At 41.8% G+C, this 204,777-nt stretch carries 197 protein-coding genes, 24 tRNA genes, 1 rRNA gene and 1 riboswitch (1 of these 223 running past the window's edge); of the genes, 167 read left to right on the forward strand and 55 right to left on the reverse strand.

Annotated features, from left to right (window positions below):
* The 3 genes from ACOSV2_RS18395 to ACOSV2_RS18405 all read left to right on the forward strand — a co-directional run.
* Positions 1 to 359, forward strand: partial view of a YczE/YyaS/YitT family protein gene (locus ACOSV2_RS18395; protein WP_428976382.1) — the 3' portion only. The gene continues 286 nt to the left of window position 1, outside the view; the window shows 359 of its 645 coding nt (coding positions 287-645); the start codon falls outside the window, past its left edge; the stop codon is at positions 357 to 359.
* A gap of 224 nt (positions 360 to 583) precedes the next feature.
* Positions 584 to 1,342, forward strand: a complete 759-nt coding sequence (locus ACOSV2_RS18400) for a DNA alkylation repair protein (protein ID WP_428976383.1) — start codon at positions 584 to 586, stop codon at positions 1,340 to 1,342.
* Between the two features lie 131 nt (positions 1,343 to 1,473).
* A complete protein-coding gene (locus ACOSV2_RS18405) occupies positions 1,474 to 2,652 on the forward strand; it encodes a MalY/PatB family protein (RefSeq protein ID WP_113969310.1) in 1,179 nt (392 codons plus the stop codon).
* Positions 2,653 to 2,697: 45 nt separating this feature from the next.
* Here the strand turns inward: ACOSV2_RS18405 and ACOSV2_RS18410 are convergent, their stop codons facing one another.
* Positions 2,698 to 4,341, reverse strand: coding sequence for an L-lactate permease (locus ACOSV2_RS18410; RefSeq protein ID WP_428976384.1), 1,644 nt, complete (start codon positions 4,339 to 4,341; stop codon positions 2,698 to 2,700).
* Positions 4,342 to 4,754: 413 nt separating this feature from the next.
* Between ACOSV2_RS18410 and ACOSV2_RS18415 the strand changes: the two genes are divergently transcribed.
* The 5 genes from ACOSV2_RS18415 to ACOSV2_RS18435 all read left to right on the forward strand — a co-directional run bounded on the left by ACOSV2_RS18415 (position 4,755) and on the right by ACOSV2_RS18435 (position 10,965).
* Positions 4,755 to 5,945 carry a glycine C-acetyltransferase gene (locus ACOSV2_RS18415; protein WP_428976385.1) on the forward strand — a complete coding sequence of 397 codons (1,191 nt, stop codon included), beginning with the start codon at positions 4,755 to 4,757 and terminating at the stop codon, positions 5,943 to 5,945.
* A 105-nt stretch (positions 5,946 to 6,050) separates the two neighbouring features.
* A complete protein-coding gene (locus ACOSV2_RS18420; protein ID WP_428976386.1) occupies positions 6,051 to 6,992 on the forward strand; it encodes an L-threonine 3-dehydrogenase in 942 nt (313 codons plus the stop codon).
* A gap of 184 nt (positions 6,993 to 7,176) precedes the next feature.
* A complete protein-coding gene (locus ACOSV2_RS18425) occupies positions 7,177 to 7,848 on the forward strand; it encodes a 5'-methylthioadenosine/S-adenosylhomocysteine nucleosidase family protein (RefSeq protein WP_428976387.1) in 672 nt (223 codons plus the stop codon).
* 267 nt (positions 7,849 to 8,115) lie between these two features.
* The gene (locus ACOSV2_RS18430) at positions 8,116 to 9,666 is read left to right on the forward strand and encodes a hypothetical protein (RefSeq protein ID WP_428976388.1); all 1,551 of its coding nucleotides are present in this window, start codon (positions 8,116 to 8,118) and stop codon (positions 9,664 to 9,666) included.
* Between the two features lie 33 nt (positions 9,667 to 9,699).
* Positions 9,700 to 10,965, forward strand: coding sequence for an ATP-binding protein (locus ACOSV2_RS18435; protein WP_428976389.1), 1,266 nt, complete (start codon positions 9,700 to 9,702; stop codon positions 10,963 to 10,965).
* A gap of 338 nt (positions 10,966 to 11,303) precedes the next feature.
* On the opposite strand, the gene ACOSV2_RS18440 is transcribed toward ACOSV2_RS18435, so the two are convergent.
* Positions 11,304 to 12,665 (reverse strand): YjiH family protein, encoded by a 1,362-nt coding sequence (locus ACOSV2_RS18440; protein WP_428976390.1) that lies wholly within the window; start codon positions 12,663 to 12,665, stop codon positions 11,304 to 11,306.
* Positions 12,666 to 13,071: 406 nt separating this feature from the next.
* On the opposite strand from ACOSV2_RS18440, the gene sda reads away from it, so the two are divergent.
* Positions 13,072 to 13,203 (forward strand): sporulation histidine kinase inhibitor Sda, encoded by a 132-nt coding sequence (sda, locus tag ACOSV2_RS18445; protein ID WP_113969300.1) that lies wholly within the window; start codon positions 13,072 to 13,074, stop codon positions 13,201 to 13,203.
* A 137-nt stretch (positions 13,204 to 13,340) separates the two neighbouring features.
* On the opposite strand, the gene ACOSV2_RS18450 is transcribed toward sda, so the two are convergent.
* Together ACOSV2_RS18450 and ACOSV2_RS18455 are read right to left on the reverse strand one after the other, a co-directional pair.
* Entirely contained in the window at positions 13,341 to 14,654 is a 1,314-nt protein-coding gene (locus ACOSV2_RS18450; protein ID WP_428976391.1) for a short-chain fatty acid transporter, read from the reverse strand.
* 137 nt (positions 14,655 to 14,791) lie between these two features.
* On the reverse strand, positions 14,792 to 16,303 hold the full coding sequence (locus tag ACOSV2_RS18455) for a BCCT family transporter (RefSeq protein WP_428976392.1): 1,512 nt from the start codon (positions 16,301 to 16,303) through the stop codon (positions 14,792 to 14,794).
* A 160-nt stretch (positions 16,304 to 16,463) separates the two neighbouring features.
* On the opposite strand from ACOSV2_RS18455, the gene ACOSV2_RS18460 reads away from it, so the two are divergent.
* Entirely contained in the window at positions 16,464 to 17,336 is an 873-nt protein-coding gene (locus ACOSV2_RS18460; protein ID WP_428976393.1) for an HAD family hydrolase, read from the forward strand.
* Positions 17,337 to 17,393: 57 nt separating this feature from the next.
* Positions 17,394 to 18,485, forward strand: a complete 1,092-nt coding sequence (locus tag ACOSV2_RS18465) for a PQQ-dependent sugar dehydrogenase (protein ID WP_428976394.1) — start codon at positions 17,394 to 17,396, stop codon at positions 18,483 to 18,485.
* A 74-nt stretch (positions 18,486 to 18,559) separates the two neighbouring features.
* Here ACOSV2_RS18465 and ACOSV2_RS18470 read toward each other — a convergent pair whose 3' ends face one another.
* Complete coding sequence (locus ACOSV2_RS18470) at positions 18,560 to 18,658, reverse strand: putative holin-like toxin (RefSeq protein WP_220154059.1); 99 nt, start codon at positions 18,656 to 18,658, stop codon at positions 18,560 to 18,562.
* A gap of 156 nt (positions 18,659 to 18,814) precedes the next feature.
* On the opposite strand from ACOSV2_RS18470, the gene ACOSV2_RS18475 reads away from it, so the two are divergent.
* Positions 18,815 to 19,192 carry a hypothetical protein gene (locus ACOSV2_RS18475; protein ID WP_428976395.1) on the forward strand — a complete coding sequence of 126 codons (378 nt, stop codon included), beginning with the start codon at positions 18,815 to 18,817 and terminating at the stop codon, positions 19,190 to 19,192.
* A 53-nt stretch (positions 19,193 to 19,245) separates the two neighbouring features.
* Here ACOSV2_RS18475 and ACOSV2_RS18480 read toward each other — a convergent pair whose 3' ends face one another.
* The 8 genes from ACOSV2_RS18480 to ACOSV2_RS18515 all read right to left on the reverse strand — a co-directional run bounded on the left by ACOSV2_RS18480 (position 19,246) and on the right by ACOSV2_RS18515 (position 25,482).
* Positions 19,246 to 20,040: an SDR family NAD(P)-dependent oxidoreductase gene (locus tag ACOSV2_RS18480; protein ID WP_428976396.1), complete on the reverse strand. Its 795-nt coding sequence runs from the start codon at positions 20,038 to 20,040 to the stop codon at positions 19,246 to 19,248.
* 280 nt (positions 20,041 to 20,320) lie between these two features.
* On the reverse strand, positions 20,321 to 20,968 hold the full coding sequence (locus ACOSV2_RS18485; protein WP_428976397.1) for a TetR/AcrR family transcriptional regulator: 648 nt from the start codon (positions 20,966 to 20,968) through the stop codon (positions 20,321 to 20,323).
* Positions 20,969 to 21,002: 34 nt separating this feature from the next.
* Positions 21,003 to 22,019: an ABC transporter permease gene (locus tag ACOSV2_RS18490; RefSeq protein ID WP_428976398.1), complete on the reverse strand. Its 1,017-nt coding sequence runs from the start codon at positions 22,017 to 22,019 to the stop codon at positions 21,003 to 21,005.
* Positions 22,009 to 22,746, reverse strand: a complete 738-nt coding sequence (locus tag ACOSV2_RS18495; protein ID WP_428976399.1) for an ABC transporter ATP-binding protein — start codon at positions 22,744 to 22,746, stop codon at positions 22,009 to 22,011. The genes ACOSV2_RS18490 and ACOSV2_RS18495 overlap by 11 nt, the downstream gene beginning before the upstream one ends.
* A gap of 173 nt (positions 22,747 to 22,919) precedes the next feature.
* Positions 22,920 to 23,603 (reverse strand): bacillithiol biosynthesis deacetylase BshB2, encoded by a 684-nt coding sequence (gene bshB2, locus ACOSV2_RS18500; RefSeq protein WP_428976400.1) that lies wholly within the window; start codon positions 23,601 to 23,603, stop codon positions 22,920 to 22,922.
* A 33-nt stretch (positions 23,604 to 23,636) separates the two neighbouring features.
* Positions 23,637 to 23,984 carry a YojF family protein gene (locus ACOSV2_RS18505; protein ID WP_428976401.1) on the reverse strand — a complete coding sequence of 116 codons (348 nt, stop codon included), beginning with the start codon at positions 23,982 to 23,984 and terminating at the stop codon, positions 23,637 to 23,639.
* Positions 23,985 to 24,161: 177 nt separating this feature from the next.
* Positions 24,162 to 24,971: a pyridoxine/pyridoxal/pyridoxamine kinase gene (pdxK, locus tag ACOSV2_RS18510; protein ID WP_428976402.1), complete on the reverse strand. Its 810-nt coding sequence runs from the start codon at positions 24,969 to 24,971 to the stop codon at positions 24,162 to 24,164.
* A gap of 160 nt (positions 24,972 to 25,131) precedes the next feature.
* Complete coding sequence (locus ACOSV2_RS18515) at positions 25,132 to 25,482, reverse strand: general stress protein (RefSeq protein ID WP_428976403.1); 351 nt, start codon at positions 25,480 to 25,482, stop codon at positions 25,132 to 25,134.
* A 147-nt stretch (positions 25,483 to 25,629) separates the two neighbouring features.
* Here ACOSV2_RS18515 and ACOSV2_RS18520 point away from each other — a divergent pair, with 147 nt between their 5' ends.
* The 5 genes from ACOSV2_RS18520 (at position 25,630) to ACOSV2_RS18540 (ending at position 28,154) form a co-directional block, all read left to right on the forward strand.
* The gene (locus ACOSV2_RS18520; RefSeq protein WP_428976404.1) at positions 25,630 to 26,397 is read left to right on the forward strand and encodes a DUF4230 domain-containing protein; all 768 of its coding nucleotides are present in this window, start codon (positions 25,630 to 25,632) and stop codon (positions 26,395 to 26,397) included.
* A gap of 15 nt (positions 26,398 to 26,412) precedes the next feature.
* Positions 26,413 to 27,084: a uracil-DNA glycosylase gene (locus ACOSV2_RS18525; protein WP_428976405.1), complete on the forward strand. Its 672-nt coding sequence runs from the start codon at positions 26,413 to 26,415 to the stop codon at positions 27,082 to 27,084.
* 75 nt (positions 27,085 to 27,159) lie between these two features.
* Positions 27,160 to 27,336 carry a uracil-DNA glycosylase gene (locus tag ACOSV2_RS18530; RefSeq protein WP_428976406.1) on the forward strand — a complete coding sequence of 59 codons (177 nt, stop codon included), beginning with the start codon at positions 27,160 to 27,162 and terminating at the stop codon, positions 27,334 to 27,336.
* Positions 27,337 to 27,455: 119 nt separating this feature from the next.
* A complete protein-coding gene (locus tag ACOSV2_RS18535) occupies positions 27,456 to 27,749 on the forward strand; it encodes a YwdI family protein (protein WP_428976407.1) in 294 nt (97 codons plus the stop codon).
* Between the two features lie 33 nt (positions 27,750 to 27,782).
* The gene (locus tag ACOSV2_RS18540; protein WP_428976408.1) at positions 27,783 to 28,154 is read left to right on the forward strand and encodes a DUF423 domain-containing protein; all 372 of its coding nucleotides are present in this window, start codon (positions 27,783 to 27,785) and stop codon (positions 28,152 to 28,154) included.
* Between the two features lie 47 nt (positions 28,155 to 28,201).
* Here ACOSV2_RS18540 and gerQ read toward each other — a convergent pair whose 3' ends face one another.
* Together gerQ and hemQ are read right to left on the reverse strand one after the other, a co-directional pair.
* Entirely contained in the window at positions 28,202 to 28,633 is a 432-nt protein-coding gene (gene gerQ / locus ACOSV2_RS18545; RefSeq protein WP_428976538.1) for a spore coat protein GerQ, read from the reverse strand.
* A gap of 829 nt (positions 28,634 to 29,462) precedes the next feature.
* Positions 29,463 to 30,209, reverse strand: coding sequence for a hydrogen peroxide-dependent heme synthase (hemQ, locus tag ACOSV2_RS18550; protein ID WP_428976409.1), 747 nt, complete (start codon positions 30,207 to 30,209; stop codon positions 29,463 to 29,465).
* 304 nt (positions 30,210 to 30,513) lie between these two features.
* Here hemQ and pta point away from each other — a divergent pair, with 304 nt between their 5' ends.
* Entirely contained in the window at positions 30,514 to 31,485 is a 972-nt protein-coding gene (pta, locus tag ACOSV2_RS18555; protein WP_113969281.1) for a phosphate acetyltransferase, read from the forward strand.
* A 177-nt stretch (positions 31,486 to 31,662) separates the two neighbouring features.
* Positions 31,663 to 32,505, forward strand: coding sequence for a lipoate--protein ligase family protein (locus tag ACOSV2_RS18560; RefSeq protein WP_428976410.1), 843 nt, complete (start codon positions 31,663 to 31,665; stop codon positions 32,503 to 32,505).
* Positions 32,506 to 32,617: 112 nt separating this feature from the next.
* On the opposite strand, the gene ACOSV2_RS18565 is transcribed toward ACOSV2_RS18560, so the two are convergent.
* Entirely contained in the window at positions 32,618 to 33,430 is an 813-nt protein-coding gene (locus tag ACOSV2_RS18565) for an RsfA family transcriptional regulator (RefSeq protein ID WP_428976539.1), read from the reverse strand.
* A gap of 246 nt (positions 33,431 to 33,676) precedes the next feature.
* Between ACOSV2_RS18565 and ACOSV2_RS18570 the strand changes: the two genes are divergently transcribed.
* From ACOSV2_RS18570 to ACOSV2_RS18580, 3 genes are all read left to right on the forward strand, one after another.
* Entirely contained in the window at positions 33,677 to 33,901 is a 225-nt protein-coding gene (locus ACOSV2_RS18570) for a DUF1450 domain-containing protein (RefSeq protein WP_034765044.1), read from the forward strand.
* A 283-nt stretch (positions 33,902 to 34,184) separates the two neighbouring features.
* A complete protein-coding gene (locus ACOSV2_RS18575; RefSeq protein WP_428976411.1) occupies positions 34,185 to 35,486 on the forward strand; it encodes an HD domain-containing protein in 1,302 nt (433 codons plus the stop codon).
* A gap of 58 nt (positions 35,487 to 35,544) precedes the next feature.
* On the forward strand, positions 35,545 to 36,054 hold the full coding sequence (locus tag ACOSV2_RS18580) for a YwgA family protein (protein WP_428976412.1): 510 nt from the start codon (positions 35,545 to 35,547) through the stop codon (positions 36,052 to 36,054).
* 102 nt (positions 36,055 to 36,156) lie between these two features.
* On the opposite strand, the gene ACOSV2_RS18585 is transcribed toward ACOSV2_RS18580, so the two are convergent.
* The 3 genes from ACOSV2_RS18585 to ACOSV2_RS18595 form a co-directional block, all read right to left on the reverse strand.
* The gene (locus ACOSV2_RS18585; RefSeq protein ID WP_428976413.1) at positions 36,157 to 36,345 is read right to left on the reverse strand and encodes a DUF4083 family protein; all 189 of its coding nucleotides are present in this window, start codon (positions 36,343 to 36,345) and stop codon (positions 36,157 to 36,159) included.
* A gap of 55 nt (positions 36,346 to 36,400) precedes the next feature.
* Positions 36,401 to 36,613 carry a hypothetical protein gene (locus tag ACOSV2_RS18590; RefSeq protein WP_428976414.1) on the reverse strand — a complete coding sequence of 71 codons (213 nt, stop codon included), beginning with the start codon at positions 36,611 to 36,613 and terminating at the stop codon, positions 36,401 to 36,403.
* A gap of 73 nt (positions 36,614 to 36,686) precedes the next feature.
* On the reverse strand, positions 36,687 to 36,872 hold the full coding sequence (locus ACOSV2_RS18595) for a 2-hydroxymuconate tautomerase (protein ID WP_428976415.1): 186 nt from the start codon (positions 36,870 to 36,872) through the stop codon (positions 36,687 to 36,689).
* Between the two features lie 289 nt (positions 36,873 to 37,161).
* Between ACOSV2_RS18595 and ACOSV2_RS18600 the strand changes: the two genes are divergently transcribed.
* Together ACOSV2_RS18600 and ACOSV2_RS18605 are read left to right on the forward strand one after the other, a co-directional pair.
* Positions 37,162 to 37,767: a site-2 protease family protein gene (locus ACOSV2_RS18600; RefSeq protein ID WP_113969431.1), complete on the forward strand. Its 606-nt coding sequence runs from the start codon at positions 37,162 to 37,164 to the stop codon at positions 37,765 to 37,767.
* Positions 37,768 to 37,795: 28 nt separating this feature from the next.
* The gene (locus tag ACOSV2_RS18605) at positions 37,796 to 38,299 is read left to right on the forward strand and encodes a YwhD family protein (protein ID WP_428976416.1); all 504 of its coding nucleotides are present in this window, start codon (positions 37,796 to 37,798) and stop codon (positions 38,297 to 38,299) included.
* 582 nt (positions 38,300 to 38,881) lie between these two features.
* On the opposite strand, the gene ACOSV2_RS18610 is transcribed toward ACOSV2_RS18605, so the two are convergent.
* Positions 38,882 to 40,948 carry a transglycosylase domain-containing protein gene (locus tag ACOSV2_RS18610; RefSeq protein WP_428976417.1) on the reverse strand — a complete coding sequence of 689 codons (2,067 nt, stop codon included), beginning with the start codon at positions 40,946 to 40,948 and terminating at the stop codon, positions 38,882 to 38,884.
* A gap of 415 nt (positions 40,949 to 41,363) precedes the next feature.
* Between ACOSV2_RS18610 and speE the strand changes: the two genes are divergently transcribed.
* The 5 genes from speE (at position 41,364) to ACOSV2_RS18635 (ending at position 45,790) form a co-directional block, all read left to right on the forward strand.
* The gene (speE, locus tag ACOSV2_RS18615; protein ID WP_044340587.1) at positions 41,364 to 42,194 is read left to right on the forward strand and encodes a spermidine synthase; all 831 of its coding nucleotides are present in this window, start codon (positions 41,364 to 41,366) and stop codon (positions 42,192 to 42,194) included.
* A 118-nt stretch (positions 42,195 to 42,312) separates the two neighbouring features.
* Positions 42,313 to 43,185: an agmatinase gene (speB, locus tag ACOSV2_RS18620; RefSeq protein WP_428976418.1), complete on the forward strand. Its 873-nt coding sequence runs from the start codon at positions 42,313 to 42,315 to the stop codon at positions 43,183 to 43,185.
* 208 nt (positions 43,186 to 43,393) lie between these two features.
* The gene (locus ACOSV2_RS18625; protein ID WP_282138385.1) at positions 43,394 to 43,831 is read left to right on the forward strand and encodes a DUF1934 domain-containing protein; all 438 of its coding nucleotides are present in this window, start codon (positions 43,394 to 43,396) and stop codon (positions 43,829 to 43,831) included.
* A 4-nt stretch (positions 43,832 to 43,835) separates the two neighbouring features.
* Positions 43,836 to 45,506 (forward strand): arginine--tRNA ligase, encoded by a 1,671-nt coding sequence (gene argS, locus ACOSV2_RS18630; RefSeq protein ID WP_428976419.1) that lies wholly within the window; start codon positions 43,836 to 43,838, stop codon positions 45,504 to 45,506.
* Between the two features lie 104 nt (positions 45,507 to 45,610).
* On the forward strand, positions 45,611 to 45,790 hold the full coding sequence (locus tag ACOSV2_RS18635; RefSeq protein ID WP_113969269.1) for a XapX domain-containing protein: 180 nt from the start codon (positions 45,611 to 45,613) through the stop codon (positions 45,788 to 45,790).
* 115 nt (positions 45,791 to 45,905) lie between these two features.
* On the opposite strand, the gene uvsE is transcribed toward ACOSV2_RS18635, so the two are convergent.
* Together uvsE and cls are read right to left on the reverse strand one after the other, a co-directional pair.
* Positions 45,906 to 46,859 (reverse strand): UV DNA damage repair endonuclease UvsE, encoded by a 954-nt coding sequence (uvsE, locus tag ACOSV2_RS18640; protein ID WP_428976420.1) that lies wholly within the window; start codon positions 46,857 to 46,859, stop codon positions 45,906 to 45,908.
* An 11-nt stretch (positions 46,860 to 46,870) separates the two neighbouring features.
* Positions 46,871 to 48,076 (reverse strand): cardiolipin synthase, encoded by a 1,206-nt coding sequence (gene cls, locus ACOSV2_RS18645; RefSeq protein WP_428976421.1) that lies wholly within the window; start codon positions 48,074 to 48,076, stop codon positions 46,871 to 46,873.
* A gap of 305 nt (positions 48,077 to 48,381) precedes the next feature.
* On the opposite strand from cls, the gene ACOSV2_RS18650 reads away from it, so the two are divergent.
* The 10 genes from ACOSV2_RS18650 to ACOSV2_RS18695 all read left to right on the forward strand — a co-directional run bounded on the left by ACOSV2_RS18650 (position 48,382) and on the right by ACOSV2_RS18695 (position 63,294).
* Positions 48,382 to 50,499, forward strand: coding sequence for a 4Fe-4S dicluster domain-containing protein (locus tag ACOSV2_RS18650; protein ID WP_148970671.1), 2,118 nt, complete (start codon positions 48,382 to 48,384; stop codon positions 50,497 to 50,499).
* Positions 50,500 to 50,839: 340 nt separating this feature from the next.
* Positions 50,840 to 52,027, forward strand: coding sequence for an acetyl-CoA C-acetyltransferase (locus ACOSV2_RS18655; RefSeq protein WP_428976422.1), 1,188 nt, complete (start codon positions 50,840 to 50,842; stop codon positions 52,025 to 52,027).
* Positions 52,028 to 52,233: 206 nt separating this feature from the next.
* Positions 52,234 to 53,085, forward strand: a complete 852-nt coding sequence (locus ACOSV2_RS18660; RefSeq protein ID WP_428976423.1) for a 3-hydroxybutyryl-CoA dehydrogenase — start codon at positions 52,234 to 52,236, stop codon at positions 53,083 to 53,085.
* A 29-nt stretch (positions 53,086 to 53,114) separates the two neighbouring features.
* The gene (locus ACOSV2_RS18665; RefSeq protein ID WP_428976424.1) at positions 53,115 to 54,251 is read left to right on the forward strand and encodes an acyl-CoA dehydrogenase; all 1,137 of its coding nucleotides are present in this window, start codon (positions 53,115 to 53,117) and stop codon (positions 54,249 to 54,251) included.
* 170 nt (positions 54,252 to 54,421) lie between these two features.
* Positions 54,422 to 55,561: an acyl-CoA dehydrogenase gene (locus ACOSV2_RS18670; RefSeq protein ID WP_113969263.1), complete on the forward strand. Its 1,140-nt coding sequence runs from the start codon at positions 54,422 to 54,424 to the stop codon at positions 55,559 to 55,561.
* A 264-nt stretch (positions 55,562 to 55,825) separates the two neighbouring features.
* Positions 55,826 to 56,479 carry a TetR/AcrR family transcriptional regulator gene (locus tag ACOSV2_RS18675; RefSeq protein ID WP_428976425.1) on the forward strand — a complete coding sequence of 218 codons (654 nt, stop codon included), beginning with the start codon at positions 55,826 to 55,828 and terminating at the stop codon, positions 56,477 to 56,479.
* Positions 56,476 to 59,742: a fused isobutyryl-CoA mutase/GTPase IcmF gene (icmF, locus tag ACOSV2_RS18680; RefSeq protein ID WP_428976426.1), complete on the forward strand. Its 3,267-nt coding sequence runs from the start codon at positions 56,476 to 56,478 to the stop codon at positions 59,740 to 59,742. Before ACOSV2_RS18675 ends, icmF begins: the two co-directional genes overlap by 4 nt.
* Positions 59,743 to 60,278: 536 nt before the next feature.
* Entirely contained in the window at positions 60,279 to 60,461 is a 183-nt protein-coding gene (locus tag ACOSV2_RS18685; RefSeq protein WP_428976427.1) for a hypothetical protein, read from the forward strand.
* A gap of 160 nt (positions 60,462 to 60,621) precedes the next feature.
* Positions 60,622 to 61,194 carry a DNA-directed RNA polymerase subunit delta gene (rpoE, locus tag ACOSV2_RS18690; RefSeq protein ID WP_428976428.1) on the forward strand — a complete coding sequence of 191 codons (573 nt, stop codon included), beginning with the start codon at positions 60,622 to 60,624 and terminating at the stop codon, positions 61,192 to 61,194.
* Between the two features lie 495 nt (positions 61,195 to 61,689).
* Positions 61,690 to 63,294: a CTP synthase gene (locus ACOSV2_RS18695; RefSeq protein WP_397553696.1), complete on the forward strand. Its 1,605-nt coding sequence runs from the start codon at positions 61,690 to 61,692 to the stop codon at positions 63,292 to 63,294.
* Positions 63,295 to 63,673: 379 nt separating this feature from the next.
* Here the strand turns inward: ACOSV2_RS18695 and ACOSV2_RS18700 are convergent, their stop codons facing one another.
* The gene (locus ACOSV2_RS18700) at positions 63,674 to 64,198 is read right to left on the reverse strand and encodes a DUF2529 domain-containing protein (RefSeq protein ID WP_428976429.1); all 525 of its coding nucleotides are present in this window, start codon (positions 64,196 to 64,198) and stop codon (positions 63,674 to 63,676) included.
* A 203-nt stretch (positions 64,199 to 64,401) separates the two neighbouring features.
* Between ACOSV2_RS18700 and ACOSV2_RS18705 the strand changes: the two genes are divergently transcribed.
* The 35 genes from ACOSV2_RS18705 (at position 64,402) to spoIID (ending at position 96,994) form a co-directional block, all read left to right on the forward strand.
* The gene (locus ACOSV2_RS18705; RefSeq protein ID WP_148971206.1) at positions 64,402 to 64,764 is read left to right on the forward strand and encodes a response regulator; all 363 of its coding nucleotides are present in this window, start codon (positions 64,402 to 64,404) and stop codon (positions 64,762 to 64,764) included.
* A 180-nt stretch (positions 64,765 to 64,944) separates the two neighbouring features.
* The gene (fdaB, locus tag ACOSV2_RS18710) at positions 64,945 to 65,805 is read left to right on the forward strand and encodes a class IIb fructose-bisphosphate aldolase FdaB (RefSeq protein WP_428976430.1); all 861 of its coding nucleotides are present in this window, start codon (positions 64,945 to 64,947) and stop codon (positions 65,803 to 65,805) included.
* A 176-nt stretch (positions 65,806 to 65,981) separates the two neighbouring features.
* Positions 65,982 to 66,623, forward strand: coding sequence for a fructose-6-phosphate aldolase (gene fsa / locus ACOSV2_RS18715; protein WP_428976431.1), 642 nt, complete (start codon positions 65,982 to 65,984; stop codon positions 66,621 to 66,623).
* 190 nt (positions 66,624 to 66,813) lie between these two features.
* Positions 66,814 to 68,097: a UDP-N-acetylglucosamine 1-carboxyvinyltransferase gene (locus ACOSV2_RS18720; protein ID WP_397553699.1), complete on the forward strand. Its 1,284-nt coding sequence runs from the start codon at positions 66,814 to 66,816 to the stop codon at positions 68,095 to 68,097.
* Between the two features lie 389 nt (positions 68,098 to 68,486).
* Positions 68,487 to 69,449 (forward strand): class II fructose-bisphosphatase, encoded by a 963-nt coding sequence (gene glpX, locus ACOSV2_RS18725; protein ID WP_034765120.1) that lies wholly within the window; start codon positions 68,487 to 68,489, stop codon positions 69,447 to 69,449.
* A 531-nt stretch (positions 69,450 to 69,980) separates the two neighbouring features.
* On the forward strand, positions 69,981 to 71,243 hold the full coding sequence (gene rho, locus ACOSV2_RS18730) for a transcription termination factor Rho (RefSeq protein WP_044340561.1): 1,263 nt from the start codon (positions 69,981 to 69,983) through the stop codon (positions 71,241 to 71,243).
* Positions 71,244 to 71,463: 220 nt separating this feature from the next.
* A complete protein-coding gene (rpmE, locus tag ACOSV2_RS18735) occupies positions 71,464 to 71,676 on the forward strand; it encodes a 50S ribosomal protein L31 (protein WP_034765123.1) in 213 nt (70 codons plus the stop codon).
* Between the two features lie 312 nt (positions 71,677 to 71,988).
* Positions 71,989 to 72,600: a thymidine kinase gene (locus tag ACOSV2_RS18740; protein ID WP_397553700.1), complete on the forward strand. Its 612-nt coding sequence runs from the start codon at positions 71,989 to 71,991 to the stop codon at positions 72,598 to 72,600.
* A gap of 174 nt (positions 72,601 to 72,774) precedes the next feature.
* A complete protein-coding gene (locus tag ACOSV2_RS18745) occupies positions 72,775 to 73,227 on the forward strand; it encodes a hypothetical protein (RefSeq protein WP_428976432.1) in 453 nt (150 codons plus the stop codon).
* 152 nt (positions 73,228 to 73,379) lie between these two features.
* Positions 73,380 to 74,450: a peptide chain release factor 1 gene (gene prfA, locus ACOSV2_RS18750; protein ID WP_428976433.1), complete on the forward strand. Its 1,071-nt coding sequence runs from the start codon at positions 73,380 to 73,382 to the stop codon at positions 74,448 to 74,450.
* Positions 74,450 to 75,322 carry a peptide chain release factor N(5)-glutamine methyltransferase gene (prmC, locus tag ACOSV2_RS18755; RefSeq protein ID WP_428976434.1) on the forward strand — a complete coding sequence of 291 codons (873 nt, stop codon included), beginning with the start codon at positions 74,450 to 74,452 and terminating at the stop codon, positions 75,320 to 75,322. Before prfA ends, prmC begins: the two co-directional genes overlap by 1 nt.
* A gap of 396 nt (positions 75,323 to 75,718) precedes the next feature.
* Complete coding sequence (spoIIR, locus tag ACOSV2_RS18760; protein WP_428976435.1) at positions 75,719 to 76,594, forward strand: stage II sporulation protein R; 876 nt, start codon at positions 75,719 to 75,721, stop codon at positions 76,592 to 76,594.
* Positions 76,595 to 76,745: 151 nt separating this feature from the next.
* Positions 76,746 to 77,186: a GNAT family N-acetyltransferase gene (locus tag ACOSV2_RS18765; RefSeq protein ID WP_428976436.1), complete on the forward strand. Its 441-nt coding sequence runs from the start codon at positions 76,746 to 76,748 to the stop codon at positions 77,184 to 77,186.
* A gap of 352 nt (positions 77,187 to 77,538) precedes the next feature.
* Complete coding sequence (locus ACOSV2_RS18770; protein WP_428976437.1) at positions 77,539 to 78,579, forward strand: L-threonylcarbamoyladenylate synthase; 1,041 nt, start codon at positions 77,539 to 77,541, stop codon at positions 78,577 to 78,579.
* 148 nt (positions 78,580 to 78,727) lie between these two features.
* A complete protein-coding gene (locus ACOSV2_RS18775) occupies positions 78,728 to 79,282 on the forward strand; it encodes a manganese efflux pump MntP (protein WP_428976438.1) in 555 nt (184 codons plus the stop codon).
* 127 nt (positions 79,283 to 79,409) lie between these two features.
* Positions 79,410 to 79,847: a low molecular weight protein arginine phosphatase gene (locus ACOSV2_RS18780; RefSeq protein ID WP_428976439.1), complete on the forward strand. Its 438-nt coding sequence runs from the start codon at positions 79,410 to 79,412 to the stop codon at positions 79,845 to 79,847.
* Between the two features lie 18 nt (positions 79,848 to 79,865).
* A complete protein-coding gene (locus ACOSV2_RS18785; RefSeq protein ID WP_428976440.1) occupies positions 79,866 to 81,155 on the forward strand; it encodes a methyl-accepting chemotaxis protein in 1,290 nt (429 codons plus the stop codon).
* Between the two features lie 150 nt (positions 81,156 to 81,305).
* Positions 81,306 to 81,749, forward strand: a complete 444-nt coding sequence (gene rpiB, locus ACOSV2_RS18790) for a ribose 5-phosphate isomerase B (protein ID WP_113969240.1) — start codon at positions 81,306 to 81,308, stop codon at positions 81,747 to 81,749.
* A 12-nt stretch (positions 81,750 to 81,761) separates the two neighbouring features.
* Positions 81,762 to 82,304, forward strand: coding sequence for a TIGR01440 family protein (locus tag ACOSV2_RS18795; protein WP_428976441.1), 543 nt, complete (start codon positions 81,762 to 81,764; stop codon positions 82,302 to 82,304).
* 417 nt (positions 82,305 to 82,721) lie between these two features.
* Entirely contained in the window at positions 82,722 to 83,963 is a 1,242-nt protein-coding gene (gene glyA, locus ACOSV2_RS18800; RefSeq protein ID WP_113969238.1) for a serine hydroxymethyltransferase, read from the forward strand.
* A 432-nt stretch (positions 83,964 to 84,395) separates the two neighbouring features.
* The gene (upp, locus tag ACOSV2_RS18805) at positions 84,396 to 85,025 is read left to right on the forward strand and encodes a uracil phosphoribosyltransferase (RefSeq protein ID WP_428976442.1); all 630 of its coding nucleotides are present in this window, start codon (positions 84,396 to 84,398) and stop codon (positions 85,023 to 85,025) included.
* 438 nt (positions 85,026 to 85,463) lie between these two features.
* Positions 85,464 to 85,685 (forward strand): AtpZ/AtpI family protein, encoded by a 222-nt coding sequence (locus ACOSV2_RS18810; RefSeq protein WP_113969237.1) that lies wholly within the window; start codon positions 85,464 to 85,466, stop codon positions 85,683 to 85,685.
* A 3-nt stretch (positions 85,686 to 85,688) separates the two neighbouring features.
* Positions 85,689 to 86,063 carry an ATP synthase subunit I gene (locus ACOSV2_RS18815; RefSeq protein WP_397553714.1) on the forward strand — a complete coding sequence of 125 codons (375 nt, stop codon included), beginning with the start codon at positions 85,689 to 85,691 and terminating at the stop codon, positions 86,061 to 86,063.
* Positions 86,064 to 86,085: 22 nt separating this feature from the next.
* The gene (gene atpB, locus ACOSV2_RS18820) at positions 86,086 to 86,799 is read left to right on the forward strand and encodes a F0F1 ATP synthase subunit A (RefSeq protein ID WP_397553715.1); all 714 of its coding nucleotides are present in this window, start codon (positions 86,086 to 86,088) and stop codon (positions 86,797 to 86,799) included.
* A gap of 71 nt (positions 86,800 to 86,870) precedes the next feature.
* Complete coding sequence (gene atpE, locus ACOSV2_RS18825) at positions 86,871 to 87,083, forward strand: F0F1 ATP synthase subunit C (protein ID WP_044339990.1); 213 nt, start codon at positions 86,871 to 86,873, stop codon at positions 87,081 to 87,083.
* A 163-nt stretch (positions 87,084 to 87,246) separates the two neighbouring features.
* Entirely contained in the window at positions 87,247 to 87,762 is a 516-nt protein-coding gene (locus tag ACOSV2_RS18830) for a F0F1 ATP synthase subunit B (RefSeq protein ID WP_397553716.1), read from the forward strand.
* Positions 87,759 to 88,295, forward strand: coding sequence for a F0F1 ATP synthase subunit delta (locus tag ACOSV2_RS18835; RefSeq protein ID WP_428976443.1), 537 nt, complete (start codon positions 87,759 to 87,761; stop codon positions 88,293 to 88,295). Before ACOSV2_RS18830 ends, ACOSV2_RS18835 begins: the two co-directional genes overlap by 4 nt.
* Before the next feature lie 27 nt (positions 88,296 to 88,322).
* On the forward strand, positions 88,323 to 89,831 hold the full coding sequence (gene atpA / locus ACOSV2_RS18840) for a F0F1 ATP synthase subunit alpha (RefSeq protein WP_397553718.1): 1,509 nt from the start codon (positions 88,323 to 88,325) through the stop codon (positions 89,829 to 89,831).
* Between the two features lie 105 nt (positions 89,832 to 89,936).
* The gene (locus ACOSV2_RS18845) at positions 89,937 to 90,797 is read left to right on the forward strand and encodes a F0F1 ATP synthase subunit gamma (RefSeq protein ID WP_113969231.1); all 861 of its coding nucleotides are present in this window, start codon (positions 89,937 to 89,939) and stop codon (positions 90,795 to 90,797) included.
* 69 nt (positions 90,798 to 90,866) lie between these two features.
* Positions 90,867 to 92,270, forward strand: coding sequence for a F0F1 ATP synthase subunit beta (gene atpD, locus ACOSV2_RS18850; protein ID WP_113969230.1), 1,404 nt, complete (start codon positions 90,867 to 90,869; stop codon positions 92,268 to 92,270).
* Positions 92,271 to 92,292: 22 nt separating this feature from the next.
* A complete protein-coding gene (locus ACOSV2_RS18855) occupies positions 92,293 to 92,697 on the forward strand; it encodes a F0F1 ATP synthase subunit epsilon (RefSeq protein ID WP_044339984.1) in 405 nt (134 codons plus the stop codon).
* 185 nt (positions 92,698 to 92,882) lie between these two features.
* Positions 92,883 to 93,119 carry a DUF1146 family protein gene (locus tag ACOSV2_RS18860; RefSeq protein ID WP_113969228.1) on the forward strand — a complete coding sequence of 79 codons (237 nt, stop codon included), beginning with the start codon at positions 92,883 to 92,885 and terminating at the stop codon, positions 93,117 to 93,119.
* A 222-nt stretch (positions 93,120 to 93,341) separates the two neighbouring features.
* A complete protein-coding gene (locus ACOSV2_RS18865; RefSeq protein ID WP_428976444.1) occupies positions 93,342 to 94,091 on the forward strand; it encodes a YwmB family TATA-box binding protein in 750 nt (249 codons plus the stop codon).
* A 32-nt stretch (positions 94,092 to 94,123) separates the two neighbouring features.
* Positions 94,124 to 95,428 (forward strand): UDP-N-acetylglucosamine 1-carboxyvinyltransferase, encoded by a 1,305-nt coding sequence (gene murA / locus ACOSV2_RS18870; protein WP_113969226.1) that lies wholly within the window; start codon positions 94,124 to 94,126, stop codon positions 95,426 to 95,428.
* A 552-nt stretch (positions 95,429 to 95,980) separates the two neighbouring features.
* Positions 95,981 to 96,994 (forward strand): stage II sporulation protein D, encoded by a 1,014-nt coding sequence (gene spoIID / locus ACOSV2_RS18875; protein WP_428976445.1) that lies wholly within the window; start codon positions 95,981 to 95,983, stop codon positions 96,992 to 96,994.
* Between the two features lie 39 nt (positions 96,995 to 97,033).
* On the opposite strand, the gene ACOSV2_RS18880 is transcribed toward spoIID, so the two are convergent.
* Positions 97,034 to 97,471 (reverse strand): VanZ family protein, encoded by a 438-nt coding sequence (locus ACOSV2_RS18880; RefSeq protein WP_428976446.1) that lies wholly within the window; start codon positions 97,469 to 97,471, stop codon positions 97,034 to 97,036.
* Positions 97,472 to 97,904: 433 nt separating this feature from the next.
* On the opposite strand from ACOSV2_RS18880, the gene ACOSV2_RS18885 reads away from it, so the two are divergent.
* From ACOSV2_RS18885 to ACOSV2_RS18945, 13 genes are all read left to right on the forward strand, one after another.
* A complete protein-coding gene (locus tag ACOSV2_RS18885) occupies positions 97,905 to 98,834 on the forward strand; it encodes a peptidoglycan DD-metalloendopeptidase family protein (protein WP_428976447.1) in 930 nt (309 codons plus the stop codon).
* 368 nt (positions 98,835 to 99,202) lie between these two features.
* Positions 99,203 to 99,385 carry a hypothetical protein gene (locus ACOSV2_RS18890; protein WP_397553725.1) on the forward strand — a complete coding sequence of 61 codons (183 nt, stop codon included), beginning with the start codon at positions 99,203 to 99,205 and terminating at the stop codon, positions 99,383 to 99,385.
* Between the two features lie 24 nt (positions 99,386 to 99,409).
* On the forward strand, positions 99,410 to 99,712 hold the full coding sequence (locus ACOSV2_RS18895; protein WP_428976448.1) for a DUF4212 domain-containing protein: 303 nt from the start codon (positions 99,410 to 99,412) through the stop codon (positions 99,710 to 99,712).
* Positions 99,713 to 99,757: 45 nt separating this feature from the next.
* Entirely contained in the window at positions 99,758 to 101,425 is a 1,668-nt protein-coding gene (locus ACOSV2_RS18900; protein WP_428976449.1) for a sodium:solute symporter family protein, read from the forward strand.
* Positions 101,406 to 103,301 (forward strand): DUF294 nucleotidyltransferase-like domain-containing protein, encoded by a 1,896-nt coding sequence (locus tag ACOSV2_RS18905; RefSeq protein ID WP_428976450.1) that lies wholly within the window; start codon positions 101,406 to 101,408, stop codon positions 103,299 to 103,301. Before ACOSV2_RS18900 ends, ACOSV2_RS18905 begins: the two co-directional genes overlap by 20 nt.
* Before the next feature lie 7 nt (positions 103,302 to 103,308).
* Complete coding sequence (locus ACOSV2_RS18910; protein ID WP_428976451.1) at positions 103,309 to 103,968, forward strand: 3'-5' exonuclease; 660 nt, start codon at positions 103,309 to 103,311, stop codon at positions 103,966 to 103,968.
* Between the two features lie 386 nt (positions 103,969 to 104,354).
* Positions 104,355 to 104,615, forward strand: coding sequence for a sporulation transcriptional regulator SpoIIID (gene spoIIID, locus ACOSV2_RS18915; RefSeq protein ID WP_032086905.1), 261 nt, complete (start codon positions 104,355 to 104,357; stop codon positions 104,613 to 104,615).
* Between the two features lie 473 nt (positions 104,616 to 105,088).
* A complete protein-coding gene (locus tag ACOSV2_RS18920; protein WP_113969218.1) occupies positions 105,089 to 106,099 on the forward strand; it encodes a rod shape-determining protein in 1,011 nt (336 codons plus the stop codon).
* A gap of 66 nt (positions 106,100 to 106,165) precedes the next feature.
* Positions 106,166 to 106,987 (forward strand): flagellar hook-basal body protein, encoded by an 822-nt coding sequence (locus tag ACOSV2_RS18925; RefSeq protein WP_428976452.1) that lies wholly within the window; start codon positions 106,166 to 106,168, stop codon positions 106,985 to 106,987.
* Positions 106,988 to 107,046: 59 nt separating this feature from the next.
* Complete coding sequence (locus ACOSV2_RS18930; protein ID WP_428976453.1) at positions 107,047 to 107,889, forward strand: flagellar hook-basal body protein; 843 nt, start codon at positions 107,047 to 107,049, stop codon at positions 107,887 to 107,889.
* 15 nt (positions 107,890 to 107,904) lie between these two features.
* Positions 107,905 to 108,183: a DNA-directed RNA polymerase subunit beta gene (locus ACOSV2_RS18935; RefSeq protein WP_428976454.1), complete on the forward strand. Its 279-nt coding sequence runs from the start codon at positions 107,905 to 107,907 to the stop codon at positions 108,181 to 108,183.
* 396 nt (positions 108,184 to 108,579) lie between these two features.
* A complete protein-coding gene (gene fabZ / locus ACOSV2_RS18940) occupies positions 108,580 to 109,011 on the forward strand; it encodes a 3-hydroxyacyl-ACP dehydratase FabZ (protein WP_428976455.1) in 432 nt (143 codons plus the stop codon).
* 203 nt (positions 109,012 to 109,214) lie between these two features.
* Positions 109,215 to 109,511 carry a hypothetical protein gene (locus ACOSV2_RS18945; protein ID WP_428976456.1) on the forward strand — a complete coding sequence of 99 codons (297 nt, stop codon included), beginning with the start codon at positions 109,215 to 109,217 and terminating at the stop codon, positions 109,509 to 109,511.
* A gap of 158 nt (positions 109,512 to 109,669) precedes the next feature.
* On the opposite strand, the gene ACOSV2_RS18950 is transcribed toward ACOSV2_RS18945, so the two are convergent.
* Together ACOSV2_RS18950 and ACOSV2_RS18955 are read right to left on the reverse strand one after the other, a co-directional pair.
* The gene (locus tag ACOSV2_RS18950; protein ID WP_428976457.1) at positions 109,670 to 110,278 is read right to left on the reverse strand and encodes a class D sortase; all 609 of its coding nucleotides are present in this window, start codon (positions 110,276 to 110,278) and stop codon (positions 109,670 to 109,672) included.
* The gene (locus tag ACOSV2_RS18955; protein ID WP_428976458.1) at positions 110,271 to 110,597 is read right to left on the reverse strand and encodes a helix-turn-helix domain-containing protein; all 327 of its coding nucleotides are present in this window, start codon (positions 110,595 to 110,597) and stop codon (positions 110,271 to 110,273) included. The genes ACOSV2_RS18950 and ACOSV2_RS18955 overlap by 8 nt, the downstream gene beginning before the upstream one ends.
* Positions 110,598 to 110,827: 230 nt before the next feature.
* Here ACOSV2_RS18955 and ACOSV2_RS18960 point away from each other — a divergent pair, with 230 nt between their 5' ends.
* Entirely contained in the window at positions 110,828 to 111,529 is a 702-nt protein-coding gene (locus ACOSV2_RS18960; protein ID WP_428976459.1) for a hypothetical protein, read from the forward strand.
* A 403-nt stretch (positions 111,530 to 111,932) separates the two neighbouring features.
* Positions 111,933 to 112,089: riboswitch (cyclic di-GMP riboswitch) on the forward strand.
* Positions 112,090 to 112,122: 33 nt separating this feature from the next.
* Positions 112,123 to 112,260, forward strand: a complete 138-nt coding sequence (locus ACOSV2_RS18965) for an anti-repressor SinI family protein (RefSeq protein ID WP_428976460.1) — start codon at positions 112,123 to 112,125, stop codon at positions 112,258 to 112,260.
* Between the two features lie 34 nt (positions 112,261 to 112,294).
* Here ACOSV2_RS18965 and ACOSV2_RS18970 read toward each other — a convergent pair whose 3' ends face one another.
* Together ACOSV2_RS18970 and ACOSV2_RS18975 are read right to left on the reverse strand one after the other, a co-directional pair.
* Positions 112,295 to 112,615 carry a helix-turn-helix domain-containing protein gene (locus ACOSV2_RS18970; RefSeq protein ID WP_148971166.1) on the reverse strand — a complete coding sequence of 107 codons (321 nt, stop codon included), beginning with the start codon at positions 112,613 to 112,615 and terminating at the stop codon, positions 112,295 to 112,297.
* Between the two features lie 95 nt (positions 112,616 to 112,710).
* Positions 112,711 to 113,151 (reverse strand): YwpF-like family protein, encoded by a 441-nt coding sequence (locus ACOSV2_RS18975; RefSeq protein ID WP_428976461.1) that lies wholly within the window; start codon positions 113,149 to 113,151, stop codon positions 112,711 to 112,713.
* 267 nt (positions 113,152 to 113,418) lie between these two features.
* Here ACOSV2_RS18975 and ACOSV2_RS18980 point away from each other — a divergent pair, with 267 nt between their 5' ends.
* On the forward strand, positions 113,419 to 113,796 hold the full coding sequence (locus tag ACOSV2_RS18980) for a single-stranded DNA-binding protein (protein ID WP_428976462.1): 378 nt from the start codon (positions 113,419 to 113,421) through the stop codon (positions 113,794 to 113,796).
* 24 nt (positions 113,797 to 113,820) lie between these two features.
* On the forward strand, positions 113,821 to 113,994 hold the full coding sequence (locus ACOSV2_RS18985) for a hypothetical protein (protein ID WP_181778094.1): 174 nt from the start codon (positions 113,821 to 113,823) through the stop codon (positions 113,992 to 113,994).
* 527 nt (positions 113,995 to 114,521) lie between these two features.
* On the opposite strand, the gene ACOSV2_RS18990 is transcribed toward ACOSV2_RS18985, so the two are convergent.
* The 6 genes from ACOSV2_RS18990 to ACOSV2_RS19015 all read right to left on the reverse strand — a co-directional run bounded on the left by ACOSV2_RS18990 (position 114,522) and on the right by ACOSV2_RS19015 (position 123,288).
* Positions 114,522 to 117,347: a DEAD/DEAH box helicase gene (locus ACOSV2_RS18990; RefSeq protein WP_428976463.1), complete on the reverse strand. Its 2,826-nt coding sequence runs from the start codon at positions 117,345 to 117,347 to the stop codon at positions 114,522 to 114,524.
* On the reverse strand, positions 117,340 to 118,983 hold the full coding sequence (locus ACOSV2_RS18995; protein WP_428976464.1) for an SWIM zinc finger family protein: 1,644 nt from the start codon (positions 118,981 to 118,983) through the stop codon (positions 117,340 to 117,342). Before ACOSV2_RS18995 ends, ACOSV2_RS18990 begins: the two co-directional genes overlap by 8 nt.
* 348 nt (positions 118,984 to 119,331) lie before the next feature.
* Positions 119,332 to 120,951 (reverse strand): alkaline phosphatase, encoded by a 1,620-nt coding sequence (locus tag ACOSV2_RS19000; protein WP_428976465.1) that lies wholly within the window; start codon positions 120,949 to 120,951, stop codon positions 119,332 to 119,334.
* Positions 120,952 to 121,106: 155 nt separating this feature from the next.
* A complete protein-coding gene (locus ACOSV2_RS19005) occupies positions 121,107 to 122,342 on the reverse strand; it encodes an efflux RND transporter periplasmic adaptor subunit (protein ID WP_428976466.1) in 1,236 nt (411 codons plus the stop codon).
* A 22-nt stretch (positions 122,343 to 122,364) separates the two neighbouring features.
* Positions 122,365 to 123,030, reverse strand: coding sequence for a hypothetical protein (locus ACOSV2_RS19010; protein ID WP_428976467.1), 666 nt, complete (start codon positions 123,028 to 123,030; stop codon positions 122,365 to 122,367).
* Between the two features lie 129 nt (positions 123,031 to 123,159).
* Entirely contained in the window at positions 123,160 to 123,288 is a 129-nt protein-coding gene (locus ACOSV2_RS19015) for a hypothetical protein (protein WP_299744173.1), read from the reverse strand.
* Positions 123,289 to 123,570: 282 nt separating this feature from the next.
* On the opposite strand from ACOSV2_RS19015, the gene ACOSV2_RS19020 reads away from it, so the two are divergent.
* Entirely contained in the window at positions 123,571 to 123,732 is a 162-nt protein-coding gene (locus ACOSV2_RS19020) for a hypothetical protein (protein WP_428976468.1), read from the forward strand.
* A gap of 278 nt (positions 123,733 to 124,010) precedes the next feature.
* On the opposite strand, the gene ACOSV2_RS19025 is transcribed toward ACOSV2_RS19020, so the two are convergent.
* On the reverse strand, positions 124,011 to 124,301 hold the full coding sequence (locus ACOSV2_RS19025; RefSeq protein ID WP_428976469.1) for a helix-turn-helix domain-containing protein: 291 nt from the start codon (positions 124,299 to 124,301) through the stop codon (positions 124,011 to 124,013).
* Between the two features lie 188 nt (positions 124,302 to 124,489).
* Here ACOSV2_RS19025 and ACOSV2_RS19030 point away from each other — a divergent pair, with 188 nt between their 5' ends.
* From ACOSV2_RS19030 to ACOSV2_RS19080, 11 genes are all read left to right on the forward strand, one after another.
* Positions 124,490 to 124,708, forward strand: a complete 219-nt coding sequence (locus ACOSV2_RS19030; protein WP_428976470.1) for a hypothetical protein — start codon at positions 124,490 to 124,492, stop codon at positions 124,706 to 124,708.
* 181 nt (positions 124,709 to 124,889) lie between these two features.
* Positions 124,890 to 125,483, forward strand: a complete 594-nt coding sequence (locus ACOSV2_RS19035; RefSeq protein WP_428976471.1) for an REP-associated tyrosine transposase — start codon at positions 124,890 to 124,892, stop codon at positions 125,481 to 125,483.
* 90 nt (positions 125,484 to 125,573) lie between these two features.
* On the forward strand, positions 125,574 to 126,056 hold the full coding sequence (locus tag ACOSV2_RS19040) for a hypothetical protein (RefSeq protein WP_428976472.1): 483 nt from the start codon (positions 125,574 to 125,576) through the stop codon (positions 126,054 to 126,056).
* 272 nt (positions 126,057 to 126,328) lie between these two features.
* Positions 126,329 to 126,775 carry a hut operon transcriptional regulator HutP gene (gene hutP, locus ACOSV2_RS19045; protein ID WP_428976473.1) on the forward strand — a complete coding sequence of 149 codons (447 nt, stop codon included), beginning with the start codon at positions 126,329 to 126,331 and terminating at the stop codon, positions 126,773 to 126,775.
* A 272-nt stretch (positions 126,776 to 127,047) separates the two neighbouring features.
* Positions 127,048 to 128,580, forward strand: coding sequence for a histidine ammonia-lyase (gene hutH, locus ACOSV2_RS19050; RefSeq protein WP_428976474.1), 1,533 nt, complete (start codon positions 127,048 to 127,050; stop codon positions 128,578 to 128,580).
* Complete coding sequence (gene hutU, locus ACOSV2_RS19055) at positions 128,573 to 130,243, forward strand: urocanate hydratase (protein ID WP_428976475.1); 1,671 nt, start codon at positions 128,573 to 128,575, stop codon at positions 130,241 to 130,243. Before hutH ends, hutU begins: the two co-directional genes overlap by 8 nt.
* A gap of 1 nt (position 130,244) precedes the next feature.
* A complete protein-coding gene (hutI, locus tag ACOSV2_RS19060) occupies positions 130,245 to 131,531 on the forward strand; it encodes an imidazolonepropionase (RefSeq protein WP_428976476.1) in 1,287 nt (428 codons plus the stop codon).
* Complete coding sequence (gene hutG / locus ACOSV2_RS19065) at positions 131,509 to 132,450, forward strand: formimidoylglutamase (RefSeq protein WP_428976477.1); 942 nt, start codon at positions 131,509 to 131,511, stop codon at positions 132,448 to 132,450. Before hutI ends, hutG begins: the two co-directional genes overlap by 23 nt.
* 299 nt (positions 132,451 to 132,749) lie before the next feature.
* Positions 132,750 to 133,316, forward strand: coding sequence for a sigma-70 family RNA polymerase sigma factor (locus ACOSV2_RS19070; protein ID WP_428976478.1), 567 nt, complete (start codon positions 132,750 to 132,752; stop codon positions 133,314 to 133,316).
* Positions 133,309 to 134,667 carry a hypothetical protein gene (locus ACOSV2_RS19075; RefSeq protein ID WP_428976479.1) on the forward strand — a complete coding sequence of 453 codons (1,359 nt, stop codon included), beginning with the start codon at positions 133,309 to 133,311 and terminating at the stop codon, positions 134,665 to 134,667. The genes ACOSV2_RS19070 and ACOSV2_RS19075 overlap by 8 nt, the downstream gene beginning before the upstream one ends.
* A gap of 237 nt (positions 134,668 to 134,904) precedes the next feature.
* Complete coding sequence (locus tag ACOSV2_RS19080; RefSeq protein ID WP_428976480.1) at positions 134,905 to 135,225, forward strand: hypothetical protein; 321 nt, start codon at positions 134,905 to 134,907, stop codon at positions 135,223 to 135,225.
* 64 nt (positions 135,226 to 135,289) lie between these two features.
* On the opposite strand, the gene ACOSV2_RS19085 is transcribed toward ACOSV2_RS19080, so the two are convergent.
* Complete coding sequence (locus ACOSV2_RS19085) at positions 135,290 to 135,616, reverse strand: hypothetical protein (protein ID WP_428976481.1); 327 nt, start codon at positions 135,614 to 135,616, stop codon at positions 135,290 to 135,292.
* Positions 135,617 to 136,363: 747 nt separating this feature from the next.
* Positions 136,364 to 136,612: a hypothetical protein gene (locus ACOSV2_RS19090; RefSeq protein ID WP_427599782.1), complete on the reverse strand. Its 249-nt coding sequence runs from the start codon at positions 136,610 to 136,612 to the stop codon at positions 136,364 to 136,366.
* A 204-nt stretch (positions 136,613 to 136,816) separates the two neighbouring features.
* On the opposite strand from ACOSV2_RS19090, the gene ACOSV2_RS19095 reads away from it, so the two are divergent.
* Entirely contained in the window at positions 136,817 to 137,695 is an 879-nt protein-coding gene (locus tag ACOSV2_RS19095) for a helix-turn-helix domain-containing protein (protein WP_428976482.1), read from the forward strand.
* 51 nt (positions 137,696 to 137,746) lie between these two features.
* Complete coding sequence (locus ACOSV2_RS19100) at positions 137,747 to 138,436, forward strand: hypothetical protein (RefSeq protein ID WP_428976483.1); 690 nt, start codon at positions 137,747 to 137,749, stop codon at positions 138,434 to 138,436.
* 80 nt (positions 138,437 to 138,516) lie between these two features.
* On the opposite strand, the gene tagU is transcribed toward ACOSV2_RS19100, so the two are convergent.
* Positions 138,517 to 139,449 (reverse strand): polyisoprenyl-teichoic acid--peptidoglycan teichoic acid transferase TagU, encoded by a 933-nt coding sequence (gene tagU / locus ACOSV2_RS19105; RefSeq protein WP_428976484.1) that lies wholly within the window; start codon positions 139,447 to 139,449, stop codon positions 138,517 to 138,519.
* 184 nt (positions 139,450 to 139,633) lie between these two features.
* Between tagU and ACOSV2_RS19110 the strand changes: the two genes are divergently transcribed.
* Positions 139,634 to 141,373, forward strand: a complete 1,740-nt coding sequence (locus ACOSV2_RS19110) for a cell wall-binding repeat-containing protein (protein ID WP_428976485.1) — start codon at positions 139,634 to 139,636, stop codon at positions 141,371 to 141,373.
* Between the two features lie 39 nt (positions 141,374 to 141,412).
* On the opposite strand, the gene ACOSV2_RS19115 is transcribed toward ACOSV2_RS19110, so the two are convergent.
* Both ACOSV2_RS19115 and ACOSV2_RS19120 read right to left on the reverse strand, forming a co-directional pair.
* Positions 141,413 to 142,657: a C40 family peptidase gene (locus ACOSV2_RS19115; protein WP_428976486.1), complete on the reverse strand. Its 1,245-nt coding sequence runs from the start codon at positions 142,655 to 142,657 to the stop codon at positions 141,413 to 141,415.
* Between the two features lie 99 nt (positions 142,658 to 142,756).
* Complete coding sequence (locus tag ACOSV2_RS19120) at positions 142,757 to 143,554, reverse strand: SGNH/GDSL hydrolase family protein (RefSeq protein ID WP_428976487.1); 798 nt, start codon at positions 143,552 to 143,554, stop codon at positions 142,757 to 142,759.
* 204 nt (positions 143,555 to 143,758) lie between these two features.
* Between ACOSV2_RS19120 and ACOSV2_RS19125 the strand changes: the two genes are divergently transcribed.
* From ACOSV2_RS19125 to ACOSV2_RS19220, 20 genes are all read left to right on the forward strand, one after another.
* Complete coding sequence (locus tag ACOSV2_RS19125) at positions 143,759 to 144,505, forward strand: YveK family protein (RefSeq protein ID WP_428976488.1); 747 nt, start codon at positions 143,759 to 143,761, stop codon at positions 144,503 to 144,505.
* A gap of 16 nt (positions 144,506 to 144,521) precedes the next feature.
* Positions 144,522 to 145,193 carry a CpsD/CapB family tyrosine-protein kinase gene (locus tag ACOSV2_RS19130; RefSeq protein ID WP_315635607.1) on the forward strand — a complete coding sequence of 224 codons (672 nt, stop codon included), beginning with the start codon at positions 144,522 to 144,524 and terminating at the stop codon, positions 145,191 to 145,193.
* 104 nt (positions 145,194 to 145,297) lie between these two features.
* Positions 145,298 to 146,065, forward strand: a complete 768-nt coding sequence (locus ACOSV2_RS19135; protein WP_428976489.1) for a tyrosine-protein phosphatase — start codon at positions 145,298 to 145,300, stop codon at positions 146,063 to 146,065.
* Positions 146,066 to 146,381: 316 nt separating this feature from the next.
* Positions 146,382 to 146,522 (forward strand): hypothetical protein, encoded by a 141-nt coding sequence (locus tag ACOSV2_RS19140; protein ID WP_428976490.1) that lies wholly within the window; start codon positions 146,382 to 146,384, stop codon positions 146,520 to 146,522.
* Between the two features lie 88 nt (positions 146,523 to 146,610).
* Positions 146,611 to 148,431 (forward strand): polysaccharide biosynthesis protein, encoded by a 1,821-nt coding sequence (locus tag ACOSV2_RS19145; RefSeq protein ID WP_428976491.1) that lies wholly within the window; start codon positions 146,611 to 146,613, stop codon positions 148,429 to 148,431.
* Between the two features lie 12 nt (positions 148,432 to 148,443).
* The gene (gene galU, locus ACOSV2_RS19150; RefSeq protein WP_428976492.1) at positions 148,444 to 149,331 is read left to right on the forward strand and encodes a UTP--glucose-1-phosphate uridylyltransferase GalU; all 888 of its coding nucleotides are present in this window, start codon (positions 148,444 to 148,446) and stop codon (positions 149,329 to 149,331) included.
* 341 nt (positions 149,332 to 149,672) lie between these two features.
* The gene (locus ACOSV2_RS19155) at positions 149,673 to 150,302 is read left to right on the forward strand and encodes a sugar transferase (protein ID WP_428976493.1); all 630 of its coding nucleotides are present in this window, start codon (positions 149,673 to 149,675) and stop codon (positions 150,300 to 150,302) included.
* Positions 150,299 to 151,156, forward strand: a complete 858-nt coding sequence (locus ACOSV2_RS19160; protein ID WP_428976494.1) for an NAD-dependent epimerase/dehydratase family protein — start codon at positions 150,299 to 150,301, stop codon at positions 151,154 to 151,156. Before ACOSV2_RS19155 ends, ACOSV2_RS19160 begins: the two co-directional genes overlap by 4 nt.
* A gap of 20 nt (positions 151,157 to 151,176) precedes the next feature.
* Complete coding sequence (locus tag ACOSV2_RS19165) at positions 151,177 to 152,421, forward strand: glycosyltransferase family 4 protein (protein WP_428976495.1); 1,245 nt, start codon at positions 151,177 to 151,179, stop codon at positions 152,419 to 152,421.
* Positions 152,414 to 153,436, forward strand: a complete 1,023-nt coding sequence (locus tag ACOSV2_RS19170) for a polysaccharide biosynthesis protein (RefSeq protein WP_428976496.1) — start codon at positions 152,414 to 152,416, stop codon at positions 153,434 to 153,436. Before ACOSV2_RS19165 ends, ACOSV2_RS19170 begins: the two co-directional genes overlap by 8 nt.
* Positions 153,433 to 154,542 (forward strand): capsular polysaccharide biosynthesis protein CapF, encoded by a 1,110-nt coding sequence (locus ACOSV2_RS19175; protein ID WP_428976497.1) that lies wholly within the window; start codon positions 153,433 to 153,435, stop codon positions 154,540 to 154,542. The genes ACOSV2_RS19170 and ACOSV2_RS19175 overlap by 4 nt, the downstream gene beginning before the upstream one ends.
* Before the next feature lie 3 nt (positions 154,543 to 154,545).
* The gene (gene wecB, locus ACOSV2_RS19180) at positions 154,546 to 155,670 is read left to right on the forward strand and encodes a non-hydrolyzing UDP-N-acetylglucosamine 2-epimerase (RefSeq protein WP_428976498.1); all 1,125 of its coding nucleotides are present in this window, start codon (positions 154,546 to 154,548) and stop codon (positions 155,668 to 155,670) included.
* A 22-nt stretch (positions 155,671 to 155,692) separates the two neighbouring features.
* Positions 155,693 to 156,298 carry a CatB-related O-acetyltransferase gene (locus ACOSV2_RS19185; protein ID WP_428976499.1) on the forward strand — a complete coding sequence of 202 codons (606 nt, stop codon included), beginning with the start codon at positions 155,693 to 155,695 and terminating at the stop codon, positions 156,296 to 156,298.
* 3 nt (positions 156,299 to 156,301) lie between these two features.
* The gene (locus ACOSV2_RS19190; protein WP_428976500.1) at positions 156,302 to 157,459 is read left to right on the forward strand and encodes a glycosyltransferase; all 1,158 of its coding nucleotides are present in this window, start codon (positions 156,302 to 156,304) and stop codon (positions 157,457 to 157,459) included.
* Between the two features lie 25 nt (positions 157,460 to 157,484).
* On the forward strand, positions 157,485 to 158,717 hold the full coding sequence (locus ACOSV2_RS19195; RefSeq protein ID WP_428976501.1) for an O-antigen ligase family protein: 1,233 nt from the start codon (positions 157,485 to 157,487) through the stop codon (positions 158,715 to 158,717).
* Between the two features lie 278 nt (positions 158,718 to 158,995).
* Complete coding sequence (locus ACOSV2_RS19200) at positions 158,996 to 160,081, forward strand: glycosyltransferase family 4 protein (RefSeq protein WP_428976502.1); 1,086 nt, start codon at positions 158,996 to 158,998, stop codon at positions 160,079 to 160,081.
* Positions 160,082 to 160,096: 15 nt separating this feature from the next.
* Positions 160,097 to 161,326 (forward strand): polysaccharide pyruvyl transferase family protein, encoded by a 1,230-nt coding sequence (locus ACOSV2_RS19205; RefSeq protein ID WP_428976503.1) that lies wholly within the window; start codon positions 160,097 to 160,099, stop codon positions 161,324 to 161,326.
* 94 nt (positions 161,327 to 161,420) lie between these two features.
* Positions 161,421 to 162,938: an MATE family efflux transporter gene (locus ACOSV2_RS19210; protein ID WP_428976504.1), complete on the forward strand. Its 1,518-nt coding sequence runs from the start codon at positions 161,421 to 161,423 to the stop codon at positions 162,936 to 162,938.
* 63 nt (positions 162,939 to 163,001) lie between these two features.
* Complete coding sequence (locus ACOSV2_RS19215) at positions 163,002 to 164,168, forward strand: nucleotide sugar dehydrogenase (RefSeq protein ID WP_428976505.1); 1,167 nt, start codon at positions 163,002 to 163,004, stop codon at positions 164,166 to 164,168.
* A 289-nt stretch (positions 164,169 to 164,457) separates the two neighbouring features.
* Complete coding sequence (locus ACOSV2_RS19220) at positions 164,458 to 164,853, forward strand: hypothetical protein (protein WP_428976506.1); 396 nt, start codon at positions 164,458 to 164,460, stop codon at positions 164,851 to 164,853.
* A 96-nt stretch (positions 164,854 to 164,949) separates the two neighbouring features.
* Here ACOSV2_RS19220 and ACOSV2_RS19225 read toward each other — a convergent pair whose 3' ends face one another.
* Together ACOSV2_RS19225 and ACOSV2_RS19230 are read right to left on the reverse strand one after the other, a co-directional pair.
* A complete protein-coding gene (locus ACOSV2_RS19225; RefSeq protein WP_428976507.1) occupies positions 164,950 to 165,654 on the reverse strand; it encodes a toxin regulator in 705 nt (234 codons plus the stop codon).
* A 198-nt stretch (positions 165,655 to 165,852) separates the two neighbouring features.
* Positions 165,853 to 166,593 carry a DUF1643 domain-containing protein gene (locus ACOSV2_RS19230; RefSeq protein WP_428976508.1) on the reverse strand — a complete coding sequence of 247 codons (741 nt, stop codon included), beginning with the start codon at positions 166,591 to 166,593 and terminating at the stop codon, positions 165,853 to 165,855.
* Between the two features lie 314 nt (positions 166,594 to 166,907).
* Here ACOSV2_RS19230 and ACOSV2_RS19235 point away from each other — a divergent pair, with 314 nt between their 5' ends.
* The 3 genes from ACOSV2_RS19235 to ACOSV2_RS19245 all read left to right on the forward strand — a co-directional run bounded on the left by ACOSV2_RS19235 (position 166,908) and on the right by ACOSV2_RS19245 (position 168,956).
* A complete protein-coding gene (locus ACOSV2_RS19235; RefSeq protein ID WP_428976509.1) occupies positions 166,908 to 167,285 on the forward strand; it encodes a hypothetical protein in 378 nt (125 codons plus the stop codon).
* A 65-nt stretch (positions 167,286 to 167,350) separates the two neighbouring features.
* A complete protein-coding gene (locus ACOSV2_RS19240; RefSeq protein ID WP_428976510.1) occupies positions 167,351 to 168,301 on the forward strand; it encodes a hypothetical protein in 951 nt (316 codons plus the stop codon).
* A gap of 130 nt (positions 168,302 to 168,431) precedes the next feature.
* On the forward strand, positions 168,432 to 168,956 hold the full coding sequence (locus tag ACOSV2_RS19245) for a hypothetical protein (RefSeq protein WP_428976511.1): 525 nt from the start codon (positions 168,432 to 168,434) through the stop codon (positions 168,954 to 168,956).
* 321 nt (positions 168,957 to 169,277) lie between these two features.
* Here the strand turns inward: ACOSV2_RS19245 and ACOSV2_RS19250 are convergent, their stop codons facing one another.
* The 8 genes from ACOSV2_RS19250 to ACOSV2_RS19285 all read right to left on the reverse strand — a co-directional run bounded on the left by ACOSV2_RS19250 (position 169,278) and on the right by ACOSV2_RS19285 (position 176,187).
* A complete protein-coding gene (locus tag ACOSV2_RS19250; RefSeq protein WP_428976512.1) occupies positions 169,278 to 170,165 on the reverse strand; it encodes a helix-turn-helix domain-containing protein in 888 nt (295 codons plus the stop codon).
* Between the two features lie 482 nt (positions 170,166 to 170,647).
* Positions 170,648 to 171,454: a hypothetical protein gene (locus ACOSV2_RS19255; protein ID WP_428976513.1), complete on the reverse strand. Its 807-nt coding sequence runs from the start codon at positions 171,452 to 171,454 to the stop codon at positions 170,648 to 170,650.
* Between the two features lie 174 nt (positions 171,455 to 171,628).
* A complete protein-coding gene (locus ACOSV2_RS19260; RefSeq protein WP_428976514.1) occupies positions 171,629 to 171,973 on the reverse strand; it encodes a hypothetical protein in 345 nt (114 codons plus the stop codon).
* Between the two features lie 9 nt (positions 171,974 to 171,982).
* Positions 171,983 to 173,518 carry a T7SS effector LXG polymorphic toxin gene (locus tag ACOSV2_RS19265; protein WP_428976515.1) on the reverse strand — a complete coding sequence of 512 codons (1,536 nt, stop codon included), beginning with the start codon at positions 173,516 to 173,518 and terminating at the stop codon, positions 171,983 to 171,985.
* Between the two features lie 12 nt (positions 173,519 to 173,530).
* Positions 173,531 to 173,809: a YwqI/YxiC family protein gene (locus ACOSV2_RS19270; protein ID WP_428976516.1), complete on the reverse strand. Its 279-nt coding sequence runs from the start codon at positions 173,807 to 173,809 to the stop codon at positions 173,531 to 173,533.
* Positions 173,802 to 174,266: a YwqH-like family protein gene (locus ACOSV2_RS19275; RefSeq protein ID WP_428976517.1), complete on the reverse strand. Its 465-nt coding sequence runs from the start codon at positions 174,264 to 174,266 to the stop codon at positions 173,802 to 173,804. The genes ACOSV2_RS19270 and ACOSV2_RS19275 overlap by 8 nt, the downstream gene beginning before the upstream one ends.
* Positions 174,267 to 174,621: 355 nt before the next feature.
* Positions 174,622 to 175,434 (reverse strand): alpha/beta fold hydrolase, encoded by an 813-nt coding sequence (locus ACOSV2_RS19280; protein WP_428976518.1) that lies wholly within the window; start codon positions 175,432 to 175,434, stop codon positions 174,622 to 174,624.
* Between the two features lie 390 nt (positions 175,435 to 175,824).
* Positions 175,825 to 176,187 carry a DUF948 domain-containing protein gene (locus ACOSV2_RS19285; protein WP_428976519.1) on the reverse strand — a complete coding sequence of 121 codons (363 nt, stop codon included), beginning with the start codon at positions 176,185 to 176,187 and terminating at the stop codon, positions 175,825 to 175,827.
* A 186-nt stretch (positions 176,188 to 176,373) separates the two neighbouring features.
* Here ACOSV2_RS19285 and ACOSV2_RS19290 point away from each other — a divergent pair, with 186 nt between their 5' ends.
* Positions 176,374 to 176,778: a hypothetical protein gene (locus tag ACOSV2_RS19290; RefSeq protein ID WP_428976520.1), complete on the forward strand. Its 405-nt coding sequence runs from the start codon at positions 176,374 to 176,376 to the stop codon at positions 176,776 to 176,778.
* Positions 176,779 to 176,790: 12 nt separating this feature from the next.
* Here the strand turns inward: ACOSV2_RS19290 and ACOSV2_RS19295 are convergent, their stop codons facing one another.
* The gene (locus tag ACOSV2_RS19295; protein WP_428976521.1) at positions 176,791 to 178,266 is read right to left on the reverse strand and encodes a hypothetical protein; all 1,476 of its coding nucleotides are present in this window, start codon (positions 178,264 to 178,266) and stop codon (positions 176,791 to 176,793) included.
* A gap of 183 nt (positions 178,267 to 178,449) precedes the next feature.
* Between ACOSV2_RS19295 and ACOSV2_RS19300 the strand changes: the two genes are divergently transcribed.
* The 10 genes from ACOSV2_RS19300 (at position 178,450) to ACOSV2_RS19345 (ending at position 190,028) form a co-directional block, all read left to right on the forward strand.
* Positions 178,450 to 178,827, forward strand: a complete 378-nt coding sequence (locus ACOSV2_RS19300; RefSeq protein WP_428976522.1) for a GtrA family protein — start codon at positions 178,450 to 178,452, stop codon at positions 178,825 to 178,827.
* Between the two features lie 20 nt (positions 178,828 to 178,847).
* Complete coding sequence (locus ACOSV2_RS19305) at positions 178,848 to 179,819, forward strand: glycosyltransferase family 2 protein (RefSeq protein ID WP_428976523.1); 972 nt, start codon at positions 178,848 to 178,850, stop codon at positions 179,817 to 179,819.
* 742 nt (positions 179,820 to 180,561) lie between these two features.
* The gene (locus ACOSV2_RS19310) at positions 180,562 to 181,488 is read left to right on the forward strand and encodes a DUF1672 family protein (RefSeq protein WP_428976524.1); all 927 of its coding nucleotides are present in this window, start codon (positions 180,562 to 180,564) and stop codon (positions 181,486 to 181,488) included.
* Positions 181,489 to 181,499: 11 nt separating this feature from the next.
* Positions 181,500 to 183,623 (forward strand): SA1320 family protein, encoded by a 2,124-nt coding sequence (locus ACOSV2_RS19315; RefSeq protein WP_428976525.1) that lies wholly within the window; start codon positions 181,500 to 181,502, stop codon positions 183,621 to 183,623.
* A 440-nt stretch (positions 183,624 to 184,063) separates the two neighbouring features.
* Entirely contained in the window at positions 184,064 to 185,749 is a 1,686-nt protein-coding gene (locus ACOSV2_RS19320) for a sensor histidine kinase (RefSeq protein WP_428976526.1), read from the forward strand.
* Positions 185,750 to 185,760: 11 nt separating this feature from the next.
* Positions 185,761 to 186,399 (forward strand): response regulator, encoded by a 639-nt coding sequence (locus tag ACOSV2_RS19325; protein ID WP_428976527.1) that lies wholly within the window; start codon positions 185,761 to 185,763, stop codon positions 186,397 to 186,399.
* 28 nt (positions 186,400 to 186,427) lie between these two features.
* Positions 186,428 to 186,841 carry a hypothetical protein gene (locus ACOSV2_RS19330; protein WP_428976528.1) on the forward strand — a complete coding sequence of 138 codons (414 nt, stop codon included), beginning with the start codon at positions 186,428 to 186,430 and terminating at the stop codon, positions 186,839 to 186,841.
* Positions 186,842 to 186,849: 8 nt separating this feature from the next.
* Complete coding sequence (locus tag ACOSV2_RS19335) at positions 186,850 to 187,713, forward strand: hypothetical protein (RefSeq protein ID WP_428976529.1); 864 nt, start codon at positions 186,850 to 186,852, stop codon at positions 187,711 to 187,713.
* An 11-nt stretch (positions 187,714 to 187,724) separates the two neighbouring features.
* Positions 187,725 to 188,918, forward strand: coding sequence for a signal peptidase I (locus ACOSV2_RS19340; RefSeq protein WP_428976530.1), 1,194 nt, complete (start codon positions 187,725 to 187,727; stop codon positions 188,916 to 188,918).
* 36 nt (positions 188,919 to 188,954) lie between these two features.
* Positions 188,955 to 190,028, forward strand: a complete 1,074-nt coding sequence (locus ACOSV2_RS19345; protein ID WP_428976531.1) for a DUF5305 family protein — start codon at positions 188,955 to 188,957, stop codon at positions 190,026 to 190,028.
* A gap of 87 nt (positions 190,029 to 190,115) precedes the next feature.
* Here ACOSV2_RS19345 and ACOSV2_RS19350 read toward each other — a convergent pair whose 3' ends face one another.
* From ACOSV2_RS19350 to ACOSV2_RS19360, 3 genes are all read right to left on the reverse strand, one after another.
* Positions 190,116 to 190,826, reverse strand: coding sequence for a SipW-dependent-type signal peptide-containing protein (locus tag ACOSV2_RS19350; protein ID WP_428976532.1), 711 nt, complete (start codon positions 190,824 to 190,826; stop codon positions 190,116 to 190,118).
* An 82-nt stretch (positions 190,827 to 190,908) separates the two neighbouring features.
* Entirely contained in the window at positions 190,909 to 191,484 is a 576-nt protein-coding gene (locus ACOSV2_RS19355; protein ID WP_428976533.1) for a TasA family protein, read from the reverse strand.
* A 241-nt stretch (positions 191,485 to 191,725) separates the two neighbouring features.
* A complete protein-coding gene (locus ACOSV2_RS19360; protein WP_428976534.1) occupies positions 191,726 to 192,421 on the reverse strand; it encodes a hypothetical protein in 696 nt (231 codons plus the stop codon).
* A 535-nt stretch (positions 192,422 to 192,956) separates the two neighbouring features.
* Here ACOSV2_RS19360 and ACOSV2_RS19365 point away from each other — a divergent pair.
* Together ACOSV2_RS19365 and ACOSV2_RS19370 are read left to right on the forward strand one after the other, a co-directional pair.
* Positions 192,957 to 198,551: a pullulanase gene (locus ACOSV2_RS19365; RefSeq protein WP_428976535.1), complete on the forward strand. Its 5,595-nt coding sequence runs from the start codon at positions 192,957 to 192,959 to the stop codon at positions 198,549 to 198,551.
* Positions 198,552 to 198,937: 386 nt separating this feature from the next.
* The gene (locus ACOSV2_RS19370) at positions 198,938 to 199,240 is read left to right on the forward strand and encodes a DUF5658 family protein (protein WP_428976536.1); all 303 of its coding nucleotides are present in this window, start codon (positions 198,938 to 198,940) and stop codon (positions 199,238 to 199,240) included.
* A gap of 142 nt (positions 199,241 to 199,382) precedes the next feature.
* Here ACOSV2_RS19370 and ACOSV2_RS19375 read toward each other — a convergent pair whose 3' ends face one another.
* Positions 199,383 to 201,425, reverse strand: a complete 2,043-nt coding sequence (locus ACOSV2_RS19375; RefSeq protein WP_428976537.1) for a hypothetical protein — start codon at positions 201,423 to 201,425, stop codon at positions 199,383 to 199,385.
* 523 nt (positions 201,426 to 201,948) lie between these two features.
* Here ACOSV2_RS19375 and ACOSV2_RS19380 point away from each other — a divergent pair.
* The 25 genes from ACOSV2_RS19380 to ACOSV2_RS19500 all read left to right on the forward strand — a co-directional run.
* A tRNA-Glu gene (locus ACOSV2_RS19380) sits at positions 201,949 to 202,023 on the forward strand.
* 4 nt (positions 202,024 to 202,027) lie between these two features.
* A tRNA-Val gene (locus ACOSV2_RS19385) sits at positions 202,028 to 202,103 on the forward strand.
* Positions 202,104 to 202,120: 17 nt separating this feature from the next.
* Positions 202,121 to 202,196, forward strand: a tRNA-Thr gene (locus ACOSV2_RS19390).
* A gap of 32 nt (positions 202,197 to 202,228) precedes the next feature.
* A tRNA-Lys gene (locus ACOSV2_RS19395) sits at positions 202,229 to 202,304 on the forward strand.
* Positions 202,305 to 202,339: 35 nt separating this feature from the next.
* Positions 202,340 to 202,424, forward strand: a tRNA-Leu gene (locus ACOSV2_RS19400).
* A gap of 9 nt (positions 202,425 to 202,433) precedes the next feature.
* Positions 202,434 to 202,508, forward strand: a tRNA-Gly gene (locus tag ACOSV2_RS19405).
* Between the two features lie 5 nt (positions 202,509 to 202,513).
* Positions 202,514 to 202,602: transfer RNA gene (locus tag ACOSV2_RS19410), tRNA-Leu, on the forward strand.
* Positions 202,603 to 202,628: 26 nt separating this feature from the next.
* Positions 202,629 to 202,705: transfer RNA gene (locus tag ACOSV2_RS19415), tRNA-Arg, on the forward strand.
* Positions 202,706 to 202,710: 5 nt separating this feature from the next.
* Positions 202,711 to 202,787, forward strand: a tRNA-Pro gene (locus ACOSV2_RS19420).
* An 8-nt stretch (positions 202,788 to 202,795) separates the two neighbouring features.
* Positions 202,796 to 202,871 (forward strand) — tRNA-Ala (locus ACOSV2_RS19425).
* A gap of 75 nt (positions 202,872 to 202,946) precedes the next feature.
* Positions 202,947 to 203,020, forward strand: a tRNA-Met gene (locus ACOSV2_RS19430).
* A gap of 28 nt (positions 203,021 to 203,048) precedes the next feature.
* Positions 203,049 to 203,122: transfer RNA gene (locus ACOSV2_RS19435), tRNA-Ile, on the forward strand.
* 8 nt (positions 203,123 to 203,130) lie between these two features.
* Positions 203,131 to 203,223 (forward strand) — tRNA-Ser (locus ACOSV2_RS19440).
* A gap of 36 nt (positions 203,224 to 203,259) precedes the next feature.
* Positions 203,260 to 203,333 (forward strand) — tRNA-Met (locus ACOSV2_RS19445).
* A gap of 135 nt (positions 203,334 to 203,468) precedes the next feature.
* Positions 203,469 to 203,545, forward strand: a tRNA-Asp gene (locus ACOSV2_RS19450).
* A 61-nt stretch (positions 203,546 to 203,606) separates the two neighbouring features.
* A tRNA-Phe gene (locus ACOSV2_RS19455) sits at positions 203,607 to 203,682 on the forward strand.
* A gap of 36 nt (positions 203,683 to 203,718) precedes the next feature.
* A tRNA-Tyr gene (locus ACOSV2_RS19460) sits at positions 203,719 to 203,802 on the forward strand.
* Positions 203,803 to 203,827: 25 nt separating this feature from the next.
* A tRNA-Trp gene (locus tag ACOSV2_RS19465) sits at positions 203,828 to 203,901 on the forward strand.
* 17 nt (positions 203,902 to 203,918) lie between these two features.
* Positions 203,919 to 203,991 (forward strand) — tRNA-His (locus ACOSV2_RS19470).
* Positions 203,992 to 203,999: 8 nt separating this feature from the next.
* Positions 204,000 to 204,074 (forward strand) — tRNA-Gln (locus ACOSV2_RS19475).
* 2 nt (positions 204,075 to 204,076) lie between these two features.
* Positions 204,077 to 204,150, forward strand: a tRNA-Cys gene (locus ACOSV2_RS19480).
* A 9-nt stretch (positions 204,151 to 204,159) separates the two neighbouring features.
* Positions 204,160 to 204,233: transfer RNA gene (locus ACOSV2_RS19485), tRNA-Gly, on the forward strand.
* Positions 204,234 to 204,243: 10 nt separating this feature from the next.
* Positions 204,244 to 204,320 (forward strand) — tRNA-Ile (locus tag ACOSV2_RS19490).
* Positions 204,321 to 204,329: 9 nt separating this feature from the next.
* Positions 204,330 to 204,404, forward strand: a tRNA-Asn gene (locus tag ACOSV2_RS19495).
* 303 nt (positions 204,405 to 204,707) lie between these two features.
* Positions 204,708 to 204,777: ribosomal RNA gene (locus ACOSV2_RS19500) — 16S ribosomal RNA — on the forward strand; the annotation flags it as partial.

A 204,777-nucleotide genomic window follows, 5' to 3' on the forward strand; every position in this document is an offset into this window, starting at 1 on the left:
TGCTTCCTGCTCCTCAATCTTTATTGGCACAGTCCATTGTGTTTGCTATTGGGATTGTGGTGATCGGGTACGGTATCGGACTATATGTGTCGGCTGATTTAGGGGCAGGACCCCGTGACAGCCTGATGCTGCTCGTAGTTGAAAAAACGGGCTGGAAAGTTCAGTGGGTAAGGAATGGAATGGAGATCATTGTGTTCTTCTTCGGCTGGTTACTTGGTGGTCCTGTCGGGATCGGGACGGTCATTATCGCATTGGGGCTCGGCTCCATCGTGGGATTTTCATTACCTCAAAGCAAAAAGCTTCTTCATTTTTTCCTTATGAGACAAATGACCAAAAGAGACAATCCTTTAGCGAGTTAAAGGATTGTCTCTTTATTGGTTTAAAAAAGGTATTTCACCCGATCGTAAAGAAGTATGAAGAGAGTTCCGGCAGATGGGAGATGTTTTGGTTGATGAATAGACCTGATGATCGATTTAGTGAAAAGGAATCAGTAAAAGAATGAAAGAGCTGGTAGACTACTGTTATCTCTGTCAGAAGCCTCTTTATTGTTTAGACGGTTTCTTTAACGGCGTGCAAAAGGAGAATGGAAAAAGCAGTTGTTTTGAATGCGAAGAACGAAATCAAGAAGGGGAGAAAAAAGATGGGACATGAATATTCAGATAAAATCATCACTCTATTAAAAAAGCATCAAAATAATGAAAATCGAGAAGCCATGGAAGCTTATATGAGAAATCAATTTCAGTTCTTTGGCATCAGGACCCCGGAGCGTACTGCTTTACTAAGGGACTTTCTGAAGGAAAACGGTAAGCCACCGGTTGAAGAATTGCCTGACATCGTTCGTTCCCTTTGGTCTGAACCTCAAAGAGAATGTCAGTATTTCGCTCTTTCCCTTCTGGATAAACAATCGAGATATTTAACGAAAAAACACCTGCCACTTTTAGAAGAATTGATATCAGATAAATCCTGGTGGGATACGATTGATCACATTGCTCCCAATCACGTAGGGAAAATCTATCAAACCGAAGAAGATGACGCATACTTAGAGAAATGGATTCATTCGGATCATATGTGGTTGAACCGGATCTCCATATTACATCAATTGAAATATAAAGAAAAAACAGATCAGGATCGTTTGTTCAGATACATATTAATGCATAATGAATCAAAAGAATTTTTTATTCAGAAGGCAATCGGCTGGGCGCTCCGGGAGTATTCAAAAACGGACCCGGAAGCGGTACAGCAATTCATCGAATCAGAAAAGCTGGCACCTTTAAGTAAACGGGAAGGAATGAAGCATATCCATAGAAGGGCGAAGGGGAAATCGTTTAAAAGTAGTGAATAGATTAAGCATCTGGACATGACGCCCGTCCTTAACAAAGGAGTATGGGGAATTCTATTTTTTAATTAGGTATTCAACCTGGCCTCATTCTGGTATAAAGTAAGGACAGATATATGTGAGAGGGGTATTAGGATATGAATTGGAATGATTGCATCGAGAGAACAAACACTCACTCTGTGAAATGGTCGTTTCCTGCCGAGGATGTGATTCCTATGTGCATTGCAGATATGGACTTTCAAGTGTCTCCTGCCATTGTCGAAGCCATGAATCGCAAGGCTCAGCATGGTATATACGGCTATACGACATTTAGTGATCGATACTTCGAGTCTGTCATTTCATGGTGGAAGAGGCGCTTCCAGATGGAAATAGAGAAAGAGTGGATCAGCTTTAGCCCAGGAATCATTCCGGGTATCAATGTATTGTTGTCCGTGTTAACGGAGCCTGGGGACGGTGTAATCATTCAAGATCCCGTTTATTATCCTTTTTACAGTACGATCGAAAACCATGGTTGTTCGGTTATGAAAAATACGTTGCTTTATGAGGATGGAGTATACTCGATTGATTTTGACGATTTAGAGGAGAAGGCTCGTCATCCCGGAACGAAGCTTCTGATTCTTTGCAGTCCTCATAATCCTGTTGGACGGGTATGGACAGAAGAGGAGTTAAGGAGAATCGGTTCGATCGCTAAACAGCATGACCTATGGATCATTTCAGATGAAATGCATGGAGACCTGGTCTACAAAGGATATGAACACGTTCCACTGTTTAAAGGGGATGACAGCTTGATAGAGCGTAGTATTCTATGTGCGGCTCCAAGTAAAACCTTTAATATTGCGGGACTTCAAACCTCCATCCTTCTCATACCGAACAAAGACCTGAGAGATAAGTATAATGAAAAGCTTACGGGCTATGGACTGATGAGACCGAATGTGTTTGGGATTGAAGGAACGATTGCGGCTTATGAGGAAGGTGAACCTTGGCTTAATGAGCTATTAATGGTGCTTGAAGAGAATAAACAGTATGTACTGAATTATTTAGAGCAACACCTTCCAGAGCTGAAAGGCATTACCCCACAGGCTACACACCTCATATGGATGGATTGCACGGAATTAGGCATGACAGGTGAAGAGTTGTGTACGTTTTTCTTAGACAAAGCCAGAGTGAAATTTGATGAGGGCTTTAAATTTGGTCAGAGCGGGCACACCTTTGTCAGAATGAATATCGCCTGTCCAAAAGAGCGGATCGACTTGGCATTAAGAAGAATCCACGAGGCGATCCTGGATTACAGGGTCAACCGTAACGTCATGAAATAAAGCAGAGGATGAACAAATGAGAGGTCATTTGTTCATCCTCTTTCTTTATAAGAAATAAAGAACGAGGGCCCCGAAACTTCCTGATAACAGAACATAGAGCAACATAGGGACCACGGTTATCCGGATGATCTGACCTTCTTTACCGCTAAGCTGAACAACAGAAGCAGCAGCTACTACATTCAGGACGCATACCATGTTTCCAGCGTTGGCTCCAAGCACCTGTAAGGATAAAACAGTTTGCTGGTCTGCGCCGATTTGATCGGCGACACTAAATTGAAAGAGAGAAAACATCATGTTACTAAACGTGGCGCTCCCGGAGATAAAAGATCCAAGTGCTCCGATGAGGGGAGCGACAAAGGGCCATCCTTCACCCGTTAACCCTGACACTAAAGTGGCAAGTTCCATTGGCATGCTCACTAAATCACTTTCGTTCACACCTGAATTAATGAAAATCCTTACCATGGGAACGGCGGCCATTAATGAAATGATGCTTCCTTTAATCGTAAATAGAGATTGTCGAAAAGTCGCTTCGATTTGATGCCTGTTCATTTTATGGATAAGGAATGTCAGTGCCATGACCAATACAAAGATTGTACCCGGAAGGTAAAGAGGCTCAAACTGAGTGGAAATGTCTGTTCCTAAAATATTGCTCCATCCCACTTTCACGCTTCTAAGCCACTCCTTAATAGGCAGAAGATCCAATCTCGTTAACACCAATAGGACAGCGACAAGCAAGTAAGGAATCCAAGCTAACCAAATCGGCATTTTCTTATCAGGGACGAATTCGGTCATAGGTCCTTCCTGTGCTTTAAAGTCCCAAGTTTCATCGGGTAATAAGAAACCTTTCTTCGCTGCGGGAATGACGATCATCAACCCGACTAATCCACCAATGATAGATGGAAACTCAGGACCTATGAAGGTAGCTACAAGTAATGCTGGTATTGTAAACGACAGACCTGCAAATAGAGAGAACTTCCATAGAACGAGTCCTTCTTTCCAAGAGTGATTTTGACCGAAAAAACGGGTCAGCATTACAACAAGCAAGAGAGGAATCATGCTGCCGATGAATAAATCTATACTCACAGCGCGAATGGCTACGCCACTTAAATAATCGATCATTGGTTGAGCTCCTAACGCTTGTTCCACCTGACCTGCAAGGGTTCCTCCCTGTCTCAATCCTTGATCTATTCCTACCATAACAGGAGTACCTACCGCACCGAATGATACGGCACTGCTATCCGCAATAAGAGCGAGAGAAACGGCTGCAAGGGGTGGAAATCCTAAAGCCACAAGCAATGGTGCTGCCAGGGCAGCGGGCGTTCCAAATCCAGCGGCACCCTCAATAAAAGAGCCGAATAACCAAGCGATAATAATGACCTGAACACGGCGGTCAGGAGTAATCATTGAAAATCCATTGCGAATCGTTTCCATGGCACCGCTGTTCTGTAAGGTATTTAATAGCAGGATCGCTCCAAACACAATCCAAAGTATAGTGAAAGCAATAATGATTCCTTCAATCGAGGCAGCACCAATCTGTACTATGGGGATTTTCCAGAATACAAGACTTAAGATAGCAGTCAGTAAGAAGCTGACAGGCATTGCAACAGAAGCGGGGAAACGTAAAATAACAAGGAAAATAAGAACGGCTAATACAGGAGTCAATGATGTTAAGAGTTCAAGAACAGACATGTTCATCACCTGCTTAATGTTTATATATTTATTTTATAATAAGTTTGTGAAATTTTTCACATAATTTGTGGATAGTTTATGACAGATGAAGAAAAGATAATAGATCATTTATTGTTTTGAATAAGTTTTTAAAAGGCTTATTTGTGTTTGTTCATAAGTCATTTAGCAGTCAAAATGTAAAGAGCACAGAGTGGAGTGGAAAGAAACGGTCAATGTTTTCTCGAGTAATTGCATGAAGTCGCTTATAGAAACACAAACTAAATTGATAAGATAATTTTTGTCCATCACAAAAAAACATGTTAAACTAAGAATCAGAATAATCATTAGCAACCATAAAGAGTCAACTGATAAATAGTGTATTTTTGGAGTGGACATTTGTTTTTAAAACGCTTACATAACAGGAGGATACGTATATGACTAGTAAAACATTAGATCATTTTTTACAGGAAAATCTTGAAGACCTAAAATCACGCGGTTTATATAATGAGATCGATCCATTACAAGGTGCAAACGGACCGGTGATTACGATCAATGATAAGAAACTTGTGAACCTTTCTTCTAATAATTATCTTGGTCTTGCAACAGATGAACGCCTGAAAAAGGTAGCGATCGAAGCGGTGAAAGAATATGGTGTAGGGTCTGGAGCCGTCCGTACAATCAATGGTACCCTTGATCTTCACGTGAAGCTTGAAGAGAAGCTTGCGAAGTTTAAAGGGACAGAAGCTGCCATTGCTTATCAGTCAGGATTCAACTGTAATATGGCAGCGATTTCGGCGGTTATGGACAAGAATGACGCCATCCTTTCTGATGAATTGAACCATGCATCCATTATTGACGGCTGCCGTTTATCGAAAGCAAAGATTATCCGTTTTGGCCACTCAGATATGGAAGATCTTCGCGCGAAAGCAAAAGAAGCGAAGGAATCGGGTCAATACAACAAAATCATGATCATCACTGACGGAGTATTTTCAATGGATGGAGATGTATGTAAACTTCCTGAAATCGTTGAAATTGCTGAGGAATTTGATATCATGACGTATGTAGATGACGCTCACGGTTCCGGGGTCCTTGGAAAAGGTGCAGGAACGGTTAAACACTTTGGCCTGGCAGACAAAGTGGACTTCCAAATGGGTACGTTATCGAAAGCAATCGGTGTAGTTGGGGGATATGTGGCAGGAACTCAGAACCTGATCGACTGGTTAAAGGTCCGCTCACGTCCATTCTTATTCTCTACATCCTTAACTCCGGCAGATGTAACGGCTTGTACAGAAGCCCTTGATCTCATCATGAACTCTACAGAGCTTCAAGATAATATGTGGGAAAACAGTCGTTATTTGAAAGAAGAGCTGAAGAAGCTTGGCTTTGACATTGGAAACAGTGAGACTCCCATCACTCCGGTTATCATAGGTGAAGAGCAGGCGACCCAGGACTTCAGTAAACGCCTATATGAAGAGGGTGTATATGCCAAATCCATCGTGTTCCCAACCGTACCTAGAGGAGCAGGCCGTGTGAGAAACATGCCTTCAGCAGCGCATACGAAAGATATGCTCGATCAAGCGATTAAAGCATATGAAAAAGTCGGTAAAGAAATGGGAATTATCTAATCCCCTTTATAAATAACGTGATAGGGTCTGGCTATAAAAGTCAGCCCTATCTGTATGAATAATGAAATCATTCTATCACCATAGGAAAATGCAGGAGGAAAGACGATGAAAAAGATTTTAGTAACGGGTGCCTTGGGACAAATCGGTTCTGAGCTCACCAATAAACTACGTACTGTGTACGGTTCTGATAACGTCATTGCGACCGATATCCGGGAAACAGACAGCCCTGTCGTAACGGACGGCCCTTTTGAGCAATTAGACGTGACCGATGCCGGGAAAATGTTTGATATTGCCAAAACGAATAAGGTGGATACGATTATTCACCTCGCAGCTCTATTATCTGCAACGGCGGAAGCAAAACCGCTGCTTGCCTGGAATTTAAATATGGGTGGACTGGTAAATGCCCTGGAAGCATCAAGAGAATTGGAATGTCAGTTCTTCACACCAAGTTCAATCGGAGCATTCGGTCCATCGACTCCAAAGGATTCAACTCCTCAAGATACCATCATGCGCCCTACCACCATGTACGGAGTAAACAAAGTGTCGGGAGAACTTCTGTCTGATTATTACTTCACTAAATTTGGCGTGGATACAAGAGGACTTCGTTTTCCGGGTCTGATTTCCTATGAAACATTACCAGGTGGCGGAACCACTGATTATGCAGTAGAAATTTATTATGAAGCAATCAAGAATAACCAGTATACTTCATACATCGGTGAAGGAACTTATATGGATATGATGTATATGCCGGATGCACTTAATGCGATCATCGACCTTATGGAAGCGGACGGTTCAAAGCTTGAGCACCGTAATTCCTTCAATGTATCTGCCATGAGCGTAGCACCTGAGGATATTGCAAAAGCGATCCGCGTCCACCAACCGGACTTTGCGCTGGATTATAACGTAGATCCAGTCCGCCAAACCATTGCTGAAAGCTGGCCGAACGCCATAGACTCCAACGCAGCCATGAGCGAATGGGGCTTCAAAGCAGATTACGACCTAGCCAAAATGACAGCTGATATGTTAGAGAAATTAAAATCGAAGTAAGCAGATTGATCCCTAAAAACAATGGTTTCTTAGGGGTCTTTTTTTATTTCTGAAAGAAGTTCAATCTCTCTTCACCTTAGAAGAGATTGTTTTTCTAAAGTAAAGAAGGATAGTGGTAAAATGAAATTCAGACCGTGTATAGACATTCAATAGTGACAAATTATATTTGTAGGGTGATAAGTCGATGATAGGAATAAGTATAGCAACACAGTGGGAATATGAAGCAACATTGGAATATTTCGGCATAAAAGATAATGAACGTTTCGGTTATCCTTATGGCGAGTATTTCATAAGAACAATGAATGATACCGAACTTGTTTTTTATAGTACCGGTGTAAGAAAAGTAAATGGTGTTGGTGGTAATCAGTATATGATTTCTACATTTAATTTAACGAAAGTAATCGTTGCTGGAACCTGTGCAGGAATAGATGATCAGTTCAGTAATTTGGATATTTTTGTACCCGAGAAAGCCGTTCAATATGATTGCACAGTAAAAGAAATCGAGCCTCTTATTAAACAATCCTTCATAGTCGATATTGATCTATCAAAATATGGAAATGATTTTTATACCGGAACAATTGGCACCGCTGATAAAGCAGTTGTTATGTGGAAGGACTATTTAGAACTTAAAGAAAACGAAATAACAATAGCTGATACAGAAGCGGGTGCAATTGCTTATATCTGTAAGAAGAATGATGTTGAATGTATGATTATTAAAGGAATATCTGATTTTCCAACAGATGAAAGAAACTCTGATAAATTTGAATCTAACATTGAACAAATGAATGTTTATTTAGAAAACACACCCAAAGTTATGAACAAAATATTTGGCGAATATTTAAAAAGGTTTATATAAGTAAATAGATAGACCATTTGAGATATATTTTTATTCATACTAGTACTCATCCTCATCCCAGTGAAAAAAGCTTATTGTTTAAAAGCTTTTATTTTAAAATACGACAAAATATGACAATAATTGATAGTAAATTGGAAGGGAAATGTTATACTTGAAACAGTAACAATAAATGAGATCAAGCCCCTTTTTGTGGAAAAAAATGGTGATAACCTATATAAATTATGCTAAAATTCAGAAGTCTAAGGATTTTACATAAGGGGGATTCAGATGAGAGAAAAATTGAAAGTATTTGGGATACCTATAGGAATCATGCTTCTATTCATCGCTGCCTTGTTCTTTCACCAGCTGCTGTTAGTGAAGGAATTACCTCAGCCGAATTGGAGCCGTTCACTCCCATTAGACTTCACCTCAAAAGAGAGACCTCAGGTGTTTCAAAACAATGAGGAACTATACCTCTCAAGTAAAGGGAAGATCCATGCGCTTACCATCAATGATGAAATGAGTGTAGCAGATGAAAGAGTCATTGATACCAAGATCACCAGAGGCTATCCATTTTGGACCGATGGCAACGAATACATCTACTATAAAGATGGAAATCTAGTTTCGACCCAGGACAGTAAGGATCAGGTCCTGTCGAAAGAGATCACGGGTCTCGGAGCAAGCGCAAACCATATCTATTATTGGAGTAACGAACAACTATATGAATATAATGTGCAAGAGGGTTCATCCAGGGAAGTCTCCACTTTTTCATCTGAAATTTCAGATGTCCACGTAGGAGAAAACGGAAAAGCTGTCATTCAGGTGGCACAAGATGATACTCATGATTTCGTCTACTATATGAATGAAAACCGTGAAGTCAGTGAGAAGCCTTTTTTACTAGTGAATACAGCACCGAATAAAAAGGTGGATGGTTTAACGTTTAAAGTAACAGACGAGAAGCTCACCTTACTATACAATGAGAAATCACGCACACAAGGTACGCTTTCCTACAGTACATACAAGGTGCAGGTTCCATTACAGGAAGTAGGATCATCGATTTTAACCGGGAGTAAGATTGAATTCGTCAATAAAGATACCGGGGAAAAGCTGGCGAATGCCGGTGGGGTACAGTTTGTAAACGTTGATGGGAAAGAATCCGTGGTGTTCACTTCAGAAGGACAGCGTATTGGTGATAACAGTGTGATGAGCCTGTATGCTGCTCCTTTTCAAGATCAGGGGATTCTGAAGGGCTCTCCTCTTAGTACGACCAAGCATGTCACATATTCACCTGTGCAATTAACTGACGAAGCACTGGTTTGGTTTAATTATGATGGTGGTACATATGAACTATACGGGGCATCTCAGAACGATCAAGTCGTTTCAGAAAGTACAAACTGGTCGAAAAGATCAGTGAAAGAGGCACTGAACAACGGCGTTCTCATGATGTTCAGCAGCCTGGTGACGGTATTGACATCCTTTTACTGGGTGCTTCCATCGCTCTTTCTATTAATCTTATTGTATATATTCAGACCAAATGCGTTTGAAAAAGACGGGATCAGCTGGGCTGAATATGCATCGATCATCATTTTTATGCTGATGCCGATCAGCTACACCAGCAACGCAATGAACGCGTATTTTTACCAAGTGGCACCGGAGTATTTCGTGTTTCCGGGAAGCGGCTACGCACTATTATTGTTGATTAGTGTGATCACTTGGGTGATTTGGAAAATAGGGCGGGACCCTGATTGGGGATCCTTTGCAGGTGCCTTTTACTTCATGGGAATCTATATTTTGTTCTATATTACTTCAATCGGTCCATATATATTTAACTTATTTTAACCAATAAAGGTATGAGTGGGGCGGGTGGCTTAGATGATGGAGAAAATGAATCATATGATAAAACATACATTTTACAACAAGATAATGATCCTCATGGCTCTATTTGTCATACAGTTCATCGTTTTACTCTTCATTGATAAGCCATGGAACGTAATCACTGCCTTTCTGGTAACCATTGCAGGGGTAACGGTCCTGGCACACTTATTAATAAAAGGGAAAACCTTTCTGGCAGAGCATCGAAAATTGCTGGAAGAAGAAAATCAGCTGTCCACCCTTCTCCATTCACTGCCGGATTTTGTGTGCTTTAAAGATGGGCAGGGCCGCTGGTTAAAGGTCAATCAATTTGGCCGAAAACTGTATAACCTTGAACGAATTGATTATGTAGGGAAGACTGACAGGGAATTAGGAGAACTGGTTCCCTTTTTTAAAGACGCCTTCGACTACTGTGTTGACTCCGATGAACAATCATGGAAAGCTGAAAAGGTAACGAGATGCGAAGAAGGATTCTACCTTCCGAACGGTGAATACAAAACCTTTGATGTCATAAAAGTCCCGTTATTTCATTCGAATCAGACAAGAAGGGGATTAGTCATCATCGGCCGGGATATCTCTCAGCAGAAAATAGCTGAAGAAATGCTATTAAGAAAAGAGAAATTATCGGTAGTCGGGGAGCTTGCTGCGGGAATCGCCCATGAGATCCGGAATCCCCTTACAAGCATCAAGGGCTTCATTCAACTGCTTGAAGAGAATGAGCATGTATCCGAAAATTATCTCAACGTCATGTCCTCCGAGATGGATCGAATCAACCAAATTGTAGGAGAGTTACTCATTTTATCAAAACCTCAAATGAGGGAATACCAGGTCTTTGATATGAATGAGGTGTTACACTATGTGATCAAGGTAATGGAGCATGAAGCAATCCTCAAAGGGATCACATTAAATGTTCAAGTACCATCATCCTCCATTCACGTATTTGGAGATAAAAATCAATGCGTACAGGTCTTTATTAATATTATAAAAAATGCAATCGAATCGATGGAAGAAGGAGAAATCCGCGTCAACTGGAACATTCTGAACGAAAAGTTCATCATCTCCATTCAAGATCAAGGGGTGGGAATACCGCCTGATCGATTAAAGAGACTGGGTGAGCCGTTCTTCACTTTGAAAGAAAAAGGGATGGGACTCGGGCTGACCATTAGTCAAAAGATCATTGAAGACCATAAAGGGTCTATACTCATTGAATCAGAAGTGGACAAGGGAACAAAAGTAGAAGTAACCTTACCGGTAAAACATAAGTGAAGTTCAGGGCTGCCTCATTGCGATGCAGCCTTTACCTATGTAAAAGGCAGAATTCGTAAGACGATAGGGTTCTTAGCTTGGAACGGTTGTGGGGATAGATGAAAAAGGGTTAATGAACATGAAAGTACAAGAATAAGATGAAAGGAGCGTAAATACAGGCTTCCCTTCATAGAATCCATAAAGGAGATGTGAAGTCATGATATCATCCAATCATCCATATAAGCAGAAAGAAGGAAGAAGCACAGAGTGGATTGTAGCGGAAAGGAACGGTCAACGATTTGTTCACTGGTCAAAGAAATAAAAAACCCAGGTTCGAATTCGAACCTGGGTTTCTTTCATCAAAAAATCATATGAGCAATTGCAACAATCACAAGTAAAGTCAAGAATGTACGCTGCAAGAAGATGATCACTAAGTCCTTGAAATCAACCGGGATCTTAGAACCTAGTAATAATCCCCCAACCTCAGACATGTAGATCAATTGTGTTACAGATAAACAAGCGATCACAAAGCGTGTCAGTTCACTTTCAATTCCAGCTCCAAAGATGGCGGGAAGGAACATATCGGCAAACCCGACAAGGATCGATTGAGACGCTTCAGCTGCTTCTGGGATTTGCAGAAGCTCAAGTAGTGGAATAAGCGGCATACCGATATATTCGAAGAACTTGGTATTCTCGGCTACGATCAGTGCCGTTGTACCGATCGCCATAACGATGGGTGCAACCCCCATCCACATATCCAACACATTTTTCATTCCATCAGTAAAAAACTTAGAAGTACTATTGTTATTCTTCGCTTGAACAAGGGCTTGTTCGTATCCATAACCTACGCGGCTATAGCCTTCTGGAATGACTTCCATCGTGTTCTTGCCTTCTTGATCATTATAGTACGTGTCAGGCTTACGAGATAATGGCGGGATTCGTGGCAGCACGATCGCTGCGATAATTCCTGAAATGGCTACTGTTATATAGAAAGGAATGAAGTATTTTCCGAGATCAACCTCAGAAATGACGACTAAACTGAAGGTAATGGATACAACAGAGAATGTCGTACCAATGATTGCTGCTTCCTTCTTCGTATAGTACCCTTCTTCATATTGCTTACTTGTCAATAGCACCCCGATCGTTCCGTCTCCTAACCAGGAAGCTAAACAATCGATGGAAGAACGTCCGGGCAAACCAAATACGGGACGCATCACTTTCGTTAAGAGAGCACCGAATAATTCAAGTAGACCGAAATTCAATAATAAAGGTAGAAAAAGTCCAGCAAATAAAAATACAGAAAATAGAATGGCCAGAAGTCCATCCGGATTTAATAGAAGTCCACCCGTTGCGTCTGACCAGACCCATTCAGGCCCTAATTTAAATAGAGTCATGATCGCAAACACAGCACCCAGTACTCTGACAAAAACCCAAACAGGTCTTACATCGAAAAGGCTTGTAAAAAATGGAGATTTTTCAATGAAAGCAGGGCGTATGAACTTTGTGATAAAAGTCCCTAATACGGTAAGGATGATCAATCCTGTCATGATTGCAGGTACATAGCTTCCAATCCAGTCCTGTAATAATCCTGAAAGAACGGCGATTGGTATCGTGATCCCTTCTTCCTGTGGTATCGGAACCATAAAAAGAAAAATTCCCAACAGGGAAGGGATGATAAATCGTAAATGACTTGTTAATGTAAAGCGATGTTGTCGATTCATAAATTCACCTCAGATGTAGTTATAACGGAAAATGAAACATTATTCATTTTAATGCATACATATAAATTTGTCCATAAGAAGTTCCCACAAGGGAGTGGATGCATTACCTAGCTGTTTTTCCCAAACGGTGTGAAAGTGAAACATAAAATGTCGAATAATCGATCTAGTAAATGAATGTACACAAAAAGAAAGCGCTATCTTTCAATACCTCTCTATTTTACTAAAATTTTAAAAAATTTCAATTATAAGCTGAAAAACATTTTGCTTTCTCTCATTTCAAGTAATAAAGTTTGAAGTTCGAGGGAATTATTACTAAAAAATTTATTATTTTTTTGAAAATGAGGTTTAAGTAGTATGGAAGAGGGTATAAAAAATTCATACCTTGGTGAGTCAGGAGTTGTAATCGATGACATCTTTAACGATACTTACGGAAGAGCAGTTGGCTAATGTCTATCAATTAGCACAGGAAGAAGGATTGGAAGAAGAATTTATTGAGATGTTAGAAGGGGAGCTGGAGAGAAGAGAAATCGCTCGATAGGACTCAGACTAAAAAACAATGAAACGTCATACATAACGGCTGATCTCCTACCGGGAGGTCAGCCTATTTTTATGTCATAAGACAAAAGTGCCCTGGAGAGTCTCAGGCAAAGACGAAACACTCTAAGGCACTTTTTTTTATAAGAAGAGTAATCCAAGGGAAATGACGACTCCACTAATGACAAGGATAATGACGCAGTAACCCATAATATCCTTCGCCTTTAATCCTGCAATCGCTAAAGCAGGCAATGCCCAGAACGGCTGGATCAGATTTGTCCAGGCGTCTCCCCAAGCGACGGCCATAGCGGTCTTAGCTACTGAGGCATCCAGTGTTTGAGCGGCATCAAGCATAATAGGAGCCTGGACGGCCCACTGTCCTCCCCCGGAAGGAACAAAGAAGTTCACAATCCCGGCGCTGAGGAAGGCGAAAAAGTAAAAGGTCACATCATTTGAAATCGATACAAAGGCCTCGGACATGACGACAGCAAGACCGGATGCCGTCATCATTCCCATGATTCCTGCGTAGAAAGGGAATTGAATGACAATCCCGCTCGCGCCTTTAATCGCTTCCTGAACAGCCGCAAGAAAGTGTTTTGGCGTACCGTGAAAGAGAATGCCCAGGAATAAGAATAAAAAGTTCACGATATCTAAATTGATGGCGAAACCGTTTTGAACAAAATATGAAAATAGGAATGCAATCCCGAGAACGGCAACAATAATCGATAATACCATACTGTTTTCAAGACGCTCAGCAGGTGTTAATGCCTCTTTTTCAAGAGTGGCGGCCGTTTCATTAAAGATTTCAGGATCTACGGTTACCGTTTCTTCTTTAGACGGCATCAGCATCCTGTTGATGACCGGAAGAACAATAAATAGTGCTAACACAATCAGGACATTGAACGTAGCGAAGATCGTCTCGCTTGTCGAGATGACACCGATCATATCCTGGAATGGATGATCGGCTGTTGCAATCGATAACGGAATGGATCCCGAGAACCCTGCATGCCAGACAATAAATCCGGAATAAGCACTGGCAATCAGCAACCGGTAATCGACACCTTTCACCCGTTTTGCCAACTCTTTCGCAAATAATGCCCCGATTACAAGGCCAAAGCCCCAGTTGATCCAGCTGGCAATCATCGAAACGACCGTAACAATGACAATCGCGGAACCAGGTGACTTCGCAAATGAGGCAAGGAAACCAAGGAAACGTTTAAACAGTGGACTACTTGCCAGTACATACCCCGTCACAAGCACAAGAACCATCTGCATGGAAAAGGCAAGCAGGCTCCAGAATCCGTTCCCCCAATACTGAACCATCTCGAGACTTGAACTATCAGTGAAGATAAGGCCGAATCCAAATACGGCCAGTGTTAAAATGACAACAAATAAAAATGGATCAGGCAGATAGCGTTGCATGATCTTGTTCGATAATGATATAAGTGCCTTCATCTTTTCATCCCCCTTATTTAAATACACACCCTTTCTATTCTTCTATAATGATATGTGAAAACCCTTTCATTTATATGAAAATGAAGAGCCCAAATCAAAAAACGCCTGACTCATTTAAAGAGATCAGGCGCCTAAGCTTATTTCTTTACGGGTCGGGACGCTCCCCTTTTTTCTTTACGCAGAAGTCTAAACAACGTTACACACATCAGGACAAGGATGACAGTGAATGGCAATGCGGAGACGAGAGAGGCGGTCTGCAAGCCCTCCAGTCCACTGGACACCAGTAATACAGCGGCAATGGCAGCAATGAGTACTCCCCAGACGATTTTCACTATCATAGGAGGATTCAAGCTTCCCTCCGTCGTCATACTGCTTAGAATATAGGTCGCTGAATCAGCGGAAGTAATTAAAAAGGTAAAGATCAATAAGATGGAGATAACGGACAGGATCATCGTAAACGGAAGTTCTCCATACGTTGAAAATAAGGCACTTGTGACATCCTTGTTGACCCCTTCAGCAATGGCGGTACCATTAAATAAATCCAGGTGAAGAGCTGTACCACCAAAGACAGCAATCCACATAAGGGCAATCAGTGGAGGAACCACCAAGACCCCTATGATAAATTCCCTTATCGTTCTCCCCCTTGATACCCTGGCGATAAAAGCACCTACGAATGGAGACCAGGCGATGGCCCATGCCCAATAGAAAATCGTCCAATCCTGTACCCATGTTCCTCCCTGATAAGGAGTCAATCGTAAGCTGTAGCGGATGAAATTAGAAATATAGTCACCAATCCCAAGTATGAACGTGTTTAATATAAAGACGGTCGGCCCGACGATGAATACAAATAGCATCAAGAATAGAGCCAAGGATAAATTGACATTACTGAGCCATTTAATCCCTTTATCGAGGCCGGTTGTAGAAGATGCTAAATAAAGGATAAGCAGAATGAACACAATCGAGAGTTGAGAAAGTGTGTTGTTACCCACTCCAAATACAGAATTTAATCCTCCGTTTATTTGGAGAATACCTAACCCCAGTGAAGTAGCTACACCCATGACGGTTGCGATGACAGCCAGGATATCAATGGTATTCTTGATCCCCTTCTTTTGTCGGCCGATCATGGGAGATAGGGAAGTGGAAACCAGTCCATTTTCCCCTTTTCTAAACTGAAAATAAGCAATGATCAATCCGACAATCGTGAAAACAGACCATTGACTCACCCCCCAATGAAAAAAGGAATAGCCCATTGCAAGGCGGGCGGATTCTTCCGTTTGCGGCTCTACCCCCGGAATGGGGGTTTCAAAGAAATGACTCATCGGTTCAGCAATTCCCCAGAACACAAGACCGATTCCAAACCCGGCTGAAAATAACATGCCAATCCAGGTGAAGAAAGGATACTGTGGTCGTTCATCGTCCTTTCCCAATCGTATCTTCCCATATTTACTTACCATAAGAAAAAATAGAAATAATACAAAGAAAAACACTGCAGCGAGATAAAACCATCCAAACGAATAGGTCGTGAAACCAAAGGCTGCATTCGCTCCTTTAGCAAAAAGTTTCGGAAAAGCCGCCCCAAACACAACCAAGATGGACACAATAATAGCTGAAATCCAAAACACTTTGTTCAAATATGTACGATTACCCATGAATACCCCTCCTGACATAGTAGACGAACGTCTTCTATATTTTCATACCCTAAATCTACAGGGTTATTCATAAGCAGGAGGTGGTTCAGTACAACTCGGGAAATGTTTCATGATACAATGGGTGAAATTATGAACTTTAACAACAGGAAGGTGTCTACTTATGATTACATGTATCGCAACGGATATGGACGGAACGCTCTTGAATGAAAACCAGGAAATCAGTGAAGCCAACAAACAAGCAATCCTGGATGCGCAACAGCAAGGAATAGAAGTCGTTGTTGCAACAGGGAGATCATATGAAGAAGCCCGCTATGTCATACAGGAAGCCGGCATCTCATGTGATATCGTTTGTGCCAATGGAGCAGAGGTTCGAAATAAACAGGGTGAAATCGTCTATCAGGCAGGCATTGAATCAGCACAAGCGAAAAAAATTGCAGCTGTCTTAAACGAAACCGGTATTTACTTTGAAATCTATACAGATCAGGGAACATACACTGAAAATCTTGAAATGGGCGTTGAGTTGATCGTCGATATTTTCACGACAGCCAACCCTGAAGTATCAGAAGAGCAGGTGAGAAAAGCAGCCAAGGAACGATTTGATAAAGGTCATATCAAATTAGTGGAAGATTACGGGGTACTGTTCGAGGATGCTTCCCAGCTTGTTTACAAATTCCTTGTTTTCTCTTTTGATGAAAAGCAATTAACAGAAGCGAATGAAAAATTAAATAAAATAACAGGCATTGCCATTAGCTCGTCGGGTAAAGAAAACATAGAAGTGAATAGCCTTGAAGCACAAAAAGGGGTGGCTCTGCAGAAGCTTCTGAACGACAAAGGCCTTTCAGCGGAGAATGCCATGGCAATGGGTGATAACCTTAACGACCTATCCATGATGAAAGCTGTTGGGAGACCCGTTGCCATGGGGAATGCCCTGGCGCAAGTAAGAGAATTCTGTCCATTCATCACGGCAACAAACCGTGAAGACGGTGTCGCAAAAGCGATACAGGAAGCTCTTCAACAGACGGCAAACTCATGAGAACGTCTTCTGTTGTCCATACTGGTTAAAAAAAAGTGAATAAGGGAGCTTGAAAAAATGAGAAACCGAAACAGTTGGTTCTTAGTCGTCATTGGTCTTAGCTTACTACTTAGTGCCTGCTCAATGGGACAGCCAGATGAACAACAGGAAGAAAGTGAATCCGTCAGTAAACCGAGTGTCGAAAGCAACGTGATTGCAAAAAACCTCTCCATTCCCTGGTCGATTCAAAAGCTTGATGATGTTTTTTTCCTCACCCAAAGGACGGGGGATATCATTGAAATAAAGGATGGCAGGAAATCCGTTGTGAAAACCAATCTTTCTATGCCATTATCCAAACGGCCAGAAGCGGGGTTACTGGGATTTGTGCTTCATCCGGATTTCAAAACAAATCAGCTGGCGTATGCCTACTACACGTATGATGACTCAGGGGACCCGTACAACCGCGTCGTACTATTAAAACGAACGGAAAACGAGTGGAGTGAGGAAAAGGTATTGCTGGATGAAATTCCAAGCGGTCAATACCACCACGGTGGCCGACTGGAAATCGGACCGGAAAACAAGCTCTACATCACGACAGGGGATGCCACTCAACAGGATAAGGCTCAGGATCTCTCCTTTCTTGGCGGAAAAATTCTTAGGATGAATTTGGATGGTGGAATACCAGACGACAATCCATTTAAGGATTCATACGTTTACAGCTACGGTCATCGTAATCCTCAGGGACTGGCATGGAACAAAGCTGGAGAGCTTTATGAAACAGAGCACGGACCGAACGGATATGATGAAGTGAACCGTATCGAAGCCGGCAGCAATTATGGATGGCCAAAGATCACTGGGGATGAAAAACAAGATTCGTTGATTTCGCCCCTCGCGCACTCCGGGGAACCTTCATGGGCCCCGTCAGGAGCGGACGTTTGGAAAGAAGATTTAGTATTTGCCTCTCTCGCGGGTCAAAGTGTAAAGCGATTCGACCCTGAAACCCGGAAAGTATCAGACTTACTGACGGGCTTTGGTCGTATTCGGGACGTGCTTGTGGAAGGAGATACCCTTTACTTTGTATCGAATAATACAGATGGACGCGGGATCCCCCGGGAGAATGATGATAAATTGTATGAGGTGGATTTGAATTCATTGACGATTGAAGAATAGATAGGGTTACCTTCCTTGGCGTAGAGCTGAGGGAGGTATTTTTCGCAAAAAAAATAACACGCTAAAGAGCGTGTTTATGAATTCTTATTCTCATCATTGTCTTTATATTTCAGAATAGCGATCACAAACATCCCAAAGCTGAGCATCAGAGATAATACCTCAAACGTATTCATGAATACATCGCCTCCTTACTTAAAGGCTTCCCGGACATAAGATTGTCCTATACGCCGCAATAAAGAAAAAACATCAGACCTCAATATAGGCAATCAATGGTATTTTATTTAAAATGAATGACAAGGATGAAAACTCTTTGAAAGGAATGTGGTGACATGAATGGAAAATGGATACTTTCATTTCTACTCGTTCCCATTATACTTAATGGATGTGGAGGAACAGATGATCAACCGGTTCAGGAAGAGCAGGATTCCTCTGAAGTAAATTCCGATTTGCCTTCATCTGATACCAATCAGCCGGTAGACCAGTTAGATGTTCTTGCCAACGATGAAAAAATCATAGAGATGTTAAAAAAGACCGGGGTGATCTCTGAACATGCTTCCCCCGAAGAGATAGAAAAAGCGCTACAAAAATATCTTAAAGATAAAAATAGCAATCAACTGATTAATGAAAAAGAGAAGAAGAAATACATTGAGGAGATTAAAAAGAAAATTCAAGAGGGGGATTCTTCCGAAGGTGATGCAGATAATTGAAACAAAAGGCAAAGATGAAAATCCTTGCCTTTTTGTTCATGTGCGGGTACTTATTAGCGCATGACGCTACCGCCTGATATTTTCACAGATTCCCCCACAATGTTCTCTGCGGCATCACTTAGTAGATAGACTATCGTATTTGCCACTTCAGTCGGCGAGGTAAGACGTCCAGAAGGAATACTGTCTTTCGCGATCTCCAGTTGCTCCTCATAACCTCTGCCTTCACGTTCACCTTTTGATTTTATTGCGTTCCTTCCCATATCGGTATCTACATAACCCGGGCAAATAGCATTCACTCGTATGTGGTTTTCAATCGCTTCATGGGCAAAGGCTTGAGTAAATCCGGTTACGGCAAACTTAGATGCACTGTATGCGCTGTTCCCATGAGTTCCTCTCAGACCTGACAGGGAAGAGATGTTGACGATGGAACCCCTATTTTGCTCCTTCATTTGGTTATAGACGGCCTGAGAGAGCTGGACCAGTGAAAAATAATTTAACTCCATGATTTTTCTCATGTCTTCCTCGGACAGACTCTCGACCATATCACCGCCGCCTATCCCGGCTGAGTTCACGAGACCTGTGATAGGGCCGTGCTGGTTTATTGCGGCCGATAGAAGCTGTTCGCGATCTTCAGTGTTAGTCAGGTCCGCTATATATAGGAAGACCTTATCTCTTTCCCGGCATTCGTTTTTCAGTTGCTTCAGCTTTTCTTCATTTCTTCCTGAAATCGTCACCTTTGCGCCAGCCTGAACGGCTACTTTTGCTGTTTCATATCCGATGCCGCCTGTCGCGCCAGTGATGAGGATATGCTGGTCTTTCAACGTGCTTTCGTGGAAAAGGAAACTCATTTCTCTACCTCCTTATGATGTATAGTAGGATTTACCCGTTTGGGGGAGGAAGAAAACAGGTGAAGATGAGGTGGGCTGTCGGTTTTGAAAATAAATGGTGAAGAATTAAAAATAAAAGTGGAAATTTGAAAATAAGCAGGGTGAAATTGAAAATAAAACCCTCATTGTATGAGCAAGACGAATGAAAATCTGCTTCCAGTATCCATTTTCAGTCCCAATGGTCACTTTACAGCCCAAAAAAAGAACCCCCAATCCCTCATTTGGAGTTCTTTCTTCACATTTATCCCCTACCAATCCCATTCACAATCATCTGCACCGTCATGTCGATCTCCTTCTCATCATCCCAATCCGCTTCAGGAAGGAAGAGGTACCTGACAAGCAACAATCCGAAGATACTGGTGGCTGAAAATCGCACGACAGTGGGTGAAGGCAAGTCGATGATCTGTCCCTTTTCTTTGTAATGGTCGACGAGCTTCACGAATTTCTCGATCACTTTTTCAGCGATATGCTCTTTGAATTGTTCCTTCAGCTCAGGATGGAAAGGGATTTCCTGTATCAAAATCTTAAATGCCGTCATGTTCTCTTTCAAAAATTCCTGCCGATTCAAAATCATCGCTTTCAGGAAATCTTCATACCGATCATACTTCGCATCGAGCACTTTATTGAGATCCCGGATGACAAATGGGGCGATCAGCTTGGCCATCGTAGGGGATACAATCGAAAGAAGCAGGTCCTTCTTCGTTTTGTAATGCCGGAAGATGGTTCCTTCTGCGACACCTGCTTTTTTTGCGATTTGGCTGGTAGAGGTGGAAGCGTAGCCTTTTTCGGCAAACATTTCGATGGCTGCTTCCACGATTTTCTGTTGCTTATCAGTCAGTGTTTCTTCCTGATCAAATAGCTGTTTAAATATATTCTTTTCCTCAGTCATGCTTTAAACCCCTAACTTGTCGTTCATTCCTACCCTATATTTTACGGTATTTTCTGAGGGCTGCAACATTGAGAACGATAAAGAGTAGAGAAAACCCAATCAATACCGATAAGTTAAAGAGCAAATCCTCAAGAGCAAATCCCCGGATCATCACATCTCTTAAAGCATCCGCAGCATAATATAGAGGGGTGACTGGACCAATCCAGCTCAGCCATTCAGAAATCGTATCTAAATTGAATAATCCTGAAAAGAATATCTGTGGTACGACCACAATCGGAATGAACTGCATCATCTGTAATTCATTCTTGGCAAAAGCCGATAGCAATATTCCAAGTGTCAGGGCCGTGAATGATAAAGAAACGATGATGATCAATACATTGAAAAAGCTTCCTTTCATCATCATGTCCAGGACATAAATCGAATACCAGGAGATCAAGGATGCTTGTAGGAGGGTGACGATGCCGAATCCAATCACGTAGCTGATGACCATTTCCCAAATCATAATCGGGGAAGCAAGCAACCTCTCAAGTGTGCCCGTCGTTCTCTCTCTCAGGAAAGATACCCCGCTGATCAAAAAGACAAAGAAGAAGACGAAAAAGCCAAGAAGCACCGGTCCAAAGGAGTCAAACATCTCCATGTCCCCGCTTCCGTACACGTACTCAATCTGATCTGATAGCTTTTGAGAGTCGGCGGGAAACAAAGTTTGAATTTTTTTCATTACAGCCCCGTTGACAGTGGGGTCACTTCCTTCGATGACAATCGAAGGGGAAGTAGAGTCCTCGAATGATATATAGCCATCCAGTTCACCATCTTTAATGTCTTTCAAGGCCTTATCGGGACTCGCATAAGATTGAAAATCTTTCGTATCGAATTTAGATTCCAGTTGCTGTGGAAGATCGACAATCGCCACCTTTGCCTCATAATCATCCGAGTTAAAAACGAGAGACAGCATGCTGAGTATCAGTAATGGAGCTAGAAACATCAAGGCCAATGTTCGTTTGTCCCTGAGGAGCTGTTGAAGAATCCGAATGACAAAACCTCTAATCCGCAATGGAAACACCTCCATTTTTCAAAAATACCTCTTCAATCGAAGTCACCCCATACGTTTCTTTAATGGCATCCGGCGTATCGCTTGAAATGATTTCTCCATGCTGCAGGAGGCCGAGCCGGTCACATCTTTCTGCTTCATCCATCACATGGGTTGTGATGATAAGGGTTCTGCCTTCTTCCTTAAGACGGTGAAAGCTCTCCCAAATTTCCTTTCGTAAAACGGGATCGATCCCTACAGTCGGTTCATCTAAAAATAAGACTTCAGGGTCATGCAGAAGGGCGATGGCAAGGGATAGCCTTCTTTTCATTCCTCCTGAGTATTGATGGACAGGCTTATAGAGGTGATCCAGAAGATCTACGGTCGTCATTACTTTTTCAATTTGTTCGTTTCGTTTCGGTTTTTTTAATCCATAGAGAGAAGCCATGAAAGATAAATTTTCCTTTGCTGTCAGCTCATCATATAGGGCGTCTGATTGAGCCATATATCCGATGGTTGGGTACAGATCTTTTGCTTTCAGCTTGTTCCCTTTGAAGGTTACACTCCCTGTCGATGGCGTTTCGAGCCCGATCATAAGCTTGATCAAAGTCGTCTTACCCGAGCCAGAGGGTCCTAATAATCCATAGATATCACCTTTTGGGATGTTGAGAGAAACATTTTTTAACACTTCTTGAGAGCCGAATGACTTGGACAGCCCGTTCAATTGGATGATGGAATTCAATTGACTCACACCTTTCGGGAGTTAGTGAGTGATTACTCACTCTTATTATAGAGTATGTTGAGTGGATTGTAAAGTGAGTAATCACTCACTAACTGGTTATAGTTATTCTATTCACAAAATGGCCCCTTAGAAGAGCACAACAAAAAAAGAGCTTGAGCAAAGCCCAAACTCTTTTCACATCATTATTTTACTGTGTCATTTTCCCATTGGTAACTCCAGAATCGCTCAACGGTCACCCATTTCAAAGCTTCAGGGTCATTTTGCTGAATGCCTTTTTCTAGATCCTTGAGCATCCAAGCTGTTTGGGAGATATGTGCCTTCATGGCATCGATTTTTTGATCTTTGACCGGTTTGATATCAACAAGGATATCCGGCTGTCCTAGCGCTTCCTCACAATTCTTGGAGAATGCAAGGCAGTGGAGTTTCGGTCTTGATGCTTTCGGCAAGCGTCGAACGGCACGGACCACGGCTCTTGCAGTCGCTTCGTGATCCGGGTGAACAGAGTATTCCGGATAGAAGGTGATGATGAGGGAAGGGTTTACTTCTTCAATCAACTCCGTCACCATGTTTGAAAGCTTTTCATCATTTTCAAATTCTAGGGTTTTATCCCGGTATCCCATCATGCGTAAATCCTGTATTCCCATCACATCGGCCGCTTTTTGTAATTCTTTTTTACGAATCAGTGGAAGCGACTCTCTGGTTGCGAAGGGTGGGTTCCCTAGATTTCTTCCCATTTCACCTAATGTGAGGCAGGCATAGGTGACGGGTGTTCCATTTTTAACGTGGGTGGAAATGGTTCCTGACACCCCGAATGCTTCATCATCCGGATGAGGAAAGATGACAAGTACTTGTCTTTCTTTTTCCATTTTGACCTCTCCTTTTATATAGATTCAATTGGTTTAGTTGAAAGGTGTCGGACTGATTTCAAGGGCAACGGCCAGTTTCCCGTCGGCGCCATGACCTGCAAGTAACAGGCGGCCCTCTTCATCAAATTCATAATGAGTCAGTCCTTCAGCATAAATCCAGCCGATTTCAATTTTTAAACCGACACGGTAAGGTCCGCCCCCGATGATCTTTCCGTGCTCATAGTTGACTTTCGCGTTGCGGATATAGGCTCCAGCTGAAAAGAAGCCCTCGTTAAAGTGAGAAGCATAGGCCCCGTTTGTGGTTTCTAAATGTATATAAACGTCCTGACGGGCAAGCTGGGTAATGATCCCTTGCACATCAGCAATCTTAATCGGTTCCATTCTTTTTCCTCCTTAAATGCAGAAAAGACTCTTAACCATTATGTACTATCTTACTAAAATTCATGAGTGAATGCGAAAAGTATGATTGGGGGAGGGACGTGCTTTTGGGGAGGTCCGTCCCTCAAAAAAAAGTGCCAGGCACGAGATCATTCATTCGTGCCTGGCACCAGCCGGTAGTTATTTTTTAAAGCGGTTATAGGCCCCATGCATGACAGGTCCAACGTATTGGTTCAGTTTGAATCCGTGTTTGATGGCTGCTGTAACGAAGGTTTTCGCGTTTTGCACCGCTTCTTTCACGTCTTGTCCATTTGCAAGGTTAGAAGTGATGGCTGCTGCGAATGTACAGCCTGCTCCGTGGTTATACGTCGTTGCTACTTTTTCCTCTTCCAGGAGAGTGAATTCATTACCGTCATAGAATAGATCGAGAGCTTTGTCGTGCTGTAATTGCTTTCCGCCCTTGATGACAACGTTTTTGGCGCCAAGGTCATGGATTTTCTTTGCCGCTTCCTTCATTTCATCAATGGTCTTGATCGGACCTGACCCGGCAAGCTGACCTGCTTCGAACAGGTTAGGAGTTACGACGGTAGCGCGCTTGAGCAAATGCTCTCTCATGGCATCTGTTGTTTCAGGGTTTAATACTTCATCTTCCCCCTTACAGACCATTACAGGGTCGATGACGACTTTATCCAAACCGAAGGCATCGATTTTCTTCGCTGCAAGCTCAATGATTTCGACTGTACCGAGCATGCCTGTTTTCATGGCATCGATTCCGACAGAAAGAACGGTTTCCAGTTGTGCTTCCAAGGTATCAATGGATAATGGGTGAACCTGGTGGTGCCAATGGTTGTCCGGGTCCATCGTAACAACCGTTGTAAGAGCCGTCATGCCATACACGCCATGCTCCTGGAATGTTTTAAGGTCGGCTTGGATCCCGGCTCCACCGCTTGTATCGGATCCAGCGATCGTAAGAGTTTTTTTCAATGTCATCGTTGCATTCCTCCTAAGAAAGTAACTCGTTATAATGGTAAAAGTCTGACTAAAGAATATAATAACGGGCGGGTAAATACAAATTCTTTTGGCTATTGCAAAAAAGACGCCGGGAATGATTTCCTCGGGCGTCTTTTAGGATTGAAGATTGTTGGTAGACTTAGAATGGTTTCGCATCATTATTTGTTGATTCTTTGGAAGCGACGATGACCAGTTTCCCTTTATCGAGTTCTTCTTCATAGGCATCTGCTTCTGCCTGGTTCATCCCCACGGACTTCATTTTCGAACGTAATTCATCTCCGCGGCTGTTGAATAGATTACCCATGGATTCAATGATTCCTTGTTCTTTTATACCGGTGGATTCCGTATGGGTTGCCTCTGTGATGTGTTTAGAACGATGCTTGTCATGGGCGAACACGTAGATTTCATCTTTGGAAAAACCTTCACTTGTAAACATTTCAATTTCTCTTTTTGCTTCTACCACATTTTCAACCGTTTGAACTTTATACATAATCATTACCTCCATTTTGAATTTAATGTCTTGTTCCTGCTTTTCCCGGTTGTAGCAAAATCAAACTTTCCATAATATAGAAATGGTTTTTGAGAGAATAATTGTTTCCAAGATTCTACATTATTTCCTATAATAGAAGAGAGGAAGGTGAAGCATTTGACAAATCAATACAAGAAAATAAAAGAAATTGAAGCGATTTTAGCAGATTTGAAAGCCAATGAGAGTGAAAGCAGTGCCTCTTTGGCGTTTGAGAATAGAAGCAGTAGACGTTTTCCAGCTTGGAAATTAGCATCATCCATTCTGTCCTTTTGGAAAAATAGAGTGTTGTTGATTCTCCTTCTTTTCATCCTATTAGTAGGAGGAGTATCTATAGGGGTCTATTCGTGGCTATCCGGAACCACCTTTACAGAAGAGAAAGGGGCGTTTGTCGAACGCATTCAAGAGATGAGTTCCCTGGCGACGGCTCAAGGGTTCATAAAGGCCGTGATCGAACAGGAGGATAATCAATTATTCGGGAAAGACATCAATACGGATCTACCCGGGACAAAACGGAAGCTCTTGATGGTGGTCCCTGGAACCGTGTTGGCAGGGGTTGATTTACAGGGAATCGATGAAAACGATATAGTAGTAGATGAAGAGAAGAAAGCAATTCAATTAACCCTTCCACGTGCAGAGATTCTTCAAGACCCTTCCATTGATACTGAGAACATTAAGACCTTTTCTGTAGAAGGGATCTTCAGAAATGATGTGGACTGGAATGAAGGGTTTGCCCTTGCAGAAGTGGCAAAGGACCAAATCAGTCAGGAAGCGGTTGAGCAGGGGTTGCTTCAAGCCGCGGAAAAAAACGCAGAGAAATCGTTGAAGGGTTTCTTTGAACAATTGGGTTACGACGTTACGATTCAATTTCAGGACTAGAAAGGATGTCTAACAGTGACGAAGATTTTTCAAAACGATTGGGCAGACATTCTGGAAGATGAACTTCAGATGGAATACTATCAGACCTTGAGAGAATGGCTTAAAGGAGAATATGAAACGAACACGACGTATCCTTCCATGCATGATATCTTCAATGCCTTTCATTACACAGCATACGAAGATGTAAAGGTTGTATTGCTTGGACAAGATCCCTATCACGGACCGAATCAGGCAGAAGGTTTAAGCTTTTCGGTCAAAAAAGGAGTCAAGATTCCCCCGTCGTTACGAAATATGTACAAAGAGCTTCAGGAGGATATCGGATGTGGAATTCCCGCCCATGGTTCCCTGGTGAAATGGGCAGAACAGGGCGTGCTGCTGTTAAATACCGTCTTAACCGTACAAGATGGGAAAGCGCACTCCCACCGGGGAAAAGGGTGGGAGCAATTCACGGATCATGTCATCTCGATCCTGAATGAAAGGGAGAAGCCGATGGTGTTTATTTTATGGGGGAAACCTGCTCAGTCAAAGCAGGTGCTCATCGATTCTTCCAAGCACTATATCGTGACGGCTCCTCATCCGAGTCCATTATCTGCACACCGGGGTTTCTTTGGAAGTAAACCATATTCACAAACAAATGAGTTTTTACGGAAACAAGGGATAAACGAGATTGACTGGTGTATCGAATAACCGCATGTTTCACGTGAAACAATGGATAGCCCCTCGTATGTGGAGGGGTTTATTTTGTAGAAGGGGGGACGCCGAATGAAAAATGAGAAGCGTATCAACTGCTTTCAATGTCAATATTTCTATACAACATGGGAGCCGGCTCATCCCCGGGGGTGTAAAGGCTACGGGTTCAAAACGAAAGCCATGCCTTCACTGGTGGTTTTCCAATCCTCAGGAAGTCCCTGTATGAAATTCAAGCCTAAAGCGAAATGACGACAAAGAAATTTGCGAAATCCTTCATTTAGAATTAGGATAGTGAGGTAGGTTAATCAGAGGAAGTACATACTGTATGTAACCACGTACGGGAAGACGTCTGGAAGGAGTCATCAATTGTGAATATCCCTCATCAATCATTAATAAAGAAAATAGAACATGAACTCACAAAGGCAAAATCAGCCGAAAAGTCACAGCAAATCCGTGAGCATGTGTATTCCATAAAGGCTCTATGTGAAGTTTTGTTGGAGGAAAACCACGGGGCATCTACTGCAGCACCTTCGTTTCAAACTCAACAAACAATGCCATATTTGCAGGAATCACAACCGAGTCAGAAGCCTGTTTCCATCCAGAAAGAAGAGTCACTGGAAACGGATGACGGAGCGAATGGAAATTCATTATTCGACTTTTAATCAATATGTGAATGGAAGAACAGGAGGACCATCATGAAAACATTTATCATTATTGGAGCAATCAATGCCTTTTTATCAGTCGCTTTAGGAGCTTTCGGTGCCCACTCATTGGAAGGGAAAATCTCAAAGAAGTATATTGATATTTGGAATACCGGAGTTCTCTATCAGATGTTTCACGCCATCGGAATCATCATTGTCGGGGTACTGATGGGGAATGTGACACCAACCTCATTACTGTCCTGGTCCGGCTGGCTGATGCTGATCGGAACGATTTTATTCTCAGGAAGCCTTTATGTACTGAGCCTATCCGGAATTAAGGTGCTTGGCGCAATCACACCTCTAGGCGGCGTCAGCTTCTTGGCCGCATGGGTGCTTCTGATTGTCTTTGCAGCGAAAACGCTATAAAACATAGATACCCTGACAGGGAATTATTCTCCTGTCAGGGTATTTTTTTATCTCTGCGAATAACTTTGCATAGAGCCTCCAGCTCCATAAGGATATTCATATTCAATCTCTTCATCAAATGTAATGTAGTCTAAGTAAATCATTGGGATGAGGTACCTGGTCCCCGTTTGTGGATCACTCAGGATAAGATGATCCCGGCCTGCGGCTTCGATGATCCCTTTAAAAACCTTCGCATTCCATTCTGTATTGTTTTCAAACGTCGTGTAAACAGTCGCTACTTTTCCTTTGTTCAAGCGAAGAATATTCTCGATATAGGATTCTTCAATCGGTAGCATACCTTGAATATTTTGAGAAGGTGCGGGTGCATTTGTCGGTGAAGGGACTTGAAAACCTCCACCACCTTGCTGCTGTGGATAATATTGTTGACCCTGAACTTGGCCTCCACCGTAATACTGACCATATGGATTATACCCTTGCATATACGGGTTTGATTGTTGATTCGCCAAACCGAATACCTCCTTTTAATAAAGTTAAAAGATGCTATATGTCTCACTATTTCATGTCTATGTAGAAGGAGAAAAATATATTCGTTTGTTTTTTGAATGAGGAAGACGAACTTATTTTAAAAAAGTTCCTTTCGTAAACATTGTGTCTTTGCATAACTTCCCAAAAGTGAATTTCTGTTTTAGTTGAGGGGTAGTGTGAAAATAGGAACCGCTCCTTTCCGCTGCAGGTGCTCGCTTTCCGCGGGGCGGGCGGTGAGCCTCCTCAGCTTCGCCTCCGGGGTCTCACCTGTCCCGCTTTTCCCGCAGGAGTCGAGGACCTGCAGCGAGAATCCACTCTGTCTTCTCCTAATGACAGAAGGCCAAAATAAAAAAAGCTCCTATTGTAGAAATATTGATCGTTTGTTCCCCCAATAACTATCTACATAGGAGTAATAGAAAATTTTATGTTAGCTCGAAAATCGAGGCATCCTTGAACTATCTGTCAAATGAACCAAACAATGATTCCACCGTAAATGACCTCATTTAAAGAGGGTAGTAGTCCCTTTTCTATATTAAGCTCTGTCATGAATTTTTATATGGATGATGAGGGGACCTGCGTAAGAACCGGCGGATTTCGGACTTGCCGAGACCCCGTTCGGCTAAGTGAAGAGGCTTGACCGAACGCTAGCTGCAAGTGGAGCGGTTCTCCTCACCAGCCAGCATACGCTTGTTGACAGAGCCCCAGGCAGATCTTATGTTACAAGACAACAATCTTAGCCAAAAAAAACGACAAGCCACGAGGACTTGTCGTTTAACAGTGTATTTAGTTCACGTGAAGGAATTTCGTGATTGCTTCTTCTTTTAGTAGATTACCTACATAGAAGGTACCGAATTCGCCGTAGCGTGCACTTACTTCATCAAAACGCATTTCGTATACAAGCTTTTTGAATTGAAGGACGTCGTCAGCGAATAGGGTCACACCCCACTCGTAATCATCGAAACCAACAGAGCCAGTAATGATCTGTTTGACTTTTCCAGCGTATTGGCGGCCGATCATTCCATGACTTCTCATCATGTCGCGACGCTCTTCCATCGGCAGCATGTACCAGTTATCATTACCCTGGCGACGCTTGTCCATTGGGTAGAAGCAGATATGGTTCGCTTTCGGAAGGATCGGGTAGATGCGCTCCTGTACATATGGATTCTCATAAGGATCGCCTTCTGAAGGCATGTAGTTACCAAGTTCCACTACAGAAACATAAGAGTAGGTCGGAATCGTGAATTCAGCGATCTTCAGCTTGTTGAATTCATTTTCCAGCTCACTTAATTCTTCCATCGTAGGACGAAGGATCATCAGCATGAAGTCTGCTTTTTGACCAACGATCGTGTAAAGAGCGTGACTTCCTTCTTTCGCATCCTGCGTGCTGTTTAACTTATCTAAGAAACGGTGGAATTCAGAAATCGCCGAGGATCTTTCTTCACTCGGAAGCATCTTCCAGGTCGTCCAATCCATCGCGCGAAAATCATGCAGGGAATACCAACCATCTAACGTTTGTGCCGGTTCTGCCAATGTAATCACTCCTTAAAGTACTTTTTCCAACTTTACTATATCATAGTTTGGCCTTAGAGTAAGAATACAAAACCCGATGTCGATAAAATGGCACAAATAGTGGATAGGCAAGGGATATCTGGAACACACTATCTTCGTAGATTATTACATAGGCTTAGGAGTGCACGGAAATGGGTAAAAGGAAATAGCAATTATTAGAAAACAAAGACTTTTCCATGAAACCGATATCATTTCTCCTTTTCCTTGAATTCCTATATGAGAAGAGTATTCTAAGATTGATGTATAAATCAAGGAGGTTCCTCTATTGAGCAACTTATTTACAACACTAACAGATAAAGTAAAAGGCAAAGAGTTAAAAATCGTTTTCCCTGAAGGTACAGACGAGCGGATTCTGACAGCAGCCTCCCGTTTAGCGGGCGACGGCATCTTGACGCCGATCGTAATCGGAAACGTGGATGAAGTAAACGCCAAGGCGGACCAGCTGGGTGTGAAACTTGACGGTTGTGACGTTGTCGACCCGGCATCATTTTCTGGAATGGACGAACTTGTGAAGGCATTCGTGGAACGTCGTAAAGGAAAAGCTTCAGAAGAAGATGCGAAAAGAATCCTATTAGACGGAAACTATTTCGGAACGATGCTTGTTTACACGGGCAAAGCTCACGGTCTTGTAAGTGGAGCGGCTCATTCAACAGCGGATACGGTTCGTCCGGCTCTTCAAATCATCAAAACAAAAGAAGGCGTCCGCAAAACTTCCGGTGTCTTCATCATGGTACGTGAAGACGAGAAGTATGTATTCGCTGACTGTGCGATCAATATTACACCAGACAGCCAGGATTTAGCTGAGATCGCAATCGAAAGTGCAAAAACAGCTGAAATGTTTGACATCGATCCACGCGTAGCAATGCTAAGCTTCTCTACAAAAGGTTCGGCTAAATCACCGGAAACAGAAAAAGTGGTTGAAGCCGTTTCGGTCGCAAAAGAAAAAGCACCGGAATTGACTATCGACGGTGAATTCCAATTCGACGCTGCCTTCGTTCCATCTGTTGCAGAGAAAAAAGCACCAGGTGCCGACATCCAAGGTAATGCGAATGTATTCGTATTCCCGAGCCTGGAAGCAGGAAACATCGGATACAAAATCGCCCAACGCCTAGGAAACTTCGAAGCGGTAGGTCCCATCCTTCAAGGACTGAATGCTCCTGTGAACGATCTTTCACGTGGCTGTAACGAAGAAGATGTGTACAAGCTGGCGTTAATTACGGCTGCTCAGGCGCTGTAATTCTATAGATGTTGTGAAAGAAGCCGGATCCTTTAGGGGATTCGGCTTCTTTTCGTTTTAAAAGCAACCAATCTCAAACGAAAAGCGGACCCCTTGGATTGTCCCCCCTCCTTTTTTAGCAACCCTGCCATAATATGATATAATGAGCTCGCAAGTTGTGAGTGAAGGAGAAGCGTTATGGATAAGGAAAAAGCATATGCACTGCTTCGTCAAGACAGATGGAGAGTGATTGATCAATCGAGTTTGGGACCGATGTTCGGTGCCCTGCAGTCGTTTGCCATGGATGATACGTTGTGCACGGTGATAGGAGCAGCTCAGTCTGATCCTACGGCACGCTCATGGGTTCACCATCATACGGTGGTACTTGGCATTCAGGATACAAAGCTGCCGTTTCTTTCTGCTGCGTTAGAGGTGTTGGAACGGGAAGGCTATCAATATATTGTGAGAAACTCCGGCGGATTAGCCGTTGTGTTGGATGAAGGAGTATTGAATCTTTCATTGGTTTTCCCCGATTCTGAAAAAGGGATCGATATTAACCGTGGCTACGATGCTATGTGGTTGCTTGTCGAGGATATGTTCAAGGACTTTGATGTGAAGATCGAGGCGAAGGAGATCACGCAGTCCTACTGTCCTGGAAGTTATGATTTGAGTATCAATGATCAGAAGTTCGCGGGGATTTCTCAGCGCAGAATCCGGAATGGAGTAGCCGTACAGGTGTACCTCTGCGTCAATGGAAGCGGTTCTGAACGGGCTAAGCTGATCCAGCATTTTTATGAGACCGGGTTGAAGGATGGAACGACGAAGTTTACATTTCCTGTTATTGATCCTGAAGTGATGGCGTCTTTATCGGAGCTGCTTGGAGCCGAGTTGTCGATTCAAGATGTGATGCTCAGGTTCCTGCAGTCGTTGAAAGGGTTCAGCGGTGAATTTTATAGCAGTGCCCTTCAAGGGGAAGAGTACACGATGTATGAGACCTATTATCAGAGGGTAGTCGATCGGAATGAGAAGTTTTTGGGGTAGATTGGTAGGCTGGACGTCGGTTGTTATCGGTTCCGGCTTTTTTAGTTGTGTCAGAATTGTCCACCCAACCAAAAAACCAGCACACCCACAGGCGCACTGGTTGGGAACCGCATTATTCAGCTACTTTTTCTAAGTTTCCGTTTCGATCCATTTTGAAACGTGGTGCTTTGGCATCGTCTTCATCGAATAGGACGAGCTTTCTGGCACGGTTCATGATTTGCATAAGTGTCTCGTAGTCTTCCTGCATCGTGACGGAATTGTTTTCGAGAGCTGCGACTTTCTTTTCAAGCTCAGCGTTTTCTTTTCTGATTTCAGCGATTTCATGCTTTAATCTCTGATTCTCAATTTTTACATAGTCGGAATTCATGTTGGTTTGAGCAAGGTTTTGCAGGAAGGCAATGACCTTCTCGAGTGTCACTTCCCCTTTTAATCCTGAAGGCTTTACCACATGGTTAGCACCAGGCGCCTGCTGTGTTACGTAGACTTGTTCCTCGCTTGCTTCCATTTCGAATTTCGGGGCTTCTTCGGATTCTTTCCCCAGCTGTTCCGTTTCCGGCACGTAGTTCTCGTACTCAGCAAATTCCATTTCTTCTTCGGCTTCAGACATTGATAGAGACATAGCATCTAAATCTTCGAAAGAAGGTGCAGGTGGCTGATATAAAAGCTTTTTCTTGCCGCCCTGGTCTTTGCCCAAGATACGGTGGCGCTGTTTGCGTTGTTTTTTTGCTAGTTGAAGAGCTTTCTCATATTGGTGACGCACCACTGCGTTCCAGCGGAATCCACATGCGGCAGATGTGCGGTTCAGTTTGTCCCCGACTTCTTCAAAGGCATTTAATTGTGTGCTGCCTTCCCGTACGTGACGAAGGACCGTTTCTGCCAATAATAGATCATTCTCTTCCGTCCAGGCATCCTGTCTTGTTTTCATCATCATTTCATCTCAACTCCCATAGTTTTCTTAAATGATTCGTTAGTTAAAGGATGGACAGTTTTATAGGTTTTTATACGAATATGTTAAATTTATTTTTTGTCTGCTAGTTTCGTTGTATAAGTGGTGATCCCCATAAGCTAAGAAACGATGTTCTCTTGCAAAACATGTCAGAAGACTGTATTCTATAAATCGATGTTTACGACAATAGAATTCATTTCAATAGATAGAAAGGGTTGTTGACAAATGGCAAACGAATTTCGTGTTTGCGATGATTGTCAGGCCGTTAACCTGAAAACCTTAATTCCCAAATTAAAAGAAATTGACCCGGATGCACCGATCGATATTGCGTGCCAATCCTATTGTGGTCCAGGACGCAAGAAGACATTCGCTTTTGTGAATAATCGTCCTGTAGCGGCGTTGACGGAAGAAGAACTCATGGAAAAAGTAATCAAGAAAATAAAGAAATAAAGGAAAACTTCCAGTGAGGGAGTTTTTTCTTTTCTGCCCAATAAAAAAATATAGGTTTGGCTGTTGTTGGAAAAGGAAACTAGTTAGAGGGTAGAGAATAAGTAGGGAAAGCGTAGATACTTGTCAAGCGTACCCAAAAGCTGAAATTTTTTTGAAGCAAATGGAACGCTTGGCATGGATCATTCAGAAGCCAAATACCTATTTTTTTCGACAAAATTCGAGATGAATACCAGGATGAAAGTCGCTATAATAGAAATATGATAGTTTAGGAAGAGGGTAGAAGATGGAGTATGCCAAGCAGAAATTACATGAAGAAAAAGTATTTAAAGACCCTGTTCATCGGTATGTTCATGTAAGAGATCGCGTGATTTGGGATTTGATTGGCACCAAAGAGTTTCAACGACTTCGCAGGATCAGGCAGCTGGGAACCACCTACTTGACCTTTCATGGTGCCGAGCACAGCCGGTTCAATCATTCTCTTGGCGTGTATGAGATCATCCGCCGAATCGTGGACGATGTCTTCGCAGGCAGACCGGAGTGGAATCAGGATGAGCGATTACTGTCCCTTTGCGCTGCGTTATTACACGATCTGGGGCATGGACCGTTTTCCCACTCCTTTGAAAAAGTATTTCACCTGGATCACGAGCACTTCACCCAAGCCATCATCTTGGGAGATACAGAGGTGAATGAGGTACTCAGAAAAGTGGGACCTGATTTTCCTAAGCATGTAGCGGAAGTGATAGCGAAGACGTATAAGAACAAGCTGGTTGTCAGTCTGATTTCAAGTCAAATCGATGCGGACCGAATGGATTATTTGCAGCGTGATGCTTATTTTACCGGAGTCAGCTACGGTCATTTCGATATGGAGCGAATTCTTCGTGTGATGAGACCACGTGAGGACCAAGTAGTAATCAAACAGAGCGGTATGCATGCAGTGGAAGATTATATTATGAGCCGCTATCAGATGTACTGGCAGGTTTATTTTCATCCGGTCACCCGGAGTGCAGAAGTGATTTTAACGAAGATACTACATAGAGCGAAGGAGCTTCATGAAGAGTATTATTCCTTTAAGCAAAGCCCGGTCCACTTTTACTCCCTGTTTGAAGAAGAGGTTTCCCTCCAGGATTACTTGAAGCTGGATGAAGCGGTCATCATGTATTATTTTCAAATTTGGCAGGAAGAAGAGGATCCGATTTTACGGGACTTATGCGAGCGGTTCATGAACCGTAATTTATTTAAGTACGTGGAATTTGATCCGGCGAAGGAATATAAGAAGCACAGTGAGCTTGAAGTTCTGTTTAAAAAAGCGGGGATCGATCCTGATTATTATTTAGTGGTGGACTCATCTTCAGACCTTCCATACGACTTCTACAGACCAGGCGAGGAAGAGGAACGGCTTCCGATTCATCTATTAATGAGGAATGATGAGCTGCGCGAGTTATCGAGGCAGTCGGATATCGTCGATTCCATTTCCGGAAAACGCCGAACCGATCATAAATTATATTATCCAGTAGATTTACTATATGACGAATCAACGAAGAAAAATATTAAGAGACAGATACGTACGATTCTAGAATTAACATAAATGGCTCGACACAACGAGGATCTGAAAACGCAATACTAGGAGTAGGAGATGACGTACATTGTTGAAAGATCATGCTAAACTAATGAGTGCCTTCTTAGCCTCGGGTGAAGTGGTGGGAAGAAAAAAGCTTCAGAAGATGATCTTCATCGCGAAGAAGCTTGAATTCCCATTTCAGGAAAAATTTCAGTTCCATTTTTATGGACCGTATTCGGAAGAGCTGACCCTGAGAGTTGAAGAGCTCTGCAATATGGGATTCATCTCCGAGGTGAAGGAGAAAAAGGGTGGATATTATCAATACCGGTACACCGTCACCAAAGAAGGAGAAGACTTCCTGCAGATTTATGAGAAAGAGATGCCCTGTTTACAGGATTGCCTGACGGATATGAACGTTCAATCAGCACGCTTTCTGGAACTTGTTTCAACAGTCTTATATTTTGATAGCCTTCCTAAAGAAGAAGTCGTGGAGAAAGTATTCACGCTTAAGAGCAAGCAGAAATATACAGAAGAAGAAATCGAAGAAGCCTTCGCATACATCGAAGGATTAAAAATGAAAAAAATCGTCCAGTAATGGACGTTTTAATATGATAGGGGGGGATCACTCGAAAGGGGTGATCCCCTTTTTAAATAAACAAAAAAATCGTCACTCATGAGCGTAACGATTTTCCTCACTTTATTTAGGGGTTTGATCCATCTTCTCTATAATTTGATCAAGCTTTTCTTCAATTTGTTTATCATATTTCCGCTGCTGGATCCTTCGATTTTGGACCCCTTTTGCCACCATGAAAGCGACCACGACAATGGCTGCAAGGAAAGCCATCATGAACAATTGGAAGAGTATATCACCGGTATTTATGTCCATTTTACTTCCTCCTTTCCATATGGGTTTGGTATATCGTATTCATCAAAATGAGAATTTACCCCTTTTTTACGTTTAAGTAGGCTTCATAGCCGAATGTGATGATCAGTCCGGTAAAGAAGAGGAAAGCTGAGGAGAAGAGGTCCCTGCCTATTATCAATGAAGACATATAGTTAACAGCGAGTAACCCCATATATGTATAGAATCCCAGTACGGCACTTTTGTTCCAGTTGGACTTTTCTCTAGGGGTCATGGATTTGAAGAATTTCATACGGTCGCTCCTTCGTATTGAAAACGATTGAAGCCTGCGATCGATCTGATTGCAGGCTTATTGTCCTTAATTATTATTGATCACTGAGTCTCTTACCGCCGACTGCATAGTGACCTTTCGACATTTCTTCAATGAAGACAACGATTTTTTCTTCCGGTGCTCCGGTTGTTTCGCTTACGGCTTCGGTTACTTTTTCGACGAGGGCGCGTTTCTGTTCTTCTGAACGGCCTTCGAGCATTTTTACGGTGATATAAGGCATTATGGTTCGCTCCTTGCATTTGGATTTGGTACAATCTGTGGTAGCATGTTCGTTTTAGCCCACCTTTTAAATGTAAAGGGTAGGGGTTGTAAGAGCAAGCTTCTTATGGTGGGGATTGGAATTGTTCCTTAGAGTGGTCATGAAGGCAGGAATTTTTCTGTATACTATTGAATAAGAAAGTAAATCATTTTTTAAAGGAGTACATACTTTGGATACATTCAGCTCTCTTTTTGAGTCCATTTCCGTCTTTCGGCTGGAAGAGCTTCCGTTTGTGGTGATTGCCCTGGTCATGGCCTTTACGGTTCATGAGTTTGCCCATGCATTTGTGGCGTACAAATTTGGCGACACGACAGCGAAGGATCAGGGAAGGCTCACGTTAAACCCGATTCAACATCTGGATCCCCTGGGAACCATTTTAATTTTAATTGCGGGGTTTGGCTGGGCGCGTCCTGTGCCGGTCATGAGATCCCGATTTAAAAATCCCCGTTTGGCAGGGGTATTAGTTTCAGTGGCTGGCCCGCTGAGTAATTTCTTACTTGCATTCATTGCATTCGGATTTTTTTATTTTTTTGTAGGAGTGACTGGTGGAGTCGGGGTTCCTCCCTTTGTCATCGATCTCCTGCAGATGATTGTGTATCTGAATGTGCTGTTATTTGTGTTTAATCTATTGCCGTTCCCTCCACTGGATGGGTACCGGATCATAGAGGACCTGTCACCGAATCATATCAGGGCAAAAATGACTCAGTATGAGCAGTATGGAGTCGTATTATTTCTGATCATCGTGATCACACCCCTTGATGAGTATACGATCTGGCCGCTGTTACAAGGTGGGATGACAGCAACCAACCAGGCTTTCAGTGCGATTTTTACAACTGTTTTTTCAGTCTTTAGCTAGAATGTCAACTTTGAAGGAGTGAAGATACATGGAAAAGAAAAAGAACATCGGATTCAATATCATCAAAAGTGATCCTACTGACGGCCACGGTGGCTATGGTGTAGGCTCATTAAGCCTTGATAATGTTTCCCCAGTGATGATTGACGTCGAAGAAGGGGAAGCGACGATTGAAATCGGAGCGATGCATGCGAGGAGCCCGATTGAAAAAGGGATTAAATTTACGAATAATCGGGAAGATTCAGCAGGCGGTAAGCCGTACTGGTTGATCTGGGTGACCATTGACCGTATGAAAGATGGACCGTACTATGCAGGCGTGACGGCTTGTGAAATGGTCGTGAACCGTGAGAAGCGCAGAGGCTACAAGTCCATGCCGGAGCATGTGAATAATATGGATAAATCGATTAAACGTAAAATCGTCCTCGATCAACTGGACGACAAGTCGAAAGGGATTCTCACGGACTTCCTGAAGAAACATGATGAGGGTATGTGGGAACGCTCAAAAGACGAATTAAAGGAAGCGTTAAAAGTTTAAAAACATAGAAAAAACTTCTTTTGTGAACAAACTATGACATTTTTTTGAATATGTCGTTCACATCTTGCCCTTATGCTTGAAAAAAAGTACACTTAAATCACAGTTTGCACATAAACTAGGACATGAAAAACCACGGGTTCGCACAAACCCGTGGTTTTTCGTTTTTTTATACGTTTTTAGCGTGATTTTGGGGCGTGAATTGGTTTTGTTACGGCGCTTTTGGACAAACTTGCGGCACTTTCGGATAAACTTGCGGCACTTTTGGGGTTTGTTGCGGCAAAATGTGAACACCGACTTTTCTGACTGATCAAGCCGCCTCCGCTTTTCTATATGTCCAGCTCCAGGGCTTAGAGGCTCGAGGTCATAAGTCAAACCTGCCGAAAAGGCAAAAACCCCCCTTTTCGGCAGGAGCGCCTTATGCTTGTCGCCTCTGGGCAAAGCCCTTCCGCTTTTCTATATGTCCAGCTCCGGCGGCTAGTCCCTCGAGGTCATAAGCTAAATTGGCCAAAAAGGCAAAGAGCGCCTTTCCGGCAAATTCATCTTATGCTTGTCGGGCCTGAACAAGCCGCCTCCGCTTTTCTATCAAAAAATCCAATCCTTCACCTTTTCATACCAAGGCTTATCTTCTTTTTTTGCTGGCGCCTTTTCTTTTGGTGTTTCTTTTTTACCCAAATGTTCATGGCAGTACTCAGTAGGTTCGGTTCCTTTTACGAAATAAGTGAAGCGCTGTACGGGACAGTCTTCTGTGGCCAGTTTCCCATTATGGGGGTTCACGGCTACGCCGACGACGCCCTTCGTTGGTTTGAAGTTTTTGACGGGTTCATCCTTTAGCGCTTGCTCCATGAAATTCACCCAGAGTTTCTTGGCTAAATATTTATCGTCGACCAGGGAGATTTCTTTTTCTTTGTCATAGCCGGTCCACACCCCTGCTGTGAGCTGAGGTGAATAGCCGATCATCCAGTTATCTGTGTTGGTGGTACCTGATTTTCCGGCATAGGGACGGGTGGCGTCTTTCCGGATCTGGATCCCCGTTACCGTTGAGTAATCATTGAGCTTCGGATCAAATATACCACTCAGCATATGGGTCATGACATACGCCTGATCAGGGTCCAAAACTTGTTCTTTTTCGGATTTATTTTCATAAATGACGTTACCGGACCAGTCTTCCACACGTGTAATGAATACCGGTTTCACCTTATAGCCTCCGTTGGCAAAAATATTGTAGGCGTTGACCATATCGATGACCCTGGCACCTGATGTACCTAGTGCGGAGGAAGGATACTTTTTTACCTTTGTCGTTAATCCGAATGTATCTTGTGCTGTTTTCGTTAAGGTATCCTGACCAATGAAAAGGTGGGTTTTCACTGCGTACACATTATCTGAAAGAGCGATGGCCTGGGCGAGGGTGATGTCATCCCCTGCATATTTGTTGTTGTAGTTGTGAGGTGTGTATTTCGCTTTGCCATCATCAAATGTGAATGAAGTTAACTCACTTTTCATCGTTGTAGACGGGGTGAAGCCATGCTCCAGGGCAGAATAGTACAGGAGCGGTTTAATCGTTGATCCCGGCTGACGAATGGCCTGAACCGCACGATTAAACGGACTTTCCTCATAGTTTCTTCCTCCGACTAGCGCTGTTACATGACCGTTCTTTGGGTTCATTGATACAAATCCAAGCTGAATTTCAGATTCATCAGGGATTTGTTCCTTCACGACTTTTTCTGCGACTTTTTGATGGTCGGGATGAAGAGTTGTATATACCTTCAGTCCGCCCATTTCAATGGTCCGCTCTTCGATGCCTAAGTCAGAACGCAGAATGCTTTTCACAACGTCTTGAAAATAAGGAGCCGTTTCTGCCTTATGGTGTGCATGCTCACCTGTAATGGTAAGGGGAGCTGCCTTTGAAGCTGCCTGTTGTTCCTTTGTAATGAAGCCGTCCTCGGTCATGGACTGGAGGATCAGTTCCTGGCGATTCTTGGCATTATCCATATTGGCGACGGGTGAATAGTAGGTCGGTGCTTTCGGAATTCCGGCAAGCATAGTGGCTTCAGCAACGGTCAATTGGTTGGCATCCTTACCGAAATAGTATTGACTCGCTGCCTGGACACCGTAGGCTCCATGGCCATAATAAATGGTATTTAAATAGCCTTCCAGAATTTCTTTCTTCGAATAGTTCATCTCGATCCGAATCGTATAGAGGGCTTCTGAAATCTTTCTTTTCCATGTCTTGTCATGGGATAAAAATAGATTACGAGCATACTGCTGGGAAATGGTACTGGCTCCTTGCACTTTTGCCATGGCTTTCAAGTCGGCAAGTGCTGCTCCCGCCATCCGTTTGATGTCGAAGCCATAGTGCTGATAGAAGCTTTTGTCTTCAATGGAAATGGTCGCTTCGATAAGCGCTGGGGAGATTTCTTTCAGGCTCACCCAATAGCGTTTCTCACCTGTATTCGTTTCCCCTATAACCGAACCGTCCTCACCGTAGAGCAAAGTGGATTGAGGCACGGCAAGCGGAGGGGGCCCCTGGATTTTAGCGTATGCTAAAACTCCGATCAGCCCGGCAAACATCAGGACCGAAACCAATAAACCTGCAACGACTGCCACTCTGGCATATTTTTTTGTTTTCTCCATTCGAGCCATCAGTTCCATACCTCTCCCCACCTTCTCCTCCCGAGGTCCGTAAATTTAGGGACGGACCTTAGATAGTATTGGACAATAGTAAACATCCTATATTATGTTTAGCGTATAGTATCAGTATGAAAAGTTTTACGAGTTTTTAAACGTTAAAGTTTTAGAAAAAATTTCACTTGAAATTTTGCTAGATTCCACTATACTTTTTCTCATGTTTGTATTTATCATGATAGGGAAGGATAAAAATGACGTCTGTTGCGGACGTTTTTATAAATAAGGGTAGAGCCCGTCATTACAGGCTTTAGCTTGACTGAGTGATCTATTTTGTCCTGAAGTGAACGTGTGAAAACTCAAACTAGTGGTATATGATTTATACAGCGAAGAACGGAAATTGCGGGAAAATCGATAAAAAACAAGAAGGGAAGTTGAAACAATGAGTGGACTTTGGTACACAGAAAAACAAACAGAAAACTTCGGAATCACGATGAAAATCAAGAAAACTTTACATACAGAGCAAACGGATTTTCAATATCTTGAAATGGCAGAGACAGAAGAGTGGGGGAACATGCTATTCCTTGATGGAATGGTGATGACAAGTCAAAAAGACGAGTTCGTATATCATGAAATGGTGGCCCACGTTCCTTTATTCACACACCCTAATCCTGAGAAGGTATTGGTTGTCGGTGGCGGAGACGGCGGCGTGATCCGTGAAGTGTTAAAGCACCCAAGCGTGAAGAAAGCGGTTCTTGTTGAAATCGACGGAAAAGTGATCGAGTACTCTAAGAAGTACCTTCCGGAGATTGCTGGAGAACTGGAAAACGAGCGTGTTGACGTACAAGTGGACGATGGCTTCATGCATATCGCGAAAAGTGAAAATGAATATGACGTGATCATGGTCGACTCGACTGAGCCGGTCGGACCAGCTGTAAACCTATTCACAAAAGGTTTCTATGCAGGGATCTCCAAAGCCCTGAAAGAAGACGGGATCTTTGTCGCACAGTGTGATAATCCTTGGTTCAAAGCAGATCTAATTCGCCAGGTACAAAGCGATGTAAAGGAAATCTTCCCGATCACTCGTCTATATACAGCGAATATCCCGACATACCCAAGCGGACTATGGGCCTTCACGATCGGTTCAAAAAAGCACGACCCAATCGAAGTACCGGAAGATCGATTCCACGACATCGAATCAAAATACTACACACCAGAACTGCACAAAGCAGCATTCGCCCTTCCTAAATTCGTTAAAGATTTAACAAAATAAATTTGAGGGACGGACCTCAAGTTTCAATGAAAATTGCACAAATTCAATAGGGACGGGCCTCAGGAGATGCCATGCACCTCCTGAAGGTCCGTCCCTCTAATAAGAGAGGATGAACACTATGCGTTTTGATGAGGCTTATTCAGGTAATGTGTTTATTAAGAGTCATCCTTCGTATGAGGATAGCCAGGTCGTTCTTTACGGTATGCCGATGGATTGGACGGTAAGTTACCGCCCGGGATCCCGTTTTGGCCCGACCCGTATTCGTGAAGTTTCGATCGGTTTGGAAGAGTACAGTGCCTACCTCGACCGCGAGCTTGAAGAAGTGAAATTCTTTGATGCCGGGGATATTCCATTGCCATTCGGTAACCCGCAGCGAAGCATTGATAGGATTGAGGATTATATCGATGGTCTTCTTGGAGACGGAAAAATCCCATTTGGAATGGGTGGAGAGCACTTGGTCTCATGGCCGGTCATGAAAGCGGTCGCTAAGAAATACCCGGACCTTGCGATCATCCATATGGATGCTCACACAGATCTTCGTGAAGATTATGAAGGGGAGCCATTATCTCATTCAACTCCCATTCGCAAAATCGCTGAGCATATCGGACCAAAGAATGTCTATTCTTTCGGAATCCGTTCCGGGATGAAAGAAGAATTCCAATGGGCGAAAGAAAACGGCATGCACATTTCAAAATTCGAAGTGCTTGAGCCGTTGAAGGAAATTCTTCCGCAGCTTGCAGGACGTCCTGTATATGTGACGATTGATATTGACGTGCTGGATCCTGCACACGCTCCTGGTACAGGAACCGTGGATTGCGGCGGGATTACGTCAAAAGAATTACTGGCATCGATCCATGCCATCGCACACTCTGACGTGAATGTAGTAGGTGCAGACCTTGTAGAAGTCGCTCCTATCTATGATCCATCAGAGCAAACAGCCAATACAGCCAGTAAGCTGATTCGCGAAATGCTCCTGGGATGGGTAAAATAAACAGCACAGCCTCTTCTGATTGACGGAAGAGGCTTTTCTTTTGCCATAAATCCGCTTACATCCACTCCCGAAATTGAAAACTCATCGTGTTCCATTGCATTTTCCCACAATACTTCTTATACTTAATTAGTTAGAAGGAAGGGACGTCTAAAAGAGGGACGGACCTATCACTTGATCGGACCCTAATATAGAAAAGGATGTGAGTGGTTTGACGGCAAAAACAGATTATACCCCTGTCAAAGTTCACTTGAAAACCAAAATCACAATAGGAGAGGAAAGTGACTCTTTTGAACTGGTATCATTTGGTCGATACTATGAAAAAGGAGATGCCGTTTTCCTGAAGTACGATGAGGTGCAAGAGGAAGGAACCACCCATACGATTGTTAAAGTCTCGGACCAGCAAGCTCTTATTCTCAGAAGCGGTGCAGTGAAAATGAGAATGGCCTTTAACGAACGGGAGGAACAAAATGGTTCTTACGAAAGCCAGATGGGTACACTCTTACTTACAACCAAAACAAAGAAACTTTCACATACACAAAGTGACTCCAAGCTGGAAGGGGATTTCAACCTTTCTTACGAGTTAAAGATGCAAGATAGTCCAGTAGGGGATTATGTTATGTCCATTCACTATAAGGAGGAAGCATAGACGCATGAATATTGTCGAAAAAGTACAAGAAAACCTGAAATCCGAAATAAAGGCAGCAGTCCTGAAAGCGGGACTCGCAACAGAGGATCAGATTCCTGATGTCATTTTAGAAATCCCGAAAGAAAAATCCCACGGGGACTACTCTACCAATATGGCGATGCAGCTTGCACGCGTAGCGAAAAAAGCGCCGCGCATGATCGCAGAGGACATTATGGCGAACTTCGACCAGTCCAAGGCTTCCATTGAAAAAATGGAGATCGCAGGGCCTGGATTCATTAACTTCTACATGAACAATGAATACCTGACCGATTTGATTCCATTGATTCTTGATCAAGACCAGGAATATGGTCAATCAAACGCGGGGAATGGCGAGAGAGTGAACGTGGAGTTTGTATCTGCCAACCCGACAGGTGACCTTCACCTTGGACATGCCCGTGGAGCGGCTGTAGGTGATTCCCTATGTAACGTTCTTGAAAAAGCAGGTTATAAAGTAACCCGTGAATACTACATCAATGATGCAGGAAACCAAATCCATAACCTGGCGATTTCCGTTGAAGCCCGTTATTTCCAAGCTCTTGGAGAAGACAAAGCGATGCCTGAAGATGGATATCATGGCGCGGACATCATCGGAATCGGGAAGAAACTGGCGGAAGAATTCGGTTCGAAATATGCGGAAGTAAGCGACGAAGAGCGCTACAAGTTCTTCCGTGAGTACGGACTGAAGATCGAAATGGCCAAGCTTCAAAAGGACCTGGAAATGTTCCGTGTGCCGTTCAACGTATGGTATTCTGAAACATCCCTATACGAAAATGGTAAAATCGATGCTGCGTTAAAAACATTAAAAGACAATGGTCATGTTTATGAAGAAGACGGCGCGACCTGGTTCCGTTCCACTGAACTTGGGGATGACAAAGACCGTGTTCTCATCAAGAATGATGGAACGTACACGTACTTGACTCCGGATATTTCCTATCACCAGGATAAATTCGAACGCGGACACGATGTGCTGATCAATATTTGGGGTGCTGACCACCACGGATACATCCCTCGTATGAAAGCGGCGATTGAAGCACTCGGTTTTGACCGTGAGAAATTAGAAGTAGAAGTGATTCAACTGGTTCACCTTTATAAAAATGGTGAGAAGATGAAGATGAGTAAGCGTACAGGTAAAGCAGTCACTTTACGTGAGCTTGTAGAAGAAGTCGGCCTGGATGCCGTCCGTTATTTCTTTGCCATGAGAAGTGCCGATACGCATATGGACTTTGATTTGGACTTAGCGGTATCCCAGTCCAACGAAAACCCTGTGTATTACGCACAATATGCCCATGCGCGTATTTGCAGTATTCTCCGTCAAGCAGAGGAGCAGGGACTTGCTTCAGAAGACAAGATCGACTTAAAGCTGATCGGGACGGAAAAAGAAGTGGATTTACTGAAAAAATTAGGTGAATTCCCACAAATGGTTGCCGATGCTGCGGAGAAACGTACACCTCACCGTGTGGCGAACTACATTAACGACCTGGCATCAGCTTTCCACAGTTTCTACAATGCCAATAAGGTTCTTGATGAAGAAAACCGTGAACTTACAACGGCTCGTCTGGCACTTGTAAAAGTGGTTCGAGTCACATTACAAAACGCTCTTGCATTAATCGGAGTTGCCGCTCCAGAAAAAATGTAAGGACGATAGATGAAGAAGGTCCGTCCCTCGGGGTGGACCTTTTTTCTTATATTTCTCCAGCTTTAACGTATAATAAAAGAAGACATATTGTTCAGGAGGATGTTATGAAAACAGTTATTTTAGCGATTGTGACCGGTTTCCTGGTTGGCTTTATTTTTGCCCTATTTAAGCTTCCGATCCCCGCACCGCCTGCCTTGGCTGGGATTGCAGGAATCGTAGGCATCTATCTCGGTTTTAAAGCCTTCACAGCGATTCAGCCTTGGATTGAATCGGTATTTAGATAGAATTTACATACGATAGTTTATTCCAGGATCCGGTAGCTTCCATCAATCTTGAAAGTTACCGGATCCTGGAATAGACAAAACAAAAAAGACGAACAACAAAGTGTTCATCTTTTCTCTACCATTCCAAAGCCCCGCCACTAATCCGCTTCACTCCCCGAATCGTCGAAAGGTCCTCTATCAGCTTAAGCATGGCCAAATCCTTATGCTTTGCTTCAATCATAAAGTCAACGTCCTGATCAAACGTCTTGAGTGTTTTGAAAAAACCCTCTACGAATCCCGCATCGACCAAATCAGCGTGAGAGCGGAATGCTTTTTCCGATTTCGGCGAGGAAATATGTATTTTGGGAACGAGATCTCTCTTTTCCCATGTGGCAAAAATCGCTTCAAGATAATCTTCTAAAGGCCTCTCACTAAGGTTGGCCTCGTGATGGTGGATATCAAGGACCATGGGGATGTTTTCTTTTTGGCAAACATCTAATGTTTCTTCAACCGTATAGGTTTTGTCATCGTTCTCCAGGGTCATGATCTTCTTCACATGAGTCGGGAGATCTTTCAAATTTTCATGAAAACGTCCCAATGTTTCTTCCTTATCACCATAGCTTCCACCAATATGAATATTAATGACGGAGCGATCCTCAATCCCCATATACTCAAGCATTCGGTAATGATAAACCATGTCCTTTACGGCGTTGTCCGTTACATGCTGCCTGGGACTGGTGAATAGAGTGAATTGATTGGGGTGAAAGCTTGCCCTGATCCCAAACTTCTTGATCAAATTCCCAAGCTCTTTCCATTCTTTTTTGAAAGGAGTATGGAAGTCCCACTCGACTTCCGGATGAGTAGCTAAAGGAACAAGTGAGCTTGATAGTCGGTACAGTTCAATTTCGTGAGCTGCACAAAGATACAGTATGCGTTTCGTATGTTCCAGGTTTAACCTTGTTACTTCCTTCAAGCGATCCATCCGTTCCTCTTTCGGAAGCTCTGTATATCGTTTGTAGGTCATGGTTTTGGCAGGGCTCGCGTCCCATAAGGAGAGGGAATTAGCAACAAACCCCAATCGGACTTTCATGTGGTTTCCCCCTAAAGTAAAATGGAAATGGATGAAGCGATCCGTTCCTTAATCCGGGTGAGTATGGAAACTGAAGCAAGGTCACTTTCGCTCAGCATATCGGATGCGTCCATATCCTTTTTCATTTCCTTTTTTAATGTGTGAATAAATTCTTTGTCGTAAATAAGATTGTTGATTTCAAGATTGATAAAGAAACTTCTTTTATCAAAATTGGCCGTACCTAAATCACAGAAATAGTCGTCTACAATCATTACCTTGGCGTGGTAAAATCCGTTCATAAATTGATACACCTCTGCCCCTTTAGCCAGCAAGGTTCTAAAATAAGGGAACGCGGCTTCCTTCACTAACATATGATCGGCATTATTGGGAATGATGATCCTCACAGTCACGCCCCGTTCCAAGGCATCACTTAGTGCTTCCATTAAAATCGGAGTGGGGATGAAATAAGGAGTCCCGATGATGACTTCCTCTTTGGCATCATCAATGAATTTCTTGAAGAAATCCTCGATATTCACCCCTTCTGTCGGGAAAATCTGATGGGTAATACTTCCTTTTTCAGACGGAGGAAAGTATTTCTTTTCGTCTTTCAGGTCCTTTTTCGTCCCCCTGAACCAATCGATGCAAAATTCTGTTTGTAAGTCGTGAACACCCTCACCCTCTAAACGAAGATGGTAATCCCTCCAAGGGGACAGCTCGGGTATGTCATTTTCATCAATATATTCTTTCCCGACGTTATAACCACCCAAATACCCAATCACGCCGTCAATGACCGTGATCTTCCGGTGATTCCGCTGTTGGGAGGAGAAAAATAAGAAAGGGAGGCTGACTTTTTGACAGAAGGCCACTTCCACACCAGCGTCACGCAGCATTCTCACTTTTGATTTAGGCACATTATGACTCCCGATCTGATCCATTAACAAGCGGACCTCTACGCCTTCCTTTGCTTTATCCTTCAATAATTCCATAAACCGTAAAGCAAAATGGTCATCTTGTACGATATAGAATAAAACATGAATGGAAGACTTGGCTTCTTTCATTTCTTTAAACATTTGATCAAAAAGCTCGGGACCTCTGGAAAATAATTTAATATTGCTATTTCGTTTTTCATAATCTCTTCTAGTCCGTGTCCGGATGAAACGACTTCTCCCCAGCTTAAAGTCGATCATTAACCAGACTATGACGCCAACTATTAATAACAGTAGGATGAACCACCACATATAATCACTCTCTCATCTGCATTAGCTTTAGTATGTCCTTAAATCTTCCCTACGTTGCACTCTTTCTTCTTTTACCTTAAATGATTCGTATTGAAACCTGTAGGGGGTACAAAAAGTCCTGGTTACTTCCAGCGAATGAAGGACTGTTCATGTAAAGGTTTTCATTTTTCTTGATAAAAACCATTGACTGAATGCTCATTCATAATATAATGGATATATGAACTATTCAGAATATTAATTTGGTTTGTAAAAGTTTGAACAAAGGGGAAGTTCGGGTCAAACCAAAGAAGGGGGAGTGTTTTTCAATGAATGGGTTACTCATTCTCAATTGGGTTGCATTTATTCTTGTAACCGTTTACGCACTTAGTCTGTTTGTGTATGTAGTAAAGACGAGAATTGAATATATTAAGCTCGGAAAGAAAGTGGAGTTCGACCAGCGATTCAAGGAACGGTTCCAGAAGATCGTGGTCAATGTCTTCGGACAGAAGAAGCTCTTGAAGGATAAGAAGAGTGGAGCGATCCACGTCATGTTCTTCTACGGCTTCATATTAGTCCAATTCGGAGCCATCGATTTCATCTGGAAAGGACTGGCGCCAGGGAGTCACTTACCACTGGGACCATTATATCCCGGATTCACGTTCTTCCAGGAGATTGTCACACTCATGATCCTGGTAGCGGTTGTTTGGGCCTTCCACCGCCGCTATGTGGAGAAGCTGGTTCGTCTTAAAAGAGGATTTAAGTCAGGATTGGTTCTCCTATTCATCGGTGGATTAATGCTGTCAGTCCTTGTAGGGAACGGGATGGGCCTTATCTGGCACGGTGAAGAACTGGCGTGGACAGAGCCTGTAGCTTCACTCATTGCAGGAGCACTTGGAGCCATTGGAGAAACAGCTTCCATCGTCATCTTCTATGTGGCATGGTGGATCCATTTATTATTCTTACTGGCATTCCTGGTATATGTTCCACAATCCAAGCACGCTCACTTAATCGCAGGTCCTGCGAATGTCTACTTCAATCGATTAGACAACCCTGGAAAGCTGAAGCCCATCGACTTTGAAGATGAGTCAGCCGAAAGCTTCGGGGTAGGGAAAATTGAAGAGTTCACACAACATCAAATGATCGACTTCTACGCTTGCGTGGAATGTGGTCGTTGTACGAATATGTGTCCTGCAACAGGAACAGGGAAAATGCTTTCCCCAATGGATTTAATCGTGAAACTACGTGATAACCTGACGAATCACGGTGCAGTCGTTACGCAGAAAAAGCCTTGGGTGCCGACTTTTGCCTTCAATGGCACGAAAGGGAATCAGTTGGCCATGGCGAGTGCGACTCAAGCAGCGGAAGAAGCCGCTGCTGGAGCTGCGTACAGTCCAAGCCTGATCGGAGACGTCATCACAGAAGAAGAAATCTGGGCATGTACGACATGCCGTAACTGTGAAGATCAATGTCCGGTCATGAACGAACACGTGGATAAAATCATCGACCTTCGCCGTTACTTAGTCCTGACTGAAGGAAAGATGGATGCAGATGCACAACGCGCGATGCAAAACATCGAACGCCAAGGGAATCCTTGGGGTCTGAACCGCAAAGAACGTGAAAACTGGCGTGAAGCGAGAGAAGACGTTCATATTCCTACGGTGAAAGAAATGAAAAAAGCAGGAGAAGACTTTGAATACTTATTCTGGGTTGGATCCATGGGTTCATTCGATAACCGCAGCCAAAAAATTGCTTTATCCTTTGCCAAGCTGCTGAATGAAGCAGGCGTGAAATTCGCAATTTTAGGTAACAAAGAGAAAAACTCCGGTGATACACCACGTCGACTTGGTAATGAGTTCCTATTCCAGGAGCTTGCAGGTCAAAACATCGCCGAATTTGAAAAGAATGAAATCAAGAAAATCATTACGATCGATCCGCATGCGTATAACATTTTTAAAAATGAGTATCCGGACTTCGGTTTGGAAGCGGAAGTGTACCACCATACCGAGCTTCTATATGACCTTGTAAAAGAAGGGCGTCTGAAGCCGAAATACGAAGTGAACGAAACGATCACCTTCCACGACTCCTGTTACCTGGGACGTTACAATGAAGTATACGATCCACCAAGGGAAATCCTGAAATCAATCTCCGGCGTGAAATTGGTTGAAATGGAACGTAACCGTGAAAAAGGTATGTGCTGTGGAGCAGGTGGAGGACTCATGTGGATGGAAGAAGACGCAGGTCACCGCGTAAACGTTTCCCGTACAGAGCAGGCACTTGAGGTCAGCCCATCGGTCATCAGCTCGGGTTGTCCATACTGCCTAACGATGCTTTCAGATGGAACGAAAGCGAAGGAAGTCGAAGAAACCGTCTCTACTCAGGATGTAGCAGAAATCCTTGAAAAAGCAGTATGCGGCGATCAAAAAGATCAACCGGCTGCTTCATAAAAAGAATATTATCCGTTTGATAATGAGTGTCCGCTTCTTAGTAGTGGAACATCAAGGAGTGAAACCAAATAGCCTTTACTGCGTTTCACTCCTTTATTTTTCTACAATAATAAATTTAATAGAAAAATAAAAACTTTCTAAATAATCATTACGTTCTAACCGAATATGAAGTACAATAAAGGTATATAAGGGACAAAAACTGTCCCTTCTCTTTTAAGGACTGGTTGAGCGAGCGTTCAGTCGAATATCAGTAAGTCCTATTTTTTTAAGAATAGTTGAAAGCGTATACAATTTGTTTTTGTCGAATCAAATCATTCAGATATAAGGGAGAGCGATTGAGATGGGAAAAACGGTTATTTTAGATGGAGCAAGAACGCCATTCGGTAAATTTGGTGGAAGCTTAAGCAGTTTTACAGCTTCAGAGCTGGGCGGTTTTGCCGTGAAGGAAGCCCTGAAACGATCAGGGATAAATGGTGAAGAGGTAGAGGAAGTGATCCTCGGATCTGTTTTACAAGGGGGGCAGGGACAGATCCCTTCCCGACAAGCATCCCGTCATGCCGGATTGCCGTGGAACGTCAAAACGGAAACCATCAACAAAGTATGTGCTTCAGGAATGCGAAGCGTGACAATGGGTGACCAAATCATCCGTGCAGGTGACGGTGAAGTCATCGTGGCAGGCGGAATGGAATCCATGTCCAATGCACCGTATATCCTTCCGAAAGCTCGCTGGGGCTTCAAGATGGGTGATTCACAGGTGAAGGACTTAATGGTTCATGACGGATTGACGTGCAGTTTCAACCATGTCCATATGGGAACGTACGGAAATGAGACAGCGAAGGAATTTGAACTATCAAGAGAAGAGCAGGACGGGTGGGCGTTAAGAAGCCATGAACGCGCTCTGAAAGCGACAGATGCAGGTATTCTGGGTGAAGAGATCGTCGCGGTGGAAGTGCCACAGCGCAAAGGGGAACCAGTAGTAGTCAGTAAAGATGAGGCCCCACGAAAAGAAACGTCCATCGAAGCTCTGGCCAAGTTAGGTCCTGTCTTCGGGTCGGAAGGAACGATCACAGCCGGGAACGCACCAGGGGTCAACGACGGGGCGGCAGCCATGGTACTCATGAGTGAAGAGAGAGCCACAAAAGAAGGGAAGCAGCCATTAGCCACCATCCTTGGACATACAGCCATTGCCGTGGAAGCAAAGGACTTCCCGCAAACACCGGGACTCGTCATCAATGAGCTGTTGAAGAAAACAGGGAAATCACTTGAAGAAATCGACCTATTTGAAATTAACGAAGCCTTCGCAGCTGTGGCCCTGACAAGTGGGAAAATCGCTGGATTGGACCCGGAAAAAGTCAATGTAAACGGTGGGGCAGTGGCCCTTGGTCATCCGATCGGAGCAAGTGGAGCGCGTATCATCTTGACACTGGCTTATGAATTGAAACGTCGCGGAGGCGGAATCGGAATTGCGTCAATCTGCAGCGGCGGCGGTCAAGGGGATGCGATCATGATAGAGGTGGCGAAGCAGTAGATTATCAGACGCAAAGTTGCCAAAGCAGGTTTGCCTGTAGGGTGTACCAGTCGACAAAATGGATTCAGCTGCTGAATTTTCGAAATAAATCAGCAGCTGATTTCGCGGCATATTTCAGCAGCTGAACAAAACAGAACAAAACAAATCCAACTTCAAACGAAACCAACTAGATTACTAGTGTTAGCTATAACAAAGGGGAGAACAAAATGAACATCAAAAAAGTAATGGTCATCGGGGCAGGACAAATGGGATCAGGAATCGCTCAAGTGTGTGCACAAGCGGGATTCGATGTCTACCTGAACGATCTGAAAGCAGAATTTGTTCAAAAGGGAATCGGCGTGATCACAAAGAACCTGACGCGCTCTGTTGAAAAAGGAAGAATGTCAGAAGAAGATAAAACAGCTACAGTGAACCGTTTAACGGCTTCAACCGATATTCACGACGCGAAGCAAGTAGACCTTGTCATCGAGGCAGCGGTTGAAAACATGGATATCAAAACAAAAATCTTTGCTCAACTGGATGAAATAACTCCGGAGCACACGATCCTTGCTTCTAACACTTCTTCACTACCGATTACAGAAATCGCTGCAGCGACGAAGCGTCCCCAGCAAGTGATCGGAATGCATTTTATGAACCCAGTACCGGTCATGAAATTGGTTGAAATCATTCGCGGGCTTGCGACGACGGATGAAGTGTATCAAGTGATCGAGGACATGACGAAATCCCTCCACAAAGTACCGGTTGAAGTAGAGGACTTTCCTGGATTCGTCTCCAATCGTATCCTTATGCCGATGATCAACGAAGCGATCTACACGCTGTATGAAGGGGTGGCGAGTAAAGAGGCGATTGATGAAGTGATGAAGCTCGGTATGAATCATCCAATGGGTCCTCTGACTCTGGCAGACTTCATCGGGCTCGATACATGCCTATACATCATGGAAACACTGCACGAAGGCTTCGGTGATGACAAATATCGCCCATGTCCGCTACTTAGAAAATATGTGAAAGCAGGCTGGTTGGGACGTAAAACAGGCCGCGGTTTCTATTCATACGAGTAATAACGACGAACATCAGGGAGGAACCATTCATGGAGTTACGATTCACGGAAGAGCAACAGATGATGAGAAAAATGGTAAGGGATTTTGCCGAAACGGAAATCCAGCCGTTTATAGAGAAGATGGAAGAAGGACAATTCCCGAGAGAAATCTTAAATAAAATGGCGGAACTTGGCCTGATGGGAATCACGATTCCTGAGAAATATGGCGGCTCTGAAATGGATTTCACATCCTATATCATTGCCATTCATGAGCTGTCCAAAGTAAGCGCAACCATCGGGGTGATCCTGTCTGTGCATACTTCGGTAGGAACAAATCCGATTCTTTATTTCGGAAACGAAGATCAGAAACGAAAGTATCTCCCTAAGCTTGCGTCCGGGGAATATTTAGGCGCTTTCTGCCTGACGGAACCCAGTGCAGGTTCGGATGCGAAAAGCTTGAAAACGAAAGCCGAAAAACGTGACGATCACTACGTTTTAAACGGATCAAAAGTCTTTATTACTAATGGTGGCGAAGCGGATACGTATATTGTCTTTGCGGCAACGGACCCTTCGAAAGGGAGCCGGGGAGTATCAGCCTTCATCGTAGAGAAAGATACACCGGGTCTTGTGATTGGAAAAGACGAACATAAAATGGGTCTCCACGGTTCGAGAACGGTTCAGTTGACCTTTGAAGATATGAAAGTCCCGGCTGTTAACCTTCTGGGTCAAGAAGGGGAAGGCTTCAAAATCGCCATGGCGAATCTCGATGTCGGCAGAATCGGGATCGCAGCGCAGGCATTGGGAATCGCTGAAGCGGCTTTCGACTATTCAACCGCTTATGCCAAAGAGCGCGTACAATTCGGTAAGCCAATCGCAGCCCAACAGGGAATCGGATTCAAGCTAGCTGATATGGCGACGGCTGTTGAAGGATCGAAGCTTCTTGTGTACCGTGCTGCCAATCTTCGTTCGAACAATATTTCCTGTGGGAAAGAAGCGAGCATGGCAAAGCTCTTTGCTTCGAAAACAGCAGTGGAAGTCTCAACAGAAGCTATTCAGGTCTACGGAGGATATGGTTATACGAAGGAATATCCGGTTGAGCGTCTGTTCCGTGATGCGAAGGTGACGGAGATCTATGAGGGTACGAGTGAGATTCAGAGAATGGTGATTGGGAAGAATTTGTTGGTTTAGTGGCATGGGTGAGCTTGAGGTTTTGGAATAGTGTATGTGTGCACATATTCTGAAGCGAGTCAGGCACCTGATCTTGATTGGGATGTTTCGTGGCGTAAAGGGGTTTCTTGCTTGCATCGTAAGGGTGCCAGACCCGGTATGTAGTAGATCATAGATATGGAGGAATAGAGATGAATTTTAAGTTATCGGAAGAGCATGAAATGATACGTAAGATGGTGCGTGATTTTGCGCGGAATGAGGTGGCTCCTACTGCTGCCGAGCGTGATGAGGAAGAGCGCTTTGATATGGATTTGTTTAAGAAGATGGCTGAGCTTGGGCTGACGGGGATTCCTTGGCCGGAAGAGTACGGTGGAATCGGGAGCGACTACCTGGCATACTGTATCGCCGTTGAAGAGCTATCAAGAGTGTGTGCGTCTACGGGAGTGACTCTTTCCGCTCATACGTCTTTAGCAGGCTGGCCTGTATATAAATTCGGCACAGAAGAGCAAAAGCAGAAGTACCTTCGTCCAATGGCACAAGGTGAGAAAATCGGGGCTTACGGATTGACTGAGCCGGGGTCAGGTTCGGATGCAGGCGGTATGAAAACGACGGCCCGTTTAGAAGGTGATCACTACGTATTGAACGGATCTAAAATTTTTATCACGAACGGTGGAATCGCCGATACGTATATCGTATTCGCTTTGACGGACCCTTCTCAGCGCCAGCGTGGAACGAGTGCGTTCATCGTAGAGAAAGAATATGAAGGATTCTCTGTAGGAAAGAAAGAGAAGAAGCTGGGGATTCGTTCATCGCCAACGACTGAAATCGTATTTGAAGATTGTAAGGTACCTAAAGAGAACATGCTTGGGAATGAAGGCGATGGATTCAAGATTGCCATGATGACACTTGATGGCGGTCGTAACGGAATTGCTGCTCAAGCGGTGGGGATTGCACAAGGAGCCCTTGATGCGTCTGTCGAGTATGCAAAAGAGCGTGAGCAATTCGGGAAGCCGATTGCAGCGAACCAAGGGATTTCATTCAAAATCGCGGATATGGCGACGTCCATCGAAGCTTCCCGTCTATTAACCTATCAAGCTGCCTGGTTAGAGTCGGAAGGACTTCCGTACGGAAAAGAATCGGCGATGTCGAAGCTGATGGCCGGGGATACAGCGATGAAAGTGACAACAGAAGCGGTTCAGATTTTTGGTGGATATGGTTATACAAAAGACTATCCGGTAGAGCGTTATATGCGTGATGCGAAGATTACGCAGATTTATGAGGGGACGCAGGAGATTCAGCGATTGGTTATTTCGCGGATGGTGACGAAGTAGGTATCTTAATGGGATTGTGTGGGGGATTTTTTTAAAGAGAATCTCTTGGTCGTCCTGAAGCGTGTCAGGCACCAGATGGATTCTGATATGCTTCGTGGCGTAAAGGGGTTCGTATCCTCGTTTGCGGCTTTAGGGTGCTAGACCCGGTATGTATAGATAAGTAGTTATAGAGATAGATGACCTTCTGCTTTGTTGGGGGATGAGGCAGGTTGGTCTTGAAATGGGGTCAATGGGAGAAATGGATAGTAAAGGCGGTCGGTTGTTTTGAATAAGAAGAGGGAAGTTCATGCTTCGGTTAAGGATGAGCGTTTGGTAGAAAAGCGGCGTGATCAGATGATTCGCGGGGCCGTCTCTCTATTTAAACAAAAGGGGTTTCATCGCACCACGACTAGAGAGATCGCAAAGGCCGCCGGATTCAGTATCGGAACGTTATATGAATATATTCGAACAAAGGAAGATGTCTTGTATTTAGTGTGTGACAGCATTTATGAGCAGGTTCGGTTGGAGCTTGAGGAGCTGGATGTCGGAAAAGGGACACTGGAGAGCTTAAGGCTCGGCATCGCTCATTATTTTAAAGTGATGGACCGTATGCAGGATGAAGTCCTCGTCATGTATCAGGAGGCGAAATCTTTATCGAAGGATGCCCTTCCATATGTACTGCGTAAAGAACTTGAAATGGTGGGGATGGTGGAAGACCTCATCATAGGCTGTGTCGAGAGTGGAAAGCTTGAGCTTGATGAAGATCAGATCCATATGCTGGCTCAAAATGTATTCGTCCAGGGACAGATGTGGGGATTCCGTCGTTGGGCACTTCAGAAGCGGTTTACACTCGATGAATACATCCATCTTCAAATCGAACTCACTTTTGCAGGCGTCATAGGGTTTGAAAAACAAGGGAGAACAGGGGGAGTAATATGAGCACGGTTGAAATTTATAAACCAAAGCACCATGTTCGTTTTGTCACGGCTTCGAGTCTGTTTGACGGACATGATGCGTCGATCAACATAATGCGTCGGATTATCCAGGCAAGTGGGGCAGAGGTTATCCATTTAGGTCATAACCGCTCCGTGGAAGAAGTCGTCAATGCTGCGATACAAGAAGATGTACAGGGAATCGCGATTTCGTCCTACCAGGGCGGGCACGTAGAATACTTCAAGTACATGTATGACCTTTTGAAAGAAAGAGGAGCGTCTCATATCCGCATTTACGGCGGAGGTGGGGGCGTTATCATCCCGCGTGAGATCAAGGAGCTGCACGAATACGGGATTGCCCGCATCTTCTCACCTGAAGACGGTCGAAAGCATGGTCTTCAAGGAATGATCAACAACATGATCGAGGAATGTGATTTCCCGACGATCAAGGGAAGCGTGAATCAAGAGGTTGAAAAGCTTTCGACTGGAAATGTGAACACGGTTTCGAAGCTGATTTCACTTGCCGAGTATCAAGTCGGAGCAAATGAAGAAGTGGCGGCGACGGCTCAAACCGTCTTTTCTGAAATCAAGAACTTAGCGAAGAAAGTTCCTGTTCTGGGGATCACGGGAACAGGTGGAGCGGGGAAGAGTTCCTTGACGGATGAGCTGATCCGCCGTTTCATCAACGAGCTTCCTGAAAAGAAAATCGCGATCCTATCCATCGATCCCACGAAACAAAAAACAGGCGGAGCCCTTCTTGGTGACCGCATTCGTATGAATGCCATCTTTAATCCTCGCGTCTATATGCGAAGTCTTGCTACCCGTGGGTCGAAAACGGAGCTTTCACTGGCCATCAAGGATGCCATCAATGTGGTCAAAGCGGCAGGCTATGATCTGATCGTCGTTGAAACAAGCGGGATCGGTCAGGGGGATGCGGAAATCGCTGAAATCTGTGATATGTCCATGTATGTCATGACAAGTGAATTCGGTGCTCCGTCCCAGCTTGAGAAAATCGATATGATTGATTTTGCCGATCTTATTGTCATCAATAAATTTGAGCGCAAAGGCTCAGAGGATGCAAGGCGCCAGGTGCAGAAGCAGTATCAGCGGAGCCACTTGCTTTTTGATAAAGACTTAGATGACATGCCGGTATACGGAACGATCGCCAGCCAGTTCAACGATCCAGGTACGAATGCCTTGTTCGCAGCGATCGTGGAAACCGTGAACAAGAAAATGGAACTGGATTGGAAAACAAGCTTCTCCAAAGACGTCGATGTGGAAAAACAAAACGTCATCATTCCAAACAATCGCCGTTACTATCTGCGTGAGATTGCGGAAACGGTACGGAATTATCATAAAAAAGCCGAAGAGCAGGTGAACCTCGCCCGCAGATTGTTCCAATTGGAAGGGGCAATCGAAGCCATTAACGAAAAGGAAACGAATGATGGGCTAGTAACATCCCTTCAAACGTTGAAAGATGAAGTCGAAAACAAGTTAACAGCAGAGTCAAAACAGATTTTAGATAAATGGGACTCTTTAAAAGAAACCTACAGCAAAGATCAATTCATCACCAAAATCCGTGATAAAGAAATCGTCACTGAGTTAAAGACAAAGAGCTTATCGGGACTTGATATTCCGAAAGTATCCCTCCCTAAATACAAAGACTACGGACAGATTCTGGATTGGGTATACAAAGAGAATGTTCCAGGCTCGTTCCCATACACAGCAGGAGTGTTTCCTTTTAAACGAAAAGGGGAAGATCCGAAGCGACAGTTTGCCGGTGAAGGGACTCCTGAACGGACGAATCGCCGTTTCCATTATCTATCCAAGGATGATGATGCGAAACGCCTGAGTACAGCCTTTGATTCTGTCACCTTATATGGTGAAGATCCGGATCACCGACCTGACATTTACGGAAAAGTCGGGGAGAGCGGAGTGAGCATCTGTACACTCGAAGACATGAAGAAGCTATACGCAGGCTTTGATCTGTGTGCGCCTTCTACGTCGGTATCCATGACGATCAATGGTCCGGCACCGATCATCCTTGCCATGTATATGAACACGGCGATCGATCAGCAGATCCGCATGAAAGAAGAAGAGCTCGGCCGCGTATTGACGGTGGAAGAATATGTGGAAGTGAAGGAACAGACACTGCAAGTCGTCCGCGGAACCGTGCAGGCAGATATTTTAAAAGAAGATCAAGGACAAAACACATGTATCTTCTCGACTGAATTCGCCCTTCGCATGATGGGGGACATCCAGCAGTATTTCATCGATCATAAGGTGCGAAACTATTACTCTGTATCGATTTCCGGCTACCATATTGCTGAAGCGGGAGCCAATCCGATTTCACAGCTTGCCTTCACATTGGCGAACGGGTTCACGTACGTTGAATACTATTTAAGTCGAGGAATGGACATCAATGCCTTTGCCCCGAACTTATCGTTCTTCTTCTCGAATGGTCTGGACCCTGAGTATACGGTGATCGGCCGTGTGGCACGCCGCATTTGGTCAACGGTGATGCGTGATAAATACGGCGCCAATGAGAGAAGTCAAAAGTTGAAGTATCATATTCAAACATCGGGTCGCTCCCTGCATGCCCAGGAGATTGACTTTAACGATATCCGTACGACACTTCAAGCCTTGATGGCCCTGCAGGATAACTGTAACTCCTTGCACACCAATGCCTATGATGAAGCCATCACGACACCAACGGAGGAATCGGTCCGACGTGCCATGGCGATCCAGATGATCATCACGAAGGAACACGGATTATCGAAAAATGAAAATCCGCTTCAAGGATCGTTCATCGCAGAAGAGTTGACCGATCTAGTGGAGGAAATGGTCCTGACAGAATTTGATCGCCTGAATGATCGAGGCGGCGTACTTGGATCGATGGAAACCCAGTATCAACGAGGCAAAATCCAAGAAGAATCCATGTATTACGAAATGAAAAAGCATTCCGGGGAACTTCCTATCGTGGGAGTGAACACGTACCTGAATCCAACTCCACCTTCAGAGGAACAAATGGACAGCATGGAACTCGCACGTGCAACGAAGGAAGAAAAAGAAACACAAATTCATAATCTGCGAGACTTCCAATCACAACACAAGGACAAATCCGAAGAAGCCCTGGCCCGCTTAAAACAAGCAGCCGTGGACGGAGGAAACATCTTTGAAGAACTGATGGAAACCGTGAAAGTAGCCAGTCTCGGCCAAATCACACGCGCCCTCTACGAAGTAGGCGGACAATACCGTCGTAACATGTAAAGAAATCATGAAGAAAAAGAGACTACTGTAGGGGTGCAGTGGTCTCTTTTTCTAGGTGGGTATTCTTAATGATAGTAAATGGTCATATTCATAGCGATGGGGGAGTTGTGTTTCTTTAAGGCTGATTTCAATACTTTTCAGGTCGGTCTTATGAAATCGAAAGTAGACTTAGCTAAGTTGATTGGAGCGGAAGGCACTCGACTCCTGCGGGAATAGCTGGACAGGTGAGACCCCGGAGGCGCAGCCGAGGAGGCTCACCGCCAGCCCCGCGGAAAGCGAGTGCCTGGAGCGGAAATCAACCCCTACTCGCTCATGGTTAAATAGCAACAAAGTTTAAGAAAAGAATATATTAAATACAGAGCACATGCCAAAATAAACGAAATGAGTTTAAAAACTCACCAAATCGTCTATCCTTTAAACAAAATCAACCAATTTTTAACACGATCTTAATAGTAGTCGGGTATCATTTCCTATATAATGAGAATTGTCAGATAAGTGAGAGGGTATGAACGATACATACGTTTGGATGTGAGACTGTGAAGACCATTTTTCGTTATATATTATTAGCCATCATCATATTCGTCGCGGTAGTACTATATCAATTTCAATTAGGAGCGATTCCTTTTTTTCTGCTCTCTTTCTATCTTTTCTACGAAGCGTTCCGTGTGATTCGAAACGGTGAAAAAGAAGAGAAATGGGAAAGCGGCAGACCCTCCTGACCCCAGTTGTGAAAAAAATGCAAGAAAAACCAGATAGGTATAGCATAAAGTCTTTTCTATTGTTTATAATGATGAATATGGTTAGAATTGATAATGGAGAATTTTTGCCCTTTTTTACTCTACTTAGTAGAGTTTGAAATACAGAAAGGAAGTGCGTTAATTGAGTCTTAAGCAGTTATCCAAAGAAGAATTACGTCAAACATCATTCATTGAGTTGGCACATGAGATTTTAACAGAGAAAAAGAAAGCAATGCCTTTCGAAGACATAGTCAAAGAAATTAAAGGTTTGCTTGGAATTTCTGAAAAAGAGGTTCGCAGCCGCTTACTTCAATTCTATACGGATCTTAATGTCGAGGGACGTTTTATTGCCATGGGCGATAACAGTTGGGGATTAAGAGAATGGTATCCGGTGGATCAAATCGAGGAAGAAACGGTTCCAACGATGAAATCCAGCAAAAAGAAAAAAGCGAAGAAGAAAGTCGATGAAGATTTAGATCTTGAAGACTTCGATGATCTGGACGATGAAGATCTTGATTATGATGATCTTGATGACACGGACGATGACGATGATCTGACAGATGATGACGACGACGATGTAGATGCCGTTGACGCAGATGCAGATGAAGATCTGGACATCGATGAAGACGATGAAGAACTTGAAATCGATGAATTCGATGACGACGACGAAGAAGACGAAGAAGACGAGCTAGATGAGGAAAAGGAAGATAAGTAATCTTCACCTCATATAAGCATCTGACGAACCTATCAAAAAGACGCTTTTGCCCTTTTTGATAGGTTTTTTTATGGTCTCGGGCCTTGTGCACCGAGTGACGCCATTGATTGAAAATTCCCTCATCATTCTATGCTTGACTTCTTTCTTTGAGGAAGGTAGTATTTTATTTGGGCTCCTTAAAAAAGGACGAATTACGTATACAACGCTCCCCTTACATGTTTGTAAGTGGGGCGTTTTTTATTTTATAAGAAGAAAGCTTTGACGTAACAGGGTATTGTCTATTCCTTTATGTGTGGCGGATCGATTCTTTAAGACCCCTTACATTTTTATGTATATTGATAATAAGAGGCTGTCTTTTAGCTGGTTTATGCAGATGAATTTATTTTTAGAGAATGGACTTGTCCTTCTTTGAACAAGATAAATTCATGACATACCTACATAAGAGACACCCTCTACTTTTTTTGAACCAAACTTACTTTGAAGGGGGACATATACATGACTAAGTATATTTTCGTAACAGGCGGCGTAGTGTCGTCACTAGGGAAAGGGATCACAGCAGCGTCCCTTGGCAGACTATTGAAAAACCGTGGAGTGAGTGTCACGATCCAGAAGTTCGATCCATACATCAACGTGGATCCGGGAACGATGAGTCCCTATCAGCACGGTGAAGTATTCGTAACAGACGATGGTGCGGAAACGGATCTTGACTTAGGTCACTATGAGCGTTTCGTTGACATAAACCTAACGAAATACAGCTCTGTCACAACGGGTAAAATCTATTCAACTGTACTGAAAAAAGAGCGTCGCGGTGATTATCTTGGTGGTACTGTACAAGTTATCCCACACATCACAAACGAAATCAAAGAACGCGTATACCGCGCTGGACGCGAGACGAATTCAGATGTCGTGATCACGGAAATCGGTGGAACGGTCGGGGATATCGAATCTCTGCCATTCCTTGAAGCGATTCGCCAGATCAAGAGTGATGTTGGCCGTGACAATGTGATGTACATCCACTGTACTCTTATACCTTACATCAAAGCAGCGGGTGAAATGAAAACAAAACCGACTCAGCATAGCGTAAAAGAGCTTCGCAGTCTTGGTATCCAGCCAAATGTCATCGTCGTGCGTACTGAAATGCCAATGACTCAAGACATGAAAGACAAAATCGCGTTATTCTGTGATATTGATAAAAATGCTGTCATTGAAGCAATGGATGCAGACACACTATACTCTGTACCACTTGCGCTACAGGATCAAAAGCTTGATGAAATCACATGTCAGCACTTGAAACTTAATTGCCACGAAGCAGACATGACCGAGTGGAATGAACTCGTTGATCGCGTGAAAAACCTGTCCCGTAAAACAAGAATTGCCCTGGTAGGGAAATATGTTGAACTGCAGGATGCGTATATCTCAGTAGTGGAAGCCCTTCGTCATGCCGGCTATCAATTCGATAGCGATATCGAAGTAAGATGGTTGAACTCTGAGTTGATCGACAACGCAAACGTAGCAGAAAAACTGGCAGATGTAGATGGAATCCTTGTACCAGGAGGCTTCGGTGACCGTGGGGTAGAAGGGAAAATCGCTGCCACTCAATATGCCCGTGAAAACAAGATTCCTTTCCTTGGAATCTGCCTTGGTATGCAGCTGGCATCTGTAGAATATGCACGTAATGTTCTTGGGTTGGAAGGAGCTCACTCTGCTGAGTTGAATCCTGAAACGCCATACCCTGTCATCGATCTGTTACCTGAACAAAAGGACATCGAAGATCTTGGTGGAACACTGCGTCTCGGACTATACCCATGTAAGCTGACAAAAGGTTCAAAAGCCTATGCAGCCTACGATGGAGAAGTGGTATACGAGCGTCACCGCCACCGCTTCGAATTCAACAATCACTACCGTGAGCAAATGGAAAAAGCCGGCTTCATCTTCTCAGGTACAAGCCCTGATGGCCGTCTTGTGGAAATCATCGAGCTAAGCGACCACCCATGGTTCGTCGCATCTCAATTCCACCCTGAATTCACCTCACGCCCGACACGTCCGCAGCCTCTATTCAGAGACTTCGTGGAAGCATCACTTGCGTATGGTGAGAAATAAGATTTGATTTTTGGAACTGCTCTCCCTGGTTTGGGAGGGCGGTTTTTTTTGTTTTATCGGGTGGGTGTGAATTTGTCGAAGGGTTGGAAATGGATGCTTTTAGTTGGAACAATGGACTTATCTGGGCTGGTTGGTGTCTTGAAAAGGTGTGGGTGGCAGATTTATAAGGGGAATGAGAATATATCGACCGTTATTCGGATTTATCAACCTTCAATTGAATATATCGACCTTCATATCGTTATAGCAACCGTTCTTTCATTATATCAACCTTATTTTCAAGATATCGACCGTTCTACAATGAACGACAAATTTCGCGGAGCTCGTCTCTCAGTATATATCCATCAAAAAACCCGTCCCCAAGCAGGAACGGGCCCATCTACTACTCCTCATACTCCTCCAACATCTCACGGATCACAAACCCGATGGCGAAATAAAGATAAAGCGCCGCCATACTGGAAGGAAAGCTCACACGCTCTCCGATTTCATCGCCTGGAAGCATGCCCTTGATCACTTTCGTATCTAAGTGAACATCGGCTAAGTCCACCAGATTCTCTTCACCCTCTACCAATCCAGAGACAGCCACGAATGGCACACCTTCATCAGCCAGTCTTTTCCCTAACGCCACGGCTTCCTCATCAGTAGAAAAACGGCTGACGACTAATACACGATCAGCTTCCGTCAGCTCGGTGGAATCTTCGTATCTTTTAGCAGAAGGAAGAGGTTCAGCACCAAACAAAGCCTCGACTGTAACTGCTTCCATCTCCCCGAAGCCCTTAATGTAAATATTTCCTTGTCCGATGGCGGCTTGGGCCAGCAGGCGGGCACCGTCTTCGATTTCGAATTCCTGCTTATCATAAATGCGTTTGAACAGTCCTGTTAACTGTGTCGTGAACATTTTTATCATAGAATAAACTCTCCTTATATATTCAGCTTCGACATTTGTCATCGTAACGCTTATTATAAAGGGGGAAAAGGTCTTAAGTAAAATCTTGATTAGAAGCAGGATTCTTTACAGTAAAAAGAGAATTAGTAATAAATATACAATTATTAGCCGGTTATTTAGTGTAGAATACATAATTTACTTTAATATGAAGGGGATTGGGATGGATGAACGAGAAAATTCTTATTGTAGACGATCAATTTGGTATTAGGATTCTATTAAATGAAGTGTTACAAAAGGAAGGCTACCAAACATTTCAGGCAGCGAACGGAATCCAGGCTCTTGAAATTGTAGATCAGCACTCCCCTGATTTGGTTTTGCTGGATATGAAGATTCCAGGGATGGATGGAATCGAAATTTTGAAGAGAATGAAGCAGAAGGATGCAGATATCCGCGTCATTATTATGACGGCGTACGGGGAGCTGGACATGATTCAGGAAGCAAAGGATCTGGGAGCGCTTACTCACTTTGCGAAACCGTTTGATATCGACGACATCAGGCAGGCTGTGAAACAATATATTCCAGCTTGATCGTATTATTTGAATAGTGAAAATAGTAGTATTTTTAACAATTCGCCTCTGCAGTTGGTAAAATCAATTCTGTTTTGGTATGATACAAGTGAAATTGTAAACAATGTCACATGGTGCTATAAATAACACCGCCATTTCTACTAGAATGGTTCACTGACTGAATAAAAGGAGGAAATTACTATGCCTTTAGTTTCTATGAAAGACATGCTAATTCAAGCAAAAGAAAACAGCTATGCGGTAGGTCAATTCAACCTGAATAACCTTGAGTTCACTCAAGCGATCCTACAAGCTGCTGAAGAAGAAAAATCACCTGTCATCCTTGGTGTTTCTGAAGGGGCAGCCCGTTACATGAGTGGCTTCAAAACAGTTGTGAAAATGGTCGAAGGTCTTATGGAAGACCTGAACATCACAGTACCTGTTGCGATTCACTTAGACCACGGTTCAAGCTTTGAGAAGTGTAAAGAAGCGATCGATGCAGGTTTCACTTCTGTCATGATCGACGCTTCTCACGGTCCTTTCGAGGAAAACATTGAAATCACTTCTAAAGTGGTTGAATATGCTCACTCTAAAGGTGTTTCTGTTGAAGCTGAGCTTGGAACTGTTGGTGGACAAGAGGATGACGTAATAGCAGATGGCGTTATCTATGCAGATCCTAAAGAGTGTCAAGAATTAGTAGAGCGTACTGGTATCGATACACTGGCACCTGCACTAGGTTCTGTTCACGGTCCTTACAAAGGTGAACCGAATCTTGGATTCAAAGAAATGGAAGAAATCGGTGCAGCGGCTGGAGTACCTCTAGTACTTCACGGTGGTACTGGAATTCCGACAAAAGACATCCAAAAAGCGATTTCTTTCGGAACAGCCAAAATCAACGTAAATACTGAAAACCAAATTGCTTCTGCTAAAGCAGTACGTGAAGTACTTGCAGCTGACACAGAAGTATATGATCCACGTAAATACATGGGTCCTGCCCGTGAAGCGATCAAAACGACAGTTGCAGGCAAAATGCGCGAATTTGGTTCTTCTAACCAAGCTAAATAGATAGGTAATGTTTGGAAAGTCCTTGCGTGTAGATTACAGGCTTTCCGAATGTGGTAGAAATAGAATGAAGCGGTAGGATGGGACTGGCACCAGGAGAGGTTTGATACCTTTTTGGGTCAGTCCCTTCCGTTCATTAAAAGATGATTGAAAATTTTGTCGAAAATGGGGTATAGTTAATGAAATTTTTCATAGACACAGCAAACATGAATGAAATTCAAGAAGCATTTGAATGGGGTATTCTTTCAGGAGTGACAACGAATCCGTCGCTTGTAGCGAAAGAAAAAAACGTGACATTTGAAGATCGTTTAAAAGAAATCACGGAATTAGTCCCTGGTTCTGTAAGCGCTGAAGTCATCGCGACAGACGCTGAAGGAATGATCAAAGAGGGTAGGGAGCTTGCGAAGATCGCGCCCAACATTACGGTTAAGCTTCCGATGACGCCGGACGGATTGAAAGCGACATCTACTTTTGCTAAAGAAGGAATTAAGACAAATGTCACGCTGATTTTCAGTGCGAACCAGGCGCTTTTAGCGGCTCGTGCTGGAGCGACGTATGTTTCGCCTTTTTTAGGAAGATTAGATGATATCGGTCATGACGGTCTCGAGCTTGTATCCAAGATCGCTGAAATCTTTGCGATTCACGGCCTGGAAACAGAAATCATTGCGGCATCGACCCGCCATCCACAACATATTACAGAAGCTGCTTTAAGAGGGGCGCATATTGCGACCGTTCCTTTGAAAGTGTTGAAGCAATTATTCCATCACCCTCTTACGGATAAAGGAATCGACGCATTCCTGAATGATTGGAACAACCGCTAATTTTAAGTCAATTGGTCTAGCAAAAAAAATTCTTTTATCCTATACATGTTTTGACGAATTATGTATACACTAGTAGACAATACCTCTTAGAACGTCTTCTATTGGAAAAATAATCCTTTTTGTTTTTGGTGTGCGGAGTCTGACAGCCATTGGGGCTTCCTCATCAATGAACAGTGGAAGGGAGTTTAATATGGAAAAGTTAAAAATTGCAGGAGGTTATCCCCTTGAAGGCACCATTAAAGTCAGTGGGGCCAAAAATAGTGCGGTAGCCTTGATCCCGGCAACCATTCTTGCTGATTCACCAGTCACAATTGAAGGGTTACCAGACATCTCTGATGTGCAGACACTGAAAGATCTTTTAGAAGAGATCGGCGGTTCAGTCAATTTGGAAGATGGGGATATGAATGTAGATCCAAGTCAAATGGTGTCCATGCCTTTACCTAGCGGGAAGGTGAAAAAGCTTCGTGCTTCTTATTATTTAATGGGAGCGATGCTTGGGCGATTCAAAAAAGCGGTCATCGGATTACCGGGTGGATGTCACCTTGGTCCACGTCCAATCGATCAACACATTAAAGGCTTTGAGGCTCTTGGAGCAGAAGTGACGAATGAACAAGGTGCGATTTATTTGCGTGCCGAGGAATTAAGGGGTGCCCGCATCTATCTTGATGTAGTCAGTGTAGGAGCAACCATAAACATCATGCTTGCCGCTGTACGCGCAAAAGGCAGAACGATCATTGAAAATGCGGCAAAAGAACCTGAGATCATCGACGTAGCTACATTACTAAGTAATATGGGCGCGAAGATCAAAGGAGCGGGAACCGATGTGATCCGCATTGATGGTGTAGACGAGCTTCACGGCTGCCGTCACACAATCATTCCTGACCGCATTGAAGCAGGAACGTTCATGATCCTTGCAGCAGCCGTCGGTAAAGGTGTGCTTGTTGACAACGTTATCCCATTACATATGGAATCGGTCATCGCCAAGCTGCGTGAAATGGGTGTACCCGTTGAAACAAATGACGACCAGATCTACATCGGAAGAGCGGACAAGCTTAAATCCGTTGATGTGAAAACATTGGTGTATCCAGGGTTCCCGACAGATCTGCAGCAGCCGTTCACCACGTTATTGAACCGGGCAGAAGGTTCTGCTGTCGTAACGGACACCATCTATTCAGCCCGCTTCAAGCATATCGATGAACTGAGAAGAATGAATGCGACGATCAAGGTAGAAGGTCGCTCCGCCATCGTCAATGGACCTGTACAATTACAAGGTGCCAAAGTCAAAGCGAGTGACCTGCGAGCAGGAGCGGCTCTTGTCATCGCAGGCTTAATGGCAGAGGGAATCACAGAAGTAACCGGTCTCGAGCACATCGACCGCGGCTACAGCGACCTCGTTGCCAAACTTGAAGGCCTGGGAGCAACCATCTGGCGTGAAAAAATGTCAGCCGAAGAACTGGAGCAGATGAAGTCGTAGTTTCGTAAATCTGTACTATTGTAAAAAAGATGGTTGTTTAGAAGTTATGGTAAAACATTTATATCTAAGTTGATTGGAGCGGAAGGTGCTCGACTCCTGCGGGAATAGCGGGAAAGTTGAGACCCCACAGGGCAAAGCCCGAGGAGGCTCAACTCACGCCCCGCGGAAAGCGAGCACTTGGAGCGGAAATCAACCACTACTCGCTTTTTAAGGATTTCATTAAATATTTCCAGTATGACCAGTTCTTTTCTACCTAAATGAACCATTGTGTCCTACTTTTTTCGAAAAAAAGTCTCTCTAAACGTTTCAATGTGTTACAATAAATCTGTTAATATGTTATACAATTTAAGATTATTGTAAAACAAAAGGGATTACGGGAGGCTATATACATGGAAAGAAGTTTATCAATGGAGCTTGTTCGAGTAACAGAAGGGGCTGCCCTTGCGTCGGCACGTTGGATGGGTCGCGGTAAGAAGGATGAAGCAGATGATGCTGCAACTTCTGCCATGCGCGATGTATTCGATACAGTACCGATGAAGGGAACAGTTGTTATCGGTGAAGGTGAAATGGATGAAGCTCCAATGCTTTATATCGGTGAGAAACTAGGGACAGGCTATGGTCCACGTGTAGATGTGGCCGTCGATCCGTTGGAAGGAACGAATATCGTTGCTTCCGGAGGCTGGAATGCACTGGCGGTACTCGCGGTGGCAGACCACGGAAACCTACTGAACGCACCGGATATGTATATGGATAAAATCGCAGTAGGACCAGAAGCGGTCGGGGAAATCGATATCAACGCTTCTGTTATCGATAATCTGAAAGCCGTTGCGAAAGCAAAGAACAAGGATATCGAAGACGTAGTGGCAACGGTCTTAAATCGTCCTCGTCATGAGCATATCATCCAACAGCTGAGAGAGGCAGGGGCCCGCATCAAACTGATCAATGATGGTGACGTAGCAGGAGCTATGAACACGGCATTCGATCATACGGGTGTCGATATTTTATTCGGATCCGGTGGCGCTCCAGAGGGAGTACTTGCTGCCGTTGCGTTGAAATGCTTAGGTGGAGAAATTCAAGGAAAGCTTTTACCACAGAACGACGCCGAACTGCAACGCTGTATCAGCATGGGGCTGGATGTGGACAAGATCCTTCGAATGGAAGACCTCGTATGCGGTGACGATGCGATCTTTGCGGCTACAGGTGTCACGGACGGCGAACTGTTAAGAGGTGTTCAGCTTAAAGGGACATACGGTTTGACTCATTCTGTCGTTATGCGTGCCAAATCTGGTACCGTTCGCTTCATAGACGGCCGCCACAGTCTTCAGAAAAAACCAAACCTGGTCATGAGATAATAAATAGATATAAGTAACATGAGAGAGAAACCAACTCTTCTTAATAAGAGATGAGGGATGGGCAGAGTGTCTTACCATTTCTGCCCATGACCACTCTTATCACTCACTTTTTTTCTTCATAGGTGAAAAAATGCTGCCTAATTACCTTCCTTTTTTTACCCAGTCATTGATTCTTAATTAAAAGTATGGTTACAATAGATAAGGTTTTATCTTCAGCATTTTTTCTATTAGTTTATGCTTCAACATATTTCTTCATTTTTAGAAAAATCTACCCATATTTGGCTCTTTTCTAAAAGATAGTTATTTATTTTTGAAAGAGAATATAACAAAGTTGATTGTAGCGGAAGGTGCTCGACTCCTGCGGGAATAGCGGGAAAGTTGAGACCCCACAGGGCGAAGCCCGAGGAGGCTCAACTCACGCCCCGCGGAAAGCGAGCATCCTGCAGCGGAAATCAACCTCTACTCTCTTGTGAAAAATAACAACAAAGTTTTATTTTAAAGTAGGACAAATTAATAAAGCGTGGTGTCATGATGGAAGAGTTAACAATCTCTAGCTTAGAAAATATGAAGCTTAAAGAGCTTTACGAGCTAGCCAAACAATACAAAGTTTCTTATTATAGTAAATTAACAAAAAAAGAATTGATTTTCGCTATCCTTAAAGTTCGTGCAGAACAAGAAGGCTTCTTCTTTATGGAAGGTGTTCTTGAAATCATCCAATCAGAAGGTTTCGGTTTCTTACGACCGATCAACTATTCTCCAAGCTCTGAGGATATTTATATTTCTGCATCACAAATCCGTCGTTTTGACCTTCGTAACGGGGATAAGGTATCGGGAAAAGTACGCCCTCCGAAGGAAAACGAGCGTTATTTCGGACTGCTTCATGTTGAAATGGTCAATGGAGAAGAGCCTGAATCTGCGAAAGAACGTGTCCATTTCCCAGGTTTGACGCCTTTATATCCTGACCGTCAAATGAAACTTGAAACAACACCAAACAAAATCTCCACGCGTATTATGGATCTTATAGCGCCTGTCGGTTTTGGACAACGTGGATTAGTCGTAGCACCACCTAAAGCTGGTAAGACGATGCTGATCAAAGAAATCGCGAACTCGATCACAACGAATCATCCTGAAGCGGAATTAATCATTCTTCTGATCGATGAGCGTCCAGAGGAAGTAACGGATATCGAACGTTCGGTCGAAGCAGAAGTCGTAAGCTCAACATTTGATGAAGTGCCGGAAAATCACATCAAAGTGGCAGAACTCGTTTTGGAGCGCGCCATGCGTTTAGTGGAGCACAAGCGTGATGTCATTATCCTGATGGATAGTATCACTCGTTTGGCCCGTGCTTATAACCTGGTCATCCCGCCAAGTGGACGAACTCTTTCCGGTGGTATTGATCCGGCTGCGTTCCATCGCCCAAAAAGATTCTTTGGTGCTGCACGTAACATTGAAGAAGGCGGAAGCTTGACGGTCCTGGCGACAGCGCTAGTGGATACGGGGTCCCGTATGGACGATGTCATTTATGAAGAGTTCAAAGGAACAGGGAACTTAGAGCTTCATCTTGATCGTTCTCTTGCTGAGAGACGAATCTTCCCGGCCATCGACATCCGTCGTTCCGGAACTCGTCGCGAAGAACTTCTCATCAAACCGGATCATCTTGAAAAGCTGTGGGCGATTCGCAAAGCGATGTCCGATCAGCCTGATTTCGCTGAGAAGCTTATGCGCAAGCTGAAGCAATCGAAGACAAATGAAGAGTTTTTCAATGTGTTGACAGAAGAGTCGAAGAAGCGTTAATCTAGTAATCGAATGATTTTTAGAGGAGAATGATGTCTGTAACTTCCAATTTTACAGGTTGCAAATATCACTTGTCCTTGTTATAATAGTGTCAATGTGTTTTAAAAAATGGATGTGGTAAGGGGCTGGCTATAACTCTCATGCTTATGCTCATATCACATATATCTTCGTAATAAATTACTCTGTCTCAGATGATTCAGGGCGGAAGGAGATGAAAGAAATGAAATCAGGAATTCATCCTAAGTACAACACGATCAAAGTTAGCTGTGCTTGCGGTAACGAATTTGAAACTGGTTCTGTAGCGGAAGAAATGCGCGTTGAGGTATGTTCTGAATGCCATCCATTCTACACAGGACGTCAGAAATTCGCTGACGCTGGTGGACGTGTTGACCGTTTCAACAAAAAATACGGTCTTAAAAATCAACAACAATAATGAAGGGTCAGAAGGTCATATTGAATTCCTTTGTGCGTAAAGCATAAACGAATGAGATTGTCACTTCTCTTCTATTAGAAAAACAGGCAAGGATCTTCATGCTTGCCTGTTTTTTATTCTCTTTAAAGCAAATGGTTGAAGAAATAGAGGCAGTTCCAATTGAGCTGTGCCTCTTTTTTTCTGCCAAATTACTGAAACTTGAGCATTTTTCCCGTACATAAAGGAATGCTTTATACTAAAGAGTAGTCCGTTTTTACTAACAGTCAGGCTGTTTAATTATAGAATATTGCAAAAGGAAGGAGAGGCGCTTTCGTGTATGTCATGAAACAAACGGGTTGGGTAGAAGTCATTTGCGGCAGCATGTTCTCAGGGAAATCCGAGGAACTGATCCGCCGGGTAAGACGCACTCAATTTGCTAAACAGGAAATTGCAGTGTATAAGCCAAAACTAGATAATCGCTATAGTGATGAGTCGGTTGTATCTCATAATGGTACCTCTGTCATCGCCAAAGCAGTCGAGGGTTCACATGTGATCCTTGATGACCTGAATCCAGAGGTGGATGTCATTGCTATTGATGAGGTTCAATTTTTTGACGAAGGCATTGTAGAGGTCGTCCAAAAATTAGCAAACAGTGGATACCGTGTCATCCTTGCAGGACTTGATCAGGATTTCCGCGGAGAACCATTCGGTCCGATGCCGGACTTATTGTCCATTGCCGAGCAAGTGACAAAACTTCAAGCCGTTTGTGCAGTATGCGGCTCTCCTGCAAGTCGAACGCAACGATTAATCAATGGCGAACCAGCTTGCTACGATGACCCCGTCATCCTGGTTGGCGCGTCTGAAGCTTATGAGCCAAGATGCCGTCATCACCATGAAGTTCCGACTGGAATGAGCGTTACACCTGATATGGTGAAGGAAGTATAAATATTGATGATAAAACAAAGTCATGGGTTTATGGCTTTGTTTTTTTTATTTGAAGTTCAGGATGTAAAGAAAATTGAACAAAGCTTCTCTTCTGGCTCTCCTTACACTTGACTCCGCTTTTATGTGCATAAGCACTTTCCTGTGGGAAATCCTAAAAGCAGGAGGTGTAAAAGCATGAAAAAACTAGTATTAGTTTTATCCTTTACGATATTCTTCATTTTAATCACCGCGTGTGGAGTGAACCAGGAATCCGAATTCGGTAGGCACGAGGATCAAAATGGGACACGATTCATTGATAATCGAAAAGATGATCAAAATGATCGTCAAGATAAAATTGTCCGAAACACGACAAATGAAAACCCGAACTTTCCAAACCTGACGAACTCACCAGGCACAACATCGACGACAACTGGTGTGTATGAAGACAAAGCACGTGAGGTTGTGAAGGAGTATTCCAACTTTGAACCAGATGAAGTGTGGATCAATGGCGAACAAATGTGGGTGACGGCCCATACCCAAAATGAAATGAGTATGGCTGAGACCGATAAAGAAGAAGCGATGTTAAAAGAGAGACTGGAGAAAGCCATTCCAAAATACGATATAAATGTGAAAATCACCGAAAGATAAAAAAAGGGCAAGCAGGGTTGGATACTGATCTGCTTGCCTTCTACATAAAATCCACCCGTTTATGCCCTCTGCTTATTCCCGATCTTCCTTGTGTTTACATACACCGTATAATATAATTAGACTGTTATGGACTAAAATTGAGGTGAATAGCTGTGTTCGATCGTTTACAAGCAGTGGAAGATCGCTATGATAAGTTAAATGAACTATTGAGTGATCCAGAAATTGTGAATGACCCAAAGAAGCTAAGAGATTATTCAAAAGAGCAATCAGACATCCAAGCAACGGTAGAAGCATATCGAGAATATAAAGAACTTACTGGGCAGTTTAAAGACGCTAAGGCAATGCTGGATGATAAGCTTGATGCTGATATGCGTGAAATGGTGAAAGAAGAGGTTTCCGAGCTTGAAGAACAAATCGAAGCATTGGAAGCCCGTCTGAAAATATTATTGATTCCGAAAGACCCGAACGATGATAAGAACGTATTCATGGAGGTACGTGGTGCTGCAGGTGGAGATGAAGCGGCCTTGTTTGCCGGTGACTTATACCGTATGTACAGCCGCTATGCAGAATCACAAGGTTGGAAGACCGAAGTGATGGAAGCAAACTCGACTGGCGTTGGTGGTTATAAAGAGATCATCTTTATGATCAACGGAAATGGCGCATTCTCCAAAATGAAATATGAAAACGGGGCACACCGTGTGCAACGTGTACCTGAAACAGAATCCGGCGGACGTATCCATACGTCGACGGCAACGGTTGCCTGCCTGCCGGAAGCGGAAGAAGTCGAAGTGGATATTCACGACAAAGATATACGTGTCGATACCTTCGCATCCAGTGGCCCGGGAGGACAAAGTGTTAATACAACCATGTCTGCTGTCCGTCTGACTCACATTCCGACAGGTGTAGTCGTGTCATGTCAGGATGAAAAGTCACAGATCAAGAACAAAGAGAAGGCAATGAAAGTATTGCGTGCCCGCGTTTACGATAAATTCCAACGTGAAGTTCAAGCTGAATACGATGCAAACCGTAAATCAGCCGTTGGTACAGGTGACCGTTCCGAACGGATCCGTACGTACAATTTCCCACAAAACCGCGTAACGGATCACCGAATCGGATTGACGATTCAAAAGCTTGACCAAATTCTTGAAGGAAAGATGGATGAAGTCATCGATGCGTTAATCATCGAGGATCAATCCAAACTTCTTGAGAGACTGGAAGAATAATGACGTCTGTTACTATATTTGAAGCCCTAAAATGGGCTTCTTCTTTTTTAGTCGAAAATGACCGTGATGAAAATGTGGGAGAAATCTATTTGCGGCATGTAGTAGGGATGTCCCGTTCCCAACTGTTGGCTGAGCAGCGGAGGTCCGTCCCGGGGGAGAAGTGGGAAGAATTCCAGGATGGGATTCGCCGGCATGTTGGAGGAGTGCCGATTCAGCATATTATTGGGGCTGAGGAGTTTTATGGTCGGGAGTTTGTGGTGAATGAGCATGTGCTGATTCCTAGGCCTGAAACGGAAGAACTGATTTATTATGGCTTGAAGAAAATGAAGGGTCTGTTTAGTGTTGCTGATACTCCATTGCAGGCTGCTGATGTTGGAACGGGTAGTGGAGCGATTGCGATTACGTTGAAGCTCGAAGCGGATCGTTTGCCACTTGATACGATAGCTGTGGATATTTCTCGTGAAGCACTGGCTGTTGCCCATGAAAATAGTGAGAGACTTGGAGCTGAAGTACGCTTTTTTGAAGGAGACTTATTGCAGCCTTTAATTGAAGAAGGCACCAAGCTCGATATCCTATTATCGAATCCACCATATATTCCCCTGACAGATCGTGAAACGCTATCCGATGTAGTCGCCCTGCATGAACCCGAACTCGCTTTGTTTGGCGGGGAAGATGGCTATGATTTGTACAAGAGATTTATGGAGGAACTGCCGTTGGTGATGAAGGAAAAATGTCTGATCGGTTTCGAAGTCGGAGTCGGGCAGGGCGAGACGGTTGCGAATCTGCTGCGGGAGACGTTTCGTGATGCAGAAGTGGAAGTCGTTCATGATATCAACGGGAAAGATAGAATGGTGTTTTGTGAGAGAAAATAAGGATGTGAGCCCTCGATTCGTGTGATCGGGGGTGTTTTTTGTTGTAAAAGAGTCAGTTTTGGTATGAATGCAGGCATTGTCAGTTTGGATATAAAAAGTTGTTTTCATTATTTTTCTCTGTGAAAGATAGATACTCAGAAAGTTGATTGGAGCGGAAGGTGCTCGACTCCTGCGGGAAAAGCTGGACAGGTGAGACCCCGGAGGCGCAGCCGAGGAGGCTCACCGCCAGCCCCGCGGAAAGCGAGCACCTGGAGCGGAAATCAACTAGCACTCGCTTTTTTAAAAACAACTATATTTTCAAAATCGAAATTCAGCAGAATTTCCAAACAAAATGTTATTTTACTAGTTTAAGATTTCCCCTTTTTGACGAGACTGTTTTACTGAGGGGGAGAGGAAATGAAAACAAAACATACAGTTTTATTGTATATCTTGATTCTATCATTAGGAACGATTCTAAGTTTATATATACCGAAGCAGGAACTGGCGGCTCAGGAGACGATGGTGATCCCGGAAGAAGCGATTCGACTTCGGATTCTGGCAAATAGTGATTTGGATCAGGACCAAAATGTGAAAAGACTCGTCCGTGATGAAGTGAATAAAGAGATTACGAATTGGGTGGCGACTCTTACATCGCAGGATGAAGCGAAATCAGTGATTAAAGCAGGCTTGCCACAGCTGCAGAAGATTGCCGAAGAAGTTGTCGCTGAGCAAGGCTTGGATCAATCGGTGAAAATTGATTTTGGAAAAGTGGAGTTTCCTACTAAATTATACGGTCAGTATTTGTATCCGGCGGGCGAATACGAAGCGGTGTTGATCACTCTGGGTGCAGGAGAAGGAGCGAACTGGTGGTGTGTTCTGTATCCGCCTCTATGCTTCCTTGATTTCTCGACTGGAAATGCGGTAAGAAGCCCTGGGTTTGAAACGAAAGTGGAAGCGAGTGGGAATGAGATTACTGAAGTGGATCCAGAAGATGTAGTTAGTGAAACTTCTGAAGTGGATTCAAGTGCCAAATCCGTAGAAACAAAAACATCTGAAATCGATGTTATTGCCTATAAAGAGGTCGAGATGGAAACAGTGGAAGCGGCAGCTGCGGAAGAAACAGCAGTAGTTGAAGAGACTCAGAATGAAGAACTTCCTGTAAAAGAAGAGATGGAAACGGCGGAAGCACAAGAACAACAAGAACAGCCAGTCTTTGTTGAAGACGGAGATGAGGAAGAAGTAGAGGTTCGATTCTTCGTAGTCGATTTTTTCAAAGGATTATTCAATAAGTAGAACGTAGAGCTTCATCCACCTGAGATGGAGCTTTTTTTACGTTCGAAGGAAATCTAGCGTTCTAGTATTTTTTCATAACAACTTGTTCTATTCTCTTTTTCCCCTCATACATTAACATTAGGGGATGATAGAAAAGAGAGGATGAAATGTGATGTTAAAAGTGATTCGCCAAGCAACACAGGAAGATATCCATGAAGTTGTAGCCTTCTTAATGAAAGCAGGATTAAGCACAGAAGGCATTAAAAATAGTATTGATTGCTTTTTAGTAGTAGAAGACTCAGACAACCAGTTAATCGGGACTCTTGGTATTGAGGTTCAAGAAAGGATTGGGCTTCTTCGCTCCCTCGTGGTGACCTCATCTTTTGAAAGTGAAGAATTATTTGCTCTTTTCCAAGAAATATTAAAATTGGCGAAAGAAAAAGAACTTACTCGTCTTTACTTGATCTCCAATCGAAAAGCGTCGCTGAATTTTTTTGACCTGCTAGGTTTTCAACAGGAAAAAGAGCCTTTTGTGGATGAATTGGAGAAATTTGTTCACGCTCAAAAGTTATCCACTGTGGATAACTGTATTACGATGAGGCTTGACCTTTAGGTAGATATGAGGGGTTTCGACAAATTCCAACTAGAAGAAATTATTTTGCGATAGTAGTCTGGTAGTAGACTGAATCATTTCTATTGAGAAATGATTCAGTTTTTTTATGTGGAACATTCGACAAAATACGTTAAGTCCCGGTCACTCACGTAAATATCTCTCTTTTCAGAATTATTCACACCATCCACAGGTTTATCCACAGATTGTAGAGTTTCATTCTCGTTTTGTGGACGATACTTGAGAATTTGTGGGGTTTCTTTTATACTTTCAAAAGAGTAAAGTTCTAGAACGCTTGTTAATTCTGTATCTATACACAGAAATGAGTGTTGATAATAGAAGGTGGATGACGGAAATGATGAAACATTGGATTGTGGAAAGAGATGTGGATAACAATGAAAGTTATCCACAAATTGTGGATGCAGCGAAGATGCTTCAACAGAATGAAGTGGTGGCCTTCCCGACAGAGACGGTTTATGGTCTGGGTGCCAATGCGAAATCAGATACGGCTGTGGAGAAAATATTCGAAGCGAAGGGAAGACCGTCGGATAATCCACTGATTGTCCACATATCAAATAAAGATCAGTTAGAAGGACTTGTAGCAGAGGTCCCGTCTGATGCAGTGAATCTCATCGATGCTTTTTGGCCGGGTCCATTAACGATTATTTTTAATAATAAGGAAAACGTATTTTCTCAAAAAGTAACAGCGGGATTACCGACTGTGGGGATCCGGATGCCTGATCATCCTGTAGCTCTGGCAATCATTGAAGCGTCAGGACTGCCGATTGCGGCACCAAGTGCGAACCGCTCAGGGAAACCAAGTCCGACAACGGCTCAGCATGTCATCGATGATCTGAAAGACCGGATTGCAGGCGTGGTCGACGGAGGTGAAACGGGTGTAGGTGTCGAGTCGACCGTTGTGGATTGTACGGGATCAAGGCCTGTCATTTTACGTCCCGGAGGAGTCACCAAGGAACAGCTGGAAGAAGTGGTCGGTTTAGTGGAAGTGGACCCTTCTTTAAAAGAAGGAAAGGGAGCTCCGAAATCCCCGGGCATGAAATATACGCACTACGCCCCTGATGCTCCTGTGTATTTAGTTGATGGTACGAGGGCGGATCTTCAGAAATTAGTAGATGAAAAAATAGCTGAGGGTCTCAAAGTGGGTGTGTTAACGACGGAAGAATTCATGGATGACTTCCAGGCAGACGTCATTCTCTCGATGGGTCGGAGAGAGGATCTGGCAACAGTCGCTCGAAATCTCTATGATACGCTGCGAGCTTTTAATAAAAGGGACGTGGATATTATTTTCGCCGAAATGTTTCCTGAGGAAGGGGTCGGCCTTGCGATAATGAACCGGCTTCAGAAAGCTGCCGGGTACCGGGTGATAAAAGGATAATGGTTACCCCTGTGGTTTTTAGAGAACTGTAGGGGTTTTTTAGTGTGAGTCAATAAGGTCCAATCTTCAAACCGATTTACCATTCTATTTCCCTTTGGACGTGCATAAATTTGTTCTGTAGGCATGTCCGGAGGGGGAAAAAACAAAAATGACAACGATTATCGGAGAACTGATTACCTTGATGTTAATGGCATTTGCTCTTGGGATGGATGCCTTTTCGATCGGTATCGGTATGGGTATGTTTCAGCTGAGATTAAAGCAAATCTTATATATAGGGTTGGTCGTCGGGATCTTTCATGTCTGGATGCCCATGCTCGGAATGATGACGGGGAAATTTTTATCCGAAACATTCGGTGCCTTTGCAGGGTATGCCGGTGGGCTCCTTTTGATTATATTAGGCATACAAATGTTCATGTCCAGCTTTAAAGAGGAGGAGACGACGCTCATTTCCCCGGTAGGATTTGGTTTAGTGCTCTTTGCTTTGAGTGTAAGCCTGGACAGCTTTTCCGTTGGATTGACCCTCGGGATTTTCGGTGCCAGGACAGCGGTTGCCCTTTTCTGTTTTGGAATAGCGGCGACGCTGTTGACATGGGCTGGTTTATTGATAGGCCGAAAATTTCAAGGAGTGCTCGGGACGTATAGTGAGGCACTTGGGGGAAGTATTCTGTTTGCGTTTGGGATTAAGCTGCTGCTGCCGTTGTGAAGGAAGGTAATGAGTTTTGGAGGTCAAGGTCCGTCCCTCATTGGATGGACTTTTTTCAATTTCTAAGTGAATGAGTTAGGTGAGGGTTGGAAAATATTTTATAATAGGTTGTAAGGAGGATGACGTGATGAATATTTTGTTTGTTTGTACGGGAAATACGTGCCGGAGTCCTATGGCAGAGGCTGTTTTGAAGCATAAGGGTGCAGAGGGGTTTGAAGTGAAATCTGCGGGCGTTTTTGCCATGGACGGAAGTGATGCTTCATTTCAGACTAAAGAAGTGCTGAAAGAGAACGATATAATACATAGACACCAATCGAGTTCGCTCTCAAGGGAGAACCTGGATTGGGCTTCCTATATTTTCACGATGACTTCGAATCATAAGCGGGCAATTGTGGATCAGTATCCACATGTGGCGGACAAAATTTTCACATTGAAAGAGTTTGTCCATGAAGATCCTGCAGATTTGGACGTATCGGATCCGTATGGGGGAAGTGTGGACATCTATAGACATACATACAGAGAGTTGGATTCATTGATTGAGGAGTTAATTAAAAAGCTGGGTTGAGACAGGGAGAGAGAAAGAATGGGGAAAGAGAGAAGCTACAAATCGGGTCTTAGAAAGAAATTGGTCTTCTTTATCACGCTACTTGCCGTGGTGACGTATTCCACGAGTGCACTTTTTATTTATTTTATCAAACCTACTTTTGCACCGGATATGAACGAGCTTTTATTTACGAGCATTACGCTGGGGATGGGAGTGTTCTGGTCCGGTGTGCTTGCCTTTTTTGCAGCGGGATTCATCGTCAAACCACTTCAGCGTTTGGAACAGGCTGCGTTAAAAGCGGCTGAAGGGGACATCGCTGTGGAAGTGGAGGTGCCGAAGTCAGATGATGAAATCCGGTCACTCGCATTGGGGTTCAATCGCATGCTCCATAATTTGCGCGACATGGTGTCGAGTATCGACGAGAATTTTACTAAAACAAATTCGAATGTGATCGAGCTGTCGAGAGCATCAGAAGCTGCTTCCACTCAAGCGGACTCCATTTCCAAAACGATTACAGAAATTTCAGCAGGTGCTGAAAGCTCGGCCATGGCGATTCAAACGACGGCTGAATCGGTGGAGGATGTGATCCGGATCGCACAGGAAGTACAGAATCACTCCAAATCATCAGAACAAATGTCCAAGCATATGGTGACGGAGCTTCAAGGGAGCAAGGAAGTCATTCATTCCCTGGTAGAAGGCATCAGCCGACTTGCAAGAGGAAATGAAGATTCTTTAGATGCCGTCCGGCGCTTGGAAGACAATGCGAAAAAAGTGGAACAGATCATTCAATTGGTCGGGGATATCGCGAACCAGACCAATCTTCTCGCCTTAAATGCTTCAATCGAAGCGGCACGGGCAGGTGAGCACGGTAAGGGGTTTGCAGTTGTCGCCGAGGAAGTCCGCAAATTGGCAGATGAAAGCGGAAAAGCAGTTCAAGGAATTTCGGACCTCATCAAGAACATTCAGACCGAGGTTGGAAATGTGGTTGGACAAATCACAACTCAAGTTGATTCGGCAAATTCTGAAGTGAAAAAAGGAACTCAGACAAATGACATGATCGAAACGATGACGAAAACGATCCATGAAGTAGCGGATGCCGTTCAAAATATATCCGTCCTTGTAGATCAGCAAATGGACAGCATTCAATTGACTTCCCAACAATCCCAGGAAGTTGCCGCCATCGCAGAAGAAACATCGGCAGGGGCTTTAGAAGTGTCAGCCTCCACTAAAGAACAAGCGGCTGTAATGGGTGACGTAGAGAAGTTGGCATTGAATCTCAAAGAGCAGGCACAATCACTGAAAAGTACGATTACGCGTTTTCATTTATAAAAAAACGGATATGAGGGACGGACCTCATATCCGTTTTTTTGATGGCTGGCTTTCGACTCATTCCCTCAAAAAAGAATCCGAAAAACTTTATATAATCAAGAGTGTGTGGCAAAATAAACGTATCAAAGGCTATAGGGAGTGGGATTAATTATGAAAATTGCAATTGCATCGGATCACGGCGGGGTAAATATCCGGGAAGAAATCAAATCATTATTAGAAGATCTGGGCCTCGAATATGAGGATTTCGGTTGTGAGTGTGGAACATCCGTTGACTATCCGGACTATGCAGTGCCTGTTGCAGAAAAGGTTGCCAGCGGTGAATTCGATCGCGGCATCCTGATTTGTGGAACGGGAATCGGTATGAGCATTTCAGCTAATAAGGTCAAGGGTATCCGCTGCGCCCTTGTACATGATGTGTTCAGTGCGAAAGCAACCCGTGAGCACAATGACAGCAATATGTTAGCCATGGGTGAACGTGTGATTGGACCTGGCCTTGCCCGTGAAATCGCTAAACAATGGCTGGTGACAGAATTTGAAGGTGGTCGCCATTCCAACCGTATAGGGAAAATCACGGCATACGAAGACAAACAATAGGGAGTGGATTTCATGGAAATCGCTCAAATGAAGGAAGAACTGCAAACGATCCTGCAAGAATTCAGCAAGCAGGTTCCGATGAAAAAGGGCCAAGTGTTTGTTGTAGGTTGTTCAACATCAGAAGTGATGGGGGAGCGGATCGGAACATCGGGAACCATTGAAGTAGCAGAAATGATCTTTGATGAGTTAAAAGGATGGGCAGATTCCAATGGTATTTCACTGGCTTTTCAGTGTTGCGAACACTTAAATCGTGCCATCGTTTTGGAAAGGGAAGTTGCTGAAAGAAAAGGACTGGATGAGGTCACGGTCATTCCTGTACGAAAAGCAGGAGGAGCCATGGCCACCCAAGCGTATCATTCCTTTGAAGATCCCGTCATGGTCGAGCATATCAAAGGTGATGCCGGCATCGACATCGGGGATACCTTCATCGGCATGCACCTGAAACACGTAGCCGTCCCGATCCGGGTATCACAGAAAAGCCTAGGCGAAGCCCACATCACACTGGCCAAAACCAGACCGAAACTCATTGGTGGAATCAGAGCTGTGTACGAATAATATTCTCTATTTAAAGGTCCGTCCCTCTGATTTGAGGGACGGACCTTTATTTCGGTGTTGCCTTAAATCCGGTTGTGAATTCCGAACTATAAAGGAAGGCATGGAGAATATGATTATGTTACAAGGCAGCGAGGGACAAAACTGATCGATTGGATAGAGAATCACAAACTATCAACGCATGTTCGCCTTCATTCGACAATGATAGTCATAGTGCTACTCTGGGGAGTGTGGAAGGAGAGTGGAGAGGATGTTTGTGAACACCATCACACGAGGTCCGTCCCTCTAATACGCTCTAAACACGAACATTACGTTTTGACTAGAGGTTTTTATTTCGCGTTTTGCTGAATCGTGTTAGAATGAGAGTGAATGAATCAATGAGGCGCCGAAGTTGGGCCTATGAATTAAAGGGGGATATGTATGAGTAAGATTGCCAAGCAAGATCCGGAAATTTATGCAGCGATTCAAGATGAATTAGAGCGTCAACGTACAAAAATCGAGTTAATTGCATCTGAAAACTTTGTCAGTGAAGCGGTTATGGAAGCGCAAGGCTCCGTTCTGACCAATAAGTATGCAGAAGGGTACCCAGGTCGTCGCTATTATGGTGGCTGTGAGCATGTGGACGTAGCAGAGAATCTGGCTCGCGACCGTGCGAAAGAACTATTTGGAGCAGAACACGTAAACGTTCAGCCTCACTCAGGAGCACAGGCCAATATGGCAGTCTACTTCACGATCCTTGAACAAGGGGACACAGTTCTAGGTATGAACTTATCTCATGGTGGACATCTGACTCACGGAAGTGCCGTAAACTTCAGTGGAATTCAATATAATTTCGTAGAGTATGGTGTGGATGAAGAAAAGCACCTGATCAATTACGAAGATGTTAGACAAAAAGCGTTAGAGCACAAGCCGAAGCTGATCGTAGCGGGGGCAAGTGCCTACCCAAGAGCGATCGATTTCGCTAAATTCCGTGAAATTGCAGACGAAGTGGGAGCCTACCTAATGGTGGATATGGCTCATATCGCTGGTCTTGTCGCGGCTGGTCTTCACCAGAACCCGGTTCCTTATGCAGACTTTGTGACCACAACGACTCACAAAACATTGCGCGGGCCTCGTGGCGGCATGATCCTATGCAGAGAAGAATTTGCAAAGAAAATAGACAAGTCTATCTTCCCTGGAATTCAAGGTGGCCCGCTTATGCACGTGATCTCGGCTAAAGCTGTTGCTTTCGGTGAAGCGCTGCAGGAATCTTTTAAAGACTATGCACAGAACATCATCGACAATGCGAATCGCTTAGGCGAGGGTCTTGTAAAAGAAGGAATCAATCTTGTATCAGGCGGATCTGATAACCATCTATTGCTAATCGACCTGCGTTCTCTAGGACTGACTGGTAAAATCGCAGAGAAAGTGCTTGATGAAATCGGGATTACCGTTAACAAAAACACGATTCCATTCGATCCGGAAAGTCCATTCGTAACAAGTGGAGTACGTATCGGTACAGCAGCTGTTACGTCCAGAGGATTCGGGCTCGAAGATATGGATGAAATTGCTTCCATCATGGCGTTGACTCTTAACAACCATGAAGACGAAGCGAAACTGGAAGAAGCACGCAAACGTGTCATCGACCTGACAAGCAAATTTGAATTATATCCTGAAAGATAATAGATGATGACCTCTTCGCCAGGGACGGACCTGGTGGAGAGGTTTTTTAGTAGAAAAGTAGATTATTTATCTATTTTTGAGCTCTAAATACTAGCGTGATGGGCAACTTGAACCGGAATCCGGCCGTAGTTCACAATAATCCAGCCGATTTCCATTAAAATCCGGCCGATTTAGAGGATAATCCAGCGGCTATTTAAAAAAATCCAGCCGATTCTGGCATTAATCCGGCCGATTAACAATATTAACCAATACCCAACCAGATTCACACCAGCCTACACGTCGATCCCCCACCCCTCATATCAATTCTAACGATTCCATTACACTTCCCATCTCATGTTGCTCTTAAATTATCTTTTATGTACAATAGTCTGAGGTGTAAAGGAAGTAGACAAACTATTTTTACATAAAATCGAATTTAAAGGAGAGAGTCGAATGGGCAAAGTATATGTATTTGATCATCCGTTAATCCAACACAAATTAACGTTTATTCGTGATAAAGAAACAGGTACGAAGGAATTTCGTGAGCTTGTTGATGAAGTGGCGACATTGATGGCGTTTGAAATCACCCGTGATTTACCGTTAGAGGATATTGAAGTGGAAACACCAGTAAGCAAAGCAAAGGCCAAGACTCTTGCAGGTAAAAAATTAGGGATTGTTCCTATTCTGCGAGCAGGACTGGGAATGGTCGACGGAATCCTTAAACTGATCCCGGCTGCCAAAGTAGGACATGTTGGTTTATATCGTGACCCGGAGACTCTTAAACCGATTGAATATTACGTAAAGCTTCCAAGTGATGTGGAAGAGCGTGACTTCATCCTGGTCGATCCAATGCTTGCAACAGGGGGATCTGCCGTTGAAGCCATCAACTCATTAAAGAAGCGTGGTGCGGTAAGCATCAAGTTCATGTGCCTCGTTGCATGTCCAGAAGGGGTGGACGCTATCAAGGAAGCGCACCCTGACGTGGATATCTTCATCGCGGCTCTTGATGAGAAGCTGAATGAAAAAGGCTACATCGTTCCTGGTTTAGGGGACGCAGGAGATCGTTTATACGGTACGAAATAATTTGAAACAGAAATGAAAGCCGGATTATCGACAATTGATAATCCGGCTTTTTTATCTTAATAATGATTAAACTACATAGTATTTTAGTTGGAAGTATTTACATTAAATTCAAGGGTTACTCATAAAAAGAATTTTCTATATAATGGAGGGGCATGTGAAGGTAGAATCTATGGATTTGCTAATAAAGTGAGCAACCTGCGGAATAAGGCTCCGCTTTTCTGTAAATGTGTTAAAAATGTGAACAATATGGAAACGCGTGGATAGGTTGTGAACTTTTTAACTTGAACGCATTGACATAGATAATACCCTATTGTATGCTTACAAAGGGTATCAAATGATAAGGTTTTCACAAGGGTTGAACCCGTATGGAAACGGTTTTTCATCATTTGTACAGTGTAAACGATTTTCCACTAAATCACATGTGTGGAGATGAGAAAAATGCGTCAAAATGATCGGCGCCCGTATCAATCGATGGTCTTGTATTCTGCTATTCTTTCCCAGCTTGTTGGTTCTATCTTAATAGGAATCTTCGGCGGGAGATGGTTAGATGGAATATGGAGCACCACACCACTTTTCTTAATTATTGGACTACTCCTTGGGCTCGCAACAGGAATCTACACCATGCTCCGTACAGTCCAACATTTCAATTCGGGAGATTAATGTATGCCAGAACTTCAGCAATTGTTTAACAGGCATCGTAAGTACATATTTTTCCTCCTTTCCTTTTACGTCCTCGGTTGGGGTTTTACTTCCTATCAGTCTATTTTCCTTGGGCTTATTTTGGGGACAGGCATCAGTCTGTTTAGTCACTGGCTGATCATGAGGAGAACCGTGCGATTCGGTGATGCAGTAGAATCTGGTCAAAAGGTTCGATCATTGGGAACCTTCTCAAGGATGGCAGGTGCGGCCTTTGCAGTCATTATTGCAACGGAATACCCTGAGCACTTTCATCTCCTGAGCGTCATTATGGGATTAATGACAATTTACCTTGTCATTATGATAGATTATTTTATTCAGCAGCTTTTAGCTCATAAATAGCGGGGAAGAGAGGTGAATTTCATTGCATCATGAAAATCCTACAGCCGAGTTTCTAGGGTTAACTTTTAACCTGGCGAACGTACTGATGATCACAGTGGCAAGTGCCGTTGTTTTCCTAATCGCCGTTCTGTCAACTCGTAGACTGGCCATGAAACCAACAGGAGTGCAAAACTTTATGGAGTGGGTCATGGACTTTGTCAAAAATATCGTGAAAAGTAATATGGATTGGAAAACAGGTGGTCGTTTCCATCTCCTTGGACTTACTTTACTCATGTACATTTTCGTTTCGAATATGTTAGGACTTCCGTTCTCGGTAGTCATTGACCACGAATTATGGTGGAAGTCACCAACAGCGGATCCAGTTATCACTATGACCCTGGCGGTTATGATCGTTGTGTTAACGCACTATTATGCAATCAAGATGAAAGGCTTCGGTGAATACGGTAAAGACTTCTTCAGACCTATGTCGTTCTTATTCCCGCTGAAGATCATTGAAGAATTTGCCAACACACTAACGCTTGGTCTTCGTCTTTACGGTAACATCTACGCTGGGGAAATCCTGCTTACTTTATTGGTAGGAAGCCTCGCACACATGGGAGCAGCCGGATTACTGGGTGCCATTATCCCAACGATTGTATGGCAAGCTTTCTCAATCTTTGTCGGCGCAATCCAATCATTTATTTTTGTTATGTTAACGATGGTTTATATGGCTCACAAAGTCAGCCTGGACCATTAATATATACCCTGTTCAAAATTGAACAAAACTACTCAAAACATTTTTCATACATTTAAAGGAGGAAATTCAGAATGGGTCTTTTAGCAGCAGCAATTGCAATCGGTTTAGCAGCACTAGGTGCAGGTATTGGTAATGGTCTTATTGTTTCACGTACGGTAGAAGGTATGGCTCGTCAACCGGAAGCTCGTGGAATGCTTCAAACTACAATGTTCATCGGGGTTGCGTTAGTAGAGGCGATTCCTATCATCGCAGTAGTTATCGCATTCATCGTAATGGGTCAATAATAGCAGTTTAAAGTTCAAGATGGCGAAGATCATTCGATAAGAACCTTCGCCATTCCTTTATGTTTAGTACTTATGAACATATGACTATGAATGATACGGCATTTGCCGTTATTGTACAGCTTTCTTTAGGGAAGGCATTGACTCTTGAAGGGAGTGAAACCTCGTGCTTACAAACGCATTAGTCCTTGGAGCTGGTGGCTTCAACGGTGGAGATATCGTATTCCAGCTTGTAATGTTCCTTATCCTTCTTGCGTTATTGAAGAAGTTTGCCTGGGGTCCTTTGATGGGCATCATGCAAGAGCGTGAGAATCACATTGCAGGCGAAATAGAAGCGGCAGAACAAAGCCGTCTAGAAGCAAATAAGAGCTTGGAAGAACAGCGTCAACTTTTAAAAGAGGCTCGTCAAGAAGCGCAAGCGATGATCGAGAACTCTAAGAAGCAAGGCGATGAGCAACGTGAACAAATCATCATTGCCGCTCGTCAGGAATCTGAGCGCTTGAAAGAATCTGCGAAACGTGAAATCGAGACGCAGAAAGAACAAGCGATGGCAGCATTACGCGAGCAGGTTGCTTCACTATCTGTTCTGATTGCATCGAAAGTGATTGAAAAAGAACTTTCTGTTCAAGATCAACAGAAGCTGATCAACGATTATATTAAAGAGGCAGGAGAAGAGCGATGAGCTACTCTACAGTCGCAAAACGCTATGCGTTAGCTCTTTTCGATATTGCCAAAGAACAGAATCAATTAGAAGCGATTGAACAAGAGCTTCGTACAGTGAAATCCGTTTTTATCCAAAATAAAGAATTAAGCGTTCTTTTGGAAAATCCGAAGTTTTCGACGGATAAGAAGAAAGACATGTTGAAAGAAGCGTTCTCATCTGTTTCAGTACCAGTATTGAATACACTGCTTCTTATGACTGATCGTCATCGTGAAGATCAGGTAGTGGGCGTTGTCGATGCATTCATCGAGCTTTCTAATGAAGCTAGAGGAATCGCAGAAGCAAAGGTGTACTCTGTACGTGCTTTAACAGAGGATGAGAAGACAGCAATCTCAGCTTCTTTTGCTAAGAGAATTGGGAAACAATCATTAAGAATTGAGAATGTGATAGACGAGAACATACTTGGGGGACTTAAGGTCCGTATCGGCAACCGTATTTATGACGGAACACTTGCTGGCAAGTTGGATCGTCTTGAGCGTGAACTTGTTCGTTAACTTTCGTATAAATGAGGGGTGAAATTCATGAGCATCAAGGCGGAAGAAATCAGCGCGCTGATAAAAAAGCAAATTGAAAACTATCAGTCTGAGATGAAAGTAAGCGATGTAGGTACAGTTATCCAAATCGGTGACGGTATCGCTCGTGCTCATGGCCTCGACAATGTCATGGCTGGAGAGCTAGTTGAATTTTCTAACGGTGTCATGGGTATGGCGCAAAACTTAGAGGAAAACAACGTAGGTATCATCATTCTCGGACCATTTAAAGACATTCGTGAAGGCGATGAGGTTCGTCGTACTGGACGTATCATGGAAGTTCCAGTAGGACAGGAATTAGTAGGTCGTGTTGTAAACTCACTTGGACAACCAGTTGATGGATTAGGTCCAATTGCGACAACAAAAACACGTCCAATTGAAGGCGGAGCACCTGGTGTTATGGATCGTAAATCCGTACACGAGCCACTTCAAACTGGTATCAAAGCGATCGACGCTCTAGTTCCAATCGGTCGTGGTCAACGTGAGTTAATCATCGGAGACCGTCAAACAGGTAAAACATCTGTTGCGATCGATTCGATCCTAAACCAAAAAGATCAAGACATGATCTGTATCTATGTTGCGATCGGACAAAAAGAATCAACGGTTCGTAATGCAGTTGAAACGCTTCGTAAGCACGGTGCCCTTGATTACACAATCGTCGTAACGGCATCAGCTGCTTCACCAGCTCCAATGCTATTCTTAGCACCATACGCTGGTATCACTATGGGTGAAGAATTCATGCATAGCGGCAAGCACGTTCTTGTTGTATATGATGATCTTTCTAAGCAAGCTTCGGCTTACCGTGAGCTTTCATTATTATTACGTCGTCCTCCAGGCCGTGAAGCATTCCCTGGTGACGTATTCTACTTACACTCTCGTTTACTTGAGCGTGCAGCGAAATTAAGTGATGCAAAAGGTGGAGGTTCCATCACAGCATTACCATTCGTTGAAACACAAGCAGGAGATATCTCCGCTTACATTCCAACAAACGTTATCTCCATCACTGACGGACAGATTTTCTTACAATCTGACCTATTCTTCTCCGGTGTTCGTCCGGCGATCAATGCAGGTCTTTCCGTATCACGTGTTGGTGGATCCGCACAAATCAAAGCGATGAAAAAGGTTTCCGGTACACTGCGTCTTGACTTAGCCGCATACCGTGAACTTGAAGCATTTGCTCAGTTCGGATCAGATCTTGATAAAGCGACACAAGCGAAACTGAACCGTGGAGCCCGTACTGTTGAAGTACTGAAGCAGGATCTTAACAAACCACTTAATGTTGAAAAACAAGTTATGATCTTCTATTCATTAACAAAAGGTCATTTAGATGATATTCCAGTAACAGATATTCGTCGTTTCGAAGGTGAATTCCTAAGCTGGTTAGATCACAACCATACAGAACTGTTAGACCATATCCGCACAACAAAAGGTCTTCCTGAAGACGATGCAATGAAAGCTGCGATCAACGAATTCAAGAAGACATTTGTAAAGTCTGAGTAATTTTATATGATGTCGGTGTTCATTCTGATGACACCGGCTGATTATTCTATTATTTAGTTGGTTCTAGTGAATATGACTAACATTTTAAAAGGGTGGTGAGAACCAGTGGCATCGTTACGCGACATAAAAACTCGTATTACATCTACGAAGAAAACCAGTCAAATTACGAAAGCAATGGAAATGGTCTCTGCCTCTAAATTGAACCGTGCTGAAACGAATGCGAAAGCCTTCGTCCCTTACATGGAGAAAATTCAGGAAGTCGTTACTTCCATTTCCCTTGGTAGCACAGATGTAACGCATCCGATGCTAGTCTCCCGCCCCGTAAAAAAAACCGGCTACTTGGTCATTACATCTGACCGCGGTTTGGCGGGGGCTTATAACTCGAGCGTCATACGTGCTGTAAGTAATGCGATTAAAGAGCGTCACAGCTCTCAAGATGAATACGCCATTATTGCGTTAGGTCGTATTGGAAGGGATTTCTTCCAAAAACGAGGCGATAATGTAGTGGAAGGTATTGTAGGGCTACCAGATCAGCCAAACTTTGCAGACATTAAAGACATTGCCAACAAAGCAGTCAGCATGTTCTCAGATGGTGCTTTTGATGAGCTTTACATGTACTACAACCACTATGTCAGTGCCATTCAACAAGATGTTACCGAGAAGAAGGTTCTTCCTTTAACGGAGCTTGATTCTTCTTCATCGAAACTAACTTCTTATGAGTTTGAGCCTAATGCTGAAGAAATTTTGGAAGTGTTGCTCCCTCAATATGCTGAAAGCTTGATTTACGGAGCGTTACTTGATGGTAAAGCCAGTGAACACGCGGCCCGTATGACAGCAATGAGAAACGCAACAGACAATGCGAAAGAAATCATTAACAGCCTTACACTTTCTTATAACCGTGCGCGTCAAGCAGCGATTACCCAAGAAATCACGGAAATCGTCGGCGGGGCAGCAGCACTCGAATAGAAATGACATTCCGGGTCAGCCGGATTACAACATAGTTTTGTCGTCAAAAGCTAGTTAGGAGGGAAAGAGATGAACAAAGGACACGTTCTTCAAGTAATGGGTCCAGTTGTCGATGTCAAGTTCGCTAATGGCCAACTTCCTGATATCTACAACTCATTAAAGGTCCAAATTGCAGATAGAGCTGAACTTACATTAGAGGTTGCCCTTCACCTAGGTGATGATTCTGTACGTACAATCGCGATGGCTTCCACAGATGGTTTACAACGTGGAGCTGACGTGCTTGATACAGGAGCACCAATCTCTGTACCAGTAGGGGATATCACATTAGGTCGTGTATTCAACGTTCTAGGTGAATCAATCGATTTAGACGAGCCTCTTGCAGCAGGTATCCGTCGTGATCCAATTCATAGACAAGCACCTACATTTGATCAGCTTTCTACAGAAGTTGAGATTCTGGAAACAGGTATTAAAGTAGTAGACTTACTTGCTCCTTACATCAAGGGTGGTAAGATCGGTCTATTCGGTGGTGCCGGTGTTGGTAAAACCGTATTAATCCAGGAGCTTATCAACAACATCGCTCAAGAGCACGGAGGTATCTCTGTATTCGCCGGTGTTGGAGAGCGTACTCGTGAAGGTAATGACCTTTACCACGAGATGAGCGACTCTGGCGTTATCAAGAAAACAGCGATGGTATTCGGACAAATGAACGAGCCGCCAGGTGCGCGTATGCGTGTAGCCTTGACGGGTCTTACAATGGCTGAATACTTCCGTGATGAGCAAGGTCAAGACGTACTTCTGTTCATCGATAACATCTTCCGTTTCACGCAAGCAGGTTCAGAGGTTTCTGCCCTACTAGGCCGTATGCCATCTGCCGTTGGTTACCAGCCGACACTTGCTACTGAAATGGGCCAATTGCAAGAGCGTATCACCTCAACTAACGTAGGTTCTGTAACATCGATCCAAGCGATCTATGTACCTGCCGATGACTACACGGATCCAGCTCCTGCGACAACTTTCGCTCACTTGGATGCAACAACGAACCTTGAGCGTAAGCTTTCTGAAATGGGTATCTATCCTGCGGTAGATCCATTGGCATCAACTTCCCGTGCTCTTTCTCCGGAAATCGTAGGAGAAGAACACTACAGCATCGCTCGTAATGTTCAACAAACATTACAGCGTTATAAAGAACTTCAAGATATCATTGCGATCCTTGGTATGGATGAGCTTTCTGATGATGATAAGCTGACGGTACACCGCGCTCGTCGTGTACAATTCTTCTTATCTCAAAACTTCCACGTTGCAGAACAGTTCACTGGACAAAAAGGTTCTTACGTTGAAGTGAAAGACACGGTTAAAGGATTCAAAGATATCCTTGACGGTAAATACGATCACATTCCTGAAGATGCGTTCCGTCTAGTAGGTCCGATTGAGGATGTATTAGCAGCAGCTAAAGAAATGGGCGTAGAGGTATAATTAGGGACCAGGAGGGAAGAAAATGAAGACATTAAAAGTCAATATTGTCACTCCCGATGGCCCAGTGTACGATTCAGAAGTGGAAATGGTGAGCACGAAAGCTCAAAGCGGTGAGCTTGGAATCTTACCTGGACACATTCCGATGGTTGCTCCACTACAAATCGGTGCGGTTCGCCTGAAAAAAGGTGGCAACACTGAGCTTGTAGCTGTCAGTGGCGGATTCTTAGAAGTACGTCCTGAACAAGTGACAATTCTAGCACAGTCTGCTGAAACAGCAGAAGCTATCGATGTACAACGCGCTAAAGAAGCAAAAGGCCGCGCAGAAGACCGCATGCAGGCACAACGCGACGACGTAGACTTCCGTCGTGCCGAACTCGCTCTAAAGCGTGCCATGAACAGAATTAACGTTTCCGAACGTAACTTCTAATATAAACACCAAAAACCACCCTTTCCTTGTGGAAGGGTGGTTTTTTTGAATAGAGGGACGGACCTCTGTGTGAAAAAAATTCAACACGCAACTCAACTAAAAATTTTGTAAATTCCATATATCGTTACAGAATTATGTGGTAAAATGGACTTTGTGCGTCGAAATGATTATTAGGAGTGAGAAGAGTGATAGAGAGCTTTGGCCAGCAGGCCCTGATCAGCATGCTCGTGCATCTATTTATATTCGGGATCACATTTTGGTCTTTGCAATCCATCCAGTTAGACAAGCTCCTCAAGAAAAATCGAGTCGCTCAAGGGAGACTATTGTATATCCTACTAACGATCGCAATCGGCTCGGCCGTAAGCCGATTTTTACTGGATTACTACCTGTGGTCTCAAAGCTTGCCTGTTTTCTTTGAATAAATAGAGCTTCTGACAAAAAATAGGTCTTCCTGCATGTTTTCATCAGGGCCTGTTTTAAGTAAGATTAATTTTGTGCTCGTTCCTTTGTGAAAAAGTTTCAATATGAAACGCTTTCATGTAACAGCCTTCCGACAACTCAATATTTGTAAAAAGATGACGACAATTTTCAAGTATGTTCTTCTCCTATTCGGACAGACTTTTAGGTAAGGGGAGGAATGGAAAATGACTCGGTATTTTTACATTATTTTAATCTTTTTTGTTGGATTAGGTTTTCTTCCTGTTATTAATGGGAACAACACTATCGAAGCCAATCATTTATTAGACATTGAAAAGCTTGACCAAGCCATTGTACATTCTCAAGGTCAGATAACTGAATGGTCTCTATATGCAAGAGAAAACAAAAAAAGCTTCACGAATAAAGGGTTTGCCAAATATAGTACTACTATGCAAGAAAGATTTTCTGATTTTAAGTGGGTGACGAAGAAATCAGCTGAAGAAGTAATGGTTGTGGGACAACGTCAGACGTCTCACGGGGAAGAAACCATTAAGTTGCAGCATACCCTCACAAACAAGCAGTCCGTTTCGTATAGTATGTATGAAATGCGCGGAGATCAGAAAGCGTTGGGAGAAAAGACGAAGCATTATATCAAGACAGAATTTATCCCAAATATGGAAATCATTTTCACTACTAAACCTATGATTTTCTCTTGTATAAAAGGCGAATTCAATGATAAGCTTGAGAAAGTTTTGTCGAATCAGGCTGTCGAATTAATGTCGAAATTAGACGCAAAAGAACTGGAATCACTTAAAGAAGAAGACTTTTATTCCATTTCAGCTTACTCGGAACAAATGTCACGGACTATACCAACAAAAAATGATGATATGAATATACAACTAGGTCTACGGAAAAGCGGAATGGGCGCTAAGACAACCTTTGTGATTGGCACACCCATCCTAATTATTGAATATTAATATAGAGAAATTGGACGCGGAGGGGAATACTCTTGGAAAAAATTATCGTCCGCGGCGGTCAGCGTTTAAGCGGTACAGTGCAAGTTGAAGGAGCAAAGAATGCCGTTTTACCAGTCATCGCTGCTACATTATTAGCAAGTGAAGGAAAAAGTGTCATTAAAAATGTACCACCACTCTCCGATGTATATACGATTAACGAAGTATTACGTCATTTAAATACAGATGTAGAGTTTAACCATGGTGAAGTCATCGTGAATGCATCAAGAGAGTTGTTTGTAGAAGCACCGTTCGAATATGTTCGAAAAATGCGTGCATCCGTTCTTGTTATGGGATCATTACTTGGACGTACAGGTAAAGCACGTGTTGCGCTTCCTGGTGGATGTGCCATTGGATCAAGACCGATTGACCAACACTTAAAAGGCTTCGAAGCAATGGGAGCAAAAGTGAAGGTAGGAAATGGTTTTATCGAAGCTGAAGTAGACGGAAGACTGAAAGGTGCCAAGGTTTATCTGGACTTCCCAAGCGTTGGGGCAACAGAAAACATTATGATGGCTGCCGTTCTTGCAGAAGGAACAACCATCCTTGAAAACGTCGCAAAAGAGCCTGAAATCGTCGACTTGGCGAACTTCCTGAACAAAATGGGAGGAAGCGTTGTAGGTGCAGGTACTGGAACGATCCGTATCGAAGGTGTAGACCGTCTATACGGTGTTGAGCATAGCATCATTCCAGACCGTATCGAAGCGGGAACATTCATGGTTGCCGCTGCCATTACTCAGGGCGATGTCCTTGTAAAGGGTGCGATTCCAGAACACTTATCTTCATTAGTTGCCAAGATGGAAGAAATGGGCGTTACGATCATCGATGAAGAAGAAGGTCTTCGTGTCATCGGACCGGAGAAATTAAAATCTGTCGATATCAAAACAATGCCTCATCCTGGTTTCCCAACAGATATGCAATCTCAAATGATGGCATTACTTTTAGCAGCTGACGGCACAAGCGTCATCACTGAAACAGTATTCGAAAATCGTTTCATGCATGCTGAAGAATTCCGTCGTATGGGAGCAGACATTAAGATTGAAGGCCGCTCTGTAATCATGAACGGACCAACGCCTCTTCAAGGAGCAGAAGTGGCTGCAACGGATTTACGTGCAGCAGCAGCTCTTTCGATCGCAGGTCTGGTAGCGGATGGTTACACTCGAGTGACAGAACTGAAGCATTTAGATCGTGGATATGTGAACTTCCATCAAAAGCTTGCAGGCTTAGGTGCCGATATCGAGCGTGTGAAAGAAGTGGAAGAAACACCTGTTTCTGAGCAAGACATGATTAAGGATGCGTAAGTATTAGATAAAAAGGTGAGCTTTTCTTTTATAGAAGAGCTTGCCTTTTTTGTTTGGGGTGAGAGTTAGGCACGGAGTTATAGTTCTGGCTTTTTTGGTAAAATAAGTAAATCGGCTGAATTATTGTTGATTTCGGCTGGATGATTGTCAGGAACGGCTGGATTTTTCGTGAAAATGGCCGGATTATATTCGAAAGCGGCTGGATTTTCAGCAAAAACCGCTAGATTTGCCATGGCCAAACTTGAAATATCGACAAAATAGGTAGAAAGATAGCTTGAGACGTGTAGGATGAGGTTGAAAATGAGATAAAACGTCGTTTATTTTCAATTATGGAGTATTTGTTTTCAAAATTTCACTTTTATTTTCAAAAATGCATCGGCTCACCAACACACTACATTCCTTATTCAAAATTCACCTATCCCAAACATCTTCTTCCGTCAAAATCACTCTTAAAATATTCATAATTGCTTGTCCACTACCATACATATGATAGAGAGTGGAGAAGTGTGCTAGGACATTCTCCTATTTAATCTTTCATTGGAGGCCGCGAACATGAAGCATTTGAAACCAGTACTGATCATCTTCTCAATCTTTATCAGCATCATTTTTATTGTACCTACTCTTCTCGTGCTCCCATTTTCATCAGAAAAGGAAACGGCAAACTTAGACGAAAAACTAAAAAATCCGCCATCCGTTGAAGAGCTGGCGAACTCGGTTGAGGTAGCGGTTTATCGCTCCAACCAGGACTTGATCGAGAAACTTCCTTTGGAGCAGTATGTAGTAGGGGTAGTGGCTGGTGAAATGCCTGCAGATTTTGAAAAGGAAGCATTAAAAGCTCAAGCACTGGCTGCAAGGACGTATATTGTGAATCAGCTTTTACTTGAGGACTCCACTGTTCCGAAGGGTGCCGATGTGACGGATACGGTCTCTCATCAGGTATATAAGAACCAGAAGGAGCTTGCTGGCCTCTGGGGTGCCGACTATGACTGGAAGATCAAGAAAATATCCGATGCGGTGCTTGAAACGATGGGGCAGGTGCTGACCTATGATGGCAAGCCCATTACGGCAGCCTTTTTCTCAACGAGCAATGGTTACACAGAAAACTCTGAGGCTTATTGGCCGAATGAATATCCATATTTAAGAAGTGTTGAAAGCCCATGGGACTCGGCGTCACCTAGATTCGAAGATCAAAAGGTTATCCCGATCAAAGAGTTCGAGCAGAAACTGGGCGTAACCCTGCCAAAGGATGGCTCGGTAGGAACGATCACGTCAAGAACAGAAGGCAAAAGGGTAGCAAGTGTTGAAATAAACGGCAAAGGATTCTCCGGCCGTGAGATAAGAGAGAAGTTAGAACTGAGATCCTCAGACTTCACCTGGTACCTGAAGGATGATCATATCGTCATCGCCACGAAAGGATATGGCCACGGAGTCGGTATGAGCCAATACGGAGCAAACGGAATGGCGAAAGAAGGCAAGGATTATCAAGACATCGTCACGCATTACTATAAAGGCGTCAAAATAACAGAGTCAGATAAACTGCTGCAGAAAGTAACAGCACAAAGATAAATAAAAAGGATTGAGTCTATAAGGTCAAGATGACCAGACTCAATCCTTTTTTAAATAGGCTTCAAACGTCTTCATTTTTCTCGTTAATGGATGATCAGGCTTTTTAAAATAAGTCCGGTTCACAATCCAAAAAAGGACAGTGACCCCGATCAAATCCTTAGCGGCGTCAATCATCGTTGCCGACCGATACGGAACGAAGGATTGATGAATCTCATCCACAAACCCATAAAAGACCGCAATTAACGCAGCGGTAAAATTCAAAGTGAACCGAAGCTTTCCATGTGCCAACAGAGCAACGACAAATAATCCATATAAAATACCGAATTCGATTAAATGGAGAGATTCTTTAATAAAACGATCCAACTGATTATCAGGAAAACGAATGACGGCATCATCGGGATTACTGGACATAATCCAAATAAGAATCATATAGAGAAAAGGCGCAGCTGTCAGCCCATACGTAAGCAACTTCTTCATATGCAGCTCGTCCTTTCTGTTTTGTTATATTGTATCATGAAGGGCTGTGATTTCTTTATCATAAATCAATCATTTGATCAGATCTTTAGATTGTTATTTTAATGGCTGTGTAATAAAAACGAATCTAAGAAAGTGGATTGTAGCGGAAGGCGCTCGACTCCTGCGGGAATAGCGGGAAAGTTGAGACCCCACAGGGCAAAGCCCGAGGAGGCTCAACTCACGCCCCGCGGAAAGCGAGCGCCTGAAGCGGAAATCAACTACTACTGTCTCTGTGAAAATACCAAAAGCGCTTCATAAAAAGAAAAATTTCATCTTATTTTTAAAATCATACATATTTTCCATCCCTTTGTCGAAAGATAAGAATTAAAAAATTTTTTCTTAATGTGTATATATTTTCTGAATTCTGTTCAGAATGATTGCTGAGGTGATGAAAATGAGAGAGGAAGAAAAGAAACAACCTTCTCAAAACTTTTTGAAAAGACGTTGGGCATACCCAGCAATCTATTTAGCAAGTGCAGCAATCATTATCACGGGGATTCTGTGGTACCAGGCAGGAAATGATGTAAACGAGAAAGCCAAGGATTACAGCTATGATGGAGTTCCTACTGACAATGAGTTCAACCAGCCTGCAGAAGAAGTCAATCGTTCATTAGAAAACTTTGTAATGCCTGTTGCAAGCCCTGAGGACACAGTCATCGAAAAACAATTCTACGATACTGAAGCTTCAGCGGAAGAACAGGAAGCAGCCCTAGTCGTTTATGGTAACATGTATTATCCGAACCAAGGAGTCGACATCTCTAAAGATGGTAAAGAATTCGATGTTCTGGCTGCCATGAGCGGTACAGTTACAAAGGTTCAAGAAGATTCCCTACTTGGTAACACGATTGAGATCGAGCACAGCAAAGGAATCGTTACTCGTTATCAATCTGTTAAAGACTTTGAAGTCGCGGTTGGAGATGTAGTCGATCAAGGACAAGCTATCGCTAAAGCAGGTAAGAGCTTATTCAATGAAGAAGCTGGCGTTCACGTACATTTTGAAATTCGTAAAGCAAATGTAGCAGTGAATCCACTGGAGTACTTCAATAAGTCCCTTGCGACACTTCAAGAAGCGCAATTAGAAGACAAGAAGGTTTCAGGTGAACAGCCGGATGCTGAAGCTGCACAGGAAAACGCAGTTGAAGATCAAGCTAGCGAAGACAAAGCAACAGAAGACAAAGCAACAGAAGATAAAGCAACTGAAGAAAACGGTGCTGACGATGCAGCTGAAGAAAAACCGGAAGCTGAGCAAAAGCCTAAACAAGAAAATGCTGATCAAAAAGACGACGCAGCCGATAATGGCTCTGACGTAAAAGACGAAGAATAATCATATAGATGAAGAAAGCTGACCGGTGATTTCCGGTCAGTTTTTTTGTTTTCAGATCTATTCCAATTGTCGCCTCATCCCCCAAAAAAATTTCCTCGGAAATTCGACAAAGGGATTATTTTACTGGAAAAGTATTTACATATCTGATTTGTTTAATCGTGTTAACACATTCTTTCATATCTTTATTTTAATAAAATGATTCTTTAATTAAGAGAAAGATCAAATGGAGATTTGTCGTTTTTTCTTTATTGACCAGGCTTTTTCCTATAAAGATAATGAGGGCATGAATAAAATTTCAGAAAATTTAATCTTTATTAACGGGAGGTCGTGTGATTAAGGAGACGCTTACATAATCAGGAGGTGAAACGTTGCTTTACTTCATCGCGATTTTACTCATAACAGGGGGAAGTATTTTTCTTGCAATAAGAAAGAAACGGGCTTTCTTCTTAACCATTCCATTCTTGTCTTTATTCATTTACTTTATTTTTCAAATCGCCATGGTCCCGATTCCGTTTTTTGAGACCGTGAAATTTATTTTCAGTTTAAAATAATGAGCTTGAAAAGGGGTTACTTAAATGAAGAAAATCGATAGAGCAAAAGCGGATCAGTATTTTAAAGAAAAAAACCGTTATATGGCAATTTATTTAGTGATTTGGCTCGCCTCTTCCTTTGGGGTCGTGCTGTTTGCCGAAAGCCTGTCAACGATCACGCTCAATGGCTTCCCGTTTCACTACTTTATGGGTGCCCAGGGGTCGATTGTCATTTTCATCATCTTACTCTACATAAATGCGAAGGTGAGCGATGGAATCGATAAGAAATATGGAATTGATGAAAGTAAAAATGAACAGATCAGTTACGGAAAGACATTGGATCATTAAACGGCTTCAACCAAATATATAGAACAGAGCAGGGGGAAACGATAAATGGATACTCAGTTTTTAGTATCAACGTCGATTATTCTGTTGACGTTTGCGTTATATATCGGAATTGCTGTTTATAACAAAGCGAAAGCGACATCGGACTTCTATGTAGCAGGCCGGGGCGTGCCGCCGATCTTCAATGGGATGGCGATCGGGGCCGACTGGATGAGCGCAGCATCATTCATTGGACTGGCTGGTACCGTCATGATCCTCGGGTATGATGGACTTGCTTACATCATGGGGTGGACGGGGGGATATTTGCTGTTAACCTTCTTACTTGCTCCACAGCTTAGGAAGTATGGGCGCTATACGGTACCGGAATTCATCGGGGACCGGTATAACAGCCACACTGCCCGCGTCATTGCCGCGATCTGTACGATCATTATCAGTTTCACGTATAGCATCGGGCAGCTATCGGGTTCAGGGGTCGTAATCGGTCGATTGTTCGAAATCGATGCCAAAGTCGGTACGATGATTGGAGTGGTGCTCATCGCCTTCTACGCAGCTTTCGGTGGAATGAAGGGGATCACGTGGACGCAGGTTGCTCAGTATGTTGTTCTTATTATCGCTTATTTAATTCCTGTTATTTTCATGTCGTTACAAATTACCGGAAACCCTGCACCCTGGATTTCCTATGGGGAACTGGTAGGGAAAATCGGGGAGCTCGATCGTGAGCTTGGGGTCTCGGAATACTTCGCGCCTTTTACAAACGGAACGAAGTGGCAGTTCATGGCTCTCATGTTTACGTTGATGGCAGGGACCGCGGGGCTTCCACACGTCATCGTTCGATTCTATACGGTTTCTACGATGAAAGCGGCTCGCTGGTCAGGGGCATGGGCACTGCTTTTCATCGGACTTCTCTACTTATCCGCACCTGCATATGCCGCATTCTCCCGCTTTATTTTAATGACAAAGGTAGCGGGAAGCCAAATCAGTGACTTGCCTTCCTGGACGAAATCATGGGTGGATACGGGGAAATTACAGGTCGCAGATGCAAATGGAGATGGAATCCTGCAGTGGAAGGAAATCATCATTTCCAATGATATCGTGGTCATGGCGACACCGGAGATTGCGAATTTAGGAGTGTTCGTCATCGGTCTTGTAGCGGCTGGTGCCATGGCAGCGGCGTTATCGACAGCGGGTGGGTTGATGATCGCGATATCTTCCTCCTTTGCTCATGATATTTACTATCGTGTATTCAAGCCGAACGCGACAGAGAAAAATCGTCTGGCCGTTGCCCGTTGGTCGATCGTCATCGCGACGGTGCTCGCCGGAATCGTGGCTCTTAATCCTCCAGGGGTTATCACCCAGATCGTCGCCTGGGCCTTCGCACTGGCATCTGGAACGTTCTTCCCGGCACTCTTACTCGGGGTATGGTGGAGGCGATCTAATGCCCAAGGAGTTATTGCAGGGATGCTTGTAGGGTTAGGGGTAACCCTCACGTACATCTTCCTGGCAAGATCGGGTGTTACCCTATTCGGCATCATTGATACGGGAGCTGGTGTATTTGGGGCAGCGGCAGCAACGATTGCCAATATCGTCGTGTCACTGATGACGAAAGCACCTTCTCAAAAGATTCAAGAAGAGGTAATGGATCTCCGTTACCCGGAACAAATGACCTTCAAGGACGGAGAAGTTTGGGTGAACGACGATGTCGATTTCAAAGCCTGACGGATCATTTCAAGAAGCTGTACTCCTTCATCCCTTTTTCAAGGGGATGGAGCGTAGTACGGCTCTTTCCCTTTTTACTGAGTGTAAGCGGCTTGAGGTGGGAAAACACTCTACTATCCTGAAAAGCTTTGAACATCGTCTCGGACTCTATCTTGTTGTGAAGGGAGAAGCAGAAGTCGTTGTGACAAAGGAAAAAGAAGAGATTCTCGAGATCATTTCGAAGTACGGGATCGTCGGCTTATCGAGTCTGTATTCTGTACTGAATACAACGATGGATGAGAGTGTATATTCCTCTGTTGAGGTCAAGGCGAAGGAGGACTGTCTGCTCTGCCTCGTACCTTATACTAGTTTGCAAAACTATTGGAATGAACCTTATTTGAAGAACTTTTTATTGGAGGAAACATCGAAACGACTTCAGGATGTTTATTATTCCTTGTCGCAGCAAGTGGGGGTGGCGCACGGGCTTGAAGAGCGGACGACGATTCTGAAGCGTGTGAGTGATGTGATGAAGAAATCAGTCGTTACTGTCAGGAGTGAAGATTCCTTGAAGGATGCAGCTCGAGCGATGGGGGGGAACCGGGTCAGCTCTGTCATCATTCTGGAAAACAATCGCATCGGAGGAATCCTGACAGAAAGAGACCTTGTCTCCAGATGCCTCGCAAGGTCCGTCCCTCTCACCAAACCAGTAAAAGAGGCCATGACCCCCAACCCAACCGTCATCACCCGTGACGCCTACCTGTACGAAGCTCTCGCCGCCATGATCGATCACTCCATCAAACACCTGCCCGTTGTCGGGGGTGAGGAGAGGGACGGACCTATCGTCGGCATCATCACCCTCCACGATATAATGAAAGCGAACCATATTGGGTCCCTGATGAGTGCTAGGAAGCTGGAGAACAAGAATTTCCCCCTGGAAAAGGTTAGACCTATGGCAGCGTCAATGCTTACGAGTCTTTGGGAAGCACAAGCTCCGGTGTATCACATACTCGATTTCATGTCAGGGCTATTCGATCGTATTTATCAGCGAATCTTAAGGCAGGTGGAGGAAGAATTGCTTGGGGAAGGACGGGAAAGCCCTTGCTCGTATGCATTTTATGTCATGGGCTCAGCGGGAAGGAAAGAGCAGTTTATGCTGACCGATCAAGATCATTTCCTGGTTTATGAAAAACATAGTAAAGAAACTATGGAATATTTCTGTGATTTTGCTGAACGAGTCGTCGTTGAATTAGAAAAGACAGGGCTGCGTCTTTGTGACGGAGGAATGATGGCGAATCAGAAACCGTGGATGGGGAGTATGGGTTCCTGGCAGGAACGATTGAGAGAATGGTCGGTCCATTCGTCTGAGGAAGCTTTATTGAAGGTGCAAAACTTCTTTTCCTATCGTTTTTTATATGGGGATGAAGCACTTCATTCAACATTTGAAGACGCGGTAAAAGATCAGCTGCGCAGCTCAAAAATATTATTAGTACGGCTGGCTCAAGTGGAAAAAGCCAAGCCGGTGCCTGTCCTTCACTCCTCCATCCGATCGATATTAGGCTTGGACCGAAAAACGGTTTCCATCAAGAAAGACATTCTGTTTCCTTTTCATCATGCACTGCAGATCTTGAACGCGGCTCATGGTAATACTTCGGGGTCGACTAGAGAGAAGCTGGATTATTTGAAAAAAAAAGGGTCGATTTCGTCGGGGTTTGCAGAAGAATTATCCGAAGTATTCCAGGAATCAATGAAGCTATATATAGAGTTGAAGCGGAAAGATCAGGGAGATACGGTACACCTCTCCTCACTATCCACCCTTAAAAAAGAAAGTCTATACAGAAGTGTGAAAACGATCCGTGAATTTCAACAAATGATGTTATCTCATTACTCCTTAACGTAGAAGGGATGTGAAGATTTTCATTTTTTCAAAGAAAAAGATCCAATGTCCGCTCCACTATGATTCAGTCCCTCTGAACACTAACATTGAAGACCTTACGTTTGTTGTCTTTGATACAGAGACGACAGGTTTTCGCGTCGGAGCGGAGGATCGGCTGCTGGAAATCGGGGCGGTTAAAGTAAAAGGGTATGAGGTAAAGGAAAACATCACATTTCAGACATTTTCCAATCCTCATCGACTCATTTCTCAGGAAATAATCCAGCTGACGGGAATTCAGTCAAAAGATGTCGAACAAGCACCGGAAGCAAGGGATGCCATCGATGATTTCTTCGCTTTTTTAGAAGGAAATACAGTGAATAGTCTGGTTGGGCACTATGTAAGCTTTGATGAACTCGTGATGAAGAGTGAACTGAAGCGGGCCGGACTTCATCTACAGATGCCACCGAGCCTGGACACGCTTAATCTAATCGGATACCTTTCGCCCTCATATGATATGAGAGATCTCGAGCGGTATGCCCAGTTGTTTGGGACCAGGTTGTACCCGAGACATCGGGCGTTGAACGATGCTCTTATGACGGCTTATTTGTTTGTAGAATTATTGGAGCTGTTAAGAGATCGGAAGGTGGAGACCTGGGGGGAATTGGTTCGGATCAGCCGGGGCAGTGAGTGAAAGGACACCTATCGGATACATTCACGTGGACGATTTCCCTCCGAAAACCAAGTGAAGGTCCGTCCCTAAGAGTGATTTTTCAGAAAATTCACCTCAAACCTTGTCCTTATTGTGCTTTTTGTGCATATATGTGGGCACAAGCTAATAAAATGATACAAACCTATCAAAATAGAGAGTGTTTGAGGTGAGGAATCGTCGTTATATCATTGATCATTAGCTGAATATTTGTTTATATGTTGTAACATCAGGAAGCTGCCGTGAATTAAATAAGGCTTTCTGCCGCTTGCACATGGGTTTTTATACGCAAGCGGTCTATACTATTTCATTGATGCGAAAGCGAGTCTCATTTCACACTTCTCACATCCAATTTAGGGAGGTCGAGTGGTGTGCACGATTACATCAAAGAGAGAACAATCAAGATTGGTAAGTATATCGTGGAGACGAAAAAAACTGTTCGTGTAATTGCGAAGGAGTTTGGCGTGTCCAAAAGTACTGTCCATAAAGATCTAACAGAACGACTGCCAGAAATTAATCCAGAACTCGCAAATGAAGTCAAAACAATACTTGATTATCATAAATCTATCCGGCATCTACGAGGTGGAGAAGCGACGAAGCAGAAATACAAAAAAGAAGAGCTCCACAGCTAACCAAAATGCGCCAAGCCCCAGAAAGATGGGTCATGCTTGGTGTGTTTTTGTTTTATGGGAGAATGAAGCGAAACGATTTTGTCTGTTGAATTTTCGTCTTGTTTTAACAGTTAAATATTGATTGGAATTCACCTGTCAATAATCTTCCAAAGTTCAACAGTCTAATAAGTACGGTATTTTAACAGGTAAACAAAACGCTCACTTGTACCAGGTACAAAACCACCCCATCCCGTCCAACTTCACCAAACCTTAACACTCCTGTAACAACCCGCACCAATACTCCTATACTTTTCCAAATAAATAACAAAATCAATACATTTTTTTGACAAATAATAGCTCCCTTCGACATATTTATGGTAAAATAATTAATTAGGTGAAAGTTTTGACTTAACGTTTTTACGTAATGACATTAAGATGAAACCATAGATGAAATATGATGATGAATTTGTAGAAGAAGAAGGGAGAAACACAAGATGTTCGCGAAAGATATTGGGATTGATCTTGGTACGGCTAATGTTTTAATTCATGTTAAAGGAAAAGGGATTGTCTTGAATGAGCCATCGGTTGTGGCTTTGGACAAGAATACAGGTAAGGTATTAGCGGTAGGGGAGGAAGCCCGTCGCATGGTTGGGCGTACTCCTGGAAACATTGTGGCCACTCGTCCGTTAAAAGACGGGGTCATCGCTGACTTTGATGTAACAGAAGCAATGCTTAAGCATTTTATTAATAAACTGAATGTAAAAGGGTTTCTTTCTAAACCAAGAATCTTGATTTGCTGCCCAACGAACATTACGAGTGTCGAGCAAAAGGCGATCAGAGAAGCGGCTGAAAAGAGCGGTGGGAAGAAGATTTATTTAGAAGAAGAGCCTAAAGTCGCTGCGATCGGGGCAGGGATGGATATTTTCAATCCAACCGGAAACATGGTTGTGGACATCGGTGGAGGAACAACGGATGTTGCGGTTCTTTCCATGGGTGACATTGTAACGAGTCAGTCCATCAAGATGGCCGGGGATAAGTTTGATCATGAAATTCTGAATTATATTAAAAAAGAGTACAAGCTTCTGATCGGGGAGCGTACAGCAGAAGATATCAAGGTGAACATCGGGACGGTATTCTCGGAAACCCTGGATGAGGATCGAAAAGAAATGAGCATCCGTGGCCGTGACATGGTGTCCGGTCTTCCACGCACGATTACCGTGACATCAACGGAAATCGAAGGGGCTCTTCGTGAATCAGTGGCCGTGATCGTACAAGCTGCTAAAAATGTCCTTGAAAAGACTCCACCGGAATTATCAGCGGATATCATTGACCGCGGGGTTATTTTAACAGGAGGGGGAGCACTTCTTCACGGAATGGATACCCTCCTTGCAGAAGAACTGAAAGTACCGGTTCTCATTGCTGAAAACCCGATGGATTGTGTAGCGATTGGAACAGGATTAATGCTTGAGAATATCGATAAAATTTCCAGAAGAAGCATTATATAAATTTCTTTTATAAAAATAGTGGACCAGTCATCCGATATAAAAACGGTAAAGTTATGAGGTGAAAATATGTTTCGCGGATTTTATACAGTAGCATCAGGAATGCTTTCGCAGCAGCGCAAGACTGAAATGTTAACGAATAATATGTCAAATGCGAATACACCGGGTTATAAAGCGGACCAGGCATCGATGCGGGCATTTCCGGAAATGCTCATGGAGCGAATGGATTCCACGTCGATTCCGACAGAGAACAAATTATCCCTTCCTTTCAATCAGAAAGTGGGAGCACTTAATACGGGCGTGTATATGCAGGAAACAATTCCTTCATTTTTACAGGGTGATCTTCAGGAGACTGGAAGAAGCCTGGACATTGCACTCTTGGACGTGTCGATGCCGGCCAATGGATCGGTGTTTCTGACGGTTGAAGGTGCGGATGGAAATCCCCGCTATACACGAAATGGGAACCTGACTGTGAACGGAAACGGATTTCTCACGACAAACAGCGGTTTTTATATTCTGGATGAAAATGGCGAGCGTATTCAATTAGACAGTGACCAGTTCACTGTTGGGGAAAAAGGGCAGATACTTGTCGATGAAAATGTTGTGGCTACTCTGGGTGTAGGATATTCAGAAGACCCCAACCGACTTGTGAAACAGGGAGACGGACTATTTGCAACAGAAGGAAATGTGGCACTTCCTGATGCCTATGAAGAAGCCAATGTTTCTTTTACCACCAAGCAGGGTTTCCTTGAACGGTCCAATGTCGATGCATCCCGTACGATGACGGATATGTTATCAGCGTACAGATCCTTCGAAGCAAATCAGAAAGTACTCCAGGCCTATGATCGAAGTATGGAAAAAGCAGCCAACGAAATCGGTCGTGTCAACTGATAGTTAAAGATTGTAAATGAATTTCGTCAATGAATACCTTATAATAGGGGGGACAAGTCATGAATCGAACGATGATTACAGCAACCAACACATTGGGTCAATTGCAGAAACAAATGGACATGATCGGTCACAATCTGTCGAACGCAGATACAAATGGATACAAGCGCCGGGAAGCGACATTCTCAGAGCTGCTTGTGCAACAAGTGAACAATCAGCGTGTGGAAGAGTTTGAAGCAGGCAGACTTACCCCTTTTGGAGTAAGGGAAGGCAGTGGCGCAAAGCTTTCACAATCTCAACTGATCCTGAATCAGGGGTCTTTGAAATCAACGGGACGCTCGCTGGATTTTGCTTTAACCAGTGGGGGGCAGTTCTTTAAAGTCCTTGCTCAGGATGACAATTCAAGTGCCGTACGCTATACGAGAGACGGAGCATTCTTTGTCAGTCCAACCGGGAATGGGGAAGCGATGCTCGTGAACGGAAGCGGATTACCGGTCCTGGATGAGAACGATAACTATATTACTTTTTCTGAAAATGCGTCTTCTTTCCAGTTAGGGGATAATGGAATCCTGACAGTTACGGATGCAGGCGGCGTAGAAGAGCGATTCAACTTGGGTATCGTCACGGTTGAAAAGTCGCAGTTTCTGCAGCAGTTTGGCGGAAATTTGTTAGGTTTTGCAGAGAATCTGGACGAACTCGGAGTTACGGAAGGTGAAGTCGTAACGAATGTCGTTGGAGGAGCACGCTCTGATATTTCAATGGTCCAGAACTCGTTAGAGGGATCGAACGTTGATATCAGCAAAGAAATGACGGACATGCTGAATGTCCAACGATCATACCAATTTCAGTCCCGCTCGATCTCCCTTGCAGATCAAATGATGGGCCTTGTAAATGGGATACGCTAAAAGGAGTTAAATGCTATGAGTGAAAAAGAGCTACTACAAGAAGAAAAAACGACAAGAGAATCAGTAAAAACAGAAAAGAAAGCCAAGCAAAAGGACGAATCCAAGCCTGCGAGCTGGGTGCGCGTCCGCATGCTGCCAATCTGGCTCAGAATCCTTCTGTTCATCCTCCTTCTTGCAGGAAGTCTCCTTCTCGGTGCCGTCATTGGCTTCGCAGGCATCGGAGACGGCAAAGCAGCCGACGTCTTCAAAGCAGAAACCTGGCAGCACGTTATTGATATCGTCATGAAGAAATAACTTTTTGTGTATTTTTTTGAGGGACGGACCTCGAAATATTTAGCTTTTCGGCAATGAATCCTGTTATAACGGGGTTTCGTTGCGGGTGGAGCTTGTATTCGAGGTCCGTCCCTCTTTTCGAAAGCAGAAACACTGCAAGCCCATCATCACCATCGTCATCAAAAATAACCAAAGCCAACGCAGGATTGCTCTTTTAGTAAAGGGGTGATCCTTTTTTAACGAGGTTTAGAGAGGGACGGACCTCGAGTTCGTTCTCTTTTGGACAACAAACCTTGCTATATAAGGTTTTGCATAGAAAAGTGAGTTGTTTTCGAGGTCCGTCCCTCTCCTGTTGCTATTACACGCACAATTTCTGTACAATAAGGTGTACATACATATTGGTAGGAGGAATTTTGAATGCTTGATATTAATCAGATTAAAGAGATCATTCCCCATCGTTATCCGTTTTTGTTGGTGGATAGAATTCTTGAAGTGGAAGATGGCAAGAAAGCGGTTGGGATTAAGAATGTGACGGCGAATGAGGAGTTTTTCAATGGGCACTTCCCTGAGTATCCTGTAATGCCGGGGGTGTTGATTGTAGAGGCACTTGCTCAGGTCGGCGCTGTGGCCATGCTGAAGGTGGAAGATAACCGCGGGCGGTTGGCTTTCTTCACTGGTATTGATAAATGCCGTTTCAAGCGTCAAGTTAAGCCGGGAGACCAACTGAGACTTGAAGTCGAAATGATCCGTTTTAAAGGGCCGATCGGTAAAGGAAAAGGCGTAGCGACGGTTGATGGTGAGGTTGCCTGCGAATTAGAAATGATGTTCGCTTTAGGAGATAAACAATAAAAAGGTGCAAACTGGGCTTGTTGTGATTCATTCACTTCAGGTCCATTTTTTTTAGTTTCCACTCTTCGCATTACTCTAAATCTAATTTCCCCAAAAAATTTCTCTGAAAATGCAAATTAATTCATTTTCAGGGAATGCTAACGAAAGACCAAAGTAACGGTCTTACATTAACTAACATACACGTTAGAAAGGAGTAATACATCATGAGCAAAAGATTACTTTCCATTCTTGGTGGATCAGCACTTGCTGCCATGCTTCTTGTAGGATGTAACGCAGACCAGGAGCCACCTCCGGAAGACGAGGCACCGACAGAAGAAGAAATGCCGGAAGATGATGGCATGAACGAAGATAACGGGGACATGGGTGAAGAAAATCTCCCTGAGTCAGAGGACAAAAACGAGCAAGGCGACAAAGATGCAGCGAAGGACAATAACACACCTGAAGAAGACGCTGTAGAAGATGATAAGGATATGCAGGATCAGGATAATAAGGACGAGTAGTCATTTCAACGTACAGAGGCAGCTTAGTGTTGTCTCTGTTTTAATTTTTGAATCATACTTCCACAAAAAAAGAGATGATGTAAGATGTAATTCCTAATGGGTTTCTTTAAGGAGATATTAAAAGACAAAATGATTGATCTTCACCAGAGGTTAACTTTTTAGTGAATTCTTATAGCCTCAATAATATATCGTTCGGACGAATCACCAATAAGGGTGAAAGGATAGCAAGTAGAAAGAGTCAGAATTTCCTTGGGACGGGTTGCCCGAATAACCGACGTGTCACTTTCATCTACAATATAAGTCTTGAAAATTTCATAGGAGAAAGTTCCCGTTGGCATAACTATGGAAAGTATATCTCCGTGCTCGAGTTCACCAATATTTCTAAAAACCGTATCCCTGTGCCCGGCCAAAAATATTTGATCCTTCTGTTCCGGTAGTGACGTGGATGAATAATGCCCTACCCCTTTCTTTAGTTCCTCCCCATCGGTTCCTTCAATGATTGCTACATCCCTTTCCAGTCTTGGAATATGTAAAACCCCAATGACATCCCCTTTCTCAAAGTGGTAATTAATTGAAGTTTTAGAGGAAGTGATTGGTTCTGAACTCTTATGTACTGAAGAATTTTCCATAATACTTGCTTTTGCTTTCTCCAGAGCTTCATTTTCCGCTTCATCGTTACTTTTCATCTGAAGGAGTGAATATATGACAAAAGAGAGCCCGCAAGATAAAATAAGTATCCCAAAAATCAGAAAAAGCTTCCTACTCATGATGTTTCCTCCTTTTATACTGAAAAAAAGAAAGAAAATCGTGAAATTCCTCTTTCGTTAAGCCCTGGTGAATGGCTTTCTCCAGTGGTTCAACCCACTCCTCATCTAAATAGATCTTACTCATATCTGTCGAAAGAATATTTTCTAAAGAAGTATCTAAAGTAAGAGCGATTTTTTTAAGAATCTTAATGGAAGGATTCTTTTGAATACCTCTTTCAATAGAACTTATATATGATTTAGACACATTTGAATGATGAGCAAGCTCGTTTATCGTTAACCCTTTTTGTTCACGAAGATCTTTAATCTTATCACCTACCATGTCGATAACTCCTTCACAATTCATTTTATTCATTATATAGAACAATCATTATATTATAAAGTACGAAATAAAGTGAATTCTAAAGGAATAAAGAGGATAGTTTCGATATCTACTAGGTTTGACGGTTATTTCAATGATTTTGAAGATTTTCATTTCATAAGTGAGATCTTATAATGAGTTAAGGTGTTCTTTAAAAAGAACAAATTCGCTGGTTCTAGGAGATGAAAAAGATGAATCGTAATAGAATTGTCGTAATGTTATTAATCCTATTTTTTATCTCTGGAATAATGAATCATAAAACGTATGCAAATGAAGTAGATATCATATTAATACCTAACGAAAAGTTCTTATTTAACATTTCAAATATGAAGCCGGGTGATTGGGCAGAGAGGGAATTGAGGGTTAGTAATGGCGGGGATAAAGATTTTAACTACACCATTCGCGTTAATAATAAACAATCTGACAGGAAACTATTTAACGAATTGGAGTTGAAGGTGTACGAAGGGAGCAAATCCAATTTAATCTTTGATGATAAATTAAAGAATTTCAATGGGTTTAAACCAAAGCAATTAAAAAAAAGCGCAACTGACAGTCTATATTTCCAGGTTGAAATGCCATATGCATTAGGGAATGAGTTTCAGAAAACATCAGCATATTTTGAAATCGTGATTGTAGCAGCCGCAAATACAACCACTACACCTCCCGAGGATTCTAATGATCCGGTAAAGCATCCAGACAGTAATGTTAAGCCGACCCCGGTGAACCCGGGTACAAATGAAACCCAATCTTCACCAATAGCCTCACAAGGCCCAAAACTACCTAACACTGCAACCAACCTTTACCTGCTATTAGCGGTAGGTTTTATATTAACTACAACGGGATTGACACTCATATATGCAAATAGACGTTTATCAAAGAAAAAAGAAACATAATCTGATAGTAGAGGTGACCTCATGTACAAAAAGATATGTAGGCGATGTACAAGACCATCCTATAGTAGCACTGAAACGGGTAAATGGATCTGCCCCACTTGCGGATTTGACTTATCCAACCAGACATTCTATCATCCTAGTAATTACCAAAACATTAATAAAAAAGTCATTCCTCTTAGAAGGAAGCTAGAGACATATAAAAACACCATGAAAACGTAGCTTTTCGACAAACCTCCTCATATGCTTACACGATTTGTTCATCGGAAGATAGTAATTTTTTTGTGTATGTCAGATTATAGTTCAAATTGTAGGAAAAAAGTGTAAAATAAATTGACAGAATAGACAAAAAACAACAAACGCTCGGAAAGTTTATTAGTATAATCGAATTAGTTCGAAGGGAAGAGTCAGATAAAGGCAAACTTATTGAAAAATAAGGACGCAAAGTCACAGATCTAAGGTGGGAAAATAGGCATATCTTCATAATCATCTTGAATATAATCAACAGAAAACAGATGAAGAAGGTGTGGTTATTTGAAAACTACGATGGCTGGATTGCCTGGAATACATATATGTATTTTGGGAGGGTATTTATATTGACAAATCGTGAACTTGATCTTGAATGGATGGAACTAATTAAACAAGCCTTAGACGCCGGAATTTCTAAATCAGAAATTAGAGAATTTCTTCAAAACCAGCCCCAGGAATTGAAAACCGAATACAAAGTGATTTAATATAAATAAAGTCTTGCGATTCCCTCGCAAGACTTTATTTATTGCCTAATTTCCACTTATTAAATTCAATGAACTCCCTGAACTGCTCCTTGGTAATTCCGGAATCCATGGCTTCTTCTGCAATCTTAAGCCACTCATGATCGATATTTTGGTCATCTGGTTGATCATGTAAAAGAGCATCCATCGGAATCCCTAATGCAGCTGAAACTTTTTCAAGAAATTGAATGGAAGGGTTTTGTTGAAGGTTACGCTCTATTGAACTCAAATATGACTTTGCCACACCGGCTTTATCAGCAAGCTCTGTCATGGACATGCGTTTTTCTTGTCTGTATTTCTTTACTCTTTCTCCAATCACAGGGAACACCTACCTAAAAACTTCATATATGAAGCCCCAATATTAATACAATTATATCATAATCAATCTTATGGGTATTATATAATTTCGCATAATTAAACGCTAGGTTTTGCCGTTGCCGGAATTCTTGGCTTCGATACCATTTTCTCACGGAACTCCCGGATTAATTCTTCCCCCGAATATCCTTTTTGCACTAAGTCATCAAGGAGTAATTCTGCATATTCATTCCTCTGTTTCTTCAATTTCCCCTCAAACATAATACTGATATGCTCATCCATCTCTTTAATACAACGGATAGAAGTCATGAAAGCAGCAGGATCATTGGCTTTATTGGAAATCACGACCTGGATTTCCAAATCACCCTTATGTTGCTGAGCCTCTTGAAAGAACTCAATATATTCATTCGACAAGTACGTTTCGACAAGCCACGTACTCTGTCCATCTTCTTTATTGATAATCAGACCGTCCACTATCTCAAAGTCACGCAGTTCATCGTTCTCCACTACTTGCAGTGAAATAACTTTAAAGGTTTTCATGAACGAACATCTCCCATTTAAAGGTTTTATAAAATTATATCATAGTAGGAATTGTTTCCCTAACAAATTCCTTAATGAAAAAAAGGACGAAAGATGCAATTTTATAATTTCGACACCGATTTTGAGTAAAATACGCCAAATCTCCCTAGGCGAATTTCCGAAATTCAAGCCATTTTTGCCTCGAATTTCGGAAATTCACGATTTTACAAGATGTGACAGAAGATTGTAAGATGAAAACAGCTTAAGAGAAAGGAGGAAAGAATACAATTGATCAACCAAGTGACCCTCGTTGGAAGGCTGACCAAAGATCCTGAAGCTAGAAAAACATTGGAAGGGAAATCGATACTTAACGTTACGATAGCTGTGAATCGTAACTACAAAAATCAAAAAGGCCAAGTTGATACAGATTTTGTACTCTGCACCATATGGAACCGGGCAGCAGACAATATGGAGAAATATTGCCGAAAGGGATCTGTCGTTGGAGTGACCGGTCGCATCCAAACACGCTATTATGATAATGATCAAGGAAAACGTACGTATGTAACCGAAGTCGTCGCGGAAAATGTCCGATTTATGGACAGCAGGCGGGAAACCGCGGAAGCCCCCGAGCCGGGCAAGAAAGAGCCAATCGAATTACCGTTTTAATATTTTATTAAGGGAGATGGAGTTGTGGCCACACTGCAAGATCTTGAACAAAGAATCGACAGAATGGAAAAGTTAACAGAAGACCTCATTAAAAAAGTAGCAAGAGCAAACGTCGAAAATTTCTATTTATCTCAACGGGTGACAGCCCTTGAGCAAGGATACGAATACCCGAGTCCAGTCTTAAAAACCTCGTCGTAAGTAAAAAACCCCACCCAGAATTCTTTCCATACGAACAATCCAACCAACCTTATAAGCAGCTGTCTCAAATTTCAATGGTCATCGCAACATGCCTCAAACAACCCTCATTAGAAATATACATGTGTAGCAGTGAGTAAAGTAAGCAGTAATTCCCCTTATTGTCTCCATATTGAGTCGGTTTCCTTTTGGGGAGCCGGCGTTTTTTTGATTGGTAGAGAGCGATGCTGCATTAGATCTTCTCCCGTGGTGAATGTTAATGATTCCGGTAGTTCACAATTTGGCACGAGTTTTGGGGAATGTGGCTCAACAAACTTGAAAAGTGGCACAACAAAAGGACACTGCAGACAAAAATTGTAGTGTTTTTACGAATATATTTGTAAAATCCGCCAAGAAACTTTCAATTCTAACCCTAATTTGTCAAACCCCTTTAAAAATATCCTCAAGTCATTATATAAACGCCAGCACAACCAATTTCCCCCCACACCTAAAAAACCTCTTTCCCACAAAAGGAAAGAGGTCAAATACAATTATTCCAACACCAACAACGATTCCAAATCCTGATCCGATAATTCCGTCACCCATTGATCACTTCGGATGATTTCATCGTTCAATGCCTGCTTTTTCATCAGCATGGCATCGATTTTTTCCTCGAGGGTACCTGAAGAGACAAGCTTATGAACATGGACGAATCGCTGTTGTCCAATCCGATACGCACGGTCGGTTGCCTGGTTTTCTACCGCCGGGTTCCACCAGCGATCGTAGTGGACGACGTGGTTGGCGGCGGTCAGGTTCAATCCGGTTCCGCCTGCTTTCAATGACAATAGGAAGACTGGAAACTCACCATTTTGGAATTTCTCCACGAGCTCATCCCGTTTTCCTTTGGCCATGCTTCCGTTAAGGAATGGGACAGCGACGTTGAATTCATCTTTCATCACTTCCTGGATCATTTCGCCCATTGAAATATATTGGGTGAAGATCAGGCAAGCTTCACCAGACTCCAGAGCGGTTTCCACGATATCCTTCAGCTTCTGCATTTTTTCAGAGCGGGAGAGAATCGATTTTGGATCAGGTTCTTTTAAATAGAGAGCAGGGTGGTTGCAAAGCTGCTTCAGCTGGTTGAGCATTTGCAGGATTAATCCTTTGCGCTCAAATCCACTCAATGTTTCGATTTTTGCGAGAGTATCTTTCACCAGCTGCTCATATAATGCCGCCTGCTCAGTGGTCAGGTGACAATATTCCTTCTGTTCCAGTTTTTCAGGCAGATTCAATTCCACTTCGGGATCTTTCTTCGTTCGACGCAATAAGAAAGGCTTGATTTTTGCCTGAAGCTCTTTGACTTTTTCTTCAGATTCATCCTTTTCAATCGGAGCAATATAGTTTTTCTGATACTGGGTGAATCCACCGAGGTATCCGTGGTTAAGGAAATCAAAGATCGACCAAAGCTCGGATAATCGATTTTCCATCGGGGTCCCGGTAAGCGCAATATGATGTCTTCCGCTCAGCTTACGTATTGCCCGTGATTGTTTTGTATTGGAATTCTTGATGTTTTGCGCCTCATCAAGAGAGATCGAAGTCCACACCACTTCTGATAACTCATCAAAATCAATATGTGACAATCCGTAAGAGGTAAGAACCACATCGACGCCTTTGATCTCCGCGGCAAATTGTTCGCCTTTCGCCCTAGTCGGTCCATAATGAAGATGAACCTTCAAATCAGGAGCGAATTTCTCCAACTCACGCTGCCAGTTTCCGAGAACGGAGGTAGGGGCAACGATCAGGGAAGGGGTTTCCGGTTTCTCTGTTTCTTTTACATGCTGCAGGTACGTAATCAGCTGGACTGTTTTTCCGAGTCCCATGTCATCGGCCAGACAAGCGCCAAAGCTGAATTTTCGTAAAAAGAGCATCCAGCTCATTCCCAGCTGCTGATAAGGACGGAGCTCTCCGATAAACGTGTCAGGTGTTTCCGTTAAAGGAATCGAGGACACATTTGTCAGCTGATGAATCATCTTTTTCATCGATCGATTGAGTTCCAGCTGGATCTTGGCATATTTATAAGGATCAAGCTCATCGTCATCCGGCTCCAGATCTGATTCATCAGAATCCCGGGGAACAAGCTCCTGCTCCAGCATGTCCTGGATCGAAATCCCTTCCTGCTTCGCTTTCGTCATCATCTGCTGTATCCTTCTAATCATAGCGGGATCAAGCTTCATCCACTGACCACGGATCTTCACCAACCGTCGCTGATTATCGACGAGTTGATTAAAGTCATCCTCTGACAGATTGACTCCATTCATCGATAATCGCCAGTCGAAATCGAGCATGGCATTGAGGCCAACGAAGGATTTACGATAGCTTGTGTCCGTGTTTTTCAGCTTTGCTTTTACCAACACCTGAGCATCCTTCATCGCTTCCCACCATGACGGCAGAAGGATTTCAATGTCCAGGTCGATGAGCTTCTCACTTAACACGGATAGGAAATCCCAGGCATCGTGCTCACCAAGAGCCGTGCGGAGGGAACCATCCACATCGCGGAGGATGGGCATCATTTTCATCCAGCGCTCTTGTTCTTCTGATACATCAGGGAGATGCTTTTTCCAGGATGGAGGGACTGTGTCTTCAGCCAGTGAAATGACGCGATTCGTTTTCTTGCGGTCTCTTAAAATTGTTTCCAGTTCCCAGGAATCATCCTCATCAAGGGGCTCAGAAATCCTTAGACCGATCGAAAACGGAAGTTCCTCATCCTCACCGGCAATCCACTCACTCCAGCGCTTCTCATCAAAATACGCATCCAGCTCTTCAGACGTAAGCGTACTTTCCTTCAGCTTCTGAATCCTCTTCATCGCACTCGATCCACCCGAAGCCATCGCCTCATTCAACGCACCTTGAAACCAATTTTCGGTGAGATTTTTGAGGGACGGACCTCCATCAGGACGCTCTTCCTCCCAGAATTCATCGTTGAAATTCGACCATACTTCATCGGGGATATGAAACTGCAACCCTTTTTCCTGCCATTCCTCGAAGCGGGGCAGCCAGCGACCGGCTTCCACCGATTCGTAGATCACAGGGGCTATCGCAATGCACGCCTGCCCGGTCTCATCCCAGTCCCAATCGATCATGCTGCTGAAATGCTCGCCGGCAAGCAATGTGAGGAGCTGCCAATGAGTCACTCTAATCCCGTTTTTGGAATCCTCAAGGAGTGTCCCGTAGTAACTTTCTTCATGCCAAAGAAACAGCTGACCCTTCCATTCTTTTGGAGGCAGAATTTCACCTTTGTCGTTTTCCGCAGTGATGAAGAAACGGTCTTCATATTCAGTTGTGTTGACGTTGATTTTTACGGAAGACAGTTTAAGCATCGATTAACTTACCCTTTCTGCACTCTTCTTGGAACGCGCGTAATCGCTTGTATTTATCTAAAATGTAGGGGAGATAGACATCCCATTTGTCTGTTTTCTTCGTTTTTTTATAAATCGTCCGGATCTTTTTCATATAGCGAACCGCCAGCTTGTAGCTGTCACGATTTTTCTGATCAATCGCATCCATCACCCCGGCGTAATAGATCGGAAGGGCAAGCTCAGGCGCTTCCTTCGTCACATCGCGGAGGCCCATGCCTTCCATCTCCTGAATGCTGTAACTCATATATTTTTGGAGCTCAACCCATTCACGGTAAGCCTTCGCACTGATAAGATACTCATTGTACGAGAAGAAGCTGTACGGAAGCATGGATAGAAGAAGTTCATTCACAAGGGAGCTGTCCTTTTCCATCAGCCAATCCATCGGCAGAATCCGCACAAACCAGCGCACAAATCGGGTCGCTTCATAATAGTCAAGGGTCTCGAGGTGATCCGGCATCCTGGACAAAATATTTCGTACCAGGAAGAAACCGACTTCGTAACGCTTCCCGACGAAAAATTTACGTAGCCAGAATTCACTGAACGCGACCAGCTCGGTACCCAGTTCATCCACCACTTCACCCGCCTTGTTCAGATCTTCGAGGAGTAAATATTGATGGAGAATGGCGACGTTGTAAAAAGTGGAGTCCTCCGCGCTGCTTTCTTCTAAACGCGCAACCTCTTCACGGCGCCACGACTTCTGTTTGAACAAGTAATACCACAGGAAGCGGTACACTTCGGCTTTCATCATCGTACTATTTTCTGTTGAGTCACTCATCTCGACCGTCTGCTTTTTCAAAAAAGCAATGTATGGATCGAAGCTGAATGGCATGGCATGAATCGACAGTTTTTCAACCGCGTCTTCCATTTCCCCTAACAGAAAATCATACATGCTGTACTGCTCGCGGCTCAGCTCTACATTCCTCTTTTGTAAATAAAGATCGATGTGAACCGACAAATAGAAGGTAGCAAAGAGCTGATAAAGAGGCTTCCATTCCCGTTCGAATGGAGCTTCCTTCATAAAGCGTTTCGTTATATTTTGAACGAGGACATCCATCAAATAGGGCTGTCTTTCAAGTAACTCCAAGTCTTCCTGCTTCAGAAGTGAGTCAAAGAACTGCCACCATTCCTCAGGCGTGTTTCCCCGCGTTTTCCGTTCGTTCAACAGGTCACTGGCTTTTCGGAGAGCCCCAGTGCTGTTATGTTTCTTCAATAAATCATCCAAAGACTGTGTTTCCTGACTTGAAGGCTGAGACTGACTCCGCCAATTCTGGATCCACTCACTCACCCGTCCAACCTTGTTATATAACATAAAAAAGGTCGCCATTTGATGCCGGCACCATTTATCTTGAGGACACGAGCACTTACTTAAAAGGGGGAACGAAAAATTCAGCTCAAGGGTGACAGGCGTCACATCCTGCACCTCGGCCGTCACTTCCTCATCGCGGACCTTAACGTTCGAAACCAGATTTTGACGGAACAAAAGAAGACCCTTCGAAACGACATTCTTGCTCTCATCCTGATTCGGGTCCAATTCACCCTGTATCGACTGACTCATGGGAAGTAACTTATCCTTCAACTCCTGAATACGAATCGACATCAACCAACCTCTCCAATCTATAAAATCGCATTCTTTTATTATAACGCAAAAGGAGGGGGAAAAGGAACATGGAGCGGGGGAAGTGGTGGAAGAGGGGGAGATGAGGGTGGAGGAGTTTGTCGAATTGTGTAGTGAGGCGGGGGAGTGGTGGGGATTGATTGAGGGCAGAGTGGGACTGGGGCGGTGGGGAAGGAGAGTCGATAATATATTTGCAAAGTCGATAATATATGGTTGCAAGTCGATAATAAAATTTGAAACTGAGTGAAAGACCTACAAAAAGCTGCCTGGTACAGGTCGAAATTGAAAATATAACTCCAGAATCAACTCAAACCCTACCCAATTCCCGCCTTACTCCTCCACATGCACATAAAATGTCTCCCCATCATAAACATTCACGCTCTTCAACTTCACCATTTCACCATTTCTCCAATAAAAATCCTTATTTTCAGGAAAACGCAGCTCTTCATCCCCACGCTTCACCACCATCACAGGATTTTTCGAGGTCCGTCCCTCGATTTTTACCTCAAAACCTTTTTCACGATAAAATTCCGCGCCATCGACGTACCATGAGGCAAATCCACCGGAAGATAATGAAAATCCCAGATGCTTAGAAATCACTCTTGGTATATCGGTGTTTTCAATAAGACCCACAGGCTTCCCGGGGCCATACGCATATAAAAAGACGTCCTCACCAGTGTGACCATGTGTGGTAAACCCAAGATTAGCCCGCTTCGCCATCAGTTTCACCATTTCATCCTCTAAATCCTCTACTTTTTTAGAGGCATCTTCCATCGCACAGAATTCTTTCTTGCTCAAATTCCCCAACCCATAATTTGAAAGGACCTCTTTTAAATTTGAACGGTCCTCCTTAAGCTGAGAAACGGCACCCTTTACAGTTAGCTCAGCTTTTTTTAAAGGCTTCACAAACTTCTCAACAGGCTGATGTTTATAATCCCCGTTTGTCCCCTGATTCCCAAGGGTGAGACCGCTATTCCCATGGTCGGTAACGGCTATCACCATCGTATTACCGTCCTCTCGGGCGAATGCTAAAGCTTCTCCCACGGCATCATCAAAGCTCAATACCTCGCTGATCATCCCTACAGGATCATTTTTATGAGCAGCCCAATCCACCTTGCTGCCTTCGACCATGAGAAAGAAACCTTTCTCGCTTTGAGAAAGCCCGTCGATCGCTGCCTCCGTCATCTCCGCAAGGGAAGGTTCATCAGGCTTTAACGTCTTCCTATCCAGTTCATAGGCAATGTCCTCTTCAGCAAACGCACCCCATAATTTAGAAGAGCCTTTTCTTTTTAGAAGTCCGTCCCTCTTCAGCACCAAATCGTATCCAATGGAGCCGATGACCTCCAAGAGATTTTCTCCATCCTCACGACTGACTTCTTTTGTTTTAAGCATGCCGTCATCGTTCTTGACGTGGTCTTTGGATTTCGGCTTCAACCAGGCGGCACCTCCACCTAAGATAACGTCGAGACCTTGGTACACCTGTTGTTCGCCGATGTCTCCAAATTCATCGCGGTTCAAGACATGGGAAGTGAATGCAGCCGGAGTGGCGTGCTGGACAGGGGAGGTGGATACGATGCCGGTCTTGTAGCCGGCCAACTTGGCCCCTTCAAGGACGGTCAAAACGGGACGTCCATCTGGGTTCATTCCGATGTAATCAGCTTTCGTCTTCATACCGGTGGCCATGGCCGACCCGGCTGCGGCGGAATCGGTGATCGCTGACTGAGCCGAATACGTCCGGGCGCCGCCGACCAGAATTTTATCCAGTTGAAGGTCCGTCCCTCGATACCAACGTGACAACGTGACGATGTCGGAGTTGGTGCCGTCCATGATCATGAGGATGACGTTTTTCTTGGGTGGGTTTGGGGCTGCGAATAGGCAGGTGGATGGGAAGGAGAAGGCGAGGAGAGAGAGGAGGATGGTAAGGGTGATGAGGCGTTTGAGTGTTTTCATGGTGAGCGCTCCTTTACGTCAGTGTTTAACCAATAGTATTTGTTGGTTGAGAAGGAGTATGTATAGAAAAATGATTTAAACAGGTGGTTTTATGTCACAAGAAATCGTCAAAAAAAGTCCCATCCAAACCATTACGGTTTAAGATGCGACTCCCATTATTTCCGTTCCAATATTCCTACCAACAGGTTTTCTAAAACCGTCGGACGATCTATTTTCTTCAAGTCACGCAATTTGATTTTATTCCAATCAATGCCTGTAATGAATGGAGTACCATTCTCTAACGCAGGAATGTCCCCGGGATATACAATGTAGTATTCTCCGGCTTTCACGCCTGACTTGATTTGTTGCTGCCCGTTTACCTGGAGACCTGTTTCTACTCTTCGCTGTTCAACGGTTCCTTTTTTAGTGAGAATCCAGATGAATTTAGAAGTGCCTTCTTTTTCAATCGCAGTGACAGGCACGACCAATGCACCTTTTACTTCCTCCGTAATGATCGACAGGAAAACATGGTGACCGGGAAGAAGCTTGTTTTTAGTATCCTGAAGCTTCACTTCTACAGGATACATGCTGTCCGTTTGCAAGTGTGGATCGTTTTTTGGAAGGGTGGAAACTTTGGTCACGATTCCTTTTTGACTCTCTTTTTCAATGTCAGATTCAATAATCGCGCTCATATTTTCTTCCACGGTCACTATTTCATTTTCAGTAAGATCAGTCGTTACAATCGTCGCCTGGGAGGCAATCGTAATCAATGGATTATCAATGGCATGGGAGAGGTACTTGATGGTCCCGTCCACACTGCTTTGAACCGTTAACGTTGTTTCATACGATTCGATATCAGAAATTTGGCGCTCAAGGTTATCGATTTGATTTTCTAAGCGGTCAATCTCTAATTCTTTAGCGGCCATTTCTTTTTTTATTTCGTACTCCGACTGAAGTGCACTGGTGTCAATCGGAATTTCTTTGTCGTCCGTTGAAGTCGAAGGAAGGGACGATTCCAAACTTTCCAGGTCATCGATGTTGTCTTCGATACTGTCAATCTCATCTTCCAATTGTTCTACTTCTGATTCCAGAACACTTTTCTGCTGGGTTTGATCGGTAACCTCGTATTCATAAAGTGGCGTTCCGGATTTCACCTGGTCACCTTCTTTAACAAGGAACTTCTTGAAAGAGCCGAATTCGTCGTTGAAATAGATGTAGCTTTCTTCTTCAGCTGTGACAACACCCGGTTTCGGAAGCTCTTTAGCCAGATCGCCTGTTCCGCTGATTTCCCAATTGGCCACCCGGACTTCGCGGTCGACTTTGCTATTCGCTTTTTCAATTAGGTATGTATTTGCACCAACAAACAAAAGAGAGAGTGTTAAAGTGCTATATAAAATGGTTCTTCTTTTCATTATGTTCACAGCCTTTGGAAAGTTAAATTAAGGTTGATATGTTTAAGAAAGCGAGTAATGCGTTAAGGGACCACAAGAATAAATTGGTTAAGAGAATCACTAACCAGATGATCCAGTTTTTTTGATGGGTCAACTGTTTGATGCCTTTGTATTGAATATAGAAAACCCAAACTTTAAAAAGGGAGAAGCTTCCCATTAAGTAGATCACATACGATTTTGACGTTAAATATTGGGTAATTACTCCTAATGAAAGCGGTGAAGAGTACCATTCAAGTGAAAAGAATAGAGATAATGGTATATAGGTGAGTTTTTCAAGTAATAAAATGATTAAGACTAGCCCTTGAGTGATTACCAGTTTACGGTACTCACCTTCATTTGAGATGGTCCAGAAAATGAGTGATGAAAAAAAGAGAATAATGGCCGCATAAATCATTCCGGCTAATAGTCTACCTAAAAAAAATAAAAACTTCTCCAACTCGAATACAATTGGGGATAGCTTCGTCATGTCTTTAGACAAAGGGTCCATTCCTATTCCGAAAGACGAAATCAAACCAAATATAACAATGGATAATAAGAAGAGAAACGAGACTCGTTTCTTATAACCTTTTAATGCCTCCATCTCATTGAGTTGATAAAAGAAGATTGATGGCTGTTTCAAACCTCTGAAAAGTCTGACTTCTCTATGCATAAAATGTTGTCCTCCAACTTGAATAGATTCCACCTCTTATTCTATCGAAAATCATCGAACTTTTCCATAAATTGTAGAACGAATTAAGAAATAAAATAAAAAAGCGTCGAATGGACGCTTTTGGTCAGCTTATGCTTGATAGGTTAAGTAGGTAGTCCCTGCGATTAGTAGAATCGTAATAATAACGAAACTTACATATGTAACTACTTTCTGTGTTTTCTTCTTTCTCATTGCCTCTTCCGGCGTTAAAAATGCCATTTTAAATTTCCCCCTTTTCCCGACTTGAAGCTGCTGGATTATAACGAACGTATTTTTATTTTTTTTATCGATCGTTATTTTTTTCCCCATACCAACATTTTATCGGAAATATATGCTAATTCTTAATAGGTCTTAGTGACTATTTATATTGACGGATGTCGAAAAAATTTTGTGGAATATTGTATATTTATGGTAATATATCTAGTAATTGATGTTTGAACTTTCGTATAATAGTGTAATAAAGTGATAGAAACTGTTTTTAATTGTAGGAGGGTGTCTTTTTTGAAAGGAAATGTTAATAAGGAACAATACGTTCTCTCTGTTATCCAGAAAGCTTATGACAAGGGTCAGCAGGGCGATATGGACACAGATAAAATGATCAATTGGCTAAAACAAGAATTACAGACTGGATATGCTATAAATCAAAGTCGAAAAGCGCTGTAGAATCCTTAATGGGAATCTCAGCGCTTTTTGTTTTCATTTTATTGAGGGACGGACCTCCATTAATAGGACAATAAAGGTAAAATGCCGATTTTTTCACATTTATTATTCTATTGGGGTTCCTCGAGGTCCGTCCCTCTAAAAAATGCTCTACCAGTCCTTCATCGTCTGGTAAAGGTGATTGACCTGTGTGATGAATTTTTCTTTGCATTTTTCTGTGAAGTAGGTGAGGGAGGATAGGGTCCGTTTGAATTTAGGTAATCTTGAAGGGTCTTCAGGATTTACCTATTTTCTTCGTCTTTGAAGTTTTCTCTTAGAATCATGGGATCGTCACTATTACCAAGTCCTTCACTTTCCTTGCCGTACATGATTCGGTTCATCTCATGGGTAGGGATTTTATAGACTTCTTTAAAGGTAAGGAGCATTTTATACGGGAGGTCCCTTGTGCCATTTTGATAGTTTGATAACGAACTCTGATTGATATTTAAACAAATGGCAGCTTCTCTCTGAGTATGCTCCAATACGTCATTCCGATAATGCTTCAACTCTATGTGTAAGTCCGTTCTATTCACCGACTATCCCTTTTTTCTTCAAGATAAAGGTTTTGAAAGATATCAACGGGAAATTACACAATATGAAATACCATTATTGATTACAAATATAGATATTTTGGAAAAGGTATACAAAATTACATTAAAACGTATTAAAATGTAAATATAATTGTAATTTTGCCGAATTGGGGGTAAAGGTGGAAGATAGAATGGGAGATCAGAACAAAGGGAGAAAGATTAGCGTTATAGGAGACTTGAAACCTGGTTTAACGGGAAAGGTCAAATGGATACCTTTGAGGTCAGAGTCAAACCTGGCATTCAGTACTAAAAACAACGGCAAACAGCGTGTGATTTACTATTCTCAAAACAGCTTTTCCAGCGAGGGAACGAACAGAAAAGATTTTCTACTAATAGATAGAAAAGAATAAAGATGAAGGACTAAAAATGAGGGACGGACCTCAAATAGGTGAAATGGAAGACAAGCAGCCTGATTTAACGCCGTTTGTAAATTTCCAGAGGTCCGTCCCTCAAAAAAAGAGGATTTTGCGGAGTTGTGTCGAATAGGTAATGGTACGAAATTAAGTTGAATTTGAGAGAAGGAGTGATGTTATGGTACGAACGCCTCGAGATTGGCGTCCGGGAGCCACTTATCATGTGACAGCGAGAGGGAACCGGAAGCAGGACTTGTTTCATGATATTGAAGACCTGAAGAAGTATTTATCCTACCTTCAGGACACGAAAGACAAGTACCCTTTTACTATCCACGCTTACTGTTTAATGTCCAACCACATTCATCTTCTAATCGAAACCCACGACGTTCCACTAGATCAGATCTTCAGAATCATTCATACCCGTTATGCCATTTATTTCAACAAAAAGTATGATTATGTCGGACATGTTTTCCAAGGAAGATATGGTTCAACTAAGATTGATACCCCTGCCTATTTCATTAAGGTCAGCAGATATATTCATCAAAATCCTGTCAAAGCCAAACTCACCGTCGTCCCCGAGTATTATCCTTGGAGCAGCTATCCCTCATATGTTCATTCCATTGACAACCCGCTTCTCTCAAAGGAGAGGACCCTGGCATATTTTCCAGATTCAGAAGTGAAGCTTTATAAAGAATATGTAGACAAAGAAGAAGAGAAGGAAGACCTAAACAAGGAATTTGACGAAAATACAAATAAAGTTGTAAAAAAATAAAATATTTTTGTAAAAATTTAAAGGAAATTAGATGTTTATGTCGAAATCCATGTTCGTAGGACCAAATCCCTATATCGAGGAGGAGAAAGAATGAAAAAAGACTTTATATTGGTGTTTGAGGATTTTCACGTTTCAAAGAGGAATATCACGACAACCAAAAAGCATTTAGTTGTGTTTCAAGGGCAACATTATTACAACAAGCTCGTTGTCGTGAATCGACCCCCGGGGTTCTCCCACGCATTGGAAAGCATCATGTACTCTGATAAGATACTCGAGACCTACGGATTTTCTACTCTATTTGCGGTTCCGATTGACAAAGAGCATTCCATCCCGTTTAAGTTTGTCCGTATAGGTGACAGGGAGGCTAGGGATTGTAAAATTGTACTGGAAAAAAGGAATGGCATGGAGCAGTTAAATATCAAACCTTTGTATACGATGGATGGTCCGATTTCACATGAGGATAAACATGACATATTATCCTATCTCAGCATGAAAAATGATGAAGGCACGGTCACCTATCTCATGAACAACCCCCAAGTGTTCAAGGGAAAAGGCAAAAAACAAGAAGAGTAAAGGAGGAATGAGGCGAACCTAAATTGAATAGGTACGTCTTTTTTAAGTTCTTTTCGTGTATGAGGGACGGACCTCCAACCATTTCCGTTTAAACTAGGGAACACCTCCCACCCTTGCCTGAGTATATCTCCAAAACCCTTTACCACACTACCAAACTACCTCTCTAAGTTTCTAAAATCACCACTTTTTTCGTTGACCTCTTACCGGTCAGACCATACAATATAAGTAGTTATTAGTATTTTTAGAATTTTCACGTAAGGTGCGAATGCCACTTGGATAAGACAGAACATACTCGTATCGGAAAGAATGCCATGCTTCTTCTCCTCGTAGATAAAGAGGAAGAAGAATGGAATCGTCATTTCAATGAACTGAATTGGAGTTACTGCACCGGGAAAATCGGCTCCATGGACAGTCAGAAAATCGTGGCTGCCATTGAAACAGCAGCGAAGCGGAGTGACCTCGTCCGGGAAGATCTGTACCGGGAAATGCATGCCTTATATCACGCCATCATGGAGGCATTAACGGGTGTGACCCGCGGCCATACGCAATTAGGTGAGGTCCTGCGCACGGTGGGATTGCGCTTCTCGGTTGTTAGAGGCACTCCATATAAGAGTGAAGAAGAAGGCGAGTGGATCGCGGTTGCTTTATACGGGACGATTGGTGCGCCCATTAAGGGGCTGGAGCACGAGACAATCGGACTTGGAATTAATCATATTTAAATAATTTAGAGCCTAGAGATATTAGTTGAAAGGAGGCTCGACCAACGGCAGAAGTCTGTCTTTGGTCGAGCCTCTTTTTGTGTGGAATTTTGGGGTCAATATGATTCTTTAGGGAGTGGACAATGCAGGTTTGGAGGTCCGTCCCAGACTGGTTTAAAGCGTTAAAGAACGAAACAACAAAAATAGCGATTTAGAGGGGTTTGGCCAGATTGGGGTTGTGAAGATGCAGCTTATGGAGGTCCGTCCCTAAAAATATAGAAGAGGTGATTGTAATGGTGGAGTTGACGGGTTGTAGTTTGACGTTGGATGAGGCGAAGAGGGTTATTTATGGGAAGGAGCAGGTGGAGCTTTCTCCGGTTAGTATGGAGCGGGTGCGGAAGAGTCGTGAGGCGGTTGAGCGGATTGTGAAGGAGAAGCGTGTGGTGTATGGGATTAACACGGGCTTTGGGAAGTTCAGTGATGTGTTGATTGATGCGGATGATGTGGAGGAGCTTCAGCTTAACCTGATTCATTCTCATGCTTGTGGAGTGGGGGATCCATTCCCTGAGACGGTTTCCAGAGCGATGCTGCTGCTCAGAGCCAATGCGTTACTAAAAGGATATTCAGGAGTGAGACCAGTCATCGTCGAACGTCTCACCGAATTCCTCAACAAAGGAATACATCCGGTCATCCCGCAGCAAGGATCACTGGGAGCGAGCGGAGACTTAGCACCACTTTCTCACTTGGCACTCGCTCTGATGGGAGAAGGAGAAGTCCATTATCAAGGAGGGGTACATCAAACTCTTCCTATCCTTTCAAAAGAAAACATCTTCCCGATCCAGCTCCAGGCAAAAGAAGGATTGGCACTCATCAACGGAACGCAAGCCATGACGGCGATGGGAGTCATCGGCTACCTGGAAGCGGAGGAACTGGCTTTCCAAAGTGAGATGATCGCAAGTCTGACTTTAGAGGGACTTAGAGGAATCATGGATGCTTTCGACGAAGATATTCATTTAGTAAGGGGCTATCCTCAGCAGGTCGCAACGGCCAAAAGAATCCGCGATTACCTGGTAGACAGTAAGCTCACAACGAAGCAAGGAGAACTCAGAGTCCAGGACGCATACTCGTTACGATGCATCCCGCAAGTTCACGGGGCATCCTGGCAGGCACTTGACTATGTAAAAGAAAAGCTGGAAATCGAAATGAACGCCGCAACCGATAATCCACTGATTTTCGATGACGGAGAAAAGGTCATTTCAGGCGGGAACTTCCATGGACAGCCGATCGCCTTCGCCATGGATTTTATGAAAATTGCCATAGCTGAGCTTGCCAATATCTCAGAAAGACGTATTGAACGACTCGTGAATCCGCAGCTGAATGACCTGCCACCGTTTCTGAGTCCACAACCAGGGCTCCAATCCGGTGCCATGATCATGCAATACTGTGCGGCATCACTCGTATCGGAAAACAAAACACTCGCCCATCCAGCGAGCGTCGATTCCATCCCGTCATCAGCCAATCAGGAAGACCACGTCAGCATGGGAACCATAGGGTCACGACATGCTTACCAAATCCTGCAGAACTCAAGAAGAGTCCTGGCCGTCGAACTCATCTGTAATCTGCAGGCAGCAGAACATCGAGGGACGGACCTCATGGCAAGTCAGACACGACAATTTTATGAAGCAGCGAGAAGGATCATTCCTTCCATTACAAAGGACCGCATCTTCTCGAAAGATATAGAAAAAGCCAACCAGTGGCTGCAACAGATCTCGTTAAGCACACTCATCAAACCTAACAAAACAAAGGAGGAAACGACAAATGGTTAAGGCAAACAAACGAATCGTACAAATCAAAACAGGGACGGACCTTGAATGTAAAGGATGGGAGCAAGAAGCTGTCCTTCGCATGCTCTATAACAATCTTGATCCTGAGGTAGCGGAAATTCCGGAAGAATTAGTCGTTTACGGTGGTATTGGGAAAGCGGCCCGTAACTGGGAGTCCTTTGACGCAATCGTTCACACACTCAGAAACCTGGAAAACGATGAAACCATGCTTGTTCAATCCGGTAAGCCGGTTGGTGTGTTCAAAACCCATAAAGCGGCTCCAAGAGTTTTACTTTCCAACTCGGTCCTTGTACCAAAATGGGCAAACTGGGAGCATTTCCATGAGCTGGATCAAAAAGGCCTCATGATGTACGGGCAAATGACGGCTGGTAGCTGGATCTATATCGGGACGCAAGGAATCCTGCAAGGGACGTATGAAACGTTCGCAGCACTGGCGAAAAAACATTTCAACAACTCCCTTAAAGGTACGATCACTCTAACAGCCGGTCTGGGAGGAATGGGCGGTGCTCAGCCACTTGCCGTTACAATGAACGGTGGAGTCGTGATTGCAGTCGACGTTGACGCGGAACGCATCCAAAAACGGCTCGACACGAAATACTGTGACGTGAAGACAGATTCCATCGATGAAGCGTTAATGATGGCCTATGAAGCACGTGACCAAGGCAAGGCTCTTTCCATCGCATTACTTGGAAACGCGGCAGAGGTTCATCATAAACTTTTAAAAAGAAACGTTCAGATTGATATCGTAACCGACCAAACATCAGCCCACGATCCTTTAAACGGCTATGTACCTGAGGGGTACTCAATCACAGAAGCGGCAGAGCTCCGCAAACAAGACCCGAAAGCCTACACAACGCTTTCACAAAAAAACATGGCCAAACACGTGGAAGCAATGCTTGAGTTCCAGAATAGAGGCTCCATCGTATTTGACTACGGAAACAACATCCGTCAAGTAGCGAAGGATGAAGGCGTCGATAATGCCTTTGATTTCCCTGGATTCGTTCCAGCCTACATCCGTCCATTATTCTGTGAAGGAAAAGGACCTTTCCGCTGGGCGGCACTTTCAGGAGACCCAGAGGATATCTATAGAACAGATCGCTTGATCAAGGAGCTTTTCCCTGAAAATGAAGCCCTCAATCGCTGGATCGATATGGCACAGGAGCAAGTGGCATTCCAAGGACTGCCTTCACGCATCTGCTGGCTGGGCTATGGTGAGCGTGTGAAGATGGGCCTTGCCATCAATGAGCTTGTTCGAAATGGAGAACTGAAAGCTCCGATCGTCATCGGTCGTGATCACTTGGATTGCGGATCTGTTGCTTCACCAAACCGTGAAACCGAAAGCATGAAGGACGGAAGTGACGCAGTAGGTGACTGGGCCATCCTGAACGCCCTCATCAACACAGCGGCAGGAGGCTCCTGGATCTCCTTCCACCACGGCGGCGGAGTAGGAATGGGATACTCACTACACGCTGGGATGGTGGTTGTGGCAGACGGGACGGACCTTGCAAAGGAAAGATTAGAACGCGTTCTCACAACAGACCCTGGAATGGGCGTCATCCGCCACGTCGACGCAGGCTACGACATCGCAGAAAAAACAGCCGAAAAACACAACATCCACATCCCAATGAACAAAGGAGGAGAATAATATGACCGCAGAAAAACACTTCGACACTATCATCGACAACATCGGACAGCTCCTGACAATGGATCATGGGGACGGACCTCTAAAAGGGGAGGAAATGAGTAAACTCAAGGTTTCAGAGCATTCGGCACTTGCCATCAGGGACGGACTTGTCGCATGGATCGGAACACATGAAGAAGCTCAATCCCTAAAAGCAACGGAAAGAATCGATGCAGAAGGAAAACTCGTGACACCAGGTCTTGTTGATCCACACACTCATCTGGTGTTCGGAGGCTCTCGTGAGCATGAGATGGCCCTCAAACAGCAGGGAGTTCCATACTTAGAGATCCTGAAGCGCGGAGGAGGCATCCTATCTACAGTCGGTGCCACCCGCGAAGCATCAGAAGAAGAGCTGCTCACGAAAGCGCGCTTCCACTTAAACAGAATGATTTCATACGGAGTCACAACGGTCGAAGCGAAAAGCGGATACGGTCTTGACCGCCCAACCGAACTAAAACAGCTGAGAGTAGCCAAACAACTGAACGAAGCGCACCCGGCAGACATCGTTTCCACATTCCTTGGAGCACACGCGATCCCACCGGAATTCAAAGGACGCTCAGACGAATTTTTAACAGAAATGCTCGACCTGCTGAACGACATCGAAAAAGGTCAGTTGGCTGAATTCGTCGATATCTTCTGCGAAACAGGGGTATTCACTGTCGAGCAGTCCCGGGAGTTCCTAACAAAAGCAAAAGAAAAAGGCTTCTCCGTTAAAATTCACGCCGACGAAATCGATCCACTCGGCGGAACGGAAATGGCAACTGAAATCGGCGCAACAAGCGGAGACCACTTAGTGGGGGCATCCGAAAAAGGCATCCAGGCACTAGGCGAAACTGATACAATCGCTGTACTTCTGCCAGGCACATCCTTCTACCTGAACAAAGGCAAGTTCGCCAACGCAAGAGGCATGATGGAAGCGGGAGCAGCAGTCGCTCTGTCAACCGACTTCAACCCGGGAAGCTCACCAACAGAGAACCTGCAGTTTATTATGAATCTGGCATCCCTGCAGCTGAAAATGACACCGGAAGAAATCTGGAACGCCGTCACCGTCAACGCAGCACATGCCATTAACAGAGGAGACTCTGCAGGAAAGCTGGTACCAGGACGTAATGCTGATATCGTCCTATGGGATGTACCAAACTATCATTACGTACCGTATCACTATGGTGTCAACCATACCCACACCGTCATGAAAAACGGTCGGATCATCTACCGCAAGGAGAAGCTTCATGAGCACATTTCAACACATTAAGCCGGCAGGAAAAGCGCAGTTCAAAGACCGTTACACAACCAAAGCGGCAGAGCTTCTCACGCCTTGGGAAGAAGGAAAGAAAGGGGACATCGCCATTATCGGCGCTCCCCTCTCCAAACCTTCCATCTCACACTCAGGAGCAAGCTTCGCACCCGATGCTATCAGACGCTGCTTGAATTCGTTTACGACCTACAACATCGAAAGAGGGACGGACCTCGCCGAAGACAAGAAAACCATCATAGACTTCGGCGACATTACCATGCACCCAACCTCAATCGAAGAGTCTCATCAACGAATCTATGAATCAGTGAAAGATGCTACAAACACAAACGCAACACCCTTCACCATCATCCTTGGCGGCGACCACTCCATCACCACATCAACGGTTAAAGCCATTAAGGAAACCAAGGGCACAGTCGGGATCATCCAATTCGATGCCCACCATGACCTGCGGAACACGGAAGACGGGGGACCGACCAATGGAACACCTTTTAGAAGATTACTAGAAGAGGGGCATATCAAAGGTGAGCACCTCATACAAATAGGCATCCGTAACTATGCCAACGCAAAAGCGTATCATGATTATGCAATTGAACAAGGTGTCACGGTCTATACGATGAAGGACGTCAGACAACAGCCTATGACAGAACTAATCAACAGTGCACTAAACCAACTAAAAGACAAAGTCGACACCATCTACCTCTCCGTAGACATGGATGTCCTCGACCAGGCATACGCACCTGGCTGCCCGGCAATCGGTCCCGGTGGCATGCACCCGGACACGTTAACGGAAGCGGTTCAAACCGCCCTAGAGCATCCTAAAGTAACCACCATGGACATCGTGGAAATCGACCCGACCCTCGACATCAGGGATATGACAAGCAGAATAGCAAGTCTGCTCATCATAAATTCACTTTAACAATAAAGGTCCGTCCCTCACCGCTTTAACGCATTGAGGGACGGACCTTCATTTTCAGTGCTGATAGAAAAATGCTTGTAAAAACGTATCCCAATATAAAGGATGCGTTTTTTCTATTAAATTAAATATAAGAAAAATCATCCAAAATTGAGACACACTTTCTGCCGGCCGCGTCTAATGAATGAATAACTTACAAAGATGTAAAAAAATGCATTAAACTTACAAAAGGAAGGGACGGACCTGGCTACAGTGTGGAAACAGAAAATCGGATGTCCGGTCCACTCAGGGGAGGATATCAAATGGATGAAGTGATACAACATGAGAAGGGGGGAGTGATGCAGATGGAGGTAAGTGAGGAAAGGTTGATTGAGAGTTTAATGGATGAGTATGAAGTGCAGGTGACGAAATTGGTCTATCTTTATGTGAAAGACTGGCCGGCTGCTCAGGATATTACTCAGGAGGTATTCATTAAAGCATTCCATGCCCTCCATCAGTTCAATCATAAATCCTCTTACAAAACATGGATTTATAGAATTGCCATTAACTTATGTAAAGATTATAAGCGCTCGGCTTATTTCAGGAAAAATACAATCGTAAATAAATTCAATACCACTCTTAAAAAAGAGACCTCCGTTACACCCGAACAAGAACTCATAATGAACGAAGACAATGACTCAGTTGCCTCTCATGTATTCTCACTCCCCCTGAAATATAGAGAAGTCATATTGTTATATTACTATGAAGAATTAACGACTCAGGAAATCGGAGACATGCTGGGAATCAATCCTTCAACGGTCCGGACTAGGTTGGATCGCGGAAGAGAAAAGCTGAAGAAAACAATGGGAGGGAGGATTCCCAATGAATAAGGACCCTTTTCACAATATGAAGAATGAAATAGAACGGGAAGTATTCAAGAACAGCGATCCTGTCAGTCAAAAAAGAGCCATTTTGACGAAGATAAGGAATGAAAAACAAAAGAAATCATCGGTAAAGTCCATCTTCATCAATTTTGGCGTCCCTATATGCATAATCATGATTCTTTCTATCCTGGGCAGCAGCTATCTATTTAAGGAAGATCTGGTGAAAGAAAATGAAAAAGAAAAAGAAGATCCTACCGATCAACTCGTATACGTACCAACTGACGAGTGGGATGATAAGATAACAGATGAAAAAGCCTTGATCAGAAAATCGGCGACCCCCGTCGATGATGTGAAAGAGAATCAAGAGCAAGAATCAAAATCAAAATCAGAATCAGAATCAGAATCAGAATCAAAAGCTGAAGCACTGCCGGAGAAAAAAGAAGAGGAAGACAAGAATGAACCGGTGGATGCGCCACCTCTACCTGCCTTTGACTTTTCTATGATCCTGATCAATCCAAATAATTTCAAGGAAAAAGCAGCCAATGGAACGTTCGTCGGAACTCCCTTTACGATTGGAGACTCCATGGATGAGATACAGGAGGCATACAAGGACAGGTATGAGGATCTCAACATCATGAAGGGTCACAGAAGTTATGACCAAATTGAGAACTATCTTCTCCACTTTCAAGCTGAAAAGAAGCTAGCACAGGTCCGTTCCGATATCAGCCCGTCTTATAAATTGGATAAGGTCATTTCGACCTTGGGTGAACCGTATTATTACATGAATGCTTTAGAAGGTGTATATTCAGCGAATTATCTGTATGGTGAATATATAGTGGAAATGGAGTTCCAAGGTAATAACAAACTTAATCCATATTCAATGGAAGAGATTCAATTCATTGATCGTGAATCCATCATTACCTCAGTAGCTCTTTTTAAAAATGACGGACGTACCGACTCCCTGAGTAAGGATGTCAAGTATCTAGGAGAAGAAGAACCGATGGAATTCCGTCCTGAATGGTTCAATGAAGCGAGAGACTATATTGTGCAAAATACAGTATCTCACGCAGTCATTCTTCATTCTCAACAGGACCCATTGGAATTTAACATCGTAGTCCCTCAGGAAACACCGGAGGACGAAATGAGAGCCATAGCAAACCAATTCCTGAAGAGATTGACGGATGTCTCGAACAAAGCGATCGAAGAAGGAACAATATGGGATGATTACAACTATGTTGTTCATATTGAGAATAGTATAGCTGGTTATTACGATACGGGATTGAGCAATTCGAAAAGTACTCATGAAGGGGGTTATCCAGAGATCAATTGGATGGGCGATTTAAGCTCCATCGAGTAAGGTCCGTCCCTCATACCAAAGTGGTTCAAATTGCACTGCAGCATCTCATCTTGTCATCGAGACACTTGTATGAAAGCTTTGGCCAATGCCAAAGCTTTTTCCACGTGCTTTTGGATGAAGGCCAAGCAGGCACTATAACACATCTAAGGAAGAATAATCTTTCAAATAGAAGGAATTTATTAAAGAAAAGGTGAAATGAAACAGAGGTAAGATTCTATTGAAATAAGAGGAATCCATATGATAACAGCGATTATAGGAATGATATATGCCATACTATTCCTGCTCCTTACATCGGTCATCGTTGCAGTGCTCCCTACAGTACTCTGCAAAAAGAAAATGACATTCGAGGGTAGGATGGTAATGGAGGCCATATTATGGGGCTTATGCTCTATGGTAGTATTGATACTCAACTTGAAATACTTTTTATTGAACTCATTTGCCTATGCAGCCCTATTAATCAATGGAATGAAGATAGTGGCACTGCCGATCTTAGTCAGGTTAAAACATACGAATAGAAGAAAGTATATCGTGTTGAAAAGGTTTTTGAGAAAGTTTTAAAGTCAAAGATGCAAAAAGAGACTGACCTCATTATAGGGCCAGCCTCTTCAATCTAAACAAAACTTTAGTTACTAACCTTCCCCCGCGACATGTCATACCCCGAATGAATTTCTTTCATCCCGATCACTTTCAGAAAGTGGCGGAGCTTGTTCATACAGGGTTCTCCAAGGTCACCTGCAATCTCGAACTGATCAATGACGGCACACTTCTCAACTTTAGCAGCTGTCACGCTTTGAGTTTTACGATACTCCTCATTGTTGTTGATGGCATACGTGGATACCATGGCTTGCCCGACCTTACAATCACCTTTTGAAAATTCAAATTGGAACTGGATCGACATATCCAAATCCGAGTATAGAGGATTTACTTTCATGCTTATGCTTTTCATCATGAAGCCCCCTTTCTTTTATTGTACTTTTATCCTACCAAAGTTCTTAGGATAAGGTATTTGGCACCACAAAGCAATACAGGGAATATTAGTTTTGAAATCTCCGCCAAAGATCACTTTATCTCCATTTATATAACTCCGGGCATATTCTTAAAAGAATATTTATGGTGGAGAATCGCTATGCAGCACAAGGATAGTTCCAAAATCACATTCCGTTCAAAGTTCTTTAATAAAGAAGGGGATGGACACAAAAGAATAGAATTATATATATATCAGAAGGAAGAGAATTTTAAGAACATCAAGATAGATGAAAGTTTGAAACTGTATAGTCAGTGAGGAATCTTACGTTTATACTGGTAAAGTTGTCCTATTAAAATGCACTATATAAAAATTTCGTTAAGTAATGAGAGAGAATGGGGAAAAGAAAACGAAGTCGCCAAAGGGTCATGGTTACTTTTCACTTTAGTGGTATGAATGTATAGACCGATCAGGATGGGTACATAGCGTCAAAAATACCAGTTTTGAAAAAGCAATGTGTAAGAGTCAGGGAGGCTTTAAGATCGTTTGCCCTTTTCGACAATACCTTGATTATCAAGCAACCAAAGTGAAAAATTCCTCGCTTTTTGTTTGATGGTAGGGAAAACTTTCTAGACATATGCTTAAAAGAATATAGTGAGAGTGTAAATTCATATTATAATGAAAAAAAAGCCTCCTGCGTTTGAAGGCTTGTCATCTCTCTAAGTTGGAGTATTAGTAAACAGATGGAAGTTCTTTAGAATAAACAGAAGGTAATTCAGCTGCATTCTCAGTAGGGGCTTTGTACACAGATGGAAGCTCTGCTACAACTTTAGAGTAAACAGAAGGTAATTCTGCGACTACATTTGGAGTCGAGTATACAGAAGGTAGTTCAGCTACATCATTAGATGGTGCTTTAACTGCTGCGAAAGCTCCGAGAAGTAAGACAGAAGCAGTGACAATTGTAAGAAAACGTTTTTTCATAGGTATTTCCTCCCTTTTTCAAAGTGAAAGTTTTTGGGTATGATTGATTAAAAGATTGTTAACTATATTAAAGCATATTTAACAAATGCATACATCCCGATTCTAGGGGCTTATTCACCAATTTTAGTGATGAAAGATAAGCAATACGGCTGATTATAATGAAAAATATAATTATAGGAATATTTTTTCTTAGGGGAGATTCAGATGGACTTTAGTATCGTAGGTCAAAAAATAAAAGAACTACGTAAGAATATAGGTCTTTCACAGGAAGAGCTGGCAGAAGGGATTTGTACCCAAGCCCAAATAAGTAAAATCGAAAAAGGAGATGTCTTTCCTTACGCATCGACATTGTTTCTAATATCCAGGAAGCTTGGAGTAGACGTTAACTACTTTTTTGATATAGGAATGACTCCTCGACTTGATTACGTTCTAGAGGTTGGAAGACAGTTGCAAATCGCGAGAAGAAATATGGATTATAAAGAAATGAAAGAAGTGGTCACAGCTGAAGAAGAAAATCCTTTATTCTTTAATAATAACAGAAATTTGCAACTTCTGAAGTGGCATAAAGGAATTTATCAATTTGAGCTTGATAAGGATCTTGAGAAAGCAGAAGAAACACTTCGCAAATCTATTACTTTGACCCACACAACGGATAAGATTTGGACAGAAAGAGAAATTGAAATTCTGTTAACGATTGGAGTCATGTATTTCGAAGAAGGAATCTTTGAACGGGCATCAGAGATCTATCAGGAAGTGAAGTCGCATATTGAAGCCCTGCCTCACTTAACGGACTATACGATCAAAACGAGACTCTACTATAATATTGCAAGGGTTTTAACCAGACTCGGAGATATTGATCAATCCACGAAGTATTGTAAAGATGCCATCGACTGGTGCATCTTGAAGGACAATATGTACCTCCTTGGAGAACTTCACTATCACATCGGCTACAACTATGAACTCCAAGGGAAATTGGCAGAAGCAGAGAAATACATGCAAAAAGCACTCATCGTCTTCGAACTGCAGGGAGACGACAAATTCATCCAATACATCCGTCGGAAAATAGAAAAATTAACGATTTAGGGACGGACCTGCATTCATTCTTTTAAATAAACAGGATTTGAGTGACGGACTATGAACAAAAGACAAAAGTTATGGCTAAAGATAAGCGGATCTTTCTTCATCGTCGGACTTGTCATCATGGTGATTGCAGCTTATTTTCTTATCCAATCCGTAAGAGAGAACTTCTACCAAAAAGCATTTGATAAGAGATATGATCTCACTTCATTGGAAGAGGACGGGATGATCGATGCAGTCCAAGTCTTTCATGGGGTGAAAATCAACACCTTTGTACAAAATGAAAGCGATCCTCCAACAATCATCCTGGAAATCAATGATGAAGAGGAAGCTAAGTTGAAAGGCTATAAGGTAATTCCTGATGAAGAAGGCATGAAACCTTACTCCGACGCGATTCTATATAAGCAGATGACAGATAAACAAACAGGAAAAGAAGAGTTCATAGTCAGCTTACAAACAACTCCTGCAAATGAGAACGACTCGACCACCAAGTACAGAACGTACACAATCAATGAAAATGGAATCATAAAGAAGAGTGATTTTACGTCAGATACCAAATCAAAGCTTGAGACACAGTGGATAAAAGGCATATCGAAAGAAACACAGGGATACTATACAGACTTACCTTACCAGGACGGTGGAGCATCATCCTTACTGTTTCTCTCACTGATCGGCGCTCTGTTTATGGCAGGTGGCTTCTGGGTGGGGAGATCCATATTAATCAAGGAAAAAGGAGCGGCCGCTTAAATATGGGCTGTTCTTTTACTTTCCGTGGCTGATAGTAGCGATAAAAAAACCAGCCCCGCAAACTAGGGCTGGCCACATCATCATTCATTCAAATCCAAATGATCCTTCAAATCACTCTGCACTTTTTGTTTCTCTTCTTCAGGAACGATGTAGTAGTAAATACCGCCAAGTTTGGCACCATCACCGGCAATTTGACTTTGAGAGATATTTTTTGTCGCCGATTTGTAGTTCTTCTGAATGTCGACCATCTCATCAAGAGTCAGGTTTGTTTTCACGTTTTCCCCAATGGCTCCGAAGATATCGCCATAGTTCCATAGGGATGATACGCTCGCACCTTCTTTAATGACGGCCTGGATCACCTGGCGCTGTCTTGCTTGACGGCCAAAGTCCCCACGGGGATCTTGTTTTCTCATACGTGCATAAGCAAGAGCTTTGTCACCACTTAACGAAATTTGCCCTTCATTAAAGGTATAGCTACCAGAAGAGAAAGTGAATTCATTGTTAACAGTTACTCCACCGACAGCATTTACGATGTCCTTGAATCCTTCCATATTGATCTTCGCATAGTAATCGATCGGAATATCCAGGAATCCTTCCACTGTATCCATTGCCATTTCGACGCCGCCGAACGCGTAAGCATGGTTGATTTTATCTTCCGTTCCTCTACCTACGATATCGACAAGTGTATCACGTGGTATACTTATCATCTTTGTTGTTTTCTCGTGAGGGTTGACCGTCACGACAATCATAGTATCTGAACGGCCTTTGTCGCCATCTCTTTCATCTACCCCTAACAGTAACACTGAGAAGGGATGTTTCTTATCGAATTTCACTTCCTCTGTCCGCTTCTCAGACTTCGGTCTGTCAATCTTCTCATTCATCGTTTCAGCCGTTTTATTCAGTGAATGATAAATGGAATATGCATATCCTCCGCCAGCTAATAGTAACAGGATAAAGACAATTCCAACGACTTTCGGCCACTTACGTTTTTTGTGATGTTTATCTGCTCTCAAAATGTTTCCCACCTAAAAATAATGAATTTTACACATAAGAAAAATATACTAGATATAAAGGGAAAAGGGAATACATTAGTAAAATTTTGTCTCTTTTTGTCACAACAGAAACGAAATTATGCTGAAATTATTTGGATTTTTTTGGTACTATTAAAGATAAGAACAATATAAAAGGAGTGATCATTTGATAAAAAAAATCTGCATGACCGTTTTATTAATTATCTTGGCTTTCAGCATATTTAGATTGGATATGGCAAAGGCAAATGTAAATCGAATATCAGGAGAGAATCGATATGATACCGCAGTACAGGTATCATTAAGAGGTTGGGATCAGTCCGACACTGTAGTGCTGGCAAACGGACAAACGTTTCCCGACGCCCTTGCAGGGGGGCCGCTTGCTTATAAAATGAGCGCACCGATTCTACTAACCTACAAAAATCGCCTGCCTTCTGAAACAAAAGAGGAAATCGAGCGTTTACAGGTAAAGCATATATACATAATAGGTGGAACCGGCGCAATCGATGCAACCATTGAAAACGAATTGAAAAAGAATAATATCAAGATTACAAGAATCGGAGGAGACGACCGTTTCCAAACAGCCGCCAAAATCGCCAGCTACTTACCTTCCAAGAAGGCAATCGTAGCCAACGGACGGAACTTCCCGGATGCATTGGCCGTGGCTCCATTTGCCGCCAAGAATGGTATTCCGATCGTACTGACGGAATCCAGTATTCTGCCTTCATCCACCAAAAAGATAACAGATCAAAAAGCAGAGACCATACTAGTCGGAGGTAACGGAGTGATCTCTGCGAATGTCGAATCAAAGCTTCCAGGCACAACCAGGTATGGCGGAGTCGACCGCTATGAAACCGCAAGGAACATCATAGAAGGGCTTACGATGGAAAAGGAAAGGGCTTATGTAGCAACGGGAGCAAACTTCGCGGATGCCTTATCGGGGTCTGTACTGGCGGCAAAAGAAAACGCACCGATATTATTAGTAAAAAAAGAAGCTATACCTTCACCAATAAAAAGTCTGGTAAACTCTTATGACTCATTCTCCATTCTTGGAGGGATCAACGCAGTCTCATCAGGTGTCGAGGAGAAGTTAACAGGAAGCCTGGAAGAGTTTCGTTTTCAAGGAGTTCATGTCAATGCCACGGAAGAATTACTGCGCTCTTCTTTAGGTGATCCCCAGCGAGTCGATGAAAGCAGATTCAGCTTCGATTGGTATGTTTATAATCAGGATCCCAAGAAGTACATCCAATACGGTGTATTTAAAGGGATCGTTGTGGCTGTCTATTCCAATTCGGATAGCTGGGTATCCCAATCAGGACTTAAGCTTGGTCTGAGCAAAGCAGAAGTAGAAGGAAAAATGAACCAAATAGGCGCCATTCATAATCAGGCCAACGATTATGATTACGATGAAATGCTTATTCGAGCTTATTATGATAAAAATGATGGAAATACCCTTTCCGGCATCTTACTCATGAGAGAAGATTTCACAATCACAAATCCGGACGTGAACGAAACAGAACTAAGAAACAGCATGGAGAAGCAGATTCTCGACCAGGCAAATGCATTACGGGCAAGACACCTTGTGGCTCCTCTGCAGGCAGACCCAAAAGCTCAAGACGTGGCAAGAGCCCATAGTAAAGACATGGCCACAAGAAACTTCTTCAGTCATGATAACCCCGATGATCTATCATCCTTTGAAAGAATGGACCGGGCGGGAATCTCTTACTCATCAGCGGGGGAAAACATCGCGGCGGGTCAATTCAATGCCATCGATGTCCATGATGCCTGGGTAAACTCATCCGGTCACCGTCAAAACATCCTGAGTCCTCTCTTCAAACAACTGGGTACGGGAGTATACTTCGGCGGTGAGTACGGGGTTTACTATACACAAAATTTCTATACACCATAAAAAGAACCCGATGACAGTGAGTCATCGGGTTCTGCTATTCTACAATTCATAAAACCTCTTAAATCCATCAAACTTCGATTTCCAATAAGAGTTACTCAAGCTGGTAACCTGGACGCCATTGTCCCCGGCATGAATGAATTCATTATTTCCGATATAAATGCCTAAGTGAGAAATGCCTTTTTTATATGTATTTTCGAAGAATACAAGGTCACCCGGCTGAGGTGCATTCACGTAATAGGAACGACTGTAGTATCCTTCACTGGATAGACGCTTTACACTTTTAGCACCGGCTTCTTTAAAGACATAATAGATGAAGCCGCTGCAATCAAAGCCACCGACCGATGAGCCTCCCCATACATAAGGGGTTCCCATATGAGACGTTGCCTCACTTAATAATCTATCAACGGAAAAAGACGCAGATTGACCAGGAGACGCAGCTGGCGGTTTGATTGTCTGTGCCGTTCCCTTCACCTTCAGTACCTGTCCGATACGCAGGAAATCGCTTGAAAGATTGTTCCAACTTCTTAAGTCACTTACACTCACACCGAATGCTGCACCAATATGAGACAGAGTATCCCCTGACTTAACGGTATAGCTTGTCATTGAGCTGTCCGGTTTAGGCGGAGCAGGTTGTGCCGGTGCCGGACTGACAGGATGAGCGCCTGATTTCGACACTTTCAGGACTTGTCCAATCGATAAGAAGTCACTGGAAAGCCCATTCCAACTTTTCAATTGAGCTACCGTCACCCCAAACTTCATACCGATATGAGACAATGTATCCCCCGACTGAACCGAGTAACTTGTCATCGAACTGTCTGGTTTTGGTGGGGTTGGAGCTGGCGCCGGACTGCTTGGAGCAGGATTGGAGCCTGTTTTCGATACTTTCAACAACTGTCCCGGATAGATCAGATGATTACTCAAACCATTCCAGCTCATTAAATCAGTAAGGGAAATCGAATGCTTACCGGCAATCTGTCCCAGTGTATCCCCGGACTTGATCGTATACGTTTTAGCGTTAGGTTGCCCTGTGTTTTGCTTTGGAGGCGCCGGGGCTTGTGGGGCCTTTGCACCGCTCGCGGCAACCTTTAGTACCTGATTAGGGAAGATCAATTCCGACTGCAGCTTGTTCCAACTCTTTAAGTTGGCAACGCTAGTGTCATATTTGTTTGCGATCAGCCAAAGGGAGTCGCCTGATTCCACCTTGTGAGTGCTTGCCGAGGCATAGCTAACAAACGAAGAGGAGAGAACAGCCGTAGCTGCAACAGAAACCAATGTCTTTTTCACGTACACTTCTCCTTTATTGTCGTAGTTTGATAGATAATACCGTCATTTTATCACATAATTTGGTGGAAAAAACTAAATTATTCCTAAAATAGTAAAAAATTATTCCTTTTCTACCAGGAAGTCGGTGATTCCTTTGGCCCACGCTGTGTGTCCCTTCTCATTCGGACTGCTGGCATCATCTAGATACGTTTTGATTTCCTCATCCTCTACATCAGGCCAGTTGGACCAGTGGTCGATAAACGGAATATCATTCTCTTCCGCGTACTCCTGAATCTCGGTAACCTGTGCAGCATAATTCGCCGGCTGATAAATAGGTTGAGGAGGGGTAAGGACGAATGCGGATCCTGGTGATGACTCTTTTACTTCATCTATAATTGTTCCGATGCTCTGAAGAGTGTCCTCAATCGTAACATTTCCATTATCTTTAAAGACGAACGGCTCAAAAACGACGAGTCCTGGTTGTAATTCGCCAATCTCTTCATATTTTTCCTCACGAACGAATTCAAGTGTATTGGTTTCAAAGGAAAGACTTTCGATTGAAACAGTGTCCCCGTACGCTTCCTCTAAAGCGTCCGCCACCTTGTCATTCCATCCCTCTTCAATGGAATCCATTTCGGTTGACCCCATTAAAACAATAGTAAAGGGTTCTCCAGCTTCCAGCTTCTCTTTATAAAGGGAACGGGCATCTTCCGGCCAATTGACTGTAGTAGACAGATACTCACCCTCTGCTGTTCCAAGGGATGTTGGTTCACTCTTATCAGATTCCCCTTGTTCCTCTGAACTTGCAGGCGAATCCGCAGACGTTGAGTCCGTCGTCATCGACTTCCAGTGAAGATTTCCATACACGATAACCCCACCACATAATATAAGTAGGAAAAAAATAAAGACTTTTTTCATTACGAACCTCCTATGAATACTGAACTTGGAAAATGGAACCAAATCCGAATAGCCCCTTCCAATAATAAACAATCTATTGTTTAATAGATAAGTAACAAAAGATTTCAATTATATTAAAATTATGACAAGAATCCCTAAAAATAACAAGAACTTATGATATAATATGACGAGATTTTTATTTTTGAAGAATTTTAGGAGGCTATCATGGAAGAAACCATCAGTTTAAAGGAGCTCATTCAGACGTTGAAGAAACGGATGAGTCTCATCATCATACTGACCCTAATGGCAGTATTGGTCAGTGCGGCCATCAGCTATTTCGTCCTCACACCAATCTATCAATCGTCCACTCAATTGCTCGTGAATAAATCGAATGACGACCAACAATCATTTAATGTAGGGGAAGTGCAAACCAACCTGCAATTGATCAATACGTATAATGTCATCATGAAGAGCCCGGCTATTCTGGATATTGTTATTGATGATCTTAAATTAGACATGACGACTAAAGAATTAAACGAGAAAATTACGGTTCAAAGTGAAAAAGATTCACAAGTCGTGAACATTTCAGTACAGGATGAAGATCCCAAACAAGCGGCGGCCATCGCGAATAAGATTGCCGAAGTCTTTCAAACCGAAATCGTGAAGATTATGAACGTGGATAATGTGAGCATCCTTGCGAAGGCAGAACTTGGAGAAAACCCATCTCCCATTAAACCCCAACCATTATTAAATATTGCCATTGCGCTGGTAGTGGGGTTAATGGCCGGAGTCGGACTTGCATTCTTATTAGAGTTCTTAGACAACACAGTAAAAACAGAGCAAGACATCGAGAAAGGTCTAGAGCTTCCAGTACTAGGGGTAATCCCGACGATTACCGACAGTGAATTTCAGAAGGTAGCTCATCGCCAGGAAAGAACGTCAAGACGCAGAGGTGAAAGTGTCGGTGTTTAATAAACAGAAGAAATCAATGAACGCAAATATTCGTAAGCTTATAGCGAAAGTCAATCCGAAATCTCCAGTATCAGAGCAATACCGTACGATTCGTACGAATATCCAATTCTCATCCGTCGATCAGGAGTACCGATCGATTATGGTTTCATCAGCTGGCCCAGGGGAAGGGAAATCTACAACGGCTGCGAACTTAGCCGTCGTCTTTGCTCAGCAGGGGAAGACCGTCCTCCTCGTCGATGCAGATATGAGAAAGCCAACGGTTCACTATACGTTTAACTTCCCGAACACGACGGGATTGACGAATATTCTATCGAGACAAGTGACCCTAAAGGAAGCTGTTAAAGACAGTGGTGTGGATAAGCTTCATATTCTTTCGAGCGGTCCAGTGCCTCCTAATCCGGCAGAGCTTCTAAGTTCAAGAGCAATGGAGAATTTCTTTGAAGAAGCATATAAAGAATACGACTTGATCCTATTTGATACGCCACCAGTACTGGTAGTGACAGATGCACAAATTATGGCCAACCAGTGCCATGGAAGCATCCTTGTCGTCTCAAGCGGGAAAACAGAAATGGATCCGGCAAAGAAAGCGAAGGAGCTTCTTCAATCAACAAAAGGAAAGCTGTTAGGATGCGTTCTTAATAATAAGAAAGCTTCAGAAACAGACTATTATTACTATTACGGAAATTAAATAGAATTCGACAAAATTCACCTCTTTACAAATATACCTAGTGGTGTAAAATGGTAGTCGGTGTAGAAATAAGTCGAAAGAACTAGAAAAAGGAGGAGTTAGTAATGATTGACATTCATAGCCATATCCTGCCCGGAATTGACGATGGAGCCAATACGATCTACGACAGTATCGACATGGCAAAGCAGGCTGTCTCAGAAGGGATCCATACAATCATTGCGACTCCTCATCACCGTAATGGGAAATACGACAACGTGAAGTCGGACATCCTTCAACTAGTGAAAGAAGTGAATGAACGTTTTAAAGAAGAGTATATCAACCTTGAAGTTCTTCCGGGTCAGGAGTGCCGCATCTATGGTGAAATTTTAGAAGATTACCAAAAGGGTGACATCTTACCTTTAAACCAAGTATCCCAATTTCTTTTCATTGAATTTCCGTCAAGCTCAGTTCCAAGATATGCGGAAAAGCTTCTCTATGATATTCAGGTTGCAGGTCTGACCCCTGTCATCGTTCATCCCGAACGGAATGCCGAGCTGATCGAGCGACCGGAAAAGCTATACAAGCTTGTACAAGGAGGAGCGGCTACGCAACTGACAGCCTCCAGCCTTACAGGGTACTTCGGCAAAAACATCCAGAAGTTCTCACAGCAAATGATACAGGCCAACCTGACACACTTCATCGCATCAGACGCTCATAACATACGCAATCGCACCTTCAAAATGGAAGAAGCGATGGACTATATAGAGAAAAAGTACGGAATAGATATGGTCTATTACTTTACAGAAAATGCAGAATTGCTGATAGATGGAAAAAATATTTATAAAGAAATACCTGAATTGATCAAAAAAAAGAAGTTTCTCGGAATCTTCTAAAAAAATCAATATACAGGTAATCCTAAGGTACTATTGTCGTTGGTAAATCAGAAACAAAAAGTTGCACACAGACAACAGTAGAATTTTGGGAATGTCTCCTTACCGTTATCATTGGAGGCACTCGGTCACGCCGTGGGTGAAGAGGAAACTTCGCCTTAGACGCTCGTCGTCAGTGGTAGGATGTGAGGAAGGGTTAGATGCCCACAAATACCATTATAATAAAAGGTTGTAAATTCTCTAAATGAAAACGCTTTATGTAATTTATTCTTCTATTGGAATAAAAAAGAATAATTGTAAAATCAGGGAGAAACTATAATTGAAAGATTTTAATACATTGTCCAAAAGCATGAAAAAAGCCATAAGATACATCTACCAGGATGCACCGATAGAGCGTCTGGTAGAAATAAGAGCACTAATCAACCAAGCCATTGAAAAAAGATTAAATGATCAAAAGTAAATCTAGATACCTAAGGAAAAGGTATACGGCTGTATCTTTTCCTTAGGTATTTAATTTGTCAAAATAACTTAGAAAAGAAGGGATTTATGTGAGTTATACAAAACGGGTATCATTGTTGATGCTGCTGGATTCATTAATCGTGCTAACAGCCATTTATTTCGGATATTATCTCCTTCATCCAACATTCAGCCTGTACACGTTACCTACACTCGTCTTTAGCTCATGTGCACTACTGGCAAGTCATCATGTATTCGCATTTATTGATCGTCTTTATCAGAAAGCATGGGAATACGCCAGTGTCGGGGAATTGGTTGCGATCATTCGAGCGATTACATTTTCAATCGTGACCACCGGTATTCTTCAGTTTTTTGTGAATGGGAATATATATGTTCGAGTACTAGCAGTCACTTGGATGCTTCATATCATTTTAATAGGTGGATCTCGATTCTCGTGGAGAATGTACAGACACTATTACATAAAGCCTAAACAGGAGAAAAAACGTGCCTTGATCATCGGGGCAGGGTCCGCCGGGTCCATGCTTGTCCGTCAGTTGATAAAGAGTCTGGATACTGATTTACTTCCAGTTGGATTTATTGACGATGACCCTAAAAAAATGAAACTTCAAATTTATGGTGTGACGATACTAGGCCGTACCAAGGATATACCGACATTAGTTGAAAAGCACCAAATTGATAATATAATCATTGCCATCCCTTCTCTTCGCAAGGGTCAAATACAAGAAGTGTATCAACAATGCAGTAAAACTCCTGCAAAAGTACAGATTATGCCTATGATTGAGGATATTGTCTCTGGTAAAGTTTCCGTTAATCAATTCCGAGAAGTGCAGGTGGAAGACCTCCTTGGACGTGAACCGGTTGAGCTTGACACTGATAGTATCTCGAAGAAAATTTCAGGTAAAACAGTACTAGTTACAGGTGCTGGTGGTTCAATCGGCTCAGAGATTTGTCGTCAAGTGAGTAAATTTAAACCTAAGAAACTTTTATTATTAGGACATGGGGAAAACTCTATCTACACCATCGATATGGAGCTAAGAAATAGATATGGAACAGAATTGAAAGTTGTCCCTATCATTGCGGATATACAAGATCGAAACCGTATTTTTGAAGTGTTTGAGGAACATTCCCCCGAGGTTGTGTATCATGCGGCAGCTCATAAGCATGTGCCGTTAATGGAATATAATCCGAAAGAAGCGGTTAAGAACAATGTTATTGGTACAAAGAATGTAGCGGAGGCTGCGGATACATTCGGCGTGAATACGTTCGTTTTAGTTTCTTCTGATAAAGCAGTTAACCCCACAAATGTGATGGGATCTACTAAACGAATTGCAGAAATGGTTATTCAAAACTTGAATAAAGAAAGTCAAACAAACTTTGTTGCAGTTCGCTTCGGGAACGTTTTAGGCAGCAGAGGAAGCGTGATTCCATTATTTAAGAAGCAAATTCAAGCTGGCGGTCCGGTTACGGTTACTCATCCTGACATGACAAGATACTTTATGACGATACCAGAAGCATCACGTTTGGTTATGCAGGCTGGAGCTTTAGCACGTGGTGGAGAAATCTTCGTGCTGGATATGGGCGAACCAGTCAAAATCGTTGACTTGGCAAAAAATCTTATTAAGTTATCCGGTTCTACAGTTGAAGAAATCGGTATTAAGTATGCGGGGATTCGTCCTGGTGAGAAGATGTATGAGGAATTATTGGGTGAGAATGAAGTTCATGGTAAAGCTGTGTTTCCAAAGATTTTTATTGGGAAGACGGTGGAGTTTGAGTATGAGAGAGTTTCGAACTTAGTAGAAAACCATGCTGAGTTTGATCCTGAGTATTTAGCTAATTATGTATTGGAGTTAGCGAATAAGAAAGAACGAGTATTAGTTCAGAATGTAAACTGAGGGGTAGAAGATATGCAAAAAGTGAGAAAAGCGATTATTCCAGCTGCGGGACTTGGAACAAGATTTTTGCCAGCTACGAAAGCTCAACCGAAGGAAATGTTGCCGATTGTAGATAAGCCTACGATTCAATATATTATCGAGGAAGCTGTGGCTTCTGGTATTGAGGATATTATTATTGTGACGGGTCGAGGTAAGAGAGCGATTGAGGATCATTTTGATAAGTCCTATGAACTGGAAGAAACGCTGGCAAAAAAAGGTAAGTATGAACAACTTGAAGAAGTACAGGGGATTTCGAAGTTGGCTAATATTCACTATATCCGTCAGAAGGAACCTCTTGGACTAGGTCATGCAATCTCATGTGCTAGTCGATTTATTGGGGATGAGCCATTTGCGGTATTGCTCGGAGATGATATTGTACATTCTCAAGAGAAACCTTGTTTGAAGCAATTAATCGATGTGTATGAGCGTTATAATTCGTCCGTCATCGGTGTTCAGGAAGTACCTAAGAAGGATGTTTCAAAATATGGTGTGATCTCGATTAATAATAATGGAATTGAGGATGGGGTTTATCATATTCATGATTTGGTTGAGAAGCCGAAGATTGAGGAGGCTCCCTCTAATTATGCGATTATGGGTCGTTATGTTCTGAGGCCGGAAATCTTCACTATTTTAGAAAACCTTACCCCTGGTGCTGGTGGGGAGATTCAGTTAACTGACGCTATAAAAGAGTTGAATCTTATCCAAATGGTTGTGGGATTTGAGTTCGATGGTGTGAGGCATGATGTTGGAGATAAGTTTGGGTTTATAAAAGCTACATTGGATTTTGCGCTTGAGCGTGAGGATTTGCAATCGCAGGTGGTGGCCTATTTGGAGAGTTTGGTTGGTGTCAAAAGGGGTTAAGGGTGAGTTCTTTTACCCCTCTCGTGAAGCGATTTGTTAAATATTTCGGCTTCTCGTGGCTTGTATTGATCTATTTTGTGACGGAAATGTAAAAATATATTTGTTATAACTGAGAAGTTAGAAGAAATAGGTTTCCAAGGGTTCTATTTCTAAGAGCCCTCATTGTTCTATAGGGATTAAGTACCTTAATTATAATGATTGATTTTTAATGTATATTTATTTCGGCCTAATAGATATAAAGAAGGGATTATTATTTAGGGACTTAGTAGTTGGTTGGAATGATTCGGATATTCCAATTAATTCCTAATTAACTAAATGATTTTTTAAGGAGTGTTATAGGCATGTATATGAAAGTGAAAAGATTAATAGATATTATTCTTTCTTTAAGTGGTCTTATATTATTATCCCCGGTTTATTTAATTCTAATTATTGCCATTAAGTTGGACTCAGAAGGGCCAGTTCTTTTTAAGCAGAAGCGTATTGGTATTAACAAGACACATTTCAATATTTTAAAGTTCCGTACTATGAGAATAGATACTCCTAACGACACTCCTACTCATTTATTGGAAAATCCTGAGCAGTTCATTACCAAAATGGGTAAGCTTTTGAGAAAGACCTCACTTGATGAGTTACCTCAGATTTGGAATATTTTTGTCGGACAAATGAGTATCATTGGGCCAAGACCAGCATTATGGAACCAATATGACCTTATTGCTGAACGAGAAAAGTATGGTGCTAATGATGTTCCACCTGGTTTAACTGGGTGGGCGCAAATAAATGGCCGTGATGAGCTTCCAATTGAGGTTAAGGCTAAATTAGATGGTGAGTATGTAGATAAACTTGGTATTTGGATAGACGTTAAGTGTTTCTTAGGAACAATAATTAGCGTTGTAAAGAGTGATGGTGTTATAGAAGGTGGAACTGGTCCCAAAAAGGAAGTTGCTAGTAGTAAGGAGAGTACTTCTAAATGAAAAAAATTCTTATAACAGGAAAAAATAGCTATGTAGGAAAGAGTTTTAAGAGTTGGCTTGGAAATTATCCTGATAAGTATTCAATAGATTTTATTAGTCTTAGAGAAAATTCATGGAAAGAAGAAGACTTCTCTGTTTATGATGTAGTGCTTCATGTGGCTGGAATTGCTCATGTCTCAACAGATCCGAAAATGGAAGATATATATTATAAAGTGAATAGGGATTTAACAATAGAAACTGCTGAAAAGGCAAAGGCTGAAGGTGTAAAGCAGTTTATTTTTATGAGTAGTATTATTGTATATGGTGATAGTAGTAGTGAACAAAGAGTGATTGATAAAAATACAAAACCTACTCCTAGTAATTTTTATGGAAATAGTAAACTGCAGGCTGAAGAAGGTATTAAATCTTTAAATAGTGAAAACTTCAGAATAGCTATTATCAGACCACCAATGATTTATGGGAAGAATTCAAAAGGTAATTACCCTAAACTTGCTAAAGCAGCTCAGATACTACCATTATTTCCTGATGTAGATAATAAGCGTAGTATGCTGCATATTGATAATCTTAGTGAATTTATTAGGCTGATAGTTGATCATGAAGAAAGTGGATTATTCTTTCCACAAAATAAAGAATATGTTAGCACCAGTGAAATGGTAAAGGTTATTGCTGGATTTCACAGTAAGAATATTAAATTGACAAAGATGTTCAATCCACTTCTTAACCTGATAGGAATTAAATTTGGAATTGTCAACAAAGTGTTTGGGAATTTGGTATACGAAAAAAGTATGAGTTTATATAAAGAAAATTATCAAGTAAGAGATTTTCGTAAAACAATAGAATTGACGGAGAAATAATGATGGAGGGTTGAAGAAATATGAAAAAGCATATTTTAGTTATATCACAATATTTCTACCCTGAACAATTTAGGATAAATGATATATGTACTGAATGGGTGAAAAAAGGTTATAAAGTTACTGTTATTACTGGTATTCCAAATTATCCGCAAGGGAAATATTTTAAAGGGTATGGACTTTTAAAGAAAAGAAAAGAGACATACAACGGGATAAGTATTATTAGAATCCCGCTGGTTCCAAGAGGGAATAATTCAATAATGCTTGCCTTGAATTATATTTCATTTGTGGTCACAGGATTATTTTGGAATGTATTCACAAAAATAAAAGCAGACTATGTCTTTATATTCGAAGTATCTCCGATGACTCAAGCCTTACCTGGTGTATGGTACGCAAAAAAAAGAAAGATACCATGTTACTTATATGTTCAAGATCTTTGGCCAGAAAATGTTGAGATTATCACAGGAATTAAGAATAAATATGTTATTGGTGCCATTGGTAAGATGGTTGATTATATATATAAACATTGCACTAAAATCTTCACAACATCAAATAGTTTTGTAGATTCGATTGTAAAGCGTAATGTGAATAGACATAAAGTAGAGTACTGGCCACAATATGCGGAAGAGTTCTATAGGCCTCTGAACAAAAAAAGTATTGTTGAAATTCCAAGTGATGATGCATTAAATGTAATATTTGCTGGTAATATCGGGAATGCTCAAGGTTTAGATATCTTACCAAAAGCTGCTTTACTAATTAAAGAAAAGCAATTAAATAGAAAAATTCGATTTAATATAGTTGGAGACGGACGATATAAAGAAACTTTAGTTAAAATGGTTGATTCAAAAAATGTATCGGAAATGTTTAATTTTATCGAAAAACAACCGGCATACAGAATCCCTGAATTTATGGCTGCTTGTGATGCCGCTTTCCTTAGTTTAACAAATAGCCCTCTTTTCTCTATGACAATTCCTGCAAAGTTACAATCATATATGGCTTGTGGAATTCCAATAATTGCATCTGCAGAAGGTGAAACATGTCAGATTGTTAAAGATTCAGGTGCTGGTTTTTCTAGTCCTGCAGGTGATGCAGAGAAACTATCAGAGGTTTTCATTGAATTGTTAACCAAAACTGATGAAGAATTAATACAGTTGGGTCAAAATGCTAAAAACTACTACGATTGTAACTTTAACAAAGAGGATTTGTTAAATAGAATGGATTCGCACTTAAGAGATAATCATAAATTGGAGGAAAAACAAATTGTTTAAAAATAAGACACTACTAATAACCGGTGGTACTGGTTCTTTCGGTAATGCTGTTATGAAAAGATTTTTAAATACAGATATCAAAGAAATTAGAATATTTTCACGAGACGAAAAAAAACAAGATGATATGCGAAAAGTTTATAAAAATGAAAAACTTAAATTCTACATAGGAGATGTAAGAGACTTGTCAAGTGTTAAGAATGCTATGCATGGTGTAGATTACATATTCCACGCAGCTGCATTAAAGCAAGTTCCTTCTTGTGAATTCTTTCCTTTGGAAGCTGTTAAAACTAACGTAATTGGAACGGAGAACGTTCTTAACGGAGCTATTGAAAGTGGTGTTAAAAAAGTTATTTGCCTATCTACTGATAAAGCTGCTTATCCAATTAATGCAATGGGAATTTCTAAAGCAATGATGGAAAAGGTGTTTGTAGCCAAGGCGAAAACGGTAGATCCAGAAAGAACTTTAATTTGTGGGACTCGATATGGAAATGTGATGGCTTCAAGAGGTTCTGTAATTCCATTATTTATTGAACAGATTAAAAGTGGCCAACCCATGACGGTTACTGATCCTAATATGACAAGATTCCTTATGAGTTTGGAAGAGGCTGTAGAGCTTGTGGTATTTGCTTTTGAAAATGCAGAAGCAGGGGATATTATGGTGCAAAAATCACCAGCATCAACTATTGGAGAATTGGCGCAGGCACTTAAGGAATTATTTAATGTTGATAATGAAATAAAAGTAATTGGTACCCGTCATGGTGAAAAACTATATGAAACATTGCTTACAAGAGAAGAGCATGTAGTTGCAAAAGATTTAGGTGGATTTTATCGAGTCCCTGCGGATCAAAGAGATCTTAACTATGAAAAGTATTTTGAAGAAGGGGATCAAAAGTTATCTTCTGAAGATGAATATAACTCTCATAACACAGAGCGATTAAAAATTGAGGCGATTAAAGATAGGCTTTTAATGCTTGATTATGTTCATGAAGAGTTGAAAGGTTGGCATAGAAGATGAACATATTAGTAACTGGATCAAAAGGTTTTATTGGTAAAAATCTTATAGCTGAATTAAGAAATCGTAACTATACAGATATCTATGAATATAGTAGGGACACAGATCCAGCTCTACTCAATGAGTATTGTAAAAATGCGGATTTTGTATTTCATCTTGCAGGAGTAAATCGACCAAAAGATCAATCTGAATTTATGGATGGAAACTATGGTTTTACATCTACACTATTAGAAACTCTAAAAAAGCACCGAAACAACTGTCCAGTAATGATTTCATCTTCTATTCAAGCCAGATTAGAAAACCCTTATGGTATCAGTAAAAAAGCAGGCGAAGATTTACTATTTCAATACAGTAAGCAAACAGGAGCAAAAGTACTGGTGTATCGTTTCCCAAATGTTTTTGGAAAGTGGTGTAAACCAAATTATAATAGTGCAATCGCTACTTTTTGTCACAATATCGCTAACGGTTTACCTATAAATATAAATGATCCGAACGTCAAGATGAGTCTAGTATATATTGATGATGTTATTGTTGAGCTTATAAATGCTCTAAATTGTAATGAAAATAAAGTTGATGATTTTTGTGAGGTTCCAGTAGTTCACACTATTACTCTAGGTGAAATTGTTGATTTAATTTATTCTTTTAAACAAAGTCGAGAAGAACGAACTATACCTGATATGTCTAATTCACTTTCTAAAAGTTTGTATAGTACTTATTTGAGTTATTTGCCAGAACACCAATTTAGTTATGAACTAAAAATGAATGCAGATAATAGAGGTTCATTCACAGAGTTTATTAAGACTCCAGAAAGAGGCCAAGTTTCAGTTAACATTTCTAAACCCGGCATTACAAAAGGTAACCATTGGCACCATACAAAAAATGAAAAGTTTTTAGTTGTTAGTGGACATGGAGTTATTCGCTTTAGAAAAATTGATTCAAGTGAAGTTATTGAATATTTTGTCAGTGGAGACAGATTGGAAGTAGTTGATATACCTACGGGATATACACATAACATTGAGAATCTTGGTGACACAGATATGGTCACAATTATGTGGGCGAATGAACTGTTTGATCCTGAAAAAGCGGATACATACTACCTGGAGGTTTAACATATGAAAAAATTAAAAGTTATGACAGTCGTTGGTACAAGACCAGAAATTATAAGACTGTCGGCTGTTTTAAATAAATTAGAAGAATCAAATGCAATAGAGCATACACTAGTTCATACAGGGCAAAATTATGATTATGAATTAAATGAAGTATTCTTTAAAGATTTTAATTTGAAGCAACCAGACTATTTTCTTAATGCAGCTACCGGAACTGCTGTAGAAACAATTGGTAATATCCTTGTTAAAATCGATCCAATTATGGAAGAAGTCCAACCAGAGGCTTTATTAGTACTAGGTGATACCAATAGCTGCTTATGTGCAATAGCTGCAAAGAGAAGACAGATTCCGATATTCCATATGGAAGCTGGAAATAGATGCTATGATCAAAGGGTGCCAGAAGAAACAAATAGAAAAATTGTTGATCATACAGCAGATATTAATTTAACGTATAGTGATATTGCTAGAGAGTATCTTTTAAAAGAAGGGCTACCTGCAGATAGAATCATTAAAACTGGAAGTCCTATGTTTGAAGTTCTCAACTCAAGAAAAGTCGATATTGAAAAATCAGATGTTTTAGGAAGAATGAAACTTGAAGAAGGGAAATATTTTTTAGTTTCAGCCCATAGAGAAGAAAATATTAGTTCAGAGACTAATTTTCTAGATTTAGTAGATAGTTTAAATGGGATAGCTGAGAAATATAATTTCCCTGTTATTATAAGTACTCATCCGAGAACTAGAAATATGATTAATTCTAAAGGAATAGAATTTAACCCTTTAGTAAAGACATTAAAGCCATTAGGGTTTAATGATTATGTAAAACTTCAAATTAAAGCTAAAGCAGTTTTAAGCGATAGTGGAACGATAAATGAAGAGTCTTCCATTCTAGGTTTTAGAGCTTTAAATATAAGGCAAGCTCATGAAAGGCCAGAGGCAATGGAAGAAGCATCAGTGATGATGGTTGGTTTAAAGAAAGAGAGAATTTTACAAGGGATCCATATATTAGAAAAACAACAAAAAAACACTTTAAGAATTGTTAGCGATTATACTATGCCTAATGTGTCAGAGAAGGTACTTAGAATAATATTATCATATACAGACTATGTAAATAGGGTCGTTTGGAGAAAGTGAAATATCTGTAATGGAGGCATAAATGAAAAAACTTTATTTATTGGCAAAACTCATAAAGAAAATTCAAATCCCTGCAATCAGAAATTCTAAAATTGATAAGACGGCCAGAGTATGTTCTGCTTCTCATGTTATAAATACTAAGTTAGGAAGGTATTCCTATATAGGTAATTCTTGTACCGTTGTTAATGTAACAATAGGAAGCTTTAGCTCAATTGCCGATAATTGTATTATTGGTGGTGCAAGTCATCCTATAGATTGGGTCTCAAGTTCACCTGTTTTCCATGAAGGACGTAATATAATGAAGAAAAACTTTTCATCTCATGAGTATAAAACCGTGGAAGAGACAGTTATTGGAAGTGATGTTTGGATTGGTAATAACTGTTTGATAAAAAGCGGTGTAAAAATAGAAAATGGAGCAGTTATTGGTATGGGTTCAGTCCTTACCAAAAATGTTGGAGCATATGAAATTTGGGCGGGTAATCCAGCAAAAATAGTACGTAAACGTTTTGATGACGATGTGATAGAAAAGTTTTTAGAGAGCAATTGGTGGGAATGGGAAGATAATTCATTAACAAATGAAGCTCAGTATTTTAATGACGTTAAAAATTTTTTGAAGTTAGGAGAATAAATTTTGAAAGTATTACATGTATGCTTAGCATCTTTTTATATCGATAATTATTCATATCAGGAAAATATGTTGCCAAAGCATCATAAACAAATGGGATTAGATGTAGAAATACTAGCTTCTCTTGTGTCTTTTGATAAGGATGGTAACAGTTGCTTATTAAAATCAGGTGGTTCTTATATTAATGAATATGATATTCCAGTTACTAGATTAGATTATAAAAAGTCAAAGTTTAGCAAAAGATTACGCCAATACGAAGGTACATTTGAAGCAATCAAAAAGTCTAGACCTAATATAATTTTCATACATGGCTGTCAATTTTATGATATAAAATATGTAGTCAAATACGTAAAAGAAAATCCATTGGTGAAAGTGTTTGTTGATAATCATGCGGACTTTTCAAATAGCGCTAAGAATTGGATATCCAAAAATTTTCTTCATAAAATTATATGGAAACACTGTGCGTGGAAGATAGAGCCTTATACGACAAAATTTTATGGAGTGTTGCCAGCTAGAGTAGACTTTCTAGTAAATATGTATAAGTTACCAGAAGAAAAAGTAGAGCTGTTGGTTATGGGTGCTGATGATGATGAAGTAGAAAAAGCAAAAAGTGAAAATTCAAAACAAATAATCCGAAATAAATATGGCATTGAAAAGAAAGACTTTTTAGTCATGACGGGTGGGAAAATAGACCATGCAAAAAAACAAACTCTACTGTTAATGCAAGCTATAAAAGAAATTAATAATGATAATATTAAACTAATTGTTTTTGGTTCGGTTGTAAATGATTTAAAGGAACAAGTAAATGAATTTTGTGACGGTAAAAGGGTCCAATTCATTGGTTGGCTTGAAAATCATGAAAGCTATAAACATCTAGCTTCAGCGGATTTAGTTGTATTTCCTGGACGGCATTCAGTCCTATGGGAACAAACTGTAGGCTTAGGAAAGCCCATTGTCGTTAAATATTGGGAAGGAACTACACACGTTGACCTAGGAGGAAACTGTAATTTTTTATATGAAGATTCAATTGATGAAATTAAGTTAGTAATTAAGGAATTATATAATAATAACGATCAATTTTTAAGCATGAAAGAAGTCGCCGAACAGAAGGGTATACATGAATTTTCATACAAGGATATTTCTAAGAGATGCATACAGTATTGAACGTGTAAAGTTGGTGTATTAAATTATGTATTTATATATCTTAATATTCTTAACAGAATTGTATCCTGTAGTAAACAATCTGTTAAATATTACTTATAATAGTACCGTTTATAGGGCAATATCAATTCTTACTTTTGTAATAATAATATTATTATTTCTAAGAGATATAATAATTAAGAAAACTATTTCCAAAAAGCTTGTTATGATCATTTTAATAGCTTTTATCTTGGTTTCCTCTATACTATTGTCAATATCTATTTATGGGAATGTTGATAGTTTTGCGAAAACCAAGTATTTAACAGTGGTGATAAGAGCAGTTCCAATGATATTCCTTGCTTCAATTCTGGTTAATAAACCTAAAAGCTGGCAATTGGGAAAATTGAAATTAATAAATATTTTAATTTCAATATCGCTATTAAAATACCTATATCTAAATAAATCATCATTTTTTTTAGCCCACACATTAAACTTCGGTGGAGTTAATTATAATGATTTTTCTTACATTGCTGCTCTAAATATAGCATTGAGCTATGTCCTCCTATTTGATTTATATGTAAATAATACAACTAGAAAAGCACAACAAAGCATTTTGGTGTTAACAAGCATAGTTATATCATATACAGCTTTATTTTTCTCAGGTGGTAGGGGAGCAATGGTACTAAGCATAGTTTTCCTATTTTTATTCATTTTTAATGTAGTAAAGCAAACAAAAATCAATATTAAAAAGGCAAGTAAACTAGTGTTTATTGTATCATTATTACTAGTTAGTGTAACTTTCATTGTTCTTAACAATGAGACTCTAAAGGACGGTATTTTTCGTGGTTTTAGTTTCTTGAATTTTAGTGGTGGTGGCTTAATCGATTGGGAAAATACATCTGGACGATTATTTATATATAGGGATTCATTAGAGCTTATTCAAAATAGCCCTTTTTGGGGTCATGGAATTGGATCTGTTTATTTGATTCACCCTTCTGCACATTTTTCTCACAATTTATTTTTAGATTTATTTATAGATGGTGGAGTATTTTTAATATTTTTTAGTATAATACTTATCATTTACGTATTAAAAAAATCGATTAAAAATTCATGTGATATTAAATATTATTTTTCTCTTAGTTTATTTTTGTTTTCCTTTATAAATTTACTTTCTGGAAGTAATTACTTAATTGAACCAATATTGTGGTTTTCCCTTACCTATATTCTTTTGTTAAATAACAAATATGAAAAGGAAGTTATACCAGCAAAAGCTCAACTATAGAGTTATTACTTAAAAATGGTCTCTAAAGTTACTCTAAATTTTCTTAGACTTAGGTAGTCAGATTATTATAAATTTTATTTTCAAACTATTCCAGCTGGAAATTAAAACACTATTAAATTTAAGTAGTATTAAATGGAAGTCAAGCTATTTTTCATTTTATAGTGAATCCTGAAAAGAATTAGTTCAATTTATAAATTTATTTCACAAAAATAATCTATATTAGTTAATTAAGGTTTCAGGTGGCTCAAGTTGAACGATAAATTCATAAGTAGGTGTTTATGTTGAAAAATATTGCTTTTTTGGTTTCTTCAGCTGCAACTGGTGGTGGGATACAAAAATCGTTATCATTAATATCAAAAGCACTGAATAATGAAAAGTTTTCAGTTACAATAATATCACTATTTGATTATGAAGAGACTAAATATGACTTTGGTCCTAAAACTACATTTTTGAAAGGATCATTGAAAGGAAATGTGGATCTAAAAAAAGTATTTTTCAAAACATACTTTCAGTGCAAAAGACTTCTTTCATCTGCACATTTTGACACACTTGTAATTGAAGGGGTGGGCCTTGTCCCTTTCATACCAACTAAGTTTTTGAAAGACAAGTCATTGAAAGTTGTAGTCCGTGACCATACCGGTATGAGCAATTATAGTAGATATGGCTTAAGTTGGTTAGGTCTAAAGCAAACGATGAAGTATTCTGATAGATTCGTTGTTTTGACAGAGGAAAATGAGCGAGAGTATGCGGAAATATTTAATGGCGAAAAAAATAAAATTAAAACCATTCCTAATGCACTTGATCCTAACATTAAAAACTCACCGTATAATAATAATAGTAAAAAGATTCTGTATGTTGGGAGATTAAGTTATGAGAAGGGTGCCGATTTACTGGTTGAATCATTTGGCAAAGCTTTGGATTTAATTAATGATGATGAATGGCAATTAGATATATATGGTTCAGGGCCTGAAATGGATAATATCCAAAAGCAGATATCCCAACAAAACTTAAATACTAGAATAAATTTAAAAGGGTACAACAGAAATATATATAGTACTTACAAAGAATACTCCTTTTTAGTTGTACCATCCAGATTTGAGTCATTTGGACTGATATTGTTAGAAGCATTAAAGGTAGGAATTCCAGTTATAGCTTTTGATTGTAATTATGGCCCTAGGAGTATAATAAGAGATAAGGAAAATGGTCTTCTCGTACCCCAAAACGATATCAATGAATTTTCAAAAGCAATTAGTAAGTTAATATTAAATAAAGATTTAAGAATATCTCTTTCAAATAATAAAAATACTTATTTGGATAAGTATAATTATAGAAATGTAATAAGTGAGTGGGAAACATTACTTTAAGAAATAGGTGGAAATATGAAAGTAATCTTTATAAGTAGATATGGTAGTAAGAATTTAGGTGACGAATTAATTGTACGTGAGCTAGAAAAATTATTAATAGATTATACAGAAGCGATATACAGGTTTGATTATAATTTATCATTTTATAATACTTTAGATGAATCTTTTCAATATAGTCAACATCATCCCAAATCTACAAAGAAAAAGAAAAGTAATTATTTAAAATTTATATATAGAAAATATTTAAGGAAAACCTTTATGATTTCAGTCTTTAGAGATTACCTTAATAAGAAAAAAGCAATTAATAATAAAAATTTAGCTACATATCGTGAAAAAATAGAGGATGTTGATGCTTTAATTATTGGTGGGGGAAATGCCATATTTGATACAGAAAAATACTCATCATCAGCATTCTATTTTGGTTTAATATTGAAAGAAGCTAAAAAGAGAGGGTTACCTATTTTTGTGATAAACGTAGGTATTGGTCCTTTCGAAACTAAATCTCAAATTAATAATACTATTGAAGTACTGAATATGGCCGATTATGTAACTGTAAGAGATAAAAAGTCATATGATCTTATTAGTGATTTAAATAAAGGTCAAAGGAAGTTATTTCAAACAGTTGATCCAGTAATTTTCTTACAGAACATTGACAAATTAAAGGGCGAAGTAAGAACAATCGGTATTAATGTTATGGATATAAGGTTGGCAGAATATACAGATGATACTTACCAGGAATATCTATTTAATTTAGAGAAATTAATAAATTATTACCTTGAAAATACCAATTACAAAATTTCGGTGTTTTGTACTGAGAAGTTGGATGTTAAAGCTATAGAGGACTTAAGACTAAAAGTAAATACCAATAGTAGTAGATTGCAATTTGAGAATTTTATGGATCTACAGAATACCTTACTATTATTTGATAAACTAGACTTATTAGTTGGAACTAGAATGCACTCAACTATAGTTGCCTTATCTAAAAATATACCTTTCATTGGGATTAGTTGGCAACAAAAGGTTACCGAATTTTTTAAACTGACGGGGTTTGAAGAAAATATGGTTACTTTGCATGGTTTTATAAGTGATTATTTATGTGTAACTGATAGAGTAGATAATCTAGTAGAAGAGTATAGCATTAATATAAGTAAGATGAACGAAAAAAAAGAAGAGCTGAAATTAATGTTTGACATTAATAGTGAGGTATTGAAACAAATTGAATTATCGACAAAGAATGATAAATAATATTAAATCCTAATGTATTTGTACATAATCTAGTAATTATTACTTAATGTTTAAAAAAGTATTTTAACTCTAGAATAGATGGAAGGAAATTCAAATGAAAGACAATTTGATTTATAATCTAGGGGCGTCTATCCTTACATTTCTTCTAACTGTATTTATTACTTTTTGGATGACTCCCTTGATAATAAATAATTTAGGGACGGAAGCTTACGGGTTTATTCCGCTAACTCAACAAATTATTAGCATTTTGTCGGTTTTAACTTTTGCTCTAAGCTCTGTAATTGCTAGGTTTTTAACGATATCTATTTCACAAGGTAATATTAGAAAAGCAGAAGAGTATTTTAATACTTATTTAGTTTCAACGCTTTTTGGGGCGATATTAATAATAATTATAGTAATGGTAGTAATAAATAAGATAAACAGAGTATTAAATGTACCTGATTATTTATTAATTGATGTAAAACTAGCAATCTTTTTTGGTGGGACTTTAGTTATTATTACATTTGTTAATTCTCTTTTCTTAGCTGGTCCCTTTGCAATGAATAAATTATATATTACTAAAGGTATTGAAGCAATAAATGCTATTACTAAAGCAATTGCTATACTATTATTGTTAACCATATTTTCACCCAAAATATGGTACATAAATTTAGGGGCAATGGTAGCAGGTGCTGTTTCACTGATTACAAGTTTTTACTTTTTTAAGAAGCTCATACCAACAGTATCCGTAAACTTTAAGAGGTTTAATTTTAGCAACTTAAGAGAATTACTAAGTGCCGGTATATGGAATTCAATCGGACAAATTGGTGTTATATTATTTCTTTCAGTTGAGATTATACTTGCGAATATTATTTTCGGTGCATCAAAGGCAGGAGTTTATGGAGCTATGTTACAGCTTCCATTATTATTAAGAACAGTTGCTAATATTACATCTTCCGTATTTGCACCTGTTATAATAAATAATTATGCCAGTAAAAACATAAATTCACTAATAAACTATTGTAATAAATCAGTGAAACTAAATGGTTTATTGATAGCTTTACCAGCAGCTTTAATTTGTGGATTTGCAGGGGTAATATTAAACATTTGGTTAGGACCTGAATTTGTAACACATAAATGGCTTTTAATATTAAATTCCGCATACTTAATTGTTACACTTAGTCCTTTACCTTTAAATCATATATTTACAGCTGTTAATAAACTGATGCTACCAGGCTTAGCAACGATCATATTAGGGGTTATAAACCTTTTGTTAGCTATCCTACTATCTATTTATACTAATCTGGGCCTATACGGTATCGTTTTAGCAGGTGCTATCTCATTAATAGGTAAAAATGTTATTTTTATTCCAATATATAGTTCTGTAGTAACTAATCAACCACTGTGGAAATATTTTGTTGGTATGATATATCCAATTATTGGTGCATTTTTTATTACCATATTAAGTTTTATTTTACAATCTTACTTTCAGATAATAAGTTGGTGGGATTTGGTACTTTCAGGAACAATTATTACTATAGGATATATATTATTTTCTTTTTTCTTGCTCTTTAACAAAGAAGAAAAGAATTATTTGTTAAATATTTATAGAGCTGCAAGAAAAAGAAATTAATTATAGGTTATGTATAGTAATATAAAACATATCATTTAATTTTGCTAGGGTGTGTATAAAGTAATGAAAATTACAATTGCTGGAACAGGATATGTGGGTTTATCAAATGCTATATTACTGGGTCAACACAACGAAGTAATTGCATTAGATATCTTACAAGAAAAAGTAGATATGATAAATAACAAAAGGTCTCCAATAATAGATCATGAGATTGAAGAATTCTTAGCAACAAAAAAATTGAATTTAACCGCAACAACAGACAATTATAAAGCATTTAAAGATGCTGAATATATAATCATCTCTACACCTACCAATTATGATCCTAAAAAGAATTATTTTGATACCAGAACTGTAGAAGCTGTTATTGCTAATGTTGTATCTATAAATCCAAATGCAGTTATGGTTATTAAATCTACAGTCCCGGTAGGTTATACAGAAGCAGTACGAGAAAAATTTGAGACAGAAAATATTATCTTTTCTCCAGAATTTTTAAGAGAAGGTAGAGCATTATATGATAACTTATATCCTTCAAGAATTGTTGTTGGGGAACAGTCTGAAAGAGCAAAAGTTTTTGCTGACTTGTTAGTAGAAGGTGCACTTAAAGAAAATATTGATGTTTTATTTACGAATTCAACAGAGGCTGAAGCTATTAAACTATTTGCAAACACCTATCTAGCAATGAGAGTTGCTTTCTTTAATGAGCTAGACTCTTATGCAGAAATCAGAGGTTTAAATACTAAACAAATTATTGATGGTGTAGGTTTAGACCCCCGAATAGGTGATCATTATAATAATCCTTCATTTGGTTATGGAGGATACTGCCTCCCAAAAGACACGAAGCAATTACTGGCTAACTATGAGGACGTACCAAACAATATCATGACAGCTATAGTTGATGCTAACAGAACAAGAAAAGATCATATTGCAGATATGATAATTAACAGAAATCCTAGGATTGTTGGAATTTATCGACTTACAATGAAAATGGATTCAGATAATTTTAGGCAATCCGCTATACAAGGAGTTATGAAACGAATTAAATCAAAGGGAATTGAAATTGTTGTTTATGAGCCAGCACTTCATGAAGAGAGATTTTATAATTCTAGAGTGGTTAATGATTTTGAAGAATTTAAGAGGATATCAGATGTAATCGTTGCGAATCGATTGTCGGATGATCTAAGCGAAGTAGAGGATAAGGTGTATACTAGGGATTTATTTAGTAGGGATTAGTAATTTCACCCCCCCGAGTTATTGGTTTGGCGGGGTTTATTTGAGATTTTTTATCCTTCAAAAATCTCACCTCTAAAACCGTCCTGACGCTTCCTATGATGAACAGTTTTAAAAAGTATTTGTCAACATTGATTTGAGCCAGAGCGATCACTTCAAAAGTGAGCTAATTTTTCCTAAATTATTACCATATATGGGGAGGAACAGGCGCAAAATTCCCTTTAAGCCCTCGTACCATTTTCATTTTAATTACTTTCATCTTATACTGAAAAACTGGATGAAAGAACTCATAATGATGGAAAGTTCGCTTGAAAAGAGAAAGCAATTATCTGTTGATTTGGTGAATCATCTTCGACACACAGGACAATCTCAAATCCTTCATGATTTAGCCTGCTTATGGGCTCGCTATGACTGTGAAGACTTTGGATCACTTTCTTACATAAAAGAATTGTTGGATAAAGAGGATTTTGATCTGGCAAAAGATTATTATTCCCTATGTCAAAGATATATACAAGCGAGCTCTTTGTGGAAGAAATCTCCTGAGCTATTGGATTATAAGGAATGGTTAGAAGAACAAAAGGCTGTTATGGAACAAAAAACAAAGAAAAATTCGAAAACACAAGGGAAATCTTCTTCGAAAGGGAATGCGAATGCCCAAAAACGTATTTCGAAGAATAAGAAAAAGTGAAAGGGTATACTTTTATTATTGTTTTTTACATTGAAAAAGCCCCAACCTTTTAGGGAAGGGGCTTTAATGAATGAATTTTTTTATTTTATCAAAGTACTACTGCTCGATTTTCTCCACCAACATACCAGGAATGGAAATGTTACCACCCATAGTGGATTCGTATGTTAATAGACCAGAAGATAATCCCATAACGGTAATGTTATCATCTTCTAAGACCCTCTGCTCCACAACACTTGATTCAAATTGAGCAAAGAGAATGGTGTCATAGTCATCATTTACTGCAATTCTAAGTTGGGTAGTGCCGTCACCTTCCATAACTTGAACGACTTTACCGTTAAACTTAACCTTCTCTCCAACAAATTCATCAGGGGTTCGGGCTAGTTGGTCATAAGTAATGCCAGTGTCGTAACCTTTCTTTTCTTTTTCTTCCGCTAATCGCTTTTCTTCGGCTTCTTTCTTGGCTTGAGCTTCAGCAGCTGCTTTTTCTTCGGCTTCTTTTTTGGCTTTTTCAGCTTCCTCTTTAGCCTTTAATTCAGCTTCTTTTTGTTTTCGTTCCGCTTCAGATAATGCAAAGAACGGCTCAGCTTCCTTAACTTTTGCAGAAAGTTCCCTGTTCTTTGACTCAAGATCTTCAGCCGAAACCTTGCTGCTTTCTAGTTGGCTGGTTAGATCAACGATTTCTTCATTTAAAACATCAACAGCTCCCTGTGACGGCCCCATTGACGAACCAATCATCAAAGCGATAAATGCAACTAATATGTATTTCCAACGCAACTTTACAAACTCTTTAAATTTCCCCATGTCTATCTTCCTCTCAGTTTTACGGTGATAAATCACCATATGTTAATCATACACCAAAAAGACTAATAAGAGGATATAAATGTTAATTTTAAGGGTAAATTATCACCGCTTAGAACATGGTGTTTCTCTTAACCTTCTACATAAATGTAAGGGGATCGATGTGAGCAGTAGTTATGTTGGTTAAGTGAAAGGAATGATTTATATAATCAAACTCCCAAATAATTCATTTCGTTTTTCTTTTGTAACGTGAATCAAATCATGCTGAATGGAAAATCTCTGACTCACCTTTTGTGGATGCGGATGTTTAGGATAAATTTGTCGAGTATTCTCTTTTCCGTAGCCAAAGACTTTAAGTTTGTGTTGATTAGTTTGTAGGAGTTCAATTAAAGGATATTCTTTTGTTATCTTTGGAAGTCCATATTTTTGACCATTTTCTCCCCATCCTAAAACGATTGCTTCAGAGTGAGTAAGAGCGTGTTCTATATACGAGAAACAATCGTCATCTAGCAAGAAATCTCCATCATTCGTATTGCTGCCTTTTATGACAGGACTAGTATTAACGACAAAAAGGGTTCCATATCCGTTATGTTTAGCATAATCAATCATGAAATTAACTGTATTGTCCCCAGTTAATTCATCTGCACTGCTAGGGTTCATCATAAACGTTGTAATAGTTGGTAACCGGGCATCCCATGTTCGACTTAGGAAATAGCGTTTCTTAGCTTCATTGTTACTACATTCTCCAACATAATCTGTATGAAAGATGGATGTCCCTGTTCCAAGTCGAATTTTATCTATATTTATATCTGGCAATATAACGGAGTCAGCGTTATTTACTTCCCAATTATTTCTTTCTATCCAATTCTTGAATTCTTCCTGGAAGCTCTCTGGATTGCTAGAGTTTTTTAAATCAATAATAGTGTTTAGTAGGACTTTCAAACAATCAACCCCTTTATTGTATGGATAATTTGAATACTGATCTCCATTTAAGTTGCGTAGCTTGATTCATTCGATGGATGGCTTTTTTCTAAAATTTATTGTACAACACTTATAGGATTATTTTACCATTATTATGAACATCTAGTACATGCCGTGGGGACAGGTTCCTTGGCTTTTTTTGTTGTTAGGTCTAGGGTTCATGTCCTTCTAGCTCCTATAGTGAAAATAAATAAACTAGATGCTAAATTTCGACAAGTACGGACAAAAGGATACAGTATAATAGTCCCGTTGAGATATCACTGGAGGATCATTATATGAAAATAGTATTAATTATTGTTGACTTATTCATGCTCTTATCGTTGATCCATTCAGTAGGAGAAAAATTAACCAAATCAGGAAATCAAGAAGTAGGAGAAGTTATTCAAAAGCTCTCAAGTTTTGTATTTTCGCTAGGCTGTTTCGGTTTGATCATTTTCTTTATGATCGCTATGTTTGGTGGGTTTTTATCATCTTTAAACGATGATCAAGGTAATTATGATAATACACCTTCAGAATGGGGACCGGGAGCTGATCATAATAGCAACCCAGGAACCCATCAAGTAGATGGATATTATAAGAGTAACGGTACTTATGTAGAGCCATATTTAAGAAGTAATCCAGATGGAAATCCCCACAATAACTTAAACCAATAAGTTAGGAACCATGGGGACAGGAGTCTCTGTCCCTCGATCATCATAGTTTAATAAAGGAGGATAAGATGGATAAAAATAGTGAGATACAACTTGAACATTTACGGGTTATTGAATCTTGGTATCCGTTTTCTAAGAAAATTACACCCAGAATGATTTATAAGAAGAGAGATGAAATCGCTGATCGATTGATGGAGACTTATCCGAGGCAGTATAGTGATAGAGAATTGAGATATCCCAACCTTTACTCTAAATGGAAGACTCCTGTTGAGGAATTCGATGTGGATTTTCCGGATTACACTTCTATGAATATCGTTCCAACTGATGGAGTTGACGATAGGGATTCACTACAAAGTACGGATATACTATATTGGGATGCAGTTCATGAAGGTGAAATAAATCCTGATGAAGATGTATCAGTTCATGATCCTCGAGGAGATATGGATTATACCGAATATAGATTAAGAGATGAAGACAGAGCGATGATGAAAATTCATGAAATATTAAGCTCTGACTTGTCAGATAAACTTAAATCTAAAGCATTAATCCACCTTTCGGGTGTCGGTATAGAGAAATTCGATCAACTGGCTAATTCTAAAGTTAAAGAATTAGTTCATACCTGTATGCATAAAATCGCTGAAAAAGAGGATCTTTCTGTCAAAAAATCTGCATATAAATTCTGGCTAGAAGACTGTAATAAGAATAGATTTCTTAGTATCCATATGGGTAGATATCCAGCGGATGTTTTTCATGGGAAAGAAATTGATTTCCACGGAGAAATCACAAACGATAAGATGGGATATGTCCTTCAGCTACTTACCTTGACTGGGTATGAAATAGATTCATCATTAGAGAAAATGTTAAAAAGTGATGAGGTGATCAGAAGCAATTCCTGGTCCAATTATATTGGTGGAGATATGTCTGATAGCAGCTCAGATTTGCGTGTGTATGTAAGTATAAATGAGAGTTCTTTAGGGGTCAGCTTAGGCGGTATGGGGGGCGCTCAGGGGATTACTTAGACAAACTGGGGACGATTCCGACTCTACTTTTTGGGGAACCATGGGGACAGGTCCCTTGGCGCTTCAAGTGGCGGTGCCTGTCCCCATGGCCCTGTAAAATAGCTGGAAATGACAAGGAGGACATAGGTCTATGGGGAAACTGAAAGATAAGAAAAAGGGTGCACTTGCTCATTTGAGGCTAATAAGGGATGAGCTTGAACAAATTGTTGAATATACAAAGGAAGATGATGAAATCGATCTTCGTTTTGCTGACTTGTCTAAACAGGAAATGAAAGATATGTATATTAAAAGAAAAGATTATAAATTGGCATCTTTAACATTGGAGGTTTATGCTGTTTTAGAACAGCTTATGAAAGGGATTTATAAAGATCGCACAGGGGAGGAGTATAGAACTCCGCCAGTGAAAGAAAACGAAAAAAGAAAAAATGTCGTTCACGATATTCAAACGAAACTTACGGAGCAAAAAATTTTAGATATTCATCCTACATTAACTAAGCGTCTAACTGTATTTAGAAATAAGATTGCACATAAAGACTTTTCTTTTAATAGAACAAAAATGGATTTCGATTCACGCGCCATATCTCCAGAAAAATTCTTAGAAGAATTGTTAGATGATGCGACGCAATATATAAAGAGCATAAAGAAAATAAAGTGAGTCAAGTGGACAGTATCTTGACTTCCTTTAGGGGGGGTCCTGTCCCCTTGGTACCAAGAAATTCAATAGCCACATTCCAAATTCCAGAGAATTAGGGATGTGGGTTTGATTTATTTTTTAAGGTGTCTAAAAAGAATGAATCTTACTATTAATAAATTTTCCCTAAAATACCATCCAATTCCTTCATCACATCACCCGAAATATTCGCCTTGCTCATACAGAACCTTGAAAGAATAAGGAATTCCTTCTGCAGAAGTATAATTAGATACCTTTATAAAATACTCCCGTTCGAAAGTCCGATATTATTATTGTGGATGAATCCTATGCTTCCTGCGTCCTCATCTTCTCCATTTTCTTCCCGAGAAAGTCTATATGTAGTTTATCATTACGGAGCTCGAACATATGATATGCCCGTTGCATATAGAAAAGGGCTTTTTCGATGTCATCCATCAGCTCATAGTTGTAGCCGATTTGGTAATGCAGCTCTCCTATTCCCCAAAGAAGTTCTTCCTCGAAACACCACTTGATCGCCTTTAGGCAATAATTTGTTGACTCTTCTAGTCTGTGACAGCGGGTCAGGACTCTGGCCATATTACAGAACAATTTTGTTTTGATGACCTTTTCTTGTAAATGTTCGGTCGTTTTCATGGCTGTTTCAACTTGGTGATAATAATCGAGTGCTTCGTCATGGTGATGTAGCGTAGCATGAATCGTACCAATGGTTGATAGGATTTCCATTTCTCTTTCGGACATGGCTTTTTTACTATGGGCGGTAAGGTGGTACGCTTTATGTAAAAGGGTAAAGGCCGATTCGGTTTCTTTCTTTTCTTCATACAGGTAGATCGCTTTATGCCAGTAGAGCAACTGAAGCTTCTCATTATCTTTATAAAACAGGGGATTCTTTTCCTCGATTTTCACGACATCGATCATCCCTTTGTATTGCCGTGTATCTCTTAAGTATTTTAATTGCCTTTCCACTTCCCGGATATAATCCAACCTGGGTGTGGTTCCAATTTCAAAGAAATAATTGATGTCCACTCCAAGTTTAACCGCAATTTGATAGAGAGCCGTGGCACTTGGATAAATGTCTCCTTTTTCAATCCTGCTGATGAGTGCCTGCGTACAGATTCCTTCCGCCAGGTCTCCTTGTGTGAGCCCGACCATCTTCCTCATTTCCTTGATTTTTGTTCCAATTACTGAGTAGTCCATAGTAGCACCTCTTTGGGGTATTCATTATTCTTAGTGTAACATGGGGAGGGGGAAGAACGGGGAAGGGTCTCACTCTACTTTTTACCTGATATGGAGGAGGGCATGGAAGCGGGTCTGAGCAATTGGAGAGTACGCTTAAGTCCATGGTGTCAGCTATTTCTTTATTACAGGATTAAATTAAGGTTTTCAAAAAATATATTGGTTGATATATGTAGTTTTCATGCGTTGAAAACCAGACTTATCTCATATTATCATATAAAAAATTGTAAGGTATAATATACCATAAGATAGGTGGATACGGTTTAAATAGATGAAGTAGAGGTGAATACATGTTTGGTTTTTGGGTTATCGTGACCATATGCTTAACAATCTGGGTTGGATATATCGCCTACAAATCTGAAAGATGAGAATAATAATTTCGTATATTAGCTATCGAATAATGAAGCCTCACTGAAGAAAGTGAGGCTTGTGTGTTCCAGGTATTATTCTTGTTCGACCAGGTGTGATGCAAACTCTCCGATGCTCCGCAGCATTTCTTCCCATTCCTTCTCATCCGCTAAATGGAAATGGATCGATTCTGATTCATCACTATATTCGCTCAACCATATCCCTTGGGACGATGGAAGGAAGAACAGGATATTTTCCAGATACATTTCATCCTCCAGTGACACAATCCCGAAGTTGGATATATTGAATAGCGTCCAATCAAAGCGTCTTAAGTCCTCTGCGAACAGGTCAAAGCTAATCTCTTCTTCAGTTGTGAATTTCGAGCTTTTTCGCACCTTTTTTAGTTTGTCGGGATCGCTTAAGCGATCGAAGTTCTTCTCACTGAGAATGAATGATCGATTCTCGGTTGTGTGCAGCTTCTGTATACCATAGTATTCTTTCATATAATTCTCCATCTCATCTGAAGAAATGATGGAGAATTCATGGATGATATCCTTTTCAATGAGGTGAAGCAGCCAGTCATCGTTTTCGTAGTGATGGATCATCATTACAGACTTGGCAGGTGTATTGGAACAACGGATCATCCTCTTGGATTGTACGTAGTTTTTGATGAAGTGGAGCATTTCTTCCTTTAAAGGATTCTCTTCTCTCGCGTCCCGTTCTTCATCTAATATACGCTTCATGATCAGCTGTTTACTCGTCGCCTCCATGATGGCAATCCATTCCTGTTCGTTCTTCTTTCCAATCGCTGCCTCTGCAATTCCCTTTGCTACACTGTCGTAGCCTGATAAGCTGACCATTAAGGCAAGTTCTTCAGATGTACAGGTCAAAATATGATTCATGTGATCACTCCTCGTATGAATTATTGCTGGATATGATAAAAATTCTTGGTTGTAAAATGATGTTTATGTAAAATTAAAAGGCAACTTAATTTCGGGCATGGTCTTGCTTAAGGTGCAGGATTCATCTAATCATACTCTAATTAGTAGCGGGAGGTGTTTTCTATCTTTTTTCCGTTATAAAAAAATACCTTCCAGCAACCCGGATATTATATAGTATAGCGTGATTGAGAGAATACCTTGAATAGCCAGTGCAATTAGGAATAATATCTTTCGCACGAACCAATTATATTTTCCGATTTTTGTATAAATATAATGGCCGGAACCCAACAAGCCTTTTTGAAATACGTTAATCATTTTCTGAATGGTGGTAGTGGGTGGATCGTATATCGAATACTCGTAGAAACCTAACATCGTTTTTTCTAAGAGTGCTATTGTACAGCCGTAAGCAAATTGAGTACTTAAAATCAATCCGACTCCTATTTTAACAACTTCAATCGTGTCTTCTATTGTCCAAAACATAATTTCCTCCTAATTAAACCAACTCATTACAGAGTCCTTTACCTTACTGATTTTCTTGACTGCAGAGGATTCGCCAATTGATTTGCCTATGTTCCCTGTGAAATCCTTGACCTTTCCACCAAATTTAGAGCTGGCAAGACCGCCTACCAGACCACCAATTGCTCCTCCTGCGACTATTCCGATAGGTCCACCTACACTCCCAATAGTTGCTCCTAATTGAGTGCCTGCAGCAATTGCGGCCAAGTCTGTTCCTACCCCACCGACGAAACGACCAATTTTCTCGGTTGAACCCATATTAGCATTCTCGGGAGATGTAAATTCTCCAGCATTTGCTACAAATGAAACGGCAGTTCCAACAAAAGGAATTTTTTTACCTACTGTCGTTAGTCCTTTTGCACTTGCCGTTTTTCCTAGAATCTCTTTGGTACCTGTTGTCATACGGTTATATATGCTCTTTCTTAACTGTGCTCCGGTTAACTTATTGAAGTTTTTTGGGAATCCGGCTGCGTGTTTGTATATGTGGGCAGGGCTTTCGTATGTCTTGACGAATCTTTGCAATTGTTTTAACAAGGGGTTACTTGGCGTTTCTGCTCTTGAAAATGTAAGGAGCTTTTTCGCCAACTTGGAACTGTGTTTCCCTTTACTCGTCCAGGAAGGATCAGTCCTGACACTGAACTCGTATTTGCCTCTTAGTTTCTGCCATAGTGTGGGCTTGCTGCCAAGATAGTGAACTTTAAGTTTGGTAGAAAATACACCTGCAGACAGGACGGATAGAGTTTGATAGCCTGCAAGAAGGTTGTCTCCCCAACTCATTTTACTATTGATTGTATCAAATGGTGATAGTAACATGTCCCCAATGACTGATAACTTTCGATTTTGTTGATATGAATGTACGTGTTCATGAAACTTTGAGTCATCTAGAATGGAACTTTCGTAAGTATTAATGTTTAATGTTTCATTCTTAAACATCCCGTTCACTTCGTATAAATACTTTTTTAATAGCTGAATACTTTGTTCAACCGACTCAAGTTCCTTTGTTTGAGTAGTATCAAATGCAGTCAAGTCTTCAACCGTTTGGTCCACTTTGTTATGAGCTTGTTGTTGCAGACTAGTAAATCGGTTCTCTTGAAGAGTGGGTGAGTAAACAATATCACTTACCCGGCTGATTGTGGAATTTGCTTCATCAACCAGTTCCAGTGTCAGGTTTTCGCCCTTTCGTAAGGCTGCTTTCAGGTCATGGGAAAGAAATGATTGTTGAATATACCCGGTTTCATCGGGCTCTAAGTCTTCGGCTGCACTCTTGATGTTGCTGAGGGTTCGCTCGAAGTCTTCTACTATATATGAAAAGGCAGAGAGAAGAGTCCTATGAAAGTCCTCATAGAAAGCACGGATGGCTGCTCCACCCTTTCCTTCAAACGAATCATCAAGATGAATAAAAGCCTCGATTTCACGTTGAAGGGCATAGATTTGCTTCCCTTCCGCTGAAAGCTTGTTTATCAATTCTACAATACCGTTCTGTAGTGATTGTGAATCCAATATCTTCAAACCTTATCCCTCCTAACTTAGCTTTATGGAGGAAGATAGTTGATGGTCTGCTTCCTCCATGCTGATTAATGATTTCTTTACAGACTGATTATTCTTTGCCAGAATTTCTTTATACAAATCCCTGATCTCCCTCAATTGATGACTCAGTTCATTTATTCGTTCAACCACGTCCAGTTGATTGCCCCCGGCAGCATCCGTCGGCAGTTCCGTGTCAAGAGACCCAGCAGCATTGTCAATGTTCGTAACAGCTTGTTCTACAGCACTGTAGCGTATTTTAAGTTCTTCACCCAACGTGGTTTTCCCCTTTCCTTTTTTCCTCATTAATTCTGGTAATTTCTTGAGAGATACTGTATTGAAGCGCCTGGATCTCAGAGTATAGGGCATTTACTTTATTTTCTAAAGTACTGATAGACTCGGTTAATTGAATTTGATAGAGGTCCCTGTAGCTCAAAGAAATATCTTTACGAATTTCGTTAAAAGCATTCGCTGACTGACCCTTCCATGTATGTGGGGAGAGTTCAGGATCTTCTATGGAGTTCCGGTGGTGCACGAACTCATTTTGTATGTTTTCTAACTCTCGAATACTGGATTCTAAGCGGTTGACCTGCTCTTTTTTTTCAGTGAGTTGAGATTGCAAGTATGATAGATAGGACAGTGGATTCATCCCCTTTATAAAAAAATGTCGTAGTTTCTCCAGTATAAATGGTATCAAATGGAAAGACGGATGGTAATAGGAAAATAAACACATATTTACAACGCTGTTCTAAGTCTTTTGTCCTTTGTTTGGAGGTTTATAAAGTTGATTTACCCATAAAATGTAAAATAAACTCCTTTTTACGAAAGAAAGATGGAGACATTTACTCTACATTTACATAAGCATGGGGAGGGAGGATGATTTGGGCCATTGTTTCGGGCATAGAACCTCAGATAATAAAAGGACATTGATTTTGATTCTTGGAGATATTTTTTTGATCAGGCAAACTGAATCAATCAAGTCATAAATGAAAAATCAAAGAAAAGACTGCCTTCTCAGCGAAAAAGGCAGTCTTATCTGTTGTTCTAGACTTCTGCAGAACAAAAGAAGTATAAAAAATGCTGTGTTATTAATTCCCTTCTAAAAACCCCTCAACAATCCCATTAAACTTCTCACTATACTCCCAAAACATCAGATGCCCTCCCAGTACTTCCACCGATGCTTTAGGAGCCAGCTTGCTCAGGTATGAAGTTGCGGCCTCTTCCCAGTGCTCGGCGACCACAAATAGGGTCGGTACGGATTCACTGCTCTCTGCCGCCTCCTCCTGATAATCCGAGAAAAGCCCGGAAGAAAACAGATTGGCGGCAATGTAGTAAGGTGTCTTTAGTGATTGGGAGACGATCCAATCTAATTCTTCTTCCTTCAGCTCCCGTTGGACCATGACTCCAGTGGCATAAGCAGAGATGAAATCCCGCTGTCCTTTTGGGTTGCGAAGGTAGTTCGTGTAGGCCGCAGCCATGTCATCAAGCTTGCCTTCCACCCAATCCTCATCTTGTTGAATGGATAGAGATTTAGGTGGCATATCAATTAAGACAATGGATTTAATACCATCCGTACCGAATTGACGGATATACTCCCAAACCGTCAAGCATCCGAATGACCAGCCGACAAGCGTTGCATTCTCAACTTTTAAGTGCTTCAATACCTTTGCGAGATCAGTTCCATGCGTGACATAGTCATTCCCGTGGACCGTCATGGTTGACCGGCCATGGCTCCTGGGATCGATCACTATCGTACGGTGAGTTTTTGAAAAGTGCTTGACCTGTTCGGAAAAGACTTCAGTCGTAAAGGTAAAACCCGGAATAAATACAATGGGCTCCCCGCTGCCGGTATCCTGCACGAATAATTCTATTCCCGGTTCGACTTCAATGTATGTGTTCATGGCTGTTCCCCCTGAATGTTTTTCAATTTGTTTCTACATTATATTCATCATTACGTTGTTTCATATCGGAAATTATAGTGCTTACGCTGTCCAGGTATATTCGTAATGAAGGAATTTTTTTAAAAATATTCTTCAAGGGGTGTCCTTTTTCACTCTTCCAGCCTATTTAAAACATGAATAGATCAGAAGGGTGGAAGAAATGATGAAATCAGGATGTCAGGTAGTGGATCAAATCGGTGAATTGGAGATTGTGGGGAATATCGTTCCTGATTTATGGTATAAGAACATTACGTTTTCAAGCGGGAAGAGAGGATAGAAGCGCGGAGACGAAAGATTGGCGTCAAAATCCACCCATATAAAAAGAGGCTGGATCAACCGGCCTCTTTTTGCTTACTTCAATTTAATTTGTACTGGCTTGCTTTCCTGCGCATGAATGGTTCTGCGATTGTTCTTGTGCAATGCAGTTCTTTTTACTGAGCTGGTCACATCATGAATCATCTCTCCCACATCATGAGCAGACTCAATTAAAGGGTCAACGGCTTTCATTTTACCTTTAACATCAACAGAAATTTGGTTGACGGTATGAATCAGATCTTCTGCTTCTTCTGTAATGCCGTTCACAGCTGTCCGGGCGTCAGACAGCGTTTTTTCCGTTTCAGTAAGTGTTGTCATTACTTTTCTTAATGTCAAAATCAAATAGATGACGAGAATGGTAAACGCGATGGCTGCAATAACAGCACTCCACTCAAGCATTGAGACCAGCTCCCTTCTTTTCTATAATTCTATGAGAAGGTGGGCTCAGACATTCCTTTTCCTGGGAAGCAAGGGGACAGTTCTCGTGCTTCTTTATATGTTCGAAAGCATCAGACCAGTCCCAAGCTTCTATGATATATTAATACCACCACAAAATATTCTATGTTTGAAAGAGGTACTTATATAATGAAGAAACTCGCATTGATATTCTTTGCCATTTTTCTCTCAGCTCCCCTATCTGCTGTATTATTTGTGGGAGCTGACCACCTACTAACTGAACCAGTAGAGGTTCTAGGGTATAATTATAATCCCCCCATTTGGGTAACGATATTGGTTGTCGCTTTATATGAAATACCGATTTATATTTTTTTGGGCATACCGGTTACTTATCTTATCGACTTTCTTATTCTAAAGTTTTCACCTCATTCACATCGTCTTAAGCAGTATTTATATCAATTAATCGGTTACTCAATCGCTGCTTTGATTCTTTCTGGATACCTTATACACGATGATTATGACTTCACTCTCTTTATTCCCGTTTTAACCTATTTTCATATTTTATGGTTTCTACGAGGGAGATTTGGGGACTGAAGAAGCAAGGGGTCAGTTCACTTTCCCCTTGGTTCCCTGTTCCGCTCCACGTCCCAGATACCCCATGCAGCTCAACATGATGATGAGCGGGGTGAGACTGACGAGGTAACGGGAGCGGGTTTCCCATAGGATGAAGAAAAGAAAGAACCCGATGATGGACAAGGTGGCAAAGGAGATGAAGGGATGATTCCCTTTGAACCTCAATGCCAACAGTAAACCAAAGAACAATAAGAGATGCTGTACCCTCGCATAACCTTGGACGACATGTCCGGATTTATAATCCGTCAAGCGTTGGAAATTTTCAGGATGGACAGGGTATCTTCTTAGTTTATTTAAAGTGTAATAGGTTCCGTCCGTCCAGGTGTGACCGATTTTTTCGATGTTGAAGGCGATGTTTCCCGCCAGTCCCTTATCGGCAAGGCGATTCTTTAATTCGTTGAGGTGGGCTTCAGTGACTTCTTCCCTTGGGTGCTCCTTTAGGAGATTGGTCGTGAAGTCAACATCCGTCTGAGCGTACTTCCCGAAGCGGTCTTTATTTTGCCCCATCACCATCCAATGAGTGACGGGCATGCTTCTCTTTTCTACAATCTCCTTATCAAGGAGACCGAACTGATAAATGCCGCTGGTGAATAAAGTTTTTACCACCAACAGGACGATGAAGGGAATGAAAACATACAACTTTTTCCATTTTTTCATATAGAGAAAAAGAACGATCGCAAATGCAATCGTGAAAATGATCAGGGACCCTTTTAACAGCATCCCGAAAGCAAAGATGATGGAAGCTGCCATGATGGCAAGCAGATTCTCTCTAAATTTCCCCTCCTTGTTGATTAATATCTGTAACGGCAAAAGCAGAAAAATTAATGAAATAGTGTCCGTATAGACGACAGGTGCATAAAAGAAATAGGGAAAGAACAGGATGCTGACCAGTAAACTTGCCATCCCTACAGCTTTCCCGGCAACCTTTGAAGCAATTCTAAAGATGAGATACTGGCTTATCGTGATGACCATGACGTTAAAGAGTTGGAAGATCAGCAGTGCAGGGGTGGTCAGCTTGCCGATCACGGCCAGGATGCAGACGAGCAGTATGTTATTGGGATAGATCGTGAAATAATCCCCGATTTCCCCTTTTTCAACGAAAAGCTTCGCGCTGTCGACGATCGCCCCGAAATCCCAGGTAGGGTGGACGTTCAATTGTTTTATCGTTAGTAATTGCAGAATCAGGCTTCCACCCAGTAGCACGATGACCCCATATAGAGGAGGGATTTTTCCGAAGAATCCCGTCAAGTACCTGCGAAAGCGGAATACCAATAGGGTCAGTAGGACCGCGATCACCAATGTAATGGGATTGAAATACGCAGGTGGTTCTACACTTAATGTACTATATCCTCTACTCATAAAGATGTTCAATCCTACTAAAAATAGAATTAATCCAAAGAATATGTAGTAAATAAATCTATGTAAAAAATGAAAGATGCGGGAACTCATGATTTGCCTCCTTTTTAAAAATACAATTTCTACTATATCAAAGCGCACAGCATTTGGGACTTCTTTTCCCCATTCTATTGTTAAAAGTTTGTAAAGTTTCTCAATGCAATGGCTCCCAGGATTGATATAAACTTCAATTATTGGTATCTTTAACCGAGAATGAAAGAGTAGGAGTTCGATAGGATGAAAAGGTTCCTGAAATTCGGGACAGTCGGTATTTTTAACACATTTATCACGTTGGGGAGCTACACGCTCTTTATCTATATAGGTATACACTATCTGCTTGCGAACGTCCTGGGGTATGTGTTGGGTGTATTGAACAGCTATTATTGGAATAGAAAATGGGTGTTCGATGCTCGCGATGCGAAGGCGGATGTATTTGTGAAGTTCGCTTCTGTGAATATCTTCACCCTGGCTTTTAATACCCTGATACTGTATCTGCTGGTTCATTATGCTGGGTTCCATCCGGTTGTGGCGAATATCGTGGCCATTGGCTCGGGGATGGTTTTGAACTACCTGTTGAATGCGAGATGGACCTTCGCAGCCAAGGGCAGTCATTAATATGGAAAATGGAGGGTATCATGCAGGAATTAATTTCAATTGTCATTCCCATGTATTTTGAAGAAGAAGTGGCACAGGAATGCTATAACAGGATCAAGAACGTCATGGTGGATCATCATATCCAGTATGAATTTATTTTTATCAATGACGGCAGTACGGATAGGACCCTCGATATCCTGAATGAGATCGCACTGAAGGACAGTCAGGCGAAAATCGTGAATTTCGCACGGAACTTCGGTCATCAGACGGCTGTGACAGCGGGGATCGATTATGCTTCGGGGGATGCGATCGTCATCATTGATGCGGACCTTCAAGATCCGCCCGAGGTCATTCCGGAACTCATAGCGAAGTGGAGAGAAGGCTATGAGATTGTTTATGCAAAACGGAAAAAACGATCCGGGGAAACTAAATTCAAGCTTTTGACAGCTAAGTATTTTTATAAATTCCTGAACTATATGTCGGACATCGACATTCCTAAGGATACGGGAGATTTCCGCATCATTGATCGAAAGGCTGCGGATGTGTTCAAGACGATGACGGAGCGTAACCGTTTTGTCAGGGGGATGTTTTCCTGGGTAGGGTTTAACCAGACCTATATTGAATACGAACGGGACGAGCGGTTTGCAGGAGAAACGAAATACCCTTTGAAGAAAATGATCAAATTTGCTTCGGACGGGATCATTGCGTTCTCGACCAAGCCATTGAAGCTGGTAATGACCATCGGTTTCGCGTCGGTATTGATTTCATTTTTGGTCCTTGTGTATGCGATTGGCGTAAAGCTATTCGGAGAAGGGGTGGAAACAGGCTGGGCCTCGATCATGGTGGCCATCACCTTCTTTAGCGGGGTTCAACTGTTAGGCATGGGCATCGTAGGGGAGTACATCGCCAGAATCTATGACGAAAGCAAAAACCGCCCAATCTATATCGTGAAAGAAACCGTCAATCTGAAAGAACCGACGAAGAGGGAGCGGAAATCTGTAGAATATGTATAAGGTGGGACGGGGACAGGCACCCTGTCCCATTTTTTCTTCCAAGAAGCTGCTTCTAAATGTTAAGACGGAGAATCTGTCCCCTTGTCCCGCTTAAGACTTCCAATCTTTTATGAAGAAAAGAAACGTAAGGGGTATCCCCCCTAAGTTCGAACATGAGGAGCTCTTTTTTTAAGTAAGGAATCGTCTGTGCGAATTCTTAGCCTATTTGATAATACAACTCTCCAAGTCCCCGGAGCAGTTCTTCCTCTATACACCCACGGATGGCTCTTAAGTAATAGTCCGTCGAAGCCGTTCCGTAGTCGTGTAAGTTGAAAGCATGGCTGATATTCCAAAAAGGGTACAGTATTTTCGTCAACAACAACGGAGTTCACAAACAGTCGTTTGAAGGCGTGAAAGAGAATTCCCTCAAAAAAAGACTCGGGATTATTCGACAAGATGGCCCCAGCTTGTGATAGAGTCTGACAGCTATAAATGAAAAGAGAACTATTTTCGGGAATAGAAGGTTATTATTTGAACAATTGGGGTAATTATACAAATATGTAAACCTAAAGGTATAAGTTGATTATGCAAAATGAATAGTATAAAAGAAACGTAAAAAAGAAGTCTGCTCTCCTACTTTTTTCCTGTTTTACCTGACTGCTCTAAGTATTATCCGATTGAACTGTTAATACTTTACAGACTTTTATACAATAGATAGGTAATTCTTTAAATGAACCCATCCAATTAGGAGGATCAGACATTCATGAACAGAAAAAATAAGTGGATTATATATGGAATCGGACTTTCATTACTACTTGGAGGATGTATGGATATGGATAATGCGAATGGTAATGGTGTGGATGAAAAGGAAAGTGCACAAAATGAAGTGGCAGCGCAGTATGAAAGAGTACAAGATTATAAAGGTGAAGGGTACACACTAAATAATGGTGAAGAAAACGATAAAATTGCTGAAGCTAAAAGTGAAGAAGTGGAAAAAGCGGTCAAGGAGTTTTTCTTAGAAAAATATAAGACTGAGGTAAAAGTTCATAATCTAGTAGGAAATGTAGATGGAGTGACGGTATTTGTAGAGTCGACAGGACCTGTTCATTTTTATTCTTATGCTATTGTTCCGATAGACCAGGGAACCGAAGAAATCGTGACTGGTGGAGTCAGAACACAAGAAGGTGAAGTTGAGAGAGGTATTCGTGAAGGATTATACAAATTAATATTAGAGGATGAATTTAAGAATCTGGATACTTATCTTGAAAAGGTGGTATCAGAAGAAAAGGTGGTAGGAAGAACAATTGAATCTCTTCAAAATGTTGGTGGTTCTGGTAATATGACACCTTATTACTTTATGTCATCTTTAAATACTGACGAAGCAATTAAGCCTGTCTATGAGTTGTATATGGAAGATCATGAAACAAACATCGATACATTAAAACAAGCGTATAATCCAAAATTGTTCAACGTGGACAACTTAAGAATTAACATCATGCTCTTTATGGAGACAGAGAACGTACCACCTAGCGAAATGGTAATGAAACGTGTTGCGAAAGATTTAGAGGAATTGAGTGCTATACCCCAAGGAACATATAGAGTTGCAGTAAATGATAATGGCGTTCACAAGGAATCGTTTGAAGGGTTTAAAGATAATTCAATAGAACAAGAAATTATTCGTAAGGAATAGGTGGTTTGAATATGTCTAAAGTACGCAAACCAGTGACAGAGACTGCCAATGTAGCAACTGTTAAAAATGTGGAGATTGATAAAGATTTAGTTGAATTAGCGGGGTTGGTAGCTTATCAAAAACCAGCGAGGCATAAAATTGTGGAGGTTAATGGACACTCATATGAGGTTATTGATACCTTGTACGGAGACCCAACTGGACTGGATGCACTGACCGTTGAAAACGTCGAGTCAAAAGAAATTTCCGTTGTTTACGTAGGTACGGATGCAGGGGCTGCGAACGGTAATCAGGACTTACTGACGGATGCCCAACTTTTGAGCGATTTGACACTACCTCAACTGGAAGCGGCTGAAAGTTATCTTACAAAAATAGATAAAGAAAATAAAAATAAAGGCGGTGTGACGTATGCCACCGGTAACTCTCTTGGTGGTCCATTAGCAACCTACGCCGTAAGAAATCGCCGAGATATTAAAGCAGTTACCCTAAACCCGGCACTTCTTCCAAAAGGGGTAATCGATCCTAACAAAACCTACGACAACATCACCAATTACTTCACCAACTATGACGTCTTAACCGGAACTCTCATTGCCCTGAATCTCGATTCCCGTATCCCCGGAAAGAGGTACGATATTTCGACAGGTATACCGGTGATCGGCGAGAAGTTCAGTATCCTGACAAACAATCATACGGGGTATACCGATGGTGGGAAATACGTAATTGGTCTAGATGGGGAACCTGGTTACGGTGAGATTCATGTTGAAGCCGACGCCCACATCATGACAAGTATCTGGACGGGGGAACCCCTCTATGGCGGTCATTCAGAAAGGATTGAAATCAATCGCGAGAATCTGAACCTGCTGACTGAAGCCCTGGCAGGGGATGTCACCACAAGATTGGGGTATGCCCAGGATTACCTATCCAATTCACAGGAAATCGCCCAGCATGAAGGGGATCGTTACTCGGAACGGTTGAGCCGCCTGCAGATGATCTTTGAGGATTCTTTCGAAAATTTGATCGGAAATCCTTTATTCATCGGCATCACGACGACGGGACATCGTTTGACCTCGGAAATCGACCATCTTATCTCTCTCTTGAATTTGGCTGAAAACGCCAGTAGATCTCTCAACGGTGTGTTGAATTCCCCACCTGTCGAACTCGTGGAGCACTTATTCAACCGAAGCATCAGTGTCGAAAGCATTTTCGGTCAGGCCCGGAGTCAGCTGCTTGAATTCAAACAGGAGATTACCAGTCTGACAGGATTCCTGCAGAACATCCTTCATAAAGAAATCCCGGAGCTATTTAGCGGAGGGAAGGAAACACTGGAGGACCTCCTTGTGAACGAGATGCTTTCTCACTATGAGATTATCAACGCCAATAATGTGAAAATGAATAGTCACATAGCAGAATTTCAGAGTCAGGTTGGGGACCTTGCCAAAAACTTTGGAGAACGTGATTCTTCTTTAAGTGCAAGCATTTCGGGAGGGGCTTCGGTTCAACATGAAGTAGTGATGCCTAAGAAGAACGACTACGTGCTGGAAACATCTAGTCACATGCTCATCGGTATGAAGGTGAAAGAGATTTACCTGGATGGATCCTTTGAAGCCTTCAAGGGAGTTTCCCACCGCTTTCTATTGCCGCTTTTAGGCGGTTTGACGGGACTTGCTTTTGCCATCGAAAACACTTTGGAGGTCATATCCGCTCAAATCAAGGGTGCCATGAATATTGCCCTTAGCGGGACGGTTCCTGGAAAGCTCATCAGTATGTTCTCGGACTTCGATGAAAAAATCCGTTCATATGTTTCTTCCGCACTGGAGCCGATTGATGAGCTGGCTGCGACCATAGAAGGGCTCCGGGACGGATTAACCAGATTGACGATCGGATTCCCCGCGTTACTTGACAGCTTCAGACCCTATATCGACTCAGCGATTTTTGATAAAACGAGCTACTCCAATATCCATATTTACAATGTGTCGGCCATGGCCATCCATGAAGAAATGGAAATGCTCTTTGACGACATCGTCCACCAGCTCAGTCAACATAAAGGTAATTCGATTCAAGCACTATGTGAAATCTCACAACGTGTGAAAGACAACATGATTCAACTGCGTCAACAAGTGGATCGTGTGACATTGTAGGGACAGGAGGGATCTTGTTCCTACTTTTTTAATGTCTTCTTTTCAAAATGCTCTTTTCGGAAAGAATGTTGCTATTGAATATAAAGGAAATATGTTAGAATTTCTTCTTTATAGACTTGATAATGAATCTTCATTTCATTCTTAAAGGGTCTTTTGACAAAAATTCCGGGACTTTGGAGGCGCCGTTATAGGAGCCCTTTTTAGTAAAAGTTCTCATTTCTTTCCGACCATAAATCAATAGCAATTATTGTTCGTTATAAAGATTAATATGTTCATTATAAAATATATAATTGTAAGGAAATAGAAGTAAATCTAAGATATGTAAAGGGAAGTGTTCTTTATTAAGAATAAATAGCCCTTTATAAGGTTTTATTTATTATCAACCTTAAATTACACTAAAGTAGTAGTTCATTAAAACGAACAAACGGAGGGTTGGTAGTTTGAAAAGAATTTCGCTGTTTCAAAGTACACTAAAGTATAAGAATATTATCAATATTTATCGATTTCTTTCATGGTTTCTTACGTCACTATTTTTTTTGATAAATAGCCCAAATCATTTTAACGTTTTTAAATTCTCCGTTGTTTCTTTGCTGCTCTTATCTTCTCTAATCATAGTCTGGTTATATGAAAAGGTGAAGCATATTAAGTGGAGAATTATAGTTCTTCTCTTAATTGAAATGATTGGAATCAGTCTTCTGCTAATTCCCACAGGAGCCCTTGATAGCCCTTTTCTATGGTATGCATTAAATCCGGTGTTGCTTGCAGCTAGTGTACTCCCAGCTTCTTATTGCTGGTTGATTGTAATGTTCTACCTGGGTTCTACCAGCATTACTTCTTACATAATAACAGGAGGTTCCCTGGAAGTTTCAGTTATTGATCAACACTCCCCGCTACTGCTAGTGTTTATTCTTATTACGCTGGCTGTCCAACTGTTATCTGTAGCAAAAAAAGAATTAGCAATCAAGAATCAACAATTAGAGAAGCAGAGGTGCGATTTAGAATTAACTAATCAAAAGTTAGGATTATCTATTAGACAAAATCAAGAATCCATTGAACATATCATGTCACTTTATCAGATAACGGAGTGGATAACTTCTAAGAACAATCAAGAAAACGTAGGGAAAACTTTTTCAGAATATGCAAGGTTACTAAGTAAGTCCCCTTTGGCTTTTTTTTGGATGTCTAATGCTCAAGGTGAAAAGGATAACTTTTCCTTTTCGCGAAAAGGGGAAGGGTCAGAAGTGAAAATTAAAGAGATGAACATGAATATAAAAAAATGTTGGATAGAATCTGGATTCCAACATACACCTGCAAAAATGCATTTATCAGGGAAAACATTCCTGGTCACAACAGTTACATCGACTACCAGAAAGTTTGGTGTCATAGGGATCGAGTTGGAGGGGAGTATAGACGAGCAGATGCTTACAAAGCAACTTATATTCTTAGCAGAACTCTCTTCAATAGTCCTTGAACGTATTGCTTACGAGGATATTAATCATAAAATGATCCTTCTTGAAGAACAGAATCGTATAGCGAATGAAATTCACGATAGTGTATCCCAAAGGTTATTCAGTATTGTCTATGGTATTCATTCCCTAAAGAGAAGCCTTATAGACAAGGATTTACTCGATCAGCTATCAGTCATTGAGGAATGTTCAAGAGAGGCTGCTGCAGAACTTAGGGAATGTATCTATAAATTAAGCTCACGTAAAAATTCAGAAAAAACATTTGTGAATAACCTTGAAGCTTATCTAACTCAACTATCTAAATTAAATGATAAAAAAACTAACCTTTTCATATCGGGTGACTCAGAAACTATTCCTCTTCTAGAAAAGCAAAGGATATTCAGAATAGTAAAAGAATCGGTTGGAAATGCAATAAGACATGGAAACGCTACGGAGTTAATGGTACGTTTGTCTGTCTTTCAAGATTATTCAACGCTAGAAATAGAAGATAATGGAAGTGGGTTTGATCTAAGAAAGCTAGGATTCAAAAAAGGATTGGGGTTACAAAACATGTGTGATTTGACAGAACTGAGTAAAGGAAGCTTTAAGATTCATTCTCAAATCGGCAAGGGTACCAAAATCAATATCGTATTATCTCATTCTATAACGATCGCAATTTAGGAGGGAACCGGATGACAAAAGTATTAGTAGTTGATGATCATGCATTAGTAAGAAAGGGATTAATTTCTCTATTGACTTTAGAAGAGGACCTAGAGTCTGTAGGAGAAGCATTTGATACTGAAACAGGTTTGAGAATGATTGAAAATGAAAAACCGGATATTGTTCTTGTAGATTTGAGGCTTGGAAAAGAAAGCGGTTTGGATATGATTAGAAAAGCTGCCGGTATGGATGTTGAATGTAAATTTATTATATTGACTTCTTCTGCTCAACCAAGTGATTTACAAAAAGCAAAAGAAATAACTTCTGGTTTTGTATTAAAAGAAGCGCTGCCGGAGGAATTATTATATGCAATCCGATTGGTTGCAAATAATAGGAAGTATTATGATCCAGGGTTACTTGAAATTATGATAACAGCTGGAAACAGAGAGGAAATTCAATCAATAAATGAGTTAACCCCTAAGGAAGGAGAAGTTTTGAGAGAGTTGGGAATGGGGCTTTCAAATAAGGAAATAGCCAGAAATTTATTCATTACAGAGAACACGGTGAAAAAACACGTTAGTCAAATACTTGATAAGCTCGATCTCGCTGATCGGACCCAAGCAGCGTTGTTTGCCAATATAAAGGGAATCGCACAGTTTAGAGTCAGCTAAAAAATTTTCAAGTGAAAGTGGTGTAAGTATGAAGAAGAGACGCTTCATTAGGATGCGATGGAAAACTGTTACATTAATTTTCTTTGTTGTGTTATTTAATTGTTTAGGCATCAGTTATGCATATTGGAATGATAGTCTCCAACTTTCTAAAGAGGTTACTACCGGTAATATACTTCTAGTCTTAAAAGATGATTATACACTAGAACCGATGGAAGGGGTGTCCGATTTATCGGTGGACATTGAAGAGGGGACATTAGATATAAATGCCAGTGTAGTCCCAGGATACAAAGGTAGGTTAACATATACGGTATTAAATAAAGGGAGTGTTCCGGTAGTATACAATGAACAAACCATTCTCCCACTTGAAAGCAAGGAATTTGAATTGGATATTAACTCTGATTTCAAAAGAATGGAAATAGAATACATGCAAATTAAAGAGTAGATTATCAATTGTATGAAATAGATATAAATGGAGGAATTTGCTTGAAAACAATTGTGTCAATTCTTTTAATTACACTAGTCGTTTCTGTTACTTTGCTCCCAAGTGGTTATGGCTACTGGAAAAAGAGCCTGGTATTCACAGGCAATATCGCAGAGGTGCAGCAAACGCAGCCAATTCAATTCACAAAGATTACTGGAGGAGGGAAACAATCCGGCAATTCCTTTGGATTTACCATCAATGCCCTCAACCAAGGTATGAACGTTCAATTAGAATACAATGATCATCAACGCGATACGGACTTAACACAAATTAAAGTGAATAATAAGAGTGCAACGAATATAAAACAAATTAGAGATAAAGATGGGGTTGTAATTGGTGTTCAATTTAACGTTACAGGGGGTGTGAAGTCCGATTCCTCAGATAAAGACCAGGAAATGGACCTGGACATTAAAATAGTAGATTACGGAGAACCCGGAAATCAAGATGAATTTGAGTTGAAAATAACAAATGGCCAATATGAAGGCTACACATCAGGTAATGGAAAGATTGAAAGTGGAAATATCAAGATTCATGGAACAAAAAAGAAAAGTGAAAAAGAAGAATCTGAGCCACAGGTAAAGGAAGAAAAGAGTGAAGATGCACCCAAGGAACAACAAGAAATAAAAAAGGAAGAAAAAACAAAGCAACAAAAAACTCAAGATGGTGAACAGCTTCCCAAAGAAACTGAACATGAAAAAATAACAGAAGAACAGGCAGAACCTGTAAAAGAAGAACCATCCAGTGAGGAAAAAGAAACGACGGAGCAACAAAGTAATAACAACGTCAGTGAGATAAACAGTGAACCTTCTTCAGAAGAAGAAAATATAAACTAATGGTGAAAAAAATGAAGAAAAAGATATTGCACCTTCAATCACCCAGAAGGAGATTAACCTTTCTTGCTGGATATATGATACTTGTTTATATCGTAGGAAATTCATCTTTTCTTTCCCGAACTATAGGCAGTAACCATGGCTTTCTTGATAAGGTCTTATTATTTGGAGGGCTGATACTTATTGTTTGGTGGTTCCCACGTGAAAGATTTAAAGGAAAGCGACGTCTTACAGAACTCATTAACTGGTGGGCCTTTATCTTTGCTTTGATTTACGTCTTTGTGTATTTCGGAGCGGGCGTTATTGACGGTTTTGGAAAGAGCCCGTTTGATCATTCGTTAAAAGGAATAGGAAAAAACCTAATACTCATAAGTGTGATGATTATAGGGTTGGAATCTGCACGAAGCTTCATTGTAAATAGCCGAGGTATAAAGGAGAATTATTTGTTTTTCATTCTTCTTTCAATAGGATTGACTATTTTTGAACTTCCTCTAAGTCAATTTACTAATCTATCAGGAATGGAGAATATCGTTCAGTTTTCTGCTCAAAGTTTTGCACCAGAATTTTCCCGAAACTTGTTTGCCACTTATTTAGTATTTTTAGGTGGGGCGCTACCTGCCATTATCTACTTAGGTGTGATTGAACTCGTGTATTGGATCTCTCCAATCCTTCCTAATTTAAAGTGGATTACAGAAGGGTTGATCGGTACCCTGATTCCTATCTTTAGTTTAATGTTTTTTCACAATATCTATCTGAAAGAAGCTAGAGAAGTTAGAAGAAGAAACAAAGAAGAGAAGCCTCTCCGGCTTGTGATTACAGGTGTTATTTCAATTGGGGTTATTTGGTTTTCAGTAGGAATATTTCCAGTCTATCCCTCTGTAATAGCCACCGGTAGCATGCAGCCCATAATCGATCCCGGTGATGTCATTCTGGTGAAGAAAGTTAATAGTAAGGATGTTCAAGTCGGTGAAGTGATTCAATTTGCGGAAGGAGACATTAAAATTTCTCATAGAGTGATAGACATTATTAAGAAGGAAGGAAAAACGCTATATGTCACAAAAGGAGATAATAACTCAGTGAAAGACAGCGAGCCGGTACATCCAGAAGAAATAAAAGGGAAAATCATCTACACAGTGCCAAAGATAGGATGGCCGACATTGCTGATTAAAAGTGAAGATACAGTAGAAAATGAAAGAGTGGAATTCTGATAGTAACGTATCAATTAATAGAAATGGGGTTCATGAATGAAAGTTAAGCTAAATAAACATATCAGATTAACGATTATAGCCTTATTATCCTTGGGTGCATGCTTCATGTTGTTTAAATTAGTTGAAGCGTTTCGTAGTCCGGAATTAGTTGAAGAAAACGTTCCTCTCTATTCATATGATCAACAAGCCAACATAAATTATAAGGTCAACTTAAAATCAAATCCCATATACGAAGAAAAAACACTGGGGGAAAACCAAGTTTATATCGAGAATTTTGTTAACGATATAAATGCTCAGTTCACTTATGAATTTTCCGGAGAAGAAAAAAGCGATATAAATGGAACGTATGAGGTCATTGCAGTAGTGGCTGGGTCAGTAGAGGGAGGAGAAGAGAAAAGTCCCCTTTGGAGCCGACAGTACACCCTAAAGCCTAAAACCGAATTTTCAACAAGTGATCAACAACTTTCAGTAAAAGAAAACATGACGATTGACCTTAACCAATACAAAAAATTTGCTTCACAGGTTCAGGAACAATCAAAGGTAAATGCCGATACAAGCCTTAAAATAATGTGGCGAGTAAATACGGAAGGGGAAAATGGCAAAATCAATTCTCAGCTGTCTCCTGCCATGATCATTCCTCTGAATGAGCAATATTTTAAAGTTGGAGGAACACTTACACAAAATCAGCCTGGAACGGTTGAGGAAAGCAAGAAAGTTGAAAACCAGATGAGATCGAGTGATATTAAAAAGTTTGGAACAGGTACTGGTGTTTTCCTAGTGTTCCTTATACTATTCCTTCTGTACACGAGAAGTCAAAAAGAAATAGATCCAATAAAGAAAGAATTAAAAGGGATATTTAAAAAGCATGGTAACCGATTGGTCGCTTTAGATGAAGAGACCACACCTGTCATAGGTAATTTCAGTCATGTCAAAACCTTTGAAGATCTTGTAAGAATAGCTGATGAGATTGGGCAGCCCATCCTGTATATTAAATTCAATAAATCTTATTATCAGTTCTTTGTGAGTCACACAAATCATAAAAGTTTCATGTACAGGTTAGAGGAGGGGGGCCAGGTGGATGTTGAGGATGAAGTCAGGAAGTTAGGGTGATAAAAATAGATAACATAAAAGACTCAGATTGCTGAGTCTTTTATTGTGCATTAAAAAGACAGGAGGATTCTCCTGTCTAAAATCATTTTATTGGTTATGCTGCTTCCATTTTATTTGAATATCGAATTTAGCTGTAGCATTTTCCAGATTGTCGTCATTATTAATAGAAGTCGGCATTCTAAATGCGATACAATTTCCATCTCCATCAATCTGCGTTACATCGATTCCTTCTGCGGCATTATTTGCAACCCACTGATCATATAATTCTTCTGGCACATCAAACGATATAGATTCGCCTGGTTCCAAACGTACACCAGATAATTTCTCATTTAGTTTACTTTGTAACTGGTCAAGAGAAAAATATCCAGTGGTCGTTCCCACACCTCTAATTCTATCTCCATTTTTATCGTACTTTGCAAAAGAAAATTCCGCCTTCATTTTAGATTTTAAACCTTCTGTAGTTGAAGAATCAAAGTTTACAGTGGCTACATCAAATACAGCAGGGATAGAACCATTGTTTTTAATCTTTGTTTCATATCTTACATACGAGCCAGGGTACATGTTACCGACAGTTACAGAAGTGATGGTAGGGTCGTGGGTAATACTCTTTGTTAAATATGCTTCATTCGTATGCCCGAAGATCTTAGGGTAACCACCTTCATTAACAAACCCGACTTCAAACTCACCTGTCGAGACTGTGTTGGCAACTGTCACTTGATCTGTCCAATAAGCATATCCGGCTCCGGTTAACATCATTCCTGATACTAGTGCACCTGCGATTAATTTGGTTCCTTTCATTGTCGACAACTCCTTTACATTCTTTATTTAGTAGATGAAATTCCCCTTCTGTTTTGTAGGACAGAAGGGGAAGAGTGTTTAATTATTCGTTATGTTGTTTGAAGTTGACTGTAAATACTTGGCTTAAATCTGTTTTTTCAAAATCATTTCCTGCTAAGGAAGAATCAAGTTCGAATGTTAAGTTAACATTCATACCAGCAGCGTTTGGATTTAATTGCAGGTTTGCACCAGGTACGTATGAAAAATGGTTTTCAAATTGACTCAATTTCATTTTATTGATGGTGTGACCTCCAACAGTACCCGAGACATAGATTTTTTCCTTACTAAGTGTGTCGCTTCCATCAGTACTATCGACCGAAACACTGCTGATAACTGCCGGGATTGAACCAGAATTATTAATAGTTGTATTAAGTTTGAAAGAAGCACCAGGGTATAAGTTCTTAACTTCATATGAAAGAGCTTTCTCAGTCTTACTAACAACTGATGCATTAACGTAATTACTTACTTCACTTACAGTAGAATCACCTAATGAAACATCTAATTCCCCAGTTGATACCGTGTTACTGATCGCTACCGAATCCGTCCAATACGCATATCCTGCTCCTGTTAACATCATTCCTGCTACTAAAGCGCTTGCTACAAATTTAGTTCCTTTCATCAATAAAACAACTCCCTTAAATTTGATTGGTATTCCTTGCTACAAGAATAAGTTTATCTTTCTTGCCCTTTGACTTCGCCATGCTATAGAGTAGTTTTAACTACTACGTAATAGCTAAATGCTAGTTGGTAATAAAGAAGGAGGAGTATGGTACTTTTGTATTATTTTTAGTGATTTAAAAAGATTTAGCAACAATGAAAAAAGCAGGGAAGTTAATCTTCCCTGCCTTGAAACAACAAAATTATTGATCGTTGTGCTGTTTCCAGTTAAGGTTGATATCGAAAGCAGTACTTAGATTTTCTGAATCATCATCAGAGGTATGATTTAAATAGAAGATGATGCAATTTTGTTCTTCAGGGTTATAAGCTGGTATTTCAGCAGCCACTTCATCTTTGAACTCTTCCGGAATATCAAACAAGATGTAGTCGCCTGGCTCGAGTCTTACAGTGTCAAGCATACCGTTTAGCTTACTTTCCAGATTTCCGAGAGTGCCTAAGAAAAAGTCTCCACCTATAATCTCGTTATCTTTATTGAAATGAATATATCCACCTGCAGCGATTACATCGGAATTTAAAGTTGGGTTAGGTGTTGAGAAAGTTACATCCACATCGTCTAACACAGCTGGTATCGATCCTTTATTTTCAACTTTAGATGCCAACAAGCTCATAGAGCCTGGATACATATTCTCGATATTAACTGACAATGTTTTTGCTGTTTGACTAATTTCCGATTCGATATAATTCTCACCTGCTGTATCTGCGTCAAGTTGAAGTGGGAAGATTTCAGATCCCAGGAAATCTTCATCAAACTCTACCTTCATCTCACCAGTTGAAACCGTATTACTAATAGCTATCTGATCCGTCCAGTATGCATATCCAACCCCTGTTAGCATCATTCCGGCCACTAATGCACCTGCAATAAACTTAGTACTTTTCATTAAAACCTCTCCCTTTGAAATTAAATTATTTACATATTAAATATAAATGGAAGAAGCCAATCATTCGCCATTCGGTAGAGGTAAAACAACTACTACTATTGTGTGATTTTCTTTATACTTTGTAGTGATATACGAAATACCTACGCATTCTAGTACCTTTTTAAATTTCTAACCTTTCACCTGTGATCCTATTTTCTGGATGTACTTTGGTTCACTATGATGTCACAATGCCTAAAGAGAATTGACAACGTTTTGGATACGACAGATCAATTGGGTAGGTATAAGATAGAAGGAAATCTATTTGGATTCATTATTTAAAGGTTATAGGAAAAAATCCCCCATTTGTCATATAGCCACTCATGCCCAACCTATTGTAAAATATAATAGACAGATAATTGCAAGCGTTTGCATCAGTTCGAAATAACTACTCCGAGAATCACCTCACATTTTTTTAACTGTTTGTGCAAACGTTTCCACAACCATCAAGAGCACTTCTATTATTCTATTAATCCAATTTAAGAGGGGGAAAACATGAATGGGAAATAGGACAAAGCGTCGATTCTCAATTTTTATGACTTTGATGATGCTGCTAAGTCTTTGGTCACCATTTGCACCGGCAGCTTCTGCAGTGGCGGATGGCAATGACACGGTTGAATCAGCAGAGTCTGGAGATCGTACAGTACGCTTCACGTATGATCGCGAAGACCAAACATATGACGGCTGGAATATTTGGGCCTGGAATACCGGGGTCCAGGATGATCAAATCAATTTTGACACCTATGAAAACGGAGTGGCGGTAGCAAACATAGCCGTTGCACCTGAAACAGAGCAATTCGGCTTTGTTCTTCGCAGTACAGAAGATTGGAATACGGCGGAGAAGGAGTTTGGCGATCGTTTTATTAACGTGAACAAAAACGACACCATCACCAAGGCGTACATAACAAGCGGTGTCGAGGAAATCCGCATTGTACCGGATGGATCGGCTCCAGTGATCGATCAGGGTAATGCGACGTTCTATTATCGTGATAAAGAATTGTTCGCAAACGATGCGATGGATACGATTGAAAAAGTAGAGTTGAAGTACAACGGGGAAACGAAGGAAATGACGTATGAGCCGGAGAATGAACGGTTTGTGCTTGCATACGACAACATTCCAAACGGGAAAAACCCGTACTCCTTTTTAGTCACGAAAGATGGTGAAACGACAGAAGTAAGTGACCCTTACAATTCAGTGGAAGGAGAATCGTTTCTGGATTTCCAAAAAGCAGATCTGACGGTAACGGGTTCAGTGTCACCAACTGCTGTGGACTATAATAAAAACGCTGTCTTAACGGTTGGTGTGGATGGACTGACAGAGGATGTGAAAATCCAGAAAATCACGGCGGATGCTTCTTCATTAGGCGGGTCAGAGATGCTTGAAATCGACCCTTCATTAAAGGAAGTGACGTTAGCGGTCGATGATGATATAACGGCAGGAACAAAATCGATTCCTCTGACCGTAGTGGATTCCTACGGGAACTATTATGAGGGAACGACTGAAATCGAAGTGAAAGCAAGACAGTCTGTCGGCGATTCGGATCTCGATTGGGACGAATCCATCATTTATTTCATGCTGACAGACCGATTCTTCAACGGGGATACGTCGAATGATGATCCTTACAATCTAAATTATGATAAAAGCAAAAGAGGAACGTACCAGGGTGGAGATTTTAAAGGGATCACGGAGAAGCTTGATTACCTTGATAACCTTGGCGTGAATACGATCTGGATCAGTCCGGTCGTGGAAAATATCAAGTATGATGTCCGTTCGGTTGAAACAAACGGGGAATCGGATCAGCCTTATTTTGGCTACCACGGTTACTGGGCCAGTAACTTCGGTGAGCTGAATCCTCACTTCGGTTCCGTGGACGAATTCCATACGCTAATTGATGAAGCACATGACCGCGGCATCAAAATCATGGTCGATGTGGTCTTGAATCATACCGGTTATGGGTTAAAAGAGATTGATGGTGAGTTGGCTGCCGATCAGCGTCCTGCAGGTTATCCGACGGATGCAGAAAGAGACAAGTACAGCAATATTGTTCGTCAAGGTAACGTCGGCACGGATGAAGTGGTCGGTGAATTAGCGGGACTTCCAGACATCATTACGGAAGATCCAGAAGTTCGCCAGCAAATCATCGATTGGCAGACGGATTGGATTGAAAAAGCAACAACGGCAAAAGGGAATACGATCGACTATTTCCGCGTCGATACCGTAAAGCACGTGGAAGATGCGACGTGGATGGCCTTTAAAAACGCAATCACAGAAAAAATGCCTCAGCACAAGATGATTGGTGAAGCGTGGGGAGCGAGTTCTGATAACCAATTAGGGTATCTTGATACTGGAATGATGGACTCCCTTCTGGACTTTGGTTTCAAAGGTATCGCACGTGACTTCGTAAACGGCGACCTTAAAGCAGCCAATGATAAACTGGCGGCTCGAAACGGGAAAATCGATAACACGGCAACGCTTGGACAATTTTTAGGAAGTCATGATGAAGACGGGTTCTTGCATTCCTTAGGCGGAGATGAAGGCAAGCTGAAAGTCGCTGCTTCACTTCAGGCAACGTCGAAGGGACAGCCGGTCATTTATTACGGTGAAGAACTCGGGCAAAGCGGAGCAAACAATTATCCGCAGTACGATAACCGCTATGATTTTGCCTGGGATGATGTAGAAAATAATGACGTGTTAGAGCATTATACGAAGATTTTAAACTTTAGAGGGGCACATTCCGATGTGTTTGCTAAAGGGGAGAGAAAGACTGTCGGTGGTTCGAATAGCGATCAGTTCCTGGTATTCTCCCGTGACTATAAAGAGGACTCTGCCTACGTTGGGCTGAACGTGGCGGACGAAGCCAAAGAGATTACTTTGACAGTGGATTCTCCGGATGCAGTCGTGACGAATGCGTACTCTGGTGAGACATTCAATGCTGACGGAGGAAATGAAATTACGCTGACCCTTCCTTCCAAAGCAGACGGTGGTACCGCGTTGTTGACTGCCCAAGGCGGGAAGATTACAGGCGCTGAAGCAGGATCAGGTTCTGGCGGCGGGGAAAATCCTGAAGTAGAGCCGGTTCCGGAAAACAACATCCGCATCCACTACAACCGTACCGACGGAAACTACGAAAACTTTGGTGCATGGTTATGGAATGATGTAGCGTCACCATCTGCCGGATGGCCGACAGGAGCAACCATGTTTGAAAAAACCGACAGCTACGGCGCGTATATCGACGTTCCTCTTGCTGAAGGAGCGAAAAACATCGGATTCCTTGTCATGGATGTAACCAAAGGCGATGCCGGTAAAGATGGTGGAGACAAAGGATTTACGATCCCTTCACCTGAGGTAAACGAGATTTGGATCCAACAAGGTTCTGATAAGGTGTATACGTATGAGCCGGTTGATCTGCCGGAGAATACGGTGCGAATTCATTATGAGCGTGAAGATGGGAACTATGAGAATTTCGGTGTCTGGAATTGGGGAGATGTCGCAGCACCATCAGATAACTGGCCGACAGGTGCAGCTGATTTAGAAGGTGAAGACCGCTATGGTGCTTATGTAGACATCCCGTTAAATGAAAATGCGAAAGAAATCGGCTTCATTATGCTGGATGAGTCGAAAGGCGATGCCGGAAAAGATGGCGGCAACAAAACGTTCAATCTGTTAGATAAATATGATCACTTATGGGTGAAGCAGGGTGACGATACGGTCTACATTTCCCCACATGGCGACGTGGCAACCGGACTGATTTCTTCCGAGGTCATTTCTGACGATACGATCCGTCTGAATTTCACGATGACAGATGGATTGACAGAGGAAGCGTTAATGTCAGGCTTAGCCATCAAAGACAGTACCGGATCCGATGTGACGGTGCAAAGTGCTGAAATCACCGGAGACAAAACAGTGGAAGTGAAAGCTGATTTTGACCTGAAAAAACTGCCGTTATCCATCACTTACTCGGGCAGAACCGTTAAAGCGGCAGCTGGCTGGAGACTGATCGATAACAAGTATGCCTACGATGGTGACGATCTTGGTGCCACATACAATAAAGGAAACGCAACCTTAAAACTATGGGCACCGAAAGCAAGCAAGGTCGTCGCAAACTTCTTTGATAAAACAGATGCTGCGAAACCAATCGGCAGTGTCGAACTGACCCTTGGTGAAAAAGGCGTCTGGTCAACGGATGTAAAAGCAAAGGAATTAAAGGTAAAGGATCTGAAAGGCTACTACTATCAATATGAAGTAACCAATGATGGCGTCACGAAAAAAGTCTTGGATCCGTACGCGAAATCAATGGCTGCTTTTACCGTCAATACTGAGGGTGAAGCAGGACCTGACGGCGATAACGTCGGAAAAGCGGCGATCGTCGATTTAAAAGGAACCGATCCTAAGAAATTCAGTCATGCTTCCATTGATGGCTATGAAAAACGTGAAGATGCGGTCATTTACGAGGTTCACGTCCGTGACTTTACGTCTGACCCTTCGATTGAAAAAGATCTGAAGAAGGAAAGATGGGGCACCTATGACGCATTCATCAAAAAGCTTGATTACATTAAGTCCATGGGTGTGACACACGTTCAACTGCTGCCGATCATGGCGTGGTACTACGGTGATGAAACGAATATGGGCGAACGTGAGCTTGAGTATTCAGCGGGTGGCAATGAATACAACTGGGGTTACGATCCTCACAGCTACTTCTCCCCGGATGGTGCGTATTCACAGGATGCCACTGATCCGCAATTACGAATCGAAGAAACGAAACGTTTGATCGACGCGATTCATGATAAGGGTATGGGTGTCGTGCTTGACGTCGTTTACACGCATATGGCTAAAACAAGCACACTGAACGATATCGTGCCAAATTACTACGCGTTCCAGGATGACAAAGGGAACTTCCTTGGAGGATTCGGGAACAACCTAGCGACCAACCATACAATGGCTGAAAAGCTGATGGTCGACTCAGTGAAATACTGGTTCGACGAATACAAGATCGATGGCATGAGATTCGATATGATGGGCGACGCAACCTATCCATCCATTCAAAAAGCCTATGATGCAGCGGCTGAAATCAATCCGGACGCACTGTTCATCGGTGAAGGCTGGAGAACATTCGCCGGCCACTTATCTGATCCTTCCCTTGAAGGAATGGGTGCCGACCAGGATTGGATGGACAAAACTGATGACGTAGGAGTTTTTTCGGACGAAATCCGCAATGAATTGAAATCCGGTTTCGGTTCAGAAGGCGAGCCGCGATTCCTGACAGGTGGCGCTCGCGACATCAACACGATTTTTAACAACATCAAAGGACAGCCGGGCAACACGGCAGACGACGACCCGGGGGACATGGTCCAATACATCGCAGCGCATGACAACCTGCCGTTATACGATGTCATTGCCCAATCGATCAAAAAGGACCCGGCCATTCCCGAAAACAACCTGGAGATCCACAAGCGTATTCGCCTTGGTAACTCCATGATCCTAACCTCACAAGGGACGGCTTTCATCCACGCGGGTCAGGAATACGGAAGAACGAAGCAATGGCTGGGAGAAGGCGTACCGGAACAGAAATATCATGAGCTGGAAGATGAAGAGGGCAACCCATTTGGATACTTCATCCACGACTCATACGACTCATCCGACGCCATCAACAAATTTGATTGGGAAAAAGCAACGAACAAAAAGAAATATGAAGTTAATACAACGACGAGAGAATATACAGAAGGTTTGATTAAGCTTAGAAGATCAACGAATGCTTTCCGTTTAGGTGAGCAGGAGCTGGTTGACCAGAATGTATCACTGCTTGATTTGCCAGAAATCCAGGATACAGACTTGATGCTGGCTTACAAGAATGTATCCACGGATGATACTGGTGAGTACTACGTATTCGTCAATGCGGATAGCGAAGCACGTACTCTATCGGTGGGTGACTATGACTTCTCTAAAGGGAAGGTTGTAGTAGACAACGACGAAGCGGGGACGAAGCCTGTTTCCAAGAAGTCCGGATTTACATTGAAGAAAGATACTTTGACTTTGGATCCTTTGACTACTGTTGTGATTAAGGTGGATGAGAAGGGGAAGAAAAAGAAGCGATAGTATTATAGAACTGGATAAAAACAAACAACCTCAACCCTGAGAAAAAGGGTTGGGGTTTTGTTTAGGATTGAGCCTATTAAAAAAGAGGTAAAGTATTGCAGAAAGAAGAAGCTAGCCAGTGTCATTTTAAACAAACGTATGATTGATTGCTGAATCTTTATAAGTAATGGCACATAATCAACTTAATAAACGTTTGTTTAATATTGAAAATACCTTAGCAACGGAAGGGAACATCGACACGATGGTTATTTTAAAATCTTAACCATTGAAGTTCTTTATAACGTATTTATTACCTCGTAATAATCGGTTCTCTGTAATATAATAGATTTATCAGTTCTTAAAAAAGAACAAAAATAACTTGTATGATGAACAGGGGAATCCATTCCATGAGGCAACTACTTCTTTACATCGCAATTCTAAACCTCCTAGATGCATCTCTGACCATGTATGGCTTACATTTCGATTACATCACAGAAGCCAATCCTCTTATGAATAATCTTTACTTCACCAGTCCCTGGTTATTTCTACTATTGAAATGTGTACTTTCTCTATCCTTACTTATTCTTTTATACAAACTCAATCTGGATAAAAGGTCTTCCAATGTTTTACTCAGTGTTTCAGTCATTGCGGCAGTCTCTTATAGTATTACCTGTATGATGCATGGTTATTGGCTAATGGAGATTATCTGAACTAAAGGGCGGAGATGGCTAAAACGTCTCATTCACATAAGGGCAAATGGCTATGTACTTTCTCTTCTATTTTGTAGTAGCTTGATAGCCAAAAAGAAGAGAGTGATTTAGTCGACCGGACAAGTGGAGAGGCGTTTTGTCCCTATGTGATGACCCTGGACAAAGGACCAGTCCCTCCGTATATGAACAATTCGATATTATTATTGGTTTCAATAATCGAAGTATCGTTTATACGCTTGTAACGAATACTTTCCTTCCACACATAGTCAGAAAGAACGCTGCTTTCCTGTTCCTCCCGAAATAAATCAAACTGGTGATTACAGTAGCGGTAGATTGTCTGGTCGGTCCTTTGTTTGGCATTCAAGCCAATGATGAATTTCATGATGGCGCCCCAAAACCCTGTGTAGCTCATATTCTTGATCGGGCTGCTTGTAAACTGATGAATCGTAAGGGTTCGGCCATCTCGAAACGTAATATCAGATGTGACGGACGAAGCCGAATGCACATCTCCAGATAAGATGATGCAGTCACTTGGGTTCCAAGCTGATACCTGATGAAGGAAGTTGCTAAAGCCTTTCCCATTGTATTTCCATGCTTCTAAATCAAAATCGCTCTGCACAGGTAAACCATACGTCCTGAGTGGAAGCATGTAGTCATGTAGAAAGTTTTCAATTAATCCGATTCCATAAAGAGGGGCAGGGGATACAAGGATTAAGGGCTCACCTTCATTCCAACCAGACGCGGTCAGTTTAATTGAAACCCCGTTCCATCCCTCCTGATCAATAAGGTTTGGACTATATCTTTCCTCATCTATCCGTTTTCCAACTTTCACAGGCTTGGGTTTATTTACATAACCACGCTGGGTTCTTGTATCAAGAAATACGGCCTTTGGTGCAGTGGGAGCAGTATAATGCCAAGAATCATAGTTCCATAGAGAATGTACCCAGTTGGAGTGGGGAAGTGACCCAGGGTGAAAAGAGTCAAAGTAGGTTTGCATGGTTTGACCGAAATGGGTAAACGTATCCGGTTCATTGCCCCAGCCTTGAAAAAGCCAATAAGATACCAAGCCGTTACTAATGACATGTCTCCCTAAAGGAGCGTTCCAAACGCTCGTTTTCCAATCCTGTGTCAAATTCCAATCATCTGTTATATCGTGGTCATCAAACATCATATAGGTCGGTGTATTGGCCAATACTCTTCTGACAGAATACAAAGCTTCCTCCACTTTAGCCAGTTCTCTCATCTGCTTTTGATAGCGCTCTTCAAGCTGGTGACATTCCGTTTTATGCTCTTTGCTTTGACAATCCTTAAAAGCAAAATAGACTTCATTCTTATCCACTGCTGCTTGAAAGGTTTCTAACATCCCTTCCTTATGTGCGAGTTCCCATAATGAGGGACTCCAAGACAAAATATACATGGCTGCATAGTCACTGAAGCTTAACAGATGATTTGCAGCTTTTCTGGAAGTGAATTTGCAAAAGTGTTCCGTAATATATTGCCTGCCATTGATCTGCTTAATTCCCTGCTTAAAAGAACCTTCTTTTAAGCGTGGTTCAATGGAACCAAGGTCTTCTTCTTGTCCCACCAGTTCTTTACCGAACCTTGTGATGATCTTAAATAGGGGATCTGCTACATCATCGGCATATATTTGATCTCCCATTAAAAATAGAGAGGATGGTCTATCGGCATTATTGAAAGTTGACGCAATGGTTTTATCCGCTTGAACCAATACATCTGTTCCAACACCGTGCAGCTTTCGACAGGATCCGTATAGAATATTCGATGTATTTCCTTCGTTCATATAAAAGGTTGGGTATGCGAGATTTTCGTAGACAATCGAGTGTGGATGAGTGGGGGAAAGTAAGTCAAAGCTGCCGAGGTCCAGTGTTTCCACACTATTTTCAAACAATAAATTGTATCCCAGTAATTTATTTGTAGGGAAAGATCCGGCTTGTGGAGATATGTTAATTAAACTTATATATAAATTCCTTCCGGCTTGTACCGTTTTCGTCTTAGTTTCACAGGCTATGCTCATATAGTCAAAACATTGTGATTCGTTACCCTGTTTTATCTTGAATAACTCCGCTTTAATATCATATGGCTTGCTCAATGCAATCCAAATAAAAGCTTGTGCAGGTTCCACCCGACGAACAATCGGCCCACACAAAATCGTTGGAAGCTCCATGAATCCATCACCCCATTCTTAATCTATTACTATCGTATTCAACTCCTAATGACAATGTGTAAACAAGCTTAAACCCGAAAAGAGGTCCGTCCCTCATCGCATTAAAGCGATGAGGGACGGACCTCTTTTATGAAATTATTGGGTGCGTTCAAAGTTAAATTTGAAAACCGGAATTGATTCTATTAATTAATGAAGAAGAATAGAGGGGTGGGGGTTAATCTCGTTTGCAAATAGTTTATATTTGACGATGCAGTGATACTTTACTGAATTCTTCAATATGGGAAGAGCAGGAAGATCCTGTAGTTATTTAAAAGAATTAGAAAAACAACACCATTATGGAAGGATTATTGAATTTACTATTGATATAAGATTTGAAAATGTGGTATATTCTTTTTCGGCTCACAAAAATGTTAAGGTGAGTAAGTCGAAAAAATTTTTCGTTTTTTAGTTATTTAGAAGTTGACTTCTGCGAAATTAATTGATATAGTTATACATGTCCTTAAGTGGGACGCTTTAAAAATATGGCCCATTGGTCAAGTGGTTAAGACACCGCCCTTTCACGGCGGTAACACGGGTTCGAATCCCGTATGGGTCACCAATTTGGAGGATTAGCTCAGCTGGGAGAGCATCTGCCTTACAAGCAGAGGGTCGGCGGTTCGATCCCGTCATCCTCCACCATTTTTTATAATCAATATGCCGGTGTAGCTCAACTGGTAGAGCAACTGACTTGTAATCAGTAGGTTGGGGGTTCAAGTCCTCTTGCCGGCACCATTGTTTTTTATTTTGTTTCATTTTTATATTGTGAGCCATTAGCTCAGTTGGTAGAGCATCTGACTTTTAATCAGAGGGTCGAAGGTTCGAATCCTTCATGGCTCACCATTGATTTTTGTGGAAGCAAAATATCAATCATAGATGCGGGTGTGGCGGAATTGGCAGACGCACCAGACTTAGGATCTGGCGCCGCAAGGCGTGGGGGTTCAAGTCCCTTCACCCGCACCATTATATTTCGCGGAAGTAGTTCAGTGGTAGAACACCACCTTGCCAAGGTGGGGGTCGCGGGTTCGAATCCCGTCTTCCGCTCCAAACTAGCCGGGGTGGCGGAACTGGCAGACGCACAGGACTTAAAATCCTGCGGTAGGTGACTACCGTACCGGTTCGATTCCGGTCCTCGGCACCATTGTTTCTTATAAAATGAATTGTTTAGCGCCCGTAGCTCAATTGGATAGAGCGTTTGACTACGGATCAAAAGGTTAGGGGTTCGACTCCTCTCGGGCGCGCCATATATCGGGAAGTAGCTCAGCTTGGTAGAGCACTTGGTTTGGGACCAAGGGGTCGCAGGTTCGAATCCTGTCTTCCCGACCACTTCTTTTGGGGCCTTAGCTCAGCTGGGAGAGCGCCTGCTTTGCACGCAGGAGGTCAGCGGTTCGATCCCGCTAGGCTCCACCAAGTTTTTTACGAAAGTAAATAAACTTCATTGAATCTTACTTAATCAAGATTCAGATTGAATAGTAAACGTTTCGTGGCGGTGTAGCTCAGCTGGCTAGAGCGTACGGTTCATACCCGTGAGGTCGGGGGTTCGATCCCCTCCGCCGCTATTACTAAATACATGACGCACGATTATAAGGACCCTTAGCTCAGTTGGTTAGAGCAGACGGCTCATAACCGTCCGGTCGTAGGTTCGAGTCCTACAGGGTCCATTATACAGGGAGGAATACCCAAGTCCGGCTGAAGGGATCGGTCTTGAAAACCGACAGGGGTGTAACAGCCCGCGGGGGTTCGAATCCCCCTTCCTCCTCCATAATTCCTTTCGTGGGAAATTTCATACTTATATCGTCGCGGGGTGGAGCAGTTCGGTAGCTCGTCGGGCTCATAACCCGAAGGTCGCAGGTTCAAATCCTGTCCCCGCAATACCATTTTGACTTAGGATAGGATATCCCTTGAAGAGTCACGCATGGATAGTTATTTTGACTGTCGTCAAGGTAATGAAATCTATTTTGCTTGCGCAAATAATGAAAGTTATTTTGACTATCGTCAAAAAACTCTGGTCCGGTAGTTCAGTTGGTTAGAATGCCTGCCTGTCACGCAGGAGGTCGCGGGTTCGAGTCCCGTCCGGACCGCCATTTTCAATTACTTAGTAATAGGGAAGTTGATCATTTGAAAATTTAATCTTCTATATAATATGGCTCAGTAGCTCAGTTGGTAGAGCAATGGACTGAAAATCCATGTGTCGGCGGTTCGATTCCGTCCTGAGCCACCATTTATACTTAAGAATCTTTAAGTATTTATTTTATTTGGAGGGGTAGCGAAGTGGCTAAACGCGGCGGACTGTAAATCCGCTCCTTCGGGTTCGGCAGTTCGAATCTGCCCCCCTCCACCATTTTTAACAAAACTCTCTATTATATAGGGGCATAGTTTAACGGTAGAACGAAGGTCTCCAAAACCTTTGGTGTGGGTTCGATTCCTACTGCCCCTGCCAAAGATATGTTAAGCATGGCGATTGTGGCGAAGTGGTTAACGCACCTGATTGTGGTTCAGGCATTCGTGGGTTCGATTCCCATCAGTCGCCCTTTATATTGGGCTATAGCCAAGCGGTAAGGCATCGCACTTTGACTGCGACATGCGTTGGTTCGAATCCAGCTAGCCCAGCCAACGGCGGCATAGCCAAGTGGTAAGGCAGAGGTCTGCAAAACCTTTATCACCGGTTCAAATCCGGTTGCCGCCTCCAATTCTTCATGCGGGTGTAGTTTAGTGGTAAAACCTCAGCCTTCCAAGCTGATGATGAGGGTTCGATTCCCTTCACCCGCTCCAATTTTTTAATGGGCCTATAGCTCAGCTGGTTAGAGCGCACGCCTGATAAGCGTGAGGTCGGTGGTTCGAGTCCACTTAGGCCCACCATTTCATTATTCCGCAGTAGCTCAGTGGTAGAGCTATCGGCTGTTAACCGATCGGTCGCAAGTTCGAATCTTGCCTGCGGAGCCATTTTCTTCATTATAGAAGGTGGAGAGGTTCTCAATATTTTTTTTGAGGAAGTTTTAAAAAGAAGTTGACTTCTGCGAAGTTAACTGGTAAAGTATTATTTGTTGCCACAAACGGCTAACAAAACACGATGAACTTGATCATAACAATTTCAAAAAAAGTTATTGACATCAAATGATTGATCGTGTAACATAGTAAGGGTCGCTTCGAGAGAAGCACTTACTCATTGAACCTTGAAAACTGAACAAAACAAGACAATACGTCAACGTTAATTCTAGATTTATTTTTAAAGAGCTATTCAAACTTTTATCGGAGAGTTTGATCCTGGCTCAGGACGAACGCTGGCGGCGTGCCTAATACATGCAAGTCGAGCGGA

The sequence above is a fragment of the Rossellomorea sp. DUT-2 genome (genome assembly GCF_052665285.1).

Bases quoted from the DNA above. Each gene is read 5' to 3' on its own strand.
- ACOSV2_RS19080 (WP_428976480.1), top strand. From the start codon at position 134,905: ATGATAACAGCGATTATAGGAATGATATATGCCATACTATTCCTGCTC.
- ACOSV2_RS18590 (WP_428976414.1), bottom strand. From the start codon at position 36,613: ATGAAATTCTTCAAATCCATGACCCCTAGAGAAAAGTCCAACTGGAAC.
- ACOSV2_RS19135 (WP_428976489.1), top strand. From the start codon at position 145,298: ATGATTGACATTCATAGCCATATCCTGCCCGGAATTGACGATGGAGCC.
- ACOSV2_RS19280 (WP_428976518.1), bottom strand. From the start codon at position 175,434: ATGAACACATACATTGAAGTCGAACCGGGAATAGAATTATTCGTGCAG.
- ACOSV2_RS19165 (WP_428976495.1), top strand. From the start codon at position 151,177: ATGAAAAAGCATATTTTAGTTATATCACAATATTTCTACCCTGAACAA.
- ACOSV2_RS18960 (WP_428976459.1), top strand. From the start codon at position 110,828: ATGAATCGTAATAGAATTGTCGTAATGTTATTAATCCTATTTTTTATC.
- ACOSV2_RS19010 (WP_428976467.1), bottom strand. From the start codon at position 123,030: ATGCATAGAGAAGTCAGACTTTTCAGAGGTTTGAAACAGCCATCAATC.
- ACOSV2_RS18880 (WP_428976446.1), bottom strand. From the start codon at position 97,471: ATGAAGAAGTTGCTTACGTATGGGCTGACAGCTGCGCCTTTTCTCTAT.
- ACOSV2_RS18745 (WP_428976432.1), top strand. From the start codon at position 72,775: ATGAAAAAACTAGTATTAGTTTTATCCTTTACGATATTCTTCATTTTA.
- ACOSV2_RS19260 (WP_428976514.1), bottom strand. From the start codon at position 171,973: ATGTTTTGGACAATAGAAGACACGATTGAAGTTGTTAAAATAGGAGTC.
- spoIIR (WP_428976435.1), top strand. From the start codon at position 75,719: ATGAAAACAAAACATACAGTTTTATTGTATATCTTGATTCTATCATTA.
- ACOSV2_RS19245 (WP_428976511.1), top strand. From the start codon at position 168,432: ATGGGGAAACTGAAAGATAAGAAAAAGGGTGCACTTGCTCATTTGAGG.
- ACOSV2_RS19220 (WP_428976506.1), top strand. From the start codon at position 164,458: ATGATGGAAAGTTCGCTTGAAAAGAGAAAGCAATTATCTGTTGATTTG.
- icmF (WP_428976426.1), top strand. From the start codon at position 56,476: ATGAGCACGGTTGAAATTTATAAACCAAAGCACCATGTTCGTTTTGTC.
- atpA (WP_397553718.1), top strand. From the start codon at position 88,323: ATGAGCATCAAGGCGGAAGAAATCAGCGCGCTGATAAAAAAGCAAATT.
- ACOSV2_RS18465 (WP_428976394.1), top strand. From the start codon at position 17,394: ATGAGAAACCGAAACAGTTGGTTCTTAGTCGTCATTGGTCTTAGCTTA.
- ACOSV2_RS18540 (WP_428976408.1), top strand. From the start codon at position 27,783: ATGAAAACATTTATCATTATTGGAGCAATCAATGCCTTTTTATCAGTC.
- ACOSV2_RS18430 (WP_428976388.1), top strand. From the start codon at position 8,116: ATGAGAGAAAAATTGAAAGTATTTGGGATACCTATAGGAATCATGCTT.
- ACOSV2_RS18570 (WP_034765044.1), top strand. From the start codon at position 33,677: ATGGCAAACGAATTTCGTGTTTGCGATGATTGTCAGGCCGTTAACCTG.
- ACOSV2_RS18475 (WP_428976395.1), top strand. From the start codon at position 18,815: ATGAATGGAAAATGGATACTTTCATTTCTACTCGTTCCCATTATACTT.
- ACOSV2_RS19005 (WP_428976466.1), bottom strand. From the start codon at position 122,342: ATGAAAAGAAGAACCATTTTATATAGCACTTTAACACTCTCTCTTTTG.
- spoIID (WP_428976445.1), top strand. From the start codon at position 95,981: ATGAAGCATTTGAAACCAGTACTGATCATCTTCTCAATCTTTATCAGC.
- ACOSV2_RS19355 (WP_428976533.1), bottom strand. From the start codon at position 191,484: ATGAAAGGAACTAAATTTGTAGCAAGCGCTTTAGTAGCAGGAATGATG.
- ACOSV2_RS18930 (WP_428976453.1), top strand. From the start codon at position 107,047: ATGAATCGAACGATGATTACAGCAACCAACACATTGGGTCAATTGCAG.
- ACOSV2_RS18415 (WP_428976385.1), top strand. From the start codon at position 4,755: ATGACTAGTAAAACATTAGATCATTTTTTACAGGAAAATCTTGAAGAC.
- ACOSV2_RS19225 (WP_428976507.1), bottom strand. From the start codon at position 165,654: ATGGGGAAATTTAAAGAGTTTGTAAAGTTGCGTTGGAAATACATATTA.
- ACOSV2_RS19250 (WP_428976512.1), bottom strand. From the start codon at position 170,165: ATGGACTACTCAGTAATTGGAACAAAAATCAAGGAAATGAGGAAGATG.
- ACOSV2_RS18420 (WP_428976386.1), top strand. From the start codon at position 6,051: ATGAAAAAGATTTTAGTAACGGGTGCCTTGGGACAAATCGGTTCTGAG.
- ACOSV2_RS18905 (WP_428976450.1), top strand. From the start codon at position 101,406: ATGTCGATTTCAAAGCCTGACGGATCATTTCAAGAAGCTGTACTCCTT.
- ACOSV2_RS19185 (WP_428976499.1), top strand. From the start codon at position 155,693: ATGAAAAAACTTTATTTATTGGCAAAACTCATAAAGAAAATTCAAATC.
- ACOSV2_RS18935 (WP_428976454.1), top strand. From the start codon at position 107,905: ATGAGTGAAAAAGAGCTACTACAAGAAGAAAAAACGACAAGAGAATCA.
- ACOSV2_RS18440 (WP_428976390.1), bottom strand. From the start codon at position 12,665: ATGAATCGACAACATCGCTTTACATTAACAAGTCATTTACGATTTATC.
- ACOSV2_RS19345 (WP_428976531.1), top strand. From the start codon at position 188,955: ATGAAAGTTAAGCTAAATAAACATATCAGATTAACGATTATAGCCTTA.
- ACOSV2_RS18655 (WP_428976422.1), top strand. From the start codon at position 50,840: ATGGGAAAAACGGTTATTTTAGATGGAGCAAGAACGCCATTCGGTAAA.
- rpiB (WP_113969240.1), top strand. From the start codon at position 81,306: ATGAAAATTGCAATTGCATCGGATCACGGCGGGGTAAATATCCGGGAA.
- ACOSV2_RS18605 (WP_428976416.1), top strand. From the start codon at position 37,796: ATGGAAAAGAAAAAGAACATCGGATTCAATATCATCAAAAGTGATCCT.
- ACOSV2_RS18950 (WP_428976457.1), bottom strand. From the start codon at position 110,278: ATGAGTAGGAAGCTTTTTCTGATTTTTGGGATACTTATTTTATCTTGC.
- ACOSV2_RS18795 (WP_428976441.1), top strand. From the start codon at position 81,762: ATGGAAATCGCTCAAATGAAGGAAGAACTGCAAACGATCCTGCAAGAA.
- uvsE (WP_428976420.1), bottom strand. From the start codon at position 46,859: ATGAAAGTCCGATTGGGGTTTGTTGCTAATTCCCTCTCCTTATGGGAC.
- sda (WP_113969300.1), top strand. From the start codon at position 13,072: ATGACATCTTTAACGATACTTACGGAAGAGCAGTTGGCTAATGTCTAT.
- ACOSV2_RS19085 (WP_428976481.1), bottom strand. From the start codon at position 135,616: ATGATGAAAAGCATAAGCATGAAAGTAAATCCTCTATACTCGGATTTG.
- upp (WP_428976442.1), top strand. From the start codon at position 84,396: ATGGGCAAAGTATATGTATTTGATCATCCGTTAATCCAACACAAATTA.
- ACOSV2_RS19175 (WP_428976497.1), top strand. From the start codon at position 153,433: ATGAACATATTAGTAACTGGATCAAAAGGTTTTATTGGTAAAAATCTT.
- wecB (WP_428976498.1), top strand. From the start codon at position 154,546: ATGAAAAAATTAAAAGTTATGACAGTCGTTGGTACAAGACCAGAAATT.
- ACOSV2_RS18575 (WP_428976411.1), top strand. From the start codon at position 34,185: ATGGAGTATGCCAAGCAGAAATTACATGAAGAAAAAGTATTTAAAGAC.
- ACOSV2_RS18670 (WP_113969263.1), top strand. From the start codon at position 54,422: ATGAATTTTAAGTTATCGGAAGAGCATGAAATGATACGTAAGATGGTG.
- ACOSV2_RS18450 (WP_428976391.1), bottom strand. From the start codon at position 14,654: ATGAAGGCACTTATATCATTATCGAACAAGATCATGCAACGCTATCTG.
- ACOSV2_RS18600 (WP_113969431.1), top strand. From the start codon at position 37,162: ATGGCCTTTACGGTTCATGAGTTTGCCCATGCATTTGTGGCGTACAAA.
- ACOSV2_RS18560 (WP_428976410.1), top strand. From the start codon at position 31,663: ATGGATAAGGAAAAAGCATATGCACTGCTTCGTCAAGACAGATGGAGA.
- speB (WP_428976418.1), top strand. From the start codon at position 42,313: ATGCGTTTTGATGAGGCTTATTCAGGTAATGTGTTTATTAAGAGTCAT.
- hutH (WP_428976474.1), top strand. From the start codon at position 127,048: ATGGTGGAGTTGACGGGTTGTAGTTTGACGTTGGATGAGGCGAAGAGG.
- ACOSV2_RS19200 (WP_428976502.1), top strand. From the start codon at position 158,996: ATGTTGAAAAATATTGCTTTTTTGGTTTCTTCAGCTGCAACTGGTGGT.
- ACOSV2_RS18900 (WP_428976449.1), top strand. From the start codon at position 99,758: ATGGATACTCAGTTTTTAGTATCAACGTCGATTATTCTGTTGACGTTT.
- ACOSV2_RS19275 (WP_428976517.1), bottom strand. From the start codon at position 174,266: ATGTGTTTATTTTCCTATTACCATCCGTCTTTCCATTTGATACCATTT.
- ACOSV2_RS18885 (WP_428976447.1), top strand. From the start codon at position 97,905: ATGAGAGAGGAAGAAAAGAAACAACCTTCTCAAAACTTTTTGAAAAGA.
- ACOSV2_RS19255 (WP_428976513.1), bottom strand. From the start codon at position 171,454: ATGAATCATATTTTGACCTGTACATCTGAAGAACTTGCCTTAATGGTC.
- fsa (WP_428976431.1), top strand. From the start codon at position 65,982: ATGAAATTTTTCATAGACACAGCAAACATGAATGAAATTCAAGAAGCA.
- ACOSV2_RS19360 (WP_428976534.1), bottom strand. From the start codon at position 192,421: ATGAAAAGTACTAAGTTTATTGCAGGTGCATTAGTGGCCGGAATGATG.
- ACOSV2_RS18435 (WP_428976389.1), top strand. From the start codon at position 9,700: ATGATGGAGAAAATGAATCATATGATAAAACATACATTTTACAACAAG.
- ACOSV2_RS19295 (WP_428976521.1), bottom strand. From the start codon at position 178,266: ATGAGTTCCCGCATCTTTCATTTTTTACATAGATTTATTTACTACATA.
- cls (WP_428976421.1), bottom strand. From the start codon at position 48,076: ATGTGGTGGTTCATCCTACTGTTATTAATAGTTGGCGTCATAGTCTGG.
- ACOSV2_RS19040 (WP_428976472.1), top strand. From the start codon at position 125,574: ATGAAAAAAGACTTTATATTGGTGTTTGAGGATTTTCACGTTTCAAAG.
- ACOSV2_RS18775 (WP_428976438.1), top strand. From the start codon at position 78,728: ATGACAACGATTATCGGAGAACTGATTACCTTGATGTTAATGGCATTT.
- ACOSV2_RS18610 (WP_428976417.1), bottom strand. From the start codon at position 40,948: ATGGAACTGATGGCTCGAATGGAGAAAACAAAAAAATATGCCAGAGTG.
- prmC (WP_428976434.1), top strand. From the start codon at position 74,450: ATGACGTCTGTTACTATATTTGAAGCCCTAAAATGGGCTTCTTCTTTT.
- ACOSV2_RS19155 (WP_428976493.1), top strand. From the start codon at position 149,673: ATGTATATGAAAGTGAAAAGATTAATAGATATTATTCTTTCTTTAAGT.
- ACOSV2_RS19160 (WP_428976494.1), top strand. From the start codon at position 150,299: ATGAAAAAAATTCTTATAACAGGAAAAAATAGCTATGTAGGAAAGAGT.
- ACOSV2_RS19235 (WP_428976509.1), top strand. From the start codon at position 166,908: ATGAAAATAGTATTAATTATTGTTGACTTATTCATGCTCTTATCGTTG.
- ACOSV2_RS19305 (WP_428976523.1), top strand. From the start codon at position 178,848: ATGCAGGAATTAATTTCAATTGTCATTCCCATGTATTTTGAAGAAGAA.
- galU (WP_428976492.1), top strand. From the start codon at position 148,444: ATGCAAAAAGTGAGAAAAGCGATTATTCCAGCTGCGGGACTTGGAACA.
- ACOSV2_RS18460 (WP_428976393.1), top strand. From the start codon at position 16,464: ATGATTACATGTATCGCAACGGATATGGACGGAACGCTCTTGAATGAA.
- ACOSV2_RS19310 (WP_428976524.1), top strand. From the start codon at position 180,562: ATGAACAGAAAAAATAAGTGGATTATATATGGAATCGGACTTTCATTA.
- ACOSV2_RS19205 (WP_428976503.1), top strand. From the start codon at position 160,097: ATGAAAGTAATCTTTATAAGTAGATATGGTAGTAAGAATTTAGGTGAC.
- ACOSV2_RS19340 (WP_428976530.1), top strand. From the start codon at position 187,725: ATGAAGAAAAAGATATTGCACCTTCAATCACCCAGAAGGAGATTAACC.
- ACOSV2_RS19315 (WP_428976525.1), top strand. From the start codon at position 181,500: ATGTCTAAAGTACGCAAACCAGTGACAGAGACTGCCAATGTAGCAACT.
- ACOSV2_RS19070 (WP_428976478.1), top strand. From the start codon at position 132,750: ATGGATGAAGTGATACAACATGAGAAGGGGGGAGTGATGCAGATGGAG.
- bshB2 (WP_428976400.1), bottom strand. From the start codon at position 23,603: ATGGAAAAAGAAAGACAAGTACTTGTCATCTTTCCTCATCCGGATGAT.
- ACOSV2_RS19035 (WP_428976471.1), top strand. From the start codon at position 124,890: ATGGTACGAACGCCTCGAGATTGGCGTCCGGGAGCCACTTATCATGTG.
- ACOSV2_RS18700 (WP_428976429.1), bottom strand. From the start codon at position 64,198: ATGATAAAAATGTTCACGACACAGTTAACAGGACTGTTCAAACGCATT.
- ACOSV2_RS18835 (WP_428976443.1), top strand. From the start codon at position 87,759: ATGAGCTACTCTACAGTCGCAAAACGCTATGCGTTAGCTCTTTTCGAT.
- ACOSV2_RS18990 (WP_428976463.1), bottom strand. From the start codon at position 117,347: ATGCTTAAACTGTCTTCCGTAAAAATCAACGTCAACACAACTGAATAT.
- ACOSV2_RS19195 (WP_428976501.1), top strand. From the start codon at position 157,485: ATGTATTTATATATCTTAATATTCTTAACAGAATTGTATCCTGTAGTA.
- ACOSV2_RS18455 (WP_428976392.1), bottom strand. From the start codon at position 16,303: ATGGGTAATCGTACATATTTGAACAAAGTGTTTTGGATTTCAGCTATT.
- argS (WP_428976419.1), top strand. From the start codon at position 43,836: ATGAATATTGTCGAAAAAGTACAAGAAAACCTGAAATCCGAAATAAAG.
- ACOSV2_RS18585 (WP_428976413.1), bottom strand. From the start codon at position 36,345: ATGGACATAAATACCGGTGATATACTCTTCCAATTGTTCATGATGGCT.
- ACOSV2_RS18815 (WP_397553714.1), top strand. From the start codon at position 85,689: ATGCCAGAACTTCAGCAATTGTTTAACAGGCATCGTAAGTACATATTT.
- ACOSV2_RS18485 (WP_428976397.1), bottom strand. From the start codon at position 20,968: ATGACTGAGGAAAAGAATATATTTAAACAGCTATTTGATCAGGAAGAA.
- ACOSV2_RS19000 (WP_428976465.1), bottom strand. From the start codon at position 120,951: ATGAAAACACTCAAACGCCTCATCACCCTTACCATCCTCCTCTCTCTC.
- ACOSV2_RS19290 (WP_428976520.1), top strand. From the start codon at position 176,374: ATGAAGAAACTCGCATTGATATTCTTTGCCATTTTTCTCTCAGCTCCC.
- ACOSV2_RS19130 (WP_315635607.1), top strand. From the start codon at position 144,522: ATGAACGCAAATATTCGTAAGCTTATAGCGAAAGTCAATCCGAAATCT.
- hutU (WP_428976475.1), top strand. From the start codon at position 128,573: ATGGTTAAGGCAAACAAACGAATCGTACAAATCAAAACAGGGACGGAC.
- ACOSV2_RS19285 (WP_428976519.1), bottom strand. From the start codon at position 176,187: ATGCTTGAGTGGAGTGCTGTTATTGCAGCCATCGCGTTTACCATTCTC.
- ACOSV2_RS18720 (WP_397553699.1), top strand. From the start codon at position 66,814: ATGGAAAAGTTAAAAATTGCAGGAGGTTATCCCCTTGAAGGCACCATT.
- ACOSV2_RS18480 (WP_428976396.1), bottom strand. From the start codon at position 20,040: ATGAGTTTCCTTTTCCACGAAAGCACGTTGAAAGACCAGCATATCCTC.
- ACOSV2_RS18780 (WP_428976439.1), top strand. From the start codon at position 79,410: ATGAATATTTTGTTTGTTTGTACGGGAAATACGTGCCGGAGTCCTATG.
- ACOSV2_RS18635 (WP_113969269.1), top strand. From the start codon at position 45,611: ATGAAAACAGTTATTTTAGCGATTGTGACCGGTTTCCTGGTTGGCTTT.
- ACOSV2_RS19015 (WP_299744173.1), bottom strand. From the start codon at position 123,288: ATGGCATTTTTAACGCCGGAAGAGGCAATGAGAAAGAAGAAAACACAG.
- ACOSV2_RS18470 (WP_220154059.1), bottom strand. From the start codon at position 18,658: ATGAATACGTTTGAGGTATTATCTCTGATGCTCAGCTTTGGGATGTTT.
- rho (WP_044340561.1), top strand. From the start codon at position 69,981: ATGGAAGAGTTAACAATCTCTAGCTTAGAAAATATGAAGCTTAAAGAG.
- ACOSV2_RS19095 (WP_428976482.1), top strand. From the start codon at position 136,817: ATGGACTTTAGTATCGTAGGTCAAAAAATAAAAGAACTACGTAAGAAT.
- ACOSV2_RS18565 (WP_428976539.1), bottom strand. From the start codon at position 33,430: ATGAAAACAAGACAGGATGCCTGGACGGAAGAGAATGATCTATTATTG.
- rpmE (WP_034765123.1), top strand. From the start codon at position 71,464: ATGAAATCAGGAATTCATCCTAAGTACAACACGATCAAAGTTAGCTGT.
- ACOSV2_RS18515 (WP_428976403.1), bottom strand. From the start codon at position 25,482: ATGTATAAAGTTCAAACGGTTGAAAATGTGGTAGAAGCAAAAAGAGAA.
- ACOSV2_RS18955 (WP_428976458.1), bottom strand. From the start codon at position 110,597: ATGGTAGGTGATAAGATTAAAGATCTTCGTGAACAAAAAGGGTTAACG.
- ACOSV2_RS18650 (WP_148970671.1), top strand. From the start codon at position 48,382: ATGAATGGGTTACTCATTCTCAATTGGGTTGCATTTATTCTTGTAACC.
- ACOSV2_RS18595 (WP_428976415.1), bottom strand. From the start codon at position 36,872: ATGCCTTATATCACCGTAAAAATGCTCGAAGGCCGTTCAGAAGAACAG.
- ACOSV2_RS18865 (WP_428976444.1), top strand. From the start codon at position 93,342: ATGACTCGGTATTTTTACATTATTTTAATCTTTTTTGTTGGATTAGGT.
- ACOSV2_RS18705 (WP_148971206.1), top strand. From the start codon at position 64,402: ATGAACGAGAAAATTCTTATTGTAGACGATCAATTTGGTATTAGGATT.
- ACOSV2_RS19365 (WP_428976535.1), top strand. From the start codon at position 192,957: ATGGGAAATAGGACAAAGCGTCGATTCTCAATTTTTATGACTTTGATG.
- ACOSV2_RS19030 (WP_428976470.1), top strand. From the start codon at position 124,490: ATGGGAGATCAGAACAAAGGGAGAAAGATTAGCGTTATAGGAGACTTG.
- glpX (WP_034765120.1), top strand. From the start codon at position 68,487: ATGGAAAGAAGTTTATCAATGGAGCTTGTTCGAGTAACAGAAGGGGCT.
- ACOSV2_RS19330 (WP_428976528.1), top strand. From the start codon at position 186,428: ATGAAGAAGAGACGCTTCATTAGGATGCGATGGAAAACTGTTACATTA.
- ACOSV2_RS19240 (WP_428976510.1), top strand. From the start codon at position 167,351: ATGGATAAAAATAGTGAGATACAACTTGAACATTTACGGGTTATTGAA.
- ACOSV2_RS18785 (WP_428976440.1), top strand. From the start codon at position 79,866: ATGGGGAAAGAGAGAAGCTACAAATCGGGTCTTAGAAAGAAATTGGTC.
- ACOSV2_RS18975 (WP_428976461.1), bottom strand. From the start codon at position 113,151: ATGAAAACCTTTAAAGTTATTTCACTGCAAGTAGTGGAGAACGATGAA.
- ACOSV2_RS18810 (WP_113969237.1), top strand. From the start codon at position 85,464: ATGCGTCAAAATGATCGGCGCCCGTATCAATCGATGGTCTTGTATTCT.
- ACOSV2_RS19100 (WP_428976483.1), top strand. From the start codon at position 137,747: ATGAACAAAAGACAAAAGTTATGGCTAAAGATAAGCGGATCTTTCTTC.
- fabZ (WP_428976455.1), top strand. From the start codon at position 108,580: ATGCTTGATATTAATCAGATTAAAGAGATCATTCCCCATCGTTATCCG.
- ACOSV2_RS19370 (WP_428976536.1), top strand. From the start codon at position 198,938: ATGAGGCAACTACTTCTTTACATCGCAATTCTAAACCTCCTAGATGCA.
- ACOSV2_RS18695 (WP_397553696.1), top strand. From the start codon at position 61,690: ATGACTAAGTATATTTTCGTAACAGGCGGCGTAGTGTCGTCACTAGGG.
- ACOSV2_RS18400 (WP_428976383.1), top strand. From the start codon at position 584: ATGGAAAAAGCAGTTGTTTTGAATGCGAAGAACGAAATCAAGAAGGGG.
- gerQ (WP_428976538.1), bottom strand. From the start codon at position 28,633: ATGCAAGGGTATAATCCATATGGTCAGTATTACGGTGGAGGCCAAGTT.
- ACOSV2_RS19375 (WP_428976537.1), bottom strand. From the start codon at position 201,425: ATGGAGCTTCCAACGATTTTGTGTGGGCCGATTGTTCGTCGGGTGGAA.
- atpE (WP_044339990.1), top strand. From the start codon at position 86,871: ATGGGTCTTTTAGCAGCAGCAATTGCAATCGGTTTAGCAGCACTAGGT.
- ACOSV2_RS18765 (WP_428976436.1), top strand. From the start codon at position 76,746: ATGTTAAAAGTGATTCGCCAAGCAACACAGGAAGATATCCATGAAGTT.
- ACOSV2_RS18855 (WP_044339984.1), top strand. From the start codon at position 92,293: ATGAAGACATTAAAAGTCAATATTGTCACTCCCGATGGCCCAGTGTAC.
- ACOSV2_RS19125 (WP_428976488.1), top strand. From the start codon at position 143,759: ATGGAAGAAACCATCAGTTTAAAGGAGCTCATTCAGACGTTGAAGAAA.
- fdaB (WP_428976430.1), top strand. From the start codon at position 64,945: ATGCCTTTAGTTTCTATGAAAGACATGCTAATTCAAGCAAAAGAAAAC.
- ACOSV2_RS18410 (WP_428976384.1), bottom strand. From the start codon at position 4,341: ATGTCTGTTCTTGAACTCTTAACATCATTGACTCCTGTATTAGCCGTT.
- atpD (WP_113969230.1), top strand. From the start codon at position 90,867: ATGAACAAAGGACACGTTCTTCAAGTAATGGGTCCAGTTGTCGATGTC.
- speE (WP_044340587.1), top strand. From the start codon at position 41,364: ATGAGTGGACTTTGGTACACAGAAAAACAAACAGAAAACTTCGGAATC.
- hutI (WP_428976476.1), top strand. From the start codon at position 130,245: ATGACCGCAGAAAAACACTTCGACACTATCATCGACAACATCGGACAG.
- ACOSV2_RS18505 (WP_428976401.1), bottom strand. From the start codon at position 23,984: ATGGAACCGATTAAGATTGCTGATGTGCAAGGGATCATTACCCAGCTT.
- glyA (WP_113969238.1), top strand. From the start codon at position 82,722: ATGAGTAAGATTGCCAAGCAAGATCCGGAAATTTATGCAGCGATTCAA.
- ACOSV2_RS18660 (WP_428976423.1), top strand. From the start codon at position 52,234: ATGAACATCAAAAAAGTAATGGTCATCGGGGCAGGACAAATGGGATCA.
- ACOSV2_RS19215 (WP_428976505.1), top strand. From the start codon at position 163,002: ATGAAAATTACAATTGCTGGAACAGGATATGTGGGTTTATCAAATGCT.
- ACOSV2_RS18530 (WP_428976406.1), top strand. From the start codon at position 27,160: ATGAAAAATGAGAAGCGTATCAACTGCTTTCAATGTCAATATTTCTAT.
- ACOSV2_RS19350 (WP_428976532.1), bottom strand. From the start codon at position 190,826: ATGAAAGGAACCAAATTAATCGCAGGTGCACTAGTATCAGGAATGATG.
- ACOSV2_RS19300 (WP_428976522.1), top strand. From the start codon at position 178,450: ATGAAAAGGTTCCTGAAATTCGGGACAGTCGGTATTTTTAACACATTT.
- ACOSV2_RS18945 (WP_428976456.1), top strand. From the start codon at position 109,215: ATGAGCAAAAGATTACTTTCCATTCTTGGTGGATCAGCACTTGCTGCC.
- hutG (WP_428976477.1), top strand. From the start codon at position 131,509: ATGAGCACATTTCAACACATTAAGCCGGCAGGAAAAGCGCAGTTCAAA.
- ACOSV2_RS18770 (WP_428976437.1), top strand. From the start codon at position 77,539: ATGATGAAACATTGGATTGTGGAAAGAGATGTGGATAACAATGAAAGT.
- ACOSV2_RS19075 (WP_428976479.1), top strand. From the start codon at position 133,309: ATGAATAAGGACCCTTTTCACAATATGAAGAATGAAATAGAACGGGAA.
- ACOSV2_RS18925 (WP_428976452.1), top strand. From the start codon at position 106,166: ATGTTTCGCGGATTTTATACAGTAGCATCAGGAATGCTTTCGCAGCAG.
- ACOSV2_RS19090 (WP_427599782.1), bottom strand. From the start codon at position 136,612: ATGAAAAAACGTTTTCTTACAATTGTCACTGCTTCTGTCTTACTTCTC.
- ACOSV2_RS18425 (WP_428976387.1), top strand. From the start codon at position 7,177: ATGATAGGAATAAGTATAGCAACACAGTGGGAATATGAAGCAACATTG.
- ACOSV2_RS19210 (WP_428976504.1), top strand. From the start codon at position 161,421: ATGAAAGACAATTTGATTTATAATCTAGGGGCGTCTATCCTTACATTT.
- pdxK (WP_428976402.1), bottom strand. From the start codon at position 24,971: ATGACATTGAAAAAAACTCTTACGATCGCTGGATCCGATACAAGCGGT.
- ACOSV2_RS18665 (WP_428976424.1), top strand. From the start codon at position 53,115: ATGGAGTTACGATTCACGGAAGAGCAACAGATGATGAGAAAAATGGTA.
- ACOSV2_RS19120 (WP_428976487.1), bottom strand. From the start codon at position 143,554: ATGAAAAAAGTCTTTATTTTTTTCCTACTTATATTATGTGGTGGGGTT.
- ACOSV2_RS18920 (WP_113969218.1), top strand. From the start codon at position 105,089: ATGTTCGCGAAAGATATTGGGATTGATCTTGGTACGGCTAATGTTTTA.
- ACOSV2_RS18405 (WP_113969310.1), top strand. From the start codon at position 1,474: ATGAATTGGAATGATTGCATCGAGAGAACAAACACTCACTCTGTGAAA.
- ACOSV2_RS18895 (WP_428976448.1), top strand. From the start codon at position 99,410: ATGAAGAAAATCGATAGAGCAAAAGCGGATCAGTATTTTAAAGAAAAA.
- ACOSV2_RS19325 (WP_428976527.1), top strand. From the start codon at position 185,761: ATGACAAAAGTATTAGTAGTTGATGATCATGCATTAGTAAGAAAGGGA.
- ACOSV2_RS18995 (WP_428976464.1), bottom strand. From the start codon at position 118,983: ATGTCGATTCGTATTCAGGAGTTGAAGGATAAGTTACTTCCCATGAGT.